The organism is Streptomyces sp. NPDC001513, from assembly GCF_042894695.1.
In the GTDB taxonomy this organism is placed as follows: domain Bacteria; phylum Actinomycetota; class Actinomycetes; order Streptomycetales; family Streptomycetaceae; genus Streptomyces.
Genome location: NZ_JBIAVU010000003.1, coordinates 283,936 through 506,164 on the forward strand (window position 1 = coordinate 283,936; position 222,229 = coordinate 506,164).

The 222,229-nt window shown below is 72.4% G+C and carries 205 protein-coding genes, 1 tRNA gene and 1 pseudogene (1 of these 207 cut by a window edge); 118 read left to right on the forward strand and 89 right to left on the reverse strand.

The annotated features are described in order from the left end of the window. Positions 1-100: 100 nt before the first annotated feature. The 8 genes from ACFYZ4_RS07835 to lgt all read left to right on the forward strand — a co-directional run bounded on the left by ACFYZ4_RS07835 (position 101) and on the right by lgt (position 6,565). Entirely contained in the window at positions 101-352 is a 252-nt protein-coding gene (locus ACFYZ4_RS07835) for an HGxxPAAW family protein (RefSeq protein WP_351292046.1), read from the forward strand. Between the two features lie 74 nt (positions 353-426). Then, positions 427-933, forward strand: a complete 507-nt coding sequence (locus tag ACFYZ4_RS07840; protein WP_384341984.1) for a DUF2752 domain-containing protein — start codon at positions 427-429, stop codon at positions 931-933. A gap of 182 nt (positions 934-1,115) precedes the next feature. Then, on the forward strand, positions 1,116-1,925 hold the full coding sequence (trpC, locus tag ACFYZ4_RS07845) for an indole-3-glycerol phosphate synthase TrpC (protein ID WP_214932893.1): 810 nt from the start codon (positions 1,116-1,118) through the stop codon (positions 1,923-1,925). Positions 1,926-1,934: 9 nt separating this feature from the next. Further along, positions 1,935-2,144 carry a tryptophan biosynthesis modulator TrpM gene (gene trpM / locus ACFYZ4_RS07850; RefSeq protein ID WP_390783331.1) on the forward strand — a complete coding sequence of 70 codons (210 nt, stop codon included), beginning with the start codon at positions 1,935-1,937 and terminating at the stop codon, positions 2,142-2,144. A gap of 205 nt (positions 2,145-2,349) precedes the next feature. Further along, on the forward strand, positions 2,350-3,591 hold the full coding sequence (gene trpB / locus ACFYZ4_RS07855; protein WP_351292040.1) for a tryptophan synthase subunit beta: 1,242 nt from the start codon (positions 2,350-2,352) through the stop codon (positions 3,589-3,591). After that, complete coding sequence (trpA, locus tag ACFYZ4_RS07860; protein WP_390783332.1) at positions 3,588-4,403, forward strand: tryptophan synthase subunit alpha; 816 nt, start codon at positions 3,588-3,590, stop codon at positions 4,401-4,403. Before trpB ends, trpA begins: the two co-directional genes overlap by 4 nt. 111 nt (positions 4,404-4,514) lie before the next feature. Beyond that, the gene (locus tag ACFYZ4_RS07865; RefSeq protein WP_390783333.1) at positions 4,515-5,495 is read left to right on the forward strand and encodes a DsbA family protein; all 981 of its coding nucleotides are present in this window, start codon (positions 4,515-4,517) and stop codon (positions 5,493-5,495) included. Between the two features lie 98 nt (positions 5,496-5,593). After that, positions 5,594-6,565 (forward strand): prolipoprotein diacylglyceryl transferase, encoded by a 972-nt coding sequence (gene lgt, locus ACFYZ4_RS07870; protein WP_351292034.1) that lies wholly within the window; start codon positions 5,594-5,596, stop codon positions 6,563-6,565. 155 nt (positions 6,566-6,720) lie between these two features. Here the strand turns inward: lgt and ACFYZ4_RS07875 are convergent, their stop codons facing one another. The 7 genes from ACFYZ4_RS07875 to ACFYZ4_RS07905 all read right to left on the reverse strand — a co-directional run bounded on the left by ACFYZ4_RS07875 (position 6,721) and on the right by ACFYZ4_RS07905 (position 15,030). After that, positions 6,721-7,536 (reverse strand): CoA ester lyase, encoded by an 816-nt coding sequence (locus tag ACFYZ4_RS07875; protein ID WP_351292032.1) that lies wholly within the window; start codon positions 7,534-7,536, stop codon positions 6,721-6,723. After that, a complete protein-coding gene (locus ACFYZ4_RS07880; RefSeq protein ID WP_390783438.1) occupies positions 7,533-8,747 on the reverse strand; it encodes a CaiB/BaiF CoA transferase family protein in 1,215 nt (404 codons plus the stop codon). The genes ACFYZ4_RS07875 and ACFYZ4_RS07880 overlap by 4 nt, the downstream gene beginning before the upstream one ends. Positions 8,748-8,812: 65 nt before the next feature. Then, the gene (rbsK, locus tag ACFYZ4_RS07885) at positions 8,813-9,724 is read right to left on the reverse strand and encodes a ribokinase (protein ID WP_390783334.1); all 912 of its coding nucleotides are present in this window, start codon (positions 9,722-9,724) and stop codon (positions 8,813-8,815) included. Beyond that, positions 9,721-11,292: an ADP-ribosylglycohydrolase family protein gene (locus ACFYZ4_RS07890; RefSeq protein ID WP_390783335.1), complete on the reverse strand. Its 1,572-nt coding sequence runs from the start codon at positions 11,290-11,292 to the stop codon at positions 9,721-9,723. The genes rbsK and ACFYZ4_RS07890 overlap by 4 nt, the downstream gene beginning before the upstream one ends. Further along, entirely contained in the window at positions 11,289-12,434 is a 1,146-nt protein-coding gene (locus tag ACFYZ4_RS07895; RefSeq protein WP_390783336.1) for an ADP-ribosylglycohydrolase family protein, read from the reverse strand. The genes ACFYZ4_RS07890 and ACFYZ4_RS07895 overlap by 4 nt, the downstream gene beginning before the upstream one ends. Then, positions 12,431-13,702, reverse strand: coding sequence for an ADP-ribosylglycohydrolase family protein (locus ACFYZ4_RS07900; protein ID WP_351292024.1), 1,272 nt, complete (start codon positions 13,700-13,702; stop codon positions 12,431-12,433). The genes ACFYZ4_RS07895 and ACFYZ4_RS07900 overlap by 4 nt, the downstream gene beginning before the upstream one ends. A gap of 341 nt (positions 13,703-14,043) precedes the next feature. Continuing rightward, entirely contained in the window at positions 14,044-15,030 is a 987-nt protein-coding gene (locus tag ACFYZ4_RS07905; protein ID WP_384341974.1) for an ADP-ribosylglycohydrolase family protein, read from the reverse strand. 260 nt (positions 15,031-15,290) lie between these two features. Between ACFYZ4_RS07905 and ACFYZ4_RS07910 the strand changes: the two genes are divergently transcribed. The 3 genes from ACFYZ4_RS07910 (at position 15,291) to ACFYZ4_RS07920 (ending at position 22,402) form a co-directional block, all read left to right on the forward strand. After that, positions 15,291-16,022, forward strand: coding sequence for a VIT1/CCC1 transporter family protein (locus tag ACFYZ4_RS07910; protein WP_390783337.1), 732 nt, complete (start codon positions 15,291-15,293; stop codon positions 16,020-16,022). Positions 16,023-16,410: 388 nt separating this feature from the next. Further along, positions 16,411-20,949, forward strand: coding sequence for a glutamate synthase large subunit (gene gltB, locus ACFYZ4_RS07915; protein WP_390783439.1), 4,539 nt, complete (start codon positions 16,411-16,413; stop codon positions 20,947-20,949). Next, positions 20,942-22,402, forward strand: a complete 1,461-nt coding sequence (locus tag ACFYZ4_RS07920; RefSeq protein ID WP_390783338.1) for a glutamate synthase subunit beta — start codon at positions 20,942-20,944, stop codon at positions 22,400-22,402. Before gltB ends, ACFYZ4_RS07920 begins: the two co-directional genes overlap by 8 nt. A gap of 235 nt (positions 22,403-22,637) precedes the next feature. On the opposite strand, the pseudogene ACFYZ4_RS07925 reads toward ACFYZ4_RS07920, so the two are convergent. After that, positions 22,638-23,375: pseudogene (locus tag ACFYZ4_RS07925) on the reverse strand (GntR family transcriptional regulator); the annotation flags it as partial. Further along, entirely contained in the window at positions 23,344-23,886 is a 543-nt protein-coding gene (locus ACFYZ4_RS07930; RefSeq protein WP_351292014.1) for a UTRA domain-containing protein, read from the reverse strand. The pseudogene ACFYZ4_RS07925 and the gene ACFYZ4_RS07930, both read right to left, overlap by 32 nt. A gap of 269 nt (positions 23,887-24,155) precedes the next feature. Here ACFYZ4_RS07930 and ACFYZ4_RS07935 point away from each other — a divergent pair, with 269 nt between their 5' ends. Then, the gene (locus ACFYZ4_RS07935) at positions 24,156-24,398 is read left to right on the forward strand and encodes a hypothetical protein (protein WP_390783339.1); all 243 of its coding nucleotides are present in this window, start codon (positions 24,156-24,158) and stop codon (positions 24,396-24,398) included. 336 nt (positions 24,399-24,734) lie between these two features. Further along, positions 24,735-26,021, forward strand: coding sequence for a DUF1906 domain-containing protein (locus ACFYZ4_RS07940; RefSeq protein WP_390783340.1), 1,287 nt, complete (start codon positions 24,735-24,737; stop codon positions 26,019-26,021). A 24-nt stretch (positions 26,022-26,045) separates the two neighbouring features. On the opposite strand, the gene ACFYZ4_RS07945 is transcribed toward ACFYZ4_RS07940, so the two are convergent. The 4 genes from ACFYZ4_RS07945 to ACFYZ4_RS07960 are packed head-to-tail and all read right to left on the reverse strand — an operon-like array spanning position 26,046 to position 30,120. Next, on the reverse strand, positions 26,046-26,585 hold the full coding sequence (locus ACFYZ4_RS07945) for a pyridoxamine 5'-phosphate oxidase family protein (protein WP_390783341.1): 540 nt from the start codon (positions 26,583-26,585) through the stop codon (positions 26,046-26,048). A 36-nt stretch (positions 26,586-26,621) separates the two neighbouring features. Continuing rightward, positions 26,622-27,350, reverse strand: coding sequence for a vWA domain-containing protein (locus ACFYZ4_RS07950; RefSeq protein ID WP_390783342.1), 729 nt, complete (start codon positions 27,348-27,350; stop codon positions 26,622-26,624). Between the two features lie 14 nt (positions 27,351-27,364). Next, entirely contained in the window at positions 27,365-28,534 is a 1,170-nt protein-coding gene (locus tag ACFYZ4_RS07955; protein WP_390783343.1) for an acyl-CoA dehydrogenase family protein, read from the reverse strand. Then, positions 28,531-30,120 carry a FadD3 family acyl-CoA ligase gene (locus ACFYZ4_RS07960; RefSeq protein ID WP_390783344.1) on the reverse strand — a complete coding sequence of 530 codons (1,590 nt, stop codon included), beginning with the start codon at positions 30,118-30,120 and terminating at the stop codon, positions 28,531-28,533. Before ACFYZ4_RS07960 ends, ACFYZ4_RS07955 begins: the two co-directional genes overlap by 4 nt. 111 nt (positions 30,121-30,231) lie before the next feature. Here ACFYZ4_RS07960 and ACFYZ4_RS07965 point away from each other — a divergent pair, with 111 nt between their 5' ends. Then, complete coding sequence (locus ACFYZ4_RS07965) at positions 30,232-30,789, forward strand: flavin reductase family protein (RefSeq protein WP_390783345.1); 558 nt, start codon at positions 30,232-30,234, stop codon at positions 30,787-30,789. Here ACFYZ4_RS07965 and ACFYZ4_RS07970 read toward each other — a convergent pair. Next, complete coding sequence (locus ACFYZ4_RS07970; protein WP_390783346.1) at positions 30,684-31,295, reverse strand: helix-turn-helix transcriptional regulator; 612 nt, start codon at positions 31,293-31,295, stop codon at positions 30,684-30,686. The two genes, ACFYZ4_RS07965 and ACFYZ4_RS07970, sit on opposite strands and share 106 nt — an antisense overlap. A gap of 106 nt (positions 31,296-31,401) precedes the next feature. Here ACFYZ4_RS07970 and ACFYZ4_RS07975 point away from each other — a divergent pair, with 106 nt between their 5' ends. The 4 genes from ACFYZ4_RS07975 to ACFYZ4_RS07990 are packed head-to-tail and all read left to right on the forward strand — an operon-like array spanning position 31,402 to position 34,776. Next, positions 31,402-32,523: an LLM class flavin-dependent oxidoreductase gene (locus ACFYZ4_RS07975; RefSeq protein WP_351291996.1), complete on the forward strand. Its 1,122-nt coding sequence runs from the start codon at positions 31,402-31,404 to the stop codon at positions 32,521-32,523. A gap of 3 nt (positions 32,524-32,526) precedes the next feature. After that, the gene (locus tag ACFYZ4_RS07980) at positions 32,527-33,258 is read left to right on the forward strand and encodes a glucose 1-dehydrogenase (protein WP_351291994.1); all 732 of its coding nucleotides are present in this window, start codon (positions 32,527-32,529) and stop codon (positions 33,256-33,258) included. After that, on the forward strand, positions 33,255-34,217 hold the full coding sequence (locus ACFYZ4_RS07985; RefSeq protein WP_390783347.1) for an alpha/beta hydrolase: 963 nt from the start codon (positions 33,255-33,257) through the stop codon (positions 34,215-34,217). The genes ACFYZ4_RS07980 and ACFYZ4_RS07985 overlap by 4 nt, the downstream gene beginning before the upstream one ends. A gap of 7 nt (positions 34,218-34,224) precedes the next feature. After that, the gene (locus ACFYZ4_RS07990) at positions 34,225-34,776 is read left to right on the forward strand and encodes a hypothetical protein (protein WP_390783348.1); all 552 of its coding nucleotides are present in this window, start codon (positions 34,225-34,227) and stop codon (positions 34,774-34,776) included. A gap of 7 nt (positions 34,777-34,783) precedes the next feature. Here ACFYZ4_RS07990 and ACFYZ4_RS07995 read toward each other — a convergent pair whose 3' ends face one another. Further along, positions 34,784-35,245 (reverse strand): hypothetical protein, encoded by a 462-nt coding sequence (locus tag ACFYZ4_RS07995; protein ID WP_351291988.1) that lies wholly within the window; start codon positions 35,243-35,245, stop codon positions 34,784-34,786. 54 nt (positions 35,246-35,299) lie between these two features. On the opposite strand from ACFYZ4_RS07995, the gene ACFYZ4_RS08000 reads away from it, so the two are divergent. Beyond that, positions 35,300-36,031: a class I SAM-dependent methyltransferase gene (locus tag ACFYZ4_RS08000; RefSeq protein ID WP_390783349.1), complete on the forward strand. Its 732-nt coding sequence runs from the start codon at positions 35,300-35,302 to the stop codon at positions 36,029-36,031. A gap of 610 nt (positions 36,032-36,641) precedes the next feature. Here ACFYZ4_RS08000 and ACFYZ4_RS08005 read toward each other — a convergent pair. From ACFYZ4_RS08005 to ACFYZ4_RS08015, 3 genes are read right to left on the reverse strand one after another with little or no spacing between them, the layout of a single operon-like run. Continuing rightward, positions 36,642-37,634 (reverse strand): acyl-CoA dehydrogenase family protein, encoded by a 993-nt coding sequence (locus tag ACFYZ4_RS08005; protein WP_390783350.1) that lies wholly within the window; start codon positions 37,632-37,634, stop codon positions 36,642-36,644. After that, entirely contained in the window at positions 37,634-38,779 is a 1,146-nt protein-coding gene (locus tag ACFYZ4_RS08010) for an acyl-CoA dehydrogenase family protein (protein WP_390783351.1), read from the reverse strand. Before ACFYZ4_RS08010 ends, ACFYZ4_RS08005 begins: the two co-directional genes overlap by 1 nt. Continuing rightward, on the reverse strand, positions 38,779-39,681 hold the full coding sequence (locus ACFYZ4_RS08015) for an enoyl-CoA hydratase (protein ID WP_390783352.1): 903 nt from the start codon (positions 39,679-39,681) through the stop codon (positions 38,779-38,781). Before ACFYZ4_RS08015 ends, ACFYZ4_RS08010 begins: the two co-directional genes overlap by 1 nt. 46 nt (positions 39,682-39,727) lie before the next feature. Here ACFYZ4_RS08015 and ACFYZ4_RS08020 point away from each other — a divergent pair, with 46 nt between their 5' ends. From ACFYZ4_RS08020 to ACFYZ4_RS08045, 6 genes are all read left to right on the forward strand, one after another. Next, positions 39,728-40,876, forward strand: a complete 1,149-nt coding sequence (locus ACFYZ4_RS08020; protein WP_390783353.1) for an acyl-CoA dehydrogenase family protein — start codon at positions 39,728-39,730, stop codon at positions 40,874-40,876. After that, entirely contained in the window at positions 40,873-41,655 is a 783-nt protein-coding gene (locus ACFYZ4_RS08025) for an SDR family oxidoreductase (RefSeq protein WP_384341926.1), read from the forward strand. The genes ACFYZ4_RS08020 and ACFYZ4_RS08025 overlap by 4 nt, the downstream gene beginning before the upstream one ends. A gap of 26 nt (positions 41,656-41,681) precedes the next feature. Then, positions 41,682-42,320 (forward strand): TetR/AcrR family transcriptional regulator, encoded by a 639-nt coding sequence (locus ACFYZ4_RS08030; RefSeq protein WP_351289559.1) that lies wholly within the window; start codon positions 41,682-41,684, stop codon positions 42,318-42,320. Between the two features lie 23 nt (positions 42,321-42,343). Then, on the forward strand, positions 42,344-43,501 hold the full coding sequence (locus ACFYZ4_RS08035) for an acetyl-CoA C-acetyltransferase (protein ID WP_362853920.1): 1,158 nt from the start codon (positions 42,344-42,346) through the stop codon (positions 43,499-43,501). 246 nt (positions 43,502-43,747) lie between these two features. After that, complete coding sequence (locus tag ACFYZ4_RS08040; RefSeq protein WP_030010141.1) at positions 43,748-43,951, forward strand: cold-shock protein; 204 nt, start codon at positions 43,748-43,750, stop codon at positions 43,949-43,951. 100 nt (positions 43,952-44,051) lie between these two features. Beyond that, positions 44,052-45,743: a DEAD/DEAH box helicase gene (locus tag ACFYZ4_RS08045; protein WP_390783354.1), complete on the forward strand. Its 1,692-nt coding sequence runs from the start codon at positions 44,052-44,054 to the stop codon at positions 45,741-45,743. A gap of 62 nt (positions 45,744-45,805) precedes the next feature. Here ACFYZ4_RS08045 and ACFYZ4_RS08050 read toward each other — a convergent pair whose 3' ends face one another. The 5 genes from ACFYZ4_RS08050 to ACFYZ4_RS08070 are packed head-to-tail and all read right to left on the reverse strand — an operon-like array spanning position 45,806 to position 50,193. Then, complete coding sequence (locus ACFYZ4_RS08050) at positions 45,806-46,741, reverse strand: tyrosine-protein phosphatase (RefSeq protein WP_384348221.1); 936 nt, start codon at positions 46,739-46,741, stop codon at positions 45,806-45,808. Between the two features lie 30 nt (positions 46,742-46,771). Continuing rightward, on the reverse strand, positions 46,772-47,845 hold the full coding sequence (locus tag ACFYZ4_RS08055; protein WP_351289551.1) for a nitronate monooxygenase: 1,074 nt from the start codon (positions 47,843-47,845) through the stop codon (positions 46,772-46,774). A 4-nt stretch (positions 47,846-47,849) separates the two neighbouring features. Continuing rightward, entirely contained in the window at positions 47,850-48,596 is a 747-nt protein-coding gene (locus ACFYZ4_RS08060) for a CoA-transferase (protein ID WP_351289549.1), read from the reverse strand. Continuing rightward, entirely contained in the window at positions 48,593-49,447 is an 855-nt protein-coding gene (locus ACFYZ4_RS08065) for a CoA-transferase (RefSeq protein WP_351591517.1), read from the reverse strand. The genes ACFYZ4_RS08060 and ACFYZ4_RS08065 overlap by 4 nt, the downstream gene beginning before the upstream one ends. Continuing rightward, positions 49,444-50,193, reverse strand: coding sequence for an enoyl-CoA hydratase family protein (locus tag ACFYZ4_RS08070; RefSeq protein WP_351591520.1), 750 nt, complete (start codon positions 50,191-50,193; stop codon positions 49,444-49,446). The genes ACFYZ4_RS08065 and ACFYZ4_RS08070 overlap by 4 nt, the downstream gene beginning before the upstream one ends. A gap of 56 nt (positions 50,194-50,249) precedes the next feature. Here ACFYZ4_RS08070 and ACFYZ4_RS08075 point away from each other — a divergent pair, with 56 nt between their 5' ends. The 3 genes from ACFYZ4_RS08075 to ACFYZ4_RS08085 all read left to right on the forward strand — a co-directional run bounded on the left by ACFYZ4_RS08075 (position 50,250) and on the right by ACFYZ4_RS08085 (position 52,454). Continuing rightward, the gene (locus tag ACFYZ4_RS08075; RefSeq protein WP_390783355.1) at positions 50,250-51,014 is read left to right on the forward strand and encodes an SDR family oxidoreductase; all 765 of its coding nucleotides are present in this window, start codon (positions 50,250-50,252) and stop codon (positions 51,012-51,014) included. Position 51,015: 1 nt separating this feature from the next. Beyond that, positions 51,016-51,927, forward strand: coding sequence for an SDR family oxidoreductase (locus tag ACFYZ4_RS08080; RefSeq protein ID WP_390783356.1), 912 nt, complete (start codon positions 51,016-51,018; stop codon positions 51,925-51,927). A gap of 83 nt (positions 51,928-52,010) precedes the next feature. Further along, positions 52,011-52,454 (forward strand): VOC family protein, encoded by a 444-nt coding sequence (locus tag ACFYZ4_RS08085; protein WP_390783357.1) that lies wholly within the window; start codon positions 52,011-52,013, stop codon positions 52,452-52,454. Positions 52,455-52,464: 10 nt separating this feature from the next. Here ACFYZ4_RS08085 and ACFYZ4_RS08090 read toward each other — a convergent pair whose 3' ends face one another. The 12 genes from ACFYZ4_RS08090 to ACFYZ4_RS08145 all read right to left on the reverse strand — a co-directional run bounded on the left by ACFYZ4_RS08090 (position 52,465) and on the right by ACFYZ4_RS08145 (position 64,348). Beyond that, entirely contained in the window at positions 52,465-53,184 is a 720-nt protein-coding gene (locus ACFYZ4_RS08090; protein ID WP_390783358.1) for a TetR/AcrR family transcriptional regulator, read from the reverse strand. Positions 53,185-53,249: 65 nt separating this feature from the next. After that, positions 53,250-54,608, reverse strand: a complete 1,359-nt coding sequence (locus ACFYZ4_RS08095) for an amino acid permease (protein ID WP_390783359.1) — start codon at positions 54,606-54,608, stop codon at positions 53,250-53,252. After that, positions 54,605-56,233, reverse strand: a complete 1,629-nt coding sequence (locus ACFYZ4_RS08100; protein ID WP_390783360.1) for an FAD-binding oxidoreductase — start codon at positions 56,231-56,233, stop codon at positions 54,605-54,607. Before ACFYZ4_RS08100 ends, ACFYZ4_RS08095 begins: the two co-directional genes overlap by 4 nt. A 148-nt stretch (positions 56,234-56,381) precedes the next feature. Next, the gene (locus tag ACFYZ4_RS08105; RefSeq protein ID WP_351289531.1) at positions 56,382-57,128 is read right to left on the reverse strand and encodes an SDR family oxidoreductase; all 747 of its coding nucleotides are present in this window, start codon (positions 57,126-57,128) and stop codon (positions 56,382-56,384) included. Between the two features lie 52 nt (positions 57,129-57,180). Next, a complete protein-coding gene (locus ACFYZ4_RS08110) occupies positions 57,181-58,377 on the reverse strand; it encodes an MFS transporter (protein WP_384348242.1) in 1,197 nt (398 codons plus the stop codon). Positions 58,378-58,496: 119 nt separating this feature from the next. Then, on the reverse strand, positions 58,497-59,090 hold the full coding sequence (locus tag ACFYZ4_RS08115) for a TetR/AcrR family transcriptional regulator (RefSeq protein WP_351289527.1): 594 nt from the start codon (positions 59,088-59,090) through the stop codon (positions 58,497-58,499). A gap of 61 nt (positions 59,091-59,151) precedes the next feature. Further along, positions 59,152-59,658, reverse strand: coding sequence for a cupin domain-containing protein (locus tag ACFYZ4_RS08120; protein ID WP_351289525.1), 507 nt, complete (start codon positions 59,656-59,658; stop codon positions 59,152-59,154). A 3-nt stretch (positions 59,659-59,661) separates the two neighbouring features. Next, positions 59,662-60,624 carry a methionyl-tRNA formyltransferase gene (locus ACFYZ4_RS08125; RefSeq protein ID WP_390783361.1) on the reverse strand — a complete coding sequence of 321 codons (963 nt, stop codon included), beginning with the start codon at positions 60,622-60,624 and terminating at the stop codon, positions 59,662-59,664. Between the two features lie 30 nt (positions 60,625-60,654). Further along, positions 60,655-61,833, reverse strand: coding sequence for an acyl-CoA dehydrogenase family protein (locus ACFYZ4_RS08130; protein ID WP_384348247.1), 1,179 nt, complete (start codon positions 61,831-61,833; stop codon positions 60,655-60,657). Between the two features lie 44 nt (positions 61,834-61,877). After that, positions 61,878-63,371, reverse strand: a complete 1,494-nt coding sequence (locus ACFYZ4_RS08135) for an FAD-binding oxidoreductase (RefSeq protein WP_390783362.1) — start codon at positions 63,369-63,371, stop codon at positions 61,878-61,880. A 57-nt stretch (positions 63,372-63,428) separates the two neighbouring features. After that, on the reverse strand, positions 63,429-63,797 hold the full coding sequence (locus tag ACFYZ4_RS08140; protein ID WP_390783363.1) for a chorismate mutase: 369 nt from the start codon (positions 63,795-63,797) through the stop codon (positions 63,429-63,431). A gap of 26 nt (positions 63,798-63,823) precedes the next feature. Further along, a complete protein-coding gene (locus ACFYZ4_RS08145) occupies positions 63,824-64,348 on the reverse strand; it encodes a flavin reductase family protein (RefSeq protein ID WP_351289515.1) in 525 nt (174 codons plus the stop codon). Positions 64,349-64,603: 255 nt separating this feature from the next. On the opposite strand from ACFYZ4_RS08145, the gene ACFYZ4_RS08150 reads away from it, so the two are divergent. The 7 genes from ACFYZ4_RS08150 to ACFYZ4_RS08180 all read left to right on the forward strand — a co-directional run bounded on the left by ACFYZ4_RS08150 (position 64,604) and on the right by ACFYZ4_RS08180 (position 71,326). Beyond that, complete coding sequence (locus tag ACFYZ4_RS08150; RefSeq protein ID WP_390783364.1) at positions 64,604-65,386, forward strand: 2-keto-4-pentenoate hydratase; 783 nt, start codon at positions 64,604-64,606, stop codon at positions 65,384-65,386. 15 nt (positions 65,387-65,401) lie between these two features. After that, positions 65,402-66,307 (forward strand): acetaldehyde dehydrogenase (acetylating), encoded by a 906-nt coding sequence (locus ACFYZ4_RS08155; RefSeq protein WP_390783365.1) that lies wholly within the window; start codon positions 65,402-65,404, stop codon positions 66,305-66,307. Continuing rightward, positions 66,304-67,344 (forward strand): 4-hydroxy-2-oxovalerate aldolase, encoded by a 1,041-nt coding sequence (gene dmpG / locus ACFYZ4_RS08160; RefSeq protein ID WP_390783366.1) that lies wholly within the window; start codon positions 66,304-66,306, stop codon positions 67,342-67,344. The genes ACFYZ4_RS08155 and dmpG overlap by 4 nt, the downstream gene beginning before the upstream one ends. Positions 67,345-67,504: 160 nt before the next feature. Then, positions 67,505-68,650 carry a Rieske 2Fe-2S domain-containing protein gene (locus tag ACFYZ4_RS08165; RefSeq protein WP_390783367.1) on the forward strand — a complete coding sequence of 382 codons (1,146 nt, stop codon included), beginning with the start codon at positions 67,505-67,507 and terminating at the stop codon, positions 68,648-68,650. Then, complete coding sequence (locus ACFYZ4_RS08170; RefSeq protein WP_351289505.1) at positions 68,650-68,883, forward strand: hypothetical protein; 234 nt, start codon at positions 68,650-68,652, stop codon at positions 68,881-68,883. Before ACFYZ4_RS08165 ends, ACFYZ4_RS08170 begins: the two co-directional genes overlap by 1 nt. Next, positions 68,873-69,961 (forward strand): 2Fe-2S iron-sulfur cluster-binding protein, encoded by a 1,089-nt coding sequence (locus ACFYZ4_RS08175; RefSeq protein WP_390783368.1) that lies wholly within the window; start codon positions 68,873-68,875, stop codon positions 69,959-69,961. Before ACFYZ4_RS08170 ends, ACFYZ4_RS08175 begins: the two co-directional genes overlap by 11 nt. Before the next feature lie 93 nt (positions 69,962-70,054). Further along, positions 70,055-71,326, forward strand: coding sequence for a Gfo/Idh/MocA family protein (locus tag ACFYZ4_RS08180; protein ID WP_390783369.1), 1,272 nt, complete (start codon positions 70,055-70,057; stop codon positions 71,324-71,326). Between the two features lie 74 nt (positions 71,327-71,400). Here ACFYZ4_RS08180 and ACFYZ4_RS08185 read toward each other — a convergent pair whose 3' ends face one another. After that, on the reverse strand, positions 71,401-72,261 hold the full coding sequence (locus tag ACFYZ4_RS08185; RefSeq protein WP_390783370.1) for an IclR family transcriptional regulator: 861 nt from the start codon (positions 72,259-72,261) through the stop codon (positions 71,401-71,403). Positions 72,262-72,537: 276 nt separating this feature from the next. On the opposite strand from ACFYZ4_RS08185, the gene hsaA reads away from it, so the two are divergent. From hsaA to ACFYZ4_RS08210, 5 genes are read left to right on the forward strand one after another with little or no spacing between them, the layout of a single operon-like run. Continuing rightward, the gene (gene hsaA, locus ACFYZ4_RS08190; RefSeq protein WP_351289497.1) at positions 72,538-73,707 is read left to right on the forward strand and encodes a 3-hydroxy-9,10-secoandrosta-1,3,5(10)-triene-9,17-dione monooxygenase oxygenase subunit; all 1,170 of its coding nucleotides are present in this window, start codon (positions 72,538-72,540) and stop codon (positions 73,705-73,707) included. Beyond that, entirely contained in the window at positions 73,707-74,567 is an 861-nt protein-coding gene (gene hsaD, locus ACFYZ4_RS08195; RefSeq protein WP_351289495.1) for a 4,5:9,10-diseco-3-hydroxy-5,9,17-trioxoandrosta-1(10),2-diene-4-oate hydrolase, read from the forward strand. Before hsaA ends, hsaD begins: the two co-directional genes overlap by 1 nt. Before the next feature lie 20 nt (positions 74,568-74,587). Continuing rightward, positions 74,588-75,502: a VOC family protein gene (locus ACFYZ4_RS08200; RefSeq protein WP_390783371.1), complete on the forward strand. Its 915-nt coding sequence runs from the start codon at positions 74,588-74,590 to the stop codon at positions 75,500-75,502. Then, the gene (locus ACFYZ4_RS08205) at positions 75,490-75,978 is read left to right on the forward strand and encodes a flavin reductase family protein (protein WP_390783372.1); all 489 of its coding nucleotides are present in this window, start codon (positions 75,490-75,492) and stop codon (positions 75,976-75,978) included. Before ACFYZ4_RS08200 ends, ACFYZ4_RS08205 begins: the two co-directional genes overlap by 13 nt. After that, positions 75,975-77,678: an FAD-dependent oxidoreductase gene (locus ACFYZ4_RS08210; RefSeq protein ID WP_390783373.1), complete on the forward strand. Its 1,704-nt coding sequence runs from the start codon at positions 75,975-75,977 to the stop codon at positions 77,676-77,678. Before ACFYZ4_RS08205 ends, ACFYZ4_RS08210 begins: the two co-directional genes overlap by 4 nt. Here ACFYZ4_RS08210 and ACFYZ4_RS08215 read toward each other — a convergent pair. After that, the gene (locus tag ACFYZ4_RS08215) at positions 77,657-78,340 is read right to left on the reverse strand and encodes an HAD family acid phosphatase (RefSeq protein WP_351289487.1); all 684 of its coding nucleotides are present in this window, start codon (positions 78,338-78,340) and stop codon (positions 77,657-77,659) included. The genes ACFYZ4_RS08210 and ACFYZ4_RS08215 overlap by 22 nt on opposite strands. Positions 78,341-78,474: 134 nt before the next feature. Further along, entirely contained in the window at positions 78,475-79,389 is a 915-nt protein-coding gene (locus ACFYZ4_RS08220; RefSeq protein ID WP_390783374.1) for a hypothetical protein, read from the reverse strand. Between the two features lie 173 nt (positions 79,390-79,562). Between ACFYZ4_RS08220 and ACFYZ4_RS08225 the strand changes: the two genes are divergently transcribed. From ACFYZ4_RS08225 to ACFYZ4_RS08235, 3 genes are all read left to right on the forward strand, one after another. Continuing rightward, on the forward strand, positions 79,563-80,315 hold the full coding sequence (locus ACFYZ4_RS08225) for a S1 family peptidase (protein WP_384348294.1): 753 nt from the start codon (positions 79,563-79,565) through the stop codon (positions 80,313-80,315). A 181-nt stretch (positions 80,316-80,496) separates the two neighbouring features. Further along, positions 80,497-81,150, forward strand: a complete 654-nt coding sequence (locus ACFYZ4_RS08230; RefSeq protein WP_390783375.1) for a response regulator — start codon at positions 80,497-80,499, stop codon at positions 81,148-81,150. Between the two features lie 334 nt (positions 81,151-81,484). Next, a complete protein-coding gene (locus ACFYZ4_RS08235) occupies positions 81,485-82,642 on the forward strand; it encodes a sensor histidine kinase (protein WP_390783376.1) in 1,158 nt (385 codons plus the stop codon). A gap of 621 nt (positions 82,643-83,263) precedes the next feature. Here the strand turns inward: ACFYZ4_RS08235 and ACFYZ4_RS08240 are convergent. Together ACFYZ4_RS08240 and ACFYZ4_RS08245 are read right to left on the reverse strand one after the other, a co-directional pair. Continuing rightward, positions 83,264-83,656 carry a winged helix-turn-helix domain-containing protein gene (locus tag ACFYZ4_RS08240; protein WP_384348635.1) on the reverse strand — a complete coding sequence of 131 codons (393 nt, stop codon included), beginning with the start codon at positions 83,654-83,656 and terminating at the stop codon, positions 83,264-83,266. Then, positions 83,653-84,072 carry a hypothetical protein gene (locus tag ACFYZ4_RS08245; RefSeq protein ID WP_390783377.1) on the reverse strand — a complete coding sequence of 140 codons (420 nt, stop codon included), beginning with the start codon at positions 84,070-84,072 and terminating at the stop codon, positions 83,653-83,655. Before ACFYZ4_RS08245 ends, ACFYZ4_RS08240 begins: the two co-directional genes overlap by 4 nt. Positions 84,073-84,249: 177 nt before the next feature. Between ACFYZ4_RS08245 and ACFYZ4_RS08250 the strand changes: the two genes are divergently transcribed. From ACFYZ4_RS08250 to ACFYZ4_RS08270, 5 genes are all read left to right on the forward strand, one after another. Further along, positions 84,250-84,615: a chorismate mutase gene (locus tag ACFYZ4_RS08250; protein WP_234323432.1), complete on the forward strand. Its 366-nt coding sequence runs from the start codon at positions 84,250-84,252 to the stop codon at positions 84,613-84,615. A 187-nt stretch (positions 84,616-84,802) separates the two neighbouring features. Then, positions 84,803-87,376 (forward strand): aminopeptidase N, encoded by a 2,574-nt coding sequence (pepN, locus tag ACFYZ4_RS08255; protein WP_390783378.1) that lies wholly within the window; start codon positions 84,803-84,805, stop codon positions 87,374-87,376. Between the two features lie 173 nt (positions 87,377-87,549). Then, the gene (locus ACFYZ4_RS08260) at positions 87,550-88,962 is read left to right on the forward strand and encodes a pyridoxal phosphate-dependent decarboxylase family protein (protein ID WP_390783379.1); all 1,413 of its coding nucleotides are present in this window, start codon (positions 87,550-87,552) and stop codon (positions 88,960-88,962) included. Next, complete coding sequence (locus ACFYZ4_RS08265) at positions 88,959-90,368, forward strand: SidA/IucD/PvdA family monooxygenase (RefSeq protein ID WP_351289469.1); 1,410 nt, start codon at positions 88,959-88,961, stop codon at positions 90,366-90,368. The genes ACFYZ4_RS08260 and ACFYZ4_RS08265 overlap by 4 nt, the downstream gene beginning before the upstream one ends. Before the next feature lie 44 nt (positions 90,369-90,412). Then, positions 90,413-91,003 carry a DUF1963 domain-containing protein gene (locus ACFYZ4_RS08270; protein WP_390783380.1) on the forward strand — a complete coding sequence of 197 codons (591 nt, stop codon included), beginning with the start codon at positions 90,413-90,415 and terminating at the stop codon, positions 91,001-91,003. A 93-nt stretch (positions 91,004-91,096) separates the two neighbouring features. On the opposite strand, the gene ACFYZ4_RS08275 is transcribed toward ACFYZ4_RS08270, so the two are convergent. Beyond that, on the reverse strand, positions 91,097-92,902 hold the full coding sequence (locus ACFYZ4_RS08275; protein WP_390783381.1) for a bifunctional metallophosphatase/5'-nucleotidase: 1,806 nt from the start codon (positions 92,900-92,902) through the stop codon (positions 91,097-91,099). Between the two features lie 127 nt (positions 92,903-93,029). Here ACFYZ4_RS08275 and ACFYZ4_RS08280 point away from each other — a divergent pair, with 127 nt between their 5' ends. Then, positions 93,030-93,731: an SIMPL domain-containing protein gene (locus tag ACFYZ4_RS08280; RefSeq protein ID WP_390783382.1), complete on the forward strand. Its 702-nt coding sequence runs from the start codon at positions 93,030-93,032 to the stop codon at positions 93,729-93,731. A 147-nt stretch (positions 93,732-93,878) separates the two neighbouring features. After that, entirely contained in the window at positions 93,879-95,306 is a 1,428-nt protein-coding gene (gene pyk, locus ACFYZ4_RS08285) for a pyruvate kinase (protein WP_351289463.1), read from the forward strand. Positions 95,307-95,405: 99 nt separating this feature from the next. On the opposite strand, the gene ACFYZ4_RS08290 is transcribed toward pyk, so the two are convergent. Next, entirely contained in the window at positions 95,406-95,657 is a 252-nt protein-coding gene (locus tag ACFYZ4_RS08290; protein WP_351289461.1) for an EF-hand domain-containing protein, read from the reverse strand. 62 nt (positions 95,658-95,719) lie between these two features. Here ACFYZ4_RS08290 and ACFYZ4_RS08295 point away from each other — a divergent pair, with 62 nt between their 5' ends. Next, positions 95,720-96,175, forward strand: a complete 456-nt coding sequence (locus ACFYZ4_RS08295) for a MarR family transcriptional regulator (protein WP_351289459.1) — start codon at positions 95,720-95,722, stop codon at positions 96,173-96,175. A 12-nt stretch (positions 96,176-96,187) separates the two neighbouring features. Here the strand turns inward: ACFYZ4_RS08295 and ACFYZ4_RS08300 are convergent, their stop codons facing one another. Both ACFYZ4_RS08300 and ACFYZ4_RS08305 read right to left on the reverse strand, forming a co-directional pair. Next, positions 96,188-96,715, reverse strand: a complete 528-nt coding sequence (locus ACFYZ4_RS08300; RefSeq protein WP_390783383.1) for a GNAT family N-acetyltransferase — start codon at positions 96,713-96,715, stop codon at positions 96,188-96,190. Between the two features lie 409 nt (positions 96,716-97,124). After that, positions 97,125-97,197 (reverse strand) — tRNA-Leu (locus tag ACFYZ4_RS08305). A 127-nt stretch (positions 97,198-97,324) separates the two neighbouring features. Here ACFYZ4_RS08305 and ACFYZ4_RS08310 point away from each other — a divergent pair. After that, a complete protein-coding gene (locus ACFYZ4_RS08310; protein WP_351591626.1) occupies positions 97,325-97,951 on the forward strand; it encodes a response regulator in 627 nt (208 codons plus the stop codon). Positions 97,952-98,020: 69 nt separating this feature from the next. Here the strand turns inward: ACFYZ4_RS08310 and ACFYZ4_RS08315 are convergent, their stop codons facing one another. The 6 genes from ACFYZ4_RS08315 to ACFYZ4_RS08340 all read right to left on the reverse strand — a co-directional run bounded on the left by ACFYZ4_RS08315 (position 98,021) and on the right by ACFYZ4_RS08340 (position 104,623). Further along, positions 98,021-98,737 (reverse strand): ABC transporter ATP-binding protein, encoded by a 717-nt coding sequence (locus tag ACFYZ4_RS08315; protein ID WP_351289455.1) that lies wholly within the window; start codon positions 98,735-98,737, stop codon positions 98,021-98,023. After that, positions 98,734-99,675: an ABC transporter ATP-binding protein gene (locus ACFYZ4_RS08320; RefSeq protein WP_390783440.1), complete on the reverse strand. Its 942-nt coding sequence runs from the start codon at positions 99,673-99,675 to the stop codon at positions 98,734-98,736. The genes ACFYZ4_RS08315 and ACFYZ4_RS08320 overlap by 4 nt, the downstream gene beginning before the upstream one ends. Before the next feature lie 5 nt (positions 99,676-99,680). Further along, positions 99,681-101,402, reverse strand: coding sequence for a branched-chain amino acid ABC transporter permease (locus ACFYZ4_RS08325; RefSeq protein ID WP_390783441.1), 1,722 nt, complete (start codon positions 101,400-101,402; stop codon positions 99,681-99,683). A gap of 5 nt (positions 101,403-101,407) precedes the next feature. Next, positions 101,408-102,340 carry a branched-chain amino acid ABC transporter permease gene (locus ACFYZ4_RS08330; protein WP_351289453.1) on the reverse strand — a complete coding sequence of 311 codons (933 nt, stop codon included), beginning with the start codon at positions 102,338-102,340 and terminating at the stop codon, positions 101,408-101,410. A 109-nt stretch (positions 102,341-102,449) separates the two neighbouring features. After that, positions 102,450-103,682 carry a branched-chain amino acid ABC transporter substrate-binding protein gene (locus ACFYZ4_RS08335; protein ID WP_351301615.1) on the reverse strand — a complete coding sequence of 411 codons (1,233 nt, stop codon included), beginning with the start codon at positions 103,680-103,682 and terminating at the stop codon, positions 102,450-102,452. 542 nt (positions 103,683-104,224) lie between these two features. Then, positions 104,225-104,623, reverse strand: coding sequence for a hypothetical protein (locus ACFYZ4_RS08340; protein WP_390783384.1), 399 nt, complete (start codon positions 104,621-104,623; stop codon positions 104,225-104,227). Between the two features lie 175 nt (positions 104,624-104,798). On the opposite strand from ACFYZ4_RS08340, the gene ACFYZ4_RS08345 reads away from it, so the two are divergent. Continuing rightward, complete coding sequence (locus ACFYZ4_RS08345; protein ID WP_390783385.1) at positions 104,799-105,101, forward strand: hypothetical protein; 303 nt, start codon at positions 104,799-104,801, stop codon at positions 105,099-105,101. A gap of 35 nt (positions 105,102-105,136) precedes the next feature. Here the strand turns inward: ACFYZ4_RS08345 and ACFYZ4_RS08350 are convergent, their stop codons facing one another. After that, complete coding sequence (locus ACFYZ4_RS08350) at positions 105,137-105,619, reverse strand: hotdog fold thioesterase (protein ID WP_351301624.1); 483 nt, start codon at positions 105,617-105,619, stop codon at positions 105,137-105,139. 54 nt (positions 105,620-105,673) lie between these two features. After that, complete coding sequence (locus tag ACFYZ4_RS08355; protein ID WP_351301628.1) at positions 105,674-107,944, reverse strand: FdhF/YdeP family oxidoreductase; 2,271 nt, start codon at positions 107,942-107,944, stop codon at positions 105,674-105,676. 130 nt (positions 107,945-108,074) lie between these two features. On the opposite strand from ACFYZ4_RS08355, the gene polA reads away from it, so the two are divergent. Further along, positions 108,075-110,795 (forward strand): DNA polymerase I, encoded by a 2,721-nt coding sequence (gene polA / locus ACFYZ4_RS08360; protein ID WP_351301631.1) that lies wholly within the window; start codon positions 108,075-108,077, stop codon positions 110,793-110,795. Positions 110,796-110,843: 48 nt separating this feature from the next. On the opposite strand, the gene ACFYZ4_RS08365 is transcribed toward polA, so the two are convergent. Continuing rightward, a complete protein-coding gene (locus ACFYZ4_RS08365; protein WP_390783386.1) occupies positions 110,844-111,701 on the reverse strand; it encodes a DUF4184 family protein in 858 nt (285 codons plus the stop codon). 208 nt (positions 111,702-111,909) lie between these two features. Here ACFYZ4_RS08365 and ACFYZ4_RS08370 point away from each other — a divergent pair, with 208 nt between their 5' ends. Further along, the gene (locus tag ACFYZ4_RS08370) at positions 111,910-113,130 is read left to right on the forward strand and encodes a lytic murein transglycosylase (protein WP_390783387.1); all 1,221 of its coding nucleotides are present in this window, start codon (positions 111,910-111,912) and stop codon (positions 113,128-113,130) included. Here ACFYZ4_RS08370 and ACFYZ4_RS08375 read toward each other — a convergent pair whose 3' ends face one another. Beyond that, positions 113,131-115,890: an SIR2 family protein gene (locus tag ACFYZ4_RS08375; protein ID WP_390783388.1), complete on the reverse strand. Its 2,760-nt coding sequence runs from the start codon at positions 115,888-115,890 to the stop codon at positions 113,131-113,133. 172 nt (positions 115,891-116,062) lie between these two features. Between ACFYZ4_RS08375 and ACFYZ4_RS08380 the strand changes: the two genes are divergently transcribed. The 3 genes from ACFYZ4_RS08380 (at position 116,063) to ACFYZ4_RS08390 (ending at position 118,109) form a co-directional block, all read left to right on the forward strand. Next, positions 116,063-116,803, forward strand: coding sequence for a hypothetical protein (locus ACFYZ4_RS08380; RefSeq protein WP_390783389.1), 741 nt, complete (start codon positions 116,063-116,065; stop codon positions 116,801-116,803). 170 nt (positions 116,804-116,973) lie between these two features. After that, entirely contained in the window at positions 116,974-117,114 is a 141-nt protein-coding gene (locus ACFYZ4_RS08385) for an SPW_0924 family protein (RefSeq protein WP_107050459.1), read from the forward strand. Between the two features lie 14 nt (positions 117,115-117,128). Continuing rightward, positions 117,129-118,109 (forward strand): DUF3068 domain-containing protein, encoded by a 981-nt coding sequence (locus ACFYZ4_RS08390; RefSeq protein ID WP_351301648.1) that lies wholly within the window; start codon positions 117,129-117,131, stop codon positions 118,107-118,109. Here ACFYZ4_RS08390 and ACFYZ4_RS08395 read toward each other — a convergent pair. Together ACFYZ4_RS08395 and ACFYZ4_RS08400 are read right to left on the reverse strand one after the other, a co-directional pair. After that, on the reverse strand, positions 118,099-120,771 hold the full coding sequence (locus ACFYZ4_RS08395; RefSeq protein WP_390783390.1) for an ATP-dependent RNA helicase: 2,673 nt from the start codon (positions 120,769-120,771) through the stop codon (positions 118,099-118,101). The genes ACFYZ4_RS08390 and ACFYZ4_RS08395 overlap by 11 nt on opposite strands. 7 nt (positions 120,772-120,778) lie before the next feature. Further along, positions 120,779-121,627, reverse strand: coding sequence for a class I SAM-dependent methyltransferase (locus ACFYZ4_RS08400; RefSeq protein WP_351303139.1), 849 nt, complete (start codon positions 121,625-121,627; stop codon positions 120,779-120,781). 352 nt (positions 121,628-121,979) lie between these two features. Between ACFYZ4_RS08400 and rpsA the strand changes: the two genes are divergently transcribed. From rpsA to ACFYZ4_RS08420, 4 genes are all read left to right on the forward strand, one after another. Beyond that, positions 121,980-123,488 carry a 30S ribosomal protein S1 gene (gene rpsA, locus ACFYZ4_RS08405; protein ID WP_351303136.1) on the forward strand — a complete coding sequence of 503 codons (1,509 nt, stop codon included), beginning with the start codon at positions 121,980-121,982 and terminating at the stop codon, positions 123,486-123,488. Positions 123,489-123,663: 175 nt separating this feature from the next. Next, positions 123,664-124,602 (forward strand): PAC2 family protein, encoded by a 939-nt coding sequence (locus ACFYZ4_RS08410; protein ID WP_351303133.1) that lies wholly within the window; start codon positions 123,664-123,666, stop codon positions 124,600-124,602. A gap of 73 nt (positions 124,603-124,675) precedes the next feature. After that, positions 124,676-125,284: a dephospho-CoA kinase gene (coaE, locus tag ACFYZ4_RS08415; RefSeq protein ID WP_351595210.1), complete on the forward strand. Its 609-nt coding sequence runs from the start codon at positions 124,676-124,678 to the stop codon at positions 125,282-125,284. 98 nt (positions 125,285-125,382) lie between these two features. Next, positions 125,383-125,769 (forward strand): tetratricopeptide repeat protein, encoded by a 387-nt coding sequence (locus ACFYZ4_RS08420; protein WP_351303128.1) that lies wholly within the window; start codon positions 125,383-125,385, stop codon positions 125,767-125,769. A 37-nt stretch (positions 125,770-125,806) separates the two neighbouring features. Here ACFYZ4_RS08420 and ACFYZ4_RS08425 read toward each other — a convergent pair whose 3' ends face one another. Together ACFYZ4_RS08425 and ACFYZ4_RS08430 are read right to left on the reverse strand one after the other, a co-directional pair. Next, entirely contained in the window at positions 125,807-126,067 is a 261-nt protein-coding gene (locus ACFYZ4_RS08425; RefSeq protein ID WP_384348420.1) for a DUF6343 family protein, read from the reverse strand. Positions 126,068-126,135: 68 nt separating this feature from the next. Next, the gene (locus ACFYZ4_RS08430) at positions 126,136-126,765 is read right to left on the reverse strand and encodes a hypothetical protein (protein WP_384348372.1); all 630 of its coding nucleotides are present in this window, start codon (positions 126,763-126,765) and stop codon (positions 126,136-126,138) included. A gap of 172 nt (positions 126,766-126,937) precedes the next feature. Between ACFYZ4_RS08430 and ACFYZ4_RS08435 the strand changes: the two genes are divergently transcribed. From ACFYZ4_RS08435 to ACFYZ4_RS08445, 3 genes are all read left to right on the forward strand, one after another. Next, positions 126,938-128,236, forward strand: a complete 1,299-nt coding sequence (locus tag ACFYZ4_RS08435; protein ID WP_390783391.1) for a helix-turn-helix domain-containing protein — start codon at positions 126,938-126,940, stop codon at positions 128,234-128,236. Between the two features lie 111 nt (positions 128,237-128,347). Further along, positions 128,348-131,200, forward strand: coding sequence for an SNF2-related protein (locus tag ACFYZ4_RS08440; protein ID WP_390783392.1), 2,853 nt, complete (start codon positions 128,348-128,350; stop codon positions 131,198-131,200). Next, positions 131,197-132,402, forward strand: a complete 1,206-nt coding sequence (locus ACFYZ4_RS08445) for an SWIM zinc finger family protein (protein WP_390783393.1) — start codon at positions 131,197-131,199, stop codon at positions 132,400-132,402. Before ACFYZ4_RS08440 ends, ACFYZ4_RS08445 begins: the two co-directional genes overlap by 4 nt. On the opposite strand, the gene ACFYZ4_RS08450 is transcribed toward ACFYZ4_RS08445, so the two are convergent. Then, complete coding sequence (locus tag ACFYZ4_RS08450; protein WP_390783394.1) at positions 132,383-132,931, reverse strand: hypothetical protein; 549 nt, start codon at positions 132,929-132,931, stop codon at positions 132,383-132,385. The two genes, ACFYZ4_RS08445 and ACFYZ4_RS08450, sit on opposite strands and share 20 nt — an antisense overlap. A gap of 126 nt (positions 132,932-133,057) precedes the next feature. Between ACFYZ4_RS08450 and ACFYZ4_RS08455 the strand changes: the two genes are divergently transcribed. Beyond that, entirely contained in the window at positions 133,058-133,753 is a 696-nt protein-coding gene (locus tag ACFYZ4_RS08455) for a chaplin (protein ID WP_390783395.1), read from the forward strand. Here ACFYZ4_RS08455 and ACFYZ4_RS08460 read toward each other — a convergent pair. Further along, positions 133,746-134,402 (reverse strand): DUF2293 domain-containing protein, encoded by a 657-nt coding sequence (locus ACFYZ4_RS08460; protein ID WP_390783396.1) that lies wholly within the window; start codon positions 134,400-134,402, stop codon positions 133,746-133,748. The two genes, ACFYZ4_RS08455 and ACFYZ4_RS08460, sit on opposite strands and share 8 nt — an antisense overlap. A gap of 138 nt (positions 134,403-134,540) precedes the next feature. Between ACFYZ4_RS08460 and ACFYZ4_RS08465 the strand changes: the two genes are divergently transcribed. Then, entirely contained in the window at positions 134,541-134,945 is a 405-nt protein-coding gene (locus tag ACFYZ4_RS08465; protein WP_351298474.1) for a cupin domain-containing protein, read from the forward strand. Here ACFYZ4_RS08465 and ACFYZ4_RS08470 read toward each other — a convergent pair. Beyond that, on the reverse strand, positions 134,898-136,352 hold the full coding sequence (locus ACFYZ4_RS08470; RefSeq protein ID WP_390783397.1) for a WGR domain-containing protein: 1,455 nt from the start codon (positions 136,350-136,352) through the stop codon (positions 134,898-134,900). The genes ACFYZ4_RS08465 and ACFYZ4_RS08470 overlap by 48 nt on opposite strands. A 93-nt stretch (positions 136,353-136,445) precedes the next feature. Between ACFYZ4_RS08470 and ACFYZ4_RS08475 the strand changes: the two genes are divergently transcribed. Continuing rightward, entirely contained in the window at positions 136,446-137,099 is a 654-nt protein-coding gene (locus tag ACFYZ4_RS08475) for a uridine kinase (protein WP_384348390.1), read from the forward strand. A 125-nt stretch (positions 137,100-137,224) separates the two neighbouring features. On the opposite strand, the gene ACFYZ4_RS08480 is transcribed toward ACFYZ4_RS08475, so the two are convergent. Both ACFYZ4_RS08480 and ACFYZ4_RS08485 read right to left on the reverse strand, forming a co-directional pair. Beyond that, positions 137,225-138,124: a PfkB family carbohydrate kinase gene (locus tag ACFYZ4_RS08480; RefSeq protein ID WP_351298466.1), complete on the reverse strand. Its 900-nt coding sequence runs from the start codon at positions 138,122-138,124 to the stop codon at positions 137,225-137,227. Continuing rightward, the gene (locus ACFYZ4_RS08485) at positions 138,121-139,065 is read right to left on the reverse strand and encodes a pseudouridine-5'-phosphate glycosidase (protein WP_384348393.1); all 945 of its coding nucleotides are present in this window, start codon (positions 139,063-139,065) and stop codon (positions 138,121-138,123) included. The genes ACFYZ4_RS08480 and ACFYZ4_RS08485 overlap by 4 nt, the downstream gene beginning before the upstream one ends. Positions 139,066-139,147: 82 nt before the next feature. Here ACFYZ4_RS08485 and ACFYZ4_RS08490 point away from each other — a divergent pair, with 82 nt between their 5' ends. Both ACFYZ4_RS08490 and ACFYZ4_RS08495 read left to right on the forward strand, forming a co-directional pair. Further along, positions 139,148-139,933, forward strand: a complete 786-nt coding sequence (locus tag ACFYZ4_RS08490; RefSeq protein WP_390783398.1) for a methyltransferase domain-containing protein — start codon at positions 139,148-139,150, stop codon at positions 139,931-139,933. A gap of 73 nt (positions 139,934-140,006) precedes the next feature. Then, on the forward strand, positions 140,007-140,375 hold the full coding sequence (locus ACFYZ4_RS08495) for a cupin domain-containing protein (protein WP_384348398.1): 369 nt from the start codon (positions 140,007-140,009) through the stop codon (positions 140,373-140,375). A gap of 38 nt (positions 140,376-140,413) precedes the next feature. Here ACFYZ4_RS08495 and ACFYZ4_RS08500 read toward each other — a convergent pair whose 3' ends face one another. The 3 genes from ACFYZ4_RS08500 to ACFYZ4_RS08510 all read right to left on the reverse strand — a co-directional run bounded on the left by ACFYZ4_RS08500 (position 140,414) and on the right by ACFYZ4_RS08510 (position 143,494). Beyond that, entirely contained in the window at positions 140,414-141,709 is a 1,296-nt protein-coding gene (locus ACFYZ4_RS08500; protein WP_351298456.1) for an MFS transporter, read from the reverse strand. Positions 141,710-141,862: 153 nt separating this feature from the next. Beyond that, entirely contained in the window at positions 141,863-142,426 is a 564-nt protein-coding gene (locus ACFYZ4_RS08505) for a methylated-DNA--[protein]-cysteine S-methyltransferase (RefSeq protein ID WP_351298453.1), read from the reverse strand. Positions 142,427-142,591: 165 nt separating this feature from the next. Continuing rightward, positions 142,592-143,494: a glycerophosphodiester phosphodiesterase family protein gene (locus ACFYZ4_RS08510; RefSeq protein WP_351298450.1), complete on the reverse strand. Its 903-nt coding sequence runs from the start codon at positions 143,492-143,494 to the stop codon at positions 142,592-142,594. Between the two features lie 234 nt (positions 143,495-143,728). Here ACFYZ4_RS08510 and uvrB point away from each other — a divergent pair, with 234 nt between their 5' ends. The 4 genes from uvrB to ACFYZ4_RS08530 all read left to right on the forward strand — a co-directional run bounded on the left by uvrB (position 143,729) and on the right by ACFYZ4_RS08530 (position 149,813). After that, the gene (gene uvrB, locus ACFYZ4_RS08515) at positions 143,729-145,885 is read left to right on the forward strand and encodes an excinuclease ABC subunit UvrB (protein WP_351298447.1); all 2,157 of its coding nucleotides are present in this window, start codon (positions 143,729-143,731) and stop codon (positions 145,883-145,885) included. Between the two features lie 88 nt (positions 145,886-145,973). Next, the gene (locus ACFYZ4_RS08520) at positions 145,974-146,552 is read left to right on the forward strand and encodes a TerD family protein (RefSeq protein ID WP_351298444.1); all 579 of its coding nucleotides are present in this window, start codon (positions 145,974-145,976) and stop codon (positions 146,550-146,552) included. Positions 146,553-146,608: 56 nt separating this feature from the next. Next, complete coding sequence (locus tag ACFYZ4_RS08525) at positions 146,609-148,591, forward strand: TerD family protein (protein WP_390783399.1); 1,983 nt, start codon at positions 146,609-146,611, stop codon at positions 148,589-148,591. A gap of 238 nt (positions 148,592-148,829) precedes the next feature. Continuing rightward, positions 148,830-149,813, forward strand: a complete 984-nt coding sequence (locus ACFYZ4_RS08530) for a TerC/Alx family metal homeostasis membrane protein (protein WP_351298438.1) — start codon at positions 148,830-148,832, stop codon at positions 149,811-149,813. Between the two features lie 13 nt (positions 149,814-149,826). On the opposite strand, the gene ACFYZ4_RS08535 is transcribed toward ACFYZ4_RS08530, so the two are convergent. From ACFYZ4_RS08535 to ACFYZ4_RS08545, 3 genes are all read right to left on the reverse strand, one after another. Beyond that, positions 149,827-151,143 carry an MFS transporter gene (locus tag ACFYZ4_RS08535; RefSeq protein WP_390783442.1) on the reverse strand — a complete coding sequence of 439 codons (1,317 nt, stop codon included), beginning with the start codon at positions 151,141-151,143 and terminating at the stop codon, positions 149,827-149,829. 248 nt (positions 151,144-151,391) lie between these two features. Beyond that, a complete protein-coding gene (locus ACFYZ4_RS08540; RefSeq protein ID WP_351298435.1) occupies positions 151,392-152,048 on the reverse strand; it encodes an MBL fold metallo-hydrolase in 657 nt (218 codons plus the stop codon). Between the two features lie 25 nt (positions 152,049-152,073). Next, the gene (locus ACFYZ4_RS08545; RefSeq protein WP_351298432.1) at positions 152,074-152,763 is read right to left on the reverse strand and encodes a maleylpyruvate isomerase family mycothiol-dependent enzyme; all 690 of its coding nucleotides are present in this window, start codon (positions 152,761-152,763) and stop codon (positions 152,074-152,076) included. A gap of 185 nt (positions 152,764-152,948) precedes the next feature. Here ACFYZ4_RS08545 and uvrA point away from each other — a divergent pair, with 185 nt between their 5' ends. Beyond that, positions 152,949-155,921 (forward strand): excinuclease ABC subunit UvrA, encoded by a 2,973-nt coding sequence (uvrA, locus tag ACFYZ4_RS08550; RefSeq protein ID WP_351298429.1) that lies wholly within the window; start codon positions 152,949-152,951, stop codon positions 155,919-155,921. 153 nt (positions 155,922-156,074) lie between these two features. On the opposite strand, the gene ACFYZ4_RS08555 is transcribed toward uvrA, so the two are convergent. Beyond that, positions 156,075-156,725 (reverse strand): NAD(P)H-binding protein, encoded by a 651-nt coding sequence (locus ACFYZ4_RS08555; protein ID WP_351304516.1) that lies wholly within the window; start codon positions 156,723-156,725, stop codon positions 156,075-156,077. A gap of 74 nt (positions 156,726-156,799) precedes the next feature. On the opposite strand from ACFYZ4_RS08555, the gene ACFYZ4_RS08560 reads away from it, so the two are divergent. Further along, on the forward strand, positions 156,800-157,411 hold the full coding sequence (locus ACFYZ4_RS08560) for a TetR/AcrR family transcriptional regulator (RefSeq protein ID WP_351304513.1): 612 nt from the start codon (positions 156,800-156,802) through the stop codon (positions 157,409-157,411). Here ACFYZ4_RS08560 and ACFYZ4_RS08565 read toward each other — a convergent pair. Beyond that, positions 157,401-158,282 (reverse strand): carbohydrate kinase, encoded by an 882-nt coding sequence (locus ACFYZ4_RS08565; RefSeq protein ID WP_351304511.1) that lies wholly within the window; start codon positions 158,280-158,282, stop codon positions 157,401-157,403. The genes ACFYZ4_RS08560 and ACFYZ4_RS08565 overlap by 11 nt on opposite strands. Before the next feature lie 127 nt (positions 158,283-158,409). Here ACFYZ4_RS08565 and ACFYZ4_RS08570 point away from each other — a divergent pair, with 127 nt between their 5' ends. After that, on the forward strand, positions 158,410-158,841 hold the full coding sequence (locus ACFYZ4_RS08570; protein ID WP_351304508.1) for a Rieske (2Fe-2S) protein: 432 nt from the start codon (positions 158,410-158,412) through the stop codon (positions 158,839-158,841). An 11-nt stretch (positions 158,842-158,852) separates the two neighbouring features. Here ACFYZ4_RS08570 and ACFYZ4_RS08575 read toward each other — a convergent pair whose 3' ends face one another. Continuing rightward, positions 158,853-159,785: a hypothetical protein gene (locus ACFYZ4_RS08575; RefSeq protein ID WP_351304505.1), complete on the reverse strand. Its 933-nt coding sequence runs from the start codon at positions 159,783-159,785 to the stop codon at positions 158,853-158,855. A 229-nt stretch (positions 159,786-160,014) separates the two neighbouring features. Between ACFYZ4_RS08575 and ACFYZ4_RS08580 the strand changes: the two genes are divergently transcribed. From ACFYZ4_RS08580 to pgi, 13 genes are all read left to right on the forward strand, one after another. Beyond that, entirely contained in the window at positions 160,015-160,641 is a 627-nt protein-coding gene (locus tag ACFYZ4_RS08580; protein ID WP_351304503.1) for a papain-like cysteine protease family protein, read from the forward strand. A gap of 5 nt (positions 160,642-160,646) precedes the next feature. Beyond that, a complete protein-coding gene (locus tag ACFYZ4_RS08585; RefSeq protein WP_351304519.1) occupies positions 160,647-161,426 on the forward strand; it encodes a hypothetical protein in 780 nt (259 codons plus the stop codon). Positions 161,427-161,665: 239 nt separating this feature from the next. Continuing rightward, positions 161,666-163,702 (forward strand): excinuclease ABC subunit UvrC, encoded by a 2,037-nt coding sequence (gene uvrC / locus ACFYZ4_RS08590; RefSeq protein WP_351291399.1) that lies wholly within the window; start codon positions 161,666-161,668, stop codon positions 163,700-163,702. Next, positions 163,699-164,646, forward strand: a complete 948-nt coding sequence (gene rapZ, locus ACFYZ4_RS08595) for an RNase adapter RapZ (RefSeq protein ID WP_030388929.1) — start codon at positions 163,699-163,701, stop codon at positions 164,644-164,646. Before uvrC ends, rapZ begins: the two co-directional genes overlap by 4 nt. Further along, positions 164,643-165,698 carry a uridine diphosphate-N-acetylglucosamine-binding protein YvcK gene (yvcK, locus tag ACFYZ4_RS08600; RefSeq protein ID WP_351291397.1) on the forward strand — a complete coding sequence of 352 codons (1,056 nt, stop codon included), beginning with the start codon at positions 164,643-164,645 and terminating at the stop codon, positions 165,696-165,698. The genes rapZ and yvcK overlap by 4 nt, the downstream gene beginning before the upstream one ends. Further along, on the forward strand, positions 165,689-166,684 hold the full coding sequence (whiA, locus tag ACFYZ4_RS08605; protein WP_351291395.1) for a DNA-binding protein WhiA: 996 nt from the start codon (positions 165,689-165,691) through the stop codon (positions 166,682-166,684). Before yvcK ends, whiA begins: the two co-directional genes overlap by 10 nt. Before the next feature lie 140 nt (positions 166,685-166,824). Beyond that, on the forward strand, positions 166,825-169,785 hold the full coding sequence (locus ACFYZ4_RS08610) for a M14 family zinc carboxypeptidase (RefSeq protein WP_351291393.1): 2,961 nt from the start codon (positions 166,825-166,827) through the stop codon (positions 169,783-169,785). A gap of 232 nt (positions 169,786-170,017) precedes the next feature. Beyond that, the gene (gap, locus tag ACFYZ4_RS08615) at positions 170,018-171,025 is read left to right on the forward strand and encodes a type I glyceraldehyde-3-phosphate dehydrogenase (RefSeq protein WP_351291391.1); all 1,008 of its coding nucleotides are present in this window, start codon (positions 170,018-170,020) and stop codon (positions 171,023-171,025) included. 131 nt (positions 171,026-171,156) lie between these two features. Further along, a complete protein-coding gene (locus ACFYZ4_RS08620) occupies positions 171,157-172,371 on the forward strand; it encodes a phosphoglycerate kinase (protein WP_351291389.1) in 1,215 nt (404 codons plus the stop codon). 6 nt (positions 172,372-172,377) lie between these two features. Continuing rightward, complete coding sequence (gene tpiA, locus ACFYZ4_RS08625) at positions 172,378-173,166, forward strand: triose-phosphate isomerase (protein WP_351291387.1); 789 nt, start codon at positions 172,378-172,380, stop codon at positions 173,164-173,166. 130 nt (positions 173,167-173,296) lie between these two features. Next, complete coding sequence (gene secG / locus ACFYZ4_RS08630; RefSeq protein WP_030388924.1) at positions 173,297-173,527, forward strand: preprotein translocase subunit SecG; 231 nt, start codon at positions 173,297-173,299, stop codon at positions 173,525-173,527. A 180-nt stretch (positions 173,528-173,707) separates the two neighbouring features. Then, entirely contained in the window at positions 173,708-174,043 is a 336-nt protein-coding gene (locus ACFYZ4_RS08635) for an RNA polymerase-binding protein RbpA (protein WP_010352468.1), read from the forward strand. Between the two features lie 150 nt (positions 174,044-174,193). Further along, positions 174,194-175,849 carry a glucose-6-phosphate isomerase gene (gene pgi / locus ACFYZ4_RS08640; protein WP_351291409.1) on the forward strand — a complete coding sequence of 552 codons (1,656 nt, stop codon included), beginning with the start codon at positions 174,194-174,196 and terminating at the stop codon, positions 175,847-175,849. A 73-nt stretch (positions 175,850-175,922) separates the two neighbouring features. On the opposite strand, the gene pgl is transcribed toward pgi, so the two are convergent. The 5 genes from pgl to tkt all read right to left on the reverse strand — a co-directional run bounded on the left by pgl (position 175,923) and on the right by tkt (position 182,631). Next, positions 175,923-176,705: a 6-phosphogluconolactonase gene (pgl, locus tag ACFYZ4_RS08645; protein WP_390783400.1), complete on the reverse strand. Its 783-nt coding sequence runs from the start codon at positions 176,703-176,705 to the stop codon at positions 175,923-175,925. Positions 176,706-176,830: 125 nt separating this feature from the next. After that, complete coding sequence (gene opcA / locus ACFYZ4_RS08650; protein ID WP_351291383.1) at positions 176,831-177,862, reverse strand: glucose-6-phosphate dehydrogenase assembly protein OpcA; 1,032 nt, start codon at positions 177,860-177,862, stop codon at positions 176,831-176,833. After that, positions 177,859-179,385, reverse strand: coding sequence for a glucose-6-phosphate dehydrogenase (gene zwf / locus ACFYZ4_RS08655; protein WP_376614137.1), 1,527 nt, complete (start codon positions 179,383-179,385; stop codon positions 177,859-177,861). Before zwf ends, opcA begins: the two co-directional genes overlap by 4 nt. 5 nt (positions 179,386-179,390) lie before the next feature. Continuing rightward, a complete protein-coding gene (gene tal / locus ACFYZ4_RS08660; protein WP_351593870.1) occupies positions 179,391-180,509 on the reverse strand; it encodes a transaldolase in 1,119 nt (372 codons plus the stop codon). Positions 180,510-180,543: 34 nt separating this feature from the next. Then, positions 180,544-182,631, reverse strand: coding sequence for a transketolase (gene tkt / locus ACFYZ4_RS08665; protein WP_351291379.1), 2,088 nt, complete (start codon positions 182,629-182,631; stop codon positions 180,544-180,546). A gap of 333 nt (positions 182,632-182,964) precedes the next feature. Here tkt and ACFYZ4_RS08670 point away from each other — a divergent pair, with 333 nt between their 5' ends. The 3 genes from ACFYZ4_RS08670 to ACFYZ4_RS08680 all read left to right on the forward strand — a co-directional run bounded on the left by ACFYZ4_RS08670 (position 182,965) and on the right by ACFYZ4_RS08680 (position 185,487). Beyond that, positions 182,965-183,906 (forward strand): heme o synthase, encoded by a 942-nt coding sequence (locus ACFYZ4_RS08670; protein WP_351593876.1) that lies wholly within the window; start codon positions 182,965-182,967, stop codon positions 183,904-183,906. A gap of 24 nt (positions 183,907-183,930) precedes the next feature. Beyond that, positions 183,931-184,281, forward strand: coding sequence for a hypothetical protein (locus ACFYZ4_RS08675; protein ID WP_351291375.1), 351 nt, complete (start codon positions 183,931-183,933; stop codon positions 184,279-184,281). Positions 184,282-184,386: 105 nt separating this feature from the next. Further along, the gene (locus tag ACFYZ4_RS08680; protein ID WP_390783401.1) at positions 184,387-185,487 is read left to right on the forward strand and encodes an amidohydrolase; all 1,101 of its coding nucleotides are present in this window, start codon (positions 184,387-184,389) and stop codon (positions 185,485-185,487) included. Positions 185,488-185,500: 13 nt separating this feature from the next. On the opposite strand, the gene ACFYZ4_RS08685 is transcribed toward ACFYZ4_RS08680, so the two are convergent. From ACFYZ4_RS08685 to ACFYZ4_RS08700, 4 genes are all read right to left on the reverse strand, one after another. Beyond that, entirely contained in the window at positions 185,501-186,460 is a 960-nt protein-coding gene (locus ACFYZ4_RS08685) for a heme A synthase (protein ID WP_390783402.1), read from the reverse strand. Between the two features lie 34 nt (positions 186,461-186,494). After that, a complete protein-coding gene (locus tag ACFYZ4_RS08690; protein ID WP_390783403.1) occupies positions 186,495-187,628 on the reverse strand; it encodes a hypothetical protein in 1,134 nt (377 codons plus the stop codon). Between the two features lie 68 nt (positions 187,629-187,696). Next, a complete protein-coding gene (locus tag ACFYZ4_RS08695) occupies positions 187,697-188,464 on the reverse strand; it encodes an ABC transporter permease (RefSeq protein ID WP_384341281.1) in 768 nt (255 codons plus the stop codon). Next, positions 188,461-189,387 (reverse strand): ABC transporter ATP-binding protein, encoded by a 927-nt coding sequence (locus tag ACFYZ4_RS08700; RefSeq protein WP_390783404.1) that lies wholly within the window; start codon positions 189,385-189,387, stop codon positions 188,461-188,463. The genes ACFYZ4_RS08695 and ACFYZ4_RS08700 overlap by 4 nt, the downstream gene beginning before the upstream one ends. A gap of 368 nt (positions 189,388-189,755) precedes the next feature. Here ACFYZ4_RS08700 and ACFYZ4_RS08705 point away from each other — a divergent pair, with 368 nt between their 5' ends. The 9 genes from ACFYZ4_RS08705 to ACFYZ4_RS08745 all read left to right on the forward strand — a co-directional run bounded on the left by ACFYZ4_RS08705 (position 189,756) and on the right by ACFYZ4_RS08745 (position 197,947). Beyond that, a complete protein-coding gene (locus tag ACFYZ4_RS08705) occupies positions 189,756-190,517 on the forward strand; it encodes a MarR family transcriptional regulator (RefSeq protein WP_351291363.1) in 762 nt (253 codons plus the stop codon). Next, positions 190,514-191,929, forward strand: a complete 1,416-nt coding sequence (sufB, locus tag ACFYZ4_RS08710; protein WP_351291362.1) for a Fe-S cluster assembly protein SufB — start codon at positions 190,514-190,516, stop codon at positions 191,927-191,929. The genes ACFYZ4_RS08705 and sufB overlap by 4 nt, the downstream gene beginning before the upstream one ends. A 75-nt stretch (positions 191,930-192,004) precedes the next feature. After that, complete coding sequence (sufD, locus tag ACFYZ4_RS08715; protein ID WP_351291361.1) at positions 192,005-193,183, forward strand: Fe-S cluster assembly protein SufD; 1,179 nt, start codon at positions 192,005-192,007, stop codon at positions 193,181-193,183. Further along, a complete protein-coding gene (locus ACFYZ4_RS08720; RefSeq protein WP_319723179.1) occupies positions 193,183-193,500 on the forward strand; it encodes a bifunctional 3-phenylpropionate/cinnamic acid dioxygenase ferredoxin subunit in 318 nt (105 codons plus the stop codon). The genes sufD and ACFYZ4_RS08720 overlap by 1 nt, the downstream gene beginning before the upstream one ends. A gap of 7 nt (positions 193,501-193,507) precedes the next feature. Continuing rightward, positions 193,508-194,272: a Fe-S cluster assembly ATPase SufC gene (gene sufC, locus ACFYZ4_RS08725; protein ID WP_351291360.1), complete on the forward strand. Its 765-nt coding sequence runs from the start codon at positions 193,508-193,510 to the stop codon at positions 194,270-194,272. Then, on the forward strand, positions 194,269-195,525 hold the full coding sequence (locus ACFYZ4_RS08730; RefSeq protein ID WP_189973804.1) for a cysteine desulfurase: 1,257 nt from the start codon (positions 194,269-194,271) through the stop codon (positions 195,523-195,525). The genes sufC and ACFYZ4_RS08730 overlap by 4 nt, the downstream gene beginning before the upstream one ends. A 36-nt stretch (positions 195,526-195,561) precedes the next feature. Then, entirely contained in the window at positions 195,562-196,023 is a 462-nt protein-coding gene (gene sufU / locus ACFYZ4_RS08735) for a Fe-S cluster assembly sulfur transfer protein SufU (protein WP_351291359.1), read from the forward strand. Further along, on the forward strand, positions 196,020-196,364 hold the full coding sequence (locus tag ACFYZ4_RS08740) for a metal-sulfur cluster assembly factor (protein WP_030388904.1): 345 nt from the start codon (positions 196,020-196,022) through the stop codon (positions 196,362-196,364). The genes sufU and ACFYZ4_RS08740 overlap by 4 nt, the downstream gene beginning before the upstream one ends. A gap of 251 nt (positions 196,365-196,615) precedes the next feature. Next, positions 196,616-197,947 carry a hypothetical protein gene (locus tag ACFYZ4_RS08745; protein WP_351291405.1) on the forward strand — a complete coding sequence of 444 codons (1,332 nt, stop codon included), beginning with the start codon at positions 196,616-196,618 and terminating at the stop codon, positions 197,945-197,947. On the opposite strand, the gene ACFYZ4_RS08750 is transcribed toward ACFYZ4_RS08745, so the two are convergent. Then, positions 197,931-198,773, reverse strand: coding sequence for a hypothetical protein (locus ACFYZ4_RS08750; protein ID WP_351291358.1), 843 nt, complete (start codon positions 198,771-198,773; stop codon positions 197,931-197,933). The two genes, ACFYZ4_RS08745 and ACFYZ4_RS08750, sit on opposite strands and share 17 nt — an antisense overlap. A 126-nt stretch (positions 198,774-198,899) precedes the next feature. Between ACFYZ4_RS08750 and ACFYZ4_RS08755 the strand changes: the two genes are divergently transcribed. Both ACFYZ4_RS08755 and ACFYZ4_RS08760 read left to right on the forward strand, forming a co-directional pair. Next, positions 198,900-199,220, forward strand: a complete 321-nt coding sequence (locus tag ACFYZ4_RS08755) for a multidrug efflux SMR transporter (protein ID WP_351291357.1) — start codon at positions 198,900-198,902, stop codon at positions 199,218-199,220. Then, entirely contained in the window at positions 199,220-199,792 is a 573-nt protein-coding gene (locus ACFYZ4_RS08760; protein WP_351291356.1) for a TetR family transcriptional regulator, read from the forward strand. The genes ACFYZ4_RS08755 and ACFYZ4_RS08760 overlap by 1 nt, the downstream gene beginning before the upstream one ends. 3 nt (positions 199,793-199,795) lie before the next feature. Here the strand turns inward: ACFYZ4_RS08760 and ACFYZ4_RS08765 are convergent, their stop codons facing one another. Then, complete coding sequence (locus ACFYZ4_RS08765) at positions 199,796-200,671, reverse strand: winged helix-turn-helix transcriptional regulator (protein ID WP_351291354.1); 876 nt, start codon at positions 200,669-200,671, stop codon at positions 199,796-199,798. 120 nt (positions 200,672-200,791) lie between these two features. Between ACFYZ4_RS08765 and ACFYZ4_RS08770 the strand changes: the two genes are divergently transcribed. Beyond that, entirely contained in the window at positions 200,792-201,997 is a 1,206-nt protein-coding gene (locus ACFYZ4_RS08770) for an MFS transporter (RefSeq protein ID WP_390783443.1), read from the forward strand. A gap of 9 nt (positions 201,998-202,006) precedes the next feature. Further along, on the forward strand, positions 202,007-202,987 hold the full coding sequence (gene dapD, locus ACFYZ4_RS08775; protein WP_351291352.1) for a 2,3,4,5-tetrahydropyridine-2,6-dicarboxylate N-succinyltransferase: 981 nt from the start codon (positions 202,007-202,009) through the stop codon (positions 202,985-202,987). Positions 202,988-203,072: 85 nt separating this feature from the next. Here the strand turns inward: dapD and ACFYZ4_RS08780 are convergent, their stop codons facing one another. The 3 genes from ACFYZ4_RS08780 to ACFYZ4_RS08790 all read right to left on the reverse strand — a co-directional run bounded on the left by ACFYZ4_RS08780 (position 203,073) and on the right by ACFYZ4_RS08790 (position 205,871). Then, a complete protein-coding gene (locus ACFYZ4_RS08780) occupies positions 203,073-203,327 on the reverse strand; it encodes a hypothetical protein (protein WP_390783405.1) in 255 nt (84 codons plus the stop codon). Positions 203,328-203,468: 141 nt separating this feature from the next. Beyond that, positions 203,469-203,960: a GNAT family N-acetyltransferase gene (locus ACFYZ4_RS08785; RefSeq protein ID WP_390783406.1), complete on the reverse strand. Its 492-nt coding sequence runs from the start codon at positions 203,958-203,960 to the stop codon at positions 203,469-203,471. Positions 203,961-204,029: 69 nt separating this feature from the next. Further along, positions 204,030-205,871, reverse strand: coding sequence for an endonuclease/exonuclease/phosphatase family protein (locus ACFYZ4_RS08790; RefSeq protein ID WP_390783407.1), 1,842 nt, complete (start codon positions 205,869-205,871; stop codon positions 204,030-204,032). Between the two features lie 391 nt (positions 205,872-206,262). Between ACFYZ4_RS08790 and ACFYZ4_RS08795 the strand changes: the two genes are divergently transcribed. Together ACFYZ4_RS08795 and ACFYZ4_RS08800 are read left to right on the forward strand one after the other, a co-directional pair. Continuing rightward, the gene (locus ACFYZ4_RS08795) at positions 206,263-207,813 is read left to right on the forward strand and encodes a hypothetical protein (RefSeq protein WP_351291344.1); all 1,551 of its coding nucleotides are present in this window, start codon (positions 206,263-206,265) and stop codon (positions 207,811-207,813) included. Positions 207,814-208,005: 192 nt separating this feature from the next. Then, on the forward strand, positions 208,006-209,445 hold the full coding sequence (locus tag ACFYZ4_RS08800; protein WP_384341273.1) for an alkaline phosphatase PhoX: 1,440 nt from the start codon (positions 208,006-208,008) through the stop codon (positions 209,443-209,445). 87 nt (positions 209,446-209,532) lie between these two features. Here the strand turns inward: ACFYZ4_RS08800 and ACFYZ4_RS08805 are convergent, their stop codons facing one another. From ACFYZ4_RS08805 to ACFYZ4_RS08815, 3 genes are all read right to left on the reverse strand, one after another. Beyond that, positions 209,533-209,709 carry a hypothetical protein gene (locus tag ACFYZ4_RS08805; RefSeq protein WP_351291340.1) on the reverse strand — a complete coding sequence of 59 codons (177 nt, stop codon included), beginning with the start codon at positions 209,707-209,709 and terminating at the stop codon, positions 209,533-209,535. Between the two features lie 102 nt (positions 209,710-209,811). Continuing rightward, a complete protein-coding gene (locus tag ACFYZ4_RS08810) occupies positions 209,812-211,059 on the reverse strand; it encodes a TerD family protein (protein ID WP_390783444.1) in 1,248 nt (415 codons plus the stop codon). Between the two features lie 76 nt (positions 211,060-211,135). After that, entirely contained in the window at positions 211,136-212,659 is a 1,524-nt protein-coding gene (locus ACFYZ4_RS08815) for an aldehyde dehydrogenase (NADP(+)) (protein WP_390783408.1), read from the reverse strand. A gap of 127 nt (positions 212,660-212,786) precedes the next feature. On the opposite strand from ACFYZ4_RS08815, the gene ACFYZ4_RS08820 reads away from it, so the two are divergent. The 10 genes from ACFYZ4_RS08820 to ACFYZ4_RS08865 all read left to right on the forward strand — a co-directional run. After that, a complete protein-coding gene (locus ACFYZ4_RS08820) occupies positions 212,787-213,569 on the forward strand; it encodes an IclR family transcriptional regulator (protein ID WP_351291334.1) in 783 nt (260 codons plus the stop codon). A gap of 224 nt (positions 213,570-213,793) precedes the next feature. Then, on the forward strand, positions 213,794-214,693 hold the full coding sequence (locus ACFYZ4_RS08825; protein WP_390783409.1) for a hypothetical protein: 900 nt from the start codon (positions 213,794-213,796) through the stop codon (positions 214,691-214,693). Then, positions 214,693-216,024, forward strand: a complete 1,332-nt coding sequence (locus ACFYZ4_RS08830; RefSeq protein ID WP_390783410.1) for a sensor histidine kinase — start codon at positions 214,693-214,695, stop codon at positions 216,022-216,024. Before ACFYZ4_RS08825 ends, ACFYZ4_RS08830 begins: the two co-directional genes overlap by 1 nt. Continuing rightward, positions 216,021-216,746 carry a response regulator gene (locus ACFYZ4_RS08835; protein ID WP_390783411.1) on the forward strand — a complete coding sequence of 242 codons (726 nt, stop codon included), beginning with the start codon at positions 216,021-216,023 and terminating at the stop codon, positions 216,744-216,746. The genes ACFYZ4_RS08830 and ACFYZ4_RS08835 overlap by 4 nt, the downstream gene beginning before the upstream one ends. A 62-nt stretch (positions 216,747-216,808) precedes the next feature. Continuing rightward, a complete protein-coding gene (locus ACFYZ4_RS08840; protein ID WP_390783412.1) occupies positions 216,809-218,257 on the forward strand; it encodes a peptidoglycan D,D-transpeptidase FtsI family protein in 1,449 nt (482 codons plus the stop codon). Positions 218,258-218,320: 63 nt separating this feature from the next. Continuing rightward, positions 218,321-218,872: a GNAT family N-acetyltransferase gene (locus ACFYZ4_RS08845; protein ID WP_390783413.1), complete on the forward strand. Its 552-nt coding sequence runs from the start codon at positions 218,321-218,323 to the stop codon at positions 218,870-218,872. A gap of 31 nt (positions 218,873-218,903) precedes the next feature. Continuing rightward, positions 218,904-219,110, forward strand: a complete 207-nt coding sequence (locus ACFYZ4_RS08850; RefSeq protein ID WP_351291324.1) for an antitoxin — start codon at positions 218,904-218,906, stop codon at positions 219,108-219,110. Positions 219,111-219,347: 237 nt separating this feature from the next. Then, entirely contained in the window at positions 219,348-220,055 is a 708-nt protein-coding gene (locus ACFYZ4_RS08855; RefSeq protein ID WP_390783414.1) for a DsbA family oxidoreductase, read from the forward strand. Positions 220,056-220,125: 70 nt separating this feature from the next. Then, complete coding sequence (locus ACFYZ4_RS08860) at positions 220,126-221,187, forward strand: aminotransferase class V-fold PLP-dependent enzyme (RefSeq protein ID WP_390783415.1); 1,062 nt, start codon at positions 220,126-220,128, stop codon at positions 221,185-221,187. Between the two features lie 42 nt (positions 221,188-221,229). Then, on the forward strand, positions 221,230-222,229 hold the 5' portion of the coding sequence (locus tag ACFYZ4_RS08865; RefSeq protein WP_351291318.1) for an amidohydrolase family protein. Its footprint extends 86 nt past the window's final position; 1,000 of the gene's 1,086 nt are visible here — the first part of the coding sequence; its start codon is at positions 221,230-221,232; its stop codon lies off the right edge, out of view.

Consider the following 222,229-nt stretch of genomic DNA (forward strand, 5'->3'; position numbering starts at 1 on the left):
TGGACGGCCGGGCCGTCCGGTGCGGGACAATGAGCACCGAGCGTTCGACACAGACCGCACGTTCGACACAGCAGCGCGACAGAGCAACGAGGAGCAACTCATGGCGGGCACTAGCCACGGACACACCCCGGCCGCCTGGACCGGTGTCATCATCGCCTTCATCGGTTTCTGCATCTCCGGCGCCTTCATGGTGATCGCGAACCCGGTCGGCTTCTGGGCCGGTCTCGTCGTCGTCGCGCTCGGCGGTGTCGTGGGCATGGCGATGAGGGCCGCGGGCATGGGCGCGCCGAAGGCCGCCCACAAGGACCTCGCCGAGGTCATCGCCGCCAACAAGGTCCCCGCCAAGGTCTGAGCGCGACCGACGAGGTGCGCGACGAGACGCAGCACGGCCGAAAGGCGTGGCCCCGCCGGGCTGCGCCTTTTGTCATGACCGGAGAGAATCAGCTGGTGGACGCCTCTCGCACCCCCGATGTCCTGCCGCCGGGACCGCCCCCGGCGCACCCGGTGCCCCCCGCTCCGGCCGCGCCACGGCGGTCCCGGGCGCGCAGGCTCGCCGTCCCGGCGTCCTACCTGGCCGGTGCCGTCGCCGCCTTCGCCTACGTGGGCACCGTGGACCCCAATGAGCCGGGCCACTATCCGGTCTGCCCGCTGTTCCGGCTGACCGGGGTCCTGTGCCCGGGCTGCGGCGGCCTGCGCAGCGCGCACGCGTTCGCCCACGGCGATCTGGTCACGGCCCTCGGGGCGAATGCCCTCGCCGTCACCGGCTACTTCGTCTTCGCCGGCTTCATGGCCCTGTGGCTGGTCCGCGCCTTCCGCGGCGGCCCGGTCCCCAGGATCGTCATGCGGCGGCCGTACTGGTGGGGGCTCGGCGTGCTGGCCCTGGTCTTCGTCGTCGTCCGAAATCTTTCTTTCGGCTCGATGCTGGCCCCCTGACCGCCCAGAGCCCCTTGAGCAGCCCATATGAAGGCCGGGTTCCGGATGTCCAGGTACTGGGACGCCGTCAACCACGTGCGGAGGGCCAGGCCTCCTGCGGATACCATTTGAATTGCCGACCTTGCAGTTGTACGTGTCTGCAGGGCGGCCGACCGTCATCGACCCGGAAGGGGGCCGCTCGCGTGAGTGTGCTCGACGAGATCATCGAAGGGGTCCGCGAAGACCTTGCCGAACGGCAGGCCCGCGTGAGCCTCGACGAGCTCAAGGAGCGTGCCGCCAAGGCGCCCCAGGCCAAGGACGGCGTCGCTGCCCTGCGCGGCGACAGCGTCAAGGTGATCTGCGAGGTCAAGCGCTCCAGCCCCTCCAAGGGCGCGCTGGCCGCGATCGCGGATCCGGCCGGGCTCGCCGCCGACTACGAGGCGGGCGGTGCGGCGGTCATCTCCGTCCTCACCGAGCAGCGTCGTTTCGGCGGCTCGCTGGCCGACCTGGAGGCCGTTCGCGCCCGCGTGGACATCCCGATCCTGCGCAAGGACTTCATCGTCACGGCGTACCAGCTCTGGGAGGCCCGCGCCTACGGCGCCGACCTCGCGCTGCTGATCGTCGCGGCCCTGGAACAGGAGGCCCTCGTCTCCCTCATCGAGCGGGCCGAGTCCATCGGTCTCACCCCGCTCGTCGAGGTCCACGACGAGGAGGAAGTGGAGCGCGCGGTCGCCGCCGGCGCCAAGATCATCGGCGTCAACGCCCGCAACCTCAAGGACCTCAAGGTCGACCGCTCCACCTTCGAGCGCGTCGTCGGAGAGATTCCGGCCCACATCGTCAAGGTCGCCGAATCCGGCATCCGCGGGCCGCACGACCTGATCGCCTACGCCAACGAGGGCGCCGACGCCGTCCTCGTCGGGGAGTCCCTGGTGACCGGCCGCGACCCGAAGGCGGCCGTGGCCGACCTCGTCGCCGCCGGCGCCCACCCCGCCCTGCGCCACGGGCGGAGCTGACCCGTCCCCATGGCCCACGACCGTCCCTCCGTCCGCACCCGGTCCGGCTCCCGCCTGGCCGGCGTGCCGACGGCGCACGCGCCCCTGGCGCGCGGCTGCCGCCCCCGCGGCTGCCGCGCCCCGGCACGGCGCGTGCACGGGCGGCGGGTCCGGTACGTGATCGGCTCCGAGCCCGGTCAGGTCAACGGCATGCGATGGCGCCGCGGAGGCGCGCTGTAACGAGGGCCGCCGTGGCCCGGTACGCGAGACGTACCGTGCCGCGCGCAGCTCCCGTACGGCCTGCCGTCCGGGCCGCCGGCTCCGGACGCGGGCCGCTCCGCACCGTACGCGCGACATCCCCCAGCGGGGTGTGCGCGCTACTTGCGGGCGGCGCCATACGGTGAATCCACCCCGCCGCATCTCGCACCCGTAGGAGCACTGGCACATGTCCAGCGAGTTCTTCATTCCGGACCCGGAGGGTCACGTTCCCAACGCCGAGGGTTACTTCGGCGACTTCGGCGGCAAGTTCATCCCGGAGGCGCTCGTCGCCGCCGTGGACGAGGTCGCCGTCGAGTACGAGAAGGCCAAGGGCGACCCGGCCTTCGCGGCCGAGCTCAACGACCTGATGGTCAACTACACCGGCCGGCCCAGCGCCCTCACCGAGGTGCCCCGCTTCGCCGAGCACGCCGGCGGCGCCCGGATCTTCCTCAAGCGCGAGGACCTGAACCACACCGGCTCGCACAAGATCAACAACGTGCTGGGCCAGGCGCTGCTCACCAAGCGCATGGGCAAGACCCGGGTCATCGCCGAGACCGGCGCCGGCCAGCACGGCGTGGCCACCGCCACCGCCTGCGCGCTCTTCGGCCTCGAGTGCGTGATCTACATGGGCGAGATCGACACCCAGCGCCAGGCGCTGAACGTCGCCCGCATGCGCATGCTGGGCGCCGAGGTCATCGCCGTGAAGTCCGGCTCCCGGACGCTGAAGGACGCCATCAACGAGGCGTTCCGCGACTGGGTCGCCAACGTGGACCGGACCCACTACCTCTTCGGTACGGTCGCCGGCCCCCACCCCTTCCCGGCCATGGTCCGCGACTTCCACCGGGTCATCGGTGTCGAGGCCCGCCGCCAGATCCTGGAGCGCGCCGGCCGGCTGCCCGACGCCGTCGCGGCCTGCGTCGGCGGCGGCTCGAACGCCATCGGCCTCTTCCACGCCTTCATCCCGGACGCCGACGTCCGCCTGGTCGGCTTCGAGCCCGCCGGGCACGGCGTCGAGACCGGCGAGCACGCGGCCACGCTGACCGCCGGCGAGCCCGGGATCCTGCACGGCTCCCGCTCCTACGTCCTCCAGGACGAGGAGGGCCAGATCACCGAGCCGTACTCCATCTCGGCCGGCCTGGACTACCCGGGCATCGGCCCGGAGCACTCCTACCTCAAGGACTCCGGCCGCGGCGAGTACCGGGCGGTCACCGACGACGCCGCGATGCAGGCCCTGCGCCTGCTGTCGCGCACCGAGGGGATCATCCCGGCGATCGAGTCCGCGCACGCCCTCGCGGGCGCCCTGGACCTCGGCAAGGAGCTGGGCAAGGACGGCCTGCTGGTCGTCAACCTGTCCGGCCGCGGCGACAAGGACATGGACACGGCGGCCCGCTACTTCGGGCTGTACGACGGCGAGGGGGAGAACAAGTGAGCACCGGAAACCTCCAGCTGCTGAGCGACACCCTCGCGAAGGCGAAGTCCGAGGACCGGGCGGCGCTCGTGGCCTACCTCCCGGCGGGCTTCCCCACCGTCGACGGCGCCATCGAGGCGGTCAAGGCCGTCATCGAGGGCGGCGCGGACGTGGTCGAGATCGGCCTCCCGCACAGCGACCCGGTGCTGGACGGCGCGATCATCCAGACCGCCGACGACATCGCCCTGCGCGGCGGAGTCAAGATCGCCGACGTGATCCGTACGGTCCGTGAGGCGCACGAGGCCACCGGGACCCCGGTCCTCGTGATGACGTACTGGAACCCCATCGACCGCTACGGCGTCGAGCGGTTCACGGCCGAGCTCGCGGCGGCGGGCGGCGCCGGCTGCATCCTCCCGGACCTGCCGGTGCAGGAGTCCGCGCTGTGGCGCGAGCACGCCGAGAAGCACGGTCTGGCGACCGTCTTCGTCGTCGCTCCCAGCAGCAAGGACGCGCGGCTGGCCACCATCACGGCGGCCGGCTCCGGCTTCGTCTACGCCGCCTCGCTGATGGGTGTCACGGGCACCCGTGAGTCCGTCGGCAACCAGGCCGAGGACCTGGTGCGCCGCACCCGCGCCACCAGCGACCTGCCGGTCTGCGTCGGCCTCGGCGTCTCCAACGCCGTCCAGGCCAAGGAGGTCGCGGGCTTCGCCGACGGGGTGATCGTCGGCTCGGCCTTCGTGAAGCTCCTGCTGGACGCCCCGGACCTGCCCGCCGGGCTGGACGCCGTGCGGGCGCTCGCGGGCGAGCTCGCGGAAGGCGTCCGCAGGAGCTGACGACGCGCGTTCGATCGAAGGTACGGACCTGTGATCGGGTTCTGTAGCCCGATCGGGTGGAAATGGGGGCAGGGAGGCACGCGAGTGCCTCCCTGCTTCGTTTGGCCGAACGTGAGCGAGAAGAACGACGGTGCCAACCGCGATGCGACGAAACGATCGGCCCGGGAGCGACTCCAGGAGGAGCGCCAGCGGCAGAAGACCCGGGACAAGCGCCGGCGGACCCTCATCGTGGCGTCGGCGGTGGTCGGCGTCCTCGGCCTGGCGACCGTCGTCGGCGTGATCGCGGCCAACACCGGCAAGAGCGGCAGCTCCAAAGGGGGCCCGGTGGTCGCCCCGTCCGGGGCCACCGGCAAGGACGCCCTCGCCATCCAGACGGGCAAGCCCGAGGCGAAGTCCACCCTCACCGTGTGGGAGGACTTCCGCTGCCCCGCCTGCAAGTCCTTCGAGGACAACTACCGGGACACGATCCACGAGCTGGAGGCCAAGGGCCTGCTCAAGGTCGACTACCACCTGGTCAGGCTCATCGACGGGAACATGGGCGGCAGCGGTTCGCTGAAGGCGGCGAATGCGGCGGCCTGCGCGCAGGACGCGGGCAAGTTCACCGAGTACCACGACGTCCTCTTCCAGAACCAGCCGCAGGAGGTCGACGACGCCTACGGCAAGAACGCCAAGCTGCTGGAACTGGCGGGCAAGGTCAACGGGCTGGACACCCCCGAGTTCCGCAAGTGCGTCGAGGACGGCACCCACAACAGCTGGGTGGGCAAGTCGCAGGAGGCGTTCATCGCCGGGAAGTTCCGGGGCACGCCCACCGTGCTGCTGGACGGCAAGAACATCTTCGCCGACGAGGCCAATCCGGTGACCCCGCAGAAGCTGAAGGCGCAGGTGGAAGCGGCGGCCAAGGGCTCCGGCGGAACCGGGGCCGACACGGGGGCGGAGAAGGCCTCGCCGTCGACCGGATCCGGGACGAAGGCCGGAGCGAAGGCCTCGCCGTCGGCCACGAAGACGTCGGGAACCGGTTCCGCGAACCGCTCGTCGACAGGCTCCTCCACCGGCTCCTCCACCAGCTCCCCGAACGGCTCCGCCGGGGACTGACGGAGCCCCGATGACCGGCCGGTCCATGTCTGGATTTGGTTTCGTCTTGCCGGGCGGTTGCCGTACGCACCGCCCGGCAGGGTAGCGTCATGTCTGCCATGGACATTGCTTACATCCCCAGTCCGTCGACCGGCGTGATCCATCTCGGACCGATCCCGCTCCGCGGCTACGCGTTCTGCATCATCATCGGCGTCTTTGTCGCCGTCTGGCTCGGCAACCGTCGCTGGATCGCGCGCGGCGGCAAGCCGGGCACGGTCGCGGACATCGCCGTGTGGGCGGTGCCGTTCGGCCTCGTGGGCGGTCGCCTCTACCACGTGATCACCGACTACCAGCTGTACTTCGGCGAGGGCCGCAACTGGGTCGACGCCTTCAAGATCTGGGAGGGCGGCCTCGGCATCTGGGGCGCGATCGCGCTCGGCGCGGTGGGTGCCTGGATCGGCTGCCGGCTGCGCGGGATCCCGCTGCCGGCCTGGGCGGACGCCCTGGCCCCCGGCATCGCCCTGGCCCAGGCCTGCGGCCGCTGGGGCAACTGGTTCAACCAGGAGCTGTACGGCCGGGCCACCGACCTGCCGTGGGCGGTGCAGATCACCGCGGGCCCGAACCGGGACGCGGGCACCTACCACCCGACCTTCCTGTACGAGTCGCTGTGGTGCATCGGCGTCGCGCTGCTGGTCATCTGGGCCGACCGCCGCTTCACGCTCGGCCACGGACGGGCCTTCGCCCTGTACGTCGCCGCGTACTGCGTGGGCCGCGGCTGGATCGAGTACATGCGGGTCGACGAGGCGCACCACATCCTGGGTCTGCGGCTGAACGTCTGGACCTCGATCGTGGTCTTCGTCCTGGCCGTGGTCTACCTGGTGCTGTCCGCGAAGCTGCGGCCGGGCCGGGAAAAGGTGGTCGAACCGGTCGCCTCCGGCGCCGAGGGCAGCGACGCGGCTCCGGCCGACGCGGACACCCCGGCCAAGACCCCGGTCCTGACGAAGGACGCCCCGGCCGAAATCGAGTCCGAGTCCGAGACCAAGGACGAACCCAAGGCCGAGGCCAAGACCCCGGAACCGGGCAAGCGCTGACCGAACCGCCCCGCCCCCAGCCTCGCCGCACCATTCAGCCCCGCCGGCGTTTGAGGCGCGGGGTTCGGGGCGGAGCCCTGAGACGCGGCGCCGCGCCCGCTCTCGGCGGGGCACTGCACGGGGTGCGGGCGGAGCCCGGACGGCGGCGGCCAACGTCAGCGGGCGGCCATGCGCGCGGCGAGCGCAAGGGTGCGGTGCGCGCCCGCCACCACCGCCGGGTCGACGAAGCGCCCGTCCGGCAGGGCCAGCGCCCCCGGGGTGGCCCGGGCCGCGCTCAGCACCTCCACGGCCGCGTTGACCTCCTCCGGCGCCGGGAGATAGGCCCGCTCGATCACCGGAAGCTGGCGCGGGTGGATCGCCGCCCGGCCGAAGAAGCCGAGGGACCGGCCGCGCGCACAGGAGCCGGCCAGCGCCTCCAGGTCCCGGATGTCCGGGAACACCGACTGGGCCGGCGGCGCCAGCCCCGCCGCACGGGCCGCCACCACCACCCGCGACCGGCACCAGTCCAGCCCCGCCTCCGCGCTGACGGCCAGATCGGCCCGCAGGTCCGCCTCGCCGAGCGAGAGCCCGCGCAGGGCGGGGTGCGCGCGGGCGATCTCGTACGCGCGCTCCACGCCCAGCGCCGACTCCAGCAGCGCGTGCAGGCTGACCCCGCCGGTGCGGTCGGCGACGGCGCCGATCTGCTCCGGGGCGCTGATCTTGGGCAGCCGCAGCCCCGCGAGCCCGCGCAGCCCGCCGAGCGCATTGAGGTCGGCGCCGCCCCAGGGGGAGTCCAGGGCGTTGACGCGGACGTGCACCGGGACCGGGGGCCGCTCGCCGAGCAGTTCGGCGGTGGCGGCCCGGGCGTACTCCTTGCGGGAGACCGGTACCGCGTCCTCCAGGTCGACGATCACGGCGTCCGCCCCGCAGCCGAGGGCCTTGGCCACCACCTGGGGGCGGTCGCCGGGTGCGTACAGCCAGGTCAGGATCACAGGGCCCCCTCGGTCCGCAGCGCGGCGATCTCGGCCCGGGTCAGCCCGAGCTCGGTCAGGACCTCGTCGGTGTCCGCGCCGTGCGGGCGGCCGGCCCAGCGGATCCCGCCGGGGGTCTCGGACAGCCGGAAGAGGATGTTCTGCATCCGCAGCGGGCCCAGCTCCGGGTCCTCGACCTCGGTGACCGTGTCGAGGGCCGCGAACTGGGGGTCGGCCATCACGTCCCGGATGTCGTACACCAGGGCCACGGCCGCCTCGGCTTCCTCGAAGGCGGCGACGACCTCCTCGGCCTTGTGCCGGGCGATCCAGCCGCCGACCGCGTCGTCCAGGACGTCCGCGTACCGGGCCCGCCCCGCGCCCGTCGCGAACCAGGGCTCCGCGATCAGCTCCGGCCGGCCGACCAGCCGTACGACCCGCTCGGCGATGGACTGCGCGGAGGTGGACACCGCCAGCCAGCGGCCGTCGGCGCTGCGGTAGGTGTTGCGGGGGGCGTTGTTCGCGGAGCGGTTGCCGGTGCGGGGCTGGACGTAGCCGAGCTGGTCGTACCAGAGCGGGTGCGGGCCGAGCACCGTGAGGATCGGCTCGATGATGGCGAGGTCCACGACCTGGCCGTGCCCGGTGCGGTCGCGCCCGGCCAGGGCCGTCATCACGGCGTACGCGGTGGTCAGCGCGGCGATCGAGTCGGCGAGCCCGAAGGGGGGCAGGGTCGGCGGCCCGTCCGGTTCGCCGGTGATCGCGGCGAAACCGCTCATCGCCTCGGCGAGGGTGCCGAAGCCTGGGCGGTGGGCGTACGGGCCCTCCTGGCCGAAGGCCGTCACGCGGGCCAGGACGAGGCGCGGGTTGGCGGCGGACAGCTCGGGCCAGCCGAGGCCCCACTTCTCCAGCGTGCCGGGGCGGAAGTTCTCGATGACCACGTCGGCGGTGGCGGCGAGGCGCAGCAGGGTGTCCCGGCCGCCGGGGGTGGACACGTCGAGGGTCATCGTCCGCTTGTTCCGGCCGAGCAGCTTCCACCACAGGCCGATGCCGTCCTTGGCGGGGCCGTGGCCGCGGGAGGGGTCGGGGATGCCGGGGTGCTCGACCTTGACGACCTCGGCGCCGAAGTCGCCGAGCAGGGTGGCGGCGAGCGGCCCGGCGAAGAGGGTGGCCAGATCGAGCACCCGCAGCCCCTCCAGCGGCCCTTGCCCGGGCCGGGCGTGCCCGGGGTCGGACAGCGCGGCGGCGGTGCGTTCGGCGCCCTGCGGGGATCGCCCCGGCACGCTCCCGGCCCCGTCGGGGGTCACGAGGCGGCTCCGGGTCGCGCCGTGGCGAAGGCGTCGGTCTCGGTGCGGGTCGGCATCGAGTCCTGGGCGCCGGTGCGCTGGACGGACAGCGCGGCCGCCGCCGAGGCCCAGCGCAGCGCGTCGGGCATCGGCCGGCCCTCGCCCAGGGCCACGGCCAGGGCGCCGACGAAGGTGTCCCCGGCGGCGGTGGTGTCCACGGCCCGGACCCGGGGCGCGGGCACGGAGAGGGGTTCCCGGCCGCGGGCGGCGTACAGGACGCCGGCCGCGCCGAGGGTGATCACCACTTCGGGCACGTCGTGGAGCAGCGCCTCGGCGGCCTGGCCGGGGTCGGTGAGGCCGGTGAGGGCGGCCGCCTCGTGCTCGTTGGGCACGAGGAGGTCGGTGGCGGCGAGGAGTTCGGCGGGCAGCGGCTGGGCCGGGGCCGGGGTGAGGACCGTACGGACGCCGTGCGCGCGGGCGGCGAGGGCGCCGGCGAGGACGGCGCCGAGGGGGAGTTCCAGCTGGAGCAGGAGGGCGCCGGCGGCGGCGATCCGGGCCTCGTCCCCGGCCTCCAGACCGGTGACGCGGGCGTTGGCGCCGGGGATGACGATGATGCTGTTGCCGCCCTCGTCGTCCACGGTGATGTGGGCGGTGCCGCTCGCGCCCTCGACGGTCCGCAGGCCCGCGGTGTCGATCCCGTCGGCGGTGAGCGCCGAGCGCAGCCGTACGCCGAACTCGTCCGTCCCGACCGCGCCGATCATCACCACCTCCCCGCCGGAACGGGCGGCGGCGACGGCCTGGTTGGCGCCCTTGCCGCCGGGGACCGTGCGGAAGGCCCGGCCGGTGACGGTCTCCCCGAGGCGGGGGGCCTTGGGGACGTAGGCGACGAGGTCCATGTTCGTACTGCCGAGCACGGCGATTGCCGTCATGAGCGTGCTGCCTCCTGTGCGGTGAGGTGGGCGAGGGTGTCGAAGCCGATGCCGTCGAAGCCGGGGACGGTGGTGGCGAGACGGTTCTTGAGGGGGGCGGTCCAGCGGTCCGGGAGGGCGTTCGGGGAGCCCGTGACCAGCGCGGCGAGGGCGCCGGCGGTGGCCCCGTTGGAGTCGGTGTCCCAGCCGCCGGACACGGCGCGGCAGACGGAACGGGTGAAGTCCCCGTCGGCGTGGGTGAGGGCGGCGGCGATCAGGGCGGTGTTGGGGACGGCGTGCACCCAGTGGTAGTGCCCGTAGCGCGCGTGCAGCCGGTCGACGACGAGGTCGAAGTCCGGTTCGTCCGCGGCCGCCCGGATCCCGAGGCGGACGGCCTCGGCGAGGCGGGAGCGGGGCGGTACGACGGCCAGCCCGGCCCGGAGCGCGGTGTGGACGTCCGCCCGGCCGGTGGCGGCCTCGGCGGTGGCGGCCGCGATGAAGAGGGCGGCGTAGACCCCGTTGCCGGTGTGGGTCAGGACGGCGTCCCGGTACGCCTGGGCCGCGGCGGCGCCCGGGTCGCCCGGGTTGGTCCAGCCGTGGACGTCGGCGCGGATGAGGGCGCCGATCCATTCGCGGAAGGGGTTGTGGTGGGTGGCGGTGGCGGGCGGCTCCAGGCCGAGCAGGAGGTTGCGGTACGCGATGCGCTCGGCGGTGAAGGTCCGCCCGGCGGGCAGTTCGTCGAGCCAGAGGCGGGCGACGTCGGCGGTGGTGAAGCCCTTGCCGTGGCGCTGGAGGAGGACCAGGCCGAGCAGGGGGTAGTTGAGGTCGTCGTCCTCGGGCATGCCGTCGATGTTCTCGGCGAGCGACGTGGGGGCGGAGCGGCGGTTCCAGGGGTACGCGGCCAGCACCTCCGGCGGTACGCCGCGTGCGCTGAACCAGTCGTTCAGCGGCCAGTTGCCGGTGGCGCGGGCCAGCGCCCGGATCCCCTCCAGGGGGAGCTTCTCGACGGGCTTGCCGAGCAGGCAGCCGACGGCCCGCCCCAGCCAGGCGGCTTCCAGCCGGGTCCGCAGGTCCAGGTCCTGCCCGGCCCGGGCGGGGTCCGGTCCTGCGGCCGAGGCGTCTTCGCCGGGGGCACCCTGCGGCCGGCTCTGCGCGTCGTGCCCGGGCTGGGCGGAGCCCTGGTCCGTGGCAGGGGCGCCTGCGTGCGGGGACAGGCCGTCCGCGCCGGGTTCCCGGCTCCGGCCGGCGGGGCTGTCGGGGGTCCGGGCGGGGGCCGGGGGCCAGTTCGGGCAGGCTGTGACGATCCTCTTCCAGGACTGGGGTTCGGCGGTGGCCAGGGGGGACTTCTGGGCGGCGAGTTCGTCCAGCAGACCGATCGCGAGGGCGCGGAGTTCCGGTGCGGCCGGGGCCGGGGAGGCGCCGGCGCGGTCCGGGGCCGGGCTGCCGCCCGCCGACAGCCAGGCGCGCCGGGCGGGCTCCGGGTTCCGGCCGTCCTCGGCCGCCTGGCGCAGCTCGTGCCCGACGAGGTCCTCGGGCTGGGCCCACGTGAGCCGGACGGAGTCCGGGGCGCAGGCCGCGGACGCCGTCACCGCGCGGCCGAGATCGCGGTGAAGGCCGACTCGTGGGCCCGGCGGCGGTCCCTGTCCAGGGCGAAGACCTCCCGGGCCACGGCGGCCATCGCCGCCGCCGGGGCGTGCAGGTCGAGGCGGCTGGCCTCGGCGACCTGCTTGGCCCAGACGGCCGGGACCACGGCCTCGCCGCCCAGGGCCCCGGCGATCGCACCCGCCATGGTGGCGATGGAGTCGCAGTCGCGGCCGTAGTTGACCGCGCCGAGTACCGAGGCCTCGTACGCGCCGTCCGCGACCAGCAGCATCCCCAGCGCGATCGGGAGTTCCTCGATGGAGTGCAGCCGGGAGGGGCGGCGGGCATCGAGCGAGGGGGCGCGGTAGTCCGGGCCGACCGAGTCGTACAGGGCCACCGCCGCCCGCAGCGGGGCCAGCGCCGATTCGAAGTCCCGGTACCCGGCGGCCGCTTCGCGGACGGCGGCGATCGCGGCGCGCGTGCCGTCCTTGGCCAGGGACAGGGCGGTGTCCACCACCGAGGCGGCCGTCGCGCCGGGCACGCACGCGGCCGCCACCGCCGCCGCGAACACGCCCGCCGCCTCCCGCCCGTACGAGGACTGGTGCGCGCCGGCGATGTCCAGCGCCTCCGCGTACGCGCCCGCCGGGTTCCCCGCGTTGGCGAGGCCCACCGGGGCCATGTACATCGCCGCCCCGCAGTTGACGATGTTGCCGCTGCCGGCCTCGCGGGGGTCGACGTGCGCGTAGTGCAGCCGGGTGACGATCCACTTCTCGGCGAGGAAGATCCGCTGCAACGGCAGGGCCTCGGCCTCCAGTTCGGGGATCCAGCGCGGGTTGTTCATGAGGTCGGGGACCAGGTGCTCGGCGATCGCGTGGGAGTCGAGGTGGTCCCGTACGGCCTCGTACACGCGGACCAGCGCGTGCGTCATCAAGGTGTCGTCCGTGACGTGCCCGTCGCCCTTGTGGTACGGGGCGATGGGGCGGGCCGTGCGCCAGTTCTCGTGCCACGGGCCGACGATGCCGTGCACGCGGCCGCCGTGCCGTTCCACGATCTGGTCCGGGGTCCAGCCCTCCACCGGGCCGCCGAGCGCGTCGCCGACGGCGGCTCCGACGAGGGCGCCGCAGGCCCGGTCCTCCAACGTGAGCGTCATGTCCGAATCATCCCCTGAGGTTTGGGTGAGGTGAGTTCCGTGCGCGCGAGGAGCGCGGCGAGTTCCACGAGGTCGGTGCCTGCGAGGCGGGGGAGGGCGCAGCCGGAGAGGGTGCGGCAGGCCTCGCGCCAGGCGGCGGGGATCGAATCGCCGCCGCCGAGCACGCCGGTGAGGGCGCCGGCGAGGGCGGGGGCGGAGTCCGCGACGCGGGACAGGCAGGCGGCCGCCGGGACGGCCTCGGTCACCCTGCCGCGGGCGGCGGTCGCGAGGGCGAGGGCCACGGGGACGGTCTCGGCTGCGGCGATCCCGTAGCTGTAGACGTGGTCCACGATCTCGTGTTCGAGGATGGGGACGATGGCGAAGGCGCCACCGCCGTCCGTGCGGGTACGGGCGAGGTTCACGGCGTGGCGGGCGTTGCGGCCGATCTCGGTGGCCCCGGGGAGCTGGGCGAGGGCGGCCTCCACGGCGGCGTCGACGTCGGCGGTGGTGAGGGCGGTGGCGATGGCGGCGGCCATGGCGCGGGCGCCGTGGACGCCGTCGCCGTCCTGGGTGTAGCGGGCGTCGAACTCGGCGAGGTCGGCGGCGGCCGCGGCGTCGCCCGGGTGGACGACGGCGAGCACACAGGCGCGGATGCAGGCGGCGTCGTCGAAGTAGTGCGGGTTGTCGTGGCCGGTGGCGGGCGGGCGCAGGCCGGTGGCGAGGTTGCCGAGGCCGGCGCGTACGGAGATCCGGGCGCGGAGGGGGAGGACGGCGGACTCGACCTCGGGCGCGCGTTCCGCTGCCGCGGCGACCTCGGAGGCCAGGGCGTTCCACGCGAGGTCGATCGCGGCGCGCATCCGGCGGGACCGGGACAGGTCGCTGAGCAGGACGCCGGCGGCGGTGAGCACGGACTCGGCGACGAAGGCGGCCCACTCGGCGTCGTCGGAGGGGCCGAGGCGCAGGGGTTCGGGGGGCTGGTTGAGGGCGATGGGGACGGGGAGGGTGGTGGTGGCGTTCTGCTCGGCGAAGGTGTCGAGCTCGCGGGTGAGCCGGCGGGTCCACTCGGGCATCCGGCTGGCGCGGTGGCGGGCGGCGGGCCACCCGGCCGCGTCGCCTGCGGCGAGGCCGAGGAGGAGGCCCTCGATCCGCCGGGCCCCTGCGGGGGGCTCGGCGGGTGCGGGTGCGGGGGCCGCCGGCGCGGCGGGCCGCGGTGCCCCTGCGGGGGGCTTGGCGGGGGCGGGGGCCGGCTCGACGATCCGCGGTGCGCCGGTGGGGGGCTCGGTGGTCACGGGGGCCCGTTCGACGATACGGACCCCGGTGATACGGAGGCCCGGCCCGGCGCCGAGCACCCCGACGGCCGCCTCACCGGCCCACCCGCGCGCCGCCTCGACCAGGGGCCCGCCCCCCGCTCCGGCCGCGGCCCAGGTTTCGCCTGTGGCGAGGGCCCGGCCCCCGGCCCCCCGGTTCCCGTCTGCCTCGGCCAGCGCTGCGCGCGGCGGGGCGCCGGGCTCCTGTGGCGCCGCCGGGTTCGGCTCCGGGTGTGGGCTCCGGGTTCCCCGGTTCCCGTCGGCCTCGGCCAGCGTTGTGCGCGGGTGGGGGCCGGGGGGTGGTGGGGTGGGGGACGGGGGCGTCATCGGGGGGCCTCGTATTCGGGGGTGAGGAGGTCCGCGATGTCGAGGACGTGGTAGCCCCGCATCGAGGGGAGGCAGCTGCCGCGGACCGGGCCGATGGCCGAGGACCAGGCGGCGGGGATCGCGGCGGCCCCCGACATCGCGCCGGACAGGGCGCCCGCCACCGCCGCCGTGGTGTCCGCGTCGCGGCCCATGTTGACCGCGGTCAGGACCGAGGAGGGGAAGTCGCCCCGGCAGGCGGCGAAGGCGCCGAAGGCGAGGCCGACGGCCTCGGGGGCCAGGTCCGTCCACGGGTAGCCGCCGATGACCACCGCCGAGCGCACGGCCCGTTCCCCGCGCGGGGCGGCGGTGACCGCCCGGCGCAGGGAGCGGGCCGTCCACGAGTCGGACGGGATGACCGACAGGGCCGCCGAGACGACGGAGGCGGGCGAGCCGCCCGCCATCGCCGCCGCGACGCCCGCCGCCACCGCCTGGCCGCCGTAGATGCCCTCGCCGTCGTGGCTGACCGAGCCGTCGATGGCGACGAGCCGGGCCGCTTCGGCGGGCCGGCCCGCCGCGAAGACGCCGAACGGGGCCGCCCGCATGGCGAGACCGTCCGACCACGCGTGCCGGTGCTGGGCGGAGATGGGGGCCGCGAGCCCCCGGCGCAGGTTCTCCAGCGTGCCGCGTTCCGAGAAGCCGGCGCCCCGGAACGGGCCTTCGTCGAGGTCCGCGATCCAGTGGTGCCAGGCCCGCTCGACGTGGGAGACCGTGAGCGCCGAGCCGTGGCGGGCCAGCAGCAGCCCGGAGAAGATCGCGTACTCGGTGTCGTCCGTGCCCGCCGGGTCCTCCGACACGAAGCCCTCGATGCGACCCCATTTCGCCCGGATCTCCGACGGCTTCATGTTCTCCGCGGGGGCGCCCAGCGCGTCGCCCACCGCGAGCCCGAGAAGAGCGCCCCTGGCCCGTTCGAGGAGGACCTGCGGATTGCATGCAATCAGCTTCACCGGCTCCATGGCGCGCCTCTCCCACATTGGATGGGGCTCATCATGAGCCCTTGGGGGATTTGTGCCACGGCATGTGGTTTGTCGCTCGTCGCAAAACACCCCGCGAACCCTGTCGTCACCCGGTCGCCGACCCACAAAACCGCAGGTAAGTACGGCCTTCCTTGCTGGCGGGCAGCAGAAATCGTGCGTAGTTTCGAGGTGTTCAGGGGGAGCGGGGTGTCTCGCGGCGCCCGTTGGCACAAATGGGGAGATATCTCATCATGTCCATCATCGACATCGAAGCACCGCTGCACACCGCGCACCGGGACAACCACACCCACCGCGATGTCAACGGCGGATGGCTGCGGCCGGCCGTCTTCGGTGCCATGGACGGACTCGTCTCCAACCTCGCCCTCATGACCGGCGTGGCCGGCGGTGCCGTCGCCCCGCAGACCGTCGTCATCACCGGACTGGCGGGCCTCGCGGCCGGCGCCTTCTCGATGGCGGCCGGCGAATACACCTCCGTCGCCTCGCAGCGCGAGCTGGTCCTCGCCGAACTGGACATAGAGCGGCAGCAGTTGCGCAAGCACCCGGTGGACGAGATGGAGGAGCTGGCCGAGCTCTACGTCTCCCGGGGCGTCGAGCCCGTGCTCGCCCGCGAGGTCGCCATGCAGCTGTCCCGCGACCCCGAGCAGGCGCTGGAGATCCACGCCCGCGAGGAGCTCGGGATCGACCCCGACGACCTGCCCTCGCCGCTCGTCGCCGCGGTCTCGTCCTTCGGTTCCTTCGCGCTGGGCGCGCTGCTCCCCGTACTGCCGTACCTGCTCGGCGCCACCGCCCTGTGGCCCGCGGTGCTGCTCGCGCTGGTCGGGCTCTTCGCGTGCGGCGCGGTGGTCTCCCGGGTCACCGCCCGGTCCTGGTGGTACAGCGGTGTGCGCCAGCTCGTCCTGGGTGGCGCGGCCGCCGGTGTGACGTACATCCTGGGAACCTGGATCGGCGGAGCCATAGGCTGACCGGACCGAGAGTGAGACACTATGCAGAGCGTCACATAAGTAGTCCGTTACTCGGCGGTTTCGATCCTGTGTCCGCCGGGAATCAGACCAGGGCTCCGGGCAACGATGCCCGCCCTGCATCCGGGACCTTCGCCTCGTGCCGCGCCGGTCTGCGTCCGTCCGCGGAACGCCGCGAAAGTCCCCTCTTTCTGCTTCGTGCAGTGTCCGCATGCTGGAATGACGTATCCGCTTCTCGGGATTGTCGTCATCATGTAATCTGCACGAAATTTCGCAGAGGGCCAACGTCGTCCCTCGGCTATGCACATATGCCACGACGACGACGGGAGAGCCGATGCGTTCCGCATCCACGCACTCCGCGACCGGCCTCAGCACCACCGCCTGGTCGCCCATGGACGGTCGCCCCGCCCAGCAGGGCATGTACGACCCGCGCAACGAGAAGGACGCCTGTGGCGTCGGATTCGTGGCGAACCTCACCGGCGAGGCCACCCACACCCTCGTTGAGCAGGCCCTGACCGTATTGCGGAACCTCGAGCACCGCGGCGCGACCGGCTCCGAGCCGGATTCGGGCGACGGCGCCGGAATCCTCAGCCAGGTCCCCGACGCGTTCCTGCGCGAGGTGGCCGGCTTCGAGCTCCCCGAGGCCGGCGCGTACGCCGTCGGCATCGCCTTCCTCCCCGCCGACGGCACCGCACAGGCCGTCGCCGTGGAGCAGATCGAGGCCATCGCCGCCCAGGAGAACCTCACGGTCCTCGGCTGGCGCGAGGTCCCGGTCACCCCGGACCTGCTCGGCAACGGCGCCCGCGCCACCATGCCGGCCTTCTCCCAGCTGTTCGTGTCCAACGGGACGACGGGCATCGAGCTGGACCGCAAGGCCTTCGTGCTGCGCAAGCGCGCCGAGCGCGAGGCCGGGGTCTACTTCCCGTCGCTCTCCGCGCGCACCATCGTCTACAAGGGCATGCTGACCACCGGCCAGCTGGAGCCCTTCTTCCCCGACCTCTCCGACCGTCGCTTCGCCTCGACGCTCGCCCTGGTCCACTCGCGGTTCTCCACGAACACCTTCCCGTCCTGGCCGCTCGCCCACCCGTACCGCTTCGTCGCGCACAACGGCGAGATCAACACGGTCAAGGGCAACCGGAACTGGATGAAGGCCCGCGAGTCCCAGCTGGCCTCCGAGGCCTTCGGCGACGGCGTGCTGGACCGGATCTTCCCGATCTGCACCCCGGACGCCTCCGACTCGGCCTCCTTCGACGAGGTCCTGGAACTGCTCCACCTCGGCGGCCGGTCCCTCCCGCACAGCGTGCTGATGATGATCCCGGAGGCGTGGGAGAACCACACCTCCATGGACCCGGCCCGCCGCGCGTTCTACAAGTACCACTCCACCCAGATGGAGCCCTGGGACGGCCCGGCCTGCGTCACCTTCACCGACGGCACCCAGGTCGGCGCGGTCCTCGACCGCAACGGTCTGCGCCCCGGCCGCTACTGGGTCACCGACGACGGCCTCGTCGTCCTCGGCTCCGAGGTCGGCGTGCTCGACATCGACCCGGCCAAGGTCGTCCGCAAGGGCCGCCTGCAGCCCGGCAAGATGTTCCTCGTCGACACCGCCCAGAAGCGGATCATCGAGGACGACGAGATCAAGAACGAGCTGGCCGCCGCCGCCCCGTACGCGGAGTGGCTGGAGACCGGCGAGATCGAGCTGTCGGACCTGCCCGAGCGCGAGCACATCGTGCACACCCACGCCTCGGTCACCCGCCGCCAGCAGACCTTCGGCTACACCGAGGAAGAGCTGCGCGTCATCCTCGCGCCGATGGCCAGTACGGCCGGCGAGCCCCTCGGCTCCATGGGTACGGACTCCCCGATCGCGGCCCTGTCCGAGCGCCCCCGGCTGCTCTTCGACTACTTCACCCAGCTGTTCGCGCAGGTCACCAACCCGCCGCTGGACGCCATCCGCGAGGAGCTCGTCACCTCGCTGCTGTCCTCGCTCGGCCCGCAGGGCAACCTGCTGGAGTCGACCGCCGCGTCCTGCCGCAGCGTCACCCTGCCCTTCCCGGTGATCGACAACGACGAGCTGGCCAAGCTCATCCACATCAACGCCGACGGCGACATGCCGGGCATGAAGGCCGCCACGCTCTCCGGCCTCTACCGGGTCTCCGGCGGCGGCGAGTCGCTGGCCGCGCGGATCGAGGAGATCCGCGGCGAGGTCGACGCGGCCATCGCGAACGGCGCGCACCTCATCGTCCTCTCGGACCGCCACTCGGACGCCGAGCACGCGCCGATCCCGTCGCTGCTGCTCACCTCCGCCGTGCACCACCACCTCATCGCCACCAAGCAGCGCACCCAGGTGGGCCTGCTGGTCGAGGCCGGTGACGTCCGCGAGGTCCACCACGTCGCGCTGCTGATCGGCTACGGCGCCGCCGCGGTCAACCCGTACCTGGCCATGGAGTCCGTCGAGGACCTCCTGCGCGCCGGTACCTTCCTGACCGGCCTGGAGCCGGAGCAGGCCATCAAGAACCTGATCTACGCGCTCGGCAAGGGCGTCCTGAAGGTCATGTCCAAGATGGGCATCTCCACCGTCGCCTCCTACCGCGGCGCCCAGGTCTTCGAGGCCGTCGGCCTCAACGAGGACTTCGTCGGCACCTACTTCGCGGGCACCGCCACGAAGATCGGCGGCGCCGGCCTGGACGTCATCGCCAAGGAGGTGGCCGCCCGCCACGCCAAGGCGTACCCCGTCTCCGGCATCGCGGCCACGCACCGCGCGCTGGAGATCGGCGGCGAGTACCAGTGGCGCCGCGAGGGCGAGCCGCACCTGTTCGACCCGGAGACGGTCTTCCGCCTCCAGCACGCCACCCGCAACCGCCGGTACGACATCTTCCGGCAGTACACGGACCGCGTGAACGAGCAGTCCGAGCGCCTCATGACGCTCCGCGGCCTGTTCGGCTTCAAGAGCGACCGCCCGTCGATCTCCATCGACGAGGTCGAGTCGATCTCCGACATCGTCAAGCGCTTCTCCACCGGCGCCATGTCGTACGGCTCCATCTCCAAGGAGGCGCACGAGACCCTCGCCATCGCCATGAACCAGCTGGGCGCCAAGTCCAACACCGGTGAGGGCGGCGAGGACCCGGACCGGCTGTACGACCCGGCGCGCCGTTCGTCGATCAAGCAGGTCGCCTCCGGCCGCTTCGGCGTCACCTCCGAGTACCTGGTCAACGCGGACGACATCCAGATCAAGATGGCGCAGGGCGCCAAGCCCGGCGAGGGCGGCCAGCTGCCCGGCCACAAGGTCTACCCGTGGGTCGCCAAGACCCGGCACTCCACCCCGGGCGTCGGCCTGATCTCCCCGCCGCCGCACCACGACATCTACTCCATCGAGGATCTGGCTCAGCTGATCCACGACCTCAAGAACGCCAACCCGGTCGCCCGCATCCACGTGAAGCTGGTCTCCGAGGTCGGCGTGGGCACGGTCGCCGCCGGTGTCTCCAAGGCGCACGCGGACGTCGTCCTCATCTCCGGCCACGACGGCGGTACGGGCGCGTCTCCGCTCACCTCGCTCAAGCACGCGGGCGGCCCCTGGGAGCTCGGCCTCGCCGAGACCCAGCAGACCCTGCTGCTCAACGGGCTGCGCGACCGGATCGTCGTCCAGACGGACGGCCAGCTCAAGACCGGCCGCGACGTGGTCATCGCCGCGCTGCTCGGCGCCGAGGAGTTCGGTTTCGCGACCGCGCCGCTCGTCGTCTCCGGCTGCGTCATGATGCGCGTCTGCCATCTGGACACCTGCCCGGTGGGCATCGCCACGCAGAACCCGGTCCTGCGCGAGCGCTTCTCCGGCAAGCCCGAGTTCGTCGTCAACTTCTTCGAGTTCATCGCGGAGGAGGTGCGCGAGCTCCTCGCCGAGCTGGGCTTCCGTACGATCGAGGAGGCCGTCGGCCACGCCGAGCTCCTCGACACGACGAAGGCCGTCACGCACTGGAAGGCGCAGGGTCTCGACCTGGAGCCGCTCTTCTACGTGCCGGAGCTGCCCGAGGGCGCGGTCCGCCACGCCCTGATCGAGCAGGACCACGGTCTGGAGAAGGCCCTCGACAACGAGCTCGTCGAGCTCGCCGCCGACGCGCTGAACGCCGAGTCCGCCGAGAGCGCCCAGCCGGTCCGCGCCCAGATCGCGATCCGCAACATCAACCGGACCGTCGGCACCATGCTCGGCCACCACGTCACCAAGAAGTTCGGTGGCGCGGGCCTGCCCGACAACACCATCGACCTGACCTTCACCGGTTCGGCCGGCCAGTCCTTCGGCGCCTTCGTGCCGAAGGGCATCACCCTCCGCCTGGAGGGCGACGCCAACGACTACGTCGGCAAGGGCCTCTCCGGCGGCCGGATCGTGGTCCGCCCGGACCGCGCCGCCGACCACCTCGCCGAGTACTCCACCATCGCCGGCAACACCATCGGCTACGGAGCCACCGGCGGCGAGATGTTCCTGCGCGGCCGCACCGGCGAGCGCTTCTGCGTCCGCAACTCCGGCGCCCTGGTCGTCTCGGAGGGCGTGGGCGACCACGGCTGCGAGTACATGACCGGCGGCACCGCGGTCGTCCTCGGCGAGACGGGCCGCAACTTCGCGGCGGGCATGTCGGGCGGCGTCGCGTACGTCATCGACCTCGACCCGAACAACGTCAACGTCGGCAACGCGGGCGCGGTGGAGACCCCGTCCGACACCGACAAGCAGTGGCTGCACGATGTGGTGCGCCGCCACGAGGAGGAGACCGGCTCGACCGTGGCCGCGAAGCTCCTGGCCGACTGGTCCGTCTCGGCGGACCGCTTCAGCAAGATCATCCCCACCACGTACAAGGCAGTGCTCGCCGCCAAGGACGCCGCTGAGCTCGCCGGACTCTCGGAATCCGAGACCACGGAGAAGATGATGGAGGCGGCGACCCATGGCTGACCCGAAGGGCTTCCTCACCACCCAGCGCGAGACCGCCTGCACCCGTCCTGTCGCCGACCGGCTGAAGGACTGGAACGAGGTCTACGTTCCGGGCTCGCTGCTCCCGATCATCAGCGAGCAGGCCGGCCGCTGCATGGACTGCGGCATCCCGTTCTGTCACAACGGGTGCCCGCTCGGGAACCTGATCCCCGAGTGGAACGACTTCGCGTACCGCGACGACTGGTCGGCGGCGAGCGAGCGCCTGCACGCCACGAACAACTTCCCGGAGTTCACGGGCCGTCTGTGCCCCGCTCCGTGCGAGTCGGCGTGCGTGCTCGGCATCAACCAGCCCGCCGTCACGATCAAGAACGTCGAAGTCTCGATCATCGACAAGGCCTGGGACAACGGCAACGTCACCCCGCAGCCGCCGGAGCGCCTCTCCGGCAAGACGGCCGCCGTCATCGGCTCCGGCCCGGCGGGCCTCGCCGCGGCCCAGCAGCTGACCCGGGCCGGGCACACCGTGGTGGTGTACGAGCGCGCCGACCGCGTCGGCGGCCTGCTGCGCTACGGCATCCCCGAGTTCAAGATGGAGAAGGTGCACATCAACCGCCGCATCGAGCAGATGCGCGCGGAGGGCACCAAGTTCCGTACCGGCATCGAGGTCGGCCGCGACATCACCGCCACCGACCTGCGCAAGCGGTTCGACGCGGTGGTCATCGCGGCGGGCGCCACGGTCTCCCGCGACCTCCCGGTCCCGGGCCGCGAGCTGAACGGCATCCACTTCGCGATGGAGTACCTGCCGCTCGCCAACAAGGTGCAGGAGGGCGACTTCATGGCGCCCCCCATCACCGCCGAGGGCAAGCACGTGGTCGTCATCGGCGGCGGCGACACCGGCGCGGACTGCGTGGGCACCGCCCACCGCCAGGGCGCGGCCTCGGTCACGCAGCTGGAAATCATGCCGAAGCCGTCCGAGGACCGCCCCACCGGGCAGCCCTGGCCGACGTTCCCCATGCTGTACAAGGTCACCTCGGCGCACGAGGAGGGCGGCGAGCGGGTCTACTCCGTCTCCACCACCCACTTCGCGGGCGACGAGGACGGCAACGTCCAGGCCCTGCACCTGATCGAGGTCGAGTTCAAGGACGGCAAGCTGGAGCAGAAGCCGGGCACCGAGCGGGTCCTCCCGGCCCAGCTGGTCACCCTGGCCATGGGCTTCACGGGCACCGACCAGGCCAACGGCCTGGTCGACCAGTTCGCCCTGGCGCTGGACGCCCGCGGCAACATCGAGCGCGACGCCTCCTACGCGACCAACGTCGACGGCGTCTTCGTCGCCGGCGACGCGGGCCGCGGCCAGTCGCTCATCGTCTGGGCCATCGCGGAAGGCCGCTCGGCCGCCCGCGGCGTCGACCGCTTCCTGACCGGCACCAGCGCCCTCCCGTACCCGGTCAAGCCGACGGACCGCTCCCTGACGGTGTAGCCCCTTCCCGACGCCGTGCTCGCACCGCTCGGCCGCGGGCGGCCTCCCGGGCTTCACCCGGCTGCGCCGGCCTCCGACCGTCGGTGCGGGGGCTCGAGCCACCGCAGTACCCCCGCCCTCCGTGGGCGGGGCCCCTCATACGGTCCGCACAACGGAGTGCGGAACTCCGACACCGCGCCCGCCACGTCCCCGACCAGGGGTGGCGGGCGCTGTGGCGTGTTCCGGGGCAGGCTTCGGGTGTGAACTCGTACCGAGGCTCGTAGAGGTGGCCAGCCTTGATCATGACGGTGACTTCGACAGGCCGGTCGCTTTCGCCGTAGATGGTGCGGAGGGTGCGCAGGACCGGCAGTTCACCGGGGAGCCGCAGGGCCGTGTACTGCTCCTGCGTCGCCACGCGGGCGGAGACCCGGTCCACGCTGTGGCGCGGCGGGAAGCCGAGTCCGGTCAACAGGGTCGGTGTTCCGCCCCGGATCCGACGCGGCTCGGCCAGGGCGGTGCCGCGCGCGATGTCCAGGGGGTAGTACGAGGCCACCAGCTCGGCCGGTTCACCGTCGATGGTGAACAGTTGGCGGCGGCGTACGGCCGTCCCGCCGCCCGGCAGGCCAAGGGCCTCGGCGACGTCACCGGAGACCGGTACCTCCTCGACCGACAGCAGGGTGCTGCGTACGGATGACCGCCGGTTCGAGGCGTTGGCGAGCCAGGGGTACGCCTCCCCGTTGGCCGCCGGCGTGAGGGATGCGGCCGGGCGGACGGTCCGCTGCCGGTTCTCCCGTACGGTCACCGCCGCTCCGGCCCGCCCGACCGCGAGTCCCTCGTCCTTCAGCAGGTGCACGGCCTTCTGGATCGTGGCGTTGGAGGCGTCGAAGCGGTCCTTCAGCTGTGTGGTCGACGGCAGCTTCACGCCCGCGGGTCGAGTGCGTCGGCTTCGTGGCTGGGCAAGGTCATCCGATCCTGATCTCGTACCGAAGCTGATGGCGTCCGGCGGGCATGACCATGATCTCCGCCTGGATGGCCCGGTCTGCCGAGTCGTAGGTGGTGCGGGCGAGTTGCAGAACCGGTTCGGCCGGAGCGAGGCGGAGCTGTGCGCACTCCTGGTCGTCGGGCATCCGGGCCGTCACCTTCTCGACGACGCGTACGCCGACATGCCCCAGGGCGGCGAGGAGGGTGACGGCGCCGCCGCGGATCTTCGCCGTTCCGGCGAGAGCGGTGCCGACGGCGATGTCCGGGGGATAGTAGGTGTCCGTCAACTCGGTCGGTGCGTGGTCGAGTTCAATGAGCCTGCGGCGTGCCACGACCGTGCTTCCGGCAGTCAGGTCGAGCATGACGGCGACGGCGGCGGGGGCCGTCGTCTCGCCCGCGTGCAGAACGCGCTGGCTGCCCCGCCGTCCGGCTTCCGCGGCCTCGTCCGTCCAGGCATCCGGTGCGCCGGGCGGGCGCGCCGCCAGATACGGCATCGACTGACTGGTCCACTCGCTGCCGCTCACAGTGCCTCCCGCGCCCGAAGTCCGCCCCGTCGCCTCCACGTTATGCGAGGCCACAAGCCGTAAGGTGATACGGCCTGTGGCCTTGGAAGCTGTGGCGAGACGCAGCGCCCGCCACGTCCCCGGTGGGGCGGCTGCTTATGATCGGGGCATGCCATCCACCCGCCGTGTTGTCGACCGCCGTTCGGGGGATGGGTCGGCCCGGGTGGATCGGCTGATTGCCGGGTTGGTGTGGTTTGTGGAGGGCTGCGCCCCTCGTTCTGTTCACTCCTGTGATCGCCACCGCGTTGGGGGTCCCGGAAGTGCGGGACGAGTTCGGCAGGGTGTTCGGGCTGGCCGCTCTGGGCAGTGCGGTGGCCGCGCCGGCCGTGGGGTGCGTGGTGGCGCTCGTCGGGAGCCGACGGCAGGCTCTGCGGCGCTTCGCCGTCATGGGGGCGGTGTCCGGCGCGCTCGTTCTTCTCCTCTGGGTCCTCCTGGTGCTGCTCGCCGAGTGTCCCGACGGTCATCACTGTTAGCCGGCTGACCTTGAGGATGGGTTGTCGTAGGGGCTGACGATCGGTGGTCGAGTACGCGCCACCGAGGTACGTCCGCCCACTCTCCCCGTGGCGGGGGCCGCCTCCTCGACTCTGCTGGCGCCGCGTACGGGACGACGTCCGGTGGGCATCGGGCGTCACGTGCCGGACGACGGGGCCGGGGCCGGTTCGCTCGTGCGGGTGATGAGGAGCGCCGGCGGGGAGCGCGGGGCACCGCGGGCCCGGCGAGATGCGGACGAGGCGGCCTGGGCCGGACGGGCCATCTGGGCTATTTCACCGCACAGTTGAGGGGCGCATCGTCTGGTAACCATCTCCAGCATGGCCCCCACCCGAACCCTGCTGAGCGGGCTGCTCGGCGCTGCCCTGCTGCTGTCCGTCCAGTCCTCCGTAGCCGCCGCCGACCGGCAGACCGTCGACTACCACGGGCTGCGCCTCACCGTCCCCGCCGACTGGCGGGTCGTCGACCTGGACCGGGAGCCCGACGCCTGCGTCCGGCTCGACCTGCCCACCCTGTACCTCGGCCACGCCGGTACCCAGAGCGAATGCGCCGGCCGGGCCGTCGTCAGCCGCGCCGACACCCTGCACCTCGAACCCCTCGACGGGGCTCCCGAACGCGCCGACGTCCCCACCGTCACCGTGGAGACCGCCACCGCACTGCCCGAAGCCCCCCACCCCTCCGCCAGCAACGAGCTGCGCTACGCCCTGCTCCGGCCCGGGGTCATGGCCACCGTCTCGTACGGGGCAGCGCCCGACGCCGTACGCAGGGTCCTCACGCGGGCCCGCGCCCTGAGCGCGGCCACCCCCGTCCCGCGCCCCGCGACGCCCGCCGCGGCCCCCGGCGGCGGGGAGCGCCGCGGGGTCCAGGAAGCCTTCAAGGGCGAGGGCTTCGACGCCTGCACCGCCCCGACGCAGAAGGCCATGGATACCTGGCGGGCCGATTCCCCCTTCCGCGCGATCGGCATCTACATCGGCGGCCGCGCCCGGGCCTGCGCCCAGCCGCGGCTCACGGCCCGCTGGGTCGAGCGGCAGGCCGCCGCGGGCTGGCACCTGATGCCGATCTGGGTCGGGCCGCAGCCCTGGAACAGCTCCAGCACCGGCCTGTCCACCGACCCCTCCGAGGCCAACGGGCAGGGCAGGGAGGCCGCCGAGGGCGCGGTGGACGCCGCCCGGTCCCTCGGCATGCCCGAGGGCACGGTGCTCTACAACGACCTGGAGAACTACACGGACCGCGCCACCTGGGACGCCCCGGTCGTCGCCTACCTGACCGCCTGGACGGAGCGGCTGCACGAGCTGGGCTTCCGTTCCGCCGCCTACGTCTCGGTGAGCTCCGGGGTCAAGGCGCTGAGCGCCCACTACCACCAGGCCCCCCAGGCCATGCCGGACGTGCTGTGGGCCGCCCGCTGGAACCTCTCGGCCTCCGTCGGCGACGCCGACATGGGCCTGCCGGCGGGCACGGCCCTGTGGGCCGGCCCGCGCCGGGCCCACCAGTTCCGCGGCGACCACAACGCCACCTACGGCGGGGTCACCATCAACATCGACCGCAACTGGGTGGACGTGGACCCGGCTGCCCTCGGCCCGATCGGCGGCCTGCCCCCGCTCAGCTAGGCCGTCTCTTCCCGGCCGAACGGCTCAGCCGGCCGCGCCGCCCGGCTCCGGCTCGCCCGGCTGCGGGTCCTCGCGCGGCGGCTCGTCGTCGTTGCCCCGGCGTACGGTGTGCACGCCGCGCGCCGGGGTCCACGACCGCAGCACCAGGTCATCGCCCTCCACGCCGATGTGGACGACCTCCGCCAGGTCGCCGTAGAAGAGGTGGAACGGGTGCGGGGTCTCGGTCTCCTCCGCGTACCGGTGCAGCTCGGGCGGGTCCACCAGCTCCACCGCCCGCCCGGAGATCCGTACGTCCCCGTCGGGCATCTCCTCGCCCGCGCCCGGATTGGTGTGCAGGGCGAAGCGCGGGTCGTGCTGGAGGTCCCTGGCCTTCATCGAGCCCGCCATCATGCCGAGCCACAGCTCACCGCCGCGGATGTCGACGTTCAGCCCGGACACCCGGGGGGAGCCGTCCTTGCGGAGGGTGGCCAGGACGTGGTGCGGGTACTGCGCGAAGCGCGCCTGGACGGCCGCCGCGAACTCCGGCTCCGCCTTCTCGAAGACTGCCCAGCTGGTGTGCGTCATACGTCCATGAAAGCGCGTGGCCGGGGCGGTCCCGGGTCAGGCGCGCACGATGCCCGCGCCGCGCGCCGCCGTCAGCCAGGCCGGGAACTCCCCGACCAGGCGGTCGTACAGTTCCGCGTCCGGGACGGTGCGCGGATCCAGGCCCGCGTGGAAGTAGCCGGCGTTGTCCACCACGCGCCGCGACGGGACGGGCAGTTCGTCCAGCCGGCGCAGGAAGTCGAACTGGGTGCTGCGCGTATTGCCGAAGCCGACGAACTGCCAGAACAGCGGCAGCCGGGCCGCCTTGCACAGGTATCTCTCCGCCGCGAGCTTGCTGAGCGGACCGCCGTCCGTCTGGAAGACGACCAAGGCCGGATCCGGCGCCCCCGAGTCCAGGTAGTGGTCGATCACCGCTTCCATCGCCGCGTCGTAGGCCGTCTTGCCCATGTGGCCGAGACGGGAGGCGATCTCGGTGACCCTCCCCTCGTGCCCGGCCAGGGAGATCTCCTCCACCGCGTCGACCTCCGTGGAGAAGAAGACCACCGGTACGCGGCCGTCGTCGTCCAGGTGCGCGGAGAGTCCCAGCACCCGGTCGGCGAGGGCCTGCACGCTGCCGTCCGCGTAGTACGGGCGCATCGACCCGGAGTAGTCCAGCACCAGGTAGACCGCGGCGCGCCCGCCCTCCAGGCCGTACTTGCGCAGGGAGACCCCGGCGCTCTTGTAGAGGCTCACGAGGGCCGGAGCCGTCTCCTCGACCTTGCGGAGGTTGATCGCACTGCCCGTCATGGGGCGAGGGTACGTCAGAGCGCCCCGCCGAAACCCAGGTCTTCCGCAAGCCGGGCCCGGTGCGCGGTCGGTGACCCGAAGAGGAGGGCGGAGCCGTGGGCCCGCTTGAAGAACTCGTGCGCCGGGTGCTCCCAGGTGATGCCGATGCCACCGTGCAGCTGGATCATCTCCCCGGCGACGTACGCGTACGCCTGCGAGCAGGCCGACTTGGCGGCGGCCGCGAGCCGCGGCGGGGCGTCGGCGTCGGCCGCAGCGGCGGCCAGCGCCCCGGCCGTCTCCACCGCCGTGTGCATGTCGGCGAGCCGGTGCTTCACCGCCTGGAAGGAGCCGATGGGCCGGCCGAACTGGATCCGGTCCTTCGCGTACCGGACCGTCACCTCCAGCGCCCGCGCGGCGGCCCCCACCTGCTCGGCGGCCAGCGCGGTGCAGGCCAGGTCGCGGACCCGGGCCAGGACCGCGGCGCCGTCGGGCGAGAGCAGCCGGGCCGGGGTCCGGTCCAGGGTCAGCTCCGCGAGCGGGCGGGTGCGGTCCAGGGTGGACCGTACGGTGAAGGCCGCGGGCGGGGCGGTGAGTTCGAACAGGCCGAGCCGGCCCGTGCCGGTGCCCTGGCCGGGCGCTTCGCCGGGCGCGGGGTCGGCGGCGATGACGGCGAAGGCCAGGACGAGGGCCGGCTCGGCCGGGCCCGCCAGCACGTACCGCTTGCCACCCGTGAGCAGCCATCCCCCGCCGTCCTGCACCGCCCGCGTGGCCGTATCGGCGGCCTCCCACCCCCCGCGCCCGGAGCCCGGCCCGACGAGTCCGCCCGTGCTCCCCGCAGGGGTCTGCGCAGGGGCCTCGGCCCAGGCCAGCGCGCCCACCACCGCGCCCTCGGCCAGCCCGGGCAGGTGCCGGGCGCACGCCTGCCGGTCACCGGCCGCGAGCAGCGCCTGGACGGTCAGCACCGCCGAGCCCAGATACGGTACGGGGCTCAGCGCACGGCCCAGCTCCGCCATGACCACCCCCACCTCGGCGGCCCCGCAGCCCAGCCCGCCGTACTCCTGCGGCACGGCCAGTGCGGCCGCGCCCACCTGCGCCGTCAGCGGGGCCCAGGCCGCGTGGCCGGGGTGGCGGTCGAGCACTGCCCGTACCGCGTCGCGTAGTTCCCGCAGTTCCCGCTGTTCGGCGGTCCGCGCCGGCCCGCTCATGCGCGCTCCTCCCGCGCCGCGCGGCGCAGCTCGGCCTTCAGCAGCTTGCCGCCCGCGTTGCGCGGGAGCTCCGGCAGCCGGGTGAACCGCCGCGGCACCTTGAAGTTGGCCAGCCGCTCCCGGGTCCAGGCGGTCAGCTCCGCGGCCGTGACGGGGGCGGAGGTGACCACGTAGGCCACGCCGACCTCGCCGAGCCGTTCGTCCGGGGCCCCGACCACGGCCGCGTCGGTGACGGCGGGGTGGGTCAGCAGCACGTTCTCCACCTCGGCCGGATAGGCGTTGAAGCCGCCGACCACGTACATGTCCTTCAGCCGGTCGGTGATCGAGAGGTAGCCGCGCCCGTCCAGGACGCCGACGTCCCCGGTGCGCAGCCAGCCGTCGGGCAGCACGGCCTCGGCGGTGGACGCCGGGTCGTCCAGGTATCCGGGGGTGACGTGGTAGCCGCGCACCTGCACCTCACCGGGCTCCCCGGCGGGCAGCACCTCGCCCAGCGGGGACACGATCCGCACCTCGGTGTCCGGCAGCGGCAGGCCGACGGTGTGGGCGACGGTCCAGGCGTCGGCGTCGGTGGGGCAGACGGTGACCACGCCGCCGGACTCCGTCAGTCCGTACGCGGTGAACACGTCGGGGGCGCCCAGCACGCTCCGGATCTCCTCGACGAGGGCGGCGGGCACGGAGGCCGCGCCGGTGCCGGCCAGCCGCAGCGCGGACAGGTCGAAGGAGGCGCGCGCGGGGTGCCGGATCAGGCCGTGGAAGACGGTCGGCGGGCCCATCAGGCAGGACACGCGCTCGGCGGCCATGCGGACCAGGATGCGGTCGGTGTCGTAGACGGCCTCCGGGAGCATGGTCGCCCCGCGCAGCAGGCAGGCCAGGACGCCGGCCTTGTAGCCGAAGGTGTGGAAGAAGGGGTTGACCAGCAGGTACCGGTCCCCGGGGCGCAGGGTGACCAGCTGCGACCAGGAGGTGTAGAGCCGGATGGTCTGGCCGTGGGTGGTCGTCACCCCTTTGGAGCGGCCGGTGGTGCCGGAGGTGTAGAGGATGTCGCTCAGGTCCTCCGGGCGGATCAGGTCGGCGCGGGCGAGGCGTTCGGCCTCGGTGACGGAGGCGCCGGCGGCCAGGTACGCCTCCCAGGACTCGGGGCCCGTCCCGCCGCGCAGGACGACGGTGGAGGAGAGCGCCCCGAGGTCCTCGCCCGAGGAGTGCAGGGCCTCGACGTAGTCGGTGCCGAGGAAGCCGCGCTCGGTGAAGAGGACGCGGGCGCCGCTGCGCCGGATGATGGCGGCCGTCTCGGCGGGCTTGTAGCGGGTGTTGACGGGTACGAGGACCGCTCCGGCGCCGACCGCGCCCAGGGCGGCGGTGATCCACCGGCGGCTGTTGGGCGCCCAGATCGCCACCCGGTCCCCGGGCCGGACGCCGTGCGCGATGGCCGCGCGGGCGGCGGCGGCGATCTCGGCGGCGAGCTGCGCGAAGGTCCAGCGGACCTCTCCGTCGGCGAGCGCCTCGCGCTCCCCGTAGACGGCGGCCGCGTACTCCGGGAGCCGGGCGAGCGTGGCGGGCGGTAGGGGCATCGGTTGCATCGGTGGCATTCGGGCCCTCCCTCCTTGCTACTTGACGAGCGAGCGTGGGCGGTATCCAATCACACGTGTTTCGGTTAGGCATATACCTAGTAGAAATAATCAGGAGATCGGGAGGCTTCCATGACGTCCATGGACCTGAAGTCCGTCCTGTCCAGCTTCTGCACCGGCGTCGCCGTCATCACGGCAGGCGGAGGCGACGGCCGTCCCGCCGGGATGGCCGTGCAGTCCTTCTCATCGGTGTCGCTGGACCCGCCGCTGGTCTGCTTCTGCCCCGCCCGGACCTCGGCCACCTGGCCGCGGATCGAGGCCGCCGGGGCCTTCGCCGTCAACATCCTGGCCGCCGACCAGGAGGAGCTGTGCCGCCGGTTCGCCGTCACGGGCGGGGACAAGTTCGCCGGCGTGCCCTGGAGTGCGGGCGGCAACGGCGCGCCCCTGCTCGACGGGGTCCTCGCGAGCGTCGAATGCGATCTGGAAGGCGTGCTGGACGGCGGTGACCACGCCATCGTGCTCGGCCGGGTCACCGGCCTGACCGCGCACCGCGGCGGTCCGCCGCTGCTGTACTTCCGGCGCTCCTACGGCAGCTTGCCGGGCTCCCCGGGCCTGCCGGGCTTCCCGAGCCCCCCGAGCTCGTCGATGTCCTCCAGCATCCTTGCCGCGAGGTCGCGCTCGGAGGCGTAGTACCGCTCCGCCCACTTGAGGGTGAGCGTCGGGTACGCCCACGCCGCCTCGTCCTTCGCGCCCTCCGCGTCGGCCACCGCGCGCCGGCGCATCTGCTCCGCGAACTCCTGGTGCTGTACGAGGACTTCGCGCATCTGCTCCGGCTCCAGCAGATGGCCCAGCCACAGCCGCAGCATCGGCCCGTGCTTGAGGACGGGCGGGTCGACCGGGGCCTCGCGGGCCCATTCCCGTACGGCCGTCATGCCCTCGTCGGTGATCCGGTACACCCGCTTGTCGCGGGTCCCGGTGTCCTGGGCGACCATCCGCGAGGAGGCGTAGCCGGCCTTCTCCAGGCGCTTGAGCTCGCTGTAGATCTGGCTGAACGACGGGCTCCAGTAGAAGAACCGCAGCGACCAGTCCGACCACTTCTTCAGGTCGTAGCCGGAGAGCTCCTCTCCGAAGGAGAGCAGCCCGAGCACCGCCCAGCTGGTCGCGGGGAGCGCGCGCTTGTTCGTCTCGTCTGCCACGCAGCGCAGTCTACGACCGGTCCTCGCGGCGCCCTTCCCCCTGCGAGATATGACTGCTAGAAGTATTCCTATTAGAAATACATCGCCCCGAACCTACGGAGGCCCCGTGAAGTTCTCGATGATCTTCGAGGCGCAGCTCGTCGACCCGACCCCGGAGCGCGAACGCCAGGTCATCCACGACTGCGTCGAACAGGCCGTCTTCGCCGAGGAGATGGGATTCGACCGCATCTGGGCGGTCGAGCACCACTCCCTCACCCGGTACGCGCACATGAGCGCCTCCGAGATCTTCCTGACCTGGGTGGCCGCCCGCACCCGGCGGATCCGCATCGGCCACGGCGTCGTCACCCTGCCCTTCGGCTACCAGCACCCGGTGCGCGTCGCCGAGCGCGCGGCCATGCTCGACGTGCTCTCCGGCGGCCGCGTCGACATCGGCGCCGGCCGCGGGGCCACCCGCCAGGAGATGTCCATGTACGGGGTCCGGCCCGAGGACACCTACCCGCAGATGGAGGAGGCGCTGCGGATCTTCGCCGCCGCCTGGCGGGAGCCGGAGTTCGAATGGCACGGCTCCCTCGACATCGGGCCGGGCGCGATCCTGCCCCGCCCGGTCCAGGACCCGCACCCGCCGCTCTTCATGGCCTGCTCCAAGCACGACACGCTCAAGCTGGCCGCCGAACTCGGCATCGGCGCCCTGGTGATGGGCTTCGCCGGAGCCGACGACGTACGGGCCATGCGCAAGGTCTACGACGAGGCCATCGCCACCCGCACCGGGGAGCGCCTGGTGTCGACCGAGGTCAACGACCACCTGTCCGCCCTCTGCCCGACCATCGTCCTCGACGACGCCGAGCGGGCCCTGCGGCTCGGCACCCGCGGCCAGCGCTTCTTCGCCGAGTCCATCGCGCACTGGTACGGCAACGGCCCCGTGCCCACCGGGTACGCGGAAGAGGACGACCACGTCGGCGCGCTGGCCAAGGGCCGCGAGGAACTCGTCGCCCGACTGCACGAGGCGAACATCCCGGCCCGCCCGGTGGACACGGGCACCTACAACGCGGACCACGCGTACGGCAGTGCCGAGACCGCCATCGCGTACGTCGAGCAGCTGCGCGAGATCGGCGTCGACGAGGTGATGTGCCTGATCCAGATGGGCACGGTGCCCCAGGAGGCGTGCATGGAGACCATCCGCCAGTGGGGCGAGAAGGTCATCCCGCACTTCCGCGCGCTGGAGGGCTGAGCCGTGGGTGTCTCCCTAGAAGGGAAGGTCGTCGTGGTCACCGGCGCCGGGCGCGGCCAGGGCGCCGCCGGGGCCCGGCTGTTCGCGGAGGCGGGGGCGCGGGTGGTCGTCACGGACGTACGGGAGGACGAGGGCCGGGCGGTGGCCGCGGAACTCGGCGACCAGGGCCTGTACGTCCGCCACGACGTGGCCGACGCGGCGAGCTGGGCGACGGTGGTGAGGGAGGCGGTGCGTGCCTTCGGCACCGTATCGGCCCTGGTCAACAACGCGGCCCTGTGGCGCACGGCCCACGTGGAGCAGCAGCGGCTCGACGACTTCGAGGCCCTGCTGCGGGTCAACCTGCTGGGTCCGTTCCTCGGCATCCAGGCCGTGGCCCCGGTGCTGCGGGCGGGCGGGGGCGGCTCCGTCGTCAACATCTCCTCCACCGCCGGACTGGTCGGGATACCGGGCCACGCGGCCTACGGGTCGACCAAGTTCGGGCTGCGCGGACTGACCCGGTCGGCGGCGCTCGACCTGGCCGGGGACCGGATCCGGGTCAACTCGGTGCACCCCGGGGCCATCGACACCCCGATGGTGGCCGAGGCGGTCGCGGGCCGGGACTGGTCGCACCTGCCGCTGGGGCGGATGGGCCGCCCGGAGGAGGTCGGGGAGCTCGTCCTCTTCCTCTGCTCGGACGCGTCCTCGTACGTGACGGGCGCGGAGTTCACCGTGGACGGCGGGATGACGACGGCATGAGCGGCGGCAAGAGGGACGACGGCAAGAGCGAGGGCGCCGTGGGCGGCGACGGCGCGGGCGATCCCCTGTCGCCGGCGGCCCGGCTGCTGTGCGACGCGATGACGGCGGGCTTCCCGGGGCCGGGCGACACGGCGGCCCTGCGGGCGGCGGCGGTGTCCGCCCGCCAGGGCCCGGCCGTGGCCTCGGTGTCCGACACGGTCGCGGGCGGGGTCCCGGTCCGGATCTACGATCCCGCGCCGGGCGCACGCGACCGCCCCCTGGTCGTCTTCCTCCACGGCGGCGGCTGGGTGATGTGCGGCCTGGACACCCACGACGCGACGTGCCGCTCGCTCGCGGTGGCCTCGGGCGCGGTCGTCGTCTCCGTGGACTACCGGCTCGCCCCGGAGCACCCCTGGCCGGCGGCCGTGGACGACGCGCTCGCCGTCCTGCTCTGGGCCCGCGAGGAGGCGACCGCACTCGGCTGCGACCCGGACGCGGTGGTGGTGGCGGGGGACTCCAGCGGCGGCAACCTCGCCGCGGTGACCGCCCTGCGCGCGCCCGAACTCCTCGCGGGACAGCTGCTGTTCTATCCGCCGCTCGACGCCTCGATGGGCAGCGCCTCCGTGGACGCGTACGCGGAGGGCTACTTCCACACCGCCGCCCACATGGCCTGGTACTGGGACGAGTACGGAGGGGACCCGCGGCATCCGCACGTCTCGCCCCTGTGCGCCCCCGACCTCTCCGGCCTCCCGCCCGCGCTGATCGTCCTCGCGGACTGCGACGTGCTGCGCGACGAGTGCCTCGCCTACGCCCGCCGGCTCGCGGCGGCCGGCGTCGACTGCACGGTCCAGCTCCATCCCGGCGTCTTCCACGGGTTCCTGGGCCTCCCGCTGCCCGCCGCGCGGGACGCCCTCGCGGGAGCGTCGGCCTGGCTGTCCGCCACCCCTCGGCACGGTGCACCGGAGTCTCGCGGGGCATGATGTGTCCATGGCTGAACTGATACGGAGGCTGGTCGGGGCGATCCTGCGCAACGGCCTCCTCCTGACAGCGGAGTTCGGTGCGGTCTGGCTGCTGCGGGGCCCCGAGTGGTCCTGGGTCCCGGTCCTGCTGGCCGTCTTCGTCCTCGGCGCGGCCGTCCCGCACGGCACCGGCGCGGAGTTCGTCGCCCGCACCGCGGTCGCCCTCTTCGCCGTGGGGATCGTGGTGCTCGCCGGGATCACCTGGGACCGGCACACCCTCCACGAGAACGGCCGGGAGGAGACGGCGGTCGTCGCCTCGCGCACGATGGTGGAGGACGGCTCCGGCTACGCCCCGTCCCTGCGCCTGCGTACGGAGGAGGGCCGCGACCTGCCCGGACCGGTGACCCTGGACCTGCAGGCCGGGGCCCGCCTGACCGTGACGACGGACCCGGACGGCCCGTCCTGGTCCCTGGGCGGGCGCCCCGACCGCCCGCTCTGGCAGGCGGCCGGGACCGCGGCGCTGCTCCTGCTCCAGAGCGCCACCCTCGGCGTGCTGTGCCTGCGCCGCCCCCGCACCTGAACGGCGGCTACTCCTTGATGAGGTAGGAGCAGCCCTTCGTGTTCTTCACGCCGTCGCTCTCCGCGACCTGCTTGCCGTCGACCTTGATGGTGCACGGCGCCTGCTGGAGCTTGCCGTCGGCGCCCGTGATCGTGCCCGGGACGACGTTCACCAGGTAGCCCACCTTCCGCTCCGCGGCGGTGAGTTCGGCGGTGCCCGACTTCGACCACGGTAGGGTCTGCTGCTCGAAACCGCTGCCGACGCCGCTGTACATGACCGCCGTCTTGCCGGTGCCCCCGACCTCCAGCGTCACCTCGTGCGTCGCGCCGCCGGACTTGGCGGGCGGCGCGGACGACGCGGGGGCCGGGGAGGCGGCAGCGGGCTTGCCGCCGTCGACGGCCGGCTTCGGGGCGTCGCTGCCGCAGCCCGTGAGGAGCACCGCCGCCGCGCACAGCGTCATCGCGGACATCGCCGTCTTCGTCCTTCGCATGTTTCCGGTACCTCGATCTTGTTGCTCGTTTGCGTGATCGAAAACAATGGACGCATGACGACACGCGCCCGTTCCTTCGATTCCGCAGCAGCTCTGTACGCCGCGAGCCGGCCGGGCTACCCGCCGGCCCTGTACGACGCCCTGGAGGAGCTCGCCGGGCGGCCGCTCGCCGGGGCGCGCGTGGCCGACGTGGGGGCGGGGACCGGGATCGCCACCGCGCTGCTGCACGAGCGCGGGGCCGAGGTCGTCGCCGTGGAGCCCGGGGACGGGATGGCCGCCGAGTTCCGGCGGGCGAACCCCTCGATCCCGCTCGTGCGCGGGGACGGGGACCGGCTGCCGCTGGCGAGCGGCGCGTTCGACCTGCTCACCTACGCCCAGGCCTGGCACTGGACCGACCCGGCCCGCTCCGTCCCCGAGGCCCGCCGCGTGCTGCGTCCGGGCGGGGCGCTCGCCGTCTGGTGGAACGACACGGACTCCGACGTGCCGTGGATCGCCGAGCAGGAGGAGCGGCTGCGCGTCTTCTTCCGGGCCGCGGAGGGCGTGAACGGCTTCCGCACCCTGCCGCAGGGGCTGGGCGAGTTCACCACCCGCGCCCTGCGCTGGTCGCGCCGCATCACGCTCGACGCCCACCTCGCGAACCTCGCCAGCCACTCCGCCTTCCTGGTCCTCGGCGAAGCCGGCACCCGGGAGTACTTCGCGGCGGAACGGGCGCTGCTGACCCCGCTCTTCCCGGACGGCACGGTCGAGGAACAGTACGTCGTGACGCTCAGCCTCGCCCGAACCTGACGCGCCGCCGCCGCGCCTCAATCGCCGCCGAGGCCGAAGCTGGATCGTGCGGCTCAGCCCCGCACCCCGCGCCTCAATCGCTGGCGAGGCTGAATTTGTGCGGCGGAGGCTGGATGGTGGGGCGGGTTGGGTGGTGCGCGTGGCTGGATGGTGCGGCTCAAAGCTCGGGGCTCCGCCCCGCACCCCGCCGGGCTCCGCCCGGACCCGCTCCTCAAACGCCGGAGGGGCTGAAGTGGTGCGGCGAAGCTGAATGGTGCAGCCAGGCTGGAGTCGGTGCGGCAGGGCTGAAGGATCGGCGCAGCCGGGCCGGTTGGGGCGGGGGCGGGTGTGTGTCGGGGTGATCCCCGCAGGGCGCCGAACGCCTCGGGGCTGCGCTCTCCGACCCCTCGTCACGTTCGGCGTCCGAGGAGACGCCCCGGCGCGCGCCCGGCCCCGGCACAACCGGCCCCCACCCGAAGCCCGGCCCGAGCGGCGTAGCCAACCGGCGCCCGGCCCCGGCCCAACCGGCCCCGCCTCGGCCCGACTCCGGCACAGCCGGCGCCCCGCACCCCGCCCGAGCGGCGCAGCCAACCGGCGGCGCAGCCAACCGGCGGCGGAGCCGACCGGACCCCTACCCCTCCCGCCGCCGCAGGATCTCCGCCCGGCAGGTCGACGGTGTGCCCCACGCGTCCCGGAGCGGGCGGGCCTTGCGCAGCCACAGGGACAGGTCGAGCTCCTCCGTGTAGCCGGCCGCGCCGTGGAGTTGGAGCGCGGTCGCCGCGGCCCGGTGGCAGGCCTCGCCCGCCGACAGCTTCGCCGCCGCCACGTCCGGCGCGGCCGGCGACAGGGCCGCCGCCCACACCAGCGGGCGGGCGAACTCCAGGGCGAGCAGGGTGTCCGCCAGGCGGTGCTTGACCGCCTGGAAGGACCCGATCGGGACGCCGAACTGCGTGCGCTGCTTCACGTACTCCACCGTCCTGGCCAGCAGCGCCTCGCCCACGCCCAGGCACTGGGCCGCCGTCAGCAGGCGCGCCCACCGCAGGGCCGTCTCCGCCGCGGCCGCCACCGCCGGGCCCGCGGCCAGGAGTTCGCCGTCCGGGGCCGGCCGGAACAGCCGCCGCGCCGGGTCCGTCGACGCCAGCGGCGTCCCGCGCCCGCCCGCCAGCCGCAGCTCGCCCGCCGGCGACACGGTGAAGCAGTGCGTCGCCGCGTCCGCGTCCAGGGCGTACGGGCCGCCGCCCGGCAGGGTCAGCGTGGCCGAGGACTCGCCCGCGACCAGCCCCGGGACGAACCGTTTCGCCAGTTCTTCGTCGACGACGGTCCCCAGCTCCGACAGGAGGACGGACACGGCCGCGCTCTCCACCAGCGGCCCCGGCACCCCCGCCCGGCCCAGCTCCACGAAGCCGAGGGACAGCTCCAGCGGGAGCAGTCCGAGGCCCTCGTACGGCTCCGTCGCGGCCAGCGCGAACAGGCCCGTCCCCGCGACCCGCGACCACAGCGCCCGCCCCGGCCCGTGCGCGCCGTCCGCCCAGGCCCGTACCGTCGCCGGGACCTCCGCCGCCCCCAGCAGGGAGCGCAGCGTACGGGCGAAGTCCGCCTGCTCGTCGGTCGGCAGGAAGCGCATCAGCGGCGTCCCTTCGGAAGGCCGAGCAGCCGCTCGGCGATGATGTCGCGCTGGATCTCGTTCGTCCCCGCGTAGATCGGCCCGGCCAGGGAGAAGATCCACGGCTCGGCCCACTCGCCCTCCGCGAGCTCCGCGTCCGCGCCCAGCAGGTCCAGCGCCGTCTCGTGCAGGGCGATGTCGTACTCCGACCAGAACACCTTGTTCAGACTGGACTCGGCGCCGATCGTCTCGCCCGCCGCGAACCGGGCGGCGTTGACCCAGGTGAACAGCTCGTACGCGCGCGCCCCGACCACCGCGTCCGCCACCCGGTCCCGCAGCGCGGTGTCGGAGGGGTCTCCCTGCGCGTGCCACAGCCCGGTCAGCCGGTCCGCCGCCGCCAGGAAGCGGCCGGGGGAGCGCAGGGTCAGCCCCCGCTCGTTGCCGGTCGTCGACATGGCGATCCGCCAGCCCTGCCCCGGCTCCCCGATCACGTCCTCGTCCGGTACGAAGACCCCGTCCAGGAAGAGCTCCGCGAAGGCCGGCTTGCCGTCGAGGCGGCCGATGGGCCGCACCGTCACCCCGGGCGCCCGCAGGTCGAACATCAGGTACGTCAGCCCCTGGTGCGGTTTCGGGGCGTCCGGGTCGGTGCGGAAGATCCCGAAGGCGCGGTCCGCGAAGGCCGCCCGCGAGGACCAGGTCTTCTGCCCGGACAGCAGCCAGCCGCCCTCCGTCCGTACCGCCCGCGACTTCAGCGAGGCCAGGTCGGAGCCCGACTCCGGCTCCGACCAGGCCTGCGCCCAGATCACCTCGCCGCTCGCCATCGTCGGCAGCACCCGGGCCCGCTGCTCCGGCGTCGCGTGGTCGAAGAGGGTCGGCGCGAGGAGGTTGATGCCGTTCTGCGAGACCCGGCCGGGCGCGCCCGCCGCCCAGTACTCCTCCTCGAAGACCAGCCACTTCACGAGGTCCACGCCCCGGCCCCCGTACTCCTCGGGCCAGGACACCACCGACCAGCGGTCCGCGTGCAGCAGCGCCTCCCACTCCCGGTGGGCCGCGAACCCCTCACGCGTCTCCAGGGAGGGCAGCGGCCGCGCCGGTACGTGCCTGGCCAGCCAGGCGCGCGCCTCGGCCCGGAAGGCCTCCGTGTCCGCCGTGTGCACCAGCTCCATCAGCCGTTCGCCTCCTTCAGGGCGGCACTCTTCAGCGCGGCACTCTTCATCGTGGCGCTCTTCATGGCGGCGCTCTTCATCGCGGACACGTTCATGCCGCCGAGCGAGTCCGCGGCCGTCTCCGCGTTGTGGGCGTGTGCCAGGTGGTGCAGGCCGAACACCGAGTCCATGCCGGTGTGCAGCCCCTGGAGGTCCTCGGCCTGGTTCACGGCCCGCTTGGTCAGGGCCAGTCCGAAGCCGGGCATCTCGGCGATCCGCAGGGCCAGCAGGTCGGTGGCCTCCGCCAGCGCGTCCCGTTCCACGACCCGGTTGACCATGCCGACCTCGTACGCGCGCCGGGCGGGCATCCGGTCCCCGGTGTAGAGGAACTCCTTCGCGATGCGCGGCGGCATCGCCCACGGGTGCGCGAAGTACTCGACGCCGGGGATGCCCATCCGGACGACCGGGTCCGCGAAGAAGGCGTCCTCGCTCGCCACGATCAGGTCGCAGACCCACGCCAGCATCAGCCCGCCCGCCACGCAGGCCCCGTGCACGGAGGCGATCACCGGCTTCGGCAGCTCCCGCCAGCGCCGGCACATCCCCAGGTACACCTCCGACTCGCGCGCGAAGCGGGATTCGGCGCCCGCCCGGCCGCAGTGGTCCCACCACAGGCCGGCCCGCCGCTCGAAGGGGAGGTGGGCGTCGCGCTCCGGGGTGCCGATGTCGTGGCCCGCGGAGAAGTGCTCCCCGGCGCCCGCCAGGACGACCACCCGCACCTCGGGATCGTCGGCGGCGCGGTAGAAGGCGTCGTCCAGGGCGTAGGTCATGGCGCTGTTCTGCGCGTTGCGGTAGCGGGGGCGGTTCATGGTCACGTACGCGACCGGGCCGCGCCGCTCGTACAGCACCACCGGGGCTTCGGGCATGCGGGGATCCTTCCCTAACAAGTGTTTGGTAGGTTAACGTACGGCCATGAGCAGCGTCGAGGAGTTCCGCACCGAGGTTCGGAGTTGGCTCCGGGCCCACCTCGCCGGCGAGTTCGCCGCCCTCAAGGGCCGCGGCGGACCCGGCCGGGAGCACGAGGCCTTCGCCGAACGCCTCGCGTGGGAACGCCACATGGCCGCCCACGGCTGGACCTGCCTCGGCTGGCCCGTCGAGTACGGCGGCCGCGGCGCGAGCGTCCCGCAGCAGATCGCCTTCCACGAGGAGTACGCCCTCGCCGACGCACCCGCCCGCGTCAACCACATCGGCGAGCAGCTGCTCGGCCCCACCCTCATCGCCCACGGCACCGAGGAGCAGCGGCGCCGCTTCCTCCCGCCCATCCGGGCCGTGGAGGAGCTGTGGTGCCAGGGCTACAGCGAGCCCGGCGCCGGCTCCGACCTGGCAGCCGTCCGCACCCGCGCCGCCCTCCACGACGGGGAGTGGGTGGTGGACGGCCAGAAGACCTGGACCTCCCTCGCCCACCAGGCCCAGTGGTGCTTCGTCCTCGCCCGCACCGAACCGGGCTCCCGCCGCCACGCCGGCCTGTCCTACCTCCTGGTCCCCATGGACCAGGCCGCGGTCGAGGTCCGGCCGATCGTGCAGCTCACCGGCACCTCCGAGTTCAACGAGGTCTACTTCGACGGCGCCCGCACCGACGCCGCCCACATCGTCGGCGCACCGGGCGACGGCTGGCGCATCGCCCTGGCCACCCTCGGCTACGAGCGCGGCGTCTCCACCCTCGGCCAGCAGGTCGGCTTCCGCCGCGAGCTCGAAGCCCTCGCCGAACTCGCCCGCACCAACGGCGCGATCGCCGACCCGCTGATCCGCGACCGCCTCGTCCAGGCCTGGATCGGCCTGGAGACCATGCGGGCCATCGCCCTGAGCCCCGGTACCGCGCCCTCCACCGCCAAGCTGTACTGGGCCCGCTGGCACCGCGACCTCGGCGAGCTCGCCATGGACGTGTGCGCCGCCGCCTCGCTCGTCGCCGCCGGCGCGCACGGGGACCCGTACGAGCTCGACGACTGGCAGCGGCTCTTCCTCTTCTCCCGCGCCGACACGATCTACGCGGGCTCGGACGAGATCCAGCGCACCCTCATCGCCGAGCGGATCCTCGGCCTTCCCAAGGAGGTACGGGCGTGAGCACCCCCGACTATGTCCCCGGGCACGGACTGCTGAAGGACCGCACCGCCGTCATCACCGCGGCCGCCGGGGCCGGGATCGGCGGGGCCACCGCCCGCCGCTTCCTGGAGGAGGGCGCCCGCATCGTCATCGGCGACGCCCACGCCCGCCGCCTCAAGGAGACCGAGGAGGCGCTCGCCGCAGAGTTCGGCGCGGACCGGGTCGCCTCCCTGCCCTGCGACGTCACCGACGAGGACCAGGTCGCGGCCCTCTTCGCGCTCGCCGAACAGACCCACGGCCGCCTCGACGTCGTCGTCAACAACGCCGGACTCGGCGGCACCGCCGCCCTCGTCGACATGACCGACGAACAGTGGGGCAAGGTCCTCGACGTCACCCTGAACGGCACCTTCCGCTGCACCCGCGCCGCACTGCGCTCGTTCAAGGCGTCCGGCGCGGGCGGGGTCGTCGTCAACAACGCCTCCGTCGTCGGCTGGCGCGCCCAGACCGGCCAGGCCCACTACGCCGCCGCCAAGGCCGGGGTGATGGCGCTGACCCGCTGCGCGGCCCTGGAGGCCGCGGAGTTCGGCGTACGGATCAACGCGGTCGCCCCGAGCCTGGCCATGCACCCGCACCTGGTGAAGGTCACCAGCGCGGAGCTGCTGGCCGAACTCACCGCCCGCGAGGCCTTCGGCCGGTACGCCGAACCCTGGGAGGTCGCCAACGTCATCGTCTTCCTGGCCAGCGGCTATTCCTCGTACATGACCGGCGAGACCGTGTCGGTCAGCAGCCAGCACGCCTAGCGGATGCCTTGGCCGAGAATGGGCGCGTGCCAACGAACCAGCCGAACCAGCCGACACCCAAGAAGAAGCCGCAGGTGACGGCCTCGCCCGAGCGGCGCCGCGAACTCCTCGACACCGCCGCCGAGGTCTTCGCCGCCCAGGGCTACAACGCCACCACCGTCCGCAAGATCGCCGACGCCGCCGGCATGCTCGCCGGCAGCCTCTACTACCACTTCGATTCCAAGGAATCGATGCTCGACGAGATCCTCTCCGCCTTCCTCACCGAACTGTGGGAGGGCTACGACACCGTCCTCGCCGCCGGTCTCGGCCCCAGGGAGACCATCGAGGCCCTCGTCACCGAGTCCTTCCGGGAGATCGACCGGCACCGCGCCGCCGTCGCGATCTACCAGAAGGAGTCCCGCACCCTCTCCGCTCAGCCCCGCTTCCACTACCTGTCCGACTCGCAGCAGAAGTTCGAGAAGGCCTGGCTGGGGACGCTGGAGCGGGGGGTCGCCGCCAAGGTCTTCCGCGCCGACCTCGACATCCGCCTCACCTACCGCTTCGTGCGCGACACGGTGTGGGTGGCGGCGTCCTGGTACCGGCCGGGCGGACAGCACAGCCCCGAGGAGATCGCCCGCCAGTACCTGTCGATGGTGCTGGACGGGATCGCCCTCCGCCCCACATGACAGATCCGATCCGAGGAGTCCCGATGCCCGAGGCCTACATAGTCGACGCGGTACGCACCCCCGTGGGGCGCCGCAAGGGCGGACTGTCCGCCGTCCACCCCGCCGACCTGGGCGCACACGTCCTGAAGGCGCTGGTCGAGCGGTCCGGGGTGGACCCGGCCGCCGTGGAGGACGTGGTGTTCGGCTGCCTCGACACGGTGGGTCCGCAGGCCGGCGACATCGCCCGGACCGCCTGGCTGGCCGCGGGCCTCCCGGAGGAGGTGCCCGGGGTCACCGTCGACCGCCAGTGCGGGTCCTCGCAGCAGGCCGTGCACTTCGCGGCCCAGGGGGTGCTCTCCGGGACCCAGGACCTGGTGGTCGCGGGCGGCACCCAGAACATGTCGATGATCCCGATCGCCTTCGCCTCGCGGCAGGCGGCGGAGCCCCTGGGCCTCACCGAGGGCCCGTACGCGGGATCGGCGGGCTGGCGGGCCCGGTACGGCGACGCCCCGGTCAACCAGTTCCACGGCGCCCAGCTCATCGCACAGAAGTGGGGGATCACCCGGCAGGACATGGAGGAGTTCGCCCTCCGCTCCCACCAGCGGGCGATCCGGGCCATCGACGAGGGGCGGTTCGCCCGCGAGACGGTGGCGTACGGGGACGTGAGCGTGGACGAGGGCCCCCGCCGGGACACGACGCTGGAGAAGATGGCGACCCTCAAGCCGGTGGTCGAGGGCGGCACCATCACCGCCGCGGTCTCCTCCCAGGTCTCGGACGGCGCGGCGGCCATGCTGATCGCCTCCGAGCGGGCCGTACGGGAACACGGCCTGCGGCCCCGCGCCCGCATCCACCACCTCTCGGTCCGCGGCGAGGACCCCATCCGGATGCTGTCCGCGCCGATCCCGGCGACGGCGTACGCGCTGAAGAAGACCGGCATGTCGCTGGCCGACATCGACCTGGTGGAGATCAACGAGGCCTTCGCCCCGGTGGTGCTCGCCTGGCTCAAGGAGACCGGAGCCGACCCGGAGCGGGTCAACGTCAACGGCGGCGCGATCGCCCTGGGCCACCCCCTGGGCGCGACGGGGGTGAAGCTGATGACCACGCTCCTGCACGAGCTGGAGCGCACCGGAGGCCGCTACGGCCTCCAGACCATGTGCGAGGGCGGCGGCCAGGCCAACGTGACCATCATCGAGCGGCTCTGACCCCGGCCCCGGCGGGCCCCGACACCCCCGGCGGAACCGGGGCCCCGCCGGGAGTTTTCACACGGACGACGCAGGTCACACGGTCGCGGGCACACCGAGGCGTGGAGGTGTGCTAGCTTAGAGCTCGTTGCAGTTGTGGTACCCATGAACTTTATGTGCGCCTGACGGGAATGATCCTCAGGCGCTTTTATTGTTTTGCCGGAATCTCCGGATGGGGCCCTTTGCCGCCTATTCAGGAGATTCAAAATGGCACTTGGCACCGTGAAGTGGTTCAACTCGGAAAAGGGCTTCGGCTTCATCGAGCAGGACGGTGGCGGCCCGGACGTCTTCGCCCACTACTCGAACATCGCCACCCAGGGCTTCCGTGAGCTCCAGGAGGGCCAGCGCGTGTCCTTCGACGTCACCCAGGGTCAGAAGGGCCCCCAGGCGGAGAACATCATCCCCGCCTAATTCCTTCAGCATGCCGGGGTCCGCACCGTGAGGTGCGGACCCCGGCTTGTCTGCTGTTTCGACCTTGTTGTACCTGCCGGTTTCAGGAGGGCATTTCCGCATGACCAGCTCCAGCTCCGCACGACCCAGCCGCCGCCCCACCCGGGGCCGAGGCGCGGCCCAGGGACGTCCGAAGGCTGGTGCGGGACGGCAGAAGTCCGCCCCCGTTGCCAGGCCGCAGGAATTCACCATGCCCGAACCGCTGACCCCGGCGCTCCCGCCGGTGGCCGCGTTCGAGGACATGGACATGCCCGAGGCGCTGCTGAAGACCCTCGCAGCCCAGGGCGTCACCGAGCCGTTCCCGATCCAGGCCGCGACGCTGCCGAACTCGCTCGCCGCCCGTGACCTGCTCGGCCGTGGCCGCACCGGCTCCGGCAAGACGCTGGCCTTCGGCCTGGCGCTGCTGGCCCGTACCGCCGGCCACCGCGCGCAGCCGAAGCAGCCGCTCGCGCTGGTCCTCGTACCCACCCGTGAGCTCGCGCAGCAGGTCACCGACGCCCTGGCCCCGTACGCCACGGCCGTCAACCTGCGCATCGCGACCGTCGTCGGCGGCATGTCGATCAACCGGCAGTCCGGCGCCCTGCGCCGCGGCGCCGAGGTGCTCGTCGCCACCCCCGGCCGTCTGAAGGACCTCATCGACCGCGGTGACGCCGACCTCTCGCAGGTGGGCATCACCGTCCTCGACGAGGCCGACCAGATGACCGACATGGGCTTCATGCCGCAGGTCACCGCGCTGCTCAAGCAGGTGCGGCCCGAGGGCCAGACCATGCTCTTCTCGGCGACGCTCGACAAGAACATCGACAAGCTCGTCAAGATGTTCCTGCACGACCCGGTCGCCTTCTCCGTCGACCCGTCCGCCGGCGCGGTCAGCACGATGGAGCACCACGTCCTGTACGTCATGGACGAGACCGACAAGAAGGCCGTGGCGACGCGTATAGCCGCTCGCGACGGCCGGGTGATCATGTTCGTGGACACCAAGCGCGGGGTCGACCGCATGGTCAAGAAGCTCCTCGCGGACGGCGTCCGCGCCTCCGGCCTGCACGGCGGCCGCTCCCAGCCGCAGCGCAACCGCACCCTGGACTGGTTCAAGACGGGCGAGGTCACCGCGCTGGTGGCGACGAACGTCGCCGCGCGCGGCATCCACATCGACGACCTCGACCTCGTCGTCAACGTGGACCCGCCCACCGACCACAAGGACTACCTGCACCGCGGCGGCCGTACCGCCCGCGCCGGCGAGTCCGGCAGCGTGGTCACCCTGGTGCTGCCCGACCAGAAGCGGGACATGACCCGTCTGATGTCGGACGCCGGGATCTCCCCGCGCACCGCGCAGATCAAGTCCTCCGACGAGGAGCTGTCCCGGCTGACCGGCGCCAAGGAGCCCTCGGGCATCCCGGTGGTGCTGGACGTGCCGCAGCCGACCGCGCCCAAGCAGCGCAACGGCTCCGGGTCCGGATCCGGTTCGGGCTCCGGCTCGCGCCGGCGTTCGGGCGGGCCGCGCACCGGCTCCGCCACGGGCAGCGCGCAGCCGGCCGGCGGCCGTGGCCGCCGTTCCGGTGGCGGTGCTTCCGGGCAGGCCCCGGCGGCCTCCGGGTCGGGCCAGGCCCGCCGCGGCGGCCAGGGCGGCGGCGCGGCCGCCGGCTCCGGCGAGCGCGGCCGGCGTACCGGTGGCGGTGCGGCCTCCGGCGGTGCGGCTGCGGCTTCGGCGCGCAGCCGCGTCGGATCGGGCGGGCAGGGCCGCCGCCGCGCGGTCTGACCACAGGCAGTGATCACGACGCCGGGCAGTGCTTCTCGCACTGCCCGGCGTCGTTCTGTCCGCTAGCGGACCATCTTGTTCTGGAGCCTCGCCAGCGTCCACAGGTCCAGGCCGAGGCCCTGCGTCAGGTAGCCGTAGAAGCTGCCGTAGTCGGCCTCCATCCGGGCCGTCGCCGCGTCCAGGTAGTCCTGGCGGACCTCCTGGAGCGGGATCAGCAGGTCGGGGTTCTGCATGCGACCCGACTGCTTGAGGCCCGCCCGCAGCCGGGCGTCATAGGCGGCGCGGAAGGTGTTCGACGCCAGGTAGTCGCGCTCGGCGGAGTCCTCGGGGACGGCCAGCGCGCGCAGCAGGACGTAACTCATCCAGCCGGTCCGGTCCTTGCCGGAGGTGCAGTGGTAGAGGACCGGCCCCTGGCCGCCGTCCGCTATCTCCCGCAGGGTCGCCGCGAACTGCGCCCGGTTCTCGGGGCTGGTCACGAACGTCCGGTAGATGTCGCGCATGTAGGCCTCGGCGCGGCCGCCGCCGAGCATCTGTTCCTGGGTGACGGGGTCTCCGCTGGCGATCGCGCCGACGAGGGTTCCGTACAGGCCCAGGTCGCTGACCGGGCGCGCGGTGGCGGTGAGCCCGGACGGCAGCCGGTCGGCGCCGTCGTACTGGAGCTCCATGGGGATGCGGAAATCGACGACCTTCGTGAGGCCGAGACCGGAGACGGTGGTGACGTCGGCGTCGGTCAGCTTGCTCAGTGCGTCGGAGCGGTAGACGAGTCCCTGGCGGACCTTGCCGCCGGTCCAGGTGCGGTAGCCGCCGAGGTCACGGACGTTGACCGCGCCTTGGAGGGGGATCTGGCGAATCGTTTCCGCTTGTGGCTGGGTCTGGTGGTGCCGGGCGCTGACCCCGGCTCCGGGCGCCGCCGCCGCGTACGCGGAGGCGGGCAGGGTCCCGATGGCGAGAGCGGCGGCGGCCGCCGCGGTCGCCAGGCGGATTCGGGCACGGCTCATGGAGGCGACTCCTGTGACGGAGAAGGGGGATCACCCTGGTGGTGGCAGGGTGCGGAGCGAGTGCAGTGCTTCGAGTGCCTGTTGTGCCTCGGCCATGACGCGGGAGACGAGCTCCGCGCAGGACGGGAGATCGTCGATCACCCCCGCGACCTGGCCCGATGCCATGACGCCGAGGTCCGTACGGCCCTCGACCATGGACGCCTTGAGGAGCATGGGGGTGTTCGCGGCGAGCAGGACCTGGCTCCAGGACAGGTCCTTGCCGTGTTTCATCGCGAGGCCGTCGCGGACCATCTGCGGCCAGCTCAGACCCGACAGCTTCCGGAAGCCCGCCGCGTGCCGAACCGCCCGGGCCAGCGCCCGGGTGCGGCCCGCCCGCTCCAGGGAGTCGACCAGCGCGGTGCGCAGCATCCGGTGCGGCAGCCCGTCCACGGCGGTGGTGACGGTGACGTCCTTGACCGTCGCCCTCAGGTACTCGGCCTTCACGGCGTCCGGGACGGTGGAGTCCGAGGTCAGCAGGAAACGGGTGCCCATGGCGATGCCCGCGGCCCCGTACGACAGGGCCGCGACCAGTCCGCGGCCGTCGCTGAAGCCGCCCGCCGCGACCACCGGGATGTCCACGGCGTCCACCACCTGGGGCAGCAGCACGGTCGTGGCCACGTCCCCGGTGTGCCCGCCGCCCTCGCCGCCCTGGACGATCACCGCGTCGGCGCCCCAGGCCGCGACCTTCTCGGCGTGCCGACGGGCCCCGATCGAGGGGATGACGACCACGCCCGCGTCCTTGAGCCGCCCGATCAGCTCCTTGGACGGCGCGAGCGCGAAGGAGGCGACCCGCACCCCCTCGTCGATGATCAGCCGGGCGCGCTCGGCCGCGTCCCCGGCGTCCGCGCGCAGGTTGACCCCGAAGGGAGTTCCCTCCGGGACGCGGGACTTGACCTCGTGGACCGCCGAACGCAGCTGGTCCATGGTCATCGTCGCCGAGGCCAGGATCCCGAGCGCCCCCGCGTTCGCCGCGCCCGACACCAGGCGGGGGCCGGCGACCCAGCCCATGCCGGTCTGCACGATCGGGTGCTCGACGCCGACCAGTTTGGTGAATGCCGTCTCCATCGGATCAGCCCCGCACTTCGCGCTCGCGCAGCCCCTTGGGGTCGATCACCTCGCGGATCAGCCGCAGCTCGTCCGGCGTCGGCTCCCGCGTGTACGGGACCTCCTCGGCGGCGGCCAGCTCGAACCCGGTGGCCGCCCTGACCTCCCGGGCGGTGACCCCGGGGTGCACGGAGACCAGCCGCATCGCGTGGCCGGGGCCGCCGAAGTCGAGGACGCCGAGATCGCTGACCACCCGGGGAAGGCGGTGGAAGCGGGTCACCCCGGCCGCCTCGGCGCGGTCGTAGCCGACCCCGCTGACCATGTCGACCCGCTCGACGAAGACCCGGGTGGAGTGCTTGGGGACCCAGTAACTCACCGGATTGTTCAGTGTGTTGACGGGCGCCCCGCGCACCCCGAGGAGCTGGCGCGCCGGCCGCTCCCAGTCGCCGATGCAGGAGATGTTCTGGTTGCCGAAGCGGTCGATCTGGCTGGCGCCCATCATCACGTGCCGCCTGCCGCCGGTGACCATCGTCAGGTGGCGCCGGTACGGGAGCCAGCCCTCGGCCGTGCCGTCGAGGCCGACCAGCAGGGCCTCGCCGTCGGTGAGCAGCAGGTCGGGGGAGAAGGTCCGCTTCGCGAGCCGGGCCCCGAAGGAGGGGATCAGGCCCATCGGGCTGGCGAGGACCTCGCCGTTGTCGCGCCAGGCCTCGGCGCAGGCGATCACGCAGTATTCGGCGCGGGTGACGGTCGCGGTGGTCGGCGTGGTGGTCACGGCTGCTGCTCCTCGTGCCAGGTCCGTACGGCGGACTGGTAGTCGTGCTCGCCCGCCCCGGAGAGGAAGCGCTCGGCGAACTCGGGCCAGGGGGTGGTCGCGTAGAGCTTCTGGAAGGGCTCGTCGCGGCCGTAGTCGGGGACGCAGGAGGTGAAGTGCGCGCCGTTCGGGGTCTCCACGACCCCGGTGACGGAGTGGCGGCTGACGAGCAGGGACTGCGGGGGGCCGGCCTTGGCGAGCTCGGCGGTCTCGACGAGCTGCTCGCAGGAGACGTACGCGGCGTCGGCGGCCTCGCAGAACAGGTCGTCGAAGTACGGGTCCGGGCCCAGGTACTGGGCGTTGCCGAGGCGGTCGGCCCGGTTCAGGTGGACGAGGGCGGCGTCCATCCGCAGGGCGGGGACGGCGACGAGCTCCTCGCCGTCGGCGTAGGGGGAGGTGACCGTCCGCAGCTCCGGATTGACCCGCATCACGTCGGAGCCGAGGCCGGCCCGGACGGGGAGGAAGGGGAGCCGGTTGGCGGCGGCGTGCAGCCCCCACATGAACATGGCCTCGTCGAGCTCGGTGAGGGTGAAGGCGGCGCGCTCGCGGGCGGCCCGGAAGTGGGGCTCCAGCGGGATGGAGTCGAGGGTGGCGAAGGGGGCGACGAGGCGGCGGATGCGGCCGGCGGCGGCCAGCAGCCCGACGTCGGGGCCGCCGTACGAGATCACGGTGAGATCGGTGATCTCGGAGCGGAGCAGTGCCCGCACCAGGGCCATGGGCTTGCGCCGGGATCCCCAGCCGCCGATGCCGACGGTCATCCCGCTGCGCAGCTGTCCGACCACCTCCTCGGGGGTCATGGACTTGTCGGTCATGAGCGCTCTCCCTTCCCGAAGGTGTCGCGGACCCGGTCGGCCACCCCGCTGAGGTTGGCCTCGAAGGTGAAGCCCTGCTCGAAGCGGTAGCTGCGGCGGACGTCCACGGGGTCGATGCCGTTGATGGCCGCCTTGGCCAGCCGGATCAGGTAGCCGTCCTTCCGGGCGATCTCGGCGGCCAGTTCCAGGGCGGCGGCGCGCAGTTCGCCCGGCGGGACCACCTTCCAGACCGAGCCGTGGGCGTGCAGTTCGGCGGCGGTGGCGGTGCGCGAGGTGTAGTACAGGGCCCGCATCAGGTGCTGCGGGACCAGGCGGGCCAGGTGGGTGGCGGCGCCGAGCGCGCCCCGGTCCAGCTCCGGCAGGCCGAAGACGGCGTCGTCGGAGGCGACGATCGCATCGGCGTTGCCGACGAGGCCGATGCCGCCGCCCAGGCAGAAGCCGTTCACGGCCGCGACGACCGGCACCTCGCACTCGTAGACGGCGGCGAACGCCTCGTAGCAGCCCCGGTTGGCGCCGATGAGGGCGGCGTGGCCGCTGTCGCGCTGCATCTCCTTGATGTCGACCCCGGCATTGAACCCGCGGCCCTCGGCGGCGAGGACCACGCACCGGACCTCGGGGTCGCGGCCGGCGGCGCGGAGGGCGTCGGCGAGGTCGTACCAGCCCTGCACGGGCAGCGCGTTGACGGGCGGAAAGTCGACTGTGACGAGTGCGATGCCCTTGTCCGGGCTGGAGGTGGAGACACCCATGAGCGGATCAGCTACCTTTCCACCAAACATTTGTTAGGTGAGGAAGGTAGCAGCCCATGGAGCTCGACGGGAGGGTTGTCGTCGTCACCGGAGGAACCCGGGGCGTCGGAGCCGGGATCGCCCGGTCGTTCCTCGCGGCCGGCGCGGAGGTCGTCGTCTGCGCCCGGCGGACGCCGGAGGAACCGGTCTCGGCGGGTGGCCGGAAGGCCTCCTTCAACGCCGTCGACCTGCGCAATCCCGCCGCCGTACAGGACTTCTTCGGCGCGGTCGCCGGGCGGTACGGGCGCCTCGACTGCCTGGTCAACAATGCCGGAGGCACCCCGTACCGACTGCTGGGCGAGGGCGAGGCGGAACGCCACGCGCGGGTCGTCGAGCTGAACCTGGTGGCGCCGATGACGGCCTCGCTGGCGGCGTACCCGTGGCTGCGCGAGGCCCGCGGCTCGGTGGTGATGATCGGCAGCGTCAGCGGCACCCGGCCCTCACCGGGGACGGCGGCGTACGGGGCGGCGAAGGCCGGCCTGGAGAACCTGGCCCGGTCCATGGCCGTGGAATGGGCGCCCGAGGTACGGGTGAACTCGCTGGTCCTGGGCATGGTGCGGACCGAGCTGACGCACCTGCACTACGGGGACGAGGCCGGGGTCGCGGCCGTGGCCGCCACCGTCCCGCTCGGGCGGCTGGCGCAGCCCTCGGACGTGGGGGAGGCGGCGGTGTTCCTGGCCTCGGGCCGGGCGGCGTACGTGAGCGGGGCGAGCCTGCTGGTGCACGGCGGCGGGGAACGCCCGGCGTTTCTGGATGCGGCAACTGTGAACAAGGAGAGCTGAGATGGCGGGACTGTGCGAAGGCCGGGTCGTGGTCGTGACGGGTGCGGGGCGGGGGCTGGGCCGGGCCCACGCCCTGGCCTTCGCCGCCGAGGGCGCGCGGGTCGTCGTCAACGACCTGGGGGTGGGCCTGGACGGGCTGCCGGGGCCGGACGGTCCGGCGGCGCAGGTGGTCGCCGAGATCGAGGCGCTCGGCGGGGAGGCGGTGGCGCACGGCGGGGACATCGCGACCTCCGGGGGCGCGGCCTCCCTCGTGGAGACGGCCCTCGGCGCGTTCGGGCGCCTCGACACCCTCGTCAACAACGCGGGCTTCCTGCGGGACCGGATGCTGGTCAACCTGGATGAGGACGACTGGGACGCGGTCATGCGGGTCCACCTGAAGGGGCACTTCCTGCCGCTGCGGGCGGCCGCCCTCTGGTGGCGGATGGAGGCGAAGGCCGGCCGGCAGGTCGCGGCCCGGGTGGTCAACACCTCCTCGGGGGCCGGGCTGCTGGGCTCGGTCGGCCAGGGCAACTACAGCGCGGCCAAGGCCGGGATCCTCGGCCTGACCATGGTCGCGGCGGCCGAGATGGGCCGGTACGGGGTCCAGGTCAACGCGATCGCTCCGGCGGCCCGGACCCGGATGACGGAGCAGACCTTCGCGCAGACCATGGCCGCCCCGGCGGCGGGCGGCTTCGACGCGATGGCCCCGGAGAACGTGTCCCCGCTGGTGGTGTGGCTGGGCTCGGACGCCTCGGCCGGGGTCACGGGCCGGGTCTTCGAGGCGGAGGGCGGCCGGATCACGGTCATGGAGGGCTGGCGGCCCGGCCCCACGGCCGACCGGGACTCCCGCTGGACCCCCGCCGAGGCGGGCGAGACCACGCTGAAACTCCTCGCCGCGGCACAGGCCCCCCTGCCGGTGTACGGCGCGCGGTAGCGGGCGCCGGTCCGGTCCCGGCGGCGGGGGCGGAGGCTAAGGTTCCTGGTCCGGGACACGAGCCGAAGGGACACGAACCGACGATGGCCGTCACGCCGACCCCGCAGAAGATCACCACGTTTCTGATGTTCGAGGGGCGGGCGGAGGAAGCCATGGGCTTCTACCTCTCGCTCTTCGACGACGCGGAGGTGCTCTCCATCAGCCGCTACGGCCCCGACGAGACCGGACCCGGGGCCGGGCCCGAGGGCACGGTGCGGCACGCGACCTTCGCCCTGGCCGGCCAGCAGTTCATGTGCATCGACAGCCCCGCCCGGCACGCGTTCGGCTTCACGCCCGCGGTGTCGCTGTACGTCCAGTGCGCGGACGAGGCCGAGATCGACCGCCTCTACGGCGCGCTCGCCGAGCAGGGCCAGGAGCTGATGCCCCTGGGCTCGTACGGATTCAGCCACCGGTTCGGCTGGGTGAACGACCGCTTCGGCGTCTCCTGGCAGCTGAACGTCGCGGCCCCGCCCGGCGCGGGCGGGTGACGGGGCGGGCTCAGGCCCCGGCGCCGCCCGGCCCGGGCTGCTCCAGGCCGAGCATCTCCAGGGCCGAGTCCATCTCCGCCTGGAACAGCACGCGGGGATTGGCCTCGGGGCCGAACTGGCGGTAGACCTCCAGCGCGACGGGGCCGTACATGCGGCCCCACACGCGCAGCGAGGCCAGCAGCGCCTGCGGCGGGAGGTGGGGGAAGCACTCGCGGGCGAGGGCGGCGAGGGAGGGGACGAAATCGCTCCACTGCGCCTCGGCCCGCTTGAGCTGCTCGGGAGCGGCGGGCCAGGCGGCGTCGACCAGGCCGAGGAGGATCATGCAACATCGGCGGGCGGCCGCCACGACGTCGTCGTGGGTCGGGGCGTACCCGGGCGAGCTGTCCCCGTAGGTGAGGCGGAACTCCGCCGGGCGGGTACGGGCCCACTCCCGGAAGGTGTCCGCGACCGCGAGGAGCCGGGCCGCGGTCGCCTCCTCGGGGAGCGCGTCGCGGGCCAGCTCCTGCTGGTCGGCGAGCCGGTTGTAGGTGTCGGCCGCCAGCGTGGCGAGCAGATCGTCGCGGGTGTCGAAGTAGCCGTACAGCGCCGCCGCGGTCATGCCCATCTCGCGTGCGATGCCGCGCAGCGTGATCCCGGCGACGTCGCCGGAGGCCAGCAGGGCGAGCGCCACCTCCTTGATCTCGGCGGTGGTCTCGATCCGAAGACGTTCGCGGCGCGACAGGGTCTGCATGGCGGGGGCTCCTCCTCAGGGGACACGGCGAGAGTGTCTTCTACCCCCGTACAAACACCGTTTACTTACCTTACCGTGTTGACGAAACGCAACTCGGCAGCCCTCCTCCGGCTCCTGGTGAGGGCGCACGCCACCAGCACCACCGCGAGGCTGCCCAGGCTCATCAGCAGCTGGGGGCGGGTCTGCGCGGTGAACAGCATCGAGCACAGGATCGCCGCGAAGGCCGCGATGACCAGCAGCGTCAGGTACGGGAACCCCCACATGCGGAAGGTCAGCCGGCCGGGGGCGGTGCGCTCGGTGCGGATCCGCAGGACGAACTGGGAGACGGCGATCCCCAGGTACATGATGATCAGCACCGCGCCGGTGGAGTTGAGCAGGAACGGGAACGTCCGCCCGGGACTGACCGCCTGGGCCGCGACGGCCCCGCAGCCCGCGACGGTGCCGAGCAGGACCGCGCGCCGGGGCCGCGCCGCCCACCGGGGCGCGTCGCCGTGCCCGGCGAGGGTGGCCAGCATGCGCGAGGAGGCGTACAGCGTGGAGCCCAGCACCGACAGCAGCGCGGTCAGGATCACCACGCTCATGGCGGTTCCGGCGAAGGGCACCCCGATGCGGGTCAGGGCCGTCACGTACGGGCTCTCGCCGCCGCTGATCTGCGGCCAGGGCACGATCGCGAGCACCAGCAGGACCGAGCCGAGGAAGAACACCAGGATCCGCCAGACGATCTGCCGGGTGGCGCGGGCCACGGCCCGGCCCGGGTCGGGGCACTCGGCGGCCGCGACGGCCACGATCTCGGTCCCGCCGAAGGCGAAGACGACGCCGACGGTCGCGGTGAGGACCGCGCCGAAGCCGTGCGGGGCGAACCCCCCGTACGCCGTGAGGTTCCCCAGCGGCGGACCGGCCGGGCCCTCGCCCAGCAGGTACGCGGTCCCCAGGGCCAGGAAGGCCAGGATCGCGCCGATCTTGACGACCGCGAACCAGAACTCCGCGCTGCCGAAGGAACGGGAGGAGCGGAGGTTCACCGCCGTCAGCCCGCCGAGCAGGAAGAGGCTGCAGGTCCAGGCCGGCACCTGGGGCAGCCAGGCGTGGACGATCTGCCCGCCCGCGATCGCCTCGATGGCCACGATGGCGACGAAGGCGTACCAGTAGAGCCAGCCGACCGTGAAGCCCGCCCAGTCGCCGAGGGCGAGGCGGGCGTAGTCGGCGAAGGACCCGGCCATCGGGCGGGCGGCGACCATCTCCCCGAGCATCCGCATGACCAGCAGCACCAGCAGCCCGGCCAGCGCGTAGCTGACGAGGGCGGCGGGGCCGGCGGCCCGGATGGTCTGCGCCGAACCGACGAAGAGACCGGTGCCGACCGCGCCGCCCATGGCCATCATGGTCAGGTGGCGGCCGCGGAACACCTGCCCGGCGTCCTTCGTCGTCACGGCGCGACCGAGAGCTTGTGCCGGAACACGTCGTGCGGGTCGTAGGCGCGCTTGACCGCCCGCAGCCGCTCGTAGTTCTTCTTGTAGAAGAGCTCGTGCCAGGGGACGCCGGAGGTGTTGACCGTCGGGTCGGCCAGGTCGGTGTCCGGGTAGTTGATGTAGCAGCCGTCGGTCCCCGTGCCGATGACCGGGACGCCGCCCGTCTCGGCGTAGACGTCGCCGTAGAAGGCGCGCAGCCGGGCCGTCTCCTTCTCGTCGTCCTGCGGGGCCGACCAGATCGACTGGTAGAGGACCTTGAAGACGGAGTCGCGCTGGGCGGCGGCGGTGTCCGTCTCGCCGCGGGCGTTGATGGCGCCGCCGAAGGAGAGCAGGACCATCGAGGTGTCCGGGTTGTCGGTGCGCGACAGGTGCCGGTACGCGGCCTTGAGCTGGTGCTCGGTGAAGTCGCGCTTGTGGTAGGCGGACTTGAGGCCGACCCGGGCCAGCGGGTTGGCCCAGACCGGATTGGGCGAGCCGACCATGCGGGCCGCGTCCAGCCAGGGCAGCTCGCGGGGCGTGAACAGGTTCGGCATGGCCGCCAGTTCGCCGCTGGGCCGCTCGACGGGGCGCGGGGTCAGGCCGGTGCCGTCCAGCAGGGCGGCCAGGTACGCGTCGAGGGTGGCGCGGGAGGAGGACTGGGCGTAGTGGGCGAGGGAGCCGAACCGGCGGGCGTTGGCGTTGAAGAGGGTGGACAGGTGGCGGCCCGGCGAGTCCGGGCCGGAATTGCGCTCGTGCCAGGCGCCGTAGTTCCGCAGGAGCCGCACGAAGCGGTCCTCGGTGAGCTCGCTCCAGGACAGGTCCAGGGCCGAGGCGTGCAGCCGGGCCGGCGGGGCGGGCAGCTGTCGCTCCGGGGGCGCGTGCTCGGTGCCGGGGGTGCGGAACCAGTAGCGGGTGATCAGGCCGAAGTTGCCGCCGCCGCCTCCGGTGTGGGCCCACCAGAGCTCGCGGTGCGGATCGCCGGCCTCGCGGGTGGCCACGACCGTGCGGGGGCGGCCGCCGCTGCCCGGGACGACCACCTCGACGGCGTACAGGTGGTCCACCACCAGGCCGAAGTCGCGGGAGAGGAGGCCGTAGCCGCCGCCGCTGATGTGGCCGCCGGCGCCGACGGAGTGGCAGATCCCGCCGGGCAGGGTGACGCCCCACCCCTTGTACAGGGCCTCGTAGACGGCCATGAGGTGGGCGCCGGGCTCGACGAAGAAGGCGCGGCGGCGCTCGTCGTATCCGACGCCGGTCAGCTCGGAGAAGTCGAGGAGGACCTCCACCTCGGGGTTGCAGGTGAAGTCGGCCAGGCAGTGGCCGCCGGAGCGGACGGAGACCCGCTTGCGGCCGGCGATCGCCTCGCGGAGCGCGTTCTCGGCGTCCCGGGCCGAGCGGACCATCTTGACGTGCTCGGGGCGGGCCACGTAGCGGCGGTTGATGCCCGTTCGGAGGGACGGGTAGCGGGCGTCGGAGGGCAGGATCCTCGGGCCCGCCGCCGCGGGGGAGGAGGCGGCGACGGCGTCCGTGGCGGTGAGCGGGCCGGCTGTTCCGGCGCCCGCGGCGACGGCCGAGGCGGCGAGGAATCCACGGCGGTCCAGATGCGGCATGACAGGTTCCCTTGCGTGGCGCGAGTGCGGTACGGGGCTGTGCGATGGAGGTCCGAGCAGGCTGGGGTGGCAGGGCGGGGCCGGGCCCCGGAGGGGAGCGGGGGGCTCGATGCGCCTCCGGGGCCCGGCGTTCCGGGGGTTGCGCCGGTCAGGCGTTGGCGCCGCCGTCGACGGTCAGCGTGGTGCCCGTGACGAAGGAGGCCTCGTCGCTCGCCAGGTAGAGGACGGCGCTCGCGATCTCCGCGGCCCGGCCGTAGCGGCCGAAGATGTTCAGGCCGCGCTGGAAGTCGGCGGACGGGCCGTCGGCCGGGTTCATGTCGGTGTCGATGGAGCCGGGCGCCACCTGGTTGACGGTGATGGCGCGGTCGCCCAGGTCGCGGGCGAGGCCCACGGTCAGACCGTGGATCGCCGCCTTGGACAGGGCGTACGGGGTGAAGCCCGGGGCGGGGACCTGCGTGGCGAGGCAGGAGCCGACGTTGACGATGCGGCCGCCGTCGGGCATGGCCACGGAGACGGCCTGCGCGGTCAGGAAGGCGCCGCGGACGTTGATGTCCAGGGTGCGGTCGAGGGTGGCCAGCGGCACCTCCGCGAGCGGCGGGCAGCTCATGTCCGCGTAGCCGGCGTTGTTGACGAGGATGCGCACGGGGCCGAGTTCGCGTACGACCTGCTCCACCGCGGCCGTCACGGCGTCGGCGTCGGCGGCGTCGGCCTCGACGGCCACGGCGCGGCGGCCGAGGGCCCGTACCTGCCCGGCGACCTCCTCGGCCTGTTCCTTGTGGGAGCGGTAGGTGATCGCGACGTCGGCGCCGTGGGCGGCGAGCGTACGGGCGATCTCGGCGCCGATGCCGCGCGAGCCGCCGGTCACCAGGGCCACGCCGTGGAGAGTGGTGGTCACATTGATTCCTTTTCTGTGCGGGGGAGTCGGTCGAGGGGAAAGGGTGGCGGGCTCAGGCCGTGGCCGGCTGCGGCTCGGGGGCGGCCGTGGTGGCGCCGCCGCTGCCGCCCTTCTTGGCCCGCAGGTCCGGCAGGAGGGTGAACAGGCCGAGGAAGGCCATGATCACGCCGAGTACGAGCGGGGCCCGGAGCCCGTAGGCGTTGATGCCGACACCGCCGAGCCAGGAGCCGATGACGATGCCGAGCGTGATGAAGGAGGAGTGCACGGTGTTGACCAGCGGGCGGGCGTTCGCGGTGCGCTGGACCCGGGTGATCATGCAGGGGTTCATCGTGACGCCGACCAGGCCGATGCCCATCATGAAGATCAGCGCGGGCGCGGTGACCTCCGCGAAGACGGCGAAGCCGGCCAGGAAGACCATGTTGAGGCCGAGTCCGATGAGCTGGGTCACGATGGTGTGCTTGTCGGCGAAGCGCCCGACGATGTTGTTGCCGACGACGGTCGCGGCTCCGTAGGCGACGAGCAGCCAGGGCACCGAGCCCTCGCTGAAGCCGGTGAGCTCGGTGAGGATCGGCGTGAAGTAGCTGAAGGCGGAGAAGGTGGCGCCGATGATCAGAGTGGAGGTGGAGAACACCAGCCACAGCCGCGGGTTCTTGAAGGCGCGCATCTCCTCCTTCACGGAGGGGCCGTTCTCCCCCTCGGCGCCGGTCAGGGAGGGGACGCCGACGATCGTGGCGAGGGCGGCGAGCACGGTGAGCCCAGAGATCGCCCAGAACGCCGCCCGCCAGCCGAACTGCCCGCCGACGAAGGTGGAGATGGGCAGGCCGAGCAGGGTGCCGAGCATCAGCCCGTTCATGGCGGCGCCGATCGCCTTGCCGCGCATCTCCGGCTTGGTGATCTCGGCGACGACCGAGAGCGAGACGCCGAAGAAGGCGGAGGAGGCGACACCCGTGATGACGCGGCCGATGGCCATCGTCACGTAGTCGGTGGACAGGGCGGCCAGGACGTTGCCGCCGAGGAAGACCGCGAAGAGCACCATCAGGGCGCTCTTGTGCGGGAGTTTGAGCACGGCGGTGGCCAGGAACGGCCCGCCGAGGGCCATGGCCACCGCGAACGCGGTGATCAGGTAGCCGACTTGGGGGATGGTGGCCCCGAGTCCTTCGGAGATCTGGGGCATCAGGCCGGCCACCACGAATTCGCTGGTGACCATGGCGAAGATGCCGAGGGCGAGGACGTACACGGCCTTGGGCACGGCCGTCACAACCTTTCTATAACTAAACGATCGTTCCAGAATGTGGGCAGGCGCAACCCAGGGGCGGAGCGGGGTGGTTGAAGGTCAGGCGGTCCGCGGGGGCGGACGTCGGGCGGGTGTCAGCCGGTACAGGACAGGCCCTTGAGGGCCTCGTCGACGACCTGGGTCAGGTAGGCCCGGTCCGCCGCCCGCTCCATGACGCGCAGCCCCTGGGTGAGGGTGACGAGGAGGCGCGCGGTGGAGCGTACGTCGGTGCCGGGCGCGAGCTCCCCGGCCGCTCTGGCCCGCAGCAGGAGGTAGGCGAAGGCCTCCTCCAGGGAGCCCAGCGCCCCGCCGAGCCGTTCGGCGGCCTTCGCGTCCCCCGGCAGCCGCTCCAGCACGCCGTGGGTGACCATGCACCCGCCGCGCAGCGGATCGGCCAGCGCGGACTCGACGTAGGAGAGCAGGAAGGAGCGCAGGACCGGCAGGGCGGGGCCCTCGTCGGACTCGGCGAGGTTCTGCCGGGCCCGGTCCGCCTCGACGGCGCAGTACAGGTCCAGCGCCTTGAGGTAGAGGTCGTGCTTGGAGCCGTAGGCGGCGTACATGCTGGAGCGGTTGATGCCCAGCGCGTCCACCAGGTCCTGGATCGAGGTGGCCTCGTACCCCTGGCGGCGGAAGAGCTCCATGGCCGCCACGAGGGCGGTCTGCGGGTCGAACTCCTTGGGCCTTGCCATGAGCACGAGGCTACCCCATTCCCAACCGTTCGTTTCAGAAAGACGGCACGACAGTCCGGGCTCAGTCGAAATCGGCCGGAATCACGCCGTACCGCGCCCCCACCTCGGCCACGCCCGGAGGGTCCTCCACCGGCACCGGCACACCCGGGGTGGGCTCCGTACCGGCCTCCAGGAAGAAGTTCTCCACCCCGCCCGGCGTGAAGATCAGCAGCAGCTTCGCCGTGTGCAGCGAGTGGTTGTGGAACTGGTGCGCCGTACCCCGCGGCACGAACACGAAGTCGCCGGTGGCCGCCTCGTACGTGTTCTCGCCGACGCGGATGGTCAGCCGGCCGTCCAGGACGTAGAAGGCCTCGTCCTCGTCTGCGTGGCGGTGCGGCGGAGGGCCCCCGCCGGGCGGAACGGACGCCTCCAGCACGGCGATGGAACCGCCGGTCTCGACCGCGCCCGCCTTGACGCTGTAGACGTCACCGGACAGCCAGGTGGCCTTGCCGCCGCCGGCCGGTACGTGCAGGACCCGCCGCACCTCGGTGGGCACCTCGGCCTGCTGGGTCGCTTCGAACAAAGACATCGCTCATCCCACCGTCGTCGCTTCGCCGAGGAGCGCGAGGGCGGGGTCGTCGACCGCCACCTCGCGTCCACCGCATTCCACCGTGACCAGCCGCAGCCACTCGCCGTCCGCGCACGCCACGTACAGCCCGCCGCCGTGGCGCACCAGCGTGCCGGGCGGCCGGCCGCCGGGCGCGGGACCGCCGCCCTCCCCGTACGCCGCCGACAGCAGCCGGATGCGCTGCCCGCCGGGGGCGGTGAACCAGGCGCCGGGGTTGCGGTAGGCGGCCCGGACGTGGCGCTCCACCACGGCGGCCGGCCGCTCGAAGTCGAGGCGGTAGTGCTCGTCGCGGGGCCGCCCGAAGTAGGAGCGGCGGGACAGGTCCTGGGGCGTGCGCTCCAGGGTGCCCTCCACCAGCTGCGGGATCAGGTCGAGCAGCATCAGGACGTTGGCCCGCTCCTGCATGGTGCGCAGCTCCAGGCCCGTCTCGCGGCCCGAGAGCGGGATGTGGTGCTGCATCAGCAGGTCGCCGTCGTCGAGTTCGACGCCCATCTCGATGGCGGAGACCGAGCTCTCGGTGGCCCCCTCGCGGACCATCCAGTAGAAGGGCGCCAGCCCCGCGAACTCCGGCAGCGGCGAGGGGTGGAAGTTGACCGCGGTACGGCGCGGCAGGGCCAGCAGCGGAGCCTTCAGCAGCTGCTGGAAATTGCCGACGAGGAAATAGTCGGCGTCCAGGGCGGCGAGGGCCTCCACGGCATCGGGATCGTTCGCCGAGTGCGGGCGCAGGACGCGTACGCCCAGGGCGCGCGCCTGGTCGGCGACGTCGACGGCTTCCTCGTCATCGGTGAAGTACGCGCACAGCTTCCCGGGCGGTGAGGTGACCAGGGCGGCCAGCTCCACGTTCGGGTGGCCGTGCAGGATGCTCAGGAAGGGTGATCCGAGTTTGGAATTGACTTCGGTGAACAGCACAACACGTATGGAATCCATGACGGTCGGACGCTTCTCTCGTCTCTGTTGTTAGAAGAACGGGGAGGTGGAGGAGCCGCCCAGCAGGACGTTGCCGGTGAGCTGGAGGACGGAGTCCTGGGCGACGGCGTGCTGGCACATGGTGTTGGCGTCGCGCAGCCACCGGTCCAGCGGATGGGGCTTGTAGACGGACGAGCCGCCGACGAGGTCGAACAGCTCGTGGACGATGGAGCGCGCCGTCCGGAACGCGTGGCGCCGGGCGATGGCGGTGGCCACGCGGGCGTCGTCGCTCAGCACGTCACCGGAGGCGAGCGCGTCCCACTGCACCTGGAGGGTGCTGTACACACCGGCGCGGGCGGCGATCAGCTCGCCCTCCAGGCGGGCGATCGCCGACTGGATCCGGTAGTCCTCCCGCCACGGGGTGCCGGTCTCGCGGTCGGTCCGCTGCGCGGCCAGCTCCCGTACGTGGTCCAGCGCGGCGCGCGCCATGCCGAGCGGGATGCCCGGCATCTTGCGCAGGATGGCGTCCGGGGTGGCGTGCAGCGGGCCGGTCCGCTTGGGGTCGGAGAAGGAGAAGGAGCGCTCCTCGGGCACGAACAGGTCGGTGCAGGAGTAGTCCTGCGAACCGGAGCCGGCCAGGCCGGTGGTGTGCCAGGTGTCGTGGAACTCGTAGTCGCCGGGACGGGCGATCATCACCCGCCAGTGGCGCGCGGCGCCGGTCACCGGGTCGGCCTCCGGCTCGCCGTCCTCGCCGAGGACGTGGACGCCGGCGCCCAGCCAGTCGCAGTGCGAGGAGCCGGAGCCGAACTTCCAGCGGCCGGTGACCCGGAAGCCGCCGGGCACCCGGACCGCCTTGCCCTGCGGATAGATCCAGCCGGAGTTGGCCATGTCGAGGGTGGGCCACATGCCGCGGGCGACCTCGTCGTCGAGGTAGCCGGAGTAGATGCCGGAGTCCATGCCGATCATCGCGCACCAGCCGACGGAGACGTCGCCGGCGGAGAGGATCTCCAGGAGCTCGGCCTGCTGCATCGAGGTCAGCTCCGGGCCGCCCCAGGTCTTGGGCATGGCGGCGCGGAACACACCGGCCCCGCGGAGCAGTTCGACGATGTCCTCGGGCAGCCGGCGCTCGGCCTCGATGCGCGGGGAGTTCTCCCGCAGGACGGGCACGAGCGCGCGGGCGCGGTCCAGGATCGCTTCGGCGGTGTCGGGTACGTACGGCGTCGTCGTCATCACGTTCTCATCAGGGGTGCGGGGCGGGTGGGACGGGGCGGCGGTCATGCGTAGCGGCCGGCGGCCATGACCCCGTGCGGGTCGACGGCCTCGCGCAGGGCGCGCTGGAGGGCGGCCTCGGCCGTGTCGGCCGTACCGGCGGCGGCCCGGGAGTGGCCGGAGTCGAGCCGGTAGGGCCGCAGACCGGCCTCGCCGAACCAGAGGTGGGCGAGGTCGAGCGCCCGGTGGGCGGCCTCGGTCTGCGCGGCGCGGTCGAACGGGAAGGACACGACGAGGTCGATGACGTCGGCGTCGAGGGCGTTGACGGTGGAGCCGGGCCGGACGCCGGTGGCCAGGTGGATGCGGTCGAGGATGTCCAGGGCCCGGACCACCGAGGCGCCGTCGAAGGGCAGGAACGGCAGGAAGAACAGCCAGCCGTTGCCGTCGGCGTCGACCCGTTCGGCGGCGGCGCCGGTGGCGGAGGCGAGCATCCGTTCGTTGTGCGCGACCGAACCGCTGTAGGCCGCGTGCACCACGTGGGCGACGACGTCCTCGTCGGCGGGCGGCTCCTCGTCGCTGGAGGTGACCGAGGTGAACAGGCCCGTCTCGGCCATCTCGGCCAGCAGGGCCGCCTTGAGGGCGGTGGCCGAGCGCTCGGTGCCCTCCACGCTCAGGTGGGCGACGTAGCCGCCGGCGGTGTCCCCGCCGCCGTACGTGGCCGTCGAGGCGGTGTCGTACACCTTGATGACGCCCGCGATCAGGCCGTTCGCCTTCCACGTGCGCAGCGCGTCGACGGCCCGGTGCAGCGTCTCGCGGTGGAATCCCGCGCGGACGGTGCTCTGGTGCCGCGGGCGCGGCAGCAGCCGGACCACGGCGGCGGTGACGATGCCGAGGTCGGACTGGGTGAACAGGTGCAGCAGGCTGGGGCCGAGGCCGAGCGGGTTGAAGCCGTCGCCCTTGCCGTGCACGCCGTCGCCGGGCCACCAGCCTATGTGGGCGACCGCGCCGTCGGGCAGGACGACCTCCAGGCCGAGCAGGTCCTCGGTGCGCTGGTGGCGCAGGCCCACCCCGCGGTCCACGGTGTTGCCCAGGACGCTGGTGTGGCCGGAGGACGCGGTGACGTTCAGCATCCGGCCGGTGCCGGCCAGCAGTTCGGAGAGTTCCTTCTGGGTGACGCCCGGCTCGACGACCGCGTAGCCCGCCTCGGTGTCGAGGGCGCGCAGGGCGTCGAGACCGTCCAGTTCGACGCGTACGACGGGGCCGGCGGCCGGCTCCTTGGAGCCGAGTCCCCAGTTGCGGCCGGTGGAGAGGGGCTGGAGGCCGGGGAGTGCGGCGCCCGCGGCCTTGGCGTGGTGGAAGGCACCGGCCAGGGCGCGTACGTCGGCGACGGAGCCGGGGCGCAGGACGGCGCGGGTGTCGCGCGGGGCGAACGCGGAGACGTTGGGGTCCGGCGGCAGCGGTGCGGCGGCGGCGTCGTGCCGCACGCGCTCCGCGCCGAGGGCCTGCCGGAGTTCTTCCAGTACGGCCTTGAGATCCGGGTACAGGTACGGGTCTGGCATGCCTCGACCTCGATCGTGATGTGGGTGGTCGGTGAGGTGGACGACGGGTGGGACGGTCTACCGGGGGGACTGCGCGGGACGGGTGGGCGCGGAGTCGCCGATGTAGACGGGTGCGAGCGGGCCGCACGAGGTGACGTGGGCCAGGACGCGTACGGTGCGGGCCGGCGCGCCGGCCCAGGCGGTGTCGGCCGCGCACAGCGCGGGCACCTCCCAGCCGTCCTCGCGCAGGGCGAGGGCCGGGGTGTCGCCGGTGAGGTCCGGGCTGCAGGTGAACAGCAGGCTGATGACGGCCTCGCGCTCCAGGCCGTTGCGGGCCAGGAGTTCGGTCACGAGCGTGCGGGTGGCGGCGGCGATGTGCCGGGGAGTGTCCTCGGCCACCGTGGTCGCACCGCGTACGGCCCGCAGGGCGGGCACGGCCGACGACACGGCCGGCCCGGTCGCGGCCCCGGGGCTCACTCCGCGCCCGCCGGGGCGGGGGTGAGCCGGCCCCGGTGGAACAGCAGCGCCCCTCCGGTGTCCTCGCCGGGGCGTACGTGTTCGACGCGTCCCAGGAAGAGCGTGTGGTCCCCGCCGGGGAACCGCTCTTCGATCCGGCAGCCGAGGGAGGCCAGGGCGCCGGGCAGGTACGGGCGGGCCTCCACGCCCTCGCCCTCGGTGGTGAAGTGCGCGTCCAGCTCCCGGCCGAACGGCTTGTCGCGGGAGGCGAACAGCCGCGCCAGGTCGCCCTGTCGGTCGGAGAGCAGGTGGACCTGGAACTCCCCGGTCGCGTCGATCGCCGGGTAGGTCCGGGAGGACTTCATGACGGAGACCAGCACGCGGGGCGGTTCGAGCGAGATCGAGACGAACGAGTTGGCGGTCATCGCCGCCGCGTGCGCGCCCTGTCCCGACGACAGCACGGTGACGCCGGTCGGGAACAGGCGCATCACCGACCGGAGATCGTCCGGTACGGGCATGGCAGGGCCCAGAGTTGTGGCCATTTCCCCCTCCTCAGGAGTTATCGGCAGAAGAAAACTTAACAGAGTTTAGTAACGATCGAAAGCCAGGTCAGGGGCTTGCTGACGGCCTTTAATGCAATCGAAATGGTTGTTGGACCATGGAGTTAACGGAGCATGGCGGCTTCCGCCCGGAGCGTCGGCAGCCTTTCCCGCTCAGCGGGAACACGCCCTCCCGCCCGCGACCGCCCCCCGCCTACCGTCTGCCGCACCCACACACCACCGCAGCCGGGAGGCCCCATGCTGAACGACAGGCACCGGCGCGAGGCCGCCGCGCTCCTGTACGCGGCGCAGCAACAGAGGTCCCCGGTCCGGCCGCTGACCGAGCTCTACGAGGGCATCGGCGCGCAGGACGCGTACGAGATCCAGCTCCTCAACATCCGCCGCCACTGCGCCGAGGGAGCCGCCGTCACCGGGCACAAGGTCGGCCTCTCGTCCCCCGTCATGCAGGCCATGATGGGCGTCGACGAGCCCGACTACGGCCACCTCCTCGACACGATGGAACTGCGCCGGGACACCCCCGTCCCGGTCGCCGCGTACTGCGCGCCCCGCATCGAGGTCGAGGTCGGCTTCGTCCTCGGCGCCGACCTGCCCGGCGAGGGCTGCACCGAGGCCGACGTACTGGCCGCCACCGAACGCGTCGTACCCGCACTGGAGTTGATCGACAGCCGCGTCGCCGACTGGCGGATCTCCCTCGCGGACACCATCGCCGACAACGCCTCCTCCGCCGGCTACGCCATCGGCGAGGGCCGCGACCCGCGCGAGCTCGACCTGAAGTCCGTCGAAGCGCGCCTCACCGGCCCGGACGGAACCCTCGCCACCGGCCGCGCCGACGCCGTGCTCGGCGATCCGGCCACCGCCGTCGCCTGGCTGGCCAGGACCGTCGCCCGGTTCGGCGTCCCGCTGCGCAAGGGCCACCTCGTCCTGCCCGGCTCCTGCACCCGCGCCGTGGACGTGGCCGCCGGGCGGACCTACACCGCCGACTTCACCGGGCTCGGCCCGGTCTCCCTCTCCTTCTGCTGAGCGACCGAGGTGCCCATGAACAAGCCTGCCGGAAAAGCGACCGCGGCCATCGTCGGCTCCGGGAACATCGGGACCGACCTGCTCCACAAGCTGCTGCGCTCCCCGTACATCGAGCCGCGCTGGATGATCGGCGTCGACCCCGACAGCGAGGGCCTCGCCCGGGCCCGCCGCGCCGGCCTGGAGACCTCCCACGAGGGCGTCGACGGGCTGCTCGCCCGCGACGAACTCCCCGACCTCCTCTTCGAGGCCACCTCCGCCCGCGTCCACCGCGCCAACGCCCCGCGCTACGCCGAACTCGGCATCAAGGCCGTCGACCTGACCCCGGCCGCCGTCGGCCCCGCCGTCGTCCCGCCCGTGAACCTGACCGCCCACCTCGACCGCGCGAACGTCAACATGATCACCTGCGGCGGGCAGGCCACCATCCCCATGGTGTACGCCGTCTCCCGCGTGGTCCCCGTCGCCTACGCCGAGATCGTCGCCTCCGTCGCCTCCCTCTCGGCGGGCCCCGGCACCCGCGCCAACATCGACGAGTTCACCCGCACCACCGCCCGCGGCATCGAGGAGATCGGCGGCGCCGCCCGCGGCAAGGCCGTCATCATCCTCAACCCCGCCGCACCCCCGGTGATCATGCGCGACACCGTCTTCTGCGCTATCCCGCCCGACGCCGACCACGAGGCCATCACCGCCTCCGTCAAACAGGTCGCCGAGGACGTGGCCTCGTACGTCCCCGGCTACCGGCTGCGCGCCGAGCCGCAGTTCGACGAGGCCTCCGCGCTCACCGGAGGGGCGGCCCGCGTCGCGATCTTCCTGGAGGTGGAGGGCGCGGGCGACTACCTGCCGCCGTACGCCGGAAACCTCGACATCATGACCGCCGCCGCCACCAAGGTCGGCGAGGAGTTCGCGAAGGGGCTCACCGCGTGACCACGTACTCCGACACCCTCGACATCCGGATCACCGACTCCTCGCTGCGCGACGGCTCGCACGCCAAGCGCCACCGGTTCACGGGCGAGGACGTCCGCTCGGTCGTCGCCGCGCTCGACGCCGCGGGCGTCCCCGTCATCGAGGTCAGCCACGGGGACGGCCTGGGCGGCTCGTCCTTCACCTACGGATTCTCGAAGACCCCCGAGCAGGAGCTCATCAGGATCGCCGCCGAGACCGCGCGGAACGCGAGGATCGCCTTCCTGATGCTGCCGGGACTGGGCGTCAAGGACGACATCCGCGCCGCCCACGCGAACGGCGGCCGGATCTGCCGGATCGCCACCCACTGCACCGAGGCCGACATCTCCGTCCAGCACTTCGGCCTGGCCCGCGAGATGGGCCTGGAGACCGTCGGCTTCCTGATGATGGCCCACTCCACCACCCCCGAGAACCTCGCCCGCCAGGCCCGGATCATGGCGGACGCGGGCTGCCAGTGCGTGTACGTCGTCGACTCCGCCGGGGCCATGGTCATGGACGAGGTCACCGACCGGGTCGCCGCGCTCGTCGCCGAACTCGGCGCCGACGCCCAGGTCGGCTTCCACGGCCACGAGAACCTCGGCCTGGGCGTGGGCAATTCGGTCGCCGCCGTACGCGCCGGGGCCCTCCAGATCGACGGCTCCACCCGACGCCTCGGCGCGGGCGCCGGCAACACCCCCGTCGAGGCCTTCGCCGCCGTCTGCCAGAAGATGGGCATCCGCACCGGCATCGACGTCCTGAAGATCATCGACGCGGCGGAGGACGTGGTCCGCCCCGTCATGGACGAGGAATGCCGCCTAGACCGCATGGCCCTCCTCATGGGGCACGCCGGCGTCTACTCCAGCTTCCTCAAGCACGCCTACCGACAGGCGGAGCGCTACGGGGTCCCCGGCGCGCAGATCCTGCTCCGCGCGGGCGAACGCCGCCTGGTCGGCGGCCAGGAAGACCAACTCATCGACATCGCACTCGAACTGGCAGCCACGTCCAGCCCCGCCGGCGCTTGAGGCGCGCCGATCCAGCCCCGCCGGCGTTTGAGGCGGGGGGCCCCCGGACGGAGTCTGGGGGAGGGTCTGGGGCGGAGCCCCAGCACACGGCGCCGCAGCCGAGCGAACCGCACCCGCACCACCCGCACCACCCGCTCACCCCAACGCAGTGGAGGGCCCCATGACCGCACGGCCGGAAGCCGAAGAAGGACCCCGCGTCATAGAGGCGGCCGCAGTGCCAACCCGCTTCGCCCGAGGCTGGCACTGCCTCGGCCTGGCGGCCCCCTTCCGGGACGGAACCCCGCACGAGATCGAAGCCTTCGGCACCCGCCTCGTCGTCTTCCAGGCCCAGGACACCGGCGAACTGCACGTCCTGAACGCCTACTGCCCCCACATGGGCGGCAACCTCGCCCACGGCACCGTCAAGGGCGACACCCTCGCCTGCCCCTTCCACGACTGGCGCTGGTCCGGCGACGGCCGCTGCGCCGCCATCCCCTACGCCCGCCGCGTCCCGCCCCGCGCCCGCACCCGCGCGTGGACCGTACTGGAACGCAACGGCCAGCTCTACGTCTGGCACGACCCCGAGGGCAACCCGCCGCCCCCCGGCGTCACCATCCCCGAGATCGAGGGCGTCGGCAGCCCCGAGTGGAGCGACTGGAGCTGGAACTCCCTGCGCGTCGAGAACTCCAACTGCCGCGAGATCGTCGACAACGTCGTGGACATGGCGCACTTCTACTACGTGCACTACGCCTTCCCGCACTACTTCAAGAACGTCTTCGACGGGCACGTGGCCACCCAGTACATGGAGTCCACCCCGCGCGGCGACGTCGACCTCGGCACCCTGTCCACCGGCGGTGGCCTGCGCTCCGACGCCTCCTACCACGGGCCCTCGTACATGATCGACCAGCTGTGGAGCGACGTCGGCGGCGGCGTGGAGCTGGAATCCGTCCTGATCAACTGCCACTACCCGATCGACGAGAACAGCTTCATGCTCATGTACGGGGCGATCGTCAGGAAGCTCCCCGGCATGAGCGACGAGCAGGCCGCCGACGCCGCCCGCCTCACCTCCGAGGGCCTCGCCGTCGGCTTCGAGCAGGACGTCGAGATCTGGAAGAACAAGACCCGCATCGACAACCCGCTGCTCACCGAGGAGGACGGCCCCGTCTACCAGCTCCGCCGCTGGTACCGGCAGTTCTACGTGGACGTCGCCGACGTCGAGGACGAGATGGTCCGGCGCTTCGAGTTCGAGATCGACACCACCCGGGCCACCGCCGCCTGGAAGGCCGAGGTCGCCGAGAACCTGGCCCGCCGGGCCGAGTCCCGGTGATGCGCCCCGTCGCCTGCGGGGCGTGCGGAAACAGCGTGCTGTGCGAGAAGTTCAGCCCCGCGCACACCCAGGTCCAGTGGACCGGCGACGCCGCCGCGCTCTGCCCGCGCATCGCCGCCGAGGTGGCGGCCGGGCGCCTCAGCGCCCGCGTCCGCTCCTGCCCCGCCCTGCGCACGAGCATCGAGGCGGCCGTCCGCGAGGGCCGCCTGGAGGTGCCCGCCGATGTCCCGTGACCTCGCTCCTCCTACGCCGGCCCGCGCGGCCCGTCCCGCCGGCGCGGCCCAGGCTCCGGGCGGGGCGGCGCCCGGCGCGCTGCGGGTCCGCGTCCTGGAACGCGTCCAGGAGACCCCGGAGGCGGTCTCCCTCGTCCTCGACGCGGAACTCCCGTACGCACCCGGGCAGTTCCTCACCCTCCGGATCCCCGGCGGCGCGGCCCGCTGCTACTCCCTGGCCAGTTCCCCGCACACCGGCGAGCCGATGCGGATCACCGTCAAGCGGGTGCCCGGCGGGCTCGGCTCCGGCTGGATCTGCGAGGAGGTGGCCGCGGGGGACGAGCTGGAGGTGCTGCCGCCCGCCGGCACCTTCACCCCGGGCCCCGGCGGCCTCGACCGGGACCTCCTGCTGGTCGCCGGAGGCAGCGGGATCACCCCGGTGCTCTCCCTCGCCAAGTCGGCGCTGGCCGCCGGCCGGGGCCGGGTGGTGCTCGTCTACGCCAACCGGGACCCCGCCTCGGTGATCTTCCGGGACGAGCTGTGGGGGCTGGCCGAGGCACATCCGGAGCGGCTGGCCGTCGTCCACTGGCTGGAGAGCCTCCAGGGGCTGCCGACCGCCGCGCGGCTCGGGCCGCTGGTGGCCCCGTACGCCGGCCGCGAGGCCTACCTGTGCGGGCCCGGCCCGCTGATGGACGCCGCCGAGACCGCGCTCCGCACGGCCGGGGCGGCGCCGCACGCGATCCGCCGCGAGCGGTACTTCTCGCTGGGCGCGGACGTCTTCGAGGCCACCCGACGCCCGGCCGATCCGCCTGCCGAGCCGCAGGCCCGGGCCACCGCCGAGGTGGAACTCGACGGGACCCGGCACACCGTGCCCTGGCCCGAGGGGACCCCGCTGCTCGACGCGCTGCTCGCCGCGGGCCTGCCGGCCCCGTACTCCTGCCGGGAGGGCGCCTGCAGCGCCTGCTGCTGCCGGGTCGTCGAGGGCGAGGTGGAGATGACCCGCAACGAGGTCCTCGACGAGACGGACCTGGCCGAGGGCTACGTCCTGGCCTGCCAGGCCCTCCCGCTCGGCCCCGCCGTACGGATCACGTACGGGTGAAGGGGGTGTCGGGCGGGACGCGCGGCCGCTAGCTTCTCCCGGGGAAAGCGCTTGCTGCGCACGGCAATCGGTTCGGGAAGCGGGGCTGGGCCCATGTCCGACACCATCACGCTCGCCGTCGTCGGGGCGGGGGACCGGGGGAGCGGCCACGCCGGATGGGCCCTGGCCCATCCGGACCGGGCCCGGGTGGTCGCGGTCGCCGAACCCCGCGCGCCCCGGCGGGAGCGGCTCGCAGCCGCCCACGGCATCGACGCCCGCCACGTGCTCGGCGACTGGCGGGAGCTGGCCGCCCTCGGCCGGGTCGCGGACGCGGTGCTGGTCTGCACCCTGGACCGCGACCACCTGGAGCCGGTCCTCGCGTTCGCCGCGCTCGGCTACCACATCATGCTGGAGAAGCCGATGGCCCTCACGGAGGACGAGTGCCGGCGCATCGTCGACGCCGTCGAGCGGGCCGGCGTCATCCTCTCCGTCGGGCACGTCCTGCGCTACACGCCCTACACGCGGACCCTCAAGGACGTCGTCGACTCCGGCCGCATAGGCGACATCGTGAGCGTCCAGCACCTGGAGCCGGTCGGCTTCTGGCACCAGGCCCACTCGTTCGTACGGGGCAACTGGCGGCGCTCCGACGAGGCGACGACCATGCTGATGGCCAAGTCCTGCCACGACCTGGACTGGCTCCAGTACGTGCTGGGGCGCCCGCCCGTACGGGTCTCCAGCTTCGGCCGCCTCTCGCACTTCCGGCCCGAGAACAGGCCGCCGGGTGCGGCGGACCGCTGCCTGGACTGCGCGGTCGAGCCGGACTGCCCGTACTCCGCGGCGCGCGAGTACGGGGACCGGCTGGCCGACGGCCGCCACCGCTGGCCGCTGAGCGTGCTGATCGACGAGTTCACCCCGCGGGCCCTGGAGACCGCACTGCGGGAGGGGCCCTACGGGCGGTGCGTGTACGCGTGCGACAACGACGTCGTCGACCACCAGGTGGTGGCGATGGAGTTCGACTCGGGGGCGACGGCCACCTTCACCATGACCGCCTTCACCGAGCAGGCGGACCGCCACACCCGGATCTTCGGAACCCGCGGCGAACTGCGCGGCGACGGCCGCACCCTCACGGTCTACGACTTCCTGACCCGCACCGAGGAGCAGGTGCCCATCGGTAAGGGCGGGCCGATGGACGCGGCGGGCGGCCACGGCGGCGGCGACGCCGGGCTCATGGACGCCTTCGTCGCCGCCATCGCCACCGGCGACCCCGGCCTGGTCCGGTCCGGCCCGCGGGAGTCGCTGACCAGCCATCTGACGGTCCTGGCCGCCGAACGGGCCCGCTGCTCCGGCACGGTGGAGCCGGTGGGGCCGCTCCTCCGGGAGCCGTAAACGAAGCGGGCCCGGCCCCCTGGCGAGGGGTCGGGACCGGGTCTTCGTTTCTTGCGGTGGGATATGACTACCCGCTACATCCACTCGCTGAACCGCAGCCAGCCCATCATGTTGTCCATCGCCTGTTCCGAGACCGCCGGCTCCAGGTCCTGCGGCCGTGCGGCGGCGGCCCGCCCGGGCCCGTACAGCTCGCGCCACACGGCTCGCGCGCAGGCCGCCACCGCCGGTGCCAGCCGGGCCAGTTCGCGCTCGCCCCGGCAGCAGGACACCGAGACCGCCGCCACGGCGCGGCCCGCGCCCCGCAGCGGCGCCGCCACGCAGGAGATGCCCCGGAAGCTCTCCTCCCGGTCGTAGGCCACCCCGCGCTCGCGGGTGGCCGCCAGCTCGGCGCGCAGGGCGAGCGGCCTGATCAGCGTCCGGGCCGTGCGCGGCCGCAGGCCCTGGGCCAGGACGTGTTCCACCGCCCCCGGATCGCCGAAGGCGAGGATCGCCTTGCCGGCGGCCGTGCAGTGGGCGGGCATCCGGCCGCCGACCCGGGAGGGCACCGTGGTGGCCTCCGAGCCGCCGATCCGCTCCAGACAGACCACCTCGGCCCCGTCCGGCACCGACAGGTGGACCAGCTGCCCGGTCTGTTCGTGCAGCGCGTGCAGCAGGGGCAGGGCGGCCCGGCGCAGCCGGTTGTGGTGGGAGGCGAGCGCGCCGAGCTCCAGCATCCGCATGCCCATCCGGTAGTCCCGGCCCTCGCGGTCCAGCCAGCGCAGCTGCACCAGCTGGTCGAGGATCCGGTGGGCGGAGGAGCGCGGGATCCCGGAGCGGCGGACGACCTCGGTGAGCGAGAGGCGCGGCTGCGGCCCCTCGAAGGCGCCCAGCACCCGGGCGGCCTTCTCCAGCAGCGACAGCGGTGCGAGCTCGGTGTCCATGGCCTGGTCAAGCACGAGAAACCCCCTGCGTGAGGCGTTGGGGCGACCCTGCCACGGGCCCCCGGGCGGAGGGAAGGACCGGGAGCGATGTATTTCATTCAGTAATACTTCGGATCGTCATGGTGACGTTCCGGGCCGGCTTCGGACCGCTTCCCACTCAGCGGGAACGCTCCGTTCCACGCCCCCGGCACCCGGGCGTACGTTCACCGCACCTCGAAGCCGTCGACCCCGTCGACCCCGTCGACCCCGTCGACCCGAGCCGTCGACCCCGTCGACCCGAGAAGGGACACCATGAGCGACGAAGACGTCCTCGAAGCCGTCCGCGCCCTCGCCCCGGCCCTGCGCGAACGCGCCGCCGAGGCGGAGGCCCGCCGCAAGGTCCCCGAGGAGACCGTCAAGGAGCTGGCGGACACCGGCTTCTTCCGCCTCCTCCAGCCCCGGGCCCACGGCGGCCGCGCCGCGAACCCCGCGCTCTTCTACGCCGCCGTCAAGGAGACGGCCAAGGCCTGCGGCTCCACCGGCTGGGTCGCCTCCGTCCTCGGCGTCCACCCCTGGCACGTCGCGCTCTACGACCCCCGCGCCCAGGAGGAGGTCTGGGGCGCCGACCCCGACACCCGCATCTGCTCCTCCTACGCCCCCACCGGCAAGGTCACCCCCGTCGACGGGGGGTTCACCCTCACCGGCCGCTGGCACTTCTCCTCCGGCTGCGACCACGCCGACTGGGCCCTGCTCGGCGGGCTCGTCACCGACGCCGAGGGCCGGCCCGTGGACATGCGGACCTTCCTCGTCCCGCGCACCCAGTACCGCATCGACGAGGTCTGGGACACCGTCGGGCTGCGCGGCTCCGGCTCCAACGACATCACCCTGGAGCAGGTGTTCGTCCCCGAACACCGCGCGCTGAGCTTCGGCCCGGTCACCGCCCTCAAGGTCCCCGGCCACGCGGTCAACCCCGAGCCGCTCTACCGGCTCCCGTACGCCACCGTCTTCACCACCACCATCTCCACCCCGATCGTCGGGATCGCCGAGGGCGCCTACGAGGGCTACGTCGCCGCGACCCGCGACCGGCTGCGCGTCTCCTACGGCCAGCAGGTCGCCGAGGACCCCTTCGCCCAGGTCCGCATCGCCCGCGCCGCCAGCGACATCGACGCCTCCTGGCTCCAGCTCCGGCGCAACATCGACGAGCTCTACGCCCTCGCCGAAGCCGGCGCCGAACTCCCGCTGCCGCTGCGCACCCGGGCCCGCCGCGACCAGGTCATCGCCACCGAACGCTGCGTCGCCGCCGTCGACCTGCTGATGGAGAACGCGGGCGGCAGCGCCATGCGGACCGGCCCGAACCCGGTCCAGCGGGCCTGGCGCGACGTCCACACCGGACGCGGGCACGCCGCCAACGACCCCGAGCGGGCCCTGGTCCTCTTCGGCCAGGGCGCACTCGGCCTCGACATCCAGGACACGATGTTGTGATGATCACTTACGAGAGCACCTCGCGCACCGCCCGGGCCGGACAGCTCACCCTCCACTTCCACGAGGCGGGCCCGCAGACCGAAGCCGCCCCCGTCCTCATCCTGCTCCACGGCGGCGGACCCGGCGCTTCCGCATGGTCCAACTTCGGCCGCAACCTGCCCTTCTTCGCCCGGCGGTTCCGCACCCTGCTCGTCGACCAGCCCTGCTACGGCCGCTCCGACAAGCCCGAACCCGACCGCGACTACTTCAGCTTCAGCGCCGCCGCGATCGCCGCCCTGATGGACGAACTCGGCATCGAAAAGGCCCACTTCATCGGCAACTCCCTCGGCGGCGGCGCAGCCGTCCGGATGTCCCTCAACCACCCGGACAAGGTCGACAAGCTCCTGCTCATGGGCCCCGGCGGCATCTCCGTCAACCTCTTCTCGGCCGACCCCACCGAAGGCATCCGCCGCCTCTTCGCGTTCAGCCTCGCCGCCGAACCGACCCGCGAACAGATGCGCGCCTTCCTCACGACCCTCGTGCACGACCCCTCGCTCGTCACCGACGAACTCGTCGAGGAGCGCTACACCCAGGCCATGGACCCCGACGCCCGGCTCGGCAACGCCCGGATGGGCGCCTCCTTCGCCAACCCGGCCTGGCAGCAGGACACCCTGCTCTGGCGCGAGGCCCACCGCATCGGCCACCCCACCCTCCTCACCTGGGGCCGCGAGGACCGGGTCAACCCCCTCGACGGGGCGCTGCTCGCCCTCAAGGCCATCCCCGACGCCCGGCTGCACGTCTTCCCGCGCTGCGGCCACTGGGCGCAGACCGAGGCCTTCGACGAGTTCAACCGCCTTGCCGCCGACTTCTTCTCACACTGACCACAGAACCGAGGACACCCATGGGAACGGACATCCGCGCACTCGGCTACCTCCGCATCGAGACCACCGACCTCCCCGCCTGGCGCACGTACGTCCTGGACGTCCTCGGCATGACCGAGGCCGAGGGCACCACCGACACCCTGCTGAACGTCCGCATCGACGACCGCGTCCACCGCTTCCAGTTCGTCGCCGGCAGCCGGGACCGGCTGCTCGCCGCAGGCTTCGAAGTCGCCTCCGCCAGGGCCCTGAAGGAGGCGGCCGCCGTCCTGGAGGCCACCGGACACGCCGTCAAGTCGGGCGACGACGAGACCCTCGCCGACCGCCGCGTCCAGGGCCTGATCCACTGCACCGACCCCAGCGGCAACCCGCTGGAGATCTACTGGGGCCAGGCACAGGACCACAGCCCGCTCGCCGCCCCGTACGGGAACCGCTTCGTGACCGGGACCGCCTCCGGAGAGCCGCTGGGCCTGGGCCACGTGGTCCTGCCCGCCCCCGACACGGAGACCACCCTCGACTTCTACGAGAACCTCCTCGGCTTCCAGCTGCGCGACTCGATGAAGCTGCCCCCGGCCGCCGTCCCCACCGGCCGGCCCGGCCGGGACCCCTACCGGATGCACTTCCTCAGCCCGAACCGCCGCCACCACAGCCTCGGCCTCTACCCCGGCGCACTGCCGCCCGGCATCGTCCACTTCATGGTCGAGCTGGCGACCCTCGACGACGTCGGCTACTGCCTGGACCGGATGAACGCGGCGGGCATCCCCATCGCCTCCACCCTCGGCCGGCACTCCAACGACCACATGGTCTCCTTCTACGCGCAGGCCCCCGGCGGCTTCCAGGTCGAGTACGGCTGGGACGGGCTCGTCGTGGACCCCGCCACCTGGACGGCGAAGGAGATCACCGCGGACAGCTTCTGGGGCCACCAGTGGAGCGCCTGATCGACCCACGGGCCTTCCGCGAGGTCCTCGGAGCCTTCGCCTCCGGCATCACCGTCGTGGCGGCCGTCGGGGAGGACGGCCGCCCGGCGGGCCTGGCCTGCCAGTCCTTCGCCTCCCTCTCCCTGGACCCGCCGCTGGTCCTGCTGTGCGTGGGCAGGTCCTCCTCCAGCTGGCCCGCCGTACGGGCGGCCGGCCGGTTCGGGATCAGCATCCTCGCCGAGGAGCAGCGCGCGGTCTGCGAGGCGCTCGGGCGGCGGGGAGGCGAGAAGTTCGAGGGCGTGGGGTGGGAGGCCTCGCCGCACGGCGCCGTCCACATCACCGGGGCGCTCGCCACCCTCGACTGCGCCCTCGAAACCGTCCACGAGGCCGGGGACCACCACCTGGTGACCGCCCGGATCCTCGGCCTGGCCGCCCGCGACGGCGGCGCGCCCCTGCTCTACTTCCGCAGCGACTACGCCACCGGAGCCTTCGCATGACCTCTGTGAACGAGCCCGAGTACGACGTGGTGGTCGTGGGATCCGGCGCCGCCGGCTTCGCCGCGGCCGTCACCGCCCGGCTGCGCGGCCTGAGCGTCCTCGTGGTCGAGAAGACCGACAAGTACGGCGGCTCCACCGCCCTGTCCGGCGGCGCGATCTGGGTCCCCGGCAACCTCCACCTCGACCGGGCGGCCCTCGCCGACACCCGCGAGAAGGCCCGCGCCTACCTCGACGCCACCGTCGGCGACCGGGTCCCGGCCGCCCGCAAGGACGCGTACCTCGCCCACGGGCCGCGCATGGTCGCGGAGTTCCACGAACGCACCGAGATCCGCTTCATGTACACCCCCGGCTACCCGGACTACTTCCCCGAGGCCCAGGGCGGCATGGCGCAGGGCCGCTCCGTCGAGCCGTGCATCGTGGACTTCAGGCGGCTGGGGGAGGCCCGCCACGCCATGCGCCGGGCGGGCCTGCCCACGTACGGACTGACCATGACCTCCCACGACTTCCGCTTCCTCAACATGGCCGGCCGGACCTGGGCGGGCCGCAGGACCTCCCTCAAGGTCGGCGCGCGGGCGCTCGGGGCCCTGGTCACCGGCCGCAGGCTGCTCTCCCTCGGCGAGGCGCTGATCGCCCGGATGCGGCTCTCGCTGGACCGCCTCGGCGGCGACCTGTGGCTGTCGTCGCCGCTGACCGGGCTGGTCACGGACGCGGCGGGCCGGGTGACGGGCGTACGGGTCACCCGGGCCGGGCGGACGGTGACCGTACGGGCCCGGGGCGGGGTGGTGCTGGCCTCGGGCGGGTTCTCGCACGACCAGGCGCTGCGCGAGAAGCACCTGCCGCACCCGACGTCGACGGCCTGGACGCACGCCTCGGAGGGCCAGACCGGCGACGCCCTGCGGTGCGGTGAGGCGCTGGGGGCCGCCACCGACCTGCTGGACAAGGTGTGGGGCGCGCCGTCGGTGTGCCCGCCCGGCGAGAAGCCGTTCTTCCTCGTCGCCGACCGCGGCATCCCGGGCATGGTCATCGTCAACGAGGCGGGGGAGCGGTACGCCAACGAGGCGGCGCCGTACCACGCGTTCGTCGACCGGATGTACGCCGCCGACCGCCCCGAGGCGCGGACCGTGCCGTCGTGGCTGGTCCTCGACGCCCGCTCCAAGGCCCGGTACCTCTTCGCCGGGCTCCTGCCCGGACAGCCCTTCCCCGGGCGGTGGCTGGAGAGCGGGTTCGTGAAGAAGGCCGACACGGTGGAGGAGCTGGCCCACCGGATCGGGGCGCCCGGCCTGCCCGCCGCGATCCGCCGCTTCAACGGCTTCGCCGAGCGGGGCACCGACGAGGACTTCGGCCGGGGGAACAGCGTCTACGACCGCTACTACGGCGACCCGACGCTGGCCAACCCCAACCTGGCACCGCTCGACAAGGGCCCCTTCCACGCGGTCCCCGTGCACCCGGGGGACATCGGCACCAAGGGCGGCCTGGTCACCGACGGGGACGCCCGGGTGCTCCGCGAGGACGGCCGGCCGATCGCCGGCCTCTACGCCTCCGGGAACTGCTCGGCGGCGGTGATGGGCGGGACCTACCCGGGCCCGGGCGCCACGATCGGCCCGGCGATGGCCTTCGGCTGGGCGGCCGTCAACGCCATCGCCGCGGCGCTCGCACCGTCGGGCGGGGAACCCTCGGGTCAGGACAGCTTGCCGTTGTAGTCCGGCAGCTTGACGGTGCGCTCGGCGTGGCCGCCGACGAGGTCGGTCGGGCTGTTGCCGATGTTGGCGATGATCGTGTAGCCGCGGGCCTCGATCTCCGCGCGCTTGCCCGTCTTGTAGGCGCTCACCTCGTCGAACAGGTCGGGCAGGTCACGGACGTAGAGCCCCGAGACCGGGTAGCCGACGGCCTTGAGGTTGCGCTCGGTGAGGGAGTGGATGATCCCCGGCCGGGCGGTGACGAAGAAGACGGCCACCCCGTGGGCGTGCGCGTACTGGGTCAGGGCGCGGACCTTGGCGATCGCCGGGGTCGGGAAGGTCCAGAACCAGTGGAAGTCCGTCTCCAGCGAGGTGTTGTCGATGTCGAGGACGAGGGCCGGCTTCTCGCCGGCGGGCGAGGCGGCGATGCGCTGCTCGATGCCGGGGCGGGCCGCGTCGACGACGGCGGCCACGTCCCGCTGCCAGGTGGCGTAGTCGATGCCGAGGATCGCCGCGTTGCCGCCGGGAGCGGAGGCGGACACGGAGACGGCCGCGGGCGCCGGCGCCGGCGCGGCGGCGGGGGCCGCCTGGGCGGCGGTGGCCGGAACCAGCGTCATGACGGTGGCCGCTGCGGCCACGCCGACGGCGGCGGTACGGGACATACGGGTGCGGCGGGTGCTGCGCATGTGGGGGCGCTCCTCGGTCACGAATTGACGTGTACGCGACCAGAGTTGGCGAGATCCGCCCCCATGTCTACTGGCCGGTAAGAAACTTTTCGTGGCCGACCGGTGAATGAAGATCGTCCGGATGCCCCCTGGTGCTACGTCTCGCAGTCGAGGACCGTGCGGCAGAGGCCGCACCGGGCGCGGAGCCGCCCACGCACCGGCAGCCGCAGCCGTTGCCCGCAGACCGGGCAGGGGAAGCTCACCCGCAACCCGGGGCCGTCGGCCTCGAAGCGGTACCCCGGGCCGTCCGCCGATCCCTTGGCCGGTCCCTCCGCCGGGGTGGGTCCGGTGCGCCGGGCCTTCGCGTACCGCCGCCGCGCCAGCGGGCCCGCGGCCGCCAGCGGGGGCCGGCGGAGGTCCCGCTCGGCCTGTGCGCGCCCGCGCACGTACGCCTCGTACGCCTGCGGGCTGGTGAACCAGGTGGAGGGGTCCTCGCCGAACAGGGCGGCCCGTCTGGCGAGGACGTAGCCGAACTCCTCCGGCGTGAGGTAGCCGAACTTCTGGTGGGTGAGCGCGTCCTCGCGGTAGGCGTCGAGCAGCAGCCAGCCCGCCCCGAGGTAGACGGCGGCGGTGTCGGTGAGGATCTCGTTCTCCTCGGTGCCGGGGAAGCGCAGCCCGAGCCGGTGCAGCAGGACGTGGGTGACCTCGTGGGACAGGGCCGCCGCCAGGTCCCGGCGGTGGGTGCGGAAGCGGTCGCTGACCTCGACGAAGTACTCGGGGCCCGCGGCCAGTTCCACGGTGGCCGCCTGCTCCATCGGCCGGAAGGCGACCACCATGCGCGCATCGGGCAGCCGCAGGGCCCGCACCATCGCCGAGGCCACCCGCTGCGCGCCCAGGTGCAGGTCGTCGGCGGCGTCGAAGGCGGCGTCGGCGGGGGCGACGCTCGTGGCGTAGGCGCGGATCCCCTCCGCCGACAGGCATCGGAAGAGCGCGGTGATCGAGTCCCGCACCGTCGTCAGATGCGGAAATCCGTGCTCGATCGGACCTCCCGGCCCGCCGTTCTGCGTCATCGCGTCCCCTTCGCCGCAATCCCTGTCGTCCGAACGGATGATTGGCCGAAAATGCGTTCTTGATGGCGCCCATATCCCTGATGTGTCATGGACCCGTCATTCACCCGATGACACGCACGGCCCAACCCCCCACGAAAGGCAGTGTGTTGACTGTGACCACCCTTGTGCAGTTCATGAAGCGCAGCCTCGCCGTCGGAGCCGTCGCCCTCGCGGCGGTCAGCCTCCAGCCCGGATCCGCCTCGGCCGGAACGGCCCCCGTCGTCGGCGGCACCCGCGCCGCGCAGGGCGAGTTCCCCTTCATGGTGCGCCTCTCCATGGGCTGCGGCGGCGCCCTCTACACCCAGCAGATCGTCCTCACCGCCGCCCACTGTGTGAACGGCTCCGGCAACAACACCTCCATCACCGCCACCGCCGGCGTCGTCGACCTCAACAGCTCCAGCGCCATCAAGGTCAAGTCCACCAAGGTCCTGCGCGCCCCCGGCTACAACGGCAGCGGCAAGGACTGGGCCCTGATCAAGCTCGCCAAGCCCATCAACCTGCCCACCCTCAAGATCGCCGAGACCAAGCAGTACGACAACGGCACCTTCACCGTCGCCGGCTGGGGCGCCACCCGCGAGGGCGGCGGCCAGCAGCGCTACCTCATGAAGGCCCAGGTCCCCTTCGTCTCCGACGCCAGCTGCCAGGCCTCGTACGGCAGCTCCCTGATCCCGGGCGAGGAGATCTGCGCCGGCTTCGACCAGGGCGGCGTCGACACCTGTCAGGGCGACTCCGGCGGCCCGATGTTCCGCCGCGACAACAACAACGCCTGGATCCAGGTAGGCATAGTCAGCTGGGGCGAAGGCTGCGCCCGCCCCGACTACCCGGGCGTCTACACCGAGGTCTCCACCTTCGCCGCCGCGATCAAGAGCGCCGCGGCGAGCATGTAGCACCCCCTCGTCCCTCCGGCCGGGCGCGCACGGCGCGATCCGGCCGGAAGGACGAGGCGCCCCGCCCCGCCCGTACGCAGGGTCGGTCGGGGCTCCGTGCGGTTGCGGGCCGACGCGCGCACCGGTCCCATGGGAAGCGACCGGAGGCGGCAGCGGCGGGCGAGAGCGGGGCAGGTGGCGCATGGCGATCAGGGTGGTCATCGCGGACGACCAGGACATGGTCAGAACCGGCTTCCGGATGATCCTCGAAAGCCAGCCGGACATCGAGGTCGTCGCCGACGTCGTCGACGGCGAGGCCGCCCTCGCGGCCGTCGCCGAGCACCGCCCCGACGTCCTCCTCCTCGACATCCGCATGCCGAAAATGGACGGCCTCGAAGTGACCCGGCGGCTGTCCGGCAGCGACACCCCGCACATCGTCATCGTCACCACCTTCGACCTCGACGAGTACGTCCACGCGGCACTCCACGGCGGAGCGTCCGGCTTCCTCCTGAAGGACGCCAGCCCGGCCATGCTGGTTGAAGCGGTCCGCGCGGCGGCCGTCGGCGACTCCCTCGTCTCGCCCGCCATCACGGTGCGGCTGCTGCGCGAGATGGCCCCGAAGACCCCGGCCTCCCAGGCCCGCCGCCCCGCCGAACCCCTCACGGAACGAGAACGCCAGGTCGTCCGCTGCCTCGCGCGCGGCCTGACCAACGCCGAGATCGCCGCGGAGCTGTTCGTCTCCCTGTCCACGGTCAAAACCCACCTGGCCAACGTCCAGGCCAAACTCGACGCCCGCAACCGCGTCGAGATCGCCGCCTGGGCCTGGGAAAGCGGCCTGGCCGCCAACACGGCGTGACGCCGCACCCCGAGCAGCCCCCCGCCCTCGCGGCCGGGGCCCGCCCAGGAACCCTCCCGGCGCGGCCGCGCGCACTCCGGCCTCACCGCCGCCCGGGGCAAGCGGGCCCGGCGGCGGAACCCCCGGCCACCCTGCGCCCGCCCCGGCCGGCGCCCTCGACTGTCCTGCCCGGGGGCCCGCCAGGGCCTCCGGCGCGGCCGGGCACGCTTCAGCCTCTTCCCCGCGGCAGCCGGGGGAGTGCGGGGCGCGGAGCCCCGGGGGGCTTCGGCGCAGCCGCGCCGTACCCGCGCGGCCGGGCCCGCACGTGGACCCGTACCGGCGCCGGGATCACCCGGTGAGCCCCCTGTCCGGCTGGGCCCGCCACCACCCGCACACCGCCGGCGGGCTCCGCCTCTCCCTCTCCCTCGTCCTCCTCGCCCTCGTCACCTTCGAGGGCGTCGTCCTGGCCCGCCAGCCCAGCCTCCCGCACGCCGCCGTCTGGGCGTCCGGCGTCCTCGTCTGCCTCAGCGCCGCGCCCTGGCCCGCCATCCCCCTCCTGACGCGCGCCTGGTTCGCGGCGGCCGTCACCTGGACCGTCACCCTCTTCCTGATGTTCGGCCACCAACCGCTCGTGGTCTGGGGCGGCGGCGAGGCCATCGCCCTCCTCGTCCTGCTCTCGCAGGTCCTGCTCCACGCCCCCGCCCGCACCGCCGCCGTCCTCGGCCCGCTGCTCGGCCTCGGCTGCATGGCCGTACCCGTCCGGGACAGCGACCCCGGCCGGTTCACCCTGCTCTTCTCGGTCCTCGCGGTCGTCGTCGGCGCGTACTCCCTCCTGCTGCGCCTCCAGTCCGCGCAGCGCGTACGCGACCTGCACGCCGTGCGCACCGCCGAACGCCTCGAACTCGCCCGCGAGCTCCACGACCTCGTCGCCCACCACGTCACCGGCATCGTCGTCGAGGCGCGGGCCGCCCGCTTCACCCAGGTCTCCGCCGAACGCGCCGGCGAGATCTTCGGCCGCATCGAGACCGCCGGGGACGAGGCCCTCGTCTCCATGCGCCGCCTCGTCAAGATCCTCCGCGAGAACGACGACGGCTCCACGGCCGCCACCACCACCGCCCCCGTCGCCGGCCTCGCCGAGATCCGCGGGCTCACCGAGCGCTTCGCCCGGACCGGACCGCCCGTCGCCCTCTCCATCGAGAATGGCCTGGAGGACCGCCTCCCCGCCCACGTCGCGGCCACCGCCCACCGCATCGTCCTCGAAGCCCTCACCAACATCGGCAAGCACGCCGCCACCGCCACCGCCGTCCGCGTGGGCCTGCGCATCGTCCCCGCCGGCCTCGAACTCCGCATCGCCAACGACGGTGGCCACCCCGCCACGCTCTCCGAGAACGCGCGCGGCGGCGGCTACGGCCTCGCCGGCATGGCCGAACGCGCGGAAGCCCTCGGCGGCTCCCTCACCGCCGGCCCCACCCCGGAGGGCGGCTGGCTGGTCACGGCGACCCTGCCACTGTGACTCCCGCCGGGACCCACCCCGCGCCTCAATCGCAGACGAGGCCGAAGCAGCGCGGCAACCCCGAACAACCGGGGCCCGGCCCCGCGCCTCAATCGCCGGCGAGGCTGAATTTGGTGCGGCGGGGGCTGGATTGGTGCGGCGGGGTTGGATGGCGCGGCTCAAAGACCGGGGCTCCGCCCCGCACCCCGCGCCTCAATCGCCGGCGGGGCTGAAATGGTGCGGCGGAGGCTGGAGTGTGCGGCAAGGCTGGATGGTGTGGGCGGGGCTGGAGTTGGTGCGGCGAAGCCGAAAGGTGGCAGGGGCTGGGGTAGCAGCCGGGCCGGTTGGGCCGGGGTCGGGTGTGTGTCGGGGTGATCCCCGCAGGGCGTCGAACGCACTTCTGCCGAGCTCTCCGACCCCTCGACACGTTCGACGTCCGAGGAGACGCCCCGGCGCGCGCCCGGCCCCGGCACAACCGGCCCCCCCACAGGAAACCCGGCCCGAGCGGCGCAGCCAACCGGCGCCCGGCCCCGGCACAACCGGCCCCCACCCACTCGGCCCCGGCGCAGCCGGCCCCCCGTATCTGCCCGAGCGGCGCAGCCAACCGCCCCCGTACCCGCCCGAGCGGCGCAGCCAACCGGCTTAGCCCAGGGCGATGGCCCTCAGCGCGGCGAGGTGGCGTTGGTAGACGGTTCGGCCCTCGGGGGTCAGTGAGAGCCAGGTGCGCGGGCGGCGCCCGACGCGCCCCTTGCGGACCGAGACCCAGCCCGCTTCCTCCAACGCCGCGACCTGCTTGGACAGCGCCGAGTCAGTCACCTCGACCAGGTCCCGTACGAAACCGAACTCGGCCTTGTCCAGCGGCTCCAGCGCCGCCACCACCGACAGCCGTACGGGCGCGTTGAGCAGCGGCGCGAGATCGTGCCGCGGATGACCGGCCCGCTTCGCCTCCCCGGCCGGGCTCTCCCCGGCCGGCCCTGCCCCCGCCGGCCCCGCCCCGGCCGGCCCCGCCCCGGCCGTCGTCTCCTCGCCCGTCATGCCGCACCCCGCATCTCCGACCACGCCCCCACCGCGAGCGGCAACGCGCACACCAGCGCGGCCCCCGCCGCGAACGGCACGCTGCGGCCGACCACCGTGGTGCCGAGCAGGACCATCAGGGCGAAGACCGCCGCCCAGGACCCCACCAGTACCCCGTGCTTCATCCCGAACCCCCGGCGCACCACGCGCTGCCGCGCCGCGTACAGGCTCAGCCCGCTCACGAGCAGCACGTTGATCACCCCCATCAGCGTCACCGCGACCGGTCCGCGCCCCAGTACGGCCAGCGGTACGAGCACCAGCTGCCCGGCGGCGAACGCCCACAGGTAGCGCGCGTACCAGCCGCTCTGCGCCCGGGCCGCCTTCTCCATCCCGGCCGCCCGGCCCAGTGCCCCGGCCGCTTCCACTGCCTCGCCCATGACTCCCCCTTGCTCGAACCTGCTCGAACAGCTCACATCTCATCGGTCGATTTCCAATATGGTGACTACTTTCCACTTTGGCAAGTAAGTAGCCCGGGCCCACCCCACCGCCCGCCCCCGTCTCACAGGCCGACTGCCCGGAGACTCACCGGCCGCAGCCACGTATTCTCGGGAACCATGAACATCAGCGACCTCGACAACGGCGCGGGCCCGGGCGCGGGCACCGGCAAGGGCGCCGCCGGCGGCATCGACGAGAGCGTCACCGCCGAACTCGCCCGCCTGCGGGACAGCATCGACAACATCGACGCGGCCGTGGTCCACATGCTCGCCGAACGCTTCAAGTGCACCCAGCAGGTCGGCCACCTCAAGGCCCGGCACCAGCTGCCGCCCGCCGACCCGGGCCGCGAGGCCAGCCAGATCGCCCGGCTGCGCCAGCTCGCCGAGAACGCCAAGCTCGATCCCGCCTTCGCCGAGAAGCTCCTCAACTTCATCATCGCCGAGGTCATCCGCCACCACGAGACGATCGCCGCGGGCGAGGAGTAGCCGCCGGGGAGCGGCGTCCGCGCAGCGGAAGCCGGAACGGAAAGCCGGAAGCCGGAAGCCGGAAGCCGGAAGCCGGAAGCCGGAAGCCGGAGCGGGAAGTCGGAACCAGAGCACAGAACCGCAAGCCGGAACCAGAGCCGGATCCGGAAGATCGAGCTCCGCCCCCCGCTGCGGCAGCATGGCCCCCATGTCCGCACTGACGCGCAACGAAGCGCAGCTCCGAGCCCGGCTCCTCGACGTCCACCACTACGCCGTCACCCTCGACCTCACCGGCCACGACACCGGCACCGGCGACGGCCACGGCACCACCGGCACCGCCGACGGCGACGAAACCTTCGACTCGACCACCGTCATCCGGTTCACCGCCCGCACCGCCGGTGACACCTTCGTCGAGCTGAAGCCGCAGGAGCTGCGCTCCGTCACCCTCGACGGCCGCCCCCTCGACCCGGCCGCCCTCGAAGACAACCGGCTCCCGCTCACCGGCCTCACCGAGGGCCCCCACGAGCTGCACCTCGACACCCGCATGCGCTACTCCCGCACCGGTGAGGGCCTGCACCGCTTCACCGACCCCGCGGACGGGGAAACGTACCTCTACAGCCAGATGTTCATGGACGACGTGCAGCGCGTCTTCCCGGCCTTCGACCAGCCCGACCTCAAGGCCGTCTTCGAGTTCACCGTCACCGCCCCCGCGCACTGGACCGTCCTCGCCAACGGCATCACCACCCGCCTCGCCGACCGCGACACGGACGGCGCCGGCATCTGGCAGTCCGCCCCCACACCCGTCATCTCCACCTACCTCGCCGCCGTCGCCGCCGGCCCCTGGCACAGCGTGACCACCGAACACGCCGGACTGCCCTTCGGCATCCACTGCCGCCGGTCCCTCGCCCCCCACATGGACGCCGACGCCGACGAGATCCTGTCCATCACCAAGGACTGCTTCGACCGGTACCAGGAGAAGTTCGGCGAGCCGTACCCCTTCGACTCGTACGACCAGGCCTTCGTACCCGAGTTCAACGCCGGCGCCATGGAGAACCCCGGACTCGTCACCTTCCGCGACGAGTTCATCTACCGCTCCGCCGTCACCGACACCGAACGCCAGTCCCGGGCCATGGTCATCGCCCACGAGATGGCCCACATGTGGTTCGGCGACCTCGTCACCCTCGCCTGGTTCGACGACATCTGGCTCAACGAGTCCTTCGCCGAGTACATGGGCTACCAGACCCTCACCGAAGCCACCCGCTTCACCGACACCTGGACCGACTTCGGCGTCACCCGCAAGCCCTGGGGCTACGACGCCGACCAGCGGCCCTCCACCCACCCCGTCGCCCCCGCCCCCGACGACGTCCCCGACACCGCCTCCGCCCTCCTCAACTTCGACGGCATCTCCTACGCCAAGGGCGCCTCCGCCCTGCGCCAGCTCGTCGCCTGGCTCGGCGAGAAGGACTTCCTGGCCGGCATCAACACCCACTTCGCCCGCCACAAGTTCGCCAACGCCTCCCTCGCCGACTTCATCGACTCCCTCGCCGCCCACACCGAACGCGACGTCCGCGCCTGGGCCGACATCTGGCTGCGCACCACCGGCACCGACACCCTCACCCCGCGCATCGAGGAAGCCGCCCACGGCGCCGACGGGGCCGCCGGCTGGACCCTCACCGTCGACCGCCGCGGCAGCCGCCCGCACCACATCACCGTCGGCATGTACGACCGCGACCCCGCCGACGGCCGCACCCTGGAACCCCGCGAGCCCCTCGCCCTCGACATCCCCTCCGACGAGGTCGTCTCGGTCGGCGGCGCCCGCCCCGCGCTGCTCCTCCTCAACGACGGGGACTTCACCTACGCCAAGGTCCGGCTCGACGACACCTCTCTCGAAACGGTCCTGCACGGCCTGTCCGGCATCCCCGACGCCCTCACCCGCGCCGTCGTCTGGAACGCCCTGCGCGACATGGTCCGCGACGGCGAACTGGACCCGCAGGAGTACCTGCTGACCGCCGAGGCGCACCTGCCGGAGGAACACGACCTGGCCATCGTCCAGGGCGTGCTCTCCTTCGCCCGCACCCAGGTCGCCGTGCGCTACGTCGCCCCCGAAGGGCGGACCGCCGCCCTGGCCACCCTCACCACCATCGCCCGCGACCTGATCCGCCGCACCGAGGACGGCTCGGAGCCCGGCCTGCGGCTCACCGCCGTACGCACCCTCATCGACAGCGCCACCCGGCCCGACACGATCGACGCCTGGCTCGCCGACGACACCGTCCCCGGCGGCCCCGCACTCGACCCCGAGCTGCGCTGGCGGATCCTCGCCCGCCTCGCCGTCCTCGGCACCGTCGAGGAGGCCGACATCGACGCCGCCCTCGCCGCCGACCCCAGCGCCACCGGCCAGGAAGGAGCGGCCCGCTGCCGCGCCTCCCTCCCCACCCCCGAGGCCAAGGCCGCCGGCTGGAACCGGCTCTTCCACGACGACAGCCTGTCCAACTACCTCTTCAGCGCCACCGCCCAGGGCTTCTGGCAGCCCGAACAGGCCGACCTCGTCGAGGAGTACGTCACCCGCTACTACGCCGATGCCGTCGCCCTCGGCGCCCGCCGCGGCCCCGCCATCGGCGAAGCCGCCGGCCGCTGGGCCTTCCCCGCCTACGCCATCGACGAGGCCAACCTCCAGGCCGGCCACGCCTGCCTCGCCAACCCGGACATCCTCCCCCTCCTGCGCCGCAAACTCGTCGACCAGCTCGACGACCTGGCCCGCGCCCTCCGCGTCCGCACCGCCTGACCGGCGCGGGGCTCACAAGCCGGCGGGGCCGAACACTCGGCCTCGCCGGCCTCGCCGGCCTCGCCGGCCTGACCGGAAAGACCGGACAAACCCCGGCGGTTACCCCATTCGGGTCGGATCGTTGTACTGGCAGGGTGCCCGCCCCGCACCCCTCCCAGCACCGGAGGACCCCGATGACCGCGCCGCCCGGCACTGGTACAGGCACAGGCACCGGCACCCCGCCCCCGCTCGCCGGCGGAGCCACCGGCCCCGCGGCCCTGCGGCCCCTCCTCGACACCGTCCTCGACGCCCTGCGGGACGGAGCCCGGGACCGCGGCGGGCCGCTGCCCGCCGGCGGACCCGAGGCACAGACCGCCCGCGTCCGGGCCGCACTGGGCGACGTACTGCCCGCCCACGGAACCGGCGACCACGAAGCGCTCCGCACCCTCGTGCACACCCTCGCCGCAGGCGCCGCCGACCCCGCCGACCCCCTCTGCGCCGCCCACCTGCACTGCCCGCCGCTCGCCGTCGCGGCCGCCGCAGACCTCGCCGCCAGCGCCCTCAACCCCTCCCTCGACTCCTGGGACCAGGCACCCGCCGCCTCCGCCGTCGAAGCCCTCCTCACCCAGGCCCTCGCCGCCGAGTTCTACGACACCCCCCACGCCGACGCCCTCGTCACCACCGGCGGCACCGAAGCCAACCAGCTCGCCCTGCTCCTCGCCCGCGAACGCCACGGCCCCGCCCTGACCGTCCTCCACGGAGCCAACGCCCACCACTCGATCCCGCGCGCCGCCTGGCTCCTCGGCCTCCGCCCGGCCACCGAACTCCCCACCCCCGCCGGCATCCTCGACCCCGCCCGCCTCGCCGAAGCACTCGCCGCCACCCCCGGCCCCACCCTCGTCACCGCCACCGCCGGCACCACCGACGCCGGACTCATCGACCCCCTCCACCGCATCGCCGACCTCTGCGACCGCCACGGCGCCGACCTCCACATCGACGCCGCGTACGGAGGCCTCCTCGCCCTCAGCCCCCGCCACCGCGACAAGCTCGCCGGACTCGGCCGCGCCCGCTCCCTCACCATCGACCTGCACAAACTCGGCTGGCAGCCCGTCGCCGCAGGACTCCTCGCCGTCCCCGACCGGACCCTGCTCGCCCCCCTCGCCCACCAGGCCGACTACCTCAACGCCACCGACGACACCGAAGCCGGCCTGCCCGACCTGCTCGGCCGCTCCCTGCGCACCACCCGACGCCCCGACGCCCTCAAAATCGCCACCACCCTGCGCTCACTCGGCCGCGACGGCCTCGCCCGCCTGATCGACCGCACCTGCGAACTCGCCCACGAGCTCGCCGTACTCCTCGACGCCCACCCCGGCTTCGAACTCCACTCCGCCCCCACCATCACCACCGTCCTCTTCCGGCCCACCCACGCCGACGACGACCAGCTCGCCACCCTGCGCCGCACCCTCCTGCACGAAGGCCGCGCCGTCCTCGGCCGCACCCACGCCGACGGCCGCCTGTGGCTCAAAGCCACGCTGCTCAACCCGCACACCACCGCGGGGGACATGGACACCCTCATCGCCCTCCTGGAAGGCAGCACCCACCGATGACCGCCCAGCTCGATGCCCCCCACGACCTCGTCGGAATCGGCATCGGCCCCTTCAACCTGTCCCTCGCGGCCCTCGCCCACGGCCTGCCGCAACAGGGCGCAGGCGAACTCGCCACCGCCTTCTACGACCAGCGCCGCGACTTCCGCTGGCACCCCGGCCTCCTCATCGAAGGAGCCACCCTCCAAGTCCCCTTCCTCGCCGACCTCGTCACCCTCGCCGACCCCACCAGCCCCTGGAGCTTCCTCAGCTACCTCAGGCACAAGGAACGGCTCTTCCCCTTCTACTTCGCCGAGCAGTTCCACATCCACCGCGCCGAATACGACGCCTACTGCCGCTGGGTCGCCGGCCGCGTCCCCGGACTCCACTTCGGGCACCAGGTCGACGCCGTCCGCTGGAACCACGAACGCGACCTCTTCGAAGTCGACTTCACCCAGCTCGACGCCACCGGCGAAGTCGAGGCCCTCGGCCGCACCCACACCCGCCACCTCGCCCTCGGCATCGGCACCGCCCCCTACGTCCCCGAACCCCTGCGCCCCCTCGCCGAAGCCCCCACCGTCCCCGTCATCCACTCCGCCGACTACCTCGACAACCGCCCCCGCATCCTCGGCGCCGACCACGTCACCGTCATCGGATCCGGCCAGTCCGGCGCCGAGGTCTTCCTCGACCTCCTCCGCGCCCGCCCCGCCGGCCGCGAACGCCTCACCTGGCTCGCCCGGACCCCCTCCTTCGCCCCCATGGAGTACTCGAAGCTCGGCCTCGAACACTTCACCCCCGACTACACCCGCTACTTCCACTCCCTCCCCGAACCCGTACGCGACCAGCTCGTCCCCGCCCAATGGCAACTCCACAAGGGCATCGACGCCGACACCATCGCCGCCATCCACCAAGAGCTCTACCGCCGCACCCTCCACGGCGGCTGGCCCGACGCCGTCCTCACCCCCGGCGTCAGCGTCCGCACCGCCGGCCGCGTCGCCACCACCAAGGTCGAACTCCACCTCGAACACGTCGAGCAGGGCACCCGCTCCCGCCTCACCACCGACGCCGTCGTCCTCGCCACCGGCTACCGGGAACGCCCCCTCGGCGGCCTCCTCGCAGGCCTCGACCCCTACCTGCGCAAGGACTCCGCCGGCCGCCCCCGCATCGACGAGCGCTACCGGATGATCCTCGACCCCACCGTCACCGGCAGCATCTTCGTCCAGAACGGCGAACGCCACACCCACGGCGTGGGAGCCCCCGACCTCGGCCTCGCCGCCTGGCGCAGCGCCGCCATCCTGAACACCCTCACCGGCAAGGACCCCTACCCCCAGCCCGCCCGCACCGCCTTCACCACCTTCGGCCTCGAACAGCGGGAGCACACCCGCCCCCGCCCCGCGGGCGAACTGCTCCCCCTGGTCGAACACCCCTGACCCCACCGCCCAGCCCGCCGCACCGCCACGCATACATTCCCGGCATGACGATGCTCCTCCTCGACGGCGGGCCGGTCGCCCCGGACGCCCCGGTGACCCGCACCGGCGGCACACCCCTGGCCCCCGCCGGCACCGCATGGCCGACCTGCGCCCCATGCACCGCACCCCTGCAGTTCCTCGCCCAGATCCACCTCGGCGACCTCCCCGGCCCCACCGCCCCCACCCCCGGCGTCCTGGCCCTCTTCATGTGCGCGAACCGCCCCGGGCAGTGCGAGCAATGGAGCCCCACTGCGGGCGGCAACCTCGCCCTGCTCCTCCCCGCCGACCGCCTGCACCCCGTACGGCCCCCCGACGGAGCGGATCCGGAACTCCTCGGACTCGGAGCCGTCCGCGCCGCGGTCCCCGCCCCCACGGCACCCGCCACCGCGACGGTCCTGGGCCGGCTCGGCGGCACCCCCGACTGGCTCCAGTACGACGAGACACCGCACTGCCCCGCCTGCGCCCGGCCGATGGACTTCACCGCCGAGCTGACCGAAGGCCCCGACCCGGCGACCGCCATGAACTTCGGCTCCGGCCGCGCCTACGCACACACCTGCACCCCCTGCGGCCGCGCGGCACTCCTCTGGCAGTGCTGACCCCGCAGCCGACGGCCGCGGCCCCCCCACACACACACAAGCGGCCGGGACCCCGCCCCGGCAGGGTCCCGGCCGCACCGCCCCAAAGACGGCCTAGAACACCGGCACGCCGGCCCGCGTCAGCCGCCAGTCCACCGAAGCGAACTGCGCCGGATCGATCGTCCCCTTCGCCTTCACCCACTGGATGATCGTGTTACGGACCTCGTCCGAGTTCGACCACAGCTGCTTGGCCTGCGGCACGTGCGGGAAGTTCCCGCCACCCGACGCCCGGTAGTTGTTCACCGCGAACACGAACTGCGCCGCCGGATCCACCGCCTTCCCCTGGAAGGTCAGCCCCGTGATCCGCGAACCCGCCGGCTGCGCGATGTCGATGTCGTACGCCAGCCCGTACACCGCGTCGTAGTTGTAGTCCGGAATGCTCTCGGCGTTCGTCAGCTTCGCCGGATCCACCGCGTCACCCGGCGCCGTCCGCACGAAGTACCGCGCCGAGTACTCCAGATAGTCCTTCAACTGCGCACCCGTCAGCAGCCGCGCCTCCATCGTGTTCTCGAACGGGTACAGCCCCGCCGCGTCCCTGATCGTCACCTGACCGGCCGGGATCGCCGCCGTCCGCGAGAAGCACGAGGCCTGCGACAGCACCGGAAGCGCCGCCCACTCCGTACCCGCCAGCGCCGCCCTCACCGTCTCCGCCTGCACGTGGTTGATCAGATCGATGATCGCCACGTCCTTGACCGGGCCGTCCGCCGAGGACATCGCCTGCGTGGACGTACCGATCACCTGGTTCACGTACGCCACGACCTTGCGGTGCTCGTCCGACAGCAGCCGCGTGATCTTCGCGTCCTCCGCCACCGTGTTGGAGTTCAGCACCCTCGCCGCGACCTTCGCCACCGACCAGCGGCCCTTCGCCCACGTCAGCTCGAAGTCGAACAGCGTCAGCCGCTGCCCCCACTTCAACGGCTCCGACAGCACCACGTCCTTGCCGGTCGCCTTGTTCTTCACCCGGTACTCGGGGATCTCCGTGTGCGCGTGCCCCACCAGGATCGCGTCGATCCCCGGCACCTGCTCCGCCACCAGACCGGCCGCGTTCTCGATGTGGGGCAGCTGGTCCCCGTACGAGGACGTCCCGCTCGACCCCGAGTGCGCCGACACGATCACCACGTCGGCGCCCATGGACCGCAGCTTCGGCACGTACTTCGCCGCCTGCTCCTCCAGCCCCGGGAACGTCATCTTCCCCTGCACATTGGCCTTGTCCCAGATCGCGATCCCCGGGTTCGTCAGCCCCAGCACCGCCACCTTCACGTCCCGCCCGCAGGGCGTCCGCAGCCTGTGCATGCTGTACGGCGCGAACGCCGGCCGCAGCGTCTTCGCGTCCAGGGCGTTCGCCCCCAGCAGCGGGAAGTCGCACTGCTCCTCGAACTTCCGCAGCACCGGTATCCCGTAGTTGAACTCGTGGTTCCCCAGCGCCGCCGCGTCATAGCCGATCGCGTTCATCGCCTGCGCCATCGGGTGCACCGGACCCCGCCGCGCGGTGATCGGATCCACCTTGGCGTAGTAGTAGGACAGCTGCGTGCCCTGGATCGTGTCACCCGCATCGATCAGCAGCGTGTTGCGCCGCCCCTTCTCCGCCCGCACCTGGTTCACCAGGGTGGAGATCTTCGCCAGACCGACGTCGTTGTGCGCCTTGTCGTCGAACTCCTTGTCCGTGAAGTAGTCCCAGTTGAAGACGTTCCCGTGCAAGTCGGTCGTGCCCATCACCGTGAACGCGTACGTCCGCGGCGCCGGTCCCTTCACATCCTGCTGCTGCTGCGCGGCGGCCGGGGTGCTCGTGGCCCCCGCCAGCGCTACGGCCGCACCTGTCGCGGCCGTGGTCCCCAGAAAAGTCCTGCGGTCGAACGCCATGCCATCTCCCCTTTTGAGGCGTGAACAACGCGCGTAGATTCTGACCCACCGGTAACAGCGGCAACACCCCCGTCAGGTTTCGATCCGATGACCACACCCGTACGGGCGACAGTGCGAGAGTGAATCCATGACCCAGGACGCATCGCACCAGCCCTACGGCACCCCCGAAGTACCCCGCGTCGCAGTCCGCGGCGAAGCCCGCATCGAAGTCGACCCCGAGATCGCCCGGATCGGCATCACCGTCAGCGCCCGCGGCACCGACCGGCGCACCGCACTCGACGACCTCACCCGGCGCAACAACACCGTCCTCGACCTCATCAAGAGCTACGGCGACCCCGTCGAGAAGCTCGAAACCGGCTCCTTCTCCATCACTCCCGAACTCACCCGCCACGGCCGCGCCGAACGCATCCGCGCCTACCACGGCCGGGTGCACATCACCGCGGAGGTGAGCGACTTCACCGCCCTCGGCGAACTCACCACCCGCCTCGCCGACCTCGAACTCACCCAGGTCGACGGCCCCTGGTGGGCCCTGCGGCCCACCTCGCCGGCCCACGGCCAGGCCCGCCGCCAGGCCGTGCTCGAAGCCGTCCAGCGCGCCCGCGAATACGCCGAGGCGCTCGGAGCCCAACTCGCCGCCCTCGTCGAGCTCGCGGACCTCGGCGCCGAAGACGCCGGCCCCTACCCCGTCCCCGCCGGCGCCGGAATGCGCACCATGGCCTTCAGCGCCACCGAGGACGCCGGCCCCCCGCCGCTCGACCTCGAACCGCAGCGCCAGACCGTCCACGCCCAGGTGAACGCCCGCTTCACGATGACCCCTCCGCGGCTCTGAAGAACCCGCGAAATCGGCACCCCGGGGGTGCTCATCAGAGCACCCCCATGCACATTCAACAGTTGTCAACAACCTTTTGCTCAAAGGTTGTTGAGTGGACACCCGGAAGCGATTACCTACTCTCTGGTAGGGGAATACGCTCGCCTCATGCGCCGAGCGAAAATCGTATGTACCCTGGGCCCCGCCACCGACTCATACGACCAGATCAAAGCCCTGGTCGAAGCCGGAATGGACATCGCCCGCCTCAACCTCAGCCACGGCACCTACGCCGAACACGAGGAGCGTTACCAGCGCGTACGCAAGGCCTCCGACGAGACCGGCCGCAGCGTCGGCATCCTCGCCGACCTTCAAGGCCCGAAGATCCGCCTCGGCCGCTTCCGCGAAGGACCCGTACTCCTTGAACGCGGTGACGAGTTCACCATCACCGTCGAAGAACACGAGGGCGACCGCCACACCTGCGGCACCACCTACAAGGGACTCGCCACCGACGTCACCACCGGGGAACGCATCCTCGTCGACGACGGCCGCGTCACCCTCGAGGTCACCGCGGTCGACGGACCCCGCGTCCGCACCCGGGTCGTCGAAGGCGGCATGGTCTCCGACCACAAGGGCCTCAACCTCCCGGGCGTGGCCGTCTCCGTCCCCGCCCTGTCCGAGAAGGACATCGAAGACCTCCGCTGGGCCCTGCGCATCGGCGCCGACGTCATCGCCCTCTCCTTCGTGCGCAGCGGCCGCGACATCGAGGACGTGCACCGCATCATGGACGAGGAGGACCGCCGCCTCCCCGTCATCGCCAAGATCGAGAAGCCCCAGGCCGTCGAGAACATCGACGACATCGTCGCCGCCTTCGACGGCATCATGGTCGCCCGCGGCGACCTCGGCGTCGAAATGCCCCTGGAACAGGTCCCGATCGTCCAGAAGCGAGCCGTCAAGCTCGCCAAGCGCAACGCCAAGCCCGTCATCGTCGCGACCCAGATGCTCGACTCGATGATCGAGAACTCCCGGCCCACCCGCGCCGAAGCCTCCGACGTCGCCAACGCCGTCATCGACGGCACCGACGCCGTCATGCTGTCCGGCGAGACCAGCGTCGGCAAATATCCCGTCGAAACTGTGCGGACCATGTCCCGCATCGTCGAAGCCGCCGAAGAGGACATCCTCGCCAAGGGCCTGCCGCCCCTGACCGACCGCAACAAGCCCCGGACCCAGGGCGGAGCCGTCGCCCGCGCAGCCGCCGAAATGGGCGACTTCCTCGACGCCAAGTTCCTCGTCGCCTTCACACAGAGCGGAGACACCGTCCGCCGGCTCTCCCGCTACCGCTCGCCCATCCCGCTCCTCGCCTTCACCCCCGACCCCGCCACCCGCTCCCAGCTCAACCTCACCTGGGGCGTGGAAACCTTCCTCGGCCCCCACGTCGACTCCACCGACGCGATGGTGGCCCAGGTCGAGGAAGAGCTCCTGCGGATCGGCCGCTGCGTCCCCGGCGACACCGTCGTCATCACCGCCGGCTCGCCCCCCGGCGTCAGCGGATCCACCAACCTCGTCCGCATCCACCACATCGGCGACGCGGTCCGCTGAACCCGCCCGCCGCGGCAGCCGCGGCTACCGCACCTCACGTATGAGACGCACCGCGTCGGGCAGCTCCCACCGGCCCGACGCGGTCACCCGCACCCGGCGCTACCAGCCGAAGCGCCGATCGACCACGGCCGCGAACTCCTCGAAGGTCAACACCGCGTCCCCGTTCGCATCAGCCGCGTCGAACAGCGCCGACGACGCGTCCGCGTCCCCCACGCCCCAGAACGGCAGATCCCCGCGCGCGGCCAGCGTCGGCCCCTTCGACCGCAGGGCCGAGATCACCTCCACTCGGGTCAGCTGCCCGTCCTCGTTCAGATCGAGCGCGTCGAACAGCTTGCGGGCCTTCTCACTCATCACGGTTTCCCCTCATCGAACGTCCTTGACCTCAACCTAACTCCAGGTCATACGGTCACAGCATGACGATCAAGGAATACTCCGAAGAACAGCTCGCCGCCCAGCCCATCGGCTACTGGAGCCGCGAGGCCGCCAACCTGGTCATCGGCGGCCTCCGCACCGCCCTCGCCGAAGAGGCCCTCACCCAGCCCCACTGGTGGAGCCTCAACCACATGGCCGGCGCCCCCGGCACATGGACCCGCGCCACCCTCACCGCGAAGCTCGCCGCCTTCGACGACCAGGGCACCGACTTCGAAGCCGTCTACGCCGACCTCGCCACCCGCGGCTGGATCACCGAAACCGACGACCGCCTCACCCTCACCGAGGCCGGCGAAGCGGGCCGGCTCCGCGCCCACGACCGCAACGCCAAGGTCCACGCCCGCATGCGCGAGGGCATCGACGACGCCACCTACGCGGCCACCATCGACACCCTCCGCCTCCTGGTCGCCAACCTCGGCGGCAACGCCGACCTCCCCTAGGGCCCGTGTCCGTCAGCCGACCCGCAGGGCCAGCACCTGCCCCGGCCAGTCTCCGTCCACGAAACGCTCGGTGGGGGCGAACCCGTTGCGCTCGTAGAACGCGACCAGCTCACCCCCACCGCCCGCCCAGCAGTCCACCCGCAACAACCCCACGCCCGCCCGCCGGGTCTCCTCGGCGGCATGGTCCAGCAGCGCGGCCCCGATCCCCATCCCCGCGTACCGCCGGTCCGAGACCAGCAGCCGGACGTACCGCTCCGGCTCACCGGCCGGCGCGATCGGCATCTGGGGGCTGGGCCCGGAATCCAGCACCAGAGCTCCGACGGCCACCCCGCCCAACTCCGCGACGTAGGGCACGTTCTCGGTCGTGTACCGCTCGACGCGCGCCACCCCGCCGGGCCGCTGCGAGTACGGGACCGTGCCCCACTGCTCGGTATTGCCCCGCGCGTTCATCCACGCCACGGCGGAGTCGAGCATCCCGAGAATGCCCACCACGTCGCCGAGCCCGCCGGGCCTGATCCGTATGCGTGTGCTGTCGTTCATGGCGGCAGCTTAGGCAGTGCGGTGCGGCGCCACCGTCTCGCGCCTGGGCCCGATGCCAGTCCGCCAAGGCGATGCGGCGATCATGCTTGCGGCCGGGCCCGTGCTGCGGGAACAGGCAGGTCCAGTGCCAGGTGTACGACTTGACCTCGACGCAGCCGTGCCGCTGCCTTCGGCCCACTGTGGGCTGGGGCATGACGAGGCGCATTGCTTCCGCAGCGGTGTTCGGCCACGACCCGGTTGGTCACGCCTCGGCGTAATAGCAGAACGACTTCTTCGCATATCGAAGGATCGTGCTCCACGTTCGGAGCTTCGCCGCTATTCGTCCGGTTGGCCGCAATTCGAAGTTTCGTTCACCGTGACGAGTGAAGATCGTCAAAATCGCTTGGCGACCTTGAAAATGAAGGAGAAGTACCCCGGGTCGGATTCGAACCGACGCTGAATGGGTTTTGAATCCATCGCCTCTACCGCTGGGCTACCGGGGCCCCTTCGAAACGAAGGATACAGAAGACCCTCCGTGTCACAAACATACAGGAGCTAGGTAGGCTCGGGGGAGCTGAATCGCCTTGCAACAAGGAGCCCCCCGTGACCGCCGAGCACGAGTCGACGCCCATGCCCGACGCCGACCAGTCGCACGTTCCGCCGCTGACGACCCGCGTCGTCATCGCCGAGGACGAGGCGCTCATCCGTCTCGACCTCAAAGAGATGCTCGAAGAAGAGGGCTACTCCGTCGTCGGCGAGGCCGGGGACGGGCAGACGGCCGTCGAGCTCGCGCGCGAGCACCGGCCCGACCTGGTGATCCTCGACGTGAAGATGCCCGTCCTGGACGGGATCTCCGCCGCCGAGAAGATCGCGGAGGAGTCCATCGCCCCCGTGCTCATGCTCACCGCGTTCTCGCAGCGCGACCTCGTCGAGCGGGCCCGGGACGCCGGGGCCATGGCGTACCTCGTGAAGCCGTTCAGCAAGAGCGACGTGGTGCCCGCCATCGAGATGGCCGTCTCCCGCTTCGCGGAGCTGCGCGCGCTGGAGAAGGAGGTCGCGGACCTCTCCCAGCGGCTGGAGACCCGCAAGCTGGTGGACCGGGCGAAGAGCATCCTGCAGACGCAGTACGGGCTCACGGAGCCGGCCGCGTTCCGCTGGATCCAGAAGTCCTCCATGGACCGCCGGATGTCCATGCAGCAGGTCGCCGAGGTGGTCATCGAGGACGCCGAGGCGAAGAAGAAGGACAGCGGCAAGTAGGTCCACCCCGCACATGCGTGAGGCCCGCCTCCCCCCGAGGGGAGGCGGGCCTCACGCGTACAGGACGGCTCAGTCCTCGCCGAGGTAGGCCTTGCGGACGTCCTCGTTGTGGAGGAGGTCCCGGCCGGTGCCGGAGAGAACGACCTTGCCGATCTCCATGACGTGCGCCTGGTCGGCGAGCGAGAGCGCCGCCTGGGCGTTCTGCTCGACGAGCAGGATCGTCATGCCAGTGGCCTTGAGCTCCTTGATGGTCGCCATGATCTTCTGCATCATCAGCGGGGACAGACCCATGGAGGGCTCGTCCAGCATCAGCAGCTTGGGCTGGGACATGAGCGCGCGGCCCATGGCGAGCATCTGCTGCTCACCGCCCGAGAGGGTGCCGGCGGCCTGCTTGCGACGCTCGCCCAGGATGGGGAACATCTCGTAGGCGCGCTGGACGTCCTTCTCGATGCCCTCCTTGTCGGTGCGCAGGAAGGCACCGAGCTGGAGGTTCTCGGCGATCGTCAGCCGGGGGAAGATGTGGCGTCCCTCGGGGGAGTGGGCGAGGCCCAGGGAGACGATCTTGTGGGCGGGGACGCTGGCGAGGGGCTTGCCGTCGAAGGTGATGCTGCCGCTCTTGGGCTTGATGAGCCCGGAGAGGGTGCGCAGGGTGGTCGTCTTGCCGGCGCCGTTGGTGCCGACGAGGCAGACGATCTCGCCTTCGTTGACCTCGAAGGAGATTCCCTTGACGGCTTCGATCTTGCCGTAGGCGACCTTGAGGTCCTCGACCTTGAGCAGTGCGGTCACTTGGCCTCTCCTTCCGTGCTGGTGGTGCTGGTGGTGCTGTCCGCTTCGGCCGCCGTGTCGGTGTCCGTGGCCTCCGCCTCGGCGGCGGCCTCTGCTGCGGCGGCTTCCGCCGCCACGACCTCGGCGTCCTCCGCGGCGCCCGGGTCGCCCTCGAAGGGCTCGCCCAGGTAGGCGGCGATGACGCGCTCGTCGCCCTGGACCTCGGACGCGGTGCCTTCGATGAGCTTCTCGCCCTGGACGAGGCAGGCGACGCGGTCGCAGAGGTTGAAGATGAAGCGCATGTCGTGCTCGATGACGAGGACGGCGATGCCCATGTCGCGGATGGCGAAGATGAGTTCTTCGGCAGCGCGGGTTTCCTGCGGGTTCATGCCGGCGGTGGGCTCGTCCAGGAGGATGAGGCCGGGGTCGCTGGCGAGGGCGCGGGCGATCTCCAGCTTGCGCTGCTCGCCGTACGGGAGGTTCTTGGCCAGGTGCTGGGCCTTGTTCTCCAGGCCGATGAACTCGAGGAGTTCCATGGCGCGCGCCTCGCTGGCGGCTTCGGCCTTCTTGAAGCCGGGGCCGCGCAGGAGGGCGGACCAGAGGCCTTCCTTCGTGCGGGTGTGGCGTCCGACGAGGACGTTCTCCAGCACGGTCATGTTGTGGAAGAGCCGGATGTTCTGGAAGGTGCGGGCGATGCCGGCTTCGGTGACCTTGTGGGGCTTGGGAGGCAGGACCGTGCCCTTGTAGCTGACGGATCCCTCGGTGGGGACGTACAGCCCGGTGAGGCAGTTGAAGAAGGTGGTCTTGCCGGCGCCGTTGGGGCCGATGAGTCCGACGATCTCGCCCGAGTTGACCTGGAGGTCGACGCCCTTGACGGCGGTGAGGCCGCCGAAGCGCATGGTGACGCCCTTGGCTTCGAGAACCGTGGTCTTGGTGGTGGTGTCCGTGGTGGTCGTCATGATGTTCACGCCCCCGCCTTGGCGGTGGCCAGGTCCGTGGGGGCCTGGTCAGCGGTGTCGTCGTGGAACTCGAGCTGCGCGCGCTTGTTGGCGATGAGGCCTTCGGGGCGGAAGCGCATGAGCAGGATGAGGGCGATGCCGAAGGCGAGGAGCTGGTAGTCCTGGAGGAAGGCCAGCTTCGCCGGGATCAGGAAGAGCAGTGCGGCGCCGAGGATGGGGCCGCGGATGGTGCCCATGCCGCCGAGGATGACGGCCGCGAGGAGGAACGCGGAGTTCGGCGGGACGGGCCCGGCGAAGACGTAGTTCTCGGGGACGACCGTGCTGTTGACGTGTGCCTGGACGGTGCCGGCGAGGCCGGCGAGGGTGGCGCCGAGGGCGAAGGCGATGAGCTTGACCTTGAAGCCGTTGATGCCCATGGCTTCGGCGGCGGTCTCGTCCTCGCGGATGGCGACCCAGGCGCGGCCGATGCGGCTGCTGCCGGCTCGGGCGAAGACCACGACGACCAGGGCCATGACGAGCAGCATCAGGAAGTAGTAGTTGGCGTAGGCGCCGAGGGTGATGCCGCCGACCACGTGGGATTCCCCGAAGTTCCACCCGAAGAGTTCGAGGTGGGGGATGTTGGGGATGCCGTTGGGGCCGTTGGTGATGTCCGGGCCGGAGGTGCCGTCGAGGTTGCCCATGGCGATGCGGAAGATTTCTCCGAAGCCGAGGGTGACGATGGCGAGGTAGTCGCCGCGCAGGCGCAGGGTCGGGGCTCCGATGACCACGCCGAAGATGAGCGAGGCGAGGGCGCCGACGATGACCGCTGCCCAGAAGGGCAGGTGGATGCCGAAGGCGGAGGCGGTGCTTCCGGAGACCAGGGCCGCGGCGTAGGCACCGACGCCGAGGAAGGCGACGTAGCCGAGGTCGAGGAGGCCGGCGAGGCCGACGACGACGTTGAGGCCGAGGGCGACGGTCGCGAAGATCAGGATGTTGACCGCGATGAGCGTGTAGGTGTCGCCGCTCTGCTGGATGAACGGGAAGGCGATCGCCGCGGCCGCGGTTCCGATGAGGGTGACCTGGCGGTGCTTGGCGGTGATGCCGCCGAGGCGGGCGAAGAGGCCTGCCTTGTTCATCGCGAGGGCCACGAAGCCGACGGTGATCAGGTAGGCGACGAAGAGCTGCGGTTCCTTGTCATCGGTGTCGATGCCGAAGGTGATGACGAAGAGGCCGATGGCGAAGATGCCGGTGATGATGAGGATTTCGGCCCAGGAGGGCAGCTGCTTGGCGGGGGCCGCCTTGCGGGTGTCGTCCGGGAGCTTGTACGCGGCGAGGGCCGGGACGAGCGAGCCGACGAGGGCGACGTACGCGCCGGGTTCGAGGTTGATCACTCCGCCGAGGACGACGGTGATGGAGATGACCGTGAACCAGGTGGCGGCGAGGCTGCCGAGGGCCAGGAACCAGACGGCCTTGCGGGAGCCGGCGGGGGTGAGCCAGCCGAGGCCCTTGACGCCGAGCGCGGAGAGCGCGTAGGCGAGGGTGAGGGCGGCTCCGGCGAGGGTGACGTACTGGAGGCCGGCGGGGCTTCCGTAGTAGGTCAGGTCGCCGGGGAACTCGGCGGTCCACGTCCACGCGAGGAAGGCGCTGACGATGGTGAGGAGGCTGCCGCCGATGACCGCGTACAGGAGTGCGGTGGGCGCGGGGCCCTGCTTCACCGTGTCGGTCTGCGGGGTGGTGTTGGTGGTCATGGTTCTCACGCCCGATCCGCGACGCGCTCACCGAGCAGGCCTTGTGGCCGCACGAGGAGGACGACGATGAGGAGTACGAACGCCCAGACGTTGGACCAGGCTCCACCGCCGAGCTGCTGCATGCCGGGGATCTCTTCGATGTAGGCGATCGAGAGGGCTTCGGCGAGTCCGAGGACGACGCCGCCGACCATGGCTCCGTAGATGTTGCCGATGCCGCCGAGGACGGCCGCGGTGAAGGCCTTGAGGCCGAGGATGAAGCCCATCTCGAAGTTGATCTGGCCCTTGTCGAGGCCGTAGGCGACGGCGGCGACGGCCGCGAACGCTGCACCGATGGCGAAGGCCATGACGATGATGCGGTCGGTGTTGATGCCCATCAGCTTGGCGGTGTCGGGGTCCTGCGCGGTGGCCTGCATGGCGCGGCCGCTGCGGCTCTTCTGGACGAAGATGCCGAGGGCGAGCATGCAGAGCGGGGCGAGGATGAGGACGAAGAGGTCCGCGCGCTGGATCGCCAGGTTGTCGGTGATCTTGAAGGCCGCGCCCTTGAACTCGGGGAAGCTGACTGCCTTCTTGGCGTCCGGGTAGAACTGCCAGACGAGCTGCTGGAGCGCGATCGAGAGGCCGATTGCGGTGATGAGGGGTGCGAGCCGGGGGGCGCTGCGCAGGGGGCGGTAGGCGAAGCGTTCGGCTGCGCAGGCCACGGCGACGGAGGTGGCAGCACCTCCGACGATCATGACGGGTATCGCGATCAGCAGGGAGGTGCCGGTCGGGAGGATGGCGTAGGCGCTGAGCGCGCCGAAGCCGCCGATCATGAAGATCTCGCCGTGGGCGAAGTTGATGAGCTGGACGATGCCGTAGACCATGGTGTACCCGATGGCGATGAGACCATAGAGAGCACCGAGGGCCAGGCCGTTGGCCAGCTGTTGCGGCAGTTCGTGCACCGCAGGGCCTCCGATGAGCGTGTCGGATAAGACTCCGCGCGAGGGCGCTGTTTGCGCCCTCGCGCGGCGGTTGGTTCAGGTGGTGCGGGTGGTGCTGGGGACTAGGGGCTTACTGGTTGAAGGTGTCGCTCTTGACGTCGACCCACTTGCCGCCCTCGACCTTGTAGACCGTGAGCTGCTTGTTGGTGGTGTCGCCGTACTCGTCGAAGGCGACCTTGCCGGTCACGCCTTCGAAGGAGACCTTGCCGAGCGCCTCGACGACCTTGGCGCGGGCGTCGGCGGGCAGCTTGCCGCTGTTGGCGGCGACGGCGGCCTTGACGGCCTGGATGACGGCCCAGCCGGCGTCGTAGGAGTAGCCACCGTAGGCGGCGTACGGGTCCTTGTAACCCTCGGCCTTGTAGTCCTCGATGAACTTCTTGGCGGTGTCGAGCTTTTCGACCGGGTAGCCGATCGAGGTGGCGAGGTCGCCCTCGTTGGCCTCACCGGAGGCGCTGATGAAGGCCGGGTCCTGGATGCCGTCGCCGCCCATGAGGGGGACGTTGGCGCCGGTCTTCTTGATCTGGTCGGCGAGCAGGCCGCCCTCGGGGTACTGGCCGCCGAAGTAGACGGAGTCGGCGCCGGAGGTCTTGACCTTGTCGGCGGTGGAGGAGAAGTCGGTCTCCTTCACGGTGACGTGGTCGGTGCCGACGACCTCGCCGCCGAGCTTCTTGAACTCGTCGGCGAAGATCGCGGCGAGGCCGGCGCCGTAGGTCTGCTTGTCGTCGACGATGAAGACCTTCTTCTTGCCGGCGTCCTTGAAGAGGTACTGGGCGGCGAACTTGCCCTGGACCACGTCGGTGGCGGCGGTGCGGAAGTAGGTCTTGAAGCCGCGCTTGAACTCGCCCTTGCCCCAGTTGTCGCCCTGGCTGAGCGCGGGGTTGGTGTTGGCCGGGGAGACCTGGGCCAGGTTGGCGGAGGCGAAGACGCCCTGCATCTGCTGGGCGACGCCGGAGTTCAGCGGGCCGACGACACCGAGGACGTCCTTGTTGCCGACGAGCTTGGTGGCGTTGGCCTGGCCGGAGGCGGGGACGGCCTGGTCGTCGAGGGCCTCGACCTTGAACTCGATGCCCGGGACCTCGTTGTTCTTGTTGGCCGTCTTGGCCGCGAGGTCGACGGAGTTCTTGATGCCCTGGCCGAGCGCGGAGAGCGAGCCGGTGAGCGGGGCGTCCACGCCGATGACCACGACGGTCTTCTTGCCGCCGCCGTTGTCCTTGGAGTCTCCGTCGCGCGATCCGCAAGCGGTGAGGGTCAGTGCTCCCGTGGTGATCACGGTGGTGAGGACGAGCAAAGAACGGTGTCGCACGATTCTTCCTTTCCCTGGCGCGGCTCTCTCGTGAGAGGTGCCGTTAGGTCGCCGGGCCGCACTGGGAGGTCCACGGCCGTGCTGATTCGCGCTCTGTGGCGCGGTGACTGGCCGTGACTCTAGGCCCGAGGTGGTGAGCACCGGGAGGCGGGAAAGGAGGATGTGACGCTCTTGTTATGCCAAGGCCAAGAATGTGTGGCGGGAGTGTGGACACAACGGACATTTGGTGACGGTGAATAGTGTCCGCATCCTGAGAAATACCTGTTCCCCTAAGGGGCTTGAGGCCTTCATGCACCTGTCTTAGATCAAATTCGGCCGAATGTGGCGGTGCGTGTCTGAAGGAATCCCCCCAGTGGCGATTCTCGGAGGAAAAGACGGATTGCGTACGGCATGTGAATTACTCAGAGTAATGACGTGCTCGATCCGTCCCCACCGGATGGATCTTGTCCAGGTCGGCGACATGGCCTCCGACCTGCGGTTCGGCCGTATGCGCGAATCTGCCCGGAAGCCGGACAGCGTGCTCGGGAATGCGGTGACCCGGGTCACGTCGGGGGTCGCCAGTTCTCCGAGCTGCGGGTCGCGCCGTCCTGCTCGGCGCAGCGCCGGGCCACGAAGCGGTCGATCAGCTCAAGTGCCTTGTCCTGTCCGGCAGTTCGCTCCTCGGCGCGGCCTGCGGCGACGGCGTCCTCGTGGATGGCGTACTGGTCGTTCGACAGGCCCTTCTGTTCCCAGTCGAGCCCGGACCACTTGGTGCCCATGAGGGTCTCCTTCGCCCAGTACGAGACGAGGCTCGTGCAGACCTGTGCGGGCGAGGAAGGGCTGGCGGATGGGCTCTCCGAGAGCGCCGCGCGGGGTGGTGCGGAGGAAGAGCATCCGGTCAGGGCGAGCACCGCGAGGAGGGTGTGGGCGGCGTACCGGGCCGGGCGTGGCATGGTCCCCATGAGGGGAAGGTAGGCGGTCACCATCGGTGACACAACAGATGTCACCGCGAAGCGTGCGGACTGGCGGATTCCGGGCGGTTGCCGGTGGGGATCGGTCCGGGAACGTCCGGATCCCCGGCCCGGGGCGGGCAGACGCTGTCGGCGGGCAGCGAGCGTGTCCCCTGTGCTCCCGGCCGTGAACCGATACCGGAGCCCCGAGGCGTGGGTCGAAGCGGCCTGGCAGGAGCTGGACGCCCCCGACACGGGCCGCCGGGACGGCTGCCTCGAAGTCGTCGGCGACATGCTGGAGACGGGCCGCCTGAGCCAGGACGACGCCGAGCGGGCGGTCGAGCGCCTCGGCTGCACGGACGACCGGGCGGTGCTGCCGGTCGTCGGGCGGTTCCTCCGCCATCACCACCCGGGCGTGCGCGGGGAGGCGGCGGACGCGGTGAAGGAACTGGGCCGGCTCCGGGAGTCCCCCGGTGAGGGGGCGGTCTGACTCCCGGGGCGCGGCGGTGGCCCGTGCGGGCCGGGTCAGGCTCCGGCGGGGGCCCCGGCGGCCTGGTCGACGTCGCGCAGCAGGCAGGTCAGGCGGGCGGTGCAGATCCGCTTGTCCTGCTCGTCGGTGATGACGATCTCGAAGGTGGTCGTCGTGCGGCCGCGGTGGACCGGGGTGGCGACGCCGGTGACGATGCCGCTGCGGGCGCCCCGGTGGTGGGTGCAGTTCAGGTCCACGCCGACGGCGATCTTGGTGATGCCGCCGTGCATCATCGCGCCGACCGAGCCCAGGGTCTCGGCCAGCACGGCCGAGGCCCCGCCGTGCAGCAGCCCGTACGGCTGGGTGTTGCCCTCGACGGGCATGGTGCCGACGACACGGTCGGCCGAGGCCTCCAGGATGCGGATGTCCATCCGCTCGCCGAGGTGTCCCGCCGAGAACAGCGAGGGCAGGTCGATGCCCAGGGCCGCGTACTCGTCGAGGACCTCCTGCGGGAACTTCACTGCGTGCTGCTCGCCCATGGTCAGGCTCCGTTCGTCAACGCTCGTTAACCTTCTTGTCCTGAGGTCGTTCTATCAGGCCGGTTCGAATCGCACGACGACGGACTTGCTCGCCGGGGTATTGCTGGTGTCCGCGGTGGAGTCCAGCGGGACCAGCACGTTCGTCTCCGGGTAGTACGCGGCGGCGCAGCCGCGCGCCGTCGGGTAGTGCACGACGCGGAAACCGGGCGCCCGCCGCTCCACGCCGTCCTTCCACTCGCTGACGAGGTCGGTGTACGAGCCGTCGGCCAGGCCCAGCTCGGCGGCGTCCTCGGGGTTGACCATGACGACGCGACGGCCGCCGGTGATGCCGCGGTAGCGGTCGTCCAGGCCGTAGATCGTGGTGTTGTACTGGTCGTGGCTGCGCAGGGTCTGCAGGAGCAGCCGGCCCTCGGGGATCTTCGGGTACTCGACGGGCGCGGCAGTGAAGTTCGCCTTGCCGGTGGTGGTGGGGAATCGGCGCTCGTCGCGCGGGGCGTGCGGCAGCCGGAAGCCGCCGGGGCGGGCCACCTTGGCGTTGAAGTCCTCGAAGCCGGGGATCACGCGGGCGATCCGGTCGCGGATCGAGGCGTAGTCCCGCTCGAACTCCTCCCACGGGGTGGCGGAGGCGGCGCCGAGGACCGCGCGGGCCATCCGGGCCACGATCGCGGGCTCGGAGAGCAGGTGCGGGCTCGCGGGGGCGAGGTTGCCGCGGGAGGAGTGGACCATGCCCATGGAGTCCTCGACCGTGACGAACTGCTTGCCGGAGGCCTGCACGTCCTTGTCGGTGCGGCCGAGGGTGGGCAGGATCAGGGCGCGCCGGCCGGTGACCGCGTGGGAGCGGTTCAGTTTCGTGGACACGTGCACGGTCAGGGAGGCGCGGCGGATCGCGGCCTCGGTGACCTCGGTGTCGGGGGTGGCGCCGACGAAGTTGCCGCCCATGGCGAAGAGGACCTTGGCCTTGCCGTCGCGCAGGGCCTCGATGGAGCGGACCACGTCGAAGCCGTGCCCGCGCGGCGAGGTGATGCCGAATTCCTTGTCGAGGGCGTCGAGGAAGGCGGGCGCGGGCCGTTCGAAGATCCCCATGGTGCGGTCGCCCTGCACGTTGGAGTGGCCGCGGACCGGGCAGACGCCGGCGCCGGGCCGGCCGATGTTGCCGCGCAGCAGGAGCAGGTTGACGACCTCGCGGATGGTGGCGACGGCGTGCTTGTGCTGGGTGAGGCCCATGGCCCAGCAGACGATCGTGCGCTCCGAGGCCAGGACCATGGCCAGCGCCTGCTCGATCTCCGGCCGGGTCAGGCCGGTGGCGGTGAGGGTCTCCGCCCAGTCGGCCTCCTTGGCGGCGGCCGCGAACTCCTCGTAGCCGTGGGTGTGCTCGCGGATGAAGGCCTCGTCGGTGGCGCCGCCCGCCTCTATGACCAGCTTGTTCAGGAGGCGGAAGAGGGCCTGGTCGCCGCCGATGCGGATCTGCAGGAAGAGGTCGTTGAGGGCGGTGCCCTTGAGCATGCCGAGGGGCGTCTGCGGGTTCTTGAACCGCTCCATGCCGGCCTCGGGCAGCGGATTCACCGAGATGATCTTCGCGCCGGCGGACTTGGCCTGTTCGAGGGCGGAGAGCATGCGCGGGTGGTTCGTGCCGGGGTTCTGCCCGGCGACGATGATCAGGTCGGCCCGGTGGAGGTCCTCCAGGGAGACGCTGCCCTTGCCGATGCCGATGGTCTCGTTCAGCGCGGAGCCCGAGGACTCGTGGCACATGTTGGAGCAGTCGGGCAGGTTGTTCGTGCCGAACTCGCGGGCGAAGAGCTGGAAGAGGAACGCGGCCTCGTTGCTGGTGCGGCCCGAGGTGTAGAAGAGGGCCTCGTCGGGGGAGGCGAGGGCGGTCAGCTCCTCGGCGAGGACCGCGAAGGCCCGCTCCCAGCTGATCGCCTCGTAGCGGTCGCCGCCCTCCGGCAGATACATGGGCTCGGTGATCCGGCCCTGCTGCCCCAGCCAGTACCCGGAGCGGGTGGCCAGGTCGGCCAGCGGGTGCGCGGCGAAGAACTCCGGGGTGACCCGGCGCAGGGTGGCCTCCTCCGCGACGGCCTTGGCGCCGTTCTCGCAGAACTCGGCGGTGTGCCGCTTGTCGCCCTCGGGCCAGGCACAGCCCGGGCAGTCGAAGCCGTCCTTCTGGTTGACCTTGAGCAGGGTGCGGGCGGTGCGGGCCACGCCCATCTGCTGCTGGGCGATCCTCAGGGTGTGCCCGATCGCGGGCAGCCCCGCGGCCGCGTGTTTCGGGGGCGCGACCTGCGGAGCATCCTGTACCGGATCACCTGCGGGCGGCTTGGTGGCCATGACGCTCCCCTTTGAACAGTCCTGTCGTATACACCGATCCTGTCACGCCCCGCCGACATCACCGACGGCGGATTTGCCCCTGCGCGCAGGCCGTCCGGATTTGTCGGTGGGGGCGCCTAGGATCGGGGGCGTGGCAGAGACAGCATCGAAGAAGACGGACCAGACGACCGCAGCGGACCGCCCCCGCCTGATGCTCATGGACGGGCACTCCCTGGCGTACCGGGCGTTCTTCGCGCTGCCCGCGGAGAACTTCACGACCGCGACCGGCCAGCCGACCAATGCCATCTACGGCTTCGCGTCGATGCTGGCGAACACGCTGCGCGACGAGGCGCCCACGCACTTCGCGGTGGCGTTCGACGTCTCGCGCAAGACGTGGCGCTCGACGGAGTTCCCCGAGTACAAGGCGAACCGCTCCAAGACCCCCGACGAGTTCAAGGGCCAGGTCGAGCTGATCGGCGAGCTCCTCGACACGATGCACGTGCCGCGGTTCGCGGTCGACGGCTTCGAGGCCGACGACGTGATCGCGACGCTGGCGACGCAGGCGGAGGCCCTCGGCTTCGACGTGCTGATCGTCACCGGCGACCGGGACTCCTTCCAGCTGGTGTCCGAGCACACCACCGTGCTCTACCCGACCAAGGGCGTCTCCGAGCTCACCCGGTTCACGCCCGAGAAGGTCGAGGAGAAGTACGGGCTCACCCCGCAGCAGTATCCGGACTTCGCGGCGCTGCGCGGCGACCCGTCCGACAACCTGCCGGGCATCCCCGGCGTCGGCGAGAAGACCGCAGCCAAGTGGATCACCCAGTTCGGGTCGTTCGCGGAGCTCGTGGAGCGCGCCGAGGAGGTCAAGGGCAAGGCCGGGCAGAACTTCCGGGACCACCTGGAGGCCGTCAAGCTCAACCGGGTCCTGACCGAGATGGTCAAGGACGTGGAGCTGCCCAAGACCCCCGCCGACCTGGCCCGCGTCGCCTACGACCGGACCGCCATGCTCGGCGTCCTGGACGTCCTGGAGATCCGCAACGCCTCGCTGCGCGAGCGGCTGCTCGCCGTGGACCCGGGCGCCGCCGAGGAGGAGCCCCCGGCTCCGGTGGCCGGCGTGGAGCTGGACGCCTCCGTCCTGGGCACGGGCGAGCTGGCGCCGTGGCTGGAGGCCCACGCGGGCGGACCGCTGGGCATCGCCACCGTCGACAGCTGGGCGCTGGGCGCCGGCCGGATCACCGAGGTCGCGCTGGCCGCGGCCGGCGGGGCGGCAGCCTGGTTCGAGCCGCTGTCGCTGGACGAGGCCGACGAGCTGGCCTTCCGCGCCTGGGCCTCGGACGAGGCACGCCCCAAGGTCGTGCACAACGCGAAGGCGCTGTGGCGGGTCTTCCCCGAGCACGGCTGGTCGCTGGGCGGCGTCGCCATGGACACCGCGCTCGCCGCGTACCTGGTCAAGCCCGGCCGCCGGTCCTTCGGCCTGGACGTGCTGTCCATGGAGTACCTGCACCGCGAGCTGGCGCCCGCCGCCGCCGACGGCCAGCTGGCCTTCGGCGCCGACGACACCGCCGAGGCCGAGGCGCTGATGGCGCAGGCCCGCGCGGTCCTCGACCTGGGCGACGCCTTCACCGACAAGCTCGCCGAGGTGGGCGCCGCCGAGCTGCTGCACGACATGGAGCTGCCGACCTCCGAGCTCCTCGCCCGGCTGGAGCGGGCCGGCATCGCCGCCGACCGCGACCACCTGGAGGCCATGGAGCAGCAGTTCGCCGGAGCCGTGCAGCAGGCGGTGAAGGAGGCGCACGCGGCCGTCGGCCACGAGTTCAACCTCGGCTCGCCCAAGCAGCTCCAGGAGGTCTTCTTCGGCGAGCTGGACCTGCCGAAGACCAAGAAGACCAAGACCGGGTACACCACGGACGCGGACGCGCTGGCCTGGCTGGCCACGCAGACCGACCACGACCTGCCCGTGATCATGCTCCGCCACCGGGAGCAGGCCAAGCTGCGCGTCACCGTCGAGGGCCTGGTCAAGTGCATCGCCGCCGACGGCCGGGTGCACACCAGCTTCAGCCAGACCGTCGCCGCCACCGGCCGGCTGTCCTCCACCGACCCCAACCTGCAGAACGTGCCGGTGCGCACCGACGAGGGCCGGGCCATCCGCCGCGGCTTCGTCGTCGGCGAGGGCTTCGAGTCCCTCATGACGGCCGACTACAGCCAGATCGAGCTGCGCGTGATGGCCCACCTCTCCGAGGACGAGGGCCTGATCGAGGCCTTCGCGACCGGCGAGGACCTGCACACCACCGTCGCCTCCCAGGTGTTCGGCGTGGAGCGGTCCCAGGTCGACGCCGAGATGCGCCGCAAGATCAAGGCCATGTCGTACGGCCTCGCGTACGGGCTCTCCGCCTTCGGCCTCGCCCAGCAGCTGAACATCGAGCCCGCTGAGGCGCGCGGCCTGATGGAGACCTTCTTCGAGCGCTTCGGCGGGGTCCGCGACTACCTGGGCCGGGTCGTCGACGAGGCCCGCGCCACCGGATACACGGCGACCGTCTTCGGCCGCCGCCGGTACCTGCCCGACCTCAACAGCGACAACCGCCAGCGCCGCGAGGCCGCCGAGCGGATGGCGCTCAACGCACCGATCCAGGGCACGGCCGCCGACATCGTCAAGGTCGCGATGCTGCGCGTGGACCAGGCGATCACCGGAGCCGGCCTGCGCTCGCGGATGCTGCTCCAGGTCCACGACGAAATCGTGCTGGAGATCGCCCCGGGCGAGCGCGAGCAGGTCGAGGAGCTGGTGCGGCGCGAGATGGGCGCCGCCGTCGAGCTCCGGGCCGCGCTGGACGTGTCCGTGGGCGTCGGCCCGGACTGGGAGTCCGCCGCGCACTGAGGCCCGTACGGCCGAGGCCCGTACGGCCGGGGCAGCGCCCGTCCCCGCTCAGGCGGTGGGGACGGGCGTCCGCGTTTCCTCGTCCGTACGGGCGGCGCGGTCGCCGCGGTGCCGCAGCCGTACGAGCACCCCGTACAGCAGCAGGGCCACGGCGAGGCCGCCGCCCGCCCCGAAGCAGACCGTCGGGATGATGTCGAGCGGCGTACGGATCCGGTCGAAGAAGGTGAAGAAGCGGAGCACGCGCATCGTGACCCCGGCCGCCACGCACCCCACGACCAGGGCGAGCGCACCCCAGATCTCCGCCCGGCCGAGCACCGGCACGGACGCGGGGGCGGCGGAGGCGGGCAGCCGCCGCAGGGCGGTCACCGTGAACCAGAGCAGCGCGCAGGCCGCGACCGCCGAAGTGCCGTACTGAAGGTACGAGTAGAGGGGCAGGTCGAAGGCGACCGGCTCCTCCAGCTCCGGCAGCGCGTTCGTCCCCCAGCGGTCGATGTGCGTGAAGCTGTCCCACACCACGTGCGTGAGCGAGCCGACGACGGCCGACACGTAGAACCAGGCGGCGAGCGCGGGCAGTCGGCGGCGCTCGCGCCACTCCTCGCCGCGCACGAAGGTGTGCACCCTGCCCCGCCACCCGCGCGGCAGCAGCGCGATCAGCGGTTCGCGCAGCAGCAGCCAGCACCCCACGAGGGCCGCGGTGAGCACTGCGTCCAGGGTGAACACCCCCGCGAGCGAGTGCGTGAAGCTCCCGTAGGCCATGACGCCCTCGACGACCGCGTCCGTGAAGTAGAAGGTGTCCGGCGCGAACGACCCGAGGACCAGGGCCGAGGCGACGAGGGGGCCCCGCGCACGCCCTGTCCGGCGGATGGCCGGAAGTACGGCGGCCGCATGGCTGAGAGTGAACGGCATGACACCTCTCCTGGATGTTCGCGTGGACGTTCTCGTGGATGTCCTCGTGGATGTCCTTTACTTCGGGCCAATGCGCCCGAAGGGTCCCGACAGTATGCGTGACCTGCGCACGGACGTGGCGATGTGGTGAATTCCGCCCCTCTTTTCGTGCCCTTTACAGGGAGTTGACGTATGGTCACGCGGACGTCGAGGGGGAGGGGTCCGGATCATGTCGGCTCGAATAATCGGACGCAGGCTGCGCAAGGGGGCGGCAGCCGCCCTGGTCTCCGCGCTGGTGGCTGCCGCGCTCACCGCCTCGCAGGGTCCGGCGGGCGCGGGCGAGGACCGCACGGTCGCCGTCGGTGAGGGCGAACCGGCCCTCCCGGCGGAGGCGAGCGGCGGCGACTCCGACTACTTCACCGAACTTCCGCCCCTGGTGAGCCCGGAGCCGCCGGCCGCCGTGCTGCCCGACGAGGCGCAGCCGGCGCAGCCGCAGGCTCCGGAGCCGGCGGCGGTGCCGGTGCTCGCCGGGACCGGACCGGCCGAAGGGGCACAGGGCATACCGGCGAGCGTGCTCGCGGCCTACCTGCGCGCGGAGAAGACGGTGGCGCAGAGCGACCCCGGATGCGGACTGCGCTGGCAACTCCTCGCGGCGATCGGCAAGGTGGAGTCCGGGCAGGCACGCGGCGGCCAGGTGGACGCGGCCGGCACCACACTGCGGCCGATCCTGGGTCCCGTGCTCGACGGCAACGGCTTCGCGAACATCTCCGACACGGACGGCGGGGCCTACGACGGGGACGCCCGGTACGACAGGGCGGTCGGGCCGATGCAGTTCATCCCCTCCACGTGGGCGGCATGGGGCCAGGACGCGGACGGCGACGGGCGCCGCAACCCGAACAACGTGCACGACGCGGCCCTCGCGGCCGCCCGCTACCTGTGCGCGGGCACCCGGGACCTGCAGGTGGAGGCGGACCTGGACCGGGCGGTGCTCTCCTACAACCACTCCACGGAGTACCTGCGGACGGTCCGGTCCTGGTTCACGTACTACCTCAAGGGCACGCACGAGGTCCCGGACCGCCCCGGCACGGCGGCGGGCACGCCCACGGCACCGGCACCGGCACCGAAGCCCAGCCCCACGCCGCCCGCGCCTACGCCGACCCCCACCCCGACGCCGAAGCCGACTCCGGACCCCGAGCCCACGCCGGACCCGAAGCCCACGCCTACGCCGACCCCTACCCCTACGCCTACGCCGACTCCGGACCCGACGCCGACTCCCACGCCGACGCCGACCCCCACCCCGACGCCGACCTCCAAGCCCTCGCCGACGGCCACCACGCCCCCGAAGGCCACCCCGGCGCCGAAGCCCACGCCGTCCGCCTCCGCCTCCGCATCCGTGTCCCCGTCCTCCACGCCGGAGGCGGCCCGGCCGACCCCCGGGGCCACCCCGTAGTCACATGGACAGGTCCGGGGCGCCCTTCGGCGGGCGTACCGATGCGCCGGCGGACTTCAGATGCGGGACCAGCGTGGGGTGGGCGTTCGGGCGCAGCTTGTCCAGGGCGGTCTGCAGCGCGTCCCAGGCGTCGTCCTCACCGGCCAGGGGGATGGCCCCGCATTGGGTGAGGTAGGTGGCGTGTCGGCGGAGATAGGCCTTCTGTTGGCGGCTGGCCTGGCGCGCCTGTAGCAGCCCCACCACGCCCCGCAGGGCCTCCAGGTACACCGGGTCCGCGCTCTGCTCGTGCAGGTTCCTGAGGGGTACGCCCATGTTCACGAGGGCGTACACGCGCTGGTGCTCCTCGAGGGGCAGCGCCAGCGCCGCGCCGATCAGGAGCGCGTTGCTCTCGGGACGGTGGTCCTGCCCCGCCACCGTTGCCCACTCCAGGAGGAAGCCGAACTTCGACTCGGGGTCGGTCATGGACGGCATCTCCTTGGCCGCCCGCTCGGCGGCCTCGCCGGCCTCCTGAAGCCGTTTGGCGATGCGCAGGGCGGCGACGAGGCTCGTCCGGTAGCTGAGCCGGGCCGGTGCGACGGCGACGGCGGTTTCAGCGGCCGCGACGGATTCCTCCGCGATCTCGAGCCGGGCAGACAGGTACGCGGCCGAGTAGAGGTCGTGGTCCGGGGTGCTCATGGCGGGGGACAGCCGCACGGCCGCCCCGACCACCTTGCGGATGAGGGGGACGAGTTCGTCGGGGCGCTGCGCGCGGCTGATCCGGAGTGCGGCCTCGGCGATGGAGACGTGCCGCACCCAGAGGTTCTCGCCGTGGTCGGACAGGCCTGCCTCCTTGCGGAGGGTGTCCTCGACCCGCATCTCGATGTCGGTCTGCTTCATCTCCAGTGCCTGCGCGAGGATCCGCAGGGACAACGGTCGGATGCGGCGGTCCTTGTCGTGGAAGGCGGCGTGCAGCACGGAGATCATCAGGAAGGCCTCGCGCAGCATGGGGTGTCGTTCGATCCGCCGCAGCAACTCCTCGACGTGCTCGCCCAGCAGGGGACCGTACCGCAGGGCCAGCATGGCCCCCACGAGGGAACTCTCCTGCCGCCCGAAGGTCGCCTGCGACAAGTCGACCAGTTTGCGGGCCCGTTCGCGTTCGGGCGTCTTGGCGAGTTCGCGCAGCGCGCCGCAGTCCCGCCAGGCGGTGACGATGTCCTCCCCGTCCTGCTCCAGGAGACCGTGGACCTTCACGGTGTCGGCCAGGAAGCCGCCGAGGTCCTGCCAAGGGCGGCGGTTGCGCCACTCCCACTCCTGAGCGGCCAACAGCACGTGGATGTCCGTACGGCCCTGCGCCTTGGCCAGGGGCATGAGCCGTTTGAGGTCGTCGATGACGTGCGCTCCGTCGTCGCTGACCAGCAGGATGTGCTGTCCCGCGCGCTGCGGAATGGCCAGGACCGCCTCGGGGTCGACGGACGTTCCGCGCTCCCGCCACAGCACGGTGACGTCGTCGCGCGTGCGCGCCAGATCGACGGTGGCCTGGCGCAGTGCCATGGACTTGCCCTCGCCCATCGGGCCCACCGCCGCCACGATCCGCCCGTCACCGCCGGCGCCACCGCTGCCACCGGCACCGTCGAGGCACCGGCCCACCGCCTCGGTGAGCTCGCCGACGAGGGACAGGCGCGGAATCCGCGGATCCAGCGCCTCGGGCCAGTCCGGCTGCGCGCCGTCGAAGAAGGCGACGGCCTCCGCCGCGCCCGGTGTCCTCGTACCCAGGTCGTCGAGGAGGGGGCGGTCGATGCGGCGCCAGCCGTGGGGGCACTCGACCGCCGCCACGTAGCTGTCGACCAGCCCGGGAAAAAGGCGATTGGCATCGATCCCGTGGTAGAAGCTCCGCCGGGGCGCTCCGAGGAGTTCCGCCAGCAGACCCGAGGAGAAGCTCTCGTCGGTGAGCGGGTCGTAGGAGCACCAGATCAGGTCGGTGCGCTGCATGTCCTGTTCCCGGGCGAACTCGCGCAGCGAGCGCGAGAAGGCGTCGTCCCAGCCGCTGTAGCCCACGACGACGACGGCGTGGCCGCTGAGCGAGCCGCGCAGGCTGCCGTGGAGCTGGGGCCGCGGCTTCTGCAGCTGGTGCACGGTGTGCAGGGTGTCGCCCCGGCGCCAGTAGCCGTGGACGTGCGCGATGTCGACGGCGTCCTCGTCCTCACCCCGGCTGAGCTTGCCGTCGAGGTCGATCTGCTGCCAGCTCGCGCGGGCGCCGGCCCGGCGCACCGCGATCTCCAGCAGCGGATCGAAGTTCGTGGTGATCACCGGCCCGCGGCGCTCTCGTGGCAGCAGCTGGAGGAGACGGCCCAGCCCCTCCGTGGCAGGGTTCAGACGCCACTTGGGGGAAGTTCGTTCGAAGGCCTCCAACTCCTTCTCATCGGCCCGGGCGAGCCGGTTCCGCTCCTCGGGCGTGAGGTCCGGGCAGGCGCCCAGGACCGCCTGCCGGATGACGAGGTTGAGCCAGTCCTGGTCCCGGAACTCCAGGGCGAAGTCGGCTGCCTGCTGGTACTTCTCGGCGTCGGACGGGCCCGTCACCCGTCCGTCGAACAACGCGATCTCTCCCGGATCGCCGATCATCGTGCGCATCGAGGCCACGATCGCCCGCACGCCGTCGACCGCACCTGCACTGATGCCCGATCCGACGATGAAGGCCACCGGCCGGCTGCGCTCGGTCAGCAGAGACCTCAACCGGTAGATGAGGGCCTTCTCCTCGCCGGCCTTGATTCCGATCGTGTTCATCGAACGTCCCTCGTACGTCGCGTTGCCCTGCAGAGGCATGGGAGTCTATTGCCGCGTGCACGTCGGCTGCTCCCCAACGAACTTGAGAGGCTCGGTACTTGAGCGACACAGTGAGGGACCGGACGGGTGACGGCCGGTCGCATCCGGACAAGCGATCGACGGAGGCGAACGGTTGAGCGGGACAGTCCCTCGGCAGGGTGCGGAGACGGCGGAGCACGCAGACGGCCCCGGCCCCGGCGTCGGCCTCGGCGCCACCGCCGGCCCCGGCGCCACCGCCGGCGCTCGGCAGCACCACCTGCCGACGGCGGCCACAGCGGCCCTCGGCCTCCTGCTGCTGGCGGAAGTGGTCCTGCTGTGCGGCGGGTTGCTGAGCCTGTGGCCGATCCTCCTCGCCCTGGTCGCGCCCGGGACGGACGTGACCTCCACGGTGCGGTGGTCGCCCCTGGGCCTGGGCGAATGGGCCCTCACCGCCGATGTCGCCATGCTCCTCGCGGTGATCCTCTGCAGCGCCCTCGGCAGCTTCGTCCACGCGGCCACCTCGTTCGCGACGTACGTGGGCAACCGGCGGCTGTACGCGAGCTGGCTGTGGTGGTACCTGCTCCGGGCGGGCATCGGCGTCGCGCTGGCACTGCTGGTGTACCTGCTGCTGCGGGGCGGCCTGTTCGCGGGGAGTTCCGGGGCGGGGGCGACCAACCCGTACGGCTTCTCCGGCATCGCCGGGCTGTGCGGCCTGTTCTCCAAGCAGGCGACGGACAAGCTGCGCGAGATCTGCGACACGATCCTCAGCACGAAGGGCGACGGAGACCGGGACCGACGGGACAAGCTGGCCGCCGTGCAGAACGGCGGCGTACAGAACGGCGCTGTGCAGAACGGCGCCGTGCAGAACAGGGACCCGGACCCCGCCGCGCCGTGAAGCGGGCCGGGACGAACCGGCCAAACCACACGAAAACGCCCTCCGATATGCGGCTTGCTCGCAGGTCAGGGGGCGTTTCGCATGATCCGCCGTGCAGACGGTTCTCATCTCGCCTCCGCATTGCTACGGTGCCTCCGCCCTGACGCCCTATCAGATTCCGGAGGCCCGGCATGCGCGCATTCATCGCCGCCGCCAGCGGGCTCGTCCTCGCGGTACTCCTCGTCCTCGCCGTCACGGCGTTCGGGGCGCCCGAGGGCAAGACCTCACCCAGGCCCCTGCTCACCACCGCGCCCCCCGCGCCCGGAAAGTAGAGGAGGGCCCGGCCTTGCGACGCAGAGCGAGCCTTGTCCTGCTGGCCCTAGCCGTGTTCTGCGCAGCCCTCGCGCCGCTGCTGCGCTGGTACGCGTACCCCCGCCTCGCCAAGATCCCGCCGAGCCAGTACCAGGAGATGGTCCTGGAGGCGAAGGACGCGACCCTCCTCGACTACACCGGCGGCATGCAGCCCAAGAAGGTCGACAAGGTCACGATCGTCCAGACCCTCAAGGGGAACGTGGAGGCGTCGAAGGAGATCGAGTCGAGCGCGGGCAAGGACGTCGTCGTCTGGGACACGCTGTCCTACATCATCGGCCCCGACGGCAAGATGGTCTCCCAGATCCCCGAGCGCTACATCTTCGACGCGCACACCCAGGACCCGGTGCACGCCACCGGCGAGATGGTCGACGGCGACCCCGTCAAGCGCGAGGGCATCGAGTTCAAGTGGCCGTTCTTCACCGAGCCGCGCGACTACCTGTACTTCGACGCGCAGACCCGCACCTCCTCGCCGATCCACTACGTCGGACCGCGCACGTTCAAGGGCATGGACGTCTACTACTTCGAGCAGACGATCCCCTGGACCAAGGTCGCCATGCCGAAGAAGATGCCGATCGAGGGCATCGACCCGTCGACGATCGAGGCGGCCACCGGAACCACCCTCTGGTACACCGCCAAGGCGAGGTTCTGGGTCGACCCGGTGACCGGAGCGCCGGTCAACGCCGAGCAGGACATCCAGCAGGAGATGCGCGGCGGCATCGCGGCGGGCGGCCCCGACGGCAAGCTCACCGCCTTCGCCGGGCACGTGACGATGCGCGAGGACTACTCCGACTACACCGTCGACCTGGTCAAGGCCAACCGTACGAAGGTCCTCGCGCTGCACACCTACGCACCGATCGGCCTGACGGCCGGCGGGCTCGCGCTGCTCGCGCTGGCGCTGTGGCTGGAGGCCCGCGGCCGCCGGGTCCGGGAGAAGGCGGAAGGGATCAGCGCCTGAGGCGGGCGTTGGTGTGGCGGGTGGGCTCGGCGGTGGCCGGGTCCTCCGGCCAGGGGTGCTTGGGGTAGCGGCCGCGCAGCTCGGCGCGGACGGCGCGGTAGCCGCCCTGCCAGAAGGAGGCGAGGTCGGCCGTGACGGCCGCGGGCCGGCCGGCGGGCGACAGCAGGTGCACCAGCACCGGCACACCGGCCACCTTCGGGGTCTCGGCCAGCCCGAACAGCTCCTGGAGCTTCACCGCGAGCACCGGCTGCCCGTGCTCGGCGGAGTAGTCCAGCCGGATCCGGGATCCGCTCGGCACCTCCAGCCGTTCCGGAGCCAGCTCGTCCAGCCGGGCGGCCTCACCGGTGGCCCACGGCAGCAGCCGGTTCAGGGCCTGCCCGGCGTCGATCCGCCCGAGGTCCGCGCGGCGCCGGGCCCGCGACAGCTCGGGCTCCAGCCAGTCGTCGGCCCGGTCCAGCAGGGCGCCGTCGTCCGCCACGTCGGGCCACGCGCCGCCGAGCGTGCGGTGCAGGAAGCCGAGGCGGGCGCGGAGCGCCTGCGCGTCCGGGGACCAGCGCAGCAGGCTGAGCCCCTCGGCACGGAGCCCGTCGAGGAGGGCGGCCCGTACGAGGGCCGGGTCCGGGGTGCGCAGGGGGCGTACGGCGAGCTCGATCGCCCCGAGCCGTTCCGCGGCGCGGGCGATCAGGTCCCCGTCCTCCCAGCGCACCTCCTCGCCCTCGGTCCACAGGTGGGCGGCGGCGGCCCGGGCGGTGTCCTCGTCGATGACGGCGGCCAGCCGGATGCGCGCGGAGGCGGAGTGCGGGGGCCTGTCGGCGACGGCGACGGCCAGCCAGGGCGCGCTGCGCAGCCCCGACCCGTCGCCGAGCTCGGCCCCGGTCCCGGAGGCCATGAGGAACGCCCCCTGGCCCTTGGCCCTGGCGACCCGCTCGGGGAACGCGAGCGCGGCGACGAGCCCTGCGGCGAGGTCATCGGGCACGGCTGCGCCACTGGGGCTCCGCCCCAGACCCCGCGCCTCAAACGCCGGCGAGGCTGGACTTTCAGCCCCGCCGGCGTTTGAGGCGCTGGGGTCCGGGGGCGGAGCCCCCGAAGGGGTCCGGGGCGGAGCCCCGGTTTCGGGAAGGGGCGGGGTGGGGGAGGGCCCCGCAGGGTTTCGTTCGGCGGCGGCACGCTGCAGGCGCCCGGCCTCCGCCCGCCACCGCGCCGCGTACGCGTCACCGCCCGCGCGGGCCCGCCGCCAGGCCGCGGCCAGGTCGTCCCCGTACTCCCGCGGCGGCTCCTCGCTCAGCAGTGCCACCAGCTCCGCCGCCCGCCGGCCCCCCAGCGCGGCCGAGCCGTCGAGCAGGGCGCGGGCCAGCCGCGGGTGCAGCCCCAGCCGCGCCATCCGCAGCCCGCGCGCGGTCGGCCGCCCCGCAGGGGACACCGCGCCCACCGCGAGCAGCACCTCCCGCGCCGCGGCCATCGCTCCGGCCGGCGGCGGGTCCAGCAGCGCCAGCCCGGACGCGTCCGGGTCGCCCCAGCACGCCGCCTGCAGGGCGAACTGCGCCAGGTCGGCGATGCGTATCTCCGGCGACGGGAACGCGGGCAGCCGGCCGTCCTCCGCCTCCGCCCAGCAGCGGTACACCGCGCCCGGCGCCTCACGCCCGGCCCGGCCCGCCCGCTGCCGCCCGGCCGCGCGGGACGCCCGTACGGTCGCCAGCGCGCCCAGCCCCCGGGCATGGTCCACCCGGGGCTCGCGGGCCAGCCCCGAATCCACCACCACGCGCACCCCCGGCACGGTCAGGCTCGACTCCGCCACCGCCGTGGAAAGGATCACCCGGCGGTGGTCCGCGGCGGTCAGCGCCGCGTCCTGCACGGCCGCCGGGGCCCGGCCGTGGATCTGGAGCACCTCCGCGTCCACCCCGCCCAGCTGCCCGGCGACGCGGGCGATCTCGCCCACACCGGGCAGGAAGCACAGGACGTCGCCCGCGCGCTCGGACAGGGCCCGCCGCACCACCGACGCCACGTGCGTGAGCTGCGCCGGATCCACCCGCATCCCGTGCGGGGGCCGCACCGGCCGGGCCGGTGGCGCCCAGACGGTCTCCACCGGGTACGAGACGCCCGCGGCCTCCACCACCGGCGCGCCGCCCAGCACCCGCGCCCAGCCGGCGGAGTCCGTGGTCGCCGAAGCCGCCACGAGCCGGAGCTCCGGGCGCAGGGTCTCCCGTACGTCGAGGAGGAAGGCGGCGACCGTGTCGGCGTCCAGGTGCCGTTCGTGGCACTCGTCCAGGACCACCACGTCGACACCCGCGAGCTCCTGGTCGCGCTGGAGACGCTGGAGCAGTACGCCCGTGGTCACGACCTCGACCACCGTCTGCGGCCCCGCCACCCGTTCCCCGCGCACGGTGAAGCCCACCGAACCGCCGACGGCCTCGCCCAGCAGCCAGGCCATCCGCCTCGCCGCCGCCCGGGCGGCGATCCGGCGCGGCTCGGCGACGACGACCCGGCGCCGCGGCCCACCGCCCACCAGCCCGGCCAGCACCAGCGGCACCAGCGTGGTCTTGCCGGTGCCGGGCGGGGCGCAGAGCACCGCTGTGCCGTGGCCGTCCAGCGCGGAGACGAGCGCGGGCACGGCCTCCCCTACGGGAAGGGCGTCGAGGGCGGCCTGGCGGAGCTGTCGGGTCACCGGTGTCTCAGTCCCTCTCGCACACGAAGATCGCGGTGCCGGGGATCAGGTTGCCGCGCAGCGGGGACCAGCCGCCCCACTCCTGGCTGTTCCACTCGGGCCACTCCGGCTCGACCAGGTCGACCAGGCGGAAGCCGCCCGCCACCACGTCGCGGACCCGGTCGCCGAGGGTGCGGTGGTGCTCGACGTACACCGCGCGCCCCTGCTCGTCCTGCTCCACGTACGGGGTCCGGTCGAAGTAGGAGGCGGCGACGGACAGCCCCTCGGGGCCGGGCTCGTCGGGGAAGGCCCAGCGGATGGGGTGGGTGACGGAGAAGACCCAGCGGCCGCCGGGGCGCAGGACGCGGCGCACCTCGCGCATGACGTTGACGGGGTCGGAGACGAAGGGGACCGCGCCGTAGGCGGAGCAGGCCAGGTCGAAGGAGCCGTCGCGGAAGGGGAGGCGTCCGGCGTCGGCCTCGACCAGGGGGACGTCATCGCCGATGCGCAGGGCGTGCTGGAGCTGGCGGTGGGAGAGGTCGAGGGCCACCGGGCGGGCGCCCTGCGCGGCGAGCCAGCGCGAGCACTGGGCGGCGCCGGCGCCGATCTCCAGGACGTCCTTGTCCTTGAGGGAGGCGGCGGGGCCGAGGAGGCCCGCCTCCGCCTCGTCCAGCCCCTCGGGTCCCCATACGAAGCGGTCGTCGCCGAGGAACGCGCCGTGCTCGCTCTGGTAGTCGTCGGCGTTGCGGTCCCACCAGCCCCGGCTCGCCCGGCTGCTCTCCGCTTCCCCCGCGTCACGCCGTGTGGCCTCGGCGTCTTCCACGGAGCCGGGATCGGCTCCGTACGCGTCTTCGGGGGCGTAGTCCTCTTGGTTCATGGGGCCCGTCGTCGTAGTCTGCGAATGTCTTCGGAAAGTGGCAGGAAGCGTCAGGAAGGCGCTCCCGCCCACGAATTGTGCCGGTTATGCGGTGATCCGCCCGGGGTGTGCGCCTTCGCGCATTGACCCTGTCCGGCCGCCCCCGTATGCTACAAGTTGCGCTGCGAGCCTGTGCTCCTCAGACCTAGCAGGCTGCGCTTGTATCTGTTGATGTCCCCTCGGTTTTCGAGGCCCCGCCGCACTTCGCGGAAATGGGGGTCTCCTTGGCTGTCCGGCTTCGGCAGATGCCGATAAGGGCTCCCGGCGTAGCAGTACCTACGACTTTCTGTCCGTAACCGGAGCCCTTACCCACATGACGAGCAGCACCGAGACCACCGCCACCACCCCGCAGGTTGCGGTCAACGACATCGGTGACGAGGAAGCATTCCTCGCCGCGATCGACGAGACGATCAAGTACTTCAACGACGGCGACATCGTCGACGGCGTCATCGTGAAGGTCGACCGGGACGAGGTCCTGCTCGACATCGGTTACAAGACCGAAGGCGTGATCCCGAGCCGTGAGCTCTCGATCAAGCACGATGTCGACCCGAACGAGGTCGTCAAGGTTGGCGACGAGATCGAGGCCCTGGTTCTCCAGAAGGAGGACAAGGAAGGCCGTCTGATCCTGTCCAAGAAGCGTGCGCAGTACGAGCGCGCCTGGGGCACGATCGAGAAGATCAAGGAAGAAGACGGCATCGTCACCGGTACCGTCATCGAGGTCGTCAAGGGTGGTCTCATCCTCGACATCGGCCTCCGCGGCTTCCTGCCGGCCTCCCTCGTCGAGATGCGTCGCGTCCGCGACCTCCAGCCCTACGTGGGCAAGGAGCTCGAGGCGAAGATCATCGAGCTGGACAAGAACCGCAACAACGTGGTCCTGTCCCGCCGCGCCTGGCTCGAGCAGACCCAGTCCGAGGTTCGCCAGACGTTCCTCACCACCCTGCAGAAGGGTCAGGTCCGCTCCGGCGTCGTTTCCTCGATCGTCAACTTCGGTGCCTTCGTGGACCTGGGTGGCGTCGACGGTCTCGTCCACGTCTCCGAGCTGTCCTGGAAGCACATCGACCACCCGTCCGAGGTTGTCGAGGTCGGCCAGGAGGTCACCGTCGAGGTTCTCGACGTTGACATGGACCGCGAGCGCGTCTCCCTGTCGCTGAAGGCGACGCAGGAGGACCCGTGGCAGCAGTTCGCCCGGACCCACCAGATCGGTCAGGTCGTCCCGGGTAAGGTCACCAAGCTGGTTCCGTTCGGTGCGTTCGTCCGCGTGGACGAGGGCATCGAGGGTCTGGTCCACATCTCCGAGCTGGCCGAGCGCCACGTGGAGATCCCGGAGCAGGTCGTCCAGGTCAACGACGAGATCTTCGTCAAGGTCATCGACATCGACCTCGAGCGTCGCCGGATCTCGCTGTCCCTGAAGCAGGCCAACGAGTCCTTCGGTGCCGACCCGGCGTCGGTCGAGTTCGACCCGACCCTGTACGGCATGGCCGCGTCGTACGACGACCAGGGCAACTACATCTACCCCGAGGGCTTCGACCCCGAGACCAACGACTGGCTCGAGGGCTACGAGAAGCAGCGCGAGGCCTGGGAGACCCAGTACGCCGAGGCGCAGCAGCGCTTCGAGCAGCACCAGGCCCAGGTCATCAAGAGCCGCGAGGCCGACGAGGCCGCTGCTGCCGAGGGTGCTGCCGCCCCGGCCGCCACCGGCAACGCCGGTGCGGGCATCTCGGGTGGTTCGTACTCCTCGGAGTCGGACGAGACCTCCGGCGCCCTGGCGTCGGACGAGGCCCTGGCCGCGCTCCGCGAGAAGCTGGCCGGCGGCCAGAGCTGATCGCAGCGCGCGTCACACTCCGGTGTGAGCAGAGCTGAACTGAGTTGAACGGTGAGGCCCGTCCCCTTCGGGGGGCGGGCCTCACCGCGTTTCCTGTGAATGCGGCCAACTGGGGAATGGTGGCGCCGCCTTGGACGTTCTTGGCAGAGAACGCGGCGAGGAGGAGTGGTTGACGGTGCTTGATCCACAGGGTTTGTACGAATGGGATGCCAAGGGCCTGGCGGTGGCCGACCTGGCGGTCGCCCAGGACTCGGCCGGGCTGGTCATGCTGTACCACTTCGAGGGGTACATCGACGCCGGTGAGGCCGGCGAGCAGATCGTCGAGCGGCTGCTGGACACGCTGCCCCACCAGGTGGTCGCCCGCTTCGACGCGGACCGGCTGGTGGACTACCGGGCGCGCCGCCCGCTGCTGACGTTCCAGCGCGACCACTGGACGGAGTTCGAGGAGCCCCGGCTGGAGGTCCGGCTGGTCCAGGACGCCACCGGAGCCCCCTTCCTGCTGCTGTCCGGCCCGGAGCCGGACGTGGAGTGGGAGCGCTTCGCCGTCGCCGTCCGGCAGATCGTCGAGCGCCTCGGGGTCCGGCTCGCGGTCAACTTCCACGGCATTCCGATGGGCGTTCCGCACACCCGCCCCGTGGGCATCACCCCGCACGGCAACCGCACCGACCTCATGCCGGGGCACCGCAGCCCCTTCGACGAGGCCCAGGTGCCGGGCAGCGCGGAGTCCCTGGTGGAGTTCCGCCTGGCCCAGGCCGGGCACGACGTGCTGGGTGTCGCCGCGCACGTACCGCACTACGTCGCGCGCTCCCCGTACCCGGACGCCGCGCTGACGGTGCTGGAGGCGATCACGGCGGCGACAGGGCTGGTCCTGCCGGCCGTGGCGCACGCACTGCGGACCGAGGCGCACCGCACGCAGACGGAGATCGACCGGCAGATCCGGGAGGGCGACGAGGAGCTGGTCGCCCTGGTGCAGGGGCTGGAGCACCAGTACGACGCGGCCGCCGGAGCCGAGACCCGGGGCAACATGATCGCCGAGCCGGCCGAGATCCCGTCGGCGGACGAGATCGGCCGCGAGTTCGAGCGGTTCCTGGCGGAGCGCGAGGGCGAGAACTGACGCCGACCGGGCTGTAGGGGCGCGGGGGACAGGGCCTGGTCACTGTCGCCCGGACAGGGCCTAGGCTGCGGGCATGCTGAAAGTAGGACTGACGGGCGGAATCGGTGCCGGCAAGAGCGAGGTCTCGCGACTGCTGGCGGGGTACGGGGCGATCGTCGTCGACGCCGATCGGATCGCGCGCGAGGTGGTGGAGCCCGGTACGCCGGGGCTCGCGGCCGTCGTGGCGGCCTTCGGGGAGTCGGTGCTGACCGCCGAGGGGGTGCTGGACCGGCCGAAGCTCGGGTCCATCGTCTTCGCGGACCAGGCGAAGCTCCAGACGCTCAACGCGATCGTGCACCCGCTGGTCGGGGCCCGGTCGGCCGAGCTGGAAGCCGCCGCGGGGGCCGACGCGATCGTGGTGCACGACGTACCGCTGCTCGCGGAGAACGGCCTGGCACCGCTCTACGACCTGGTGGTCGTGGTGGACGCGGCGCCGCAGACGCAGCTGGCGCGGCTGACCGCCCTGCGCGGGATGGCCGAGGAGGAGGCGCGCGCCCGGATGGCCGCGCAGGCCACGCGGGAGCAGCGGCTCGCGGTGGCGACCCTCGTGATCGACAACGACGGGCCGCTGGAGGCGCTGGAGCCGCAGGTGCGCAAGGTGTGGGAGGAGCTCACGGCGCGGGCCGCCGCCGGCACCCCCTGACGTGCGTCCGGGCGACCGCCCGGACGCCGTGACGTGTGCATGGAATACCGGCTGTGGTGGGGGCGTTGAACGCGCCCGTAGAGGGAAGGATCCAGACCGTGTCCGAGACCACGCGCCCCACGCCGTCCAGCCCGGAAACGCACGTCATCGACTACCGGGCCGCCGAGCATCTGTTGGCCGCGCGCGACCCGCGCGGCGCGATCAAACTGCTCGACTCGGTCATAGCCGCCCACCCGGAGAACACGTCGGCCCGGCTGCTGCGGGCCCGGGCCTTCTTCGCGGCCGCCCAACTGCGCCCGGCGGAGCTGGAGTTCGAGCTGGTGCTGGAGCGGGAGCCGGACAACGCCTTCGCCCACTTCGCGCTGGCCCGCACCCATGAGCGCGCGGGCCGGCCGGAGCAGGCGCGCAAGCACTTCCGCCTGGCCGCCGCCCTCGACCCGCAGCCCGAGTACCTCGCGGCGGCCCGTTTCGAGGACCAGGCCTGAGCCTGCTGCCCACCGGTGCCCGTGCCCGGCTGCCGGTTCACCGGTCGCGGGGCGGTTCGTACGGCGGGACGTCCCGGCCGGGCTGGTAGTGCGGCCCCTGCCGGATGTGGCGCACGATCATGGCCAGGTCCACGGTCACGACGACCGCCAGGGCCCCGCAGGCGACCGCCCATCCGGGGCGGCCCGCCAGCGAGAAGGCGGCCGTCCCGGCGGCGGCCCAGATCAGCCCCCACACACCCAGCCAGAACCGCAGCCGCAGCGGACTGCGCGCGGTCACCGGCTCATTCCCGGAACGCATGGTCATCGCCTCTCCTGTCCATGGTCCCACTCCGGTGCACCGGGGGCCGGGCGCTGCCCGGCTGCCGGCTACGGGTTGAGCTTGTTCACGGCCGTCGTCGTCGTCTTCTTGAACGCGGCGACCGGGGCGTGGGACAGGTCGCCCATCTCGCCCCACGTCACGACGGTCACGGTGGAGCCGTCGCGTCCGATCCCGAACAGGTGCACGCCGGGCTCGGACTCGGGGATCGAGGCGTGGACCCCGTAGACGTGTGCGCCCTCCTCGACGGGGAGCGTCCCGTAGTCGTCCCAGGAAGCGGTGCCGCCCGGGGTCGTCCGCAGCCAGTCGGCGGCGCAGGCCGCGACCTTGCGCTCCAGCGTGCCGACGAGCTGGGCGGCCGCGGAGGGCGAGGCGGAGCGTACGGAGATCTGCACGGCGCCGGTGTCGAACTCGGTGCCGAAGGTGCGGTGCCAGCTGCCCGCCGCCGGAAGCACGCCGTCCAGGCAGAACGGCGCGAACTCGGGCAGCCCCTTGGTGATCTTGCCCGGGTACCAGGCCGAGCCGGGGTGCGGCGGCAGGTCGGTGCCCGCCAGGAAGCCGGGCGGGACGGGCGTCGCGGTGGCGGCCGTGGCGGAGGTCGAGGCGGTGAGGACGAGTGCGGCGGCCGCCGCGACGAGCGCGGTGGCGAGCGTGGCGACGGTGTCGGTGCGTCGGAACATGAACGGTCTCCCCGTGAGTGGTTCGGTGTGCCTGACGAGCCTGTTCCCCGGGCCGCCCGGCCGGCCACGGTTTGGGGCGAATTCGGGACGCTGGAACGGCCGTAGGGGCTGTCACCTGGGGGAACACCTCAGGCATGGAACGCAATCACGGGACACCGGACGGGGGAACACGGTGAGGGAGGCCGAGGATTTCGCGCGGCTGATGCGGGAGCTGAAGGAGCGTGGCGGGCTGAGCTACGGCGCCCTGGCGCGCCGCCTGCACACGAGTACGTCGACCTTGCACCGCTATTGCAACGGGGATGCGCTGCCCGCGGAGTTCGCGGTGGTGGACCGCTTCGCACGGGCGTGCGGGGCGTCGCCGGGGGAGGCGGTGGACCTGCACCGGGCGTGGCTGCTGGCCGATGCGCGGCGGCGGGCGGGGGTGCCGGCGGAGCCGGAGCCGGAGCCGATGGCGGAGTCGGATTCGCGGTCGGGGTCGGAACCCGTCGTCGTCGTGGGGGAGCCGGCGGCGGCCGTCGTCGGCAGGCCCTGGTACCGGAGGCGGGCGGCCCTGGTCGCCACCGCGGGGGTGGCGGCGGGCGCGGTCGCCGTGGCTCTGCTGGCGGCGGCCGGCCCCGAACCCCGTGCGCCGCGGGCCGGAGCGTGGACGGGCGGGGGGACGGGGTCCGGACCGGGCACGGCGGCGCCCGCGGCATCCGCCGGTGCCTCCGGAACGGCATCCGCCCCGGGAACGGCAACGGCATCGGCGTCGGCATCCGGGACCGCGACCGCACCGGAACCCTCGTCACCGGCGGGTGGTCCGGGTCCGGCGACCGCCGCGCCCTCCACCTCGTCACGGACGGTCCCGCCCCCGTCCACGGCCGCACCCCTGAAGGCGGCGGTGCGCTCGCACGTGTGGACCGCGGGCTGCGATCACGCCTACCTGTCCGAGCGGGGTCCGGGCTCGGTGCCCCCGCCGCCCGTGGAGGCGGACGCGCCCGCCTGGGCGTCGAAGCTGCGCGCCGTGCACGCCGGGACGCAGATCGTGGAGGTCACCCTGCACGGGACGGGCCCGGGAGCCGTGGTCCTGGAGGACCTGGAGGTCCGCGTGGCGGGCCGCCGCACCCCGCCGGCCTGGAACGTCTACCAGATGTCGCAGGGCTGCGGCGGGGCACTCACCCCGGCCGTCTTCGCCGTCAACCTGGACGCGCCGCGCCCGCTGGCCCGCCCGGTGGCCGGGAACGACGCCGGGAGCACGCTGCCCGCGCCCGCCTTCCCGATGCGCGTCTCGGCGGCCGAACCGGTCGTCCTGCGGGTCGAGGCCGTCACCACGGGCTGCGACTGCGACTGGTCCCTCGACCTCCGGTGGTCCGGGCCGTCCGGCTCGGGCACCCTGCGCATCGACGACGGCGGGCGGCCGCTGCGCACGAGCGCCGCCCCCGGCCGGCCGGTGTACGGGTACGCGCCGGAGCAGGGTCGCTGGGGGCGCTGATCCGCAGGTCAGAGGCGTTGTCGGTGGCCGCGCCTAGACTCGTCGGCAGGGGATGTCAGCAGACCCGCAATCCGCAAGCAGATCGACGGGAAAGACGGGGGAGGGGGACAGGTGACACCGCAGTCGCAGTCGGGGACGCAGCCGCAGCCGGGGGCAGCCGCGCTGTTGCGCCACGCCGCCGTCTTCCTGCCCGCCCCCGTCCCCCGCGAGGGGCGGGTCGCCTTCTGGTCGCCCGACGGGGACGCCTTGCCCGAGGTGGGTACGCCGGCGCCGCTCACCGTCGTACGCCCGCACGGTGACGGGGTCCGCAGCCGGACCGTGCCCGCCGTGACCTTCTCCGTCGCCTCCGCGCTGCCCCTGCTCGCGCGGGCGCCCCGCAGCCCCGCCGCGCACCCCGCCACCCGTGCCTGGGGGACCGCCGCCACGCAGGCCCTCACCCTGGCCGCCCGCGGCCGGCTGCTCCCCGGGCTCACCCCCGAGGGCATGGACGCCTGGCGCGCCGGGCCGCTCGACGCCGCCGACATCGACCACCTGCGCGCGGTCGCCGAGGCCCTCCCGCACGAGGGGTACGCGACGCCCCTGGCCGGGCGCCGTCCGCTCCGGCTGCCCGAACCGGAGGCGCTGGTCCGCGCGTTCCTCGACGCCGTCGCCGACAGCCTGCCCCGTACCCCGGCCGCGGCCGTGGCCGCCGGGCGGCCGTTCGCCGCGCGGGAGGCGCAGCGGGTGCCCGGGATACAGGACTGGGCCGCGCAGGTCGCCGCCGGAGCCGACGCCGGGGTCGGGATCTCGCTGCGGCTCGACCTGTCCTCCTTCCGCCTCTTCGACGAAGCCGAGGGCGAGGGCGTCCGGCGCGCCGGGGCCGCCGTCGTCCAGGTGCACAGCCTCGCCGATCCGACGCTGGTCACCGATGCGGCGCGGTTGTGGGCGGGCACGGCCGCCGCCGGGTTCGGTCCCCGCGCCCGGATCGACGCCGTGCTCGCGCTGCGCCGGGCCGCACGGGTCTGGCCGCCCCTGCTGCGGCTGCTGGACCAGCCCGTGCCCGATGCCCTCGCCCTGTCCGACCCGGAGCTGGAGGACCTGCTGGGGGTGGCCGCGAGCCGGCTGGCGGCCGCCGGGGTCCTGGTCCACTGGCCGCGCGAGCTGGCCCGTACGCTGTCCGCGACCGCCGTCGTACGGTCCACCGCGCCCGGTTCCGCGACCGACGGCACCGCCTTCTTCGACGCCGAGCACCTCTTCGCCTTCTCCTGGGAGCTGGCGCTGGGCGGGGACCGGCTCACCCCGGGCGAGATGGACTCGCTGGCGCAGGCCCACCGGCCCGTCGTGCGGCTGCGGGACCAGTGGGTGCGCGTCGATCCGGAGCTGGTGCGCAAGGCGCGCAAGCGGGAGCTGGGCGTGCTGGACCCGGTGGACGCGCTGGCCGTCGCGCTGTCGGGGACGGCCGAGGTCGACGGCGAGCCCGTCGAGGCGGTGCCGGTGGGATCCCTGGCCGCCCTGCGCGAGCGGCTGACGGCGGAGCTGGCGCCGCTCCCGCAGCCCGCCGCCCTCAAGGCCACCCTGCGCGACTACCAGGCCCGCGGCCTGGCCTGGCTGGACCTGATGACCTCCCTCGGTCTGGGCGGCTGCCTCGCCGACGACATGGGCCTCGGCAAGACCGTCACGCTGATCGCGCTGCACCTGCACCGGGACCGGCCCGAGCCGACGCTCGTGGTGTGTCCCGCGTCCCTCCTGGGCAACTGGCAGCGGGAGATCGAGAAGTTCGCCCCCGGCACGCCCGTACGCCGCTTCCACGGCGGCGGCCGCAGCATCGAGGACCTGACGTCCTGTGCGGGCGGGTTCGTGCTCACCACGTACGGCACGATGCGCGCCAGCGCCGCCCTGCTGGCGGCACAGAGCTGGGGCATGGTCGTCGCCGACGAGGCGCAGCACGTCAAGAACCCGCATTCGGCGACCGCGAAGGCCCTGCGCACGGTGCCGGCGCCGGCCCGGGTGGCGCTGACCGGCACCCCGGTGGAGAACAACCTCTCCGAGCTGTGGGCGCTGCTCGACTGGACCACGCCGGGTCTGCTGGGGCCGCTCACGGCCTTCCGGGCGCGCCACGCCCGCCCGGTGGAGCACCAGACGGAGGAGGACGGCGGCAACGAGGCGGCGGTCGCCCGGCTGTCCGCGCTCGTCCGGCCGTTCCTGCTGCGGCGCAAGAAGTCCGACCCGGGGATCGCGCCCGAGCTGCCGCCGAAGACGGAGACCGACCACCCCGTCTCGCTCACCCGGGAGCAGGCCTCGCTCTACCAGGCCGCCGTGGACGAGGCGATGGCCGTGATCGAGTCGAGCGAGGGCATGGAACGACGCGGCATGATCATGAAGCTGCTGGCCTCGCTCAAGCAGATCTGCAACCACCCGGCGCAGTACCTCAAGGAGGAGCAGCCCAGGATCGGACACCGTTCGGGGAAGCTCGCCCTGCTGGACGAGCTGCTGGACACGATCCTGGCCGAGGGCGGCTCGGTCCTCGTCTTCACCCAGTACGTGACGATGGCCCGCCTGATCGAACGGCACCTGACGGCCCGGGGGATCTCCCACCAGCTGCTGCACGGCGGGACGCCGGTGCCGCGCCGGGAGGAGCTCGTCGACCGGTTCCAGGCGGGCGAGGTCCCCGTCTTCCTGCTGTCCCTGAAGGCGGCGGGCACCGGCCTGAACCTCACCCGGGCCGGCCACGTCATCCACTTCGACCGCTGGTGGAACCCGGCCGTCGAGGAACAGGCCACCGACCGCGCCTACCGCATCGGCCAGACCCAGCCCGTACAGGTCCACCGGATCATCGCCGAAGGCACCGTCGAGGACCGCATCGCCGAGATGCTGGAGGCGAAGCGGGCCCTGGCCGATGCCGTCCTCGGGTCGGGCGAGTCGGCGCTGACCGAGCTGACCGACCGCGAGCTGGCCGACCTCGTCTCCCTGCGGAGGCCCGCATGATCACCGCGCGGGACGACCGCCGCCGCACCTTCGAGACCGTGCCCGCCGGGGTCGAGGCGGTCAGCTGGTGGGGCCGGGCCTGGGTGTCGGCGCTGGAGGAGGTCTCCCGCGACGGCGCCCGCCTGGGACGGGGGCGTACGTACGCCGAGGAGGGGCACGTCGACGCGGTCACCGTCACCCCCGGCCGGATCGTGGCGTACGTCCGGGGCAGCCGGCCCCGGCCGTACCGCACCGAGCTGACCCTGCCCGCGTTCGCGGACCCGGAGTGGGACGAACTGCTGGAGGCGGTCGCGGCCGACCCCGCCGCGCTCGCCTCGCTGCTGGAGCGGGAGGTGCCGCAGTCGCTCGCGGGGGCCGTGCTGCCCGGCGCGGGCGAGCTCGTCCCGCACTGCTCCTGCCCGGACTTCGGGCGTCCGCCGTGCAAGCACGCGGCGGCCCTCTGCTACCGGGCGGCCCGTCTCCTCGACGAGGACCCCTTCGTCCTGCTGCTCCTGCGCGGCCGGGGCGAGCGGGAGCTCCTCGACGAGCTCGCCCGCCGCAACGCCGCCCACGCCGCGCGCGAACAGCCCGACGCGGCGGCGGACTTCCCGGGCGTGCCGGCCCGGGCGGCGCTCGCCCGCACCAGCCTGCCGCCGCTGCCCGCGCCGCTCCCGGCGCCCGCCGCCGCGGGGCTCCCGCCCGCGTATCCGGCCGATCCGGCTGCCCCGGACCCGCTGGCCCTGGACCAGCTCGCCTGCGACGCGGCCGCCCGCGCCCTCGCCCTCCTCACCACCGGCGAGGACCCGATCGCGGGGCTCGGCCTCTGGCAGGACGCGGTCCGGCTCGCCTCCGCGCACCCCACGGCGGGCCTGACGGGCACGGCCCGCACCCTCTACCGGGACCTGGCCCGCGCCACCGGCCGTACGACCACCGAGCTCGCCCGGGCCGCCGCGGCGTGGCGCCAGGGCGGCCGTCCGGCACTGGCCGCCCTCGAAGAGCCCTGGGACCCGCCCGCGGGCCCCTTCGACCGGGCCCGGCCGGCCCTGCTCGCCGCGGGCCAGGGTTCCTTCCGCCCGGACCGCAACCGCCTGACGATCCACACCCGCCAGCTCCGCCTCGGCCGCGAGGGCCTCTGGTACTGCTACGAGGACCGCATGGGGGACAACGACTGGTGGCCCAGGGGCCGTCCCTCCACGGACCCGGTCACCGCTCTGCTGGGCTGAGCCCGGCCGCCCAGCGCGTCAACGTGGTGAAGTCGCGGTCCCGCAGACCGTGGCGGGGATGGATGCGCAGGAGGAGGGCGGGGCCCGGGTGGTGGGCGGCGACCCAGGCGCGGTCGCGGGGGTTGATCATGTCGTCGACCCAGGCGAAGGGCCGGCCCGCCGCCCATGCGACGAGGTGCCGGGTCTTCCAGGAGAGCCCGTCGGGGTCCTCGACGAAGAGTTCCGGCCAGTCGATGACGGACAGGTCTCCGGGGAGCCCGATGTGCGGGGCGATCAGTGTGTTGGCCTGGTGTGTCCAGGCGGTGGCCCAGGCGAGCTCGAAGGGCAGGGCCAACAGCCGGGCCCCGTGGGACGGGTGGAGGCGGACCCGCGCGCCGCGCCGGGCGCTGCGCGACTCCGGGTCGCGGTAGGAGAGCCAGACGTCCGGCCGCATCCGGTGGCTCTGGTAGCCGCGCAGGCCGGCGAGGGGCGAACGGAAGGGATTGAGCGGTCCGTCCACGTCGAGGAGGAGCAGCGGGCGATCGGTCATGAAGTAGGCACTACCCAGTACACGATGGAGTGAAATGCCTACCGGCTCTATAACCCGAATGGGTTTACCGCGTTATCTCCGGTGCGGGTGCAGCACCCGCGAATCCTCCGGAAGGCAGGGAAACTCATGCGTCACAGTCGTCGGAATGGCTTGATCGCGGCGGTGGTTGCGGGAGGTGGACTGGCGGTCGCGGGCGTGGGCGGTTTCGCCTACGCCGATGCGGACGCGGGCGGCCGGGCCGAAGGCTCGCCCGGGCTGCTGTCCGGGAATCTGGTACAGCTGCCCGTGCACGTCCCGGTGAACGTGTGCGGGAACACCGTGAGCGTGGTCGGCGTGCTCAACTCGGCCGCCGGGAACCGCTGTGCCAACGCGACACCGGGAGGAGGTGGCGGGCATCCCGGGCCGAGGACCTCCCATCCGTCGAAACCCGGAGCGGGGAACGGGGGAGGGGCCGTGGCGGAAGGGCGCGGAAAGGATTCGCCCGGAGTGCTGTCCGGCAACGGCCTGCAGCTTCCCGTCGAGCTCCCGCTCAACCTCAGCGGCAATTCCGTGAGCGTCGTCGGCGTCGGCAACTCCTCGCACGGCAACACCTCCGTCAACGGCGAGGAGCCCACCGGTGGCAAGCCCGCCCAGCCGCCCGTCACCGAACCGCACGTCATCGAACCGCCCGTCACCGAACGGCCGGTCACCCCGCCCGCACCGCCGCGGCACACCGAGGCCCTCGCCCACACCGGGGCCGACGGCCTCGGATACCTGCTGCCCGGCAGCGGAGCGCTCCTGCTCGGCGGTGTCCTCCTCTACCGCCGCTTCCGCCTCAACTAGGCTCCGTACGCCACCCGTCCAGGATGGCGTCGATCCGCGCGGCCAGCCGGGCCCGGGCCGCGAACCGGGGGACGCCCGCCATCAGCAGCGCGTCGTACTCGGTGTCGGTGTGCCGCACCGCCGCCCGCACCGCGACCGAGACCGCCGACTCGTCGAGGGCCCGGCCGGCCGCGGTGCGGCCCACCCGGCCGCTGCCGCGCACCGAGGCGTGCAGGGCGATCGCCACCGCCCGATCGGCCGGACACCCGGGGAACAGCCGCACTATCTCGGCGGCGAAGGCCGCCGTGAACCGGGTGTCCTCGGCCGTGCGGCGCAGCCGGTCACGCTCCCGCCGGCGCGCCCGTGCCTCGGCGTCCGCGAGACACTCGCGCTCCGCCCGGGCCAGGGCGGCGTCCTCGACGAGGAGCCCCAGCCGCTCGTACCGACGGCGGCGCTTGTGGAAGCGGACGACGACGGCCGAGAGCGAACTGGCCTCACGTGAACGGCGGGTCAGCGCGGCGTCCCCGCGCGGCAGGTAGACCAGGTGCCCCAGATCCGCGCAGTCCAGGCAGCGCGGCACGCCCGCCTCGCGCACGAGGTGCCGGAGCGGGCCCTGTCGGCACTCGGCGCAGTGGATCTGCTTCAGGGACTCGAACACCACCAGGCTCATACAGGTGTGATACCGCCGTATGAGCCTCATATCACCTGGTGGGGAGGGGCGGTTGATGTTTCATCAAGTCTTCCTGGATGCCGGGGCGCCTTCTACGGTGGGGCCGTGGGCCGGGGGTCGGCCCACGGAGGAGGAGACATGGGCGGACGGCAGGCGACGACGGCACGGCCGGGCAGGGCACGCGGTAGCGCGGCCCCGTCGGGCCGGAGGATCGTCATCCCGCCCGGCGGCTGCACCGGCTGGCACTTCCACCGGGTCCGGCTGGACGCCGTGGTGCTGGCGGGGACCCTGACCCGGGTCCTGCACGACCGCACCGTCGAGGTGCATCGGACGGGGACCACCTTCGTGGAACCCGCGGGCATCGGGCACATCCACCTGGGCCACAACCTCGGCACCGAGCCGGTCGTGCTCTACGTGACCCCCGCGCTCCCCGAAGGGACGCCCTTCGCGATACCCACGCCGGCCCCGGCCGGTGCCACCCCGGCGGCCTGCCGCTCACACAAGCCGTCGTATTTCTCCGCGGACCCGGTAGAAGCCACCTGAGGCCGCGTGCAGCCCCTCCACCACGTACCGGGCGCCCGGCTCCCGTATCCCGCGCGGGAACTGCACGTTCCACGAGGGCTCGAAGCCGTCCGACACCACCTGCACCCGCATCCGGCCACCCTGCTGGACACACTCCACCACCACCCCGCCGGCCGCCTCCGAAGCCACCACGGCCATCGAAACCGTCGCCACCGCCGAGGCCGACGCGGCCGGGGTGAACACCGGCAGCGCCGCCGCCGACTTCACGTCCACCGGAGCCGGCACCGAGCCCTGCTGGGCCGCCGCGATCGCCTGCTCGCTCGCATCCACGCAGACCAGCGAACCGTCCGTGGTGACCAGGTACAGCCGCTCGTCCAGGTACTGCATGGACAGCGCGGCCCCGCTGCCCGTGCCCAGCTTCCACAGCCGCTGCCCGTCGGCGTCGAAGCAGTACACGGAGGAGGAGAGGTCGCCGGCGAAGACGTGCCGTCCGTCCGGTGACGTCGCGCACGAATACACCGCCGCGTCGCACCGGTAGGTGGCCTCCACCGCGCCCGTCGCCTTCGACAGCCGCTGCACGGTGTTCCGCCCGGTGCCCGCGTACACCGCGTGGTCCTCCTGCCAGCCGAACAGCACCGAGCCGTTGGTCGCGGTGTGCCACAGCTCCCGGCCGCCGTCCGGCGCGTACGCCGTCACCCCCTTGCTGTGCCCGTGGTAGACGGCGTCCACGTCCGCCCGGACCATCCACGCGTTGGAGCCCGCCGAGCGCCTCGACCACTGGAACTCGTCCTCGTGGTCGATGACCGTCAGCCCGCCGTTGCGGTCCGAGACGTTCAGGACGCCCTCGCGGATGTCGAGCCAGAAGATGTCCACGTCCTCCGCGATGTCGTAGGCACCGAAGGGGACCTTCGACGACAGGTCGTACACCGTGCCGTCGTCACAGCCCGCGTATATCCAGAACTCGTCCGCCACCAGGCACTTCACCCCGTCCGGCAGCGCGTACCGGGCCAGTACCTCACCGCCGTGGCTCAGCGTGTAGACATCACCGGCCTGGTTGCCGACCCAGCAGCGGTCCTCGTCCACGTGGATCCCGAAAGCGGAGGAGCCGGTGCGGAAACGCCACAGCACCGGGGCCACCGCCCGCGCCGTCGACGGCGCCGACGTCACCTGGCGGCGGGTCACCGAGCGGGCGGCGCGCTGCCCCGGCACCGCCGGGGCGTACCCCTTGCGGACCTTCTCGCCGATCTTCTTCGCGGCGGCCGCCCGGGCCTTGTCGGCGGTCGGGAACGAGGAGCTCTGCAACTGGCCGTCCGCGCCGATGCGTCCGTACCGCACGGAGACGGCCGTGCCGTCGACGGTCACCTCGTAGAACTTGTGCGCCCCGCCGCCGTCCTGCGACAGCTCCAGATACGTCGTCTCCCGAGCCATGACAAACCCCTCCCCGAAGGCCGGGCCGCCGGCTCCGTTTCCGCCGGTGATCCCTCGTGAAAAACGCTAAGGCCCACCACTGACAATGGGCCGGTGAAGTGGGAAGCGATCACATGGCAGCGGATGGCCGAGCGGCTCGCCGGTCACCTCGACGACCCCGAGAACCTGCCCGAGCAGGGCAGTTGGCAGCGAGTGGGCATCGACGGAGCACCGGCCGCCGAGACCGGCGTGCTCGCGGAGGAGCTAGCGGAGGCGTTGCGGAGGCGCGGCCGGGCGGTGCTGGTCGTGGCGACCGACGGGTTTCTGCGGCCCGCCTCCCTCCGCTTCGAGTTCGGGCGGCAGGACGTGGACCAGTACCTCGGCGGCTGGTACGACACGGCCGCGCTCTGGCGGGAGGTGTTCGGCCCGACCGATCCCGGCGGGAGCGGGCGGGTGCTGCCGGACCTGTGGGACCCGGTGACCGACCGGGCGACGCGCAGTCCGTACGCCGAACTCCCGGCCGGGGGAGTGCTGCTGGTGCACGGTCCGCTGCTGCTCGGGCAGTGGTTCCCCTTCGACCTGAGCGTCCACATCCGGCTGTCGCCGGGGGCGCTGGGGCGTCGGACGGAGGAGTCGGAGCGGTGGACGGTGGCGGCGTTCGCGCGGTACGAGGCGGAGGTGGATCCGGGGGCGGGGGCGGACGTGGTGGTCCGGGCCGACGATTCCAGGCATCCGGCCTGGACTGGGGTGCGGGTTTTGGGGCGGTGAGGCGGGCCCGGGGCGCGGTGCCGCTGCCCCGGGCCCCGGCGGGGCCGGAGTTGCCGGTGCGGCTGAAAGATCGGGGCTCCGCCCCGGACCCCGCGCCTCAAACGCCGGCGGGGCTGGACGGGGGGCTACGGGCGGCCGCCCGGGTGGGTTACCGCCAGGGCGGCGGTGCGGCAGCCGGCTTGGGTGGCTTCCTTGGGGTTCGCGCCCTGGAGGCGGGCGGCGAGGAAGCCGCCGGCGAAGGCGTCTCCGGCGCCCGTGGAGTCCACCGCTTCGGCCGGCTCGGCGGCGACCTCGGCGGTGATCCGGCCGCGCTCGGCGACCAGTGCGCCGGCCGCGCCCAGCGTCACCACCACCAGCGGTATCCGCCGGCTGAGCTCCACCGCCGCGCGGGCCACCCCGGCCGGCTCCGGCAGCCCGGCCAGCAGCCGGGCCTCGTCCTCGTTGGGCAGCAGGACCTCCGCCCCCGCCACCGCGTCCAGGAAGCGCCGCGGGCCCAGGGCGGCCAGGAATCCGGCCGAGGCGGGGTCCACGCTCACCGGCACCCCCCGGGTCCGCGCCGCCCGCAGCGCGACCAGGGCGAGCTCCCGGCTGCTGTCGGCGAAGAACAGGTAGCCGGACAGGTGGAGGTGGGCCGCCCCGTCCAGCAGCGACGGGGCCCAGTCGGCGGGGCACAGCCGCAGCGAGGCCCCGCTGTCGGTCAGGAAGGTGCGTTCCGCGTCCTTGCCGACCAGCGCGACCACCGTCCCGGTCGGCTCCTCCGGGTCGATCACCAGCCGCGGCCGCACCCCCGCGTCCACCAGCGCGCGTTCGTGCCACCGCGCCGACTCGCTGCCCACCCGCGCCAGGAGGCGTACCTCCGCGGTCCCCGTACGGGCGGCCCAGCAGGCGGCGTTGGCTCCGGCGCCGCCCGGCAGGGTGCGGATGCGGGCGGCCGTGTCCGTGGCCGGGGCGAGTGGTTCCGGATGTATCGCCACCACGTCCGTCACCACGTCCCCGACGACGACCAGCGCTCCCGGCGCGGTCATGCCAGGGCCGCCCAGGCCCCGGCGATCCGGGCGCCGAGCCGCACATTGCCGCGTACCGCAGCCAGGTTGGCCTCCAGGGAGGCGCCCTCGGTGGCCCGCACCAGGAACCCCAGCAGGAACGGGGTCACCGCCTGCCCCGTGATCCCCCGCTCACGGCATTCCGCGAGCGCCTCCGCCAGCACCCGGTCGTGCAGCTCCGGGTCCAGCTGCTCCGCCTCGGCCACCGGGTTGGCCACCAGCAGCGCCGACTCCGCTCCGCCCAGCGCGTCCTGAGCGGCCATCACCGCCGCGACCTCCTCGGGCCGGTGCACCGTCCAGTCCACCGGTTCGCCGGAATCGGCCAGGTAGAACCCCGGGAAGCGGTCGGTCCCGTACCCGAGCACCCCGACCCCCAGCGTCTCCAGCCGCTGCAGCGTGGCCGGCACGTCCAGGATCGACTTCACCCCCGCGCACACCACCGTGATCCGCGTCCGCGCCAGCAGCGCGAGGTCCGCCGACTCGTCCTGCGTCTGCGTCCACTCCCGGTGTACGCCGCCCAGCCCTCCCGTGGCGAAGACCCGCAGGCCCGCCCGCGCGGCCAGGAAGGCCGTCGCGGACACCGTCGTCGCCCCGGTCGCCCGCGTCGCCAGCGCGGGGGCCAGGTCCCGGTGGCCGAGCTTGCGCACGCCGTCGCCGCCCGCGATCCGCTCCAGCTGCGTCTTGTCCAGGCCCGCGTACGCCACCCCGTCCACGACCGCCACCGTCGCCGGAACCGCACCCTCCGCGCGGACCAGTGCCTCCAGTTCGAGGCCCACGGCCAGATTGCGGGGGCGGGGCAGCCCGTGCGCGAGGATCGTCGACTCCAGGGCCACCACGGGCTTCCCCCGGGCGAGTGCGTCGCGTACCTCTTCCGACAGGACCGGTCCGCCCGACAGGGGTGCAGTTGCTGTGTGCTGTGACATGTCCCCATCCATGGCACGGGATGGACGCCCCCAAACGCACTCCCGCCACACCCGTCCCCACCTGTCCGAGTAGCGTTCCCCCATGGACACGCGCGGGTTCTACGACGAGCTGGCCGACCGCTACGACCTCCTCTACGCGGACTGGGACGCCTCCGCCGCCCGGCAGGGCCGGGCCCTCGACGCCCTCCTCACCACCGCGCTCGGCCCCGGACCGCACAGCGTCCTCGACAGCGCCTGCGGCATCGGCACCCAGGCCCTGGGCCTCGCGGCCCTGGGCCACCGGGTCACCGGGACCGATCTGAGCCCCGCCTCCGCGGCCCGCGCCGCCCGGGAGGCCGCCGGCCGGGGACTCGACCTGCCCGTCGCGGCCGCCGACATGCGGGCCCTGCCCTTCGCGGACGCCTCCTTCGACGCCGTGGTCTGCGCCGACAACGCGCTGCCGCACCTGCTCACCGCTCAGGACGTGCGCGCCGCGCTGGCCGAAACCCGGCGGGTCCTGCGCCCCGGCGGACTGCTGCTGCTCTCCACCCGCCCGTACGGGGAACTGCGCCGGGCCCGCCCGCAGAGCGAGGCCCCGCACGTGCGCACCGGCCCCGACGGGCGGACCATCACCTTCCAGCTGTGGCACTGGCACGCCGACGGGGAACGCTACGACCTGGAGCTCTTCCAGCTGCTGCCGAACGGCGACACCTGGACCACGCGGACGTCGAGGGCGACGTACTGGGCACTGCCGCAGGAGCGGACCGCCGAGTTCGCCCGGGAGGCCGGCCTGCGCGACCCGGTCTGGCACGCACCGGCGGACACCGGATTCCACCAGCCGGTCCTCACCGCACACCGCCCGCCGCCCGGGTCCGACTGGACAGGGTGACTCGTCGGCCGGGCCGTTCCTGGACGCTGTGGTCACCGCGCCGCAGGGGCGGGCCGGTCTAGGCTGGCGCGCCATGAGCACCAGTGATCACTCCGCCGCCCCCGCCTCCTTCTCCGTCTCCGTCGCGGACGTGGACCTGGAGCCCGAGGACCTCGACCCCGACCAGATCGTCTCCGGGGAGCCCGTCGTGACGGGCAAGGTGCTCTGGGAGTCGCCGGACGGCAGCCAGGTGCGCGGGATCTGGCAGATCACCCCGGGCGTGGTCACCGACACCGAGGCCAACGAGCTGTTCGTGGTGGTCAGCGGCCGCGCCACCGTCGAGGTCGAGGGCGGCGAGACCCTGGAGGTGGGCCCCGGCTCCGCCTGCGTCCTGCGCGAGGGCGACAAGACCACCTGGACCGTCCACGAGACGCTCCGCAAGGCCTACCACATCAGCTACTGAGCCCGAGGCCCCTCAGCAGCCACCGAGGCCGAGGTCCCTCAGCCGACGACGCCCTTCGCGGCGACGGGGTGGCGGCGCGCGGTGAACAGGGCGAGCGCCGCCATCGGCAGCAGCACCGCGGCGCCGACGGCGTTCAGCCAGCCGTAGCCCGCCTGGGACATGACCAGGCCGGCGGCCGCGCCGCCCACCCCCGCGGCCGCGTTCATCGTGAGGTCGCTCAGACCCTGTACGGCGGCCCGCGCGGGCTGCGGCACCGAGTCGGTCAGCAGGGCCGAACCGGACACCATCCCGGCGGACCAGCCGAGCCCGAGCAGGAAGAGCCCGAGCATGCTCCGGCCGTGGCTGGGCCCGGCCGTTCCGGCGAGCAGCGCGGCGACCGACAGGAGCCCGGCGGCCAGGCCGATCACGGACAGCCGCCCGATCCGGTCCGCGAGCCATCCCATCAGCGGGGAGAAGGCGAACATGCCCGCGATGTGAATGCTGATGACCAGCCCGATGAGCTCCAGGCCGGCGCCGTGGTGGCCCAGGTCCATCGGGGTCATCACCATGATCGAGACCATGACGGTGTGCGACACGGCGACGGTGACGAGCGCGAGCCGGGCCCGCGGGGAGGCCTTGACGGCGGCGAACCCGGCGCGCAGCGAGCGGCCCTCGCGGGTCTGCTCCGCCGGAGCGGCGAGCGATCGGGCCGTCAGCAGCGGGTCGGGGCGCAGGAGTACGCCGATCAGCGTGCCGGTGAGCAGGAAGACGACGGCGGCCCACACGAAGGGCCCCGCCGTCTCGGGTATCGCGGTCCCGGCGAAGCTGTGGCTGGCCGGCGCGGAGAGGTTGGGGCCGAGCACCGCGCCGAGGGTGGACGCCCACACGACGACGGAGATCGCCCGGGCCCGGCGGTCCGGGGCGGCGAGGTCCGCGGCGGCGAACCGGGCCTGCAGGTTCGCGGAGGAGGCGGCGCCGAAGGCGGCCATGCCGAGCAGCAGCAGGGGGAAGTTCCGGATCGTCGCGGCGAGGACGACGAGTCCCGCTCCGACGGCGCCGATCGCGTAGGCGAGGACCAGGCCGGGGCGTCGGCCGCGCGCGGTCATCAGGGCGGCGAGCGGCAGCGACACCAGGGCGGTGCCGATCACCGCGGCGGTGGAGGCGAGGCCGGACATGGCCTCGGTGCCGCTGATCTCGGTGGCGAGTACGGGTGCCAGGGCGATGCTGATGGGCACGCCGAGGCCGCCGAGGATCTGTCCGGCGATGAGGACCCGGGAGGTGCGCCGCTGCAGCCGGGCCACGTCCGGGAGGCCGAGCGGCGGAGCCGGCCGGTCCGTGCCGGGGGAGGCCGTCATGCCGCACCCCGCTTGCGCGGGTGCGTGACGCGGGGCGCGGAGGGCGCGGGGGAGCCGGGTGCGGCGGCAGTAGTCACCGCCGCAGTGTGCCACCCCTTACCGTCCGGCGGAACCGTCCCTGCGTACCCGCCGGTCCGCAGGTCAGGACCCGGCTCAGAACAGCGGCTGCGGAAGCACGCCCTCCAGCGCGAGCAGCTGCCGCTTGGTCTCCACCCCGCCGCCGAATCCCCCGATGCCCCCGTCGTTCTCCACGACCCGGTGGCAGGCCACCACCAGCGGCAGCGGATTCGAGCCCATGGCGTTGCCCACGGCCTGGGCGGCGCCGGGCTGTCCGGCGCGGGCAGCCAGTTCCCCGTAGCCGACGACCGATCCGTACGGCACGGTACGGTCCAGCTCCTGGAGCACCTGCCGGTTGAAACCGGAGCTGAGGCGCCAGTCCAGCGGCAGCTCGAAGCGCCGCAGCGTGCCGGCGAAGTACGCCGTGAGCTGGCGTATGGGCTCGGCCAGCAGGACCTCCTCGCCCGGCGCGGGCCGGCGGGCGTCGGCGCCCAGCCGGGAGACGAGCGGTCCGATCATCTTCTCGACCCGGTCCGGGGTGGCATGGAACTCGACCCGGACCAGACCCTCCGGGGTCGCGGCCAGGAGCAGGGGGCCGATGTCGCTGGCGACGACGGTCCATTCGAGGTGCGGCCCGCGGGGCCGCTCGGTGGTGTCCACGCCTCCACCGTACGGCTCCCCCCTGACAACGCCGGCCGCTTCGGTCACATCGCGCCCATCACCCGCATCGGCTCGTCACCCGCTCCACCGCATCACCCGCATCAGCGCGCATCGCCCGCTTCACCTCATCACCCGCGCCCGCCGCGGCACGGCACGCCGGCGGGCTCAGAACCCGTCGACCGCCTCCTGCACCACGTCCGGGGCGTTGGTGATGATCCCGTCCACGCCCATGTCCTGGACCTTCCGGGCGGTCGCCGCGTCGTCCACGATCCAGGTGTCCACCTCCATGGCCTTGCCGTGGGCCCCCAGCAGGCGGTGCACCGCCGCGACCCAGTCGGCCGAGATCGTGGTGTGCCAGGGGTTGATCCGGTCGGTGAACTCGGCGTACTGCGGCAGGTCCGCCACGGTGGGGGTGCCCAGGAAGGCCGTCAGCAGGTCAGGGCGCAGCCGGTGCACGATGCGCACGCAGTCGGCGCTGAAGCTCTGCACCACCAGGCGCTGCGCCACGTGCCGCTCGTCGAGCCAGCCGGCGTCGCCCAGCACCTTCAGGGTCTGCTCCTCGATCCCCGGGTAGAGCTCCGGCTTCTTGATCTCCAGCAGCAGTTTCTGCTGGTTGCGCTGTACCCGGCCCAGGTACTGGCGCAGGGTCGGCACGCGGGCGCCCGCGTACTCCTCGCCGAACCAGCTGCCCGCGTCCAGCCGGGCGATCTCGGCCGCCGTGAAGTCCTTGACCTTCCAGGGGGAGCGGCCCGGGAACACCTGCTCGACGTTCGTCGTCCGGGTCAGGGTGTCGTCGTGGATCACCACCAGCTCGCCGTCCCTGGTCCGCTGCACGTCGTTCTCGACCCAGTCGAAGCCCAGCCGCATGGCCAGGTCGATCGCGGCCAGGGTGTTCTCCGGGGCGTACGCCGAGGCTCCCCGGTGGGCGTACACGACGGGTTCCCCCAGCGCCGCCCGGTCGGTGGCGGATCCGGGGCCGGTGGCGGCGTACGAGGCCGTCCCGCCCAGCAGGGTGAGGGTGAAGCCCAGGAATGCGGCGGCGGCCGCGGCGGCGGGTCGGACGTACATGTGCGTTCTCCTCGGGTCGTGAGCCCTGTTCCTGCGTCAGACGGGTGCGGAGCGGCAGACGTTGTGGCGATGCACTTCACGGCGATCATGGGGTTGAAGATCACCGAGCCGCCACCGAACTACGACAAACGGACCAGAACGAATGACGGGGCCCCCGGGCGTCCGGAGCCGCCGGAGCGCGCCGCGGCCCGGCGGGGATGCGTGAGTGTCAGTGGGGGGTCGTACGGTTGACTCATGCGGCCCGTATCGAAGATCGAACGCACGGTGGCGCCTTTCGAGGTCGTCAGCCCGTACCAGCCCAGCGGCGACCAGCCGGCGGCCATCGCCGACCTGGAGAAGCGCATCCGCGCAGGTGAGAAGGATGTCGTCCTGCTGGGTGCGACCGGCACCGGCAAGTCGGCGACCACCGCCTGGATGATCGAGAAGCTTCAGCGCCCCACCCTGGTCATGGCGCCGAACAAGACGCTCGCCGCCCAGCTGGCGAACGAGTTCCGCGAGCTCCTGCCGAACAACGCCGTCGAGTACTTCGTCTCGTACTACGACTACTACCAGCCCGAGGCGTACGTACCGCAGTCGGACACGTACATCGAGAAGGACTCCTCGATCAACGAGGAGGTGGAGCGGCTGCGCCACTCCGCGACCAACTCGCTGCTGACCCGGCGCGACGTGATCGTCGTCGCCTCCGTGTCCTGCATCTACGGCCTCGGCACCCCGCAGGAGTACGTCGACCGGATGGTCTCCCTCAAGGTCGGCGAGGAGACCGACCGGGACCAGCTGCTGCGCCGCTTCGTCGACATCCAGTACACGCGCAACGACGTGGCCTTCACCCGCGGCACCTTCCGGGTGCGCGGCGACACCATCGAGATCTTCCCGGTCTACGAGGAACTGGCCGTCCGCATCGAGATGTTCGGCGACGAGATCGAGGCCCTCTCCACCCTCCACCCGCTGACCGGCGAGGTCATCAGCGAGGACCGCGAGCTGTACGTCTTCCCCGCCAGCCACTACGTCGCCGGACCCGAGCGCATGGAGAAGGCGATCAACGGCATCGAGGCCGAGCTGGCCGAGCGCCTCGCCGAGCTGGAGAAGCAGGGCAAGATGCTGGAGGCGCAGCGGCTGCGCATGCGCACCACGTACGACCTGGAGATGATGCGGCAGATCGGGTCCTGCTCCGGCATCGAGAACTACTCGCTGCACATGGACGACCGCGAGCGCGGCTCCGCGCCGAACACCCTCATCGACTACTTCCCGGAGGACTTCCTCCTGGTCATCGACGAGTCGCACGTGACCGTGCCGCAGATCGGCGCCATGTACGAGGGCGACGCCTCCCGCAAGCGGACCCTGGTCGACCACGGCTTCCGGCTGCCGTCCGCCCTCGACAACCGTCCGCTGAAGTGGGAGGAGTTCCAAAAGCGCATCGGCCAGACCGTCTACCTGTCGGCGACCCCCGGAAAGTACGAGCTCTCGCGCGGCGACGGCTTCGTCGAACAGATCATCCGCCCCACCGGCCTCATCGACCCCGAGGTCGTGGTCAAGCCCACCGAGGGACAGATCGACGACCTGGTCCACGAGATCCGGCAGCGGGTGGAGAAGAACGAGCGGATCCTCGTCACCACCCTCACCAAGAAGATGGCCGAGGACCTCACCGACTACTTCCTGGAGCTCGGCATCCAGGTCCGCTACCTGCACAGCGACGTGGACACCCTGCGCCGCATCGAGCTGCTGCGCGAGCTGCGGGCCGGTGAGTACGACGTCCTGGTCGGCATCAACCTGCTCCGCGAGGGCCTCGACCTGCCCGAGGTGTCCCTGGTGGCGATCCTCGACGCCGACAAGGAGGGCTTCCTGCGCTCCGGGACCTCCCTGATCCAGACCATCGGCCGCGCGGCGCGCAACGTCTCGGGCCAGGTCCACATGTACGCGGACAAGATGACCCCGGCGATGGAGAAGGCCATCGACGAGACCAACCGGCGCCGGGAGAAGCAGATCGCCTACAACACGGCGAACGGCATCGACCCGCAGCCCCTGCGCAAGAAGATCAACGACATCGTCGCCACGATCGCCCGCGAGGAACTCGACACCGAGGAGCTCCTCGGCACCGGGTACCGGCAGGGGAAGGACGGCAAGGGGGCCAAGGCGCCGGTGCCGGCGCTCGGCGGCCGGGCCGCCCAGACCAAGGCGGGCGGCAAGGGCGCGAAGGGGGCCAAGGGCGCCAAGGGCGGCGAGGTGCTCACCGACCGGCCCGCCGAGGAGCTGGCCGCGCTCATCGAGCAGATGACCGAGCGCATGCGCGGGGCGGCCGCGGAGCTGCAGTTCGAGGTCGCGGCCCGGATCCGGGACGAGGTGGGAGAGCTGAAGAAGGAGTTGCGACAGATGAAGGAAGCGGGCCTCGCCTGACCCGGAGCGGGTCAGTAGGGTTGAATCACAGCCGCAGGTACACCCTGCGCGCCCGTTAATGGGGCGGGCCATGGAGAGGGGACAGCACGTGACGGTCAATATGACCAAGGGTCAGGCCATCAGTCTGCAGAAGGCGGACGGGGGCACGCTGACCGCGGTCCGGATGGGCCTCGGCTGGCAGGCGGCGAAGCGCCGCGGACTGTTCGGCTCGCGGACGCGGGAGATCGACCTCGACGCCTCGGCCGTGCTCTTCGCCGACAAGCAGCCGGTGGACGTCGTGTTCTTCCGTCACCTGCAGAGCGACGACGGCTCCGTCCGGCACACCGGTGACAACCTCGTCGGCGGCGTCGGCCAGGGCGGGGACGACGAGGCGATCCTCGTCGACCTCCAGCGCGTGCCGGTCCACATCGACCAGATCGTCTTCACGGTGAACTCCTTCACCGGCCAGACGTTCCAGGAGGTGCAGAACGCGTTCTGCCGCATCGTCGACGAGACCAACGGCCAGGAGCTGGCCCGCTACACCCTCGACGGCGGCGGTCAGTACACCGCGCAGATCATGGCGAAGGTGTCCCGCCTGGGCGCCGGCTGGCAGATGACGGCCCTCGGAAACCCGGCCAACGGCCGCACCTTCCAGGACCTCATGCCGGCGATCCTGCCGCACCTGTAGCAGTACCGGACGAGACGAAGGCACGAGAGAAGAAGGCACGGGGGAGGGGCTGCACGATGACGGCCGAACTGGTCCGGGGGCAGAACCACCCCGTGTCCCACAGCCGGGTGGAGATCAGGGTCTCGGCGGGCACAGCCGTGCTCGCCCTGGCCTCGCTCGCCGACGAACAGGGCCGGTTCGCCGGCGACGCGGTACTGGCCCACCCGGGGGCCAGGTCCCTCCCCGGCGTGCAGGCGCCCGGGGAGCTCGCCGACCGGCACACCTTCGCCGTCGACCTCGACGCGGTCGCGGCGGACGTCCACCGGGTCGGCGTGCTGCTCGTCCTGCCGCCCGGCGGCCCGGTGCGCTTCGGCTCCGTCCCGGCCTCCTACGTGGCCGTGGCCGACCCGGCGGGCGCCGAGCTGGCCGGCTACACCCTGACCGGGCTGGACGCCGAGACCGCCGTGGTCGCCCTGGAGCTGTACCGGCGCCAGGGCGCCTGGAAGGTCCGCGCCGTGGGCCAGGGCTACGCCGACGGCCTCGGCGCCCTGCTGACCGACGGCGGACTGCCCGCGGCGGACGCCACGGCCCTGGCCGCCGCCGCGCTGCGCACGGTCGCCCCGGCCGCGCAGGGCGATGCCACGCTCGCGGCCCTGCGGACCCTGGCCGGTGACCTGCGCGCCCCGCAGACCCCGGACCCGAACCCGGCCCAGGGCCCCGCGGCCGCCCCCGAGCCGACCGACCAGATCCCCGTCTCCGGGGTCCCGTACGCCGGTACGCCCGGGCCCGCGCCCGGCGGCGACACCGGGGGCTCGCCGCCCACCATCGACTACGCCCACCCGCGGCGCCGCCGCTCCAGCACCGAACCGCCCGAGCCGGGGCCGCGGACCGCCGCGCCGCAGGAGCCCGGACAGCCGCCGCGGCCCGTCGCCGGTGACGCCAGCGGCTGGTCCATGGAGGAGCGGCTCTACAACCAGGTCTGGGGCATGTTCGAGGACCTGGCCCGCACGGTGGCCGCCTACCGCAGCGCCGTGGAATTCGCCGACTCCCGCATGGACCGCGAGCTCGACGAGGCCCTCTCCGACCCGCGCCACCGCCTCGGCGGCTCCGGCAACGCCGCCCGCGACACCGCCCGGGCCCGCCGCGAGGAGCTCGTCGCCCAGGCCCAGGCCGTCCTCGACCGGGACCTCGCCCAGCTGATCGCCGAGTCGGAGGTGGTCGAGCCCGCACTGCCGGCCGCGTACGCCCGCTGGGGCAACCCGGTCTGGCACGACAGCCGGGCGACCGCGCCGCCCGAGGAGAACCCGCTCGCCCTGCGCCTCGGCGACCTCTCCCTGCCCGAGCGCCCCGACCTGCGGATCCCCATGCTGATGAGGGTCCCGCTGGAGCGCGGGATCTGGATCGACAACGGCCGTACCGGTTCCGAGGCCGCGATGGCCATGGACACCGACCGGCTGCGCCGGGCCGCCATGGACATGGCCGTCGCGCACGCGGTGCGGCTGCTCGCCGTCCACCCCGCCGACCGGTTCTCCGTCCACGTCATCGACGCGGCCGGGGCGGGCACCGCCTCCCTGGCGCCCCTCGTCCGCGCCGGGGTGCTGGCCGGACCGCCCGCCGCGGGGGCCCATGGGGTCACCCAGACGCTGGCGCGCCTCACCCGGCGGGTGGACCTCGTACAGATGGCGCTGCGGGCCGGCGCGCCCGAGGACCTGCCCCCGGACGTGGACACGGCCGAGCAGCTGCTGATCGTGCACGACTTCCCGCACGGCTTCGACGACCGCGCCGTCACCCAGCTGCGCTACCTCGCCGACGAGGGGCCGGCGGTCGGCGTGCACCTGCTGATGGTCGCCGACCGCGACGAGGCCTCGGCCTACGGGCCGCTGCTGGACCCGCTGTGGCGCTCGCTGATGCGGCTGTCGCCGGTTCCGGACAGCCACCTCGCCGATCCCTGGGTCCACCACGCCTGGACCTTCGAACCGGACCTTCCGCCGCAGGGCAGCCGGGTCCTCGATCAGGCACTGGACCGGGTGGTGCGGGCGCGGCGCACTACCCGCCCGTGACCATCACTTGGCATTCCCTTTACCTTTTCGGCCCTTGATGGGTATGCTCGTGTGTGCGGAGGGGAGTATTCCTGCTTTCCTGCTACGGCGTACCCGTCAATACGGACCACTGCGGTGATACATGTGCAGTCGGTCCCGGGGCGTCGGCCCACGGCCTCCAGGCCGCCCGGGTGGAAGAGACCTCCGGCAGCGATGACGCTGACCTAGTCCTGAGCCATCCGCCGGAGGCGTGTTCACCATGGAAGTTTCCTGGGCCCTGTGGGCCGCGACCATTCTTGGTCTGTCCCTCCTCATCGGTGCCGATTTCTTCATCGGCCGCAAACCGCACGACGTGTCGATCAAGGAAGCCGGCATCTGGACGGTCGTATGGATCGTCCTCGCCGCACTCTTCGGCCTCGGCCTGTGGTTCTTCGGCAACCCCCAGGCGTCCCAGGAGTTCTTCGCCGGCTTCATCACCGAGAAGTCCCTGAGCGTCGACAACCTCTTCGTCTTCGTCCTGATCATGGCGAAGTTCGCGGTGCCGTCCCACCTCCAGCAGCGCGTGCTGCTCATCGGCGTACTGATCGCCCTGGTCCTGCGCGCGATCTTCATCGCCGCCGGCGCCGCGATCATCGCCAGCTTCTCCTGGGTCTTCTACATCTTCGGCGCGTTCCTGATCTACACCGCGTGGAAGCTGATCCAGGAGGCCCGCAAGGACGAGGACGACGAGGAGTTCGAGGAGAACCGCCTCCTCAAGTCCGTCGAGAAGAAGTTCGGCGTCGCCGACCAGTACCACGGCACCAAGCTCTTCATCGTCAACAACGGCAAGCGCGTGCTGACCCCGCTGATGGTCGTCATGCTCGCCATCGGCACCACCGACGTGCTGTTCGCCCTGGACTCGATCCCCGCGATCTTCGGCCTCACCCAGGACCCGTACATCGTCTTCACCGCCAACGCCTTCGCCCTGATGGGCCTGCGTCAGCTGTACTTCCTCATCGGCGGCCTGCTGAAGAAGCTGGTCCACCTCAGCTACGGCCTGTCGATCATCCTGGGCTTCATCGGCGTCAAGCTGGTGTTGCACGCCCTGCACGAGAGCGGGGTGCACGTCCCGGTGATCTCGATCCCGGTCTCCCTGGGCGTCATCTGCGGTGTCCTGGTCATCACCACGATCACCAGCCTGATCGCCTCGAAGAAGCAGGCGGCGGCCGAGGCCGCCGCCCGCCAGGAGAGCATCGACGCGTAACCGCGGCGACGAGCTATGCGGGGGTGGCCGCTTCGGCCGCCCCCGCTTCCGTTTCCCTGCCGGCGCCCGATCCCGCCCGGACGACCAGCGGACTGGTCTCCGGCAGCAGCGCGAAGCAGCCCAGGCTCAACAGGGCGATCCCGGTCAGGTACACCGCGACGCCCCACGGCGGACCCGGGCCGTCCGCCAGCGCCGTCGCCACGATCGGGGTGAGCGCCCCGCCCAGCACCCCGCCCAGGTTGTAGCCGACGGCCGCGCCGGTGCAGCGGATGCGCGGGGCGTACAGCTCCGGCAGGTACGCGCCCACCACCGCGAACATCGTCACCATGCCCAGCAGCGCCACCGCGAAGCCCAGCGTCATCAGCAGCGGGTCGGCCGTACCGAGCAGCGCCACCAGCGGGAACATCAACAGGGCGCAGGCCGTGCACCCGGCCAGGCACAGCGGCCGGCGGCCGTACCGGTCGCCGAGCACCGCCACCAGCGGGGTCACCAGGCCCATCAGCGACACGGCGCCCATGATGCAGGCCAGCACCACCGTCCGGCCCAGGCCGAGGCGCTCGGTGGCGTACGCGAGGGCCCACGTGGTGACCGTGTAGAAGACGGCGTAGGCCACGGCCAGCGCCCCGCCGGTCAGCAGGAGCAGCCGCCAGTGGCCGCGGAACACCTCGGCCAGCGGCGCCTCCGCCCGCCGCCCGGTCTCGGTCAGCGCCTTGAACTGCGGGGTCTCCTCGACCGAGCGGCGCAGCCACAGGCCGGCCAGGGCCAGCAGCCCTGCGGCCCAGAACGGCACCCGCCACCCCCACGAGGTGAACTGCGCGTCGCTCAGCGACGCGGACAGTCCCAGCATCAGCCCGTTGGCCAGCAGGAAGCCCACCGGCGGGCCGATCTGCGGGAAGCTCGACCACAGTCCGCGCCGCTGTTCGGGCGCGTGCTCGGCGGTCAGCAGCACCGCGCCGCCCCACTCGCCGCCGAGCCCGAGGCCCTGCAGGAAGCGCAGCAGGAGCAGCAGCACGGGCGCGGCCACGCCGATCGAGGCGTACGTGGGCACGCAGCCCACGGCGACCGTGGCGAGGCCGGTGAGGAGCAGGGAGGCGAGGAGCACCGGGCGCCGGCCGTAGCGGTCGCCGATGTGGCCGAAGACCGCCGACCCGAGCGGGCGGGCGAGGAAGCCGACGCCGAAGGTGCCGAACGCGGCGAGGGTCCCGGCGAGCGGGGAGAACGACGGGAAGAAGAGGGGGCCGAGCACGAGGGCGGCGGCCGTTCCGTAGACGAAGAAGTCGTAGAACTCGATCGCGGTGCCGGCGAGCGAGGCGGAGGCGAGCCGCAGCATGCCGGGGCGGGTCGAGTCGTCGGCCCCGGCTTCGGCCCCGGCTTCGGCCTCCACGGGCCGGGCGTCGGCGGACGCGGCGGTGGCGGGAGAGGCGGGGGAGGGAATGGGAAGGGGAGAAGGCGCGAGGGGCGGGGACGGGTCCTGGTGCATGATGCACCAAATACCCGTTCCCCGCCCCTGGGGACGTGCGTTCGGCCGTCAACGACCGGAAGGAGTGCGTCGCGTACCGAAGTTGACGCGTGGCCCGGCTACCAGCCGCGCTCGCGCCATTCGGCCAGGTGCGGACGCTCCGCGCCGAGCGTGGTGTCGTTGCCGTGACCGGGGTAGACCCAGGTCTCGTCCGACAGCTGCTCGAAGAGCTTGTGCTGCACGTCGTCGATCAGGCTCGCGAAGGCCTTCGGGTCGTCGTGGGTGTTGCCGACGCCGCCCGGGAAGAGGCAGTCGCCGGTGAACACGTGGGCGTGGCCGTGCGGGTCGTCGTAGATCAGGGCGATCGAGCCGGGGGTGTGTCCGACCAGGTGGCGGGCGGTCAGCGTGACCCGCCCGACCGTGATGGTGTCCCCGTCGGCCACGGCCACGTCGGTCGCGACGGGGATGCCCTCCGCGTCGAGGGCGCCCGCGTAGGTCCGCGCGCCGGTCGCCTCGACGACCTCGGCGAGCGCGCCCCAGTGGTCGCCGTGCCGGTGGGTGGTGACCACGGATGCGATGCCGTCGTCCCCGATCAGGTTCAGCAGCGTGTCCGCCTCGGCGGCCGCGTCGACGAGCAGCTGCTCGTCGGTGGCCCGGCAGCGCAGCAGGTACGCGTTGTTGTTCATGGGGCCCACCGCGACCTTGGAAATCATCAGGTCCGCGAGCTCGTGCACGTCGGCCGGACCGCCGACCTTGACCTCTCCGGTGTACGTCATGTGTTGATCCTAGAGGTGTCTGATCCTAGAGCGGCGGGAGCTCGGGCAGGGGGCCGCCCGCGGTGGTCAGGGAGGCGCCCTTGTCGCCGCGGCCGGCCAGCCAGGCCAGGAGCCCGGCGGCGGTGCCGGACACGGTCACGGCCGGCTCCCCGGCGGAGCCGGTGCGCCAGGTGCGCCCGTCGGGGGTGGCCAGGGCCGTCGGAGGCACCTCCGGACGCGCGGACCAGCGGTCGGCGAGGAAGGTGATCTCGCGGTCGGTGAACTCCGCCGGCAGGTCGTCGAGCTCGTAGCCGATGTTCAGGTCGACGTGGTGCAGGTCGACCTCGACCCAGCGGCGGAACGGCACGTTGGCCGCGAGGTCGGTGATGCCGTTGCGCAGTTCGACGGTGCGGGACCAGTCCTGGTCGGGCTCCGTGGTGGCGAGGAAGCGGGCCCCGGAATCACGGAGGTCCGTGAGGTGTTCTTCCAGGGGCCGGCCGGCGTCGCGTGCGATGTCCGTGTCGCGCGCGGCGGCGCTCTCGTACATGGGGCGCCCCTCGAAGACGTTCACGAGGGCGTCGGCGTTGCGCGCGAGGTGGGCCAGGATGTGGCCGCGGGTCCAGCCGGGGAGATGTGACTCCTCGGCGAGGGCTGCGTTGTCCATTTTCGCGACTGCGGTCAGCAGCCGGTCCGTGGCTTCACGTACAGATCGCAGGTCGTGCACATGATCAGTCATGAGTCGAGCCTAGTGGTCCCGGGACTTCGGCCACACGATCGGGTGAAGAGGTCTTCGGAGTGCCGTAAATCGAATGTGCGTGCTATACGCTCGAAGTCCAGACTCCATCTCCACCGCAGAGGCGCCCCCCATACCCTGGGACGGGGGCCCGTGCCCCCGCTCTCTCAAGAAAGGTGCGGACCGGCGTGACCGACCGTCTCATCGTTCGTGGCGCTCGCGAGCACAACCTCAAGAATGTCTCGCTCGACCTGCCCCGCGATTCGCTCATCGTCTTCACCGGACTCTCCGGCTCGGGCAAGTCCTCCCTGGCCTTCGACACGATCTTCGCCGAGGGCCAGCGCCGCTACGTCGAGTCGCTCTCGTCGTACGCACGCCAGTTCCTCGGGCAGATGGACAAGCCCGACGTCGACTTCATCGAGGGCCTCTCCCCGGCCGTCTCGATCGACCAGAAGTCGACCTCGCGCAACCCGCGCTCGACCGTGGGCACCATCACCGAGGTCTACGACTACCTCCGCCTCCTCTTCGCCCGCATCGGCAAGCCGCACTGCCCCGAGTGCCGCCGCCCCATCTCGCGCCAGTCGCCGCAGGCGATCGTCGACAAGGTGCTCGCGCTCCCCGAGGGCAGCCGCTTCCAGGTGCTCTCGCCGCTGGTGCGCGAGCGCAAGGGCGAGTTCGTCGACCTCTTCGCCGACCTGCAGACCAAGGGCTACAGCCGGGCCCGGGTGGACGGGGAGACCATCCAGCTCTCCGAGCCGCCCACCCTGAAGAAGCAGGAGAAGCACACCATCGAGGTGGTCATCGACCGCCTCACCGTCAAGGACAGCGCCAAGCGCCGGCTCACCGACTCCGTGGAGACGGCCCTCGGCCTCTCCGGCGGCATGGTGATCCTGGACTTCGTCGACCTCGCCGAGGACGACCCCGAGCGTGAGCGGATGTACTCCGAGCACCTCTACTGCCCGTACGACGACCTCTCCTTCGAGGAGCTGGAGCCGCGCTCCTTCTCCTTCAACTCGCCCTTCGGCGCCTGCCCCGAGTGCACCGGCATCGGCACGCGCATGGAGGTCGACCCCGAGCTGATCATTCCGGACGAGGACAAGTCCCTGGACGAGGGCGCGGTCTCGCCGTGGTCGCTCGGCCACACCAAGGACTACTTCCAGCGCCTGATCGGCGCGCTCGCCGAGGAGCTCGGCTTCCGGACCGACATCGCGTGGGCCGGGCTGCCGGCGCGCGCGAAGAAGGCCCTGCTCTACGGGCACAAGACGCAGATCGAAGTCCGCTACCGCAACCGGTACGGGCGGGAGCGGGCGTACACGACGGCCTTCGAGGGCGCCGTGCCGTTCGTGAAGCGGCGGCACGCGGAATCGGAGAGCGACGCCAGCCGCGAGCGCTTCGAGGGCTACATGCGCGAGGTGCCCTGCCCGACCTGTGAGGGCACCCGCCTCAAGCCGATCGTGCTCGCCGTGACGGTGATGGAGAAGTCCATCGCCGAGGTCGCCGCCATGTCGATCAGCGAGTGCGCGGACTTCCTGGGCCGGATGCGGCTCGACGCCCGCGACAAGAAGATCGCCGAGCGGGTCCTGAAGGAGGTCAACGAGCGGCTCCGCTTCCTCGTCGACGTCGGTCTCGACTACCTCTCGCTCAACCGGGCCGCCGGCACCCTGTCGGGCGGCGAGGCCCAGCGCATCCGGCTCGCCACGCAGATCGGCTCCGGCCTGGTCGGCGTGCTGTACGTGCTGGACGAGCCCTCCATCGGCCTGCACCAGCGGGACAACCACCGGCTGATCGAGACGCTGGTACGGCTGCGGGACATGGGCAACACGCTCATCGTGGTCGAGCACGACGAGGACACCATCAAGGTGGCCGACTGGGTCGTCGACATCGGTCCGGGCGCGGGCGAGCACGGCGGCAAGGTGGTGCACAGCGGTTCGTTGAAGGACCTGCTGAAGAACACCGAGTCGATGACCGGGCAGTACCTGTCGGGCAAGCGCTCCATCGCGATCCCGGACGTGCGCCGGCCCGTGAACGGCGAGCGCAGGCTCACCGTCCACGGCGCCAAGGAGAACAACCTGCGGGACATCGACGTGTCCTTCCCGCTGGGCGTGCTCACGGCCGTGACGGGCGTGTCCGGCTCGGGCAAGTCGACACTGGTCAACGACATCCTCTACACGCACCTGGCGCGCGAGCTGAACGGCGCCCGCTCGGTGCCCGGGCGGCACACCCGGGTGGAGGGGGACGACCTCGTCGACAAGGTCGTGCACGTCGACCAGTCGCCGATCGGCCGGACCCCGCGGTCCAACCCGGCCACGTACACCGGCGTCTTCGACCACGTGCGCAAGCTCTTCGCGGAGACGATGGAGGCGAAGGTGCGCGGCTACCTGCCGGGCCGCTTCTCCTTCAACGTGAAGGGCGGCCGGTGCGAGAACTGCTCCGGCGACGGCACGATCAAGATCGAGATGAACTTCCTGCCGGACGTCTACGTCCCGTGCGAGGTCTGCCACGGCGACCGGTACAACCGGGAGACGCTGGAGGTCCACTACAAGGGCAAGTCCATCGCCGAGGTCCTGAACATGCCGATCGAGGAGGCGCTGGGCTTCTTCGAGGCGGTGCCGACGATCGCGCGTCACCTGAAGACGCTGAACGAGGTCGGGCTGGGCTACGTCCGCCTCGGCCAGTCGGCGCCGACGCTGTCGGGTGGTGAGGCGCAGCGCGTGAAGCTGGCCTCCGAGCTGCAGAAGCGGTCGACGGGCCGGACGGTGTATGTGCTGGACGAGCCGACGACGGGTCTGCACTTCGAGGACATCTCGAAGCTGATCAAGGTGCTGTCGGGGCTGGTGGACAAGGGGAACTCGGTGATCGTCATCGAGCACAACCTGGACGTCATCAAGACCGCGGACTGGGTCATCGACATGGGCCCGGAGGGCGGCTACGGCGGCGGCCTGGTGGTGGCCGAGGGCACGCCGGAGCAGGTGGCGTCGGTGGGGGCCAGCCACACGGGCAAGTTCCTGCGGGACATCCTGGGGGCGGACCGGGTCTCGGACGGTACGCCTCCGGCGCGGGCCGCGGTGAAGAAGGCTCCCGCCAGGAAGACGGCGACTGCCGCCGCGGCGAAGAAGTCGGCCCCGGCCAAGAAGACCGCTGCGCGGACCCGCAAGGTCTAGTCCGTCTGCGGCGCCGCTGCCGGGGGCTCTGCCCCCGGACCCCCGCGCCTCAAACGCCGGCGGGGCTGGATGTGGCCGGCGTCAGCCTTCGAACGCCGGAGGGGCTGGGAAATCCAGCCCCTCCGGCGTTTGAGGTGCGGGCGCGGAGCGCCGTTAGGAGGCGACGCCAACCGTGTGGGCGGTGTAGGTCGGGTCCGTGAGGGTGGTGAGGAGGGCGTCGGCGACGTCCGCGCGGGGGATGGCGCGGCCGCCGCGGACGTTGGCGTCGAGCGCGCGGCGGTACGTGCCCGTGTGCGGCTTGTCGCGGAGCATCGGCGGGCGGATGACCGTCCACTCGGCTCCGCTCGCGCTCAGCTCCGCCTCCATGACCGCGAGGTCCGCGTAGAGGTCGCGCAGCAGTCGGCGCAGCAGCGGGTAGACCACCGCCCGGGTGAGCACGCCCTCGCCCGGCGCCGGCGGGCCGACCGGGGCCGCGCTGACGGCCGAGAGGCGGGTCACGCCCGCCCGGTCCATCGCCGCGAGGATGGCTCGTACCGCCGGGCCCGTCACCGGGGCCGCCTTCGCCTGCTTGTTGCTCGCCGCGCCGAGCGCCGAGATCACCGCCGACCGGCCCGCCAGTACGGGGACCAGCGCGTCCTCGTCCGTCAGATCGGCGACGACGGCCACCCGGAGGCGGTCGTGGGCCGGCACCGACAGCCGGGCCGGGTCGCGGACGACCGCCGTGACCTCGTGTCCCGCGGCCAGCGCCTGCCTGACGACCTCGTGGCCGACGCCGCCCGTGGCTCCGAACACCGTGAGTTTCATCCTGGCTCCCGGACCTAGGGGGTGAGAGGGTGGGTGAGTGTTTACTCACCCTCGTCTGCCTTTAGAGTGAGTGAATGCTCACCCCGAAGTCAAGCCGTCCCACCCCGGAGCGGCTGCTCGACGCCGCCGAGAAGCTGATGCGCACCAGCGGCCTGGCCAACGCCACCACCAAGGCCATCGCCCGCGAGGCCGGCTGCTCCGAGGCCGCGCTCTACAAGTACTTCGCGAACAAGGAGGAGCTGTTCGTCCGCGTGCTGATGGAGCGCACCCCCAACGCGGGCCCGCTCATGGCCGCCCTCGACGCCGATCCCGATCCGGGGGAGCAGGGCGTCGAGGAGGCGCTCACCGACATCGCCCGGCACGCCTCGCTCTTCTACGCCGACGCCATGCCCATCGCCGCCTCGCTCTTCGCCGAACCCGCCCTGCTCATCCGGCACCGCGAGGGCGTGCAGGAGATCGGCGCCGGGCCCCACCTGGTCCTCGACGCGCTGGCCGGCCGGCTGCGGCGGGAGCTCGACGCGGGACGGCTGCGGGCCGACGCCGATCCGGCGGCCGCCGCCGCCCTGCTGCTCGGCGCCTGCTTCCAGCGGGCCTTCTTCCTGCACTTCTCCGGCGCCCAAGTGGTCCAGCCGGTGGAGGAGTTCGCCCCGGCCGTGGCCGGGACCCTGTGGGCCGCTATCCGCTGAGCTCCGCCGCGTACGGAGGCTCCGCGCCCGCCCGCGTGCAGGTCAGGGCGGCCGCGTGGGCGGCGTAGGCCAGGACGTCCGGCCAGTCCACCGGCTGCCCCGGCGCCCCGGCGAGCCGGTGCAGCAGGGCGGCGTTGACGGTGTCGCCCGCCCCGATCGTGTCCGCCACCGCGACCCGGCGGGCCGCCACCGAGTGCTCCGCACCCTCCCGCGTCCAGACGGTCAGGCCCGCCGCGCCCCGGGTCAGCACCACCGCCGAGGGCCCCGCCGCCAGCCAGTCGCGGACCCCGCCGCCCAGCCAGGCCGCGTCCTCCTCGGACAGCTTGAGGACGGTCGTGCTCGGCAGCAGCCGCTCCAGGAAGCGCGCGCGGTACGCCGCCGGGTCCGCGATCAGCGCCGGCCGGATGTTGGGGTCCAGCAGGGTCAGCAGCCCGCGCCGCGACTCCCGGCGCAGCAGGGCCTCGTACGCGCTCGCGCCCGGTTCCAGGACCAGCGAGCAGGTGCCGAGCGCGAGGGCCCGTGCCCCGTCGGGGAGGGCGGGCGGCAGGGTGAACAGCCGGTCCGCCGTGCCCTCGACGTAGAAGCCGTACGAGGCCGAGCCGTCCGGGGCCAGCGAGGGCACGGCAAGGGTGGTCGGCTCCGGTCCGCGCTGGACCAGCGACACGTCCACCCCGGCCGCACGCAGCCCGGCCAGCAGGCTCTCGCCGAAGCCGTCCACCGAGACCCGCGAGCAGAAGGCCGCCCCGGCGCCGAGCCGCCCGAGGGCGAGCGCGGTGTTGTACGGTCCGCCGCCCGGCCGGGGCAGCAGCGCGCCCGGCGGCCGCTCCGCGGGCACCAGGTCGATGAGGGCTTCTCCGCCGACGACGATCACGCGGGGGAAGGTACCCCATGCGGCGGCGGTATCGTCGGGTGGGCCGGTGCCCCGGCCGGGCCCCGGCCCGCGCCACGGCCCGTGCCCGTACCCCCGTCCCACCGTGCCCGCACCCCAGGAGAACCGCATGTCCGCGCCGCAGTCAGCCGCCCGCCGTACCGTCCTCAAGGGCGCCGCCGCGCTCGCCGGGGCCGCCGGCGCCGGAGTGACGCTCGCGGCCTGCTCCACCGAGACCAACAGCGGGGGCGACACCCCCGCCACGCCCACCGCGCCGGTGGAGCTCGGCGCCGCGGCCGACGTCCCGGTGGGCGGCGCCAAGCTGTACCGGGAGCGGAAGCTGATCGTCAGCTGCCCGGCGGAGGGCCGGTACACGGCGTTCAGCGCCCAGTGCACGCACGCCGGCTGCGTCCTCGACAAGATCGTCGAGGGTGAGGGCAACTGCCCCTGCCACGGCAGCCGCTTCGACGTGGCCACCGGCAAGGTCCTGCGCGGACCGGCGTCCGCCCCGCTGCCCGCCGTCCCGGTCCGGGCCGAGAACGGCAAGCTCATCGCGGGCTGACCCCGCCCGGGTCACTCCCAGTCCCAGGTGATCCCGAGGATCCCGCGCCGCACCGTCTGCTCCACCAGGTGCACCGCCCGGTGCCGGCCGCCGGGCGTCAGGTCCGCGAAGCCCGTGCGCGGGGCCTTCGGCCCGGATCGGGCGAAGCGCCGGCAGCGCACCGGCAGGGCCGCCTCGTCGAAGCGGACCTGGAGCATGTACTGGCCGCCCGCGTAGCTGAAGCCGCGCACGTACTCGCGGCTGCGGGCGCCCGTGCCGTCCTCGATGCCGTAGCCGAAGACGTACGTGTCCCCGCGCCGCAGCCGCGCGTCGAAGAGCAGCTCCGCGACCACCACCCCGGCCTCCGGATGGCAGCGCACCCGGCCCGTACGGCAGTTCTCGTACGCCGCCACGCGGATCCGGGACACGTCGCAGCCCGGGTCGCCGTGGTGGACGGCGAGGTAGCGGTCGACCCCGTCGCGGTGCGCCCGGACGATCTGCTGCGACTCGCGGACCCGCAGCTCGCCCGCCGGGCCGATCCGGACCCGCTCGTGGTGGCCGAGCGAGTGCAGTCCGCCGTCCGGCGGCAGCTCCATCCCGTCCAGCAGCCGCTCCACCGTGCCGCCCATGCTGAACAGGGCCCGGTACGAGCGGGTGGCCGGACGGGCCGGCCCCGGGCCGGATTCCGGCGTGGCGAGCAGGCGCAGGAGGACCCCGTCGGGCAGCTCCAGGATCTGCTCCAGGGCGGTGACGGCCCGCAGCGACTCCGCGTGACGCGGCCGCCGGGCGCCCTGCTGCCAGTAACTGAGGCTGGTGACACCGACCTTGATGCCCCGGGCCGCCAGCCGGTGCTGGATCCGGTGCAGGGGCAGCCCGCGCGCGGCGAGGGCGGCGCGCAGGGCGAGGTGGAAGGGGCCGCCGCGCAGCAACCGGCCGAGTTCGGCCGTGTCCCCGGTCGGCGCCATCACGACTCCTCTGTGAACGTTCACACGCGTCGGCGCGGAGGATCGCGCCGGAGGCTCCGGGGGACCAGGTGGAACGACAGCAACCGTTCACACCACAGCCCCACCGTTCACACTGCAACGTCACCGCGTATTGAAGCGTGTTGACCTGATCGCGACAACTGCTTGATGCTCCTGAACAGCGTCCGGACGCGCTCCTCCACCCCCCAATCCCCACACTGGGAGGAACGCGATGCGCAACCGAAACCGGCGGCTTTCCCTGGCCGCCCTCCTCACCGCCGTGCTGTTCACCCTGCCCGTCGGCACCGCCACCGCCACGGCAGCCGACACCGGCACCAGCAGCAGCACCAGCACCAGTACCAGCCCCGACTCCGCCCTGGCCTACAAGCGCCTGAACATCACCATGCAGGCACAGCAGAAGACCAACTGGTGCTGGGCCGCGGGCGGCAACACCATCGCCACCTGGTTCGGCCGGAACCACACCCAGAACCAGTTCTGCAACGCCGCCTTCAACCGCCAGCAGGGCTCCGAATGCCCCAACAACCAGGCCACCCTCGGCAACGTCCAGACCGGGCTGCGCTGGGCCGGCATCAACCCCGGCTCGTACGTGACCGGCTGGCTCCAGTACTCCACCGTCCAGACCGAGATCAACGCCAACCGGCCGATCGAGACCCGGATCCAGTGGTCCAACGGCGGCGGCCACATGCACGTCGTCTACGGCTACGACACCGCGAGCAACTGGGTGTACTGGGGCGACCCGTGGCCCTCCAGCGACCGCTACAACTGGGCCTCGCACGCCTGGTACGTGAACAACAGCACCTTCTCCTGGACCCACTCGCTCTACCGGATCGGGGCGTGACCGCCATGACCCTGCGCGCCACCGCCGCCGCCGCGGTCCTCGCCGCCACCGCCCTCCTCGGGCTCGCCCCGCTCGCAGCCGCGGCTCCCGGGGGTCCCGTACCGCAGCCCGAGGCCGCCACCGCCGAGAACCGGGCCGCCGCCGCTCGGGCGGCCGCCGCACCCGACACCCTGGCCACCCTCTCCCGCTTCTTCGCCCGGGAGGGCAAGGTCTCCCTCACGGCCGCGCAGCCCCGGATCGAGGGCGAGGCGATACCGGTCAACCACCTCTCCCCGGACTTCGTCGCGGGCCGGGCGGGGGCGTCCGTCGCCCGCCTGGAATTCCTCGCCAGCAGGGCGGTCTCCTCCGACGGGCAGCAGGCCGCGCTGTGGACGGCGCGGACGGAGGCGGGCTGGCAGGTGGTGAACATCGCCACCGGCGACGACGAATTCCGCTACGCGCGGCTGGGCGCGGAGAAACTGCCCGGCGGGACGGTGTTCCGGGAGCCGCAGATCGACGCCTGGTATGTGGCCGGGGGCGGCCGGGTGCTGCCGCTGGACGAGGACGGGGTGCGGGCCGTGGGCGCGGGGGGTGCCACCCTGGCCGCCTACCGGGCCCGGGTGACTGCCGCGTACGGGGACAAGCTCCCCGGCTCCGCGTATGCCGCGCGGGGCGGGGCGGGCGGCTACGCCGAAGCCTCGGCCGATGCTGTCGGGACTCCCGTCGGGGTGATGGCTGCCGCCGGTGTGCTCGCGCTGGGCGGAGCCGGGGCGCTGGCCCTGCGCCGCCGCGCCGCCGTGGCGTAGCTCCCGGGGCTCCGCCCCAGCCCCCGCGCCTCAAACGCCGGCGGGGCTGAAAGATCGGGGCTCCGCCCCGGACCCCGCGCCTCAAACGCCGGCGAGGCTGGATCTTTCAGCCCGTCCGGCGTTTGAGGACCGGGTCCGGGCGGAGCCCCGGTCTTTCGGGTGCGGGCGGAGCTCGGGGAGCCCCGCCCCGGGCGGAGGGCTACGGCCGGTTGTCGGACCGCGCCAGTAGGGTGGTTGGCATGGCCGACCCTTCCAGCTATCGCCCCCAGCCGGGGCAGATCCCCGACTCCCCTGGGGTCTACAAGTTCCGCGACGAGCACCGCCGGGTGATCTACGTCGGGAAGGCCAAGAGCCTGCGCCAGCGCCTGGCCAGCTACTTCCAGGACGTCGCCGGCCTGCACCCCCGTACCGCCACCATGGTGACCACGGCCGCCTCCGTCGAGTGGACCGTGGTGTCCACCGAGGTCGAGGCGCTCCAGCTGGAGTATTCGTGGATCAAGGAGTTCGACCCCCGGTTCAACGTCAAGTACCGGGACGACAAGAGCTACCCCTCCCTCGCCGTGACCATGAACGAGGAGTACCCCCGGGTCCAGGTCATGCGCGGGCCCAAGAAGAAGGGCGTGCGCTACTTCGGTCCGTACGGGCACGCCTGGGCCATCCGCGAGACCGTCGACCTGATGCTCCGGGTGTTCCCGGTGCGGACCTGCTCCGCCGGAGTGTTCAAGCGCTCCGCGCAGATCGGCCGCCCCTGCCTGCTCGGCTACATCGGCAAGTGCTCCGCGCCCTGCGTCGGCCGCGTCACCCCCGATGAGCACCGCGAACTGGCCGAGGACTTCTGCGACTTCATGGCCGGGCGGACGGGGACGTACCTCTCCCGGCTGGAGAAGGAGATGCACGAGGCCGCCGAGGAGATGGAGTACGAGAAGGCCGCCCGGCTGCGCGACGACATCGGGGCGCTGCGCCGCGCCATGGAGAAGAACGCCGTCGTGCTGGCCGACGCCACCGACGCCGACCTGATCGCCGTGGCCGAGGACGAGCTCGAAGCGGCGGTGCAGATCTTCCACGTGCGCGGCGGCCGCGTCCGCGGCCAGCGCGGCTGGGTCACCGACAAGGTGGAGGCCGTCGACACCGCCGGGCTCGTCGAGCACGCCCTCCAGCAGCTGTACGGCGAGGAGAAGGGCGAGGCCGTCCCCAAGGAGGTGCTGGTCCCGGCGCTGCCGGAGGACACACCCGTGCTGAGCCAGTGGCTCGCCGACCGCCGCGGGTCCCAGGTCAGCCTGCGGATACCGCAGCGCGGCGACAAGAAGGCCCTCATGGAGACCGTCCACCGCAACGCGCTCCAGTCCCTCGCCCTGCACAAGACCAAGCGCGCCAGCGACCTCACCACCCGCTCCCGGGCCCTGGAGGAGATCGCCGAGGCCCTGGAGCTCGACAGCGCCCCGCTGCGCATCGAGTGCTTCGACATCTCCCACCTCCAGGGGGACGACGTCGTCGCGTCGATGGTGGTGTTCGAGGACGGGCTGGCCCGCAAGAGCGAGTACCGGCGCTTCCAGATCAAGTCGTTCGAGGGGCAGGACGACGTCCGCTCCATGCACGAGGTGGTCTCGCGGCGCTTCCGCCGCTACCTCCAGGAGAAGCTGAAGACCGGCGAGTGGGAGGCCGAGGAGGGCGAGGGCGCGGTGCCCGAGGACGACGGGCGGCCCAAGCGCTTCGCGTACCCGCCCCAGCTCGTCGTCGTCGACGGCGGGCAGCCGCAGGTCGCCGCCGCCAAGCGGGCCCTGGAGGAGCTCGGGGTGGACGACGTCGCCGTGTGCGGGCTGGCCAAGCGGCTGGAGGAGGTCTGGCTGCCCGGCGAGGACGACCCGGTCGTGCTGCCCCGCACCAGCGAGGGCCTCTACCTGCTCCAGCGGGTGCGTGACGAAGCCCACCGTTTCGCCATCCAGTACCAGCGCAACAAGCGCGGCAAGCGCCTGACGTCGGGCCCCCTCGACGAGGTGCCCGGCCTCGGCGAGAGTCGCAAACAAGCCCTGGTCAAGCACTTCGGTTCGGTGAAGAAGCTGAGACAGGCGACAATCGACCAGATCTGCGAGGTCCCGGGCATAGGTCGCAAGACGGCCGAGACCGTGGCCGCGGCCCTCGCCGGGGCGGTCCCCGCCGGCCCTGCCGTCAACACGGCGACAGGAGAGATCATTGAGGATGAGACCCCCGCCCCGCGGGTGGGGGCACCTCCCAGCGGTAGCCGGGAGTCATCGTCCGAACGGGGGACCGAGCAATGACCGAGCACGAGACCACGCACGACCGAGACGGAGCACAGGTGAGTACGGGCACGACAGCGGAGCCCGGCGAGACCGCCGAGGCGGCCATCCCCGAGCTGGTGATCATCTCCGGCATGTCCGGGGCCGGCCGCAGTACGGCGGCCAAGTGTCTGGAGGACCTCGGCTGGTTCGTCGTCGACAACCTCCCGCCGGCGCTGATCCCCACCATGGTGGAGCTCGGCGCCCGCTCCCAGGGCAACGTGGCGCGCATCGCCGTCGTCGTGGACGTGCGCGGCCGCCAGTTCTTCGACGCCCTGCGCGAGTCCCTCGCCGACCTCGACAGCAAGGGCGTCACCCGCCGCATCGTCTTCCTGGAGTCCTCCGACGACGCGCTGGTCCGCCGCTTCGAGTCGGTCCGCCGCCCGCACCCCCTCCAGGGCGACGGGCGCATCACCGACGGCATCGCCGCCGAGCGCGACCTGCTGCGCGAGCTGCGCGGCGACGCCGACCTGGTGATCGACACCTCCAGCCTGAACGTGCACGAGCTGCGCGCCAAGATGGACGCCCAGTTCGCCGGGGACGAGGAGCCCGAGCTGCGGGCCACCGTCATGTCCTTCGGCTACAAGTACGGCCTCCCCGTCGACGCCGACCTCGTCGTCGACTGCCGCTTCATCCCGAACCCGCACTGGGTCCCGGAGCTGCGCCCCTTCACCGGGCTCAACGAGGAGGTGTCGGGGTACGTCTTCAGCCAGCCCGGCGCCAAGGAGTTCCTCGACCGCTACACCGAGCTGCTCCAGCTCATCGCCACCGGCTACCGCCGCGAGGGCAAGCGGTACGTGACCATCGCGGTCGGCTGCACGGGCGGCAAGCACCGCAGCGTGGCCATGTCCGAGAAGCTCGCCGCCCGCCTCGCCTCCGAGGGAGTCGAGACCGTCGTCGTCCACCGGGACATGGGGCGCGAGTGACCGCACGGACCCCGCGGCTGAGCCGTCTGCGCCGCCTCACCCCGGGACGGGGCGAGGACGGCGCGGGCCGCTCCGGCCGCCGGCGCGGCGCCGCGCCCAAGGTGGTCGCGCTCGGCGGCGGCCAGGGCCTGTCGGCCTCCCTCGCCGCCCTGCGCCGGATCACCGGTGACCTCACCGCCGTGGTCACCGTCGCCGACGACGGCGGCTCCAGCGGCCGGCTCCGGGAGGAGCTCGACGTGCTGCCGCCCGGCGACCTGCGCAAGGCGCTGGCCGCGCTGTGCGGGGACGACGACTGGGGCCAGACCTGGGCCCGGGTCATCCAGCACCGCTTCCAGTCCGAGGGCGACCTGCACGGGCACGCCGTCGGCAACCTGCTGATCGTCGCCCTGTGGGAACAGCTCGGCGACCCCGTCCAGGCCCTCGACCTGGTGGGCCGGCTGCTCGGCGCCCAGGGCCGGGTGCTGCCGATGTCGGCGGTGCCGCTGGAGCTCCAGGCCCTGGTCAGGGGGCACGATCCGGCCAGACCCGAGGACGTGGACACCGTCCGCGGGCAGGCCACCGTGGCCCTGACCCCGGGCGAGGTGCTCTCCGTACAGGTGGTGCCCAGCGACCCGCCGGCCGTGCCGGAGGCCGTCGCGGCGGTCCTGGACGCCGACTGGGTGGTTCTCGGCCCGGGGTCCTGGTTCTCCTCCGTCATTCCGCACCTGCTGGTGCCGGAACTGCTCGACGCGCTGGTCCAGACGAAGGCCCGGCGGGTCCTCTCGCTGAACCTCGCGCCGCAGCCCGGCGAAACAGAGGGCTTCTCTCCGCAGCGTCATTTGGAGGTTTTGGCCCGACACGCCCCTAAACTCGCCCTGGACGTGGTGCTGGCCGACGAGGCCGCCGTGCCCGACCGCGAGTCCCTCGCCGATGCCGCGAAACGCTTCGGTGCCGCGGTCGAGCTGGCGCCCGTGGCCAGGCAGGACGGTTCTCCGAAGCACGATCCGGAGCTGCTGGCCGCCGCGTACGACCGTATTTTTCGGATGCATGGAAGGATCGGCCCATGGCGATGACGCCCGCGGTGAAGGATGAGATCTCCCGCCTCCCCGTCACCCGGACCTGCTGCAGGAAGGCGGAGGTCTCGGCGATCCTTCGGTTCGCGGGCGGCCTGCACCTGGTGAGCGGCCGCATCGTCATCGAGGCGGAGCTCGACACCGGGATCGCGGCAAGACGCCTGCGCAAGGACATCCTGGAGATCTTCGGCCATTCCTCGGACCTGGTGGTGATGGCCCCCGGCGGACTGCGCCGCGGCAGCCGCTACGTGGTCCGCGTCGTGGCCGGCGGCGACCAGCTGGCCCGCCAGACGGGCCTCGTGGACGGCCGCGGACGCCCCATCCGGGGCCTGCCGCCGCAGGTGGTCTCCGGGGCCACCTGTGACGCCGAGGCGGCGTGGCGCGGCGCCTTCCTGGCCCACGGCTCGCTCACCGAGCCGGGCCGGTCCTCCTCCCTGGAGGTCACCTGCCCCGGACCGGAGGCCGCCCTGGCCCTGGTGGGCGCCGCACGCAGGCTCTCCATCGCCGCCAAGGCGCGCGAGGTGCGCGGGGTCGACCGCGTCGTCGTCCGCGACGGCGACGCGATCGGCGCCCTGCTGACCCGCCTCGGCGCCCACGAGTCCGTGCTGGCCTGGGAGGAGCGGCGGATGCGGCGCGAGGTGCGCGCCACCGCCAACCGCCTCGCCAACTTCGACGACGCGAACCTGCGCCGCTCGGCGCGGGCCGCGGTGGCCGCCGGAGCCCGCGTGCAGCGCGCGCTGGAGATCCTGGCCGAGGAGGTCCCCGAGCACCTCGCCGCGGCCGGCCGGCTGCGCATGGAGCACAAGCAGGCCTCCCTGGAGGAGCTGGGCGCGCTCGCCGACCCGCCGCTGACCAAGGACGCCGTCGCGGGCCGGATCCGCCGCCTGCTGGCGATGGCCGACAAGCGGGCCCAGGACCTGGGCATCCCGGGCACCGAGTCGAACCTCGACCTCAGCGAGGAGCTGGCCGACAACATGGCCGGTTAGCCGACGGTCCCTGTACGGCAAAGGGGCTCGCGCGATCACTCGTGCGGGCCCCTTTGCCGTAGGCCCCATTGACATGAGCATGGGCCGGTCTTGAGTCTGGCGTCCGAACCTTTCGTGGCAGACGACGCCCAGGGGGGCACATGAGGCACCGCGCGAGATCGATCCTCGCCGCAAGCGCACTCGTCTTCGCAACCACACTCGCCGCGCTGCCCGCGGCGGCCCAGGCCCAGCCCGGTTCCGGCACCGCATCCGGAGCCGACGAGGTGCGGGTCTACGACGCCGACATCACCCGGGAGCAGGTCCCGCTCGTCCTGGCCGCCGGCCAGGACGCCCACGAGCTCAGCGAGCGCGCCCCGGAGAGCGGGACCGCCCGGGTCGAGCTCTTCCTCACCGGCGGCCAGGCCGGGGAGCTCGCCGCCCAGGGCGTCAAGCTCGCCGAGCGGAAGATCGGGGCGCAGGGGCTGGCCCGCGCCAAGGCTGCGGGCGACGGCGTGTTCCGCCCGTACAGCGGCAAGGGCGGCCTCCAGGAGGAGATCCTGCGCACGGCGCAGGAGAACCCGGCGCTCACCAAGGTCGTCTCCATCGGCAAGACCCTCCAGGGCAAGGACATCCTCGCCCTCAAGGTCGGCAAGAACGCCAAGAAGACCAAGGACGGCGCCAAGCCCTCCGTGCTCTACATGTCCAACCAGCACGCCCGTGAGTGGATCACCCCCGAGATGACCCGGCGGCTGATGCACCACACGATCGACAACTACGGCAAGGACCAGCGGATCACCAAGCTGGTGGACTCCACCGAGCTGTGGTTCCTGCTCTCCGCCAACCCGGACGGGTACGACTTCACGCACGCGCCGGACGGCGAGCGGCTGTGGCGCAAGAACCTGCGCGACAACAACGGCGACGGCAAGATCACCGCCGGCGACGGGGTCGACCTCAACCGCAACTTCGCCTTCAAGTGGGGCTACGACAACGAGGGCTCCTCGCCGAACCAGGCGAGCGAGACCTACCGCGGCCCGAAGGCCTCCTCCGAGCCCGAGACCACCGCCCTCGACGCCTTCGAGAAGCGCATCGGCTTCGACTACGCCATCAACTACCACTCCGCCGCCGAGCTGCTGCTCTACGGCGTGGGCTGGCAGGTGGCCACCCCGACCCCCGACGACGTCGCCTACAAGGCGCTCGCCGGCACCCCGGAGAACCCCGCGGTCCCCGGCTACTACCCGCAGCTCTCCTCCGAGCTCTACACCACGAACGGCGAGGCCGACGGCCACGCCTCCAACGTCAACGGCGTCATGATGTTCACGCCGGAGATGACCACCTGTCAGACCGCCTCGGCGGCCGACCCGAACGACCAGTGGAAGCCCGAGGACTGCGCCTCCGGCTTCAACTTCCCGGACGACGAGAAGCTCATCCAGGCGGAGTTCGCCAAGAACGTCCCCTTCGCCCTGGCCGTGGCCGAGAGCGCCGAGCACCCGGACCAGCCGAAGTCCTCGCTGGGCCTGAAGGCCGCCGACTTCACCGTCGACCCCTTCACCACCTCCTACGTCGCCCGCGGCGAGGACCAGACGGTCTCCGTCACGGCCCGCAAGGCGCTGAAGGACAAGGAGCTCAACTTCCGGATCAACGGCGGCCGCACGCACGACGAGGAGCTCAAGGCCTGGAAGGGCGGCGAGACCTACGGCGGCGAGGACAACAACTGGTTCGACGAGTACCGCGCCAAGGTGGACGGCGCGAAGCCCGGCGACACGGTGGAGGTCTGGTTCACCGGCCGCGACCGCTCCGGCCGGCAGGTCTCCAGCGAGCACTTCACGTACACGGTGGCCGAGCGGCCGCGCGCGGACGTCCTGGTGATCGCCGAGGAGGGGGCCAAGGCCCAGCACGCCCAGGGCTACGTCGACGCCCTGCGCGCCAACGGGAAGTCCGCGGCGGTCTGGGACGTGGCGACGCAGGGCGCCCCGCACCACCTCGGCGTGCTCTCGCACTTCCGTACGGCCGTTCACTACACCGGGGCCAAGACCCCCGGCGGTGACACCCAGCTCGCCTTGCGCGACTTCCTGAACGAGGGCGGCAAGCTGATCGAGGCCGGTGAGCTGGCGGGCGGCAACGCCCAGGTCGGCCGCGCCGTGACCAACGACTTCAGCCAGTACTGGCTCGGCGCGTACAGCCGGATCGGCACCCCCGGTGCGAGCGGCTTCACCGGCGCCGGCTCCCTGACGGGGGCGCAGGGCGGCCTCGGCGACGCCGCGGGCAACCCGCTGAACGCCCCCGGCGCCTACACCGTCACCTCCGAAAGCCTGGCCCCCGCGCAGTTCCCGCAGTTCAAGAGCGCCCAGGCGGGCCGGTTCACCGGGGTCGCGAACCCGTACGCCCCCTACGCGGGCACCGGGATGGCCTCGGCCCTGCACACGGACGACGACTGGAAGCGCCTCGTCCGCACGATCGACCTCACCGGGGTCACCGCGGCCGACCAGCCGCAGCTGAAGCTCGCCCTCAACTGGAACACCGAGGAGGGCTACGACCACGCCGCGCTGGAGGCCCGTACGGCCGGCGGCGACGACTGGACCACGCTGCCCGACAAGGACGGCCTGACCAGCTCCGCGGTGCCGGAGGAGTGCGCGGCCGGGTTCTTCATGAACGGCCACCCCTTCCTGAGGCGCTACCTCACCCTGGACTCCGGCGGCTGCACCGCGCAGGGCACCAGCGGCGCGTGGAACACCTTCACCGGTTCCTCCGGCGGCTGGAAGCAGGTCTCCTTCGACCTGAGCGCGTACGCGGGCAAGACCGTCGAGGTCTCGCTCTCCTACATCACCGACCCGGGCTCGGGCGGCCGCGGCGTCTTCGCGGACGAGGCGCGGCTGTCCGTCGGCGGCGCGGAACAGGCCGTCGAGGGCTTCGAGTCCGCCCTCGGTGTCTGGACGGCCCAGGGCGCACCCGCCGGAAGTCCCGATGTTCCCGGCGATTGGTCCCGGTCCGGCGAACTGTTCAAGTCCTATGCGGCGGTCACTACCCGTGACACCGTCCTGCTGGGCTTCGGACTGGAGCACGTGCCCGCCGCGGCGGACCGCGCCCTACTCGTCGGTAAGGCGCTGCGCACGCTGAACCGCTGATCGACGGCCCCTTCGTCGCTCACCCTGAGTGACCGGGACCAAAGTCCCCCGGTCCCGTTCCGGAGCGTCAGGAACGGGACCGGAGCGGGCGTCCCCCACGAAGTGGGGGGAGTGTCAGGCTCCGACCGATGTCACCCAAAAGCTCACGGAGAGGTAGGGTCGTAAGCGGTCGGGGACATCCCATTTCAGCTCGCCGGCGCACTAACCGGCGCACCAACGAGGAGATCGGTTCGTGACGATCCGCGTAGGCATCAACGGTTTTGGCCGCATTGGCCGTAACTATTTTCGGGCGCTCCTGGAGCAGGGAGCGGACATCGAGATCGTCGGTGTCAACGACCTGACTGACAACGCCACCCTGGTGCACCTTCTCAAGTACGACACCATCCTGGGCCGGCTGAAGCACGAGGTCAGCCACACCGACAGCAGCATCACCGTCGGTGGCCAGACCTTCAAGACCTTCGCCGAGCGCGACCCCGCGAACCTCCCCTGGGGTGAACTGGGCGCCGACATCGTCATCGAGTCGACCGGCATCTTCACCAAGAAGGCCGACGCCGCCAAGCACATCGCGGCCGGCGCGAAGAAGGTCCTCATCTCGGCTCCGGCCAAGGACGAGGACATCACCATCGTCATGGGCGTGAACCAGGACAAGTACGACGCGGCCAACCACCACGTCATCTCCAACGCCTCCTGCACCACCAACTGTGTGGCGCCGATGGCCAAGGTCCTCGACGAGAACTTCGGCATCGTCAAGGGCATGATGACGACGGTCCACGCGTACACGAACGACCAGCGCATCCTGGACTTCCCGCACTCGGACCTGCGTCGCGCCCGCGCCGCCGCCGAGAACATCATCCCGACCTCCACCGGCGCCGCCAAGGCCACCGCCCTGGTCCTGCCGCAGCTCAAGGGCAAGCTGGACGGCATCGCCATGCGCGTCCCGGTTCCGACCGGTTCGGTCACCGACCTGGTCCTGGAGCTCTCCCGCGAGACCACCGTGGAAGAGATCAACGCGGCCTTCCAGAAGGCCGCCGAGGGGCAGCTGAAGGGCATCCTCGACTACACCGAGGACGCGATCGTCTCCTCCGACATCGTGAACTGGCCCGCGTCCTGCACCTTCGACTCCTCCCTGACCATGGTCCAGGAAGGCACGCAGGTTAAGGTCGTCGGCTGGTACGACAACGAGTGGGGCTACTCCAACCGTCTCGTCGACCTCACCGTCTTCGTCGGCGGTCAGCTCTAAGCACATAGGCAAGGCACCACGATGTGAGCACAGGGTCCGAGCAGCGCGACGAAGCGCCGCACGGGCCCTGTTGCTTGCCTCGTTCTCCCTTCCTCGCCCTTCGAGTGAAGGGCACAAAGGAGTAGGTACACATGAAGACGATCGATGAACTCCTCGCCGAGGGCGTCAAGGGCAAGCGGGTCTTCGTCCGCGCGGACCTGAACGTCCCGCTGGCCGAAGGCACCATCACCGACGACGGCCGCATCCGCGCCGTCCAGCCCACGATCGCGAAGCTCGCCGCCGCCGGCGCCCGCGTCATCGTGGCCTCGCACCTGGGCCGTCCGAAGGGCACCGGCGTGGAGCCGGCCTTCTCGCTCGCCCCCGCCGCCACCCGCCTCGGCGAACTGCTCGGCACGGACGTCGCCTTCGCCACCGACACCGTCGGGGCCTCCGCCAAGGAGACCGTCGCGGCCCTCGCCGACGGCCGGGTGGCCGTCATCGAGAACCTGCGCTTCAACGCCGGCGAGACCTCGAAGGACGACGCCGAGCGCGGCGCCTTCGCGGACGAGCTCGCCCAGCTCGCCGACGTCTACGTCGGCGACGGCTTCGGCGCCGTCCACCGCAAGCACGCCTCGGTCTTCGACCTGCCCGCGCGCCTCCCGCACGCGGCCGGCTACCTCATCGCCACTGAGGTCGGCGTCCTCAAGAAGCTCACCGCCGAGGTCGAGCGCCCGTACGTCGTGGTCCTCGGCGGCGCCAAGGTCTCCGACAAGCTGGCCGTGATCGACGAGCTGCTCCGCAAGGCCGACCGCATCCTCATCGGCGGCGGCATGGCCTACACCTTCCTGTACGCCAAGGGCTACGAGGTCGGCATCTCCCTGCTCCAGAAGGACCAGGTGGACGTCGTCAAGGAGTACATGCAGCGCGCCGAGGACACCGGCGTCGAGCTGGTCCTCCCCGTCGACGTGCTCGTCTCCGCGGACTTCCCGGACCTGAAGGGCAAGACCCCGGCCGACTTCGAGATCGTGGACGCCGACGCGATCCCGAAGGACAAGGAGGGCCTGGACATCGGCCCCAGGACGCGCGAGCTGTACGCGTCGAAGATCGCCGATGCCAAGACCGTCTTCTGGAACGGCCCGGTCGGCGTGTTCGAGCACCCCGACTACGCCGGCGGCACCACGGCCATCGCCCAGGCCCTGCTCGACAGCAGTGCCTTCACCGTCGTCGGCGGCGGAGACAGCGCCGCCGCGGTCCGCATCCTCGGCTTCGACGAGAATGCTTTCGGCCACATCTCGACCGGTGGCGGCGCCTCCCTCGAATACCTCGAGGGCAAGACGCTCCCCGGCCTCGCCGCCCTGGAGGGCTGACCCCTTATGTCTGACGCTGTAAACGGCCGTACCCCGCTGATGGCGGGCAACTGGAAGATGAACCTCAACCACCTCGAGGCCATCGCCCACGTCCAGAAGCTCGCCTTCGCGCTCACCGACAAGGACTACGACGCCGTCGAGGTCGCGGTCCTGCCGCCCTTCGTCGACCTGCGCTCGGTCCAGACCCTGGTCGACGGCGACAAGCTGAAGATCAAGTACGGGGCCCAGGACCTGTCCGCGCAGGACTCCGGCGCCTACACCGGCGAGATCTCCGGCTCCATGCTGGCGAAGCTGAAGTGCACGTACGTGGCCGTCGGCCACAGCGAGCGCCGCCAGTACCACGACGAGTCCGACGAGATCTGCAACGCCAAGGTCAAGGCCGCCTACCGGCACGGGATCACCCCGATCCTGTGCGTCGGCGAGGGCCTGGACGTCCGCAAGGCCGGACAGCAGGTCCCGTACACGCTGAGCCAGCTCGACGGCGGCCTCAAGGACGTCCCGGCCGAGCAGGTCGAGTCCATCGTGATCGCCTACGAGCCCGTCTGGGCCATCGGCACCGGCGAGGTCGCCACCCCCGACGACGCCCAGGAGGTCTGCGGGGCGATCCGCACCCGCCTCGCGGAGCTGTACTCGCAGGAGCTGGCCGACAAGGTCCGCATCCAGTACGGCGGCTCGGTGAAGTCCGGGAACATCGCGGCGATCATGGCGCAGCCCGACGTCGACGGCGCCCTGATCGGCGGCGCGGCGCTGGACGCGGAGGAGTTCGTCAAGATCGTCCGCTTCCGCGACCAGTGAGTATGCGGTAGGGCGGATCCGTCGTACCCTTGCGGGGGCCAGGGGCTGAACCATCAGCCACTGGCCCCCGCGCACATCCCGCAAAGCCGGAAAGCCTGAAAAAGCCAGAAAGTAGGAATCAGCCGTGATTATGGGGTTCTCGATCGCCCTGATCGTCTTCAGCGCCCTGCTGATGCTGCTCGTGCTGATGCACAAGGGCAAGGGCGGCGGCCTCTCCGACATGTTCGGCGGCGGAATGCAGTCGTCGGTCGGCGGTTCCTCCGTCGCGGAGCGCAACCTGGACCGCATCACCGTCGTCGTGGGTCTGCTGTGGTTCGCGTGCATCGTCGCGCTCGGTCTGCTGATGAAGTCGAGCAGCTGACCGTTCTGGCCATTCCGGCAGTCCTGTCGGTGGTGCCCGGCCTATCATGAGGTCCGGCGTTCAGCGCGGAATCAGTAACTCCGCTCACTGGACGTGCGTTGGGCCTTACGTAGACTTGGGCGCTCCGCGGCGGAAATTCCACTCACACTCCGCGGCACCATCACGCAGGGAGTTACGACCGTGGCAAGTGGCAACGCGATCCGTGGTAGCCGGGTCGGAGCGGGGCCGATGGGTGAGGCAGAACGCGGCGAGTCCGCGCCCCGCCTGCGCATCTCCTTCTGGTGCTCTAACGGGCACGAGACGCAGCCGAGCTTCGCCAGCGACGCGCAGGTGCCGGACACCTGGGACTGCCCGCGCTGCGGGTTCCCGGCCGGCCAGGACCGGGACAACCCGCCCGCGCCGCCGCGCACCGAACCGTACAAGACGCACCTGGCGTACGTACGGGAACGGCGCTCCGACGCCGACGGCGAGGCGATCCTCGCCGAGGCGCTCGCCAAACTCCGCGGCGAGATCTGACGCCGCCCCCCATGTGTGACACGAGGCCCGGCCCCGCAGGAATCATCTCCTGCGGAGCCGGGCCTCTTTGTGTGCGTTGCGCCGCTTCTGATCCCTTAGGTTGGAGCCGGCGGGGCACGACAGGACGGAAGAAACGGGTTGATGTCCGAGATGAACGCAGACAGCAGGACGAAGCTCAACCGGACGCCGGAGTGGCTGGCACTCGGCAAGCACCGGGAGGAATTCGGGCAGACGCATCTGCGGGAGCTGTTCGAGGAGAATCCCGGCCGCGGCGCCGACTACACCCTGCGGGTCGGGGACCTGCACATCGACTACTCGAAGCACCTCGTGACCGACGAGACGCTCGCGCTCCTGCGGGAACTGGCCGCCGCCACCGGCGTGGCCGAGCTGCGCGAGGCCATGTTCCGCGGCGAGAAGATCAACACGACCGAGGACCGGGCGGTCCTGCACACCGCCCTGCGCGCGCCCAGGGACGTCGTCGTCGAGGTGGACGGCGAGGACGTGGTCCCCGGCGTGCACGCCGTCCTGGACAAGATGGCGGCCTTCGCCGACCAGGTCAGGTCGGGGGAGTGGACCGGCTCCACCGGCAAGCGCATCAGGAACGTCGTCAACATCGGCATCGGCGGCTCCGACCTCGGTCCGGCCATGGCCTACGAGGCCCTGCGCGCCTTCGCCGACCGCGCTCTGACCGTGCGCTTCGTGTCCAACGTCGACGGCGCCGACCTGCACGAGGCCGTGCGGGACCTCGACCCGGCCGAGACGCTGTTCATCATCGCCTCCAAGACCTTCACCACCATCGAGACCATCACCAACGCCACCTCGGCGCGCGGCTGGCTGCTGGCCGGCCTCGGCGGCGACCAGGCGGCCGTGGCACGGCACTTCGTGGCGCTGTCGACCAACGCCGAGAAGGTCACCGCCTTCGGCATCGATCCGGCCAACATGTTCGGGTTCTGGGACTGGGTCGGCGGCCGCTACTCCTTCGACTCGGCCATCGGCCTCTCCCTGATGATCGCGATCGGTCCGGGCGCCTTCCGCGACCTGCTGGCCGGCTTCCACCTGATGGACCAGCACTTCCGCACGGCAGCGCCGGAGGAGAACGCCCCGCTCCTGATGGGCCTGTTGGGCATCTGGTACGGCGCCTTCTTCGACGCGCAGTCGCACGCCGTGCTCCCGTACAGCCACTACCTCTCGCGCTTCACCGCGTACTTGCAGCAGCTCGACATGGAGTCCAACGGCAAGTCCGTGGACCGCGACGGCAATCCGGTGGAGTGGCAGACGGGCCCGGTGGTCTGGGGCACGCCCGGCACCAACGGGCAGCACGCCTACTACCAGCTGATCCACCAGGGCACGAAGGTGATCCCCGCGGACTTCATCGGCTTCGCGAAGCCGGTGGCCGAGCTGGAGGCGGCCCCGGCGGCCCAGCACGACCTGCTGATGGCCAACTTCTTCGCGCAGACCCAGGCCCTGGCCTTCGGCAAGACGGCGGACGAGGTGCGCGCCGAGGGTGCGCCGGAGTCGCTGGTCCCGCACAAGACCTTCCACGGGAACCACCCGACGACCACCATCCTGGCGACCGAGCTCACCCCCGGGGTGCTGGGCCAGCTGATCGCGCTGTACGAGCACAAGGTGTTCGTGCAGGGCGCGGTGTGGAACATCGACTCCTTCGACCAGTGGGGCGTCGAGCTCGGCAAGGTCCTCGCCAAGCGCGTCGAGCCCGCCCTGACCGAGGGCGTGGACGTCGACGGCCTCGACGCCTCGACGAAGGCCCTGGTGGCCACGTACCGGAAGCTGCGCGGCCGCAGCTGACGGCCGGAGGGCCGCCGGACGGCCGAAGGGCCCGCTCTCCTCGGGAGAGCGGGCCCTTCGCGTTGTACGGGGGTCAGGAAGAGGCCGGGGGATACATCCCGGTCGGGAGCTTCGCCGCCGCCGCGCGGTCCAGGAGCCACAGGGTGCGGGAGCGGCCGTACGCCTCCGCCGCCGGAGCCTGCGCCCCGCCGGCCCCGCCGAGCGCGATGGAGACCGCGCCGGCCTTGTCCTCGCCGGCCGCCAGCAGCCAGACCTCACGGGCCGCCCGGATCGCCGGGAGCGTCAGCGAGATGCGGGTGGGCGGGGGCTTCGGGGCGCCGTGGACGCCGACCACCGTCCGCTCGCTCTCGCGGGCCGCCGGGTGCTCCGGGAAGAGCGAGGCCACGTGCGTGTCCGGGCCCACGCCCAGCATCAGCACGTCGAAGCGGGGCACCGGACCGTGGTCCTCGGGGCCGGCCGCCTTCGCCAGCTCGGCCGCGTAGGAGGCCGCGGCCGCGTCGACGTCCGCCCCGTACGGGCCGTCCGAGGCGGGCATCACGTGCACGCGGGCGGGGTCCACCGGGACCGAGTCCAGGAGGGCCTCGCGGGCCTGCGTGTGATTGCGCTCGGGGTCGTCGGCCGGGACGTACCGCTCGTCGCCCCACCAGAGGTCCAGGCGCGCCCAGTCGACGGCGTCGCGGGCGGGGGCGGCGGCCAGTGCGGCGAGGAGGCCGTTGCCGTTGCGTCCGCCGGTGAGGACCACGGACGCCGTACCGCGGGCCGCCTGCGCGTCCACGATCTTCGTGATGAGCCGGGCCGCGGTGGCCTGGGCCATCAGTTCCTTGTCCCGGTGGACGACGACCTGGGGAGTCGTCATACCCATGTGCTGCCGCCTTCTTTGGTAGTGCGGTGGGCGTGCCGCTGCGCGGAGCCGTTCCCCACCCCGCCCTTTCACCGTTTCCCGGGGCTGGGGCGGGGTGGGGAAAGCCCCGCAGGGCCTTGTTACTTGGCAGCCTTCTTCGAAGGCTTGGCCGCCGGCTTCGCCGCAGGCTTCGGCTCGGCCTCCGCCTTGGCGGGGGCTTCGGGCTTGGCCGGAGCCGGCGGAGCCGACGGCTGCAGCTTCGCCACGCCGAACTTCAGCGCGGACTCGTACGTGTTGTCCGGGTCCAGCCGGCGCAGCTCCTCCGCCAGGAGCTCGGCCGTGTCGCGGCGCTTGAGCGCCACCGCACGGTCGGGCTGCCCCGGCATGCACAACGTGGCCAGTGACCCGTCCGCGCGGTCCAGGACGATGTCGCCGTCCTTGGTCGACAGGCGTACCGCCGTCAGGCCGGGGCCCGAGGACAGCGTGCGCGTGACCGGGACGTCGAGCCGGTCCGCCAGCCACATGGCCAGCAGCTCGCAGCTCGGGTTCTCGTCCTCGCCCTCGACGGTCGCCGAGGCGACCGAGAGGGTCTGCTGGTCCAGTGCGGCGGCCAGCATGGAGCGCCACGGGGTGATGCGGGTCCACGACAGGTCCGTGTCCCCCGGCGCGTACGACGCCCCCCGGGCGCTGAGCTCCCGGATCGGGTCCTCGCAGGAGTACGTGTCCGAGATCCGGCGCTGGCCCAGCGTTCCCAGCGGATCGCCCGCCAGGTCCTGGGGCGCACCGTCCGGCCACCAGACGACCACCGGGGCGTCCGGCAGGAGCAGCGGGAGAACCACCGACTGGGCGTGGTCGACCAGTTCGCCGTGAAGGCGGAGCACGACCGTCTCACCGCTGCCGGAGTCCGCCCCGACGCGGACCTCCGCGTCGAGCCGGGCGTCGCGGCGGCTGCGCGGCGAGCGGCTGGCCCGCTTGATGACGACGACGATCCGCGAGGGGTGTTCGTGGGACGCGTCGTTCGCCGACTTGAGCGCGTCGTACGCGTTCTCCTCGTCGGTCACGATCACCAGCGTGAGGACCATGCCGATGGCCGGCGTGCCGATGTCCCGGCGTGCCTGCACCATCGCGGCATTGATCTTGCTGGAGTTGGTCTCCGTGAGGTCGATCTTCATGGCCGGCGCCAGCTCCGTCCGTCTCGTGCGAGCATCTCGTCCGCCTCGACCGGACCCCAGGTGCCCGCCGGGTACTGCGCGGGCTTGCCGTGCTTGTCCCAGTACTCCTCGATCGGGTCGAGGATGTTCCAGGACAGCTCGACCTCCTGGTGACGCGGGAAGAGGTTCGCGTCGCCGAGGAGCACGTCGAGGATGAGCCGCTCGTACGCCTCGGGGCTCGACTCCGTGAAGGACTCGCCGTAGGCGAAGTCCATCGTGACGTCCCGGACCTCCATGGAGGTGCCCGGAACCTTGGAACCGAAGCGGACCGTCACGCCCTCGTCCGGCTGGACCCGGATGACCAGGGCGTTCTGCCCCAGCTCCTCGGTCGCGCCCGACTCGAACGGCAGGTACGGGGCACGCTTGAAGACCACGGCGATCTCGGTCACCCGGCGGCCCAGGCGCTTGCCCGTCCGCAGGTAGAACGGGACGCCCGCCCAGCGGCGGTTGTTGATCTCCAGGCGGACGGCCGCGTAGGTGTCGGTCTTCGACTTGGGGTCGATGCCGTCCTCTTCGAGGTACCCGACGACCTTCTCGCCGCCCTGCCACGCGCCCGAGTACTGGCCGCGCACGGTGTGCTTGCCCAGGTCCTCCGGGAGCTCGACGGCCGTGAGGACCTTGAGCTTCTCCGCCACGAGCGCCTTGGGGTGGAAGGAGCCGGGCTCCTCCATCGCGGTGAGCGCGAGCAGCTGGAGCAGGTGGTTCTGGATGACGTCACGGGCCGCGCCGATGCCGTCGTAGTAGCCGGCCCGGCCGCCGATGCCGATGTCCTCGGCCATGGTGATCTGCACGTGGTCGACGTACGACCGGTTCCAGATCGGCTCGAACATGGTGTTGGCGAAGCGGAGCGCCAGGATGTTCTGGACGGTCTCCTTGCCGAGGTAGTGGTCGATCCGGAAGACCTCGTCACGGGGGAAGACCTCGTGAACGACCTTGTTGAGCTCCTCGGCGCTCTTCAGGTCGTGGCCGAAGGGCTTCTCGATGACGGCACGCCGCCAGGAGCCCTCCTTCTGCGCCAGCCCGTGGTTCTTGAGCTGCTGGACCACCTTGGGGAAGAACTTCGGCGGGACCGACAGGTAGAAGGCGAAGTTGCCGCCCGTTCCCTGCGCCTTGTCCAGGTCGTCGATCGTCGCCTTCAGGGTCTCGAAGGCCGCGTCGTCGTCGAAATCGCCCTGCACGAACCGGCAGCCCTGCACCAGCTGCTGCCAGACCTCCTCCCGGAAGGGGGTGCGCGAGTGCTGCTTGACGGCCTCGTACACCTCCTGGGCGAAGTCCTCGTGCTCCCACTCGCGGCGGGCGAACCCGATCAGCGAGAAGCCCGGCGGCAGCAGGCCGCGATTGGCCAGGTCGTAGATGGCAGGCATCAGCTTCTTGCGCGACAGGTCACCCGTAACGCCGAAAATGACCAGGCCGGACGGCCCCGCGATGCGCGGGAGCCGCCGGTCCTGTGCGTCACGAAGCGGGTTCGCTCCGTTCACAGACAAGGTGTTCAGGCCTCCGTGGGGGCAAGGCGCTCAAGCTCCGCCTCGGTCGACTTCAGCAGGTCGTTCCAGGACGCCTCGAACTTCTCGACGCCCTCGTCCTCGAGCAGCTGCACCACATCGTCGTACGAAATACCCAGCTTCGCGACCGCATCGAGCTCGGCACGGGCCTGCTCGTAGGTGCCGCGCACGGTGTCACCCGTGATCCGGCCGTGGTCGGCGGTGGCCTCCAGGGTGGCCTCCGGCATGGTGTTCACCGTGTTCGGGGCGACCAGGTCGTCCACGTACAGGGTGTCCTTGTACGCCGGGTCCTTGACGCCCGTCGAGGCCCACAGCGGACGCTGCTTGTTGGCTCCGACGCGCTCCAGGGCGGTCCAGCGGTCCGAGGAGAAGACCTCCTCGTAGGCCTCGTAGGCCAGACGGGCGTTGGCGAGCGCCGCCTTGCCCTTGAGGGCCTTCGCCTCGTCGGTGCCGACCGCGTCCAGGCGCTTGTCGATCTCGCTGTCCACGCGGGACACGAAGAAGGAGGCGACCGAGTGGATCAGGGACAGGTCCAGGCCGGCGGCCTTGGCCTTCTCCAGACCCGCCAGGTACGCGTCCATGACCTCGCGGTAGCGCTCCAGCGAGAAGATCAGCGTGACGTTGACGCTGATGCCCTTGCCGATGACCTCGGTGATCGCCGGCAGGCCGGCCTTGGTCGCCGGGATCTTGATGAGCGTGTTCGGGCGGTCCACCAGCCAGGCCAGCTGCTTGGCCTCGGCGATGGTCGCCGGGGTGTTGTGGGCCAGGCGCGGGTCGACCTCGATCGACACGCGGCCGTCCTGGCCGTCGGTGCGGTCGTAGACCGGGCGCAGGATGTCGGCGGCGTCGCGGACGTCCGCCGTGGTGATCATGCGCAGGGCCTCCTCCACGGTGACCTTGCGGGTCGCGAGGTCGGTGAGCTGCTGCTCGTAGCCCTCGCCGCCGCTGATCGCCTTCTGGAAGATCGCCGGGTTGGTGGTGACACCGACCACGTGCGACTGGTCGATGAGCTCGGCCAGGTTGCCGGACGTGATGCGCTTGCGGGACAGGTCGTCCAGCCAGATCGCCACGCCTTCGTCGGAGAGGCGCTTGAGTGCGTCTGTCATGGGATTACATCTCCTACTTGGTTCTGGACCGGCGTCAGCGCGCGGCGGCGGCGAGGGAGTCCTTGGCGGCGGCGGTCACGGCCTCGGCGGTGAAGCCGAACTCGCGGAACAGCACCTTCGCGTCGGCGGAGGCGCCGAAGTGCTCCAGCGACACGATGCGGCCGGCGTCGCCGACGTAGCGGTGCCAGGTCAGGCCGATGCCGGCCTCGACCGCGACGCGGGCCTTCACCGAGGAGGGCAGGACGCTGTCCTTGTACTCCTGCGGCTGCTCCTCGAACCACTCGACGGACGGCATGGAGACGACCCGGGTCGGGATGCCCTCGGCCTGGAGCTGCTCGCGGGCCTCGACGGCGAGGTGGACCTCGGAGCCGGTGCCGATGAGCACGACCTGGGCCGGACCGCCCTCGGCCTCGAAGAGCACGTACCCGCCCTTGGCGGCGTCCTCGTTGCGCTCGTAGGTCGGCACGCCCTGGCGGGTGAGCGCCAGACCGTGCGGGGCGCCCTTGCCGAAGACCTTGGTGTGGCGCTTGAGGATCTCGCGCCAGGCGATCGCGGTCTCGTTGGCGTCGGCCGGGCGGACGACGTTCAGGCCCGGGATGGCGCGCAGCGAGGCGAGGTGCTCGACCGGCTGGTGCGTCGGGCCGTCCTCACCGAGACCGATGGAGTCGTGCGTCCACACGTAGGTCACCGGCAGGTGCATCAGCGACGACAGGCGCACGGCGTTGCGCATGTAGTCGGAGAACACCAGGAAGGTGCCACCGTAGATACGGGTGTGGCCGTGCAGGGCGATGCCGTTCATGGACGCGGCCATGGCGTGCTCGCGGATGCCGAAGTGGATGGTGCGGCCGTACGGGTCGGCCTCCGGCAGCGGGTTGTCCTTCGGCAGGAACGAGGAGTTCTTGTCGATGGTGGTGTTGTTGGAGCCGGCCAGGTCGGCCGAGCCGCCCCACAGCTCCGGGATGACCGCGCCGAGGGCCTGGAGCACCTTGCCGGAGGCGGCGCGGGTGGCGACGGACTTGCCGGCCTCGAAGGCGGGGAGCTCGTCCTCCCAGCCCGCGGGCAGCTCGTTGGCGTTGATGCGGTCGAACGAGGCGGCGCGCTCCGGGTTGGCCGTGCGCCAGGCGGAGAAGTCCTTCTCCCAGGCGGCCTTGGCCTCGCGGCCGCGGTCCAGGGCCTTGCGGGTGTGCGCGATGACCTCGTCGGCGACCTCGAAGGTCTGCGCCGGGTCGAAACCGAGGACGCGCTTGGTGGCCGCGACCTCGTCGTCGCCGAGCGCCGAGCCGTGCGCGGCCTCGGTGTTCTGGGCGTGCGGGGCGGGCCAGGCGATGATCGAGCGGGCCGCGATGAAGGAGGGGCGCCCGGTCTCGGCCTTGGCGGCCTGGAAGGCGGCGAACAGCGCCTTCGGGTCGAGGTCGCCGTTGGCCTGCGGGGCGACGCGCTGGACGTGCCAGCCGTAGGCCTCGTAGCGCTTGATGGTGTCCTCGGAGACGGCCGTCTCCGTGTCACCCTCGATGGAGATGTGGTTGTCGTCCCACAGCAGGACGAGGTTGCCGAGCTCCTGGTGGCCGGCCAGCGCGGACGCCTCGTGGGAGATGCCCTCCTGGAGGCAGCCGTCGCCCGCGATCGCGTAGATCATGTGGTCGAACGGGGAGGTGCCCGGGGCGGCCTCCGGGTCGAACAGACCGCGCTCGTAGCGGGCGGCCATGGCCATGCCCACCGCGTTGGCGACGCCCTGGCCGAGGGGGCCGGTCGTGGTCTCCACGCCGGCCGTGTGGCCGTACTCCGGGTGACCGGGGGTCTTGGAACCCCACGTGCGGAACGCCTTGAGGTCGTCCAGTTCGAGCCCGAACCCGCCGAGGTACAGCTGGGTGTAGAGCGTCAGGGACGAGTGCCCCGCGGAGAGCACGAAACGGTCGCGGCCCACCCACTCGGGGTCCGCCGGGTCGTGCCGCATCACCTTCTGGAAGAGGGTGTACGCGGCGGGGGCCAGGCTCATCGCCGTACCGGGGTGGCCGTTTCCGACCTTCTGGACCGCGTCAGCGGCCAGGATGCGGGCGGTGTCGACGGCCCGCTGGTCCAGTTCGGTCCACTCGAGCTCTGTGGTGGTCGGCTTGGTGCTCACCGTGGGTCAGGGCTCCTCTCCACATGTATGAATCCCGGTGACGAACGGTGCACCGGCGCGATTCCGAGCCTACCCCCGCGACGGCGTGCAGCTATTCGAGTGCACGCAGTCCGTCACCGCGCCGCCGACCGGTGTTCACCCGCTCGCGGGGGCCGGGACCGCGTCGTCCCCCGTAGGTATGCACGGTCCGATCGGCCCAACACGAGGCGACCCCGGCGCGGGGCGACGTAAGTGCAACGTCTACAGTGGCGTGGTACGCGCAAGCCTTAACCGGGCCTTCATGTTCGTGGTGGCCCGAGTCGTAGCTTGCTGGATTCTCTCTCAGGGGTGTGCGTGACGGCCGTCGAATCCCGTCCAGCGGCGGTGCTCGGGACGAGCCCCGGTCACCGGCCGTTCGGGGCCCGCGTCATGGCTTTCGTGGCATTGACCAAGCCGCGGATCATCGAACTTCTGCTGATCACCACAGTGCCGGTGATGTTCCTCGCCGAGCAGGGCGTGCCGTCCCTGTGGCTGGTCCTCGTGACCTGCTTCGGCGGCTACTTGTCCGCGGGCGGCGCCAACGCGCTGAACATGTACATCGACCGCGACATCGACGCGCTGATGGACCGGACCTCGCAGCGCCCGCTGGTGACCGGCATGGTCAGCCCGCGGGAGTGCCTGGCCTTCGGTCTCACCCTCGCGGTGGTCTCCACCCTGTTCTTCGGTTTCCTGGTCAACTGGCTGTCGGCGGCGCTGTCGCTCGGCGCGCTCCTCTTCTACGTCGTCGTCTACACGATGCTGCTGAAGCGGCGCACCGCCCAGAACATCGTCTGGGGCGGCATCGCGGGCTGCATGCCGGTGCTCATCGGCTGGTCGGCCGTCAAGAACGAGGTCTCCTGGGCCGCGGTCGTCCTCTTCCTCGTCATCTTCTTCTGGACGCCGCCGCACTACTGGCCGCTGTCGATGAAGGTGAAGGACGACTACGCGCGCGCCGGCGTGCCGATGCTCCCCGTCGTGGCGGGCAACAAGGCCGTGGCGAGCCAGATCGTCGTCTACAGCTGGGTGATGGTGGCGGTCTCGCTGCTGCTGACCCCGATGGGGTACACCGGCTGGTTCTACACCTCGGTCGCGCTGGTCTCCGGCGGCTGGTGGCTGTGGGAGGCGCACGCGCTGCACGCGCGGGCCAAGGCGGGCGTGACGGGCGCGAAGCTCAAGGAGATGCGCCTGTTCCACTGGTCGATCACCTACGTGTCGCTGCTGTTCGTGGCGGTGGCCGTGGATCCCTTCCTCCGCTGATTACTCGCCGGTAGCATGCCCTCCATGGGAGACACCGCAGACACCGCAGCCGCCGCAGGCGCCGCGGACAAGAAGCAGGACCGTACGGCGGCGAAGCTCGCCAGGCAGATCGGCGCCTTCGCCAAGAAGCACGGGGGCGCCGAGGGCCAGCTCGCCCACATCGGGCAGGCCGGCACCCGGATCGTGCTCGTGGGAACGGACGGCGGCTGGGGCGACCTGGTGGCGCCGACGTTCGCGGTGGCGCAGCTGGCCGCCGAGAAGGCCGGGCTGACCCTCCACGAGGAGTTCGACGGGGAGTTCGCCGCACGCGTGCGCACCGGCCCGTACGAGTGGACGCGGATGGCCGGCATCCAGCTCGGCGGACACGAGAACTAGGCCCTGTCCGGGCGATCGGTCAACAGCGCGAGCAACACCTCACACCCCGCTCACCCGTTAGGACGTGTGGAAGCCCCTTCCTCACGTCCGCAACGGGATGCCCGGATGATCGAAACGCCGCCCCTGGTGGACCAGTACTGCCACGGAGTACTCCGTACGGAGCTGGGCCTGGGCACCTTCGAGGCCCAGCTGATCCGCTCGGCCGGCCCGCCCGCCGCGGGCACCACCTTCTTCGACACCCAGACCGGTTTCGCGGTGCGCCGCTGGTGCCCGCCGCTGCTGGGGCTGGAGCCGCACGCCGCCCCCGCCCGCTATCTGGCGCGGCGGCGCGAGCTGGGCGCGGCCGAGTCGGCCCGGCGGCTGCTCAGGGGGTCCGGGGTCGCCGCGTACCTGGTCGACACCGGGGTGGCCGGGGACCTCACCGGGCCCAAGGAGCTGGCGCTCGCCGGGGACGCCGAGGCCTTCGAGTCGGTCCGCCTGGAGTTACTGGCCGAGCAGGTCGCCGACACCTCCGGGACGGTGTCCGCCTTCCTCGCCAATCTGGCCGAGGCCGTCCACCACGCCGCCGCCGGGGCCGCGGCCTTCACCTGCGCGACCGCCTTCGACGGCGCCGGCGCCCCGGCCTCCGTACCCGATCCGCCCGGTCCCGGCGAGGTGCGCGGGGCGGCCGGACGGTGGCTGGCCGGGCGGCCCGTGGGCGGGGCCGTACGGGATCCCGTACTCCTGCGGCACCTGCTGTGGAGCGCGGTGTCGTCCGGGCTGCCGCTCCAGTTGCACGCGGGCGCGGGCGATCCCGCCCCGCTGACGGAGTTCGTACGGGCCACCGCGGGCCTGGGCGCGCGGCTGGTGCTGATCGGCGGGTACCCCCACCACCGGCACACGGCGCAGCTCGCCGCCGCCTTCCCGCACGTCTACGCCGATGCGGGCGCGGCCCTCGGGCAGACCGGGGCGCGGGCCGCGGCGGTCCTGGCGGAGCTGCTGGAGCTGGCGCCGTTCGGGAAGGTGCTGTTCTCCAGCGGCGGCCGGCAACTGCCCGAACTGCACGCGGTGGGCGCCCTGGTGTTCCGGGAGGCGCTGGGCCGGGTGCTGGGCGGCTGGGTCGCCGAGGGGTCCTGGTCCTGGCGGGACGCGGACCGGGTGGCCGGCCTGGTCGCGGCGGGCAACGCCCGCCGCGTCTACCGCCTGGACGGCCCCGAGGGGCCCTGACGGGTCCGGGGGATCAGACGGCGGAGAGCTGCGGGTCGCCCTGGGCGGGGATCTCCGCCTGCTCGGCCGGCCGCTCGCGCAGGCTCAGCGCGACCCGGAGCACGGCGATCCACACCAGGCAGGAGCCCAGCATGTGGGCGGCGACCAGGGCCTCGGGGACCTGGGTGGCGTACTGCACGTAGCCGATGGCGCCCTGGGCGAGCAGGACGACCAGCAGGTCGCGGGCGCGCGCCCGGGTGTCGGCCGGAGCGTCCACGACGCGCAGGACCAGCCACATCGCGACGGCGAGCGCGCACACCAGCCAGGCGGCGACGGCGTGCACGTGGACGGTGGCGTCCCAGTCGAAGGGCATGCGCCGGATCTCGCTGCTGTCACCGGCGTGCGGACCGGAGCCGGTCACGACGGTGCCCGCCGCGATCAGGACGAGGGTGGTCGCGAGCAGCGCCCACGACAGCTTGCGCACCGGGCCGGGCACCCGCGGCCTGGGGGCGCCGTCGCCCTCGCGGGTGCGCTGCCAGGTGACCGTCGTCACGGTGATCAGCGCGGTGGCGAGCAGGAAGTGCCCGGCCACGCTGTAGGGGTTGAGCCCGGTCAGGACGGTGATGCCGCCCAGTACGGCGTTCGCCATCACGGTGAAGAACTGCACCCAGCCGAGCGTGGTCAGGGAGTGCCGCCAGGGCTTGGCCGAGCGGGCGGCGATGATCGCCCAGCCGACGGCCGCGCTGAGCACGTAGGTCAGCATGCGGTTGCCGAACTCGATGGCGCCGTGGAAGCCCTGCTCCTGCGTCACGATCAGGCTGTCGTCGGTGCACTTGGGCCAGGTGTCGCAGCCGAGGCCGGACCCGGTCAGCCGTACCGCGCCGCCGGTGACGACGATGACCACGCTCATGACGAGCGCGGCGAGTGCGGCCCGCTGGACGATCCGGGGTGACGGGGTCCAGCGGCTGGCGATGTGGGCGAGGGGGTTCAACACGCCCCATATCGTAGGCGACCCCTTGTGCAAAGTTTCACGAGGGGGTGCCCATGGCGGCGTCGGGGCCGACGACCAGGCGGTACTTCGCTCCCGCGGGCTCGCCCTCCTCGTGCCACCACAGCAGGATGCGCCAAGGGACGCCGTCGCCCGGATGGTCCGCCGAGCCGACGAACCCGCGCACCAGTTCGCCCGCTACGTCCTCAGCCGTCCGATTCCTTACTTCTGTGGCGCTGTGCCAGGGATGGGCGAGTACGGTCCACAGTCCGTCAGGACCGCGCACCTCGACGCGCCACACCGCGAGCCAGGGCGTGACCTCCAGCATCGTCCGCACCTGTTCGGGGTCGAGGCGCAGCCGGGCCGCGACCTCGGATTCCTCCACCCCCTGGATGCGGGCGGCCACCACGGCCTGCGGCAGCAGCCGTTCGGGCATCAGCCTCCGTGCGCGCAGGCCGACCAGGGACTCGAAGGCCAGGAAGCGCAGGCGCAGTTCCAGCTGGCGGCCGATGTGGTCCAGGGCCTCCTCGGCCTCCTCCGACTCCTCCGCGGCGGGATCCGCGAGCAGCAGCTGCCGGAAGTCGGACTCCGCGTCCACCGCCCAGGCCACCGCGTCCTCGGCGAGGCCCAGCTCGGCGAGGCGGTCCCCGAGGAACACCTTGGCCTGGGCGAGGCCCCGCCGGTTGACCGGATCGTGCTGGTCCAGCCCCGCCCACACCTCCACCGCGCTCCGGGTCAGGTCACGGGCGCGCTCACCGGCCGCCCGCTCCATGGCGCTCGGCCCCTCGCCGGCGGCCGGGCCCAGCGGGTGCTTCGGCAGCCGGGCCCCGTCGCTCAGCGGCCAGGCCAGCCACACCCCGTGGTTGATCAGCCCGCGGGCGTACCAGCGGGCGAACTCGGGGGAGTACCGGGCCGCGCGCTCGGAGCTGTGCAGCCCCTCCTCGATCGTGGCCAGCGCGCCCGCGCGGTCCCCCGCGGCGAACCGCAGGGCGGCCCGGTCGGCCAGGCGCAGCCCGAGCAGCGCGGTGCACCGGGGATCGTCCGCGAGGGGGCGCAGGGCGCCGATCAGCTCGTCCAGGAGCCGCTCGCGCTCCTCCGGTTCCGCGTGCGCCGCCCCCGACCGCACCTGTGCCCACTGCTCGTCCAGCCGAAGTACGGCCTCCCGCTGCACCATGTCCGCCCCCCGGCCTCATGTGTGGAGGCGCCCATCCTCGCGGCATTCTCAGCGCGAGGGGAAGGGTTTCATTCCCAGCGGAAGAGGCGCGCGGCGGCGCCCAGACCGAGTACGGCCCAGCCGGCGAGCACGGCCGCGTCGCCCCACGGGAGCGCGGCCCCGTGCTGGAGCACCTCGCGCAGACCGTCGGAGAGGGCCGCGATGGGCAGCAGCCCCAGGACGGACTGCGCCGCCTCCGGGAACTTCTCCAGGGGCACGATCACCCCGCCGCCGACCAGCAGCAGCAGGAACACCAGGTTGGCGGCGGCCAGGGTCATCTCGGCCTTGAGCGTGCCCGCCATCAGCAGCCCCAGCCCGGAGAAGGCGGCGGTGCCCAGCAGGATCAGCGCGGCCACCGACAGCGGGTTCCCGTGCGGGGACCAGCCCAGGGCGAAGGCGATCACCGTCAGCAGGGCGATCTGGAGCACCTCGGTGACCAGCACCGACAGGGTCTTGGCGGCCATCAGGGCCCAGCGCGGCAGCGGGGAGGCCCCGAGCCGCTTGAGGACCCCGTACCGGCGGTCGAAGCCGGTGGCGATGGCCTGTCCGGTGAAGGCGGTGGACATCACGGCGAGCGCCAGGATGCCGGGGGCGAGGAAGTCCACGGACTTCTCGCTGCCGGTATCGATGATGTCCACGGCGGAGAAGAGGGTCAGCAGCAGCGCCGGGATGATCACGGTCAGCAGCAGCTGCTCCCCGTTGCGCAGCAGCATCCGGGTCTCCAGAGCCGTCTGCGCGAGGATCATGCGGGAGACGGGCGCGGCCCCCGGGCTGGGGGTGAACGTACCGGCGCTCATGCGCGCAGCTCCTTACCGGTCAGTTCCAGGAACACGTCTTCGAGGGTGTGCCGCTCCACCGTGAGGCTGTCCGGCATCACGCCGTGCTGCGCGCACCAGGAGGCGACGGTGGCCAGCAGCTGCGGGTGGACGTCGCCGGTGACCCGGTAGGTGCCCGGGAGGAGCTCGGCGGCCTGGGTGCCGTCGGGCAGCGCCTTGAGCAGCGAGGCGAGGTCGAGGGAGGGGCGGCCGGTGAAGCGCAGGGTGTTCTCGGCGCCGCCCCGGCAGAGCTGCTCGGGGCTGCCGTGCGCGATGACCCGGCCCGCGTCGACGATCGCGACCTCGTCCGAGAGCTGCTCGGCCTCGTCCATGTGGTGGGTGGTGAGGACGACGGTGACCCCGTCGGCGCGCAGCTCCCGTACGAGGTCCCAGGTCGCGCGGCGGGCCTGCGGGTCCAGGCCGGCGGTGGGCTCGTCCAGGAAGACCAGCTCGGGGCGGCCCACGACGGCCATGGCCAGGGCCAGGCGCTGCTGCTGGCCGCCGGAGAGCCGGCGGTAGGCGGTGCGGCCGCAGCCGCCGAGTCCGAGGCGTTCCACCAGAGTGTCGACGTCGAGCGGGTCGGCGTACAGCTTCGCCATGTGGCGCAGCATCTCGACCGCGCGGGCTCCGGAGTAGACGCCCCCGGACTGGAGCATCACGCCGATCCGCGGGCGCAGTGCCTCGGCCTGGGCGACGGGGTCGAGGCCGAGGACGCGGACGGTTCCGGCGTCGGGGCGGTGGTAGCCCTCGCAGGTCTCCACCGTGGTCGTCTTGCCCGCGCCGTTGGGACCGAGGACCGCGGTGACGGAGGCCGTACGGACGGTGAGGTCCAGGCCGTCCACCGCTGTCTTGGGGCCGTACCGCTTCACCAGTCCGCGGATCTCCACGGCGGGGTCGTTGCTCATGGGGGGTGAGTCTACGGAGCCGCGGGAGGGGGCACGGGCCCCGGGGTCGAGGGGTAAAAGGCGGCTCGTCGCCGACCCGGCGTAGCGAAATACGACTCTTTTCCGTCGGGCCGTCCCGGGTGGCCCAGCCGCTTTCCGTGATCTTTTCCGGAACTCGGTGTTCATGGTGCCGGGGAACGACAATGGGTGGAGGTGTGCTGGTGGGGGGCTGTTTACCGGTACGTCGGAGCGGCTCGGAGGGATCGTGGAATGCCCCCCTCCAAATAACTCTGCGTCGACAAATTAGGTAACCCTTAGTGATGGATGCCACCAGGAGTGGCCTCCGTCACGGCTTGTCGGGGCTCGACTAATTACGCAACAATGGCGTTGTGAAATACGGCGAACGGCAGATCGAGACCCCCCAGGGGGAGCTCGCCACCGGGGAGCGGTCAACCCGCAACCGAGTGGCGCGCTCGATCCTGGACCACGGTCCGTCCACCGTCGCCGACCTCGCGCAGCGCCTCGGCCTCACCCAGGCCGCCGTCCGCCGCCACCTCGACACGCTCGTCACCGACGACGTGGTCGAACCCCGTGAGCAGCGTGTGTACGGTGCGCGCACCCGGGGTCGGCCCGCCAAGGTCTTCGCGCTCACCGACTGCGGCCGCGACGCCTTCGACCAGTCCTACGACGCCCTCGCCGCCGACGCCATGCGCTGGATCGCGCAGTCGGTCGGCGGCGGCGAACAGGGCGAGGCGGCCGTCGCCGCCTTCGCCCGGGCCCGGATGGAGACGCAGGCGCGGAGCTACCGGGAAGCCGTCGACGCGGCCGCCCCCGGGGACCGCGCGGAGGCCCTGGCCAAGGCGTTGACCGCGGACGGGTACGCTGCTACGGCGAAGAGCGCTCCCGGTCCGCACAGCGGTGAACAGCTCTGCCAGCACCACTGCCCGGTCGCCCACGTGGCCGAGCAGTTCCCGCAGCTATGCGAGGCGGAGACCGAGGTCTTCTCACGCCTGCTGGGAACGCACGTGCAGCGCCTCGCCACGATCGCCCACGGCGACGGAGTGTGCACGACGTTCATTCCGCGCAGCGCGGGCACCACACAGACCGACACGTCAGTATCTGCAAGTACGGCCGGGAGGAACCCCGCATGACCACGGAGACTGCTCACCCTGAGCTCGATGGCCTGGGCACCTACGAATACGGCTGGGCCGACTCCGACGCGGCCGGTGCCGCTGCCAAGCGGGGTCTGTCCGAAGAGGTCGTCCGCGACATCTCGGCGAAGAAGTCCGAGCCCGAGTGGATGCTGAACCTCCGCCTCAAGGGTCTCAAGCTCTTCGACAAGAAGCCCATGCCGAACTGGGGCTCCGACCTCTCGGGCATCGACTTCGACAACATCAAGTACTTCGTGCGCTCCACCGAGAAGCAGGCCGCTTCCTGGGAGGACCTGCCCGAGGACATCAAGAACACGTACGACAAGCTCGGCATCCCGGAGGCGGAGAAGCAGCGCCTCGTCGCCGGTGTCGCCGCCCAGTACGAGTCCGAGGTCGTCTACCACCAGATCCGTGAGGACCTGGAGGAGCAGGGCGTCATCTTCCTCGACACGGACACCGCGCTGAAGGAGCACCCGGAGCTCTTCCAGGAGTACTTCGGCACGGTCATCCCGGTCGGCGACAACAAGTTCGCCTCGCTGAACACCGCAGTGTGGTCCGGCGGGTCGTTCATCTACGTCCCCAAGGGCGTCAAGGTCGACATCCCGCTCCAGGCCTACTTCCGCATCAACACGGAGAACATGGGCCAGTTCGAGCGGACGCTGATCATCGTCGACGAGGACGCCTACGTCCACTACGTCGAGGGCTGCACCGCCCCGATCTACTCCTCGGACTCGCTGCACAGCGCCGTCGTCGAGATCATCGTCAAGAAGGGCGGCCGCTGCCGCTACACGACGATCCAGAACTGGTCGAACAACGTCTACAACCTGGTCACCAAGCGCGCCGTGGCGTACGAGGGCGCGACCATGGAGTGGGTCGACGGCAACATCGGTTCCAAGGTCACCATGAAGTACCCGGCCGTCTACCTGATGGGCGAGCACGCCAAGGGCGAGACGCTGTCCATCGCCTTCGCGGGCGAGGGCCAGCACCAGGACGCCGGCTCCAAGATGGTCCACATGGCGCCGAACACCTCCTCGAACATCGTCTCCAAGTCGGTGGCGCGAGGCGGCGGCCGCACCTCGTACCGCGGCCTGGTCGAGATCGGCGAGGGTGCCCACGGCTCGAAGTCCAACGTGCTGTGCGACGCGCTCCTCGTCGACACCATCTCCCGGTCGGACACGTACCCCTACGTGGACGTCCGCGAGGACGACGTCTCCATGGGCCACGAGGCCACCGTCTCCAAGGTCTCCGACGACCAGCTCTTCTACCTGATGAGCCGCGGCATGACGGAGTTCGAGGCGATGGCCATGATCGTGCGCGGCTTCGTCGAGCCCATCGCGCGCGAGCTGCCCATGGAGTACGCCCTGGAGCTGAACCGGCTGATCGAGCTGCAGATGGAGGGTTCGGTCGGTTAGTCCCGACCGCCCGAGTCCCGCAGACATTCCTTGACGTAGACGTGTGTTTTAAAGAGAGCGAGCACGAAGACAGCCATGGCTGAGGCTCAGAACATTCCGGCGGGTTCGACCACCGCCGGCGCGATCGCGGTGGCCGCCGAGTCCACCGTCGCCACCCGGATGAGTGCCCCCCCGTCCTTCGACGTGGCGGACTTCCCCGTGCCCCACGGCCGCGAGGAGGAGTGGCGCTTCACTCCGCTGGCCCGCCTGCGTGGTCTCCACGACGGCACCGCGGTCGCCGACGGCGCCATCAAGGCCCAGATCGACGCGCCCGAGGGCGTCACCATCGAGTCGGTGGACCGCGACGACGCGCGCATCGGCAAGGCCGGCACCCCGGTGGACCGGGTCGCCGCCCAGGCGTTCTCGTCCTTCGCCAAGGCCACGGTCGTCACCGTGCCCAAGGAGGCCGTCCTGACCGAGCCGGTGCGCCTCTCGCTGCACGGCGAGGGCGGCACCACCTTCGGGCACACCGTCTTCGACGTGCAGGCCTTCGCCGAGGCCGTCATCGTCATCGACCACACCGGTGACGCCGTGCGCGCCGCCAACGTCGACTTCCTGGTCGGCGACGGCGCCAAGCTCACCGTCGTCTCCGTGCAGGACTGGGACGACACCGCCGTCCACTGCTCGCAGCACAACACGCTGATCGGCCGCGACGCGAGCTTCAAGTCTGTCGTGGTCACCTTCGGCGGCGACGTCGTCCGCATCCACCCGCGGATCACCTACGCCGGCCCCGGCGGCGAGGCCGAGCTCTTCGGCCTGTACTTCACGGACGCCGGCCAGCACCAGGAGCACCGCCTCCTGGTCAACCACGTCGCACCGCACTGCAAGTCGAACGTGGTCTACAAGGGCGCGCTCCAGGGCCAGGACGCCCACGCGGTGTGGATCGGTGACGTGCTCATCGAGAAGACCGCCGAGGGCACCGACACCTACGAGATGAACCGCAACCTCGTCCTCACGGACGGCGCGCGCGTCGACTCGGTGCCGAACCTGGAGATCGAGACCGGCGAGATCGTCGGCGCCGGCCACGCCTCCGCGACCGGCCGCTTCGACGACGAGCAGCTCTTCTACCTCCAGGCCCGCGGCATCCCGGCCGACGAGGCCCGCCGCCTGGTCGTCCGCGGCTTCTTCGCCGAGCTCGTCCAGCAGATCGGTGTCCCGGACATCGAGGAGCGTCTCCTCACCAAGATCGAGACCGAGCTCCAGGGTTCCGTCTGATGAATTACGTCAAGGCCTGCACGCTGAGCGAGCTGGAGGAGAACACCCCCAAGCGGGTGGAACTCGACGGCACGCCGGTGTCCATCGTCTCCACCGACGGGGAGGTGTTCGCGATCAACGACATCTGCTCGCACGCGAACGTCTCCCTCTCGGAGGGCGAGGTCGAGGACTGCATGATCGAGTGCTGGCTGCACGGGTCGGCCTTCGACCTGCGCACCGGCAAGCCCTCCGGTCTGCCCGCGACGCGCCCCGTACCCGTATACCCCGTAAAGATCGAAGGGGACGACGTGCTCGTCTCCCTCACCCAGGAGTCCTGAGGTATCCATGGCAACGCTTGAAATCCACGACCTGCACGTCTCCGTCGAGGCCGAGAACGGCGCCCGCGAGATCCTCAAGGGCGTCGACCTCACCGTCAAGCAGGGTGAGACGCACGCCATCATGGGTCCGAACGGCTCCGGCAAGTCCACCCTGGCGTACTCGCTCGCCGGTCACCCGAAGTACACCATCACCGGTGGCACCGTGACCCTCGACGGCGAGGACGTCCTGGAGATGTCCGTCGACGAGCGTGCCCGCGCCGGCGTCTTCCTCGCGATGCAGTACCCGGTCGAGGTCCCCGGCGTCTCGGTCTCCAACTTCCTGCGCACCTCGGCCACCGCCATCCGCGGCGAGGCGCCGAAGCTGCGTACCTGGGTGAAGGAGGTCAAGTCCGCGATGGAGCAGCTCCACATGGACCCGGCCTTCGCCGAGCGCAACGTCAACGAGGGCTTCTCCGGCGGTGAGAAGAAGCGCCACGAGATCCTGCAGCTGGAGCTCCTGAAGCCGAAGATCGCGATCCTCGACGAGACCGACTCCGGCCTCGACGTCGACGCGCTGCGCATCGTCTCGGAGGGCGTCAACCGCGTCCGCGAGACCGGTGAGGTCGGCACCCTGCTGATCACCCACTACACGCGCATCCTGCGCTACATCAAGCCCGACTTCGTGCACGTGTTCGCGAACGGCCGTATCGCCGAGTCCGGTGGCGCCGAGCTCGCCGACCAGCTGGAGGCCGAGGGTTACGACAAGTACGTGAAGGGTGGCGCGACCGCGTGACACAGCTGCCTGGCCTCCTCGACATCGAGGCGATCCGCAAGGACTTCCCCCTGCTGGATCGTGTGGTCCACGACGGGAAGAAGATCGTTTACCTGGACAACGCGGCGACTTCGCAGAAGCCGCGCCAGGTGCTCGACGCGCTGAACGAGTACTACGAGCAGCACAACGCCAACGTCCACCGTGGCGTGCACGTGCTCGCAGAGGAGGCCACGGCGCTGTACGAGGGCGCTCGCGACAAGGTCGCCGCCTTCATCAACGCGCCGAGCCGCGACGAGGTGATCTTCACCAAGAACGCCTCGGAGTCGCTCAACCTGGTCGCGAACATGCTCGGCTGGGCCGACGAGCCCTACCGGGTCGACCGCGAGACCGAGATCGCCATCACGGAGATGGAGCACCACTCCAACATCGTGCCGTGGCAGCTACTCTCGCAGCGCACCGGCGCGAAGCTGAAGTGGTTCGGCCTCACCGACGACGGCCGGCTCGACCTGTCCAACATCGAAGAGGTCATCACGGAGAAGACGAAGATCGTCTCCTTCACGCTGGTCTCCAACATCATGGGCACGGTCAACCCGGTCGAGGCGATCGTCCGGCGCGCCCAGGACGTCGGCGCCCTGGTGCTGATCGACGCCTCCCAGGCCGCCCCGCACATGCCGCTGGACGTACAGGCGCTCGGCGCCGACTTCGTGGCCTTCACCGGCCACAAGATGTGCGGCCCGACCGGCATCGGCGTCCTCTGGGGCCGCCAGGAGCTCCTGGAGGACCTGCCCCCGTTCCTCGGCGGCGGCGAGATGATCGAGACCGTGTCGATGCACGCCTCGACCTACGCCCCGGCGCCCCACAAGTTCGAGGCCGGTACGCCCCCGATCGCCCAGGCCGTCGGCCTCGGCGCGGCCGTGGACTACCTGTCCGCGATCGGCATGGACAAGATCGCCGCGCACGAGCACGCGATCACCGAGTACGCGATCAAGCGCCTCGCCGAGGTGCCCGACCTGCGGATCATCGGCCCCACCACGGCCGAGGACCGCGGCGCCGCGATCTCCTTCGTCCTCGGCGACATCCACCCGCACGACGTCGGCCAGGTGCTGGACGAGCAGGGCATCGCGGTCCGCGTGGGACACCACTGCGCGCGCCCCGTCTGCCTGCGCTACGGAATTCCGGCGACGACGCGAGCGTCTTTCTATCTGTACTCCTCTCCGGCCGAGGTCGACGCGCTGATCGACGGGCTGGAGCACGTACGGAACTTCTTCGGGTGACGACGAGTCGACGACGACGAGGCTGACGAGGACGCTGTGAAGCTGGATTCGATGTACCAGGAACTGATCCTGGACCACTACAAGCACCCGCACGGGCGTGGCCTGCGCGACGGCGACGCCGAGGTGCACCACGTCAACCCGACGTGCGGCGACGAGATCACGCTGCGCGTGAAGTACGACGGCGAGACGCTCACCGACGTCTCGTACGAGGGCCAGGGCTGCTCCATCAGCCAGGCCAGCGCGTCCGTACTCAATGAGCTGCTGGTCGGCAAGGACCTGGCCGAGGCGCAGAAGATCCAGGCCGTGTTCCTGGAGATGATGCAGTCCAAGGGCAAGATCGAGCCGGACGAGGCCATGGAGGACGTGCTGGAGGACGCGGTCGCGTTCGTCGGGGTCTCCAAGTACCCGGCTCGCGTGAAGTGTGCTCTGCTGAGTTGGATGGCGTGGAAGGACGCGACCGCCCAGGCTCTGGGCGACGCGGAGAGGAAGACGGCATGACCGAGAACGCGACGCCCGAGGCGTCGATCAAGCCGGCCACCGAGGAAGAGGTCCGCGAGGCCCTCTACGACGTGGTCGACCCCGAGCTGGGCATCGACGTCGTCAATCTGGGCCTGATCTACGGCATCCACATCGACGACGCCAACATCGCCACCCTCGACATGACGCTGACCTCGGCGGCCTGCCCGCTGACGGACGTCATCGAGGACCAGGCGAAGTCGGCGACGGACGGCATCGTCAACGAACTCCGGATCAACTGGGTCTGGATGCCGCCGTGGGGCCCGGACAAGATCACGGACGACGGTCGTGAGCAGCTCCGCGCGCTCGGCTTCAACGTCTGATCACCGCCTGATCACCGCTTGCGGATGAGGGCCCCCGGCACGGTCGTGCCGGGGGCCCTCTCTGCTTTCCGGCTCCGGCCCGCGATTGTCTTCTTGATCCGGAAGGCTGTTCTCCGGGTGGACGGATGCCGTGCACCCGGAGTTGTCCACCGTCGCCGACTCTTCTCGACGGCCGTCACGACGTGGCGCCGCATACGAGAGGACCCTCCGTGACCGTTCGTTTCGCCGCCGGGACAGCCGGCGCCGCCGCCCTGCTGATCGTCGGGCTGACCGCGCCCGCCCAGGCCGTGACGTACGGGACGCCGACGATCGCCCTGTCCGCGTCCTACCTGTCCGGGGCCGTCGGGGCCGTCGGGGACCCGGTCGTGAACGTCACCGTCGGCCAGAGCGGGGCCGACGCCTCCGCCCTGACGGTCAGCGCCTCGGCGTCGAGCAAGGCCTCGGTCGCCGGGACCGGCGACGTCACCGTCACCGGCGCCGGGGCGGTGCGGCAGCTGGCCGTCGCCGCGCGCGGCCGCGGCTACACCAACCTCACCGTCAAGGTGGCCGGGCTGGGCGGCAAGACCGCCACCAAGACGCTGTACTACGCGGCTTCCGCGGCCGTGCAGAACCCGGCCGACGCGCGCTACCTGACCGGCTCCGCCGATGCCTCGGCCGCCGTGGATGTCGGCGGCGGGTACGCGGTGGTGGCGGACGACGAGTCCAACGTGCTGCGCCTGTACGACCGCTCCCGCTCGGGCGCGCCCGTGAAGACCTGGGACTTCAGCTCGCAGCTCGGGGTGAGCAAGGAGGTGGACATCGAGGGGGCGACCCGGATCGGCGACACCATCTACTGGACGGGCTCGCTCGGCAACAACAAGGACGGCGAGTACAAGGCGCCCCGGAACACGGTGTTCACCACCACGGTGAGCGGGTCCGGCACGGGCACGCAGCTGGCGTACGGGCGCTCGTACAAGAAGCTCCGTGACGACCTGGTGGCCTGGGACAAGGCGAACGGGAACAAGTACGGCTTCGCGGCGGGCACCGCGGACGGCGAGGCGCCCAAGCAGATCGACGGCTTCAACGTGGAGGGGCTGGAGTTCGCGCCCGGCTCCACGACCACCGCCTACCTGGGCTTCCGGGCCCCGCTGGCACCGGCCGTACCGGGCGGCAAGGCGCTGATCGTGCCCGTCACCAACTTCGACAAGGTCCTCGCCAACGGCTCCAAGGCCGTCTTCGGGGCGGGCATCGAGCTGGACCTCGGCGGGCTGGCCGTCCGGGACCTCCGCAAGAACGCCGCCGGGCAGTACCTGATCCTGGCCGGCTCCTGGGCCGCGGACGACAACTCCGACCCGTACGCGCTCTACCAGTGGGACGGCGTCGCCGGGCACGCCCCGGTCAAGCGGGCCGACCTGCCGACCACCGACCCCGGCGGCTGGGAGGCCATCGTGGACGTCCCGGACCTGACGGCCGCGGGCGCCCGGGTGCAGCTGGTCACCGACAGCGGGTCCGCGGACCTCTACGGCGACGGCACCGAGGCCAAGGACCTGACGCACGCCGAGTGGAAGAAGGCGCGGGCGGCCTGGTTCACGCTGAACCCGTGATCACGGGCTCCGCCGTGAAGGACCCGGAGAGGTGCTCACGGCGGAGCCGCCGGTCGGCATAGAGCAGGCCGGCGGTCAGCTGGGGGAAGGCCGGCAGCAGGGCCGGCGCGAGCAGCACCCCGAGCGCGCCGAACCAGTACTGGAGGGCGTACGCGGCCCCCAGCGCGAACGCGCCCGCCGGAGCGGTCACGCACAGGGTCCGCCACCAGGCGCCGCGCACCAGCCGGGCCGAGCGGCGCAGGGCCGCCACCGGGCCCAGCCCCTCGTACCCGGCGGCCGTGGGTGCCAGGGCGAAGAGCACGGCGAGCCACAGGGCGACCGGGGCCAGGGGCAGCAGCGCGAGCGGCGGCAGCCCGGCGGCGAAGGCGGCGGCCCCCGGTCCGGCGGCGGCGACCAGGGACAGCAGCCGGGCGCCGAGCACCGCGGGCGTCCGCGGCAGGGCGGCCCGCAGCAGCTCGCGCACGGCGACGCGGCGCCCGAGCACCGCCGGTCGCAGCAGGGCCGCGGCCAGGGCGCCGGACAGGGCCCAGCCGAACAGCAGGAACAGGGCGAAGGCCGGGACGAGGGCGTAGACGAAGGCCCGGCTGCCGGCGGTACGGGTCAGGGAGGCGAGGGTGGCCGCCCCGGCGACCGCGGCGACCAGCAGCAGCCCGCCGAGCTGGCCGAGGAGCAGGGCGCCGAGCAGCCGGGCGCCGTGGCGGCGCAGGGTGATGAGGGCGCCGCCGAGGATCTCCCCCGGTGTGAGGGGGCGCAGCGGTACCACGCCGGGCCGGGGAGAGCGCGGGGGCAGCCAGCCGCCGCCCTGATGGGTCCAATGCTGCGCCATGCGCGGGCCGCCCCTTCGTCTCCCGAGGAGGCGGACAGGGTAGCGCCGCGGGCCGCAGGAGTCCCGGGTCGTGCGGCGGGTCGTTCGTATGTACAGGTGTACGCATCGATGTGTACTGTTGTACACATGCCCTACGTACTGCTTGCCGCGGCCATCGCCGCCGAGGTCGCCGGAACCACCGCCATGAAGTACAGCGAAGGTTTCACCAGGCTGTGGCCCTCACTGGGCACCCTGCTGGGGTACGTCATCGCCTTCACCCTGCTCGCGCAGACGCTCAAGTCGATGTCGGTCGGTACGGCGTACGCGATATGGGCGGGCGTCGGCACCGCCGCCATCGCCGCCATCGGCATGGTGTTCATGGGGGAGGCGGCCACCGCCGCGAAGATCGCCGGCATCGTCCTGGTGATCGGCGGGGTGGTCCTGCTGAACCTCGGCGGAGCGCACTGATGCCCTCCGGTGTGCGGCGCTACGACCCGGACCGGCGGCAGCGGATCATCGACGCGGCGATCCGGGTGGTGGGGGCCAAGGGCATCGCGGGGCTGAGCCACCGCAGCGCGGCCGCGGAGGCCGACGTACCGCTCGGGTCGACGACGTACCACTTCAAGACCCTGGACGACCTGCTGGTCGCGGCGCTGCGCCAGGCCAACGAGAGCTTCGCGCGGGCGCTGGCGGACTCGGCGGCACTGGCCGACCCGGACGCGGACCTCGACCGGGCCCTGGCCCGGCTGCTGGGGGAGTTCCTGGCGGCGGACCGGAGCCGGGTCGAGCTGGAGTACGAGCTCTACCTCGCGGCCCTGCGCCGCCCGGCGCTGCGGCCGGTGGCGTCGGAGTGGTGCGAGGCCATGTCCGCCGCGCTCGCCGTCCGGACGGATCCGGTGACGGCGCGGGCGCTGGTGGCCGTCATGGACGGCATCGGCCTCCAGGTCCTGCTGACGGACGCCCCGTACGACGAGGCGTACGCCCGCGAGGTCCTGGGGCGAGTGCTCCGCGGGGCCCAGGCCGGTCCCGCGCGTGCCTGACCGTCAGGCGGCCCCGCGGACCGCTGTCAGCGCCGCGGCCACGCTCGCCTCGATGTCCCGGATCGGGTAGATCACCTCGCGGACCGTGCGGTCGCGGTCCACGACCAGGGTGAGCCGCTTGATCCGGGTCACGCCCGCCGCGCGGAACGTCGGCAGCCGCAGCGCCGCCGTCAGCGCCAGGTCCGCGTCCGAGAGGAGCGGGAACCGCAGCCGCTCGTGCTCCGCGAACTCCCGCTGCTCGTCCGGGCGCTGGGACGACACCCCGTGCACGGTGGCGCCGGCCGCGGTGAACTCCGCGAGCTGGTCGCGGTACGTGCACGACTCGAACGTGCAGCCCTTGGCGCCGGGGATGCCGGCCCAGCCGGGCGGGTAGGCCTCGGCGCGCGCGTACGCGCCCGGGAAGCAGTACAGGACCGTGAACGGGGTGTCGGCCACCGGGTCGCTCAGCCCGCCGAAACGGTCCGGCAGCAGCAGCTCCGGCACCCGCGTGCCGCGCAGCCCGTGCACCCGTTCCGCCTCCCGCGAGGCCTCGTCGGTCGTCGCCGTCATCTCTCCCTCTCCCAGGACCCAGGTGTCTCCCCAGTCCTGGAGGGCCACCAGGACCGGCAGCAGCCCCCGCCCGCGCGGGGTCAGCCGGTACTCGTACCGCACCGGACGTTCCTGGTACGGCTCGCGCGTCAGCACCCCGGCCTCGACGAGCATCTTCAGCCGCTCCGTCAGCACTTTGCGGGACATCCCCAGCTCGCGCTGGAGCTCGTCGAAGCGGTGCACGCCGCGCGCGGTGTCCCGCACGATCAGCAGCGTCCACCAGTCGCCCACCACGTCGAGGGCCTGGGCGATGGCGCAGTCCGCGTCGCCGAGGTGTGTGCGCTGGGCCATGGGAGCTCCTTTGTCCGTTGACCCGAGGTTGTCATGCTGACATAGTCAGTTCCCAAAAGGAACTAACTCCGGGGGCGGGACGTGCTGCAAGGGTTCAAAGAGGTGCCGAGAGCGGTCTGGATGCTCTCACCGGGCGTGTTCGTCAACGCCGTGTCCAGCTTCACCTTCGTCTTCGTCTTCGTGTACCTGACCGGCCCGCGCGGCCTCTCCGTCACCGAGGCCGGCCTGGTCACCGGAGTCGGCGGCATCGGCCTGATCGCGGGCAACTTCACCGGCGGCGGGTACGGAGACCGCTACGGCCACCGCCGCGTCCTGCTCATCGCCTCGTTCCTCGCCGGCGGCGGCCTCGTCCTCCTGCCGACGCTGCCCACGGGCGCGCTGCTCGCCGTCCTGCCGCTGGCCCAGTACGCCCTCGGGGCGATCCGCTCCGCCAACGCGGCGCTCGTCGCCGTGATCGTCCCGGAGGGGGCGCGCCGCCAGGCCTTCGCCGTCGTCCGCTGCGTCTCCAACGGCGGCTTCACCCTCGGCCCGCCGCTGGGCGCACTGATCGCGACAGGCCTCTCGTACGACTGGCTTTTCGTCGCCGACGGCATCGGCACCCTCTTTTTCGCGCTGTGGACCGCCCGGGTCGTCCCGGCGCGCAGCGCGGACCGTACCCCCGCCGCGGCCCCGGACGGGGGTCTGGGCCGCGGCGCATGGGGGGAGCTCCGGGCCAGGCCCGGGGTCCTCGTCCTGCTGGGCGCGATCCTGGTGGTCGACGTCATCTACCGCCAGCAGTACTCGACCTTCCCCGTCTACCTCGCCGACCACGGCCTCGACACCGGCGCCTACGGGCTGATCATCGCCCTCAACGGCGCCGTCATCCTCGTCCTGGAACTGCCGGCCGCCGTCGCCCTGCGCGCCCGCCCGCCGCTGCGCGTCGTCGGCACCGGGCTCCTGCTCGTGGGCGCCGGATACGGGGCGCTGCTGCTCGGGACCGGGATCGCGGCGGCCGTCGCCATGATGGTGCTGCTGAGCCTCGGCGAGATCCTCTACAAGACCCCCGCCACGGCCTACGTCGCCGACCAGGCGCCCCCGCACGCCATCGGGTTCTACCAGAGCCTGTACGCCGGGGTCTCGGCCAGCGGCGTCGTCCTCGGCCCGCCGCTGGGCGGAGCCCTGTACTCCGCGGCGCCCGGACTGCTGTGGCCGCTGTGTGCGGTGCTGGCGGCGGGGGCCGGCGGGGCGGTCCTGTGGGCCCACGCCAGGCAGCGGCGACACGAGCGGCGACACGAGGCGCGACCGGCACATGAGACCGGTTCGCGACCTCAGGCCGTCGCCGGTTAGGTTTCGGGCATGACTGCTACGCGTACCACCGGCGCCGTCGCCGCCGGACTTGCCACCCTCACCGCCGACGGCACCGTCCTCGACACCTGGTTCCCCGCCCCCGAGCTGATCGCCGAGCCCGGCCCGGCCGGCACCGAGCGCCTCACCGCCGAGCAGGCCGTGGAGCTCCTCGGCGCCGCCGCGGCCAAGGCGATCCGCACGGACGCGGTCCGCGGCGTCGAGGTCGTAGCCGTCCGTACGGTGATCGCCTCCCTGGAGGACAAGCCGCTGGACGCGCACGACGCGTACCTGCGCCTGCACCTGCTCAGCCACCGCCTGGTCAAGCCGCACGGCCAGAACCTCGACGGTGTCTTCGGCCTGCTGGCGAACGTCGCCTGGACCTCGCTGGGCCCGGTCGCGATCGACCAGGTCGAGACCGTCCGCCTCAACGCGCGCGCCGAGGGCCTGCACCTCCAGGTGACCTCGATCGACAAGTTCCCGCGGATGACCGACTACGTCGCCCCCAAGGGCGTGCGCATCGCCGACGCGGACCGCGTCCGCCTCGGCGCGCACCTCGCCGAGGGCACCACCGTCATGCACGAGGGCTTCGTCAACTTCAACGCGGGCACCCTCGGCACCTCCATGGTCGAGGGCCGCATCTCCGCGGGCGTCGTGGTCGGCGACGGCTCCGACATCGGCGGCGGCGCCTCCACCATGGGCACCCTCTCGGGCGGCGGCAAGCAGATCATCTCGATCGGCGAGCGCACCCTGATCGGCGCCGAGGCCGGCGTCGGCATCGCGCTGGGCGACGAGTGCGTCGTCGAAGCCGGCCTGTACGTGACCGCGGGCACCCGCGTCACCCTGCCGGACGGCCAGATCGTCAAGGCCCTGGAGCTCTCCGGCGCCAGCAACATCCTCTTCCGCCGCAACTCGGTCACCGGCGCCGTCGAGGCCCGCCCGTACAAGGCGGCCTGGGGCGGCCTGAACGAGGTCCTGCACAGCCACAACTGACGCACCACCGCAGCACCCACCTGCGACTGAGCGCCCTTCCGTGGAACGGGAGGGCGCTCGGCGTTGCGTGCGGACGAGTCCGGCGTCAGTGCAGGGGGATCGTGCGGATCAGGCCGGCGAAGGCCTGCTGTTCCGCCTCGGTCAGCTCCACCGACTCCATCGGGTGCCCGACGGAGCCGCGCTGGGCCGGGATCATCGGCAGACCCTGCGGAGCGGCGGGCTCCGGGTGGTGGATCCGGCTGTCCCACAGCATGTGGCCGAGGCCGATGACCCAGACGATCGCGGCCACGAGCAGCACCGCGAGGCCGATTTCCTGGGCGAGGGAGATGGAGGGGAACACGCGGATCCTCCAGGGAGGCGGGCGACAAGCCGGACAAGATCGGGCGTGCAGATACTCAACACCACAACCGGTGGATTCGGTAGGGATGTGTCGAGCGTCACGCCAGGGCCGAAAGTCCCCATCTTGCCCGGGAAGGGCCCGTTACGGCTTCAGCTGCAGTTTGAAGCCCTCGTGGCTGCGGGCGAAGCCCAGCCGCTCGTAGAAGCGGTGGGCCGCGGTGCGCCGCTTGCTGCTCGTCAGCTGGACCAGGCCGCAGCCGCGCTCGCGGGCCCGCTCGACGGCCAGGCGCATCAGTTCCGCGCCGAGTCCCGCGCCCCGCCGGTCCGCGCGGACCCGTACGGCCTCCACCACGGCCCGCTCCTGGCCGTTCTGGCCCAGGCCCGGTATGTACGTCAGCTGGAGGCATCCGAGGACGACCTCGTCGACCTCGTCGGCCTCGGCCGTCTCGTCTGCCGCGTCCGTCCCGTCCGTGAGGACCAGCATCTCGTTGCGGGCGTCCGCCTCGATGGCGGCGAAGGCCCGCTCGTGCGCCTCGCCGACCACGATCGAGGCCGGGTCGAGGACCTGGTCCTCGTCGGCGAGCAGGGCGAGCACGGCGGGCAGGTCCCGGCGCGTGGCGTTGCGGAAGGTCATGGCCGGATTGTGGCAGGGGGCCCGGCCGTGACGGCGGCCGGACCCCCTGCGGCTCGTGGGAGCGGGGGGTTACGGACGGAAGCGCAGTACCTGCGGGTCGTGGTCGCTGTTCTGGGCCGCGAACTCCGCGTTGATGTGCACGCTGTCGTACGTGAACTTCTTGATCGCCGGGCTGGTCAGGATCTGGTCCAGCACCTGCGCGTTGCCCTGGTAGACGTACGAGTAGCGTTCCGCCTTCGGCAGCGACTTGATCGCCGGGTACAGCGCCCCGCCGTCCGCGAGCGCGTCCGTGGTCGCCGAGAACTCGAAGTCGTTGATGTCACCGAGGACCAGGACGTTGGCGTTCTTGTCCTCCGCCAGGATCTGCTTGACGAAGCCGTTCACGGCCTGCGCCTGGAGCAGCCGCTTGGCCTCCGAGGAACGGACCGGCGGCTGGTGGTGCGAGGTCAGGCCCTCGTCGCCGCCCTTGGAGCCGAAGTGGTTGGCGATCACGAAGACGGTCTTGCCGCGGAAGACGAACTCGCCCGCGAGCGGCTTGCGGCTGTCCGCCCACGCCGGGTTCGCGGGGTCGATGCGGCCGGGGGAGTGGGTCAGGGCGGCCTTGCCGTTCTCCTTGACCACGCCGGTCGCCGTCACCGCGTCGCCCGGGGCGCGCTCGGTGAAGGAGACGCGCGCCGGGTTGAAGAGGAAGACCTGGCGGATGTTGCCGCCGGGCTCGCCGCCGTCCTTCTTGTCCTCGGGGTTGACGGTCCGCCACTGGTAGGCCGGGCCGCCCGCTGCCGCGATCGCCGCGGTGAACTTCGTCAGCGTCTGCTCGGCGGAGACGGTGCCGTCGTTCTTGGCGCCGTTGTCGTCCTGGATCTCCTCCAGGGCGAGGATGTCGGGGGAGGCGAGGTTCTCGACGACCGCCTTCGCCAGCGCGTCGAACTTCTCCTGCGGGTCGGTCGGGTCGAGGTTCTCCACGTTGTACGTGGCCACCGCGAGCTCCTGCTCGACCTGCGGCTTGGTCTTCTCGGGGGCGAGGGTGCCCGCCTTGACCGTGCCCAGGGTGCGGGCCACCAGCGTGTAGCCGCCGAACTGGTTGAAGTCCAGCGGGCCCTCGGTGGTGCCGGTCAGCTTGTCGCCGACGTTGGCCACCGGGAAGGGCTGCTGCGCGAGGGGCGCGAGCTGCTGGATCTGGAGGCGGCCGGTGTTCTGGGACTCGTAGGAGCCGTAGATCGTGCCACCGCGCTTGGCGGTGTTCTCCCAGCCCTTCACCGTGACCCACAGCTCCGAGTACGGGTCGGTGGCGCCGACCACGCGGGAGGTGCCGATCTTGACGTTCATGCCCTCCAGCGACTCGTAGTAGTCCAGGGCGTAGCGCGCGGGCTCCAGGGTCAGGCCGTTGATGCTGCCGGCGGCGGCCGGGTCGCCCGCGGGGGCGTACTCGGCGGGCACCGAGTACTCGTTGATCGCGGTGGCCTCGGGCAGCGCGTTGCCGGAGGAGACCACGGTCACCGTCGGCTTGGAGATCTGGGTCACCGACTGGTTGCCAGAGGTCAGACCGCCGGGAACGTACTCGCCGACGGTGCCGGAGACCTTCACCGCGTCGCCCACGGCGACGGTCGGAACGGAGCTGGTGAAGACGAACACGCCCTCGCTGGTGGCGTCGTTGTCGTCGGCGTCCGGGTCCTGGATCCAGAAGCCGCGCGAGCCGTACGTCCGCACGCCCGTCACGATGCCCTCGACGTCGGCGACCTGCTTGCCGTTCAGCGGGGATATCCGGGTGGTGCCCTGGATGTCGTGGATGCGTATCGGATCGGCGGACACGGCGCCTTCGGCCGCGTCGGCGGAGCCCGCGAGCAGGCCGGTGGCCAGCGCGGTGGCGACGAGGGCCGCGACGGCGGCGGAACGGGGATGCGAGGAGCGCATGGTCAGTGACTCCGGTGTGGGAGAGGGAAAGGAGGGGCGCGGCAGCGGGGTCGCAGTCAGATCTGCGGGAGACGTGCCGCTCCCGATACATCTACGCGCGTCAATTTCCTGTGTGGCCAGCAAAGTTGTCAAGCCCTCCAGGGAATACGACAGCTGACTGTGGGATGAACCAAAGGTGATGGCCCGCCGGATGGTCCCGAAATGCGTCTACGCTGGGGCGCCGAACGACGGCCACCACTGTCATCTGCGCCACATCTGCCCCGCGCCGACCTGCCTGCCATGTCGGCCATGTCGCCGATGTCCGCGCGCACATGACGGACCAACCGGTCGTTACGACCCGACCGCCCGGCTGCGCGCCCGGCCCCACCGCGTCCGCGAGGAGAACAGCACCATGTCCGCAGAGTCGCACCCCACGCTGCCGCCGGTACGGCTGCACTCCGACGCGGAACTGGCGCGCGACGCCCTCGTCGCCCCGCTGTTCGCGCGCGCCGTACGCCTCGCCCGCTGGGCCGGACCCGGAACCCGCGTCGACATCGGCGGCGAACTCGTCGCGGAGCAGCTGCCCGAGGCCGTCGCGGCGCTCGGCCTCGACGCCGCCGACGAGGACTCCGCCGGGTACGCGGGGCAGGCCTGGCGGGTGGCCGTGGACACCGGCCTGGTCGACGTGACGGAGCCGGAGGAGGACGTGGAGGAGGAAGCGGGGCAGGGCGCCGGGCAGGGCGGGGGCCAGGGTGGCGGTGAGGGCATCCGCGAGGGAGCCGCGGAGGGCGGCGAGGAGCGGTTCGGCACGGCCGCGCCCGGCGAGGACCTGGCGCTGGTGACGAGCGGCGCCCCCGGCGACGTGCTCGACCTCTGGCTGGCGGCCCTGGACACCGTGCTCGCCGACGCGGCGGTGCCCGACCTGGACGGCCTCGTCGACGCGCTGGACGCGGGCGGCGAGATCGACTTCGACCAGCTGGACTGGAACCCGGGCCGCGAGGCGGACTTCCTCGACGGGGTCCTCGCCAACCTCTACCTGCTCACCGTCACCGAGGGCGGGGCGGCGGACCGGCCGGTTCCGCTGCCGGTCCTCGCCGCGTCGATGGTGGTGCCCGACGGCATGGGCGAGCCCACCGACGCCGTGCTGGAGCAGGTCTCGGACGCGATGATGCGCCTCGACGACCAGTTCAGGCAGCTGGCGCCGATCGGGCTGGTGGAGTTCCGGCCCGTCGACGAGGAGCTGATGGCGGAGGCCGAGGGCCCCCTGGAAGCGGAGACCGCGAGCGCCGCGGACGACGAGGACGTCTCCCGCTACGGCATGGTCCGCCTCACCCCGCTCGGCCTGTACGGGATCCGGGCCCGGATGCTGGAGGCCGGGGTCGAGGCCCCCGCCGTCGGCGAACTGGCCGACAAGGGCGCCGACGCACTGCTCGACGCGGTCTCCTTCTACCCCGAGAGCGCCGCCCAGGCCGAGATCGAACAGTGGCTGGCCGGCCGCGAACTGCCCGCCGCGGTCGCCGAACTGCTCGCCGCCGCGCGCGGGGACGACGAGGGCGGCCCGCTGCGCCGGCTCCGCTGCCAGCAGGCCCTGGCGCCGGCCGGGCCCGAGGCCGAGCCGGCGGTCCGGGCGGTGCTGGACGACGCGGAGCTCGGCGGGCTCGCCCGGGTCTGGCTGGCGGAGCGCGGGGTGGTCGACGTACCGGCGCCGGATCCGGAGATGGTGTTCTGGCTGACGGTCGACACGATCGCGGCGCAGCTGGCCGCCGACGGGGAGACGGAGGAGCTGCCGCTCCTGATGGAGACCCTGACCGCTCATCACGCGGGCTTCTTCGAGCAGGTGTGGCGGGTGGAGCACCCGGCGACGGCGTACGTCCTGGAGGCGATGGGCCGGCTGCACCCGGACAAGAAGGCGGCGAAGGAGGCCCGCAAGGCCGCGTTCAAGGCGCGCTCCCGCCGCCCCTGAGCCGGGCGGCCGGCGGAGTGGCCGGGGGTGGCGACAATGCGCCGTTCCTGGGGCCGGAGTTGGCCATTCCGGCCACCGGCAAGGGGACTGATCCTCTTCGTGGGTAGTTCAGCCGCCGTTCACGTGCGGGCGAGAGCGTGTGCGCCGACGACCGCACGACAGGCGCACCACCTCCCCACCCCAGGAGACCCGATGCCGCTCAGCCGTAGAGACTTCACCGCCCGTACCGTCATCGCCGGCGCGGGCGTGGCGCTCACCGGGACGGTCGGCGCACTCGCCACCGCCCCGGGAGCGCTGGCGGCCGACGACAGCACCCACCGCGACGAGCACGGGCGGCCCTGCGAGCCCGGCTACGGCCCGCTCGTCCCCGACCCGGCCGGGATCCTCGCCCTCCCCGCCGGGTTCAAGTACCGCGTGATCACGCACAGCGGGGTCACCACGCTGGACTCGGGCGAGAGCACCCCGTCCAACCACGACGGCACCGCCGCCTTCGAGGGCCACCGGGGAGTCACCCTCCTCGTCAACAACCACGAGCTCAAGGGCCCCCGTTCGGGCTGGACGCACCCCGTCCCGCTCACCGAGGGCCTGGTCTACGACCCGGCCGCGGCCGGCGGCTGCACGGTCGTCGAGGTCCGGCGCGGCGGCGAGGTCGCCGAATGGGTGGGCATCGCCGGTACGTCCACCAACTGCGCGGGCGGCTCCACCCCCTGGGACACCTGGCTGACCTGCGAGGAGAACTCGGACCTCGCCGGCAAGAACGGCATGACCAAGGACCACGGCTACGTCTTCGAGGTCGACCCGCACGACCGCCGCGCCAACCGCGACCCGCGCCCGATCAAGGCGTTCGGGCGATACGACCACGAGGCCGTGGTCATCGATCCGCGCCAGGGCCACGCCTACCTGACCGAGGACGCCTCCGGCCCCAATGGGCTGCTCTACCGCTGGACCCCGCCCCGCGGCTTCCACCACGGGCGCGGCAGGCTCCGTACGCTCGCGGCCGACGCCGGCGTGCTCCAGGCCGCCAAGTGCATCGACAGCTCGGGCCGGTTCGTCGACGACTTCTCGCGCGCGACGAGGATCGGCACCGTCTACGGGGTCGACTGGGTGGACGTCACGGACCGCGACGCCCGCACCGTGCCGGTGCGCAAGCAGTTCGCGGACGGGGTGGTGACGCGCGGGCGCAAGCTGGAGGGCATGTGGTGGGCCGACGGAGGCGCGTACTTCGTCTCCTCCTACGCCCGTGAGGAGAGCCCGGGCGCGGCGCACGACGGCCAGGTGTGGTTCTACGACCCGAAGCGGCGCACGGTCCGGCTGACCGTCCTGATCGGCGTCAACGCGGATCCGGCGGCGGACGGCGGCTACGACGGCCCGGACAACATCACCGTGTCTCCGTACGGCGGCCTGGTCATCGCGGAGGACGGCTCGGGGCTCCAGCACCTGTTCGGCGCGACCGAGTCGGGCCGCACCTACCCGCTGGCGCGCAACGAGCTGAACGCCGGGTCGGCGGAGGAGCCGGAGTACTCCGAGTTCACCGGGGTCTGCTTCTCCCCGGACGGGCGCACGCTGTTCGCCAACATCCAGACCCCGGGGATCATGCTGGCCATCACCGGGCCGTGGCGGCGCGGCCACTGACGCGGACGGCACGCGGCGTGCCCGAGCGTGCGGGGTGCGGACGGGCACGGGCGCGCGGACGGGTGCGGGCGGCCGGCCGCCCGCACCTCACGGGCCTGCGGAAACCTCCGCACGCGAGGCCTCGGCCCACTCGGAGAGCAGGAACTCGTACGCCTCCGAGGGCCACTCGCCGTCCACCCGGGTTTCCACGAGGTGCCGTATCGCCTCGTTCGCCTCGGCGGCGGACGGGCGGGCGGGACCCGCGGGTGTGAGTGTCTGGTGCATGGTTTCAAGGCTACGGGCGGACACTGACAGCCACTTACGGATTACGCGTGGCATCCATCACCAGGGATGCGCCGCCGTGGCTGCCGGTGCCCGCCCACCTGCTCAGAGTGCCTGTGCGGCGGGTTTGACCATGCCGCGCACTGTGCGCGACTTCACAAACTCGCCGATGGCCGTCATCTCCCACTCCCCGCTGAACTGCTTGATCAGCTTGGCCATCATCACGCCGGTCTGCGGCTCGGCGGAGGTCAGGTCGAAGCGCACCAGCTCCTCGCCGCTCGCCGCGTCGATCAGGCGGCAGTAGGCCTTCGCCACATCGGTGAACTTCTGGCCGGAGAAGGAGTTGACCGTGAAGACCAGGCCGGTGGCCTCGGCGGGGAGCCGGCCGAGGTCCACGACGATCACCTCGTCGTCGCCCGCGCCCTCACCGGTGAGGTTGTCCCCCGAGTGCTTGACGGAGCCGCCGAGGATGGACAGCTTGCCGAAGTAGCAGCTGTCGATGTGGTTGCGCTGGGGGCCGTACGCGATGACGGAGGCGTCGAGGTCGATGTCCCGACCGCCGAAGGCGGGCTCCCAGCCCAGGCCCATCTTGACCTGGGAGAGCAGCGGGCGGCCGCCCTTGACCAGGGAGACGGTCTGGTTCTTCTGGAGGCTGACCCGGCCCTTGTCGAGGTTGATCTTCCCCCCGCCGGCCGGAGCGGCCTGGGGCGCGGCGGGGGCCGCCGCCGGGACCGGCGCGGCCGGGGTGGGTGCCGTCGGCGTCGTGGCGCCGCCGAGCCAGGGGGAGGGCGGGTACGAGACCGGCGGGGCCGGCGGCGCGGGGGGTGCCGGGGCGACGGCGGTGGCCGCGGGAGCCGGCTCCTCCTCCACGGAGACGCCGAAGTCGGTGGCGATGCCGGCGAGGCCGTTGGCGTACCCCTGGCCGACCGCGCGCACCTTCCACACGCCGCCGCGCAGGTAGATCTCGACGATGACGAGCGCGGTCTCGGAGCCCAGCTGCGGCGGGGTGAAGGAGGCGATCACCCCGCCGCCGTCGGAGCCCCGGACGGTGGCCGTGGGCTCGATGCCCTGGAAGGTCTGCCCGGCGGCGTCGGGGCTGGCCGTGACCACGATCCGCTCGATGCCCGGCGGCACCGCGCCGGTGTCCACGGTGATCGAGTCCGGCGCCGCGCCCCCGCCGGACCGGTAGCTGACACCGGGGCCGGAGGGCTGGTTGAAGAAGATGAAGTCGGCGTCGGAGCGCACCTTGCCGTCGGCCGTCAGGAGCAGGGCCGATACGTCGAGCCGCACCGGCGCAGCCACGTCCACCGTCACAAGGACGGCATTGAGCGGCAGGTTGGAACCAGGGGTCATAGCGGTCATGCCCGGAGAACGACCGGAGGGGCTTTGCCGTTCCCTTACCCTCGGGCGAGATTTCAGCGCCGGTTGCTCAGCCGCCCGTGACCCGGCGCGGCAGCCCCAGCGGGTTCGCCTCGCGCAGCTCCGCCGGAAGGAGCGCGTCCGGCACCGACTGGTAGGCCACCGGACGCAGCCAGCGCTCGATCGCGGTCCCGCCCACCGAAGTGGAATGCGAGGTGGCCGCCGGGTAGGGGCCGCCGTGGTGCTGGGCCGGGGCCACCGCCACCCCGGTCGGCCAGCCGTTGACCACGATCCGCCCCGCCAGCTCCGTGACCTGCCCGATCAGCTCGGTGGCCGGGCCCGGCGCGCCCTCCGTCTCGGAGGCCGACAGCTGGAGCGTGGCGCTCAGGTTCCCGGGGAGCCGGCCGAGCACCGCGCCGGCCTCGCCCTGGTCGGCGTACCGCACCACGACGGTGACCGGGCCGAAGCACTCCTCCAGGAGGAGGTCGTACGCCCCGCCGCCGAGCAGGTCCCCGGCGGCCACGGTCAGGTAGCCCGCGCCGACGGTGTGCTCCCCGCCGGAGCCCGGGGTGACGGGCGCGTCGACGCCGGGCAGCCCGGCCCGCTCGCGCACGCCGGAGATGAAGTTCTCGCGCATCCGGTGGTCGAGCAGCACCCCCGGTTCGGTCTCCCCGAGCGCCTTGGTGAGCGCGCCGGTGAGACGGTCGCCCGCCGCCCCCTCGGGGACCAGCACCAGCCCGGGCTTCACGCAGAACTGGCCGACGCCGAGGGTGACCGAGCCCGCGAGCCCGGCGCCGATCTCCTCGGCGCGCTCGGCGGCCGCGGCCGGGGTGACCACGACGGGGTTGAGGGAGCCCAGTTCGCCGTGGAAGGGGATCGGCACGGGCCGGGCGGCGGCCGCGTCGAACAGCGCCCGCCCACCACGGACGGAACCGGTGAATCCGGCGGCGGCCACGAGCGGGTGGCGGATCAGTTCCAGGCCGGCGTCGAACCCGTGGACCACGCTCACCACGTCGGCCGGGAGTCCGACGGCGGCCGCCGCCCGGCGCAGCAGCGAGGCGCACAGCTCGGAGGTGGCGGGGTGGTCGGGGTGCGCCTTGACGACCACCGGGCAGCCGGCGGCCAGCGCGCTCGCGGTGTCCCCGCCGGGGACGGAGAAGGCGAGCGGGAAGTTGGAGGCGGCGTAGACCGCGACCACGCCGAGCGGCACCTTGTAGCGGCGCAGTTCGGGGCGGGGCGGGCTGAGGGAGGGGTCGGCGCGGTCGATCCGGACGTCGAGGTAGGCGCCCTCGTCCACGGCGTCGGCGAAGGCGCGCAGCTGGCCGGTGGTGCGGGCCAGTTCTCCGGTGAGCCGGCCCGGGCCGAGCGCGGTCTCGGCGTCGGCGGCCTCGATGACGTGGGCGGCGGCCTCGTCGAGCAGTGCGGCGGCGGCGCGCAGGAAGGCGGCGCGGACGGTGGCGTCGGCGAGCGGGCCACGGGCCGCGTGGGCCGCCCGTACGGCTTCGTCCACCTCCTGGGACGTGGCCTCCACCGCAACCTGCTCGCGCTGCTTCCCGGTGCGGGGGTCCACACTCCAGACTGGTGTCGTTGTCATGGCCCACTGCCTCCTGGATCGTTCAGTATTCTGAACGCGGTTCCGGTGGATGAATGATCACATCTGCTGCGGACTCTATTTCCGCGTCCTCCGCGTGACAAGAGGCGACCAGAGGGGAAGCAGGCGTATGACGACGACCGAGTCGGGGATCCCGGTTGCGGCGGCGCCGGTCAAATCGGCGGTGCGGACCGTCCTGCTGCTGGAGCACTTCGCGGCCCGGCCTGGACTGCACAGCCTGGCCGACATCCAGCACGACCTCTCCCTGCCGAAGTCCAGCCTCTACATGCTGTTGCGCACGCTGGTGAACCTGGGGTGGGTGGAGACGGACGCGACGGGCACCCGGTACGGCATCGGCGTACGGGCCCTGCTGGTGGGCAGTTCGTACATCGACGGCGACGAGGTGGTCGCGGCGGCCCGGCCCACCCTGGACCGGCTCTCCGACGACACGACGGAGACCATCCACCTGGCGCGGATGGACGGGACGAGCGTGGTGTACCTCGCCACCCGGCAGTCGCAGCACTACCTGCGGCCCTTCACCCGCGTCGGGCGGCGGCTGCCCGTGCACTCGACGGCGCTCGGCAAGGCGCTGCTGGCCACGCACACGGACGACGAGGTGCGCGCCCTGCTGCCGAAGCGGCTGGAGGCCGTCACCGAGCACACCATCACCGACCGCGAGCAGCTGGTCGAGGAGTTGGCGCTGGTGCGGGAGCAGGGGTACGCGCTGGACCGGGAGGAGAACACGCTGGGGCTGCGCTGCTTCGGGGTGGCCGTCCCGTACCGGACGCCGGCCCGGGACGCGGTGAGCTGCTCGGTGCCGGTGGCCCGGCTGACGGCGGTGCACGAACAGGTCATCAAGGCGGCGCTGTTCGAGGCACGGGACCGGCTGTCGGTGGTGACGCGCCGGATGTGACGGTGGGTGCCGCAGGGCGCGGGCGGTGCGTGGGGCGCCGCGGGGCCGGCTGTTCCTCCCCCGCGTGGGGGAGGCGGTTCCCCATTGAGGGGGAGGTGGCGGGCGGCCGCGCACGGGACCGTTGGGGCATGACCACACGAGCCGTTCACAAGAACCACGCACCGCAGTCCTCCGCCCCTGCACCCGCAACTGCTCCCGGGTCTGGGAGGCCGATCCTCACGGCGGTGGCCCTGGTGGCCACGGTGCCGTATCTGGCGCTCAAGGTCGCCTGGTTGTCCGGCAGCCGGATCGGGATACCGGACGGCAGCGTGCTGCTGGAGGCCGGCCCGTTCCTCACGGTGGCCAATGCCGTCACGCTGGCCATGGACGCGTGCGTGATCCTCCTCGTCCTGGTGCTCACCAGACCCTGGGGGCTGAGAACGCCCGCCTGGATGCTGACCGTTCCGGTGTTCACCGCCACGGGCCTGCTGACCCCGATCCTCCTCGGGTTCCCGGGTCAGCTGCTCGTACGGACACTGGGCTTCGGGGACGGCCCGGAGGCGGCCGCCGCACGGGAGCCCTTCCTGGACTCCTGGGTCTTCATCGTCGTGTACACGGGATTCACCGTCCAAGGACTCGCCTTGGCCGCGCTGTTCGTGCCCTATGCGCGCCGGCGCTGGGGCCGGCGGTGGCAGGGCGCGATGGGAGAGCGGCTGCCGTCGCCCACGGGGGTGGTGGCGGCAGCCGCGGCCTCGGGCGCCCTGGTTCTGGGCGTGATGTTCCTCTACTGGGCCTTCGGCGGTACCGCCGGGCTGAGCGCCGAGCAGGTCGAGGCGCATTCTGCGGAGAGCGCCGTCGGGTCCGTGGCCCACGCCGTGTGCGCGCTCGCCGCGGGAGCGGGAGCGCTGCTCCTTGCCCGCGGCGGGGCACTTCGGGCACGGTGGCCGCTCGGACTCGCCTGGGTCGGTGCCGCCGCGACCCTGGCGTGGGGGGCCTGGATGCTGAACGCCTCGCTGGGGCCGCAGCTGGGCCATGGTGAAGGACCGTCCACCGCCGTTCAGTTGATCTACGCTGGGCAGATGGTCACGGGATCGCTCGCCACCGCCGTCCTCACCCGGTTCCTCATATCCCGACGCGAGAGCTGATGCGCGACGGCCTGAGCCGGCTGCTGGGGGCCCGGGCCCGGCTGCGCTGGGTGCACCAGATCCTCGGCGGGGCGCTGCTGATGCCGTACTTCCTGCTCACCCAGGTGGGGGTGGGCACGGCGGCCGGCGGGGTCAATGCCCTCAGTTCCCTCCCGTTGACGCTCGCGGCCTATGCGGCGGCCCTGCCGCTGGTCGCGGTGACCGCCGTCTTCGGGCTGGTCCGGCCGCTGTCCGTGGCGGCCGTCCGGGCCATGTGCGGGGTGCCGGGGGAGCGGTTGGCCGAAGGGCCGGCGCGGTCCTGGGCCGCGCGGGGGCGGACCTCGGCGTGGTGGACCCTGCGCCTCGGGCTCGGGGCGCTGATCAGCGGGATGACGCTCGCGGTGCCGCCCATGGCGGTGGTGCTGATCACGCTGCCGTTCGTGAGCGGACTGCGGAAGGCCGAGCTCGGAATGGGCTGGTTCGGCACCGAGGCCGATCCGTACGTGGCCCCCCTGTTCGGGATCGGCCTGCTGGGCGGGCTCGTCCTGTGCGCCGCGGGGGCCGGGGCGCTGGTGGCCCGGATGGCGCCCGTACTGCTCGGGCCGACGGCGGCGGACCGGCTGGCCGCGGCCGAGGAGCGGGCGGCCGACCTGGCGGTGCGCAACCGGCTGGCCCGGGAGCTGCACGACGCGGTCGGGCACGCGCTGAGCGCCGTCACCCTCCAGGCGGTCGCCGCCCGGCGGATGCTGGAGCGCGACCCCGGCTTCGTACGGGAGGCGCTGGCCGCGATCGAGGACACCACCCGGCGGACGGTGGGCGAGCTGGACGCCGTACTGGGCCTGCTGCGGGACGGGGACCCGGCCCGGCCGGACGCCGCGCCCGCGCCGACCCTGGCCGTCGACCTCGACGGGTTGCTGGCCCGGACCCGGGCGGCCGGCGCCACCATCACCGCACACCAGGATCCCGGCCCCGGCGGGGACTGGGCGGGGCTTCCGGCCATCGCCTCCCGCGAGGCGTACCGGATCGTCCAGGAGGGCCTCAGCAACGCCCTCCGCCACGGCACCGGCCCGGTGGACCTGCGGATCCGGGTACGGGCCGGCCACGAGAACGGACACCGTGAAAACGGACATCGCGAAAACGGGCATCGCGAAGACGGACAGCGTGAACTGGAGATCACCATGACCAACGCGCCCGCCGCCCCCGGCGAACGGGAACCCCGTACCACCGGGGGCCGTGGACTGCGCGGCTCCGCGGAACGGGCCGCACTGCTCGGCGGCAGCGTCGAGGCCGGACCGTACGAGGACCGGTGGCGGCTGCGGGCCGTCCTCCCGCTCGCCGGAGGCGGCCGATGAACGCGCCGACCCCGCCGGCGCCGGTGTCGGCCTCGGCGGCTCCGGCGGCTCCGGCGGGCCGTCCGCGGCTGCGCATCGTGCTCTGTGACGACGAGCGGATGGTCCGCACCGCGTTGCGGGTCATCCTGGAGGCCGAGCCCGACCTGCAGGTCGTCGGCGAGGCCGCCACCGGCGCCGAAGCGGTCCCGCTGGTCCGCTCGCTGGCCCCGGACGTGGTGCTGATGGACGTCCGGATGCCCGAGATAGACGGGATCCGGGCCACCGAGCAGATCCTCGCCACCATGGCCGAGCCGCCCCGGATCGTGGTCGTCACCACCTTCGAGAACGACGCCCACGTCTATGACGCGCTGCGCGCGGGAGCCGCGGGCTTCCTCCTCAAGCGGGCTGACCCGGACGAGCTGATCGGCGCGGTCCGGCTCGTCGCCCGCGGCGACTCGCTGCTCTTCCCGGCCGCGGTGCGCTCCCTCGCGGCCGCCCACACGGCCGGCGGCGCCCCGCCCGCCACCGCCCCCTGGGTGGCCCGGCTCACCGACCGCGAGGCCGACGTACTGCGCCTGATGGCCACCGGGCTGTCCAACCACGAGATGAGCGAGCGCCTCGGCGTCGGACCGCAGACGGTCAAGACGCACGTCGCGTCGGTCCTCACCAAGACCGGCTCCCGCGACCGCACCCAGGCGGTCATCGCGGCCTACGAGGGGGGCTTCATCATGAAGAAAAGCTGAGAAGCCCGCCACAATCGGGGCAGAGCGGAACGGCTGGGGCCACTGAGACGTCCTTCTGGGGGATGAACAAGACGATCAGGCGTGCGTCGGTCTTCTGTCTGCTTCTGGTGCTGGCCCTGCTGGTCCGCGTCACCTGGGTGCAGGCATATCAAGGCCAGGCCCTCGCAGACGACAAGCACAACCGCCGGAACCTCATCGGGCAGTACGAGAACCCGCTGGGCAACATCATCGTGGGCGGGGAGGCGATCACCGGCTCGGTGAAGACGGGCGGCAAGGACTTCGGCTACAAGCGGACCTACGTCGACGGCCCCCTCTACGCGCCCGTCACGGGCTACAGCTCCCAGGCCTACGGCACCACCCAGCTGGAGGGCATCTACAAGAACGTCCTCAACGGTTCCGACAACCGGCTGAAGACCGTGATGGACATGCTCACCAACAAGCGGGCCGCCCCCGGCAACGTCCTGACCACCATCGACAAGGACGTGCAGAAGGCCGCCTACGACGCGCTCCAGGGCAAGCAGGGCGCTGCCGTCGCCATGGACCCGAAGACCGGCGAGATCCTGGCCGTGGTCAACAACCCGTCCTTCGACCCGGGCAGCATCGCCGGCGCCAACGACCAGAAGGCCTGGGACGAGCTCTCCGCCGACAAGGGCAAGGCCCTGGAGAACGTGGCGCTGCGCAAGCCGCAGGCACCCGGTTCCACCTTCAAGCTGGTCACCCTCGCCGCGGCCATCGAGAACGGCCTCGTCACCAACCTCGACCAGCAGACCGGCATCGCCGACCCGTACACGATCCCCGGCACCCGCACCCTGCTGCCCAGCGAGGCGGGCTCCGCGGCCTGCAACAACGTCTCGGTGCGCACCGCCCTGCGGCTGTCCTGCAACAACGTCTTCGCCGAGCTCGCGTCCAAGCTCGGCCAGGACAAGATGCGCGCGACGGCCGAGAAGCTCGGTTTCAACGTGCAGATCGACACCCCGGTCCGCACCAACCCGTCGAGCAAGTACCCGACGAAGAAGATGTCGATCGACCAGGTCGCGCAGACGGGTATCGGCCAGTTCGACGTACAGGCCACCCCGCTCCAGATGGCGATGGTGACGGCCGCGATCGAGAACGGCGGCAAGCTCGTCGCCCCGCACATGGTCTCCGAGGTCACCGACGGCAACGGCGACGTGCTGGAGAGCTTCAAGGACCCGAAGTCCCAGCAGGTGATGAACGAGAAGACCGCGTCGATGATCCGGGACGCCATGCGCACGGTCGCCACCGAGGGCGGCGGCAAGCCGGCCCAGGTGACGGGCGCCGAGGTGGGCGGCAAGACCGGCACCGCCCAGCGCGGTGTCAACAACAGCCTCGCCCCGCTGGCCTGGTTCACCTCGTACGGCAAGCTGGGCGGCAAGCAGATCGCGGTCGCCGTGGTGATCGAGAACTCGGACACCGACCGCTCCGAGATCGGCGGCGGCAAGCTGGCCGCCCCCATCGCCCAGAAGATGATGGAGGCCTGGCTGAAGAAGTAGCCGTGCCGCGGACAGGGCCGACGCGCCGGGAACCGACGGGGTTTCCGGCGCGTTTGCCTTCCCGTGATCAGAGCCGCGGAGCCCGCAGACCTCGATGCCATCGCCGCCCTGCACACCCGGGCCCGGGCCACGTACTACCGGGGCCACCTCCCCGAGCAGGCCTACGCGGGCGACGTCGAGTTCCAGCGGACGCGCGAGGGCTGGTCCCGGGCCGTCACCCGGGACCCCGCCGAGGGCGCGGTGCTCTGCGCCGAACAGGACGGCGAGCTCACCGGGGTCGCCGCCTTCCGCACGGAGCACGGCGAGACCACCCTCACCCAGCTCCACGTCGACCCGGTCCACTGGCGCCGCGGCACCGGGGCGGCCCTGCACGCCGCCTGCCTCGACGCCTGGCGCCGCGCCGGGGTCCACCGGGTCCGCCTCGAGGTCTACGAGCACAACCTCCGCGCCCAGGCCTTCTACGCCGCCCACGGCTGGCGCCCGGACCCGTCCGCCTCCCACGCGGGCACCCACCGCACCCTCTGGCTCCGGATCGGTCCCCCGCCCGCCGCGGACCCGGCCGGGGAGCCCGCGGGCGCTCCGGGTGCGGACAGCGCCCTTCGCGGAGAAGCTTGAAGCGACCGGCATTCCGTAGAGAGGACGCCCCATGTCCATGCTCGACAAGCTCAAAGACCTGATCAAGGGACACCCTGACCAGGCCCGTCAAGGAGTCGAGAAGGCCGGAGACGCCTTCGACTCGAAGACCGGGAACAAGTACCAGAGCCAGGTCGACACGGCACAGCAGAAGCTCAACGAGCAGATCGGCGGCAACGAGCCCCCCGCCCCCGGGGACCCCCGGCCGCCCCAGCACTGACGACAGGCCTCCTGACCCGCATGCCCACGGGGACTGCGCCCGCTCACACGGCGGTGCAGTCCCCGCATGCTGCCCGTACCGGATGCTGCCGTACGCCCGCCGCCCGCCGCCCGCCGCCCGCGCGCCCGCTGCCGTACGTCCGCTCTCCGCCGTGTCCGGGGAATGAGACGGGCTCCGGTGTGGTTGAAGGGGAAACCGTTTTGTCCCCCGAACCCGAACCCGGAGAGAAGAAGGATCATGCGCGTCGAGATCTGGAGCGACATCGCCTGCCCCTGGTGCTACATCGGCAAGGCCCGTTTCACGAAGGGGCTGGCCGAGTTCGCGCACCACGACGAGGTGGAGGTCGTGTTCCGGTCCTTCGAGCTCGACCCGGGCAGCGCCAAGGGGGTCACCGCTCCCGTCGTGGAGATGCTCGCCAAGAAGTACGGACGCACCCTCGACGAGGCCCGCGGCATGGAGGAGCACGTCGCCGCCAGTGCCCGCGCCGAGGGGCTGGACTACCGGACCGAGGGCCGCGACCACGGCAACACCTTCGACGTCCACCGCCTGCTGCACCTGGCCGCCGCCCGGGGCCGGCAGGAGGAGCTGCTCGACCTCGCCTACCGGGCCAACTTCGCCGAGGAGCGCTCCGTCTTCGACCCCGAGACGCTGGTCGTGCTCGCCGTCGAGGCCGGGCTGGAGGAGGCCGAGGCCCGCGCCGTGCTCGCCGACGACTCCGCCTACGCCGCCGAGGTCCGGGCCGACGAGCGCGAGGCCGCCGAGCTGGGCGCGAACGCCGTTCCGTTCTTCGTCCTCGACCGCCGCTACGGGATCTCCGGCGGGCAGCCGGCCGAGGTGTTCACCCGGGCCCTGGAGCAGGCGTGGGCCGGGCGGGAGATCGAGGAGCCGGCCGCCGCGGCCGAGGCGTGCGAGCCCGACGGGTCCTGCGCCGTCCCGCAGGCATAAGGATGACTTGGAGTGGGCGCAGGTAACTCGGCAATGGACTTTGGGTCGTCCCTGGCGCAGAGTTGACGGCATGGATCTTTCGCTCGCGGAAGCGACCCGTGCCGAGTTCGCCCACTCCACCGCCTACCTCAACACCGCCAACTGCGGGGTCCTCCCGCGTTCCGCCGTCGCAGCCGTACGTGAGCTGGCCGAGGCGGCAGGGGCCGGCGTCCCCGCCGGCTTCGGTGACTTCGACCGCGTCAACCGCTCCCGGGAGGCCTTCGCCCGCCTGGTCGGGGTGGACGCCGAGCGGGTGGCCGTCGGCTCGGCCGTGTCCACCCACGTCGGCCTGATCGCGGCCTCCCTCCCGCCCGGCGCCGAAGTCCTTTGCCCGGAGGGCGACTTCGCCTCGGTGATCAACCCCTTCGTGGTGCGGAGCGACCTCAAGGTCCGCTTCGCGCCGCTGGAGTCCCTCGCCGAGGCCGTCGGCCCGGACACCGCCCTGGTCTCGCTGAGCGCCGTACAGTCCGCGGACGGGCGGACGGCCGACCTGGCCGCGGTGCGCGCGGCGACGGCGGCGTACGGGGCCCGGATGCTCGTGGACGCGTCCCAGGCGGTGGGCTGGCTGCCCTTCGACGCCTCGCCCTACGACTACACGGTCGCCGTCGGCTTCAAATGGCTGCTCGCCGTCCGCGGGGCCTCGTTCATGACCGTGTCGCAGGAGGCCCAGCGCACCCTGACCCCGCTGCACGCCGGCTGGGTGGCGGCCGAGTCCATGTGGGACTCCACCTACGGGCCCGTCTCGGAACTGGCCCACGGGGCGCGCCGGTACGACGAGTCCCCGGCCTTCCTCGCCTACCACGCGTCGGCGGCCTCGCTCGCCCTGATCGAGCGGATCGGCATCGAGGCCATCCACGCCCACGACACCGCCCTCGCCGCGAGGTACCGGGCCGGCCTCGCCCGCCTCGGCCACGAACCCGTGCCCGGCGCGGCCGCCATCGTCTCGGTGCCGGGGCTCGCGGACCGGCAGCCCGGCCTGCAGGCGGCCGGCATCGCCACCTCGGCCCGCGCCGGATCCCTGCGGGCCTCGTTCCACCTCTACAGCACGGAGGCGGACGTGGACCGGCTGCTGGACGTCCTCTCCGCGCCCTGAGGCGGACGGCGCGCACGGACGGGGCGCACGTACAGTGCCGCCATGAGCGATGTGCTGCACGTGAAGGGGCGGGTGCTGGTCGGGCCCGACGAGGTCCGCGACGAGCTCTGGGTGGTCGGCGGGCGGGTCTCGTACGAGCGCCCGCCCGGGGCCCGCGAGGTCACCACGGTGACCGGCTGGGCACTGCCGGGGCTCGTCGACGCGCACTGTCACGTGGGACTGGACTCGCACGGCCCGGTCGACGCCGCGACCGCCGAGCGCCAGGCCCTCACCGACCGCGACGCCGGCACCCTCCTCATCCGCGACGCCGGATCGCCCTCCGACACCCGCTGGATCGACGACCGCGAGGACCTGCCGAAGATCATCCGGGCCGGCCGGCACATCGCGCGCACCCGCCGCTACATCCGCAACTACGCACACGAGATCGAGCCGGCCGACCTGGTCGAGTACGTCGGCCGCGAGGCGAGGCGCGGCGACGGCTGGGTGAAGCTGGTCGGCGACTGGATCGACCGCGACGCCGGGGACCTGGCCGCCTGCTGGCCGCGCGCCGAGGTCGAGGCGGCCATCGCCGAGGCGCACCGGCTGGGCGCCCGCGTCACCGCGCACTGCTTCGCGGAGGATTCGCTGCGCGACCTGGTCGAGGCGGGCATCGACTGCATCGAGCACGCCACCGGCCTCACCGAGGACACCATCCCGCTGTTCGCGGAGCGCGGGGTCGCGATCGTCCCGACCCTCGTGAACATCGCGACGTTCCCGAAGATGGCGGCGGGCGGCGAGGCGAAGTTCCCGCGCTGGTCGGCGCACATGCGGCGGCTCCACGAGCGCCGGTACGACACCGTACGGGCCGCCTACGACGCGGGCATCCCGGTCTACGTCGGCACCGACGCCGGCGGTTCCCTGCCGCACGGCCTGGTCGCGGCGGAGGTGGAGGAGCTGGTGAAGGCCGGGATCCCGCCGCTGGAAGCCCTCTCGGCGACGGCCTGGGCGGCGCGCGAGTGGCTCGGCAGGCCCGGTCTCACGGAGGGGGCGCCGGCGGACCTCG

What these genes read in the sequence shown, in the direction of transcription:
- ACFYZ4_RS08860 (WP_390783415.1), top strand. Translation starts at nt 220,126, where the DNA reads ATGGATCTTTCGCTCGCGGAAGCGACCCGTGCCGAGTTCGCCCACTCC.
- ACFYZ4_RS08375 (WP_390783388.1), bottom strand. Translation starts at nt 115,890, where the DNA reads ATGAACACGATCGGAATCAAGGCCGGCGAGGAGAAGGCCCTCATCTAC.
- coaE (WP_351595210.1), top strand. Translation starts at nt 124,676, where the DNA reads ATGCTGAAAGTAGGACTGACGGGCGGAATCGGTGCCGGCAAGAGCGAG.
- ACFYZ4_RS08080 (WP_390783356.1), top strand. Translation starts at nt 51,016, where the DNA reads ATGGCGGGACTGTGCGAAGGCCGGGTCGTGGTCGTGACGGGTGCGGGG.
- ACFYZ4_RS08200 (WP_390783371.1), top strand. Translation starts at nt 74,588, where the DNA reads ATGGGAACGGACATCCGCGCACTCGGCTACCTCCGCATCGAGACCACC.
- ACFYZ4_RS08425 (WP_384348420.1), bottom strand. Translation starts at nt 126,067, where the DNA reads ATGCGTTCCGGGAATGAGCCGGTGACCGCGCGCAGTCCGCTGCGGCTG.
- ACFYZ4_RS08035 (WP_362853920.1), top strand. Translation starts at nt 42,344, where the DNA reads ATGCCCGAGGCCTACATAGTCGACGCGGTACGCACCCCCGTGGGGCGC.
- ACFYZ4_RS08230 (WP_390783375.1), top strand. Translation starts at nt 80,497, where the DNA reads ATGGCGATCAGGGTGGTCATCGCGGACGACCAGGACATGGTCAGAACC.
- ACFYZ4_RS07950 (WP_390783342.1), bottom strand. Translation starts at nt 27,350, where the DNA reads ATGACGGGCAGTGCGATCAACCTCCGCAAGGTCGAGGAGACGGCTCCG.
- ACFYZ4_RS08810 (WP_390783444.1), bottom strand. Translation starts at nt 211,059, where the DNA reads ATGACCCCTGGTTCCAACCTGCCGCTCAATGCCGTCCTTGTGACGGTG.
- ACFYZ4_RS08720 (WP_319723179.1), top strand. Translation starts at nt 193,183, where the DNA reads ATGAATTACGTCAAGGCCTGCACGCTGAGCGAGCTGGAGGAGAACACC.
- ACFYZ4_RS08150 (WP_390783364.1), top strand. Translation starts at nt 64,604, where the DNA reads ATGCTGAACGACAGGCACCGGCGCGAGGCCGCCGCGCTCCTGTACGCG.
- ACFYZ4_RS08700 (WP_390783404.1), bottom strand. Translation starts at nt 189,387, where the DNA reads ATGAGCAACGACCCCGCCGTGGAGATCCGCGGACTGGTGAAGCGGTAC.
- ACFYZ4_RS08135 (WP_390783362.1), bottom strand. Translation starts at nt 63,371, where the DNA reads ATGCCAGACCCGTACCTGTACCCGGATCTCAAGGCCGTACTGGAAGAA.
- ACFYZ4_RS08765 (WP_351291354.1), bottom strand. Translation starts at nt 200,671, where the DNA reads ATGGCCCAGCGCACACACCTCGGCGACGCGGACTGCGCCATCGCCCAG.
- ACFYZ4_RS08820 (WP_351291334.1), top strand. Translation starts at nt 212,787, where the DNA reads ATGACGACGACCGAGTCGGGGATCCCGGTTGCGGCGGCGCCGGTCAAA.
- ACFYZ4_RS08170 (WP_351289505.1), top strand. Translation starts at nt 68,650, where the DNA reads ATGCGCCCCGTCGCCTGCGGGGCGTGCGGAAACAGCGTGCTGTGCGAG.
- ACFYZ4_RS08535 (WP_390783442.1), bottom strand. Translation starts at nt 151,143, where the DNA reads ATGCTGCGGCTCGCCTCCGCCTCGCTCGCCGGCACCGCGATCGAGTTC.
- ACFYZ4_RS08695 (WP_384341281.1), bottom strand. Translation starts at nt 188,464, where the DNA reads ATGAGCGCCGGTACGTTCACCCCCAGCCCGGGGGCCGCGCCCGTCTCC.
- ACFYZ4_RS08125 (WP_390783361.1), bottom strand. Translation starts at nt 60,624, where the DNA reads ATGGATTCCATACGTGTTGTGCTGTTCACCGAAGTCAATTCCAAACTC.
- ACFYZ4_RS08465 (WP_351298474.1), top strand. Translation starts at nt 134,541, where the DNA reads ATGGGCGGACGGCAGGCGACGACGGCACGGCCGGGCAGGGCACGCGGT.
- ACFYZ4_RS07835 (WP_351292046.1), top strand. Translation starts at nt 101, where the DNA reads ATGGCGGGCACTAGCCACGGACACACCCCGGCCGCCTGGACCGGTGTC.
- ACFYZ4_RS08220 (WP_390783374.1), bottom strand. Translation starts at nt 79,389, where the DNA reads ATGACGCAGAACGGCGGGCCGGGAGGTCCGATCGAGCACGGATTTCCG.
- ACFYZ4_RS08485 (WP_384348393.1), bottom strand. Translation starts at nt 139,065, where the DNA reads ATGTCACAGCACACAGCAACTGCACCCCTGTCGGGCGGACCGGTCCTG.
- ACFYZ4_RS08455 (WP_390783395.1), top strand. Translation starts at nt 133,058, where the DNA reads ATGCGTCACAGTCGTCGGAATGGCTTGATCGCGGCGGTGGTTGCGGGA.
- tpiA (WP_351291387.1), top strand. Translation starts at nt 172,378, where the DNA reads ATGTCTGACGCTGTAAACGGCCGTACCCCGCTGATGGCGGGCAACTGG.
- ACFYZ4_RS08055 (WP_351289551.1), bottom strand. Translation starts at nt 47,845, where the DNA reads ATGGAGACGGCATTCACCAAACTGGTCGGCGTCGAGCACCCGATCGTG.
- ACFYZ4_RS08680 (WP_390783401.1), top strand. Translation starts at nt 184,387, where the DNA reads ATGATCGAAACGCCGCCCCTGGTGGACCAGTACTGCCACGGAGTACTC.
- ACFYZ4_RS08010 (WP_390783351.1), bottom strand. Translation starts at nt 38,779, where the DNA reads ATGGAGCTGGTGCACACGGCGGACACGGAGGCCTTCCGGGCCGAGGCG.
- dapD (WP_351291352.1), top strand. Translation starts at nt 202,007, where the DNA reads ATGACTGCTACGCGTACCACCGGCGCCGTCGCCGCCGGACTTGCCACC.
- ACFYZ4_RS08500 (WP_351298456.1), bottom strand. Translation starts at nt 141,709, where the DNA reads ATGACGGCCTCCCCCGGCACGGACCGGCCGGCTCCGCCGCTCGGCCTC.
- ACFYZ4_RS08215 (WP_351289487.1), bottom strand. Translation starts at nt 78,340, where the DNA reads ATGCGCAGCACCCGCCGCACCCGTATGTCCCGTACCGCCGCCGTCGGC.
- ACFYZ4_RS08355 (WP_351301628.1), bottom strand. Translation starts at nt 107,944, where the DNA reads ATGGCCACCAAGCCGCCCGCAGGTGATCCGGTACAGGATGCTCCGCAG.
- ACFYZ4_RS08175 (WP_390783368.1), top strand. Translation starts at nt 68,873, where the DNA reads ATGTCCCGTGACCTCGCTCCTCCTACGCCGGCCCGCGCGGCCCGTCCC.
- ACFYZ4_RS08000 (WP_390783349.1), top strand. Translation starts at nt 35,300, where the DNA reads ATGACGACACGCGCCCGTTCCTTCGATTCCGCAGCAGCTCTGTACGCC.
- ACFYZ4_RS07910 (WP_390783337.1), top strand. Translation starts at nt 15,291, where the DNA reads ATGTCCATCATCGACATCGAAGCACCGCTGCACACCGCGCACCGGGAC.
- ACFYZ4_RS07840 (WP_384341984.1), top strand. Translation starts at nt 427, where the DNA reads ATGACCGGAGAGAATCAGCTGGTGGACGCCTCTCGCACCCCCGATGTC.
- ACFYZ4_RS08350 (WP_351301624.1), bottom strand. Translation starts at nt 105,619, where the DNA reads ATGGGCGAGCAGCACGCAGTGAAGTTCCCGCAGGAGGTCCTCGACGAG.
- whiA (WP_351291395.1), top strand. Translation starts at nt 165,689, where the DNA reads ATGGCGATGACGCCCGCGGTGAAGGATGAGATCTCCCGCCTCCCCGTC.
- ACFYZ4_RS08120 (WP_351289525.1), bottom strand. Translation starts at nt 59,658, where the DNA reads ATGTCTTTGTTCGAAGCGACCCAGCAGGCCGAGGTGCCCACCGAGGTG.
- ACFYZ4_RS08070 (WP_351591520.1), bottom strand. Translation starts at nt 50,193, where the DNA reads ATGGGTGTCTCCACCTCCAGCCCGGACAAGGGCATCGCACTCGTCACA.
- ACFYZ4_RS08115 (WP_351289527.1), bottom strand. Translation starts at nt 59,090, where the DNA reads ATGGCAAGGCCCAAGGAGTTCGACCCGCAGACCGCCCTCGTGGCGGCC.
- pyk (WP_351289463.1), top strand. Translation starts at nt 93,879, where the DNA reads ATGCGCCGAGCGAAAATCGTATGTACCCTGGGCCCCGCCACCGACTCA.
- ACFYZ4_RS08585 (WP_351304519.1), top strand. Translation starts at nt 160,647, where the DNA reads ATGACCCTGCGCGCCACCGCCGCCGCCGCGGTCCTCGCCGCCACCGCC.
- ACFYZ4_RS08480 (WP_351298466.1), bottom strand. Translation starts at nt 138,124, where the DNA reads ATGACCGCGCCGGGAGCGCTGGTCGTCGTCGGGGACGTGGTGACGGAC.
- ACFYZ4_RS08530 (WP_351298438.1), top strand. Translation starts at nt 148,830, where the DNA reads ATGGAAGTTTCCTGGGCCCTGTGGGCCGCGACCATTCTTGGTCTGTCC.
- ACFYZ4_RS08240 (WP_384348635.1), bottom strand. Translation starts at nt 83,656, where the DNA reads ATGACGGGCGAGGAGACGACGGCCGGGGCGGGGCCGGCCGGGGCGGGG.
- ACFYZ4_RS07895 (WP_390783336.1), bottom strand. Translation starts at nt 12,434, where the DNA reads ATGACGCTCACGTTGGAGGACCGGGCCTGCGGCGCCCTCGTCGGAGCC.
- ACFYZ4_RS08290 (WP_351289461.1), bottom strand. Translation starts at nt 95,657, where the DNA reads ATGAGTGAGAAGGCCCGCAAGCTGTTCGACGCGCTCGATCTGAACGAG.
- ACFYZ4_RS08750 (WP_351291358.1), bottom strand. Translation starts at nt 198,773, where the DNA reads ATGGCGCAGCATTGGACCCATCAGGGCGGCGGCTGGCTGCCCCCGCGC.
- ACFYZ4_RS08795 (WP_351291344.1), top strand. Translation starts at nt 206,263, where the DNA reads ATGTCCGCAGAGTCGCACCCCACGCTGCCGCCGGTACGGCTGCACTCC.
- ACFYZ4_RS08560 (WP_351304513.1), top strand. Translation starts at nt 156,800, where the DNA reads ATGCTCACCCCGAAGTCAAGCCGTCCCACCCCGGAGCGGCTGCTCGAC.
- trpM (WP_390783331.1), top strand. Translation starts at nt 1,935, where the DNA reads ATGGCCCACGACCGTCCCTCCGTCCGCACCCGGTCCGGCTCCCGCCTG.
- ACFYZ4_RS07960 (WP_390783344.1), bottom strand. Translation starts at nt 30,120, where the DNA reads ATGCCACCGATGCAACCGATGCCCCTACCGCCCGCCACGCTCGCCCGG.
- ACFYZ4_RS08340 (WP_390783384.1), bottom strand. Translation starts at nt 104,623, where the DNA reads ATGGGGACCATGCCACGCCCGGCCCGGTACGCCGCCCACACCCTCCTC.
- ACFYZ4_RS08785 (WP_390783406.1), bottom strand. Translation starts at nt 203,960, where the DNA reads ATGACCTTCCGCAACGCCACGCGCCGGGACCTGCCCGCCGTGCTCGCC.
- ACFYZ4_RS08490 (WP_390783398.1), top strand. Translation starts at nt 139,148, where the DNA reads ATGGACACGCGCGGGTTCTACGACGAGCTGGCCGACCGCTACGACCTC.
- ACFYZ4_RS07985 (WP_390783347.1), top strand. Translation starts at nt 33,255, where the DNA reads ATGAGCGGCGGCAAGAGGGACGACGGCAAGAGCGAGGGCGCCGTGGGC.
- ACFYZ4_RS08250 (WP_234323432.1), top strand. Translation starts at nt 84,250, where the DNA reads ATGAACATCAGCGACCTCGACAACGGCGCGGGCCCGGGCGCGGGCACC.
- ACFYZ4_RS08130 (WP_384348247.1), bottom strand. Translation starts at nt 61,833, where the DNA reads ATGACGACGACGCCGTACGTACCCGACACCGCCGAAGCGATCCTGGAC.
- ACFYZ4_RS08620 (WP_351291389.1), top strand. Translation starts at nt 171,157, where the DNA reads ATGAAGACGATCGATGAACTCCTCGCCGAGGGCGTCAAGGGCAAGCGG.
- ACFYZ4_RS08085 (WP_390783357.1), top strand. Translation starts at nt 52,011, where the DNA reads ATGGCCGTCACGCCGACCCCGCAGAAGATCACCACGTTTCTGATGTTC.
- ACFYZ4_RS08155 (WP_390783365.1), top strand. Translation starts at nt 65,402, where the DNA reads ATGAACAAGCCTGCCGGAAAAGCGACCGCGGCCATCGTCGGCTCCGGG.
- ACFYZ4_RS08400 (WP_351303139.1), bottom strand. Translation starts at nt 121,627, where the DNA reads ATGAACCAAGAGGACTACGCCCCCGAAGACGCGTACGGAGCCGATCCC.
- ACFYZ4_RS08610 (WP_351291393.1), top strand. Translation starts at nt 166,825, where the DNA reads ATGAGGCACCGCGCGAGATCGATCCTCGCCGCAAGCGCACTCGTCTTC.
- uvrC (WP_351291399.1), top strand. Translation starts at nt 161,666, where the DNA reads ATGGCCGACCCTTCCAGCTATCGCCCCCAGCCGGGGCAGATCCCCGAC.
- ACFYZ4_RS08815 (WP_390783408.1), bottom strand. Translation starts at nt 212,659, where the DNA reads ATGACAACGACACCAGTCTGGAGTGTGGACCCCCGCACCGGGAAGCAG.
- ACFYZ4_RS07940 (WP_390783340.1), top strand. Translation starts at nt 24,735, where the DNA reads ATGGCCCCCACCCGAACCCTGCTGAGCGGGCTGCTCGGCGCTGCCCTG.
- ACFYZ4_RS08210 (WP_390783373.1), top strand. Translation starts at nt 75,975, where the DNA reads ATGACCTCTGTGAACGAGCCCGAGTACGACGTGGTGGTCGTGGGATCC.
- ACFYZ4_RS08760 (WP_351291356.1), top strand. Translation starts at nt 199,220, where the DNA reads ATGCCCTCCGGTGTGCGGCGCTACGACCCGGACCGGCGGCAGCGGATC.
- ACFYZ4_RS08075 (WP_390783355.1), top strand. Translation starts at nt 50,250, where the DNA reads ATGGAGCTCGACGGGAGGGTTGTCGTCGTCACCGGAGGAACCCGGGGC.
- pepN (WP_390783378.1), top strand. Translation starts at nt 84,803, where the DNA reads ATGTCCGCACTGACGCGCAACGAAGCGCAGCTCCGAGCCCGGCTCCTC.
- ACFYZ4_RS08090 (WP_390783358.1), bottom strand. Translation starts at nt 53,184, where the DNA reads ATGCAGACCCTGTCGCGCCGCGAACGTCTTCGGATCGAGACCACCGCC.
- ACFYZ4_RS08790 (WP_390783407.1), bottom strand. Translation starts at nt 205,871, where the DNA reads ATGCGCTCCTCGCATCCCCGTTCCGCCGCCGTCGCGGCCCTCGTCGCC.
- ACFYZ4_RS07995 (WP_351291988.1), bottom strand. Translation starts at nt 35,245, where the DNA reads ATGCGAAGGACGAAGACGGCGATGTCCGCGATGACGCTGTGCGCGGCG.
- gltB (WP_390783439.1), top strand. Translation starts at nt 16,411, where the DNA reads ATGGACGGTCGCCCCGCCCAGCAGGGCATGTACGACCCGCGCAACGAG.
- lgt (WP_351292034.1), top strand. Translation starts at nt 5,594, where the DNA reads ATGGACATTGCTTACATCCCCAGTCCGTCGACCGGCGTGATCCATCTC.
- ACFYZ4_RS08300 (WP_390783383.1), bottom strand. Translation starts at nt 96,715, where the DNA reads ATGAACGACAGCACACGCATACGGATCAGGCCCGGCGGGCTCGGCGAC.
- hsaA (WP_351289497.1), top strand. Translation starts at nt 72,538, where the DNA reads ATGAGCGACGAAGACGTCCTCGAAGCCGTCCGCGCCCTCGCCCCGGCC.
- ACFYZ4_RS08275 (WP_390783381.1), bottom strand. Translation starts at nt 92,902, where the DNA reads ATGGCGTTCGACCGCAGGACTTTTCTGGGGACCACGGCCGCGACAGGT.
- ACFYZ4_RS08830 (WP_390783410.1), top strand. Translation starts at nt 214,693, where the DNA reads ATGCGCGACGGCCTGAGCCGGCTGCTGGGGGCCCGGGCCCGGCTGCGC.
- sufC (WP_351291360.1), top strand. Translation starts at nt 193,508, where the DNA reads ATGGCAACGCTTGAAATCCACGACCTGCACGTCTCCGTCGAGGCCGAG.
- ACFYZ4_RS08040 (WP_030010141.1), top strand. Translation starts at nt 43,748, where the DNA reads ATGGCACTTGGCACCGTGAAGTGGTTCAACTCGGAAAAGGGCTTCGGC.
- ACFYZ4_RS08370 (WP_390783387.1), top strand. Translation starts at nt 111,910, where the DNA reads ATGTCGGCTCGAATAATCGGACGCAGGCTGCGCAAGGGGGCGGCAGCC.
- ACFYZ4_RS07965 (WP_390783345.1), top strand. Translation starts at nt 30,232, where the DNA reads ATGACGTCCATGGACCTGAAGTCCGTCCTGTCCAGCTTCTGCACCGGC.
- ACFYZ4_RS08265 (WP_351289469.1), top strand. Translation starts at nt 88,959, where the DNA reads ATGACCGCCCAGCTCGATGCCCCCCACGACCTCGTCGGAATCGGCATC.
- secG (WP_030388924.1), top strand. Translation starts at nt 173,297, where the DNA reads ATGGGGTTCTCGATCGCCCTGATCGTCTTCAGCGCCCTGCTGATGCTG.
- ACFYZ4_RS08690 (WP_390783403.1), bottom strand. Translation starts at nt 187,628, where the DNA reads ATGGTGCAGCGGGAGGCCGTACTTCGGCTGGACGAGCAGTGGGCACAG.
- ACFYZ4_RS07990 (WP_390783348.1), top strand. Translation starts at nt 34,225, where the DNA reads ATGGCTGAACTGATACGGAGGCTGGTCGGGGCGATCCTGCGCAACGGC.
- pgl (WP_390783400.1), bottom strand. Translation starts at nt 176,705, where the DNA reads ATGACGACTCCCCAGGTCGTCGTCCACCGGGACAAGGAACTGATGGCC.
- ACFYZ4_RS08100 (WP_390783360.1), bottom strand. Translation starts at nt 56,233, where the DNA reads ATGCCGCATCTGGACCGCCGTGGATTCCTCGCCGCCTCGGCCGTCGCC.
- uvrB (WP_351298447.1), top strand. Translation starts at nt 143,729, where the DNA reads ATGCGGCCCGTATCGAAGATCGAACGCACGGTGGCGCCTTTCGAGGTC.
- opcA (WP_351291383.1), bottom strand. Translation starts at nt 177,862, where the DNA reads ATGAAGATCGACCTCACGGAGACCAACTCCAGCAAGATCAATGCCGCG.
- ACFYZ4_RS08365 (WP_390783386.1), bottom strand. Translation starts at nt 111,701, where the DNA reads ATGCCGTTCACTCTCAGCCATGCGGCCGCCGTACTTCCGGCCATCCGC.
- ACFYZ4_RS08740 (WP_030388904.1), top strand. Translation starts at nt 196,020, where the DNA reads ATGACCGAGAACGCGACGCCCGAGGCGTCGATCAAGCCGGCCACCGAG.
- ACFYZ4_RS08850 (WP_351291324.1), top strand. Translation starts at nt 218,904, where the DNA reads ATGTCCATGCTCGACAAGCTCAAAGACCTGATCAAGGGACACCCTGAC.
- ACFYZ4_RS08325 (WP_390783441.1), bottom strand. Translation starts at nt 101,402, where the DNA reads ATGACCACCAACACCACCCCGCAGACCGACACGGTGAAGCAGGGCCCC.
- ACFYZ4_RS08575 (WP_351304505.1), bottom strand. Translation starts at nt 159,785, where the DNA reads ATGGCGCCGACCGGGGACACGGCCGAACTCGGCCGGTTGCTGCGCGGC.
- ACFYZ4_RS08430 (WP_384348372.1), bottom strand. Translation starts at nt 126,765, where the DNA reads ATGTTCCGACGCACCGACACCGTCGCCACGCTCGCCACCGCGCTCGTC.
- ACFYZ4_RS08050 (WP_384348221.1), bottom strand. Translation starts at nt 46,741, where the DNA reads ATGAGCCGTGCCCGAATCCGCCTGGCGACCGCGGCGGCCGCCGCCGCT.
- ACFYZ4_RS08020 (WP_390783353.1), top strand. Translation starts at nt 39,728, where the DNA reads ATGAGCAGCGTCGAGGAGTTCCGCACCGAGGTTCGGAGTTGGCTCCGG.
- ACFYZ4_RS08460 (WP_390783396.1), bottom strand. Translation starts at nt 134,402, where the DNA reads ATGAGCCTGGTGGTGTTCGAGTCCCTGAAGCAGATCCACTGCGCCGAG.
- ACFYZ4_RS08385 (WP_107050459.1), top strand. Translation starts at nt 116,974, where the DNA reads ATGCGCGCATTCATCGCCGCCGCCAGCGGGCTCGTCCTCGCGGTACTC.
- ACFYZ4_RS08445 (WP_390783393.1), top strand. Translation starts at nt 131,197, where the DNA reads ATGATCACCGCGCGGGACGACCGCCGCCGCACCTTCGAGACCGTGCCC.
- ACFYZ4_RS08320 (WP_390783440.1), bottom strand. Translation starts at nt 99,675, where the DNA reads ATGACGACCACCACGGACACCACCACCAAGACCACGGTTCTCGAAGCC.
- ACFYZ4_RS08005 (WP_390783350.1), bottom strand. Translation starts at nt 37,634, where the DNA reads ATGCGCTTCCTGCCGACCGACGAGCAGGCGGACTTCGCCCGTACGCTG.
- rpsA (WP_351303136.1), top strand. Translation starts at nt 121,980, where the DNA reads ATGACGAGCAGCACCGAGACCACCGCCACCACCCCGCAGGTTGCGGTC.
- ACFYZ4_RS08145 (WP_351289515.1), bottom strand. Translation starts at nt 64,348, where the DNA reads ATGGCCACAACTCTGGGCCCTGCCATGCCCGTACCGGACGATCTCCGG.
- ACFYZ4_RS08015 (WP_390783352.1), bottom strand. Translation starts at nt 39,681, where the DNA reads ATGCCCGAAGCCCCGGTGGTGCTGTACGAGCGGCGCGGCCCGGTCGCG.
- ACFYZ4_RS08540 (WP_351298435.1), bottom strand. Translation starts at nt 152,048, where the DNA reads ATGACGTACACCGGAGAGGTCAAGGTCGGCGGTCCGGCCGACGTGCAC.
- pgi (WP_351291409.1), top strand. Translation starts at nt 174,194, where the DNA reads ATGAACGCAGACAGCAGGACGAAGCTCAACCGGACGCCGGAGTGGCTG.
- ACFYZ4_RS07945 (WP_390783341.1), bottom strand. Translation starts at nt 26,585, where the DNA reads ATGACGCACACCAGCTGGGCAGTCTTCGAGAAGGCGGAGCCGGAGTTC.
- ACFYZ4_RS08245 (WP_390783377.1), bottom strand. Translation starts at nt 84,072, where the DNA reads ATGGGCGAGGCAGTGGAAGCGGCCGGGGCACTGGGCCGGGCGGCCGGG.
- ACFYZ4_RS08835 (WP_390783411.1), top strand. Translation starts at nt 216,021, where the DNA reads ATGAACGCGCCGACCCCGCCGGCGCCGGTGTCGGCCTCGGCGGCTCCG.
- sufB (WP_351291362.1), top strand. Translation starts at nt 190,514, where the DNA reads ATGACCACGGAGACTGCTCACCCTGAGCTCGATGGCCTGGGCACCTAC.
- ACFYZ4_RS08805 (WP_351291340.1), bottom strand. Translation starts at nt 209,709, where the DNA reads ATGCACCAGACACTCACACCCGCGGGTCCCGCCCGCCCGTCCGCCGCC.
- ACFYZ4_RS08180 (WP_390783369.1), top strand. Translation starts at nt 70,055, where the DNA reads ATGTCCGACACCATCACGCTCGCCGTCGTCGGGGCGGGGGACCGGGGG.
- ACFYZ4_RS08770 (WP_390783443.1), top strand. Translation starts at nt 200,792, where the DNA reads ATGCTCTCACCGGGCGTGTTCGTCAACGCCGTGTCCAGCTTCACCTTC.
- ACFYZ4_RS08840 (WP_390783412.1), top strand. Translation starts at nt 216,809, where the DNA reads ATGAACAAGACGATCAGGCGTGCGTCGGTCTTCTGTCTGCTTCTGGTG.
- ACFYZ4_RS08225 (WP_384348294.1), top strand. Translation starts at nt 79,563, where the DNA reads ATGAAGCGCAGCCTCGCCGTCGGAGCCGTCGCCCTCGCGGCGGTCAGC.
- trpB (WP_351292040.1), top strand. Translation starts at nt 2,350, where the DNA reads ATGTCCAGCGAGTTCTTCATTCCGGACCCGGAGGGTCACGTTCCCAAC.
- ACFYZ4_RS08580 (WP_351304503.1), top strand. Translation starts at nt 160,015, where the DNA reads ATGCGCAACCGAAACCGGCGGCTTTCCCTGGCCGCCCTCCTCACCGCC.
- ACFYZ4_RS08545 (WP_351298432.1), bottom strand. Translation starts at nt 152,763, where the DNA reads ATGACTGATCATGTGCACGACCTGCGATCTGTACGTGAAGCCACGGAC.
- ACFYZ4_RS08470 (WP_390783397.1), bottom strand. Translation starts at nt 136,352, where the DNA reads ATGGCTCGGGAGACGACGTATCTGGAGCTGTCGCAGGACGGCGGCGGG.
- ACFYZ4_RS08450 (WP_390783394.1), bottom strand. Translation starts at nt 132,931, where the DNA reads ATGACCGATCGCCCGCTGCTCCTCCTCGACGTGGACGGACCGCTCAAT.
- ACFYZ4_RS08280 (WP_390783382.1), top strand. Translation starts at nt 93,030, where the DNA reads ATGACCCAGGACGCATCGCACCAGCCCTACGGCACCCCCGAAGTACCC.
- rbsK (WP_390783334.1), bottom strand. Translation starts at nt 9,724, where the DNA reads ATGACGGCAATCGCCGTGCTCGGCAGTACGAACATGGACCTCGTCGCC.
- ACFYZ4_RS08525 (WP_390783399.1), top strand. Translation starts at nt 146,609, where the DNA reads ATGACGGCCGAACTGGTCCGGGGGCAGAACCACCCCGTGTCCCACAGC.
- ACFYZ4_RS08800 (WP_384341273.1), top strand. Translation starts at nt 208,006, where the DNA reads ATGCCGCTCAGCCGTAGAGACTTCACCGCCCGTACCGTCATCGCCGGC.
- ACFYZ4_RS08165 (WP_390783367.1), top strand. Translation starts at nt 67,505, where the DNA reads ATGACCGCACGGCCGGAAGCCGAAGAAGGACCCCGCGTCATAGAGGCG.
- ACFYZ4_RS08495 (WP_384348398.1), top strand. Translation starts at nt 140,007, where the DNA reads ATGAGCACCAGTGATCACTCCGCCGCCCCCGCCTCCTTCTCCGTCTCC.
- ACFYZ4_RS08065 (WP_351591517.1), bottom strand. Translation starts at nt 49,447, where the DNA reads ATGACCGACAAGTCCATGACCCCCGAGGAGGTGGTCGGACAGCTGCGC.
- ACFYZ4_RS08045 (WP_390783354.1), top strand. Translation starts at nt 44,052, where the DNA reads ATGACCAGCTCCAGCTCCGCACGACCCAGCCGCCGCCCCACCCGGGGC.
- ACFYZ4_RS07955 (WP_390783343.1), bottom strand. Translation starts at nt 28,534, where the DNA reads ATGAGCGGGCCGGCGCGGACCGCCGAACAGCGGGAACTGCGGGAACTA.
- ACFYZ4_RS08510 (WP_351298450.1), bottom strand. Translation starts at nt 143,494, where the DNA reads ATGTACGTCCGACCCGCCGCCGCGGCCGCCGCCGCATTCCTGGGCTTC.
- ACFYZ4_RS08755 (WP_351291357.1), top strand. Translation starts at nt 198,900, where the DNA reads ATGCCCTACGTACTGCTTGCCGCGGCCATCGCCGCCGAGGTCGCCGGA.
- ACFYZ4_RS08295 (WP_351289459.1), top strand. Translation starts at nt 95,720, where the DNA reads ATGACGATCAAGGAATACTCCGAAGAACAGCTCGCCGCCCAGCCCATC.
- ACFYZ4_RS08260 (WP_390783379.1), top strand. Translation starts at nt 87,550, where the DNA reads ATGACCGCGCCGCCCGGCACTGGTACAGGCACAGGCACCGGCACCCCG.
- sufD (WP_351291361.1), top strand. Translation starts at nt 192,005, where the DNA reads ATGGCTGAGGCTCAGAACATTCCGGCGGGTTCGACCACCGCCGGCGCG.
- ACFYZ4_RS08270 (WP_390783380.1), top strand. Translation starts at nt 90,413, where the DNA reads ATGACGATGCTCCTCCTCGACGGCGGGCCGGTCGCCCCGGACGCCCCG.
- ACFYZ4_RS08675 (WP_351291375.1), top strand. Translation starts at nt 183,931, where the DNA reads ATGGGAGACACCGCAGACACCGCAGCCGCCGCAGGCGCCGCGGACAAG.
- hsaD (WP_351289495.1), top strand. Translation starts at nt 73,707, where the DNA reads ATGATCACTTACGAGAGCACCTCGCGCACCGCCCGGGCCGGACAGCTC.
- rapZ (WP_030388929.1), top strand. Translation starts at nt 163,699, where the DNA reads ATGACCGAGCACGAGACCACGCACGACCGAGACGGAGCACAGGTGAGT.
- ACFYZ4_RS08570 (WP_351304508.1), top strand. Translation starts at nt 158,410, where the DNA reads ATGTCCGCGCCGCAGTCAGCCGCCCGCCGTACCGTCCTCAAGGGCGCC.
- tal (WP_351593870.1), bottom strand. Translation starts at nt 180,509, where the DNA reads ATGACAGACGCACTCAAGCGCCTCTCCGACGAAGGCGTGGCGATCTGG.
- ACFYZ4_RS07920 (WP_390783338.1), top strand. Translation starts at nt 20,942, where the DNA reads ATGGCTGACCCGAAGGGCTTCCTCACCACCCAGCGCGAGACCGCCTGC.
- ACFYZ4_RS08555 (WP_351304516.1), bottom strand. Translation starts at nt 156,725, where the DNA reads ATGAAACTCACGGTGTTCGGAGCCACGGGCGGCGTCGGCCACGAGGTC.
- ACFYZ4_RS08310 (WP_351591626.1), top strand. Translation starts at nt 97,325, where the DNA reads ATGCCCGACGCCGACCAGTCGCACGTTCCGCCGCTGACGACCCGCGTC.
- ACFYZ4_RS08855 (WP_390783414.1), top strand. Translation starts at nt 219,348, where the DNA reads ATGCGCGTCGAGATCTGGAGCGACATCGCCTGCCCCTGGTGCTACATC.